The organism is Stenotrophomonas sp. 10N36 (assembly GCF_056395005.1).
On sequence record NZ_JBFTIS010000008.1, the window covers coordinates 1 to 190,930 of the forward strand.

At 67.5% G+C, this 190,930-nt stretch carries 172 protein-coding genes, 1 tRNA gene, 2 pseudogenes and 1 riboswitch; of the genes and pseudogenes, 92 read left to right on the forward strand and 83 right to left on the reverse strand.

Translation table 11 applies throughout. From position 1 onward, the window contains the following. Nucleotides 1–146: 146 nt before the first annotated feature. Both AC1DCJ_RS09680 and AC1DCJ_RS09685 read right to left on the reverse strand, forming a co-directional pair. On the reverse strand, nucleotides 147–596 hold the full coding sequence (locus AC1DCJ_RS09680; RefSeq protein WP_038691188.1) for a 3-dehydroquinate dehydratase: 450 nt from the start codon (nucleotides 594–596) through the stop codon (nucleotides 147–149). 3 nt (nucleotides 597–599) lie between these two features. Next, nucleotides 600–1,007 carry a hypothetical protein gene (locus AC1DCJ_RS09685; protein ID WP_141058217.1) on the reverse strand — a complete coding sequence of 136 codons (408 nt, stop codon included), beginning with the start codon at nucleotides 1,005–1,007 and terminating at the stop codon, nucleotides 600–602. A 185-nt stretch (nucleotides 1,008–1,192) separates the two neighbouring features. Between AC1DCJ_RS09685 and lepB the strand changes: the two genes are divergently transcribed. Both lepB and AC1DCJ_RS09695 read left to right on the forward strand, forming a co-directional pair. Next, entirely contained in the window at nucleotides 1,193–1,822 is a 630-nt protein-coding gene (gene lepB / locus AC1DCJ_RS09690; protein WP_478070898.1) for a signal peptidase I, read from the forward strand. Nucleotides 1,823–1,954: 132 nt separating this feature from the next. After that, entirely contained in the window at nucleotides 1,955–3,229 is a 1,275-nt protein-coding gene (locus AC1DCJ_RS09695) for an MFS transporter (RefSeq protein ID WP_478070818.1), read from the forward strand. A 21-nt stretch (nucleotides 3,230–3,250) separates the two neighbouring features. On the opposite strand, the gene AC1DCJ_RS09700 is transcribed toward AC1DCJ_RS09695, so the two are convergent. From AC1DCJ_RS09700 to AC1DCJ_RS09710, 3 genes are read right to left on the reverse strand one after another with little or no spacing between them, the layout of a single operon-like run. Next, nucleotides 3,251–3,709, reverse strand: coding sequence for a hypothetical protein (locus tag AC1DCJ_RS09700; RefSeq protein WP_478070819.1), 459 nt, complete (start codon nucleotides 3,707–3,709; stop codon nucleotides 3,251–3,253). A gap of 50 nt (nucleotides 3,710–3,759) precedes the next feature. Next, nucleotides 3,760–4,665 (reverse strand): LysR substrate-binding domain-containing protein, encoded by a 906-nt coding sequence (locus AC1DCJ_RS09705; protein ID WP_038691181.1) that lies wholly within the window; start codon nucleotides 4,663–4,665, stop codon nucleotides 3,760–3,762. A gap of 13 nt (nucleotides 4,666–4,678) precedes the next feature. After that, on the reverse strand, nucleotides 4,679–5,644 hold the full coding sequence (locus tag AC1DCJ_RS09710; protein WP_038691179.1) for a LysR family transcriptional regulator: 966 nt from the start codon (nucleotides 5,642–5,644) through the stop codon (nucleotides 4,679–4,681). Between the two features lie 106 nt (nucleotides 5,645–5,750). Between AC1DCJ_RS09710 and aceB the strand changes: the two genes are divergently transcribed. Next, complete coding sequence (aceB, locus tag AC1DCJ_RS09715; RefSeq protein ID WP_478070820.1) at nucleotides 5,751–7,400, forward strand: malate synthase A; 1,650 nt, start codon at nucleotides 5,751–5,753, stop codon at nucleotides 7,398–7,400. A 246-nt stretch (nucleotides 7,401–7,646) separates the two neighbouring features. Then, complete coding sequence (gene aceA / locus AC1DCJ_RS09720) at nucleotides 7,647–8,939, forward strand: isocitrate lyase (RefSeq protein WP_137191320.1); 1,293 nt, start codon at nucleotides 7,647–7,649, stop codon at nucleotides 8,937–8,939. A 125-nt stretch (nucleotides 8,940–9,064) separates the two neighbouring features. Here the strand turns inward: aceA and AC1DCJ_RS09725 are convergent, their stop codons facing one another. The 3 genes from AC1DCJ_RS09725 to AC1DCJ_RS09735 form a co-directional block, all read right to left on the reverse strand. Beyond that, nucleotides 9,065–9,625 carry a hypothetical protein gene (locus AC1DCJ_RS09725; RefSeq protein ID WP_478070821.1) on the reverse strand — a complete coding sequence of 187 codons (561 nt, stop codon included), beginning with the start codon at nucleotides 9,623–9,625 and terminating at the stop codon, nucleotides 9,065–9,067. A gap of 91 nt (nucleotides 9,626–9,716) precedes the next feature. After that, complete coding sequence (locus tag AC1DCJ_RS09730; protein WP_478070822.1) at nucleotides 9,717–10,412, reverse strand: hypothetical protein; 696 nt, start codon at nucleotides 10,410–10,412, stop codon at nucleotides 9,717–9,719. Between the two features lie 113 nt (nucleotides 10,413–10,525). After that, nucleotides 10,526–11,086 (reverse strand): contractile injection system protein, VgrG/Pvc8 family, encoded by a 561-nt coding sequence (locus AC1DCJ_RS09735; RefSeq protein ID WP_478070823.1) that lies wholly within the window; start codon nucleotides 11,084–11,086, stop codon nucleotides 10,526–10,528. Between the two features lie 386 nt (nucleotides 11,087–11,472). On the opposite strand from AC1DCJ_RS09735, the gene AC1DCJ_RS09740 reads away from it, so the two are divergent. Continuing rightward, nucleotides 11,473–12,516 (forward strand): GGDEF domain-containing protein, encoded by a 1,044-nt coding sequence (locus AC1DCJ_RS09740; protein ID WP_038691173.1) that lies wholly within the window; start codon nucleotides 11,473–11,475, stop codon nucleotides 12,514–12,516. Nucleotides 12,517–12,532: 16 nt separating this feature from the next. Beyond that, on the forward strand, nucleotides 12,533–15,064 hold the full coding sequence (locus tag AC1DCJ_RS09745; RefSeq protein WP_081797283.1) for a putative peptide modification system cyclase: 2,532 nt from the start codon (nucleotides 12,533–12,535) through the stop codon (nucleotides 15,062–15,064). On the opposite strand, the gene AC1DCJ_RS09750 is transcribed toward AC1DCJ_RS09745, so the two are convergent. Beyond that, nucleotides 15,018–15,326 carry an NHLP-related RiPP peptide gene (locus tag AC1DCJ_RS09750; protein WP_038691171.1) on the reverse strand — a complete coding sequence of 103 codons (309 nt, stop codon included), beginning with the start codon at nucleotides 15,324–15,326 and terminating at the stop codon, nucleotides 15,018–15,020. The two genes, AC1DCJ_RS09745 and AC1DCJ_RS09750, sit on opposite strands and share 47 nt — an antisense overlap. Before the next feature lie 145 nt (nucleotides 15,327–15,471). Between AC1DCJ_RS09750 and AC1DCJ_RS09755 the strand changes: the two genes are divergently transcribed. Further along, on the forward strand, nucleotides 15,472–16,641 hold the full coding sequence (locus AC1DCJ_RS09755; RefSeq protein ID WP_313246868.1) for a putative peptide maturation dehydrogenase: 1,170 nt from the start codon (nucleotides 15,472–15,474) through the stop codon (nucleotides 16,639–16,641). Between the two features lie 7 nt (nucleotides 16,642–16,648). Here AC1DCJ_RS09755 and AC1DCJ_RS09760 read toward each other — a convergent pair whose 3' ends face one another. The 3 genes from AC1DCJ_RS09760 to AC1DCJ_RS09770 all read right to left on the reverse strand — a co-directional run bounded on the left by AC1DCJ_RS09760 (nucleotide 16,649) and on the right by AC1DCJ_RS09770 (nucleotide 21,478). Beyond that, nucleotides 16,649–18,631 (reverse strand): acetyl/propionyl/methylcrotonyl-CoA carboxylase subunit alpha, encoded by a 1,983-nt coding sequence (locus AC1DCJ_RS09760; protein WP_478070824.1) that lies wholly within the window; start codon nucleotides 18,629–18,631, stop codon nucleotides 16,649–16,651. 63 nt (nucleotides 18,632–18,694) lie between these two features. Beyond that, nucleotides 18,695–20,305, reverse strand: coding sequence for a carboxyl transferase domain-containing protein (locus AC1DCJ_RS09765; RefSeq protein ID WP_478070825.1), 1,611 nt, complete (start codon nucleotides 20,303–20,305; stop codon nucleotides 18,695–18,697). 9 nt (nucleotides 20,306–20,314) lie between these two features. Next, complete coding sequence (locus tag AC1DCJ_RS09770; protein ID WP_038691165.1) at nucleotides 20,315–21,478, reverse strand: isovaleryl-CoA dehydrogenase; 1,164 nt, start codon at nucleotides 21,476–21,478, stop codon at nucleotides 20,315–20,317. A 139-nt stretch (nucleotides 21,479–21,617) separates the two neighbouring features. Here AC1DCJ_RS09770 and AC1DCJ_RS09775 point away from each other — a divergent pair, with 139 nt between their 5' ends. From AC1DCJ_RS09775 to AC1DCJ_RS09785, 3 genes are all read left to right on the forward strand, one after another. After that, nucleotides 21,618–22,223 carry a TetR/AcrR family transcriptional regulator gene (locus AC1DCJ_RS09775; RefSeq protein ID WP_137191313.1) on the forward strand — a complete coding sequence of 202 codons (606 nt, stop codon included), beginning with the start codon at nucleotides 21,618–21,620 and terminating at the stop codon, nucleotides 22,221–22,223. A 114-nt stretch (nucleotides 22,224–22,337) separates the two neighbouring features. Next, nucleotides 22,338–22,856, forward strand: a complete 519-nt coding sequence (locus tag AC1DCJ_RS09780) for a c-type cytochrome (protein WP_038691161.1) — start codon at nucleotides 22,338–22,340, stop codon at nucleotides 22,854–22,856. 299 nt (nucleotides 22,857–23,155) lie between these two features. Beyond that, complete coding sequence (locus tag AC1DCJ_RS09785; protein WP_478070826.1) at nucleotides 23,156–24,604, forward strand: ExeM/NucH family extracellular endonuclease; 1,449 nt, start codon at nucleotides 23,156–23,158, stop codon at nucleotides 24,602–24,604. A gap of 146 nt (nucleotides 24,605–24,750) precedes the next feature. On the opposite strand, the gene AC1DCJ_RS09790 is transcribed toward AC1DCJ_RS09785, so the two are convergent. Next, nucleotides 24,751–25,623, reverse strand: a complete 873-nt coding sequence (locus AC1DCJ_RS09790; RefSeq protein WP_314402987.1) for an EamA family transporter — start codon at nucleotides 25,621–25,623, stop codon at nucleotides 24,751–24,753. Nucleotides 25,624–25,678: 55 nt separating this feature from the next. Here AC1DCJ_RS09790 and AC1DCJ_RS09795 point away from each other — a divergent pair, with 55 nt between their 5' ends. Both AC1DCJ_RS09795 and zapE read left to right on the forward strand, forming a co-directional pair. Continuing rightward, nucleotides 25,679–26,353 (forward strand): alpha/beta hydrolase, encoded by a 675-nt coding sequence (locus AC1DCJ_RS09795; RefSeq protein WP_478070827.1) that lies wholly within the window; start codon nucleotides 25,679–25,681, stop codon nucleotides 26,351–26,353. After that, nucleotides 26,350–27,450, forward strand: a complete 1,101-nt coding sequence (gene zapE, locus AC1DCJ_RS09800; protein WP_038691156.1) for a cell division protein ZapE — start codon at nucleotides 26,350–26,352, stop codon at nucleotides 27,448–27,450. Before AC1DCJ_RS09795 ends, zapE begins: the two co-directional genes overlap by 4 nt. Before the next feature lie 25 nt (nucleotides 27,451–27,475). Here zapE and AC1DCJ_RS09805 read toward each other — a convergent pair whose 3' ends face one another. After that, a complete protein-coding gene (locus tag AC1DCJ_RS09805) occupies nucleotides 27,476–28,294 on the reverse strand; it encodes a DUF2884 family protein (RefSeq protein WP_478070828.1) in 819 nt (272 codons plus the stop codon). 584 nt (nucleotides 28,295–28,878) lie between these two features. On the opposite strand from AC1DCJ_RS09805, the gene AC1DCJ_RS09810 reads away from it, so the two are divergent. The 3 genes from AC1DCJ_RS09810 (at nucleotide 28,879) to AC1DCJ_RS09820 (ending at nucleotide 33,599) form a co-directional block, all read left to right on the forward strand. Further along, on the forward strand, nucleotides 28,879–31,290 hold the full coding sequence (locus AC1DCJ_RS09810) for a ribonucleoside-diphosphate reductase subunit alpha (protein WP_038691154.1): 2,412 nt from the start codon (nucleotides 28,879–28,881) through the stop codon (nucleotides 31,288–31,290). 539 nt (nucleotides 31,291–31,829) lie between these two features. Then, the gene (locus tag AC1DCJ_RS09815; RefSeq protein ID WP_478070829.1) at nucleotides 31,830–32,513 is read left to right on the forward strand and encodes a hypothetical protein; all 684 of its coding nucleotides are present in this window, start codon (nucleotides 31,830–31,832) and stop codon (nucleotides 32,511–32,513) included. Nucleotides 32,514–32,579: 66 nt separating this feature from the next. After that, a complete protein-coding gene (locus tag AC1DCJ_RS09820) occupies nucleotides 32,580–33,599 on the forward strand; it encodes a ribonucleotide-diphosphate reductase subunit beta (RefSeq protein WP_478070830.1) in 1,020 nt (339 codons plus the stop codon). A 345-nt stretch (nucleotides 33,600–33,944) separates the two neighbouring features. On the opposite strand, the gene AC1DCJ_RS09825 is transcribed toward AC1DCJ_RS09820, so the two are convergent. After that, nucleotides 33,945–34,748, reverse strand: a complete 804-nt coding sequence (locus AC1DCJ_RS09825; RefSeq protein WP_478070831.1) for a hypothetical protein — start codon at nucleotides 34,746–34,748, stop codon at nucleotides 33,945–33,947. A 165-nt stretch (nucleotides 34,749–34,913) separates the two neighbouring features. Here AC1DCJ_RS09825 and AC1DCJ_RS09830 point away from each other — a divergent pair, with 165 nt between their 5' ends. Genes AC1DCJ_RS09830 through AC1DCJ_RS09840 form a run of 3 tightly spaced genes read left to right on the forward strand, consistent with a single transcriptional unit; the run spans nucleotide 34,914 to nucleotide 37,399 of the window. Beyond that, nucleotides 34,914–35,327, forward strand: a complete 414-nt coding sequence (locus AC1DCJ_RS09830) for an acyl-CoA thioesterase (RefSeq protein ID WP_038691150.1) — start codon at nucleotides 34,914–34,916, stop codon at nucleotides 35,325–35,327. A gap of 41 nt (nucleotides 35,328–35,368) precedes the next feature. After that, nucleotides 35,369–36,190: an NAD-dependent protein deacetylase gene (locus tag AC1DCJ_RS09835; protein WP_314402981.1), complete on the forward strand. Its 822-nt coding sequence runs from the start codon at nucleotides 35,369–35,371 to the stop codon at nucleotides 36,188–36,190. A 60-nt stretch (nucleotides 36,191–36,250) separates the two neighbouring features. After that, the gene (locus AC1DCJ_RS09840) at nucleotides 36,251–37,399 is read left to right on the forward strand and encodes an NADH:flavin oxidoreductase/NADH oxidase (protein ID WP_051598930.1); all 1,149 of its coding nucleotides are present in this window, start codon (nucleotides 36,251–36,253) and stop codon (nucleotides 37,397–37,399) included. 43 nt (nucleotides 37,400–37,442) lie between these two features. Here the strand turns inward: AC1DCJ_RS09840 and AC1DCJ_RS09845 are convergent, their stop codons facing one another. After that, nucleotides 37,443–38,375 (reverse strand): LysR family transcriptional regulator, encoded by a 933-nt coding sequence (locus AC1DCJ_RS09845; protein WP_038692646.1) that lies wholly within the window; start codon nucleotides 38,373–38,375, stop codon nucleotides 37,443–37,445. Nucleotides 38,376–38,552: 177 nt separating this feature from the next. Between AC1DCJ_RS09845 and aceE the strand changes: the two genes are divergently transcribed. The 3 genes from aceE to purU all read left to right on the forward strand — a co-directional run bounded on the left by aceE (nucleotide 38,553) and on the right by purU (nucleotide 43,198). Beyond that, nucleotides 38,553–41,225 (forward strand): pyruvate dehydrogenase (acetyl-transferring), homodimeric type, encoded by a 2,673-nt coding sequence (gene aceE, locus AC1DCJ_RS09850; RefSeq protein WP_478070832.1) that lies wholly within the window; start codon nucleotides 38,553–38,555, stop codon nucleotides 41,223–41,225. A gap of 135 nt (nucleotides 41,226–41,360) precedes the next feature. After that, a complete protein-coding gene (locus tag AC1DCJ_RS09855) occupies nucleotides 41,361–42,272 on the forward strand; it encodes a hypothetical protein (protein WP_478070833.1) in 912 nt (303 codons plus the stop codon). A 74-nt stretch (nucleotides 42,273–42,346) separates the two neighbouring features. Then, nucleotides 42,347–43,198 carry a formyltetrahydrofolate deformylase gene (gene purU, locus AC1DCJ_RS09860; RefSeq protein ID WP_137191303.1) on the forward strand — a complete coding sequence of 284 codons (852 nt, stop codon included), beginning with the start codon at nucleotides 42,347–42,349 and terminating at the stop codon, nucleotides 43,196–43,198. An 84-nt stretch (nucleotides 43,199–43,282) separates the two neighbouring features. Here purU and pncA read toward each other — a convergent pair whose 3' ends face one another. The 9 genes and pseudogenes from pncA to pnuC form a co-directional block, all read right to left on the reverse strand. Further along, entirely contained in the window at nucleotides 43,283–43,912 is a 630-nt protein-coding gene (pncA, locus tag AC1DCJ_RS09865; protein ID WP_478070834.1) for a bifunctional nicotinamidase/pyrazinamidase, read from the reverse strand. Between the two features lie 57 nt (nucleotides 43,913–43,969). Further along, nucleotides 43,970–44,656 (reverse strand): epoxyqueuosine reductase QueH, encoded by a 687-nt coding sequence (locus AC1DCJ_RS09870; RefSeq protein ID WP_478070835.1) that lies wholly within the window; start codon nucleotides 44,654–44,656, stop codon nucleotides 43,970–43,972. A gap of 69 nt (nucleotides 44,657–44,725) precedes the next feature. Then, nucleotides 44,726–47,023 carry a 5-methyltetrahydropteroyltriglutamate--homocysteine S-methyltransferase gene (metE, locus tag AC1DCJ_RS09875; RefSeq protein ID WP_478070836.1) on the reverse strand — a complete coding sequence of 766 codons (2,298 nt, stop codon included), beginning with the start codon at nucleotides 47,021–47,023 and terminating at the stop codon, nucleotides 44,726–44,728. A 214-nt stretch (nucleotides 47,024–47,237) separates the two neighbouring features. Beyond that, nucleotides 47,238–47,469: riboswitch (cobalamin riboswitch) on the reverse strand. A gap of 162 nt (nucleotides 47,470–47,631) precedes the next feature. After that, complete coding sequence (locus AC1DCJ_RS09880) at nucleotides 47,632–47,928, reverse strand: HigA family addiction module antitoxin (protein WP_141058192.1); 297 nt, start codon at nucleotides 47,926–47,928, stop codon at nucleotides 47,632–47,634. Nucleotides 47,929–47,939: 11 nt separating this feature from the next. Continuing rightward, nucleotides 47,940–48,092 (reverse strand): annotated as a pseudogene (locus tag AC1DCJ_RS09885) (type II toxin-antitoxin system RelE/ParE family toxin); the annotation flags it as partial. 103 nt (nucleotides 48,093–48,195) lie between these two features. After that, the gene (locus AC1DCJ_RS09890) at nucleotides 48,196–49,638 is read right to left on the reverse strand and encodes a nicotinate phosphoribosyltransferase (RefSeq protein ID WP_478070837.1); all 1,443 of its coding nucleotides are present in this window, start codon (nucleotides 49,636–49,638) and stop codon (nucleotides 48,196–48,198) included. Nucleotides 49,639–49,700: 62 nt separating this feature from the next. Then, on the reverse strand, nucleotides 49,701–50,756 hold the full coding sequence (locus tag AC1DCJ_RS09895; RefSeq protein ID WP_102100650.1) for a bifunctional nicotinamide-nucleotide adenylyltransferase/Nudix hydroxylase: 1,056 nt from the start codon (nucleotides 50,754–50,756) through the stop codon (nucleotides 49,701–49,703). Nucleotides 50,757–50,828: 72 nt separating this feature from the next. Beyond that, nucleotides 50,829–51,896: an AAA family ATPase gene (locus AC1DCJ_RS09900; protein ID WP_478070838.1), complete on the reverse strand. Its 1,068-nt coding sequence runs from the start codon at nucleotides 51,894–51,896 to the stop codon at nucleotides 50,829–50,831. Next, nucleotides 51,889–52,485 carry a nicotinamide riboside transporter PnuC gene (gene pnuC / locus AC1DCJ_RS09905; RefSeq protein ID WP_314402972.1) on the reverse strand — a complete coding sequence of 199 codons (597 nt, stop codon included), beginning with the start codon at nucleotides 52,483–52,485 and terminating at the stop codon, nucleotides 51,889–51,891. The genes AC1DCJ_RS09900 and pnuC overlap by 8 nt, the downstream gene beginning before the upstream one ends. A 153-nt stretch (nucleotides 52,486–52,638) precedes the next feature. Between pnuC and AC1DCJ_RS09910 the strand changes: the two genes are divergently transcribed. From AC1DCJ_RS09910 to AC1DCJ_RS09970, 13 genes are all read left to right on the forward strand, one after another. Next, nucleotides 52,639–53,415, forward strand: coding sequence for a hypothetical protein (locus tag AC1DCJ_RS09910; RefSeq protein ID WP_478070839.1), 777 nt, complete (start codon nucleotides 52,639–52,641; stop codon nucleotides 53,413–53,415). Nucleotides 53,416–53,485: 70 nt separating this feature from the next. Continuing rightward, entirely contained in the window at nucleotides 53,486–54,055 is a 570-nt protein-coding gene (locus AC1DCJ_RS09915; RefSeq protein WP_478070840.1) for a sigma-70 family RNA polymerase sigma factor, read from the forward strand. Further along, complete coding sequence (locus AC1DCJ_RS09920) at nucleotides 54,052–54,837, forward strand: anti-sigma factor (RefSeq protein WP_320491684.1); 786 nt, start codon at nucleotides 54,052–54,054, stop codon at nucleotides 54,835–54,837. Before AC1DCJ_RS09915 ends, AC1DCJ_RS09920 begins: the two co-directional genes overlap by 4 nt. 379 nt (nucleotides 54,838–55,216) lie before the next feature. After that, nucleotides 55,217–56,176, forward strand: a complete 960-nt coding sequence (locus AC1DCJ_RS09925; protein WP_141058186.1) for an acyl-CoA desaturase — start codon at nucleotides 55,217–55,219, stop codon at nucleotides 56,174–56,176. A 1-nt stretch (nucleotide 56,177) separates the two neighbouring features. Further along, complete coding sequence (locus AC1DCJ_RS09930) at nucleotides 56,178–57,458, forward strand: NAD(P)/FAD-dependent oxidoreductase (RefSeq protein WP_314405015.1); 1,281 nt, start codon at nucleotides 56,178–56,180, stop codon at nucleotides 57,456–57,458. Further along, nucleotides 57,455–58,225, forward strand: a complete 771-nt coding sequence (locus AC1DCJ_RS09935; protein ID WP_478070841.1) for a DUF1365 domain-containing protein — start codon at nucleotides 57,455–57,457, stop codon at nucleotides 58,223–58,225. Before AC1DCJ_RS09930 ends, AC1DCJ_RS09935 begins: the two co-directional genes overlap by 4 nt. Beyond that, nucleotides 58,218–59,474, forward strand: a complete 1,257-nt coding sequence (locus AC1DCJ_RS09940) for a class I SAM-dependent methyltransferase (protein WP_478070842.1) — start codon at nucleotides 58,218–58,220, stop codon at nucleotides 59,472–59,474. Before AC1DCJ_RS09935 ends, AC1DCJ_RS09940 begins: the two co-directional genes overlap by 8 nt. A 1-nt stretch (nucleotide 59,475) precedes the next feature. Beyond that, nucleotides 59,476–60,030, forward strand: a complete 555-nt coding sequence (locus AC1DCJ_RS09945; protein WP_478070843.1) for a DUF2878 domain-containing protein — start codon at nucleotides 59,476–59,478, stop codon at nucleotides 60,028–60,030. Continuing rightward, the gene (locus tag AC1DCJ_RS09950; protein WP_478070844.1) at nucleotides 60,027–60,824 is read left to right on the forward strand and encodes a DUF1295 domain-containing protein; all 798 of its coding nucleotides are present in this window, start codon (nucleotides 60,027–60,029) and stop codon (nucleotides 60,822–60,824) included. Before AC1DCJ_RS09945 ends, AC1DCJ_RS09950 begins: the two co-directional genes overlap by 4 nt. After that, the gene (locus tag AC1DCJ_RS09955) at nucleotides 60,821–61,894 is read left to right on the forward strand and encodes a cyclopropane-fatty-acyl-phospholipid synthase family protein (protein ID WP_478070845.1); all 1,074 of its coding nucleotides are present in this window, start codon (nucleotides 60,821–60,823) and stop codon (nucleotides 61,892–61,894) included. Before AC1DCJ_RS09950 ends, AC1DCJ_RS09955 begins: the two co-directional genes overlap by 4 nt. A gap of 25 nt (nucleotides 61,895–61,919) precedes the next feature. Beyond that, nucleotides 61,920–62,456 (forward strand): lipocalin family protein, encoded by a 537-nt coding sequence (locus tag AC1DCJ_RS09960; RefSeq protein ID WP_478070846.1) that lies wholly within the window; start codon nucleotides 61,920–61,922, stop codon nucleotides 62,454–62,456. A gap of 148 nt (nucleotides 62,457–62,604) precedes the next feature. Then, the gene (locus AC1DCJ_RS09965; RefSeq protein WP_478070847.1) at nucleotides 62,605–64,500 is read left to right on the forward strand and encodes an RpoH suppressor; all 1,896 of its coding nucleotides are present in this window, start codon (nucleotides 62,605–62,607) and stop codon (nucleotides 64,498–64,500) included. A 231-nt stretch (nucleotides 64,501–64,731) separates the two neighbouring features. Beyond that, entirely contained in the window at nucleotides 64,732–65,169 is a 438-nt protein-coding gene (locus tag AC1DCJ_RS09970) for a hypothetical protein (protein ID WP_478070848.1), read from the forward strand. A gap of 426 nt (nucleotides 65,170–65,595) precedes the next feature. Here AC1DCJ_RS09970 and AC1DCJ_RS09975 read toward each other — a convergent pair whose 3' ends face one another. After that, nucleotides 65,596–66,966 carry a helix-turn-helix domain-containing protein gene (locus tag AC1DCJ_RS09975; protein WP_478070899.1) on the reverse strand — a complete coding sequence of 457 codons (1,371 nt, stop codon included), beginning with the start codon at nucleotides 66,964–66,966 and terminating at the stop codon, nucleotides 65,596–65,598. A gap of 111 nt (nucleotides 66,967–67,077) precedes the next feature. On the opposite strand from AC1DCJ_RS09975, the gene AC1DCJ_RS09980 reads away from it, so the two are divergent. The 5 genes from AC1DCJ_RS09980 to mmsB are packed head-to-tail and all read left to right on the forward strand — an operon-like array spanning nucleotide 67,078 to nucleotide 72,628. Continuing rightward, nucleotides 67,078–68,583 (forward strand): CoA-acylating methylmalonate-semialdehyde dehydrogenase, encoded by a 1,506-nt coding sequence (locus tag AC1DCJ_RS09980; RefSeq protein ID WP_448135051.1) that lies wholly within the window; start codon nucleotides 67,078–67,080, stop codon nucleotides 68,581–68,583. 37 nt (nucleotides 68,584–68,620) lie between these two features. After that, nucleotides 68,621–69,775 carry an acyl-CoA dehydrogenase family protein gene (locus tag AC1DCJ_RS09985; protein ID WP_448135052.1) on the forward strand — a complete coding sequence of 385 codons (1,155 nt, stop codon included), beginning with the start codon at nucleotides 68,621–68,623 and terminating at the stop codon, nucleotides 69,773–69,775. Beyond that, the gene (locus tag AC1DCJ_RS09990) at nucleotides 69,772–70,569 is read left to right on the forward strand and encodes an enoyl-CoA hydratase (RefSeq protein WP_141058175.1); all 798 of its coding nucleotides are present in this window, start codon (nucleotides 69,772–69,774) and stop codon (nucleotides 70,567–70,569) included. Before AC1DCJ_RS09985 ends, AC1DCJ_RS09990 begins: the two co-directional genes overlap by 4 nt. After that, entirely contained in the window at nucleotides 70,566–71,741 is a 1,176-nt protein-coding gene (locus tag AC1DCJ_RS09995) for an enoyl-CoA hydratase/isomerase family protein (RefSeq protein WP_478070849.1), read from the forward strand. The genes AC1DCJ_RS09990 and AC1DCJ_RS09995 overlap by 4 nt, the downstream gene beginning before the upstream one ends. Further along, entirely contained in the window at nucleotides 71,738–72,628 is an 891-nt protein-coding gene (mmsB, locus tag AC1DCJ_RS10000) for a 3-hydroxyisobutyrate dehydrogenase (protein ID WP_478070850.1), read from the forward strand. The genes AC1DCJ_RS09995 and mmsB overlap by 4 nt, the downstream gene beginning before the upstream one ends. Nucleotides 72,629–72,944: 316 nt before the next feature. On the opposite strand, the gene AC1DCJ_RS10005 is transcribed toward mmsB, so the two are convergent. Continuing rightward, nucleotides 72,945–73,370: an organic hydroperoxide resistance protein gene (locus AC1DCJ_RS10005; RefSeq protein ID WP_128096132.1), complete on the reverse strand. Its 426-nt coding sequence runs from the start codon at nucleotides 73,368–73,370 to the stop codon at nucleotides 72,945–72,947. A gap of 111 nt (nucleotides 73,371–73,481) precedes the next feature. Here AC1DCJ_RS10005 and AC1DCJ_RS10010 point away from each other — a divergent pair, with 111 nt between their 5' ends. Then, nucleotides 73,482–74,321 carry a cupin domain-containing protein gene (locus AC1DCJ_RS10010; RefSeq protein WP_478070851.1) on the forward strand — a complete coding sequence of 280 codons (840 nt, stop codon included), beginning with the start codon at nucleotides 73,482–73,484 and terminating at the stop codon, nucleotides 74,319–74,321. A gap of 5 nt (nucleotides 74,322–74,326) precedes the next feature. After that, complete coding sequence (locus tag AC1DCJ_RS10015; protein WP_478070852.1) at nucleotides 74,327–74,662, forward strand: MafI2 family immunity protein; 336 nt, start codon at nucleotides 74,327–74,329, stop codon at nucleotides 74,660–74,662. A gap of 18 nt (nucleotides 74,663–74,680) precedes the next feature. On the opposite strand, the gene AC1DCJ_RS10020 is transcribed toward AC1DCJ_RS10015, so the two are convergent. After that, on the reverse strand, nucleotides 74,681–75,637 hold the full coding sequence (locus AC1DCJ_RS10020; RefSeq protein WP_137191871.1) for a cation diffusion facilitator family transporter: 957 nt from the start codon (nucleotides 75,635–75,637) through the stop codon (nucleotides 74,681–74,683). Between the two features lie 173 nt (nucleotides 75,638–75,810). On the opposite strand from AC1DCJ_RS10020, the gene dusA reads away from it, so the two are divergent. From dusA to AC1DCJ_RS10045, 5 genes and pseudogenes are all read left to right on the forward strand, one after another. After that, nucleotides 75,811–76,827 (forward strand): tRNA dihydrouridine(20/20a) synthase DusA, encoded by a 1,017-nt coding sequence (gene dusA / locus AC1DCJ_RS10025; protein ID WP_478070853.1) that lies wholly within the window; start codon nucleotides 75,811–75,813, stop codon nucleotides 76,825–76,827. Between the two features lie 211 nt (nucleotides 76,828–77,038). After that, the gene (locus tag AC1DCJ_RS10030; protein WP_038691089.1) at nucleotides 77,039–77,410 is read left to right on the forward strand and encodes a hypothetical protein; all 372 of its coding nucleotides are present in this window, start codon (nucleotides 77,039–77,041) and stop codon (nucleotides 77,408–77,410) included. A gap of 71 nt (nucleotides 77,411–77,481) precedes the next feature. After that, nucleotides 77,482–77,760: pseudogene (locus tag AC1DCJ_RS10035) on the forward strand (response regulator); the annotation flags it as partial. A gap of 162 nt (nucleotides 77,761–77,922) precedes the next feature. Beyond that, nucleotides 77,923–78,165, forward strand: coding sequence for a winged helix-turn-helix domain-containing protein (locus AC1DCJ_RS10040; protein WP_392732909.1), 243 nt, complete (start codon nucleotides 77,923–77,925; stop codon nucleotides 78,163–78,165). Between the two features lie 23 nt (nucleotides 78,166–78,188). Then, complete coding sequence (locus tag AC1DCJ_RS10045; protein ID WP_038692635.1) at nucleotides 78,189–79,613, forward strand: ATP-binding protein; 1,425 nt, start codon at nucleotides 78,189–78,191, stop codon at nucleotides 79,611–79,613. 158 nt (nucleotides 79,614–79,771) lie between these two features. Here the strand turns inward: AC1DCJ_RS10045 and AC1DCJ_RS10050 are convergent, their stop codons facing one another. Then, nucleotides 79,772–80,593, reverse strand: coding sequence for a M90 family metallopeptidase (locus AC1DCJ_RS10050; RefSeq protein ID WP_478070854.1), 822 nt, complete (start codon nucleotides 80,591–80,593; stop codon nucleotides 79,772–79,774). After that, nucleotides 80,560–80,832, reverse strand: coding sequence for a hypothetical protein (locus tag AC1DCJ_RS10055; RefSeq protein WP_038692631.1), 273 nt, complete (start codon nucleotides 80,830–80,832; stop codon nucleotides 80,560–80,562). The genes AC1DCJ_RS10050 and AC1DCJ_RS10055 overlap by 34 nt, the downstream gene beginning before the upstream one ends. A 130-nt stretch (nucleotides 80,833–80,962) precedes the next feature. Between AC1DCJ_RS10055 and birA the strand changes: the two genes are divergently transcribed. From birA to AC1DCJ_RS10085, 6 genes are all read left to right on the forward strand, one after another. Then, complete coding sequence (gene birA / locus AC1DCJ_RS10060; protein WP_313426688.1) at nucleotides 80,963–81,928, forward strand: bifunctional biotin--[acetyl-CoA-carboxylase] ligase/biotin operon repressor BirA; 966 nt, start codon at nucleotides 80,963–80,965, stop codon at nucleotides 81,926–81,928. After that, nucleotides 81,925–82,662, forward strand: a complete 738-nt coding sequence (locus AC1DCJ_RS10065) for a type III pantothenate kinase (RefSeq protein ID WP_478070855.1) — start codon at nucleotides 81,925–81,927, stop codon at nucleotides 82,660–82,662. The genes birA and AC1DCJ_RS10065 overlap by 4 nt, the downstream gene beginning before the upstream one ends. Nucleotides 82,663–82,671: 9 nt before the next feature. Further along, nucleotides 82,672–83,502 (forward strand): SPOR domain-containing protein, encoded by an 831-nt coding sequence (locus AC1DCJ_RS10070; protein ID WP_478070856.1) that lies wholly within the window; start codon nucleotides 82,672–82,674, stop codon nucleotides 83,500–83,502. Between the two features lie 16 nt (nucleotides 83,503–83,518). Continuing rightward, nucleotides 83,519–83,594, forward strand: a tRNA-Thr gene (locus AC1DCJ_RS10075). A 393-nt stretch (nucleotides 83,595–83,987) separates the two neighbouring features. After that, nucleotides 83,988–84,275: a type II toxin-antitoxin system RelE/ParE family toxin gene (locus AC1DCJ_RS10080; RefSeq protein WP_314404682.1), complete on the forward strand. Its 288-nt coding sequence runs from the start codon at nucleotides 83,988–83,990 to the stop codon at nucleotides 84,273–84,275. A gap of 83 nt (nucleotides 84,276–84,358) precedes the next feature. Then, nucleotides 84,359–84,661: an addiction module antidote protein gene (locus tag AC1DCJ_RS10085; RefSeq protein WP_314404684.1), complete on the forward strand. Its 303-nt coding sequence runs from the start codon at nucleotides 84,359–84,361 to the stop codon at nucleotides 84,659–84,661. Between the two features lie 74 nt (nucleotides 84,662–84,735). Here the strand turns inward: AC1DCJ_RS10085 and AC1DCJ_RS10090 are convergent, their stop codons facing one another. The 4 genes from AC1DCJ_RS10090 to AC1DCJ_RS10105 form a co-directional block, all read right to left on the reverse strand. After that, complete coding sequence (locus tag AC1DCJ_RS10090) at nucleotides 84,736–85,275, reverse strand: GTP-binding protein (protein WP_314404686.1); 540 nt, start codon at nucleotides 85,273–85,275, stop codon at nucleotides 84,736–84,738. Then, nucleotides 85,272–86,228, reverse strand: coding sequence for a hypothetical protein (locus AC1DCJ_RS10095; RefSeq protein WP_478070857.1), 957 nt, complete (start codon nucleotides 86,226–86,228; stop codon nucleotides 85,272–85,274). The genes AC1DCJ_RS10090 and AC1DCJ_RS10095 overlap by 4 nt, the downstream gene beginning before the upstream one ends. Nucleotides 86,229–86,319: 91 nt before the next feature. Further along, a complete protein-coding gene (locus tag AC1DCJ_RS10100; RefSeq protein ID WP_313247158.1) occupies nucleotides 86,320–86,679 on the reverse strand; it encodes a roadblock/LC7 domain-containing protein in 360 nt (119 codons plus the stop codon). Between the two features lie 77 nt (nucleotides 86,680–86,756). Continuing rightward, entirely contained in the window at nucleotides 86,757–87,209 is a 453-nt protein-coding gene (locus AC1DCJ_RS10105) for a roadblock/LC7 domain-containing protein (protein WP_313426693.1), read from the reverse strand. Between the two features lie 310 nt (nucleotides 87,210–87,519). On the opposite strand from AC1DCJ_RS10105, the gene rocF reads away from it, so the two are divergent. From rocF to AC1DCJ_RS10120, 3 genes are all read left to right on the forward strand, one after another. Further along, nucleotides 87,520–88,440 carry an arginase gene (gene rocF, locus AC1DCJ_RS10110; RefSeq protein ID WP_313426695.1) on the forward strand — a complete coding sequence of 307 codons (921 nt, stop codon included), beginning with the start codon at nucleotides 87,520–87,522 and terminating at the stop codon, nucleotides 88,438–88,440. Between the two features lie 232 nt (nucleotides 88,441–88,672). Further along, nucleotides 88,673–88,810 carry an entericidin A/B family lipoprotein gene (locus AC1DCJ_RS10115; RefSeq protein ID WP_137191860.1) on the forward strand — a complete coding sequence of 46 codons (138 nt, stop codon included), beginning with the start codon at nucleotides 88,673–88,675 and terminating at the stop codon, nucleotides 88,808–88,810. Between the two features lie 217 nt (nucleotides 88,811–89,027). Beyond that, complete coding sequence (locus AC1DCJ_RS10120) at nucleotides 89,028–89,249, forward strand: CsbD family protein (RefSeq protein WP_137191859.1); 222 nt, start codon at nucleotides 89,028–89,030, stop codon at nucleotides 89,247–89,249. A 100-nt stretch (nucleotides 89,250–89,349) separates the two neighbouring features. Here the strand turns inward: AC1DCJ_RS10120 and AC1DCJ_RS10125 are convergent, their stop codons facing one another. Continuing rightward, a complete protein-coding gene (locus AC1DCJ_RS10125) occupies nucleotides 89,350–90,174 on the reverse strand; it encodes a hypothetical protein (RefSeq protein ID WP_478070858.1) in 825 nt (274 codons plus the stop codon). Between the two features lie 108 nt (nucleotides 90,175–90,282). Here AC1DCJ_RS10125 and AC1DCJ_RS10130 point away from each other — a divergent pair, with 108 nt between their 5' ends. The 4 genes from AC1DCJ_RS10130 to AC1DCJ_RS10145 all read left to right on the forward strand — a co-directional run bounded on the left by AC1DCJ_RS10130 (nucleotide 90,283) and on the right by AC1DCJ_RS10145 (nucleotide 94,862). Beyond that, nucleotides 90,283–91,578 (forward strand): tryptophan--tRNA ligase, encoded by a 1,296-nt coding sequence (locus AC1DCJ_RS10130; protein ID WP_313247162.1) that lies wholly within the window; start codon nucleotides 90,283–90,285, stop codon nucleotides 91,576–91,578. A 203-nt stretch (nucleotides 91,579–91,781) separates the two neighbouring features. Next, on the forward strand, nucleotides 91,782–92,120 hold the full coding sequence (locus AC1DCJ_RS10135; RefSeq protein ID WP_137191856.1) for a hypothetical protein: 339 nt from the start codon (nucleotides 91,782–91,784) through the stop codon (nucleotides 92,118–92,120). Nucleotides 92,121–92,151: 31 nt separating this feature from the next. Beyond that, nucleotides 92,152–93,087: an MBL fold metallo-hydrolase gene (locus AC1DCJ_RS10140; protein WP_478070859.1), complete on the forward strand. Its 936-nt coding sequence runs from the start codon at nucleotides 92,152–92,154 to the stop codon at nucleotides 93,085–93,087. A gap of 122 nt (nucleotides 93,088–93,209) precedes the next feature. Further along, a complete protein-coding gene (locus AC1DCJ_RS10145; protein WP_478070900.1) occupies nucleotides 93,210–94,862 on the forward strand; it encodes a M28 family metallopeptidase in 1,653 nt (550 codons plus the stop codon). 6 nt (nucleotides 94,863–94,868) lie between these two features. Here the strand turns inward: AC1DCJ_RS10145 and AC1DCJ_RS10150 are convergent, their stop codons facing one another. Further along, nucleotides 94,869–95,441: a hypothetical protein gene (locus tag AC1DCJ_RS10150; RefSeq protein WP_478070860.1), complete on the reverse strand. Its 573-nt coding sequence runs from the start codon at nucleotides 95,439–95,441 to the stop codon at nucleotides 94,869–94,871. Nucleotides 95,442–95,594: 153 nt separating this feature from the next. Continuing rightward, nucleotides 95,595–96,938, reverse strand: a complete 1,344-nt coding sequence (locus AC1DCJ_RS10155; protein ID WP_478070861.1) for an MFS transporter — start codon at nucleotides 96,936–96,938, stop codon at nucleotides 95,595–95,597. 183 nt (nucleotides 96,939–97,121) lie between these two features. Here AC1DCJ_RS10155 and yedA point away from each other — a divergent pair, with 183 nt between their 5' ends. Together yedA and rarD are read left to right on the forward strand one after the other, a co-directional pair. Beyond that, entirely contained in the window at nucleotides 97,122–98,021 is a 900-nt protein-coding gene (yedA, locus tag AC1DCJ_RS10160) for a drug/metabolite exporter YedA (RefSeq protein WP_478070862.1), read from the forward strand. Beyond that, a complete protein-coding gene (rarD, locus tag AC1DCJ_RS10165; RefSeq protein ID WP_141058158.1) occupies nucleotides 98,018–98,923 on the forward strand; it encodes an EamA family transporter RarD in 906 nt (301 codons plus the stop codon). The genes yedA and rarD overlap by 4 nt, the downstream gene beginning before the upstream one ends. 667 nt (nucleotides 98,924–99,590) lie before the next feature. Here rarD and AC1DCJ_RS10170 read toward each other — a convergent pair. The 5 genes from AC1DCJ_RS10170 to AC1DCJ_RS10190 all read right to left on the reverse strand — a co-directional run bounded on the left by AC1DCJ_RS10170 (nucleotide 99,591) and on the right by AC1DCJ_RS10190 (nucleotide 107,795). After that, nucleotides 99,591–102,413 carry a TonB-dependent receptor plug domain-containing protein gene (locus AC1DCJ_RS10170; RefSeq protein WP_478070863.1) on the reverse strand — a complete coding sequence of 941 codons (2,823 nt, stop codon included), beginning with the start codon at nucleotides 102,411–102,413 and terminating at the stop codon, nucleotides 99,591–99,593. A 742-nt stretch (nucleotides 102,414–103,155) separates the two neighbouring features. Beyond that, nucleotides 103,156–104,466: an ABC transporter permease gene (locus AC1DCJ_RS10175; protein ID WP_038691048.1), complete on the reverse strand. Its 1,311-nt coding sequence runs from the start codon at nucleotides 104,464–104,466 to the stop codon at nucleotides 103,156–103,158. A gap of 10 nt (nucleotides 104,467–104,476) precedes the next feature. Further along, complete coding sequence (locus AC1DCJ_RS10180) at nucleotides 104,477–105,637, reverse strand: ABC transporter permease (RefSeq protein WP_038691047.1); 1,161 nt, start codon at nucleotides 105,635–105,637, stop codon at nucleotides 104,477–104,479. Between the two features lie 14 nt (nucleotides 105,638–105,651). Then, on the reverse strand, nucleotides 105,652–106,341 hold the full coding sequence (locus AC1DCJ_RS10185) for an ABC transporter ATP-binding protein (RefSeq protein WP_137191849.1): 690 nt from the start codon (nucleotides 106,339–106,341) through the stop codon (nucleotides 105,652–105,654). Between the two features lie 218 nt (nucleotides 106,342–106,559). Next, on the reverse strand, nucleotides 106,560–107,795 hold the full coding sequence (locus AC1DCJ_RS10190; protein WP_141058155.1) for an efflux RND transporter periplasmic adaptor subunit: 1,236 nt from the start codon (nucleotides 107,793–107,795) through the stop codon (nucleotides 106,560–106,562). 203 nt (nucleotides 107,796–107,998) lie between these two features. Between AC1DCJ_RS10190 and AC1DCJ_RS10195 the strand changes: the two genes are divergently transcribed. From AC1DCJ_RS10195 to AC1DCJ_RS10215, 5 genes are read left to right on the forward strand one after another with little or no spacing between them, the layout of a single operon-like run. Next, nucleotides 107,999–108,898 carry an ABC transporter ATP-binding protein gene (locus AC1DCJ_RS10195; protein WP_478070864.1) on the forward strand — a complete coding sequence of 300 codons (900 nt, stop codon included), beginning with the start codon at nucleotides 107,999–108,001 and terminating at the stop codon, nucleotides 108,896–108,898. Further along, a complete protein-coding gene (locus AC1DCJ_RS10200) occupies nucleotides 108,895–109,662 on the forward strand; it encodes an ABC transporter permease (protein WP_478070865.1) in 768 nt (255 codons plus the stop codon). Before AC1DCJ_RS10195 ends, AC1DCJ_RS10200 begins: the two co-directional genes overlap by 4 nt. 18 nt (nucleotides 109,663–109,680) lie before the next feature. Next, nucleotides 109,681–110,919, forward strand: a complete 1,239-nt coding sequence (locus AC1DCJ_RS10205; RefSeq protein WP_478070866.1) for a sensor histidine kinase — start codon at nucleotides 109,681–109,683, stop codon at nucleotides 110,917–110,919. Next, on the forward strand, nucleotides 110,916–111,518 hold the full coding sequence (locus tag AC1DCJ_RS10210) for a response regulator transcription factor (RefSeq protein WP_038691041.1): 603 nt from the start codon (nucleotides 110,916–110,918) through the stop codon (nucleotides 111,516–111,518). Before AC1DCJ_RS10205 ends, AC1DCJ_RS10210 begins: the two co-directional genes overlap by 4 nt. A gap of 44 nt (nucleotides 111,519–111,562) precedes the next feature. Further along, the gene (locus AC1DCJ_RS10215; RefSeq protein WP_478070867.1) at nucleotides 111,563–112,528 is read left to right on the forward strand and encodes a hypothetical protein; all 966 of its coding nucleotides are present in this window, start codon (nucleotides 111,563–111,565) and stop codon (nucleotides 112,526–112,528) included. 378 nt (nucleotides 112,529–112,906) lie between these two features. On the opposite strand, the gene AC1DCJ_RS10220 is transcribed toward AC1DCJ_RS10215, so the two are convergent. The 10 genes from AC1DCJ_RS10220 to AC1DCJ_RS10265 all read right to left on the reverse strand — a co-directional run bounded on the left by AC1DCJ_RS10220 (nucleotide 112,907) and on the right by AC1DCJ_RS10265 (nucleotide 121,794). After that, on the reverse strand, nucleotides 112,907–113,476 hold the full coding sequence (locus AC1DCJ_RS10220; protein ID WP_051598922.1) for a cytochrome b: 570 nt from the start codon (nucleotides 113,474–113,476) through the stop codon (nucleotides 112,907–112,909). Continuing rightward, nucleotides 113,473–114,585 carry a catalase family peroxidase gene (locus tag AC1DCJ_RS10225; RefSeq protein WP_313246496.1) on the reverse strand — a complete coding sequence of 371 codons (1,113 nt, stop codon included), beginning with the start codon at nucleotides 114,583–114,585 and terminating at the stop codon, nucleotides 113,473–113,475. Before AC1DCJ_RS10225 ends, AC1DCJ_RS10220 begins: the two co-directional genes overlap by 4 nt. Nucleotides 114,586–114,907: 322 nt before the next feature. Then, nucleotides 114,908–116,275: a leucyl aminopeptidase family protein gene (locus AC1DCJ_RS10230; RefSeq protein WP_478070868.1), complete on the reverse strand. Its 1,368-nt coding sequence runs from the start codon at nucleotides 116,273–116,275 to the stop codon at nucleotides 114,908–114,910. 23 nt (nucleotides 116,276–116,298) lie between these two features. Continuing rightward, nucleotides 116,299–117,009: an HAD family hydrolase gene (locus tag AC1DCJ_RS10235; protein WP_478070869.1), complete on the reverse strand. Its 711-nt coding sequence runs from the start codon at nucleotides 117,007–117,009 to the stop codon at nucleotides 116,299–116,301. A 66-nt stretch (nucleotides 117,010–117,075) separates the two neighbouring features. Further along, entirely contained in the window at nucleotides 117,076–117,552 is a 477-nt protein-coding gene (locus tag AC1DCJ_RS10240) for a hypothetical protein (RefSeq protein ID WP_478070870.1), read from the reverse strand. 83 nt (nucleotides 117,553–117,635) lie between these two features. Further along, nucleotides 117,636–118,727, reverse strand: coding sequence for an AI-2E family transporter (locus AC1DCJ_RS10245; protein ID WP_320491717.1), 1,092 nt, complete (start codon nucleotides 118,725–118,727; stop codon nucleotides 117,636–117,638). Nucleotides 118,728–118,920: 193 nt separating this feature from the next. Beyond that, nucleotides 118,921–119,385 (reverse strand): protein sip-5, encoded by a 465-nt coding sequence (locus AC1DCJ_RS10250; RefSeq protein WP_137191839.1) that lies wholly within the window; start codon nucleotides 119,383–119,385, stop codon nucleotides 118,921–118,923. Then, on the reverse strand, nucleotides 119,382–119,882 hold the full coding sequence (locus AC1DCJ_RS10255; RefSeq protein WP_038691035.1) for a phage holin family protein: 501 nt from the start codon (nucleotides 119,880–119,882) through the stop codon (nucleotides 119,382–119,384). The genes AC1DCJ_RS10250 and AC1DCJ_RS10255 overlap by 4 nt, the downstream gene beginning before the upstream one ends. A gap of 6 nt (nucleotides 119,883–119,888) precedes the next feature. Beyond that, nucleotides 119,889–120,254, reverse strand: a complete 366-nt coding sequence (locus AC1DCJ_RS10260; protein ID WP_019185548.1) for a hypothetical protein — start codon at nucleotides 120,252–120,254, stop codon at nucleotides 119,889–119,891. Nucleotides 120,255–120,366: 112 nt separating this feature from the next. After that, nucleotides 120,367–121,794, reverse strand: coding sequence for a Do family serine endopeptidase (locus tag AC1DCJ_RS10265; protein WP_478070871.1), 1,428 nt, complete (start codon nucleotides 121,792–121,794; stop codon nucleotides 120,367–120,369). 714 nt (nucleotides 121,795–122,508) lie between these two features. Here AC1DCJ_RS10265 and AC1DCJ_RS10270 point away from each other — a divergent pair. From AC1DCJ_RS10270 to AC1DCJ_RS10315, 10 genes are all read left to right on the forward strand, one after another. Then, a complete protein-coding gene (locus AC1DCJ_RS10270; RefSeq protein WP_478070872.1) occupies nucleotides 122,509–123,474 on the forward strand; it encodes a histone in 966 nt (321 codons plus the stop codon). 162 nt (nucleotides 123,475–123,636) lie between these two features. Further along, nucleotides 123,637–125,892, forward strand: a complete 2,256-nt coding sequence (locus AC1DCJ_RS10275; protein WP_478070873.1) for a type VI secretion system Vgr family protein — start codon at nucleotides 123,637–123,639, stop codon at nucleotides 125,890–125,892. A 22-nt stretch (nucleotides 125,893–125,914) separates the two neighbouring features. Beyond that, nucleotides 125,915–127,537 (forward strand): hypothetical protein, encoded by a 1,623-nt coding sequence (locus AC1DCJ_RS10280; RefSeq protein ID WP_478070874.1) that lies wholly within the window; start codon nucleotides 125,915–125,917, stop codon nucleotides 127,535–127,537. Continuing rightward, nucleotides 127,534–127,659, forward strand: a complete 126-nt coding sequence (locus tag AC1DCJ_RS10285) for a hypothetical protein (RefSeq protein ID WP_258223862.1) — start codon at nucleotides 127,534–127,536, stop codon at nucleotides 127,657–127,659. Before AC1DCJ_RS10280 ends, AC1DCJ_RS10285 begins: the two co-directional genes overlap by 4 nt. A gap of 19 nt (nucleotides 127,660–127,678) precedes the next feature. After that, entirely contained in the window at nucleotides 127,679–132,349 is a 4,671-nt protein-coding gene (locus AC1DCJ_RS10290; RefSeq protein ID WP_478070875.1) for an RHS repeat-associated core domain-containing protein, read from the forward strand. Further along, nucleotides 132,339–133,037: a hypothetical protein gene (locus AC1DCJ_RS10295; RefSeq protein ID WP_478070876.1), complete on the forward strand. Its 699-nt coding sequence runs from the start codon at nucleotides 132,339–132,341 to the stop codon at nucleotides 133,035–133,037. Before AC1DCJ_RS10290 ends, AC1DCJ_RS10295 begins: the two co-directional genes overlap by 11 nt. Nucleotides 133,038–133,165: 128 nt before the next feature. Beyond that, nucleotides 133,166–133,861, forward strand: coding sequence for a hypothetical protein (locus AC1DCJ_RS10300; RefSeq protein WP_478070877.1), 696 nt, complete (start codon nucleotides 133,166–133,168; stop codon nucleotides 133,859–133,861). Between the two features lie 78 nt (nucleotides 133,862–133,939). Continuing rightward, nucleotides 133,940–134,638, forward strand: a complete 699-nt coding sequence (locus tag AC1DCJ_RS10305) for a hypothetical protein (RefSeq protein WP_448135091.1) — start codon at nucleotides 133,940–133,942, stop codon at nucleotides 134,636–134,638. Beyond that, nucleotides 134,635–134,802 (forward strand): hypothetical protein, encoded by a 168-nt coding sequence (locus AC1DCJ_RS10310; RefSeq protein WP_448135092.1) that lies wholly within the window; start codon nucleotides 134,635–134,637, stop codon nucleotides 134,800–134,802. The genes AC1DCJ_RS10305 and AC1DCJ_RS10310 overlap by 4 nt, the downstream gene beginning before the upstream one ends. Nucleotides 134,803–134,926: 124 nt before the next feature. After that, on the forward strand, nucleotides 134,927–135,610 hold the full coding sequence (locus AC1DCJ_RS10315; protein WP_478070878.1) for a hypothetical protein: 684 nt from the start codon (nucleotides 134,927–134,929) through the stop codon (nucleotides 135,608–135,610). Nucleotides 135,611–135,612: 2 nt separating this feature from the next. On the opposite strand, the gene AC1DCJ_RS10320 is transcribed toward AC1DCJ_RS10315, so the two are convergent. Beyond that, nucleotides 135,613–138,063: a S9 family peptidase gene (locus AC1DCJ_RS10320; protein ID WP_478070879.1), complete on the reverse strand. Its 2,451-nt coding sequence runs from the start codon at nucleotides 138,061–138,063 to the stop codon at nucleotides 135,613–135,615. A 131-nt stretch (nucleotides 138,064–138,194) separates the two neighbouring features. Beyond that, the gene (locus AC1DCJ_RS10325; protein ID WP_137191826.1) at nucleotides 138,195–138,557 is read right to left on the reverse strand and encodes a DUF1428 domain-containing protein; all 363 of its coding nucleotides are present in this window, start codon (nucleotides 138,555–138,557) and stop codon (nucleotides 138,195–138,197) included. Nucleotides 138,558–139,250: 693 nt separating this feature from the next. On the opposite strand from AC1DCJ_RS10325, the gene AC1DCJ_RS10330 reads away from it, so the two are divergent. Beyond that, nucleotides 139,251–139,823: an OmpO family porin gene (locus tag AC1DCJ_RS10330; RefSeq protein ID WP_038691013.1), complete on the forward strand. Its 573-nt coding sequence runs from the start codon at nucleotides 139,251–139,253 to the stop codon at nucleotides 139,821–139,823. Between the two features lie 93 nt (nucleotides 139,824–139,916). Here AC1DCJ_RS10330 and AC1DCJ_RS10335 read toward each other — a convergent pair whose 3' ends face one another. Genes AC1DCJ_RS10335 through AC1DCJ_RS10345 form a run of 3 tightly spaced genes read right to left on the reverse strand, consistent with a single transcriptional unit; the run spans nucleotide 139,917 to nucleotide 142,773 of the window. Beyond that, complete coding sequence (locus AC1DCJ_RS10335) at nucleotides 139,917–140,852, reverse strand: alpha/beta hydrolase (protein WP_478070880.1); 936 nt, start codon at nucleotides 140,850–140,852, stop codon at nucleotides 139,917–139,919. Further along, entirely contained in the window at nucleotides 140,849–141,718 is an 870-nt protein-coding gene (locus tag AC1DCJ_RS10340; protein ID WP_314402647.1) for an alpha/beta fold hydrolase, read from the reverse strand. The genes AC1DCJ_RS10335 and AC1DCJ_RS10340 overlap by 4 nt, the downstream gene beginning before the upstream one ends. Then, nucleotides 141,718–142,773 carry a sugar phosphate isomerase/epimerase family protein gene (locus tag AC1DCJ_RS10345; protein ID WP_478070881.1) on the reverse strand — a complete coding sequence of 352 codons (1,056 nt, stop codon included), beginning with the start codon at nucleotides 142,771–142,773 and terminating at the stop codon, nucleotides 141,718–141,720. The genes AC1DCJ_RS10340 and AC1DCJ_RS10345 overlap by 1 nt, the downstream gene beginning before the upstream one ends. Nucleotides 142,774–142,885: 112 nt before the next feature. Here AC1DCJ_RS10345 and AC1DCJ_RS10350 point away from each other — a divergent pair, with 112 nt between their 5' ends. Together AC1DCJ_RS10350 and AC1DCJ_RS10355 are read left to right on the forward strand one after the other, a co-directional pair. Next, complete coding sequence (locus AC1DCJ_RS10350) at nucleotides 142,886–143,482, forward strand: TetR/AcrR family transcriptional regulator (protein WP_313246524.1); 597 nt, start codon at nucleotides 142,886–142,888, stop codon at nucleotides 143,480–143,482. Beyond that, entirely contained in the window at nucleotides 143,475–143,900 is a 426-nt protein-coding gene (locus AC1DCJ_RS10355) for an NUDIX domain-containing protein (protein ID WP_478070882.1), read from the forward strand. Before AC1DCJ_RS10350 ends, AC1DCJ_RS10355 begins: the two co-directional genes overlap by 8 nt. 14 nt (nucleotides 143,901–143,914) lie before the next feature. Here the strand turns inward: AC1DCJ_RS10355 and AC1DCJ_RS10360 are convergent, their stop codons facing one another. Genes AC1DCJ_RS10360 through AC1DCJ_RS10385 form a run of 6 tightly spaced genes read right to left on the reverse strand, consistent with a single transcriptional unit; the run spans nucleotide 143,915 to nucleotide 152,775 of the window. Beyond that, a complete protein-coding gene (locus AC1DCJ_RS10360; RefSeq protein WP_478070883.1) occupies nucleotides 143,915–145,018 on the reverse strand; it encodes a sugar kinase in 1,104 nt (367 codons plus the stop codon). Then, on the reverse strand, nucleotides 145,015–146,196 hold the full coding sequence (locus tag AC1DCJ_RS10365) for a GDSL-type esterase/lipase family protein (RefSeq protein ID WP_448132844.1): 1,182 nt from the start codon (nucleotides 146,194–146,196) through the stop codon (nucleotides 145,015–145,017). Before AC1DCJ_RS10365 ends, AC1DCJ_RS10360 begins: the two co-directional genes overlap by 4 nt. A 35-nt stretch (nucleotides 146,197–146,231) precedes the next feature. Beyond that, nucleotides 146,232–146,987, reverse strand: a complete 756-nt coding sequence (locus AC1DCJ_RS10370) for an SDR family NAD(P)-dependent oxidoreductase (protein ID WP_137191817.1) — start codon at nucleotides 146,985–146,987, stop codon at nucleotides 146,232–146,234. A 42-nt stretch (nucleotides 146,988–147,029) separates the two neighbouring features. Next, nucleotides 147,030–148,322, reverse strand: a complete 1,293-nt coding sequence (locus AC1DCJ_RS10375) for an MFS transporter (protein WP_137191816.1) — start codon at nucleotides 148,320–148,322, stop codon at nucleotides 147,030–147,032. After that, nucleotides 148,319–150,553 carry an oligoalginate lyase gene (locus AC1DCJ_RS10380; protein WP_478070884.1) on the reverse strand — a complete coding sequence of 745 codons (2,235 nt, stop codon included), beginning with the start codon at nucleotides 150,551–150,553 and terminating at the stop codon, nucleotides 148,319–148,321. The genes AC1DCJ_RS10375 and AC1DCJ_RS10380 overlap by 4 nt, the downstream gene beginning before the upstream one ends. Continuing rightward, complete coding sequence (locus tag AC1DCJ_RS10385) at nucleotides 150,550–152,775, reverse strand: polysaccharide lyase 6 family protein (RefSeq protein WP_478070885.1); 2,226 nt, start codon at nucleotides 152,773–152,775, stop codon at nucleotides 150,550–150,552. The genes AC1DCJ_RS10380 and AC1DCJ_RS10385 overlap by 4 nt, the downstream gene beginning before the upstream one ends. Nucleotides 152,776–153,056: 281 nt before the next feature. Between AC1DCJ_RS10385 and AC1DCJ_RS10390 the strand changes: the two genes are divergently transcribed. Then, nucleotides 153,057–155,939 carry a TonB-dependent receptor gene (locus AC1DCJ_RS10390; RefSeq protein WP_478070886.1) on the forward strand — a complete coding sequence of 961 codons (2,883 nt, stop codon included), beginning with the start codon at nucleotides 153,057–153,059 and terminating at the stop codon, nucleotides 155,937–155,939. 90 nt (nucleotides 155,940–156,029) lie between these two features. After that, a complete protein-coding gene (locus AC1DCJ_RS10395) occupies nucleotides 156,030–156,773 on the forward strand; it encodes a FadR/GntR family transcriptional regulator (RefSeq protein WP_038692607.1) in 744 nt (247 codons plus the stop codon). Between the two features lie 21 nt (nucleotides 156,774–156,794). On the opposite strand, the gene AC1DCJ_RS10400 is transcribed toward AC1DCJ_RS10395, so the two are convergent. Next, the gene (locus tag AC1DCJ_RS10400; RefSeq protein WP_478070887.1) at nucleotides 156,795–157,184 is read right to left on the reverse strand and encodes a DUF6165 family protein; all 390 of its coding nucleotides are present in this window, start codon (nucleotides 157,182–157,184) and stop codon (nucleotides 156,795–156,797) included. 190 nt (nucleotides 157,185–157,374) lie between these two features. Between AC1DCJ_RS10400 and AC1DCJ_RS10405 the strand changes: the two genes are divergently transcribed. Then, a complete protein-coding gene (locus tag AC1DCJ_RS10405; RefSeq protein WP_478070901.1) occupies nucleotides 157,375–158,064 on the forward strand; it encodes a TorF family putative porin in 690 nt (229 codons plus the stop codon). 128 nt (nucleotides 158,065–158,192) lie between these two features. Here the strand turns inward: AC1DCJ_RS10405 and AC1DCJ_RS10410 are convergent, their stop codons facing one another. Continuing rightward, nucleotides 158,193–159,368 carry an MFS transporter gene (locus AC1DCJ_RS10410; RefSeq protein WP_137191813.1) on the reverse strand — a complete coding sequence of 392 codons (1,176 nt, stop codon included), beginning with the start codon at nucleotides 159,366–159,368 and terminating at the stop codon, nucleotides 158,193–158,195. A 112-nt stretch (nucleotides 159,369–159,480) separates the two neighbouring features. Between AC1DCJ_RS10410 and AC1DCJ_RS10415 the strand changes: the two genes are divergently transcribed. After that, nucleotides 159,481–160,407: a LysR substrate-binding domain-containing protein gene (locus AC1DCJ_RS10415; RefSeq protein WP_478070888.1), complete on the forward strand. Its 927-nt coding sequence runs from the start codon at nucleotides 159,481–159,483 to the stop codon at nucleotides 160,405–160,407. Here the strand turns inward: AC1DCJ_RS10415 and AC1DCJ_RS10420 are convergent. Next, a complete protein-coding gene (locus tag AC1DCJ_RS10420; RefSeq protein WP_038690991.1) occupies nucleotides 160,382–160,852 on the reverse strand; it encodes a YehS family protein in 471 nt (156 codons plus the stop codon). The two genes, AC1DCJ_RS10415 and AC1DCJ_RS10420, sit on opposite strands and share 26 nt — an antisense overlap. 102 nt (nucleotides 160,853–160,954) lie before the next feature. Here AC1DCJ_RS10420 and AC1DCJ_RS10425 point away from each other — a divergent pair, with 102 nt between their 5' ends. After that, on the forward strand, nucleotides 160,955–161,491 hold the full coding sequence (locus AC1DCJ_RS10425; protein ID WP_478070889.1) for a hypothetical protein: 537 nt from the start codon (nucleotides 160,955–160,957) through the stop codon (nucleotides 161,489–161,491). A gap of 195 nt (nucleotides 161,492–161,686) precedes the next feature. Then, entirely contained in the window at nucleotides 161,687–162,436 is a 750-nt protein-coding gene (locus AC1DCJ_RS10430) for an SDR family NAD(P)-dependent oxidoreductase (RefSeq protein ID WP_478070890.1), read from the forward strand. A 140-nt stretch (nucleotides 162,437–162,576) separates the two neighbouring features. On the opposite strand, the gene AC1DCJ_RS10435 is transcribed toward AC1DCJ_RS10430, so the two are convergent. The 7 genes from AC1DCJ_RS10435 to AC1DCJ_RS10465 form a co-directional block, all read right to left on the reverse strand. Beyond that, nucleotides 162,577–162,933 (reverse strand): VOC family protein, encoded by a 357-nt coding sequence (locus AC1DCJ_RS10435; protein WP_478070891.1) that lies wholly within the window; start codon nucleotides 162,931–162,933, stop codon nucleotides 162,577–162,579. A 70-nt stretch (nucleotides 162,934–163,003) separates the two neighbouring features. Beyond that, nucleotides 163,004–163,786 (reverse strand): DUF6597 domain-containing transcriptional factor, encoded by a 783-nt coding sequence (locus AC1DCJ_RS10440; RefSeq protein ID WP_478070892.1) that lies wholly within the window; start codon nucleotides 163,784–163,786, stop codon nucleotides 163,004–163,006. A gap of 213 nt (nucleotides 163,787–163,999) precedes the next feature. Beyond that, nucleotides 164,000–164,881: an SPOR domain-containing protein gene (locus AC1DCJ_RS10445; protein ID WP_478070893.1), complete on the reverse strand. Its 882-nt coding sequence runs from the start codon at nucleotides 164,879–164,881 to the stop codon at nucleotides 164,000–164,002. Nucleotides 164,882–164,899: 18 nt separating this feature from the next. Then, on the reverse strand, nucleotides 164,900–166,588 hold the full coding sequence (gene argS / locus AC1DCJ_RS10450; RefSeq protein WP_448135111.1) for an arginine--tRNA ligase: 1,689 nt from the start codon (nucleotides 166,586–166,588) through the stop codon (nucleotides 164,900–164,902). A gap of 151 nt (nucleotides 166,589–166,739) precedes the next feature. Then, entirely contained in the window at nucleotides 166,740–167,438 is a 699-nt protein-coding gene (gene radC / locus AC1DCJ_RS10455) for a RadC family protein (RefSeq protein ID WP_137191807.1), read from the reverse strand. A gap of 300 nt (nucleotides 167,439–167,738) precedes the next feature. Beyond that, on the reverse strand, nucleotides 167,739–168,191 hold the full coding sequence (locus tag AC1DCJ_RS10460; RefSeq protein WP_478070894.1) for a hypothetical protein: 453 nt from the start codon (nucleotides 168,189–168,191) through the stop codon (nucleotides 167,739–167,741). Nucleotides 168,192–168,194: 3 nt separating this feature from the next. Continuing rightward, on the reverse strand, nucleotides 168,195–168,779 hold the full coding sequence (locus tag AC1DCJ_RS10465) for a Panacea domain-containing protein (RefSeq protein WP_478070895.1): 585 nt from the start codon (nucleotides 168,777–168,779) through the stop codon (nucleotides 168,195–168,197). Between the two features lie 229 nt (nucleotides 168,780–169,008). Between AC1DCJ_RS10465 and coaBC the strand changes: the two genes are divergently transcribed. The 3 genes from coaBC to AC1DCJ_RS10480 are packed head-to-tail and all read left to right on the forward strand — an operon-like array spanning nucleotide 169,009 to nucleotide 173,093. Further along, on the forward strand, nucleotides 169,009–170,268 hold the full coding sequence (gene coaBC / locus AC1DCJ_RS10470; RefSeq protein ID WP_137191804.1) for a bifunctional phosphopantothenoylcysteine decarboxylase/phosphopantothenate--cysteine ligase CoaBC: 1,260 nt from the start codon (nucleotides 169,009–169,011) through the stop codon (nucleotides 170,266–170,268). Next, nucleotides 170,265–170,738: a dUTP diphosphatase gene (gene dut / locus AC1DCJ_RS10475; protein ID WP_038690973.1), complete on the forward strand. Its 474-nt coding sequence runs from the start codon at nucleotides 170,265–170,267 to the stop codon at nucleotides 170,736–170,738. Before coaBC ends, dut begins: the two co-directional genes overlap by 4 nt. A 15-nt stretch (nucleotides 170,739–170,753) precedes the next feature. Continuing rightward, nucleotides 170,754–173,093, forward strand: coding sequence for a phosphomannomutase/phosphoglucomutase (locus AC1DCJ_RS10480; RefSeq protein WP_478070896.1), 2,340 nt, complete (start codon nucleotides 170,754–170,756; stop codon nucleotides 173,091–173,093). A 742-nt stretch (nucleotides 173,094–173,835) separates the two neighbouring features. Here the strand turns inward: AC1DCJ_RS10480 and AC1DCJ_RS10485 are convergent. From AC1DCJ_RS10485 to pyrE, 8 genes are all read right to left on the reverse strand, one after another. Then, nucleotides 173,836–174,555, reverse strand: a complete 720-nt coding sequence (locus AC1DCJ_RS10485) for a response regulator transcription factor (protein WP_051598917.1) — start codon at nucleotides 174,553–174,555, stop codon at nucleotides 173,836–173,838. Next, entirely contained in the window at nucleotides 174,536–177,196 is a 2,661-nt protein-coding gene (locus AC1DCJ_RS10490; protein WP_141058117.1) for a sensor histidine kinase, read from the reverse strand. The genes AC1DCJ_RS10485 and AC1DCJ_RS10490 overlap by 20 nt, the downstream gene beginning before the upstream one ends. A gap of 37 nt (nucleotides 177,197–177,233) precedes the next feature. After that, complete coding sequence (gene kdpC / locus AC1DCJ_RS10495) at nucleotides 177,234–177,878, reverse strand: potassium-transporting ATPase subunit KdpC (protein ID WP_137191800.1); 645 nt, start codon at nucleotides 177,876–177,878, stop codon at nucleotides 177,234–177,236. Further along, nucleotides 177,875–179,926, reverse strand: coding sequence for a potassium-transporting ATPase subunit KdpB (kdpB, locus tag AC1DCJ_RS10500; RefSeq protein ID WP_137191799.1), 2,052 nt, complete (start codon nucleotides 179,924–179,926; stop codon nucleotides 177,875–177,877). Before kdpB ends, kdpC begins: the two co-directional genes overlap by 4 nt. 11 nt (nucleotides 179,927–179,937) lie before the next feature. Then, nucleotides 179,938–181,656, reverse strand: a complete 1,719-nt coding sequence (gene kdpA, locus AC1DCJ_RS10505; protein ID WP_038690966.1) for a potassium-transporting ATPase subunit KdpA — start codon at nucleotides 181,654–181,656, stop codon at nucleotides 179,938–179,940. A 12-nt stretch (nucleotides 181,657–181,668) separates the two neighbouring features. Then, entirely contained in the window at nucleotides 181,669–181,761 is a 93-nt protein-coding gene (locus tag AC1DCJ_RS10510; protein ID WP_038690964.1) for a potassium-transporting ATPase subunit F, read from the reverse strand. Nucleotides 181,762–182,182: 421 nt separating this feature from the next. Continuing rightward, nucleotides 182,183–182,845, reverse strand: coding sequence for a hypothetical protein (locus AC1DCJ_RS10515; protein ID WP_137191797.1), 663 nt, complete (start codon nucleotides 182,843–182,845; stop codon nucleotides 182,183–182,185). A gap of 21 nt (nucleotides 182,846–182,866) precedes the next feature. Continuing rightward, the gene (gene pyrE, locus AC1DCJ_RS10520) at nucleotides 182,867–183,526 is read right to left on the reverse strand and encodes an orotate phosphoribosyltransferase (RefSeq protein ID WP_038690961.1); all 660 of its coding nucleotides are present in this window, start codon (nucleotides 183,524–183,526) and stop codon (nucleotides 182,867–182,869) included. Between the two features lie 195 nt (nucleotides 183,527–183,721). On the opposite strand from pyrE, the gene AC1DCJ_RS10525 reads away from it, so the two are divergent. From AC1DCJ_RS10525 to AC1DCJ_RS10535, 3 genes are all read left to right on the forward strand, one after another. Further along, nucleotides 183,722–184,522, forward strand: a complete 801-nt coding sequence (locus AC1DCJ_RS10525) for an exodeoxyribonuclease III (protein ID WP_038690958.1) — start codon at nucleotides 183,722–183,724, stop codon at nucleotides 184,520–184,522. Further along, a complete protein-coding gene (locus AC1DCJ_RS10530; protein WP_478070897.1) occupies nucleotides 184,519–185,889 on the forward strand; it encodes an AmpG family muropeptide MFS transporter in 1,371 nt (456 codons plus the stop codon). The genes AC1DCJ_RS10525 and AC1DCJ_RS10530 overlap by 4 nt, the downstream gene beginning before the upstream one ends. Nucleotides 185,890–185,973: 84 nt before the next feature. Beyond that, the gene (locus tag AC1DCJ_RS10535; protein ID WP_038690954.1) at nucleotides 185,974–186,201 is read left to right on the forward strand and encodes a hypothetical protein; all 228 of its coding nucleotides are present in this window, start codon (nucleotides 185,974–185,976) and stop codon (nucleotides 186,199–186,201) included. A gap of 310 nt (nucleotides 186,202–186,511) precedes the next feature. Here the strand turns inward: AC1DCJ_RS10535 and AC1DCJ_RS10540 are convergent, their stop codons facing one another. Together AC1DCJ_RS10540 and AC1DCJ_RS10545 are read right to left on the reverse strand one after the other, a co-directional pair. Then, nucleotides 186,512–187,639, reverse strand: coding sequence for an anhydro-N-acetylmuramic acid kinase (locus tag AC1DCJ_RS10540; protein WP_137191795.1), 1,128 nt, complete (start codon nucleotides 187,637–187,639; stop codon nucleotides 186,512–186,514). 89 nt (nucleotides 187,640–187,728) lie between these two features. Further along, nucleotides 187,729–189,204: a M23 family metallopeptidase gene (locus AC1DCJ_RS10545; protein WP_141058112.1), complete on the reverse strand. Its 1,476-nt coding sequence runs from the start codon at nucleotides 189,202–189,204 to the stop codon at nucleotides 187,729–187,731. Nucleotides 189,205–189,372: 168 nt separating this feature from the next. Between AC1DCJ_RS10545 and tyrS the strand changes: the two genes are divergently transcribed. Continuing rightward, the gene (gene tyrS, locus AC1DCJ_RS10550; RefSeq protein WP_313246551.1) at nucleotides 189,373–190,584 is read left to right on the forward strand and encodes a tyrosine--tRNA ligase; all 1,212 of its coding nucleotides are present in this window, start codon (nucleotides 189,373–189,375) and stop codon (nucleotides 190,582–190,584) included. Nucleotides 190,585–190,930 lie beyond the last annotated feature (346 nt).

Here is a 190,930-nt window from a genome sequence, read left to right on the forward strand (position 1 = left end):
GCGGCGCTGGGCCCCGATGCCCTTGGAGGCGAAATAAAGGGGGAGGGGGCGGCCGCAGGCCGACGCCGGAGGACATTCGCCGGAAAGGGCATGGGGGCCCAGCGCCCGACCCACCGACCGACCCCCGCGCGTGGCAGCCGTGTCCCTCACGTACCCACGTGCACCCCGTCCACGATCTCGCTGCACCCCAGGTGGTCCAGCGCGATCTCCAGCGCATGCATGTAGCTCTGCGCGCAGTACCCGTGCGCCACCCCGATGCGCTGGCCGATGTCCGGCGGCAGGCACGCTTCGGGGCTGCGCGTGTCATCGTCGTGCACTTCCACATAGGCATTGCGCAGGTACGGCAGCAGCTGTTGCAGACGCAGGCTGCCCACGCACGCACCCGGGTCCAGCAGGGTCACCTCGCCACGGCTGTGGTCGGCCACGCGCAGTGCATCCAGCAGTTCCTGTTCGGACCCGCATGCGCGGATGGCCACCGTGGTGCCCGCATCGATCGCACGGTGCACCAGCGATTTCAGGACCGGTGCCGGCAACGGCTGCGCGGTGCGGATCAGCGCGCCGGCCGCCTCCGGACCACGGATGATGAAGATCGACATGGCTCAGGCCTCCGCCGTCAGGCGACGCGCGGCGATCGCCAGCGACAGCCGGCACGCATCGTCGCGGCCGCTGCTGCACACCACCCGCGCGGTCGGCGCGTGCTGCGGGTGCAGGTGCTCGTCCAGCGCGTCGTCGTCGTTGCTGGCCATCTCGATGTACGGCGCCGGCAACGCCTCCAGCGCCGTGCGCAGCGCCTGCCCATACCGCGCCCATTGCGGCGCATCCACCGCCGTGGTGGCGATCAGCACCAGCGCCGGGCGGCTGCGTTGTGCACGCTGCAGGCAGCGCACCAGCGCCGGCAGGGAATCGCAGTCGCGGCAGGCCACGCGGTGCCCGGCCACCCGGGCAGGCAGCGGCAGGGCGTCCGGTGCCGCGCCAGGCGGCGAGTGCCGGATCATCAGGATGGTCATGCAACACCTCGTTCAAGCGCCTTGCGGCGCGGTGGTGCCACGATGCGACCGGACCGCGTAAAACCGCCATGCCCGCCGTGCCTGCAGCGCATAAATTCCGCGTAGCTTCTGGGCCCGTGGCCGGGGAACTTGGCGGGCCCCGCCACGGTCATAGCCCCACACCCCGAGAGAGCCTGGCCATGGATATGCCCGCTACCGAACCCGCGTCCACCCCCTCCAACCGCATCGTGCACTGGCTGAAGAAGGAAGCACTGCCACTGGCGGTGATGCTCGGCCTGCTGTTGGCCGCGCGCGACTCGCTGGCCAACCACTACCAGGTGCCCAGCGGTTCGATGCAGCACACCCTGATGCCGGGCGACCGGGTGGTGGTGGACATGCGCGCCTATGGCCTGCGCCTGCCCTTCACCTCGGTGGAGCTGCTGCACACCGGCCAGCCGCAGCGCGGCGACGTGGCGGTGTTCGATTCCCCCGTGGACGGCATCCGCCTGATCAAGCGGATTGCCGCGGTGGGCGGCGACCGGGTCGAGCTGCATGACGGCCACCTCAGCATCAATGGCCAGCCGCTGGCCGACGCCAGCCAGGGCGAGGTCGAGGACTTCGGCCAGCACGTGGCCCAGCTCGATCTGGGCCAGGGCGGCGGGCCGGACATCACCGGCCTGACCGTGCCGGACGGCAAGGTGCTGATGCTGGGCGACCACCGCGGCAACAGCGCCGATGGCCGCTTCTTCGGGCTGGTCCAAGCCAGCGCGTTGTACGGCAAGGCCTCGCACGTCTACTACCGGCGCGGGGACGGCCTGACCTGGCAGGCGCTGTAACTGCGGTCGCGATCTGAATCGATATGTAGAACGTCTCGATGCAGACATTCCAGGTTATGGATCGACTTGTCGGCGCTGCCTATCCTGAGCGCTGACTTCTCGTCCGGGCCCGCGCAGGCGGGCTCTATCCGCATGAATGGCGACACCGCAGCGGCTCCCGACCGCAGCCCCTCAGCTCCCGCCACGGCGGGGGTGGCAGACCAGATCCAGCAGGGCACGCCCGCGTTCCGGCGCACGGCGGCTGCCCTGTTCCTGGCCGGGTTCTCCACCTTCGGCCTGCTCTACACGGTGCAGCCGCTGCTGCCCGAGTTCAGCCGGCACTTCGGCGTCTCGGCGGCCAACAGCGCGCTGACCCTGTCCCTGAGCACCGGCTTGCTGGCGGTGTCGATGCTGATCGCCGGACTGATCTCCGACCGCATCGGCCGCCGCGGCGTGATGGTGGCGGCGCTGTTGGTCTCCAGCGTGTTGTCGGTGGCCACGGCGATGGCCACCGACTGGTCCACCCTGCTGGTGCTGCGCACGCTGCTGGGCATCGCGCTGAGCGGCGTGCCGGCGGTGGGCATGACCTACCTTGCCGAAGAAATGGACAGCCGCGCGCTGGGTCTGGCGATGGGTCTGTACATCGGCGGCAACGCCATCGGCGGCATGAGCGGCCGGCTGATCGCGGGCATCGTGGCCGACCACTGGGGCTGGCGCTGGGGCATCGGCGTGGTCTCGTTGATCGCGCTGTTCAGCACCGTGCTGCTGTGGATCCAGCTGCCGCCATCGCGCCATTTCCAGCAGCGCCGCAGCGGCCTGCGCGAACTGCCCGCGCGCTGGGGCCGCCTGTTCGCCGACCCCGGCCTGCCGTGGCTGTTCGCCACCGCCTTCGTGCTGATGGGCGTGTTCGTCACCCTCTACAACTACCTCGGCTACCACCTGCTCGCACCGCCGTACCGGCTGAGCCAGACCGTGGTCGGCCTGATCTTCAGCGTGTACCTGGTCGGCACCTTCAGCTCGGCATGGATGGGGCAGCAGGCCACCCGGCATGGCCGCAGCCGCGTGCTGGCCATCTGCTACGGGCTGATCGCGCTGGGCATCGTGCTGCTGGCACTGCCGTGGCTGGGCTGCATGGCGGCCGGCATCGCGTTGGTCACCTTCGGTTTCTTCGGCGGGCACTCGGTGGCCAGCAGCTGGGTCGGCAGCCGGGCCGGCACGCTGCGCGCCGAAGCGTCGGCGCTGTACCTGTTCGCCTATTACCTGGGCTCCAGCGTGGCCGGCGTCATCGGCGGCGTGTTCTACACCCACTGGGACTGGCTGGGCGTGTGCGGTTTCGTCGGCGTGCTGACAGTGGCCGGCGGCGTGATCGCCTGGCGGCTGGGGCAACGTGTGCAACCGGCGGGCGCCGCGCTGGCGGTGAGCCGCTGACGGCCGCGTCGTACAGACCGCCTAGCCGGCATCCACGACGCGGCGCTCCTCCAGCAGCACAACGTCTTCGGCCAGGACGTGGAACGCCACATTCTCCGCCATGAATTGAATGCTGAAGTGGCGCAGCGACGGCGGCGTATGGGACGAGATCGACTGCCATGCCGCCAGGCTGCCGGCGACCCAATCGGACTGGGTGAATTCGGTCAGCTCCCCAAGCGTGTAGCGCCCTGATCCTGCGTCGAACGCGAACAGCGTGCTGCCCGGAAACGGCTCTTTGATCAGCGACCGAACGCGGCTGAAGCGTATCTCGCGTGTCAGCATCGTGATCGCCTCATCCCGCTCATCGTCCGGCGCTTCTCTTTCGTAACCTACCTCGAGAACGACATCCATGCCTTCGGAGCGGAAGGATACCGTCGATTCGCCATACCCGGGCAGCCACTCGTAGGGGTTGAAGATGGAACGTGGTGCGCCGATCAACATGGCTGTTCTTGTATGGGATGTGTCTCTTCCACTGCTGGCCTCGCCGGTGCTCAACCGTGGGCCTGGCCCTGCAGCAGCTGGGTGAAATGTGCGATCAGCGGCGAGGCGGTGCCGCGTCGGCAGGCCACGTGCACTTCCGAACTGGCGGCGCGGTCGCTGAGCGCCACGAAGCGCGCGCCGTCCACCTGGATATGGCTGCACGAGGCGGGCAGCACGGTCACTCCAAGACCGGAGGCGGCCAGGCTGATCAACGTCGAGGCCTCGCCGGCCTCCTGGATGATGCGGGGGGTGAAGCCCGCGCTGCGGCACAGCGCGATGAAGTGATCGTGGATCCCGGCGCCGACCTCGCGCAGGAATCCTACGAACGGTTCGTGCGCGAACAATCGCAGCGCCACCGACGCGTCAGCCGGCAGCGCCCGCACCAGCGGATGCTGGTCGTGCACCACCAGCGCCAGCGGATCGCTGAACAGCTTGCGCGACATCAACGGTGCCGGCAGCGCACGTTTGCGGATCAGCCCGACGTCGAGCTCGCCGGCCATCAACGCATCGATCTGCTGCAAGGTGTTCATCTCGCGCAGCTTCAACTGCACCTGCGGAAACTGCTGGCGGTAGGCGAAGATCGCGCGCGGAATCTGCGTGGACAGCGGCGTGGCGCGGGTCAGCCCGATGCGCAGCTCGCCGGTTTCGCCGCGCTGCGCGCGCTGGGTGAGGTCGACGGCCTTGTCCATGCGTTCGAGCACCGCCGTGGCCTGTTCCTGCAGCACGCGCCCGGCTTCGGTCAGCTCCACGCGGCGGTTCGCGCGCAGGAACAAGCGTGCGCCGAGTAGTGTTTCCAGCTGACGGATCTGCTGGCTGAGCGGCGGCTGCGACATGCCCAGGCGTTCGGCCGCGCGGCCGAAATGCAGGGTGTCGGCGACGGCCAGGAAATAGCGCAGGTGGCGCAGTTCGATCGACATGGCAGGGCAGGCGTCAGCGCTCGGAATGACCGCTTTCATCATAGCTGCGCGGACTGAACAGGTCCGGCTGGATCAGCTCGATGAAGGCACGCGCCTGCGGCGACAGGAAACGCCCGCGGCGCACGATCACCCCGTAGCTGCGCTCGGGGAACCAGGCACTCATCGAGCGCGTCACCAGCCGGTCGCGGTCGGCGTCGTTGAGGCACAGCGCCGGCACGATCGAGATGCCCATGCCCATCGCCACGTACTGCTTGATCACTTCCCAGCCGCCCACTTCCAGCGCCACGGTGTAGGGCAGGCGGTGGCGCTGGAACACCTGGTCGACCAGCCGGTAGGTGATCTGGCGCTTGGGGGGCAGCACCAGGGGGTGTTGGGAGATCGCCTCCAGACTGAGCTCGCCGCGCGCCAGCGCATGCCCGGGCGGGGCGATCAATACCTGCTCGAAGCGGTAGGCTGGGGCGTAGCTGAGGTCGGCCGGCACGTCGGTCATCGAACCCACCGCCAGGTCGGCCGCGTCGCTGCGCAGCAGGTCGGTGCCGTCGGCGCTGATCGCGTTGTGCAGGGTCAGGCGCACGTCCGGGTGGCGCTGGCGGAAGCGCTCCACGATGCGCGGCAGCAGGTACAGGATGGTCGAACTGTTGGCGGCGATGTTGAGCTCGCCGGCATCCAGGCCCTTCACCTTGTCGCGGAAGCTGGCTTCCAGCCCGTCCAGGTTCTCCACCAGCGGCAAGGCCATCTCGAACAGCAGCTGGCCCTCGCGGCTGGGCACCAGGCGGCGCCCGCTGCGCTCGAACAGATCCACGCCCAACTCCCGCTCCAGCGCCTGCAACTGCTGGCTGATGGCCGGTTGGCTGACAAACAGTGCCTCAGCCGCCCGTGAGACCGATCCCAGGCGCACCGTCTGGCAGAACGCCCGCAGCGGCTTGAGCCGGTCGGACTTGTAGGAAAAACGGGGGCTTGGCGCGGGCGGTGTGGGCATGGCGTCACGAGTATAAGCACAACTTATGTAAAGCATTGCTATAACTGTTTTGTCATATACGGTACGGCGGCGCACGGTGGGGCCTACCGCAATGCAGGAGCCCGCCATGTCCGCCGTCGCCGCTTTCGCCACTGCCCAACCCACCCCGGCCGATGCCCCGGCCACCCCCGGGATCGCGCTGACCACCCAGCTTGCCGGCCAGTCCGCGCTGCTGCCGGCGGGGGTACTGGCCTTGCTGGTGTCGCTGCACCGCGCCGTGGAGCCCGAGCGCCAGCGCCGGCTGGAGGCCCGGGTGGCCCGCCAGGCCTTCTTCGATGGCGGCGGGGTGCCGGACTTCCGCGCCGACACCGCGCACATCCGCAGCGAAGACTGGCGCGTGGCGCCGCTGCCGGACGCGCTGCAGGACCGCCGCGTGGAGATCACCGGGCCGACCGACCCGAAGATGGTCATCAACGCGTTGAACTCCGGCGCCAAGGTCTTCATGGCCGATTTCGAGGATTCCACCGCTCCGGCCTGGGCCAACCTGCTGGCCGGCCAGCAGGCGCTGATCGGCGCGGTGCGCGGCGACCTCACCCATACCGGTCCGTCGGTGGAGGGCAAGCCGGGCAAGCAGTACACGCTGCGCCCGTTCAACGAACAGGCGGTGCTGATCGTGCGGCCGCGTGGCTGGCACTTGGACGAAAAGCACGTGCGCATCGACGGCCAGGCCATCGCCGGCGGGCTGTTCGACGCGGCGGTGTTCGCCTTCCACAACGCCCGCACGCTGATGTGCAAGCAGCGCGGCCCGTACTTCTACCTGCCCAAGCTGCAGTCGATGGAAGAGGCGGCGCTGTGGGAAACCGCGCTGTCGCACATCGAAGGCATGCTCGGCCTGCCGCACGGCCAGATCAAGGTCACCGTGCTGATCGAGACGCTGCCGGCGGCGTTCGAGATGGATGAAATCCTGTACGCATTGCGCGACCGCATTGTCGGCCTCAACTGCGGCCGCTGGGACTATATTTTTTCCTACATCAAGACCTTCCGCCGGCACGCCGACAAGGTGCTGCCCGAGCGCGGCCAGGTGACCATGACCCAGCCGTTCCTGAAGGCCTATTCGGAACTGCTGATCCGCACCTGCCACCGCCGTGGCGCGCATGCCATGGGCGGCATGGCCGCGCAGATCCCGATCAACCACGATGCCGCTGCCAACGAACAGGCGATGGCGCGGGTGCGTGCCGACAAGCTGCGCGAAGTGACCGCCGGGCACGACGGCACCTGGGTGGCACACCCGGCGCTGATTCCGATTGCCCAGGCGATCTTCGACGCGCACATGCCCACGCCAAACCAGCACCACGTGCTGCGCAATGACGTGCAGGTGGACCGCGACGCGCTGGTCGCCGCCCCCACCGGCACCATCACCCGCGCCGGCTTCGAGGGCAACGTGGAAGTCTGCGTGCGCTACCTGGCCGCCTGGCTGGACGGCAACGGCTGCGTGCCCATCCACCACCTGATGGAAGACGCGGCCACCGCGGAAATCAGCCGCAGCCAGCTGTGGCAGTGGCTGCACACCCCGGGCCAGCACCTGGACGACGGCACCGCCATCGACCTGGCGCTGCTCGACGCCACCCTGGCGCAGCTGCCCACCCGGCTCGGCGACACCCGCGCGCTGCCCGGCAGCGCCCGCCTGCCCGAGTCCATCGCGCTGCTGGCCGAGCTCAGCCGCCGCGACACCCTGACCGACTTCCTGACCCTGCCGGCCTACGACCGCCTCGCCTGATTGCGCCGCATTGGGCCCCTGGCCAGCCGGGCAGAGCCCGGCTCTACACCGAAACACCCGTAGAGCGGGGCTCTGCCCCGCTTCCCGGCCCCGGCCAGCCCAGAACACCCCGTAGAGCGGGGCTCTGCCCCGCTTCCCTGCCCGGCCAGACCAAAACACCCGTAGAGCGGGGCTCTGCCCCGCTGCCCTTCCCACCCCAGCCCGGCGCCGCCCGGCGTCCCGCATTCCCTTCCTGGAGAAACCGACATGAGCACCCTGCAGACCGCCGAACAGATCCAGCACGCATGGAACACCGACCCGCGCTGGGCCGGGATCACCCGCAACTACACCGCCGCCGACGTGGTGCGCCTGCGCGGCACCGTGCACGTGGAGCATTCGCTGGCGCGGCTGGGTGCCGAAAAGCTGTGGACCTACCTGCAGGAAAAGGACTTCGTCAACGCACTCGGCGCGCTGACCGGCAACCAGGCCATGCAGCAGGTGAAGGCCGGCTTGAACGCCATCTACCTCTCCGGCTGGCAGGTGGCCGCCGACGCCAACCTGGCCGGCCAGATGTATCCGGACCAGTCGCTATACCCGGCCGACTCGGTGCCAGCGGTGGTCAAGCGCATCAACAACACGCTGCTGCGTGCCGACCAGCTGCACCACGCCGAAGGCAAGGACGACATCGACTTCCTGCAGCCGATCGTGGCCGATGCCGAAGCCGGCTTCGGCGGCGTGCTCAACGCCTTCGAACTGATGAAGGCGATGATTGAAGCTGGCGCGGCGGGCGTGCACTTCGAAGACCAGCTGGCCTCGGTGAAGAAGTGCGGGCACATGGGCGGCAAGGTGCTGGTGCCCACCCGCGAGGCCATCGAGAAGCTCAACGCCGCGCGCCTGGCCGCCGACGTGATGGGCGTGCCCACCCTGCTGGTGGCGCGTACCGATGCCGAAGCCGCCGACCTGCTGACCAGCGACGTCGATGGCAACGATCAGCCGTTCACCACCGGCGAGCGTACCGTGGAAGGCTTCTACAAGACCCGCAACGGCCTGGACCAGGCGATCAGCCGCGGCCTGGCCTACGCCCCCTACGCCGACCTGATCTGGTGTGAAACCGGCAAGCCGGACCTGGAGTTCGCCCGCCAGTTCGCCGAGGCCATCCATGCCAAGTTCCCGGGCAAGCTGCTGGCCTACAACTGCTCGCCCAGCTTCAACTGGAAGAAGAACCTGGACGACGCCACCATCGCGACCTTCCAGAAGGAAATTGCCAAGTACGGTTACAAGTTCCAGTTCATCACCCTGGCCGGCTTCCACGCCCTGAACTACTCCATGTTCAACCTGGCCCACGGCTACGCCCGCCGCCAGATGAGCGCCTTCGTGGAGCTGCAGGAGGCCGAATTCGCCGCCGCCGACCGCGGCTTCACGGCGGTCAAGCACCAGCGCGAGGTCGGCACCGGCTACTTCGACGCGGTCACCCAGGCGATCCAGCAGGGCCAGTCCTCGACCACCGCCTTGAGCGGCTCGACCGAGGAAGAGCAGTTCAACGCCGAACGCGCAGCCTGACGATCACCAAGGGCGGCCAGGGAAGGCCGGGGCGACGGGCGGTCGGGGGACCGCCCGTCGTGTTTGTGCGTATGGGGAGCTGTGCGGTTGCTTGGGAATACCGTCGAATGCCGGTCAAATGCTGGTCATGGGGAGCTTATGCACACAGAAGCGGGATCCAGCTTGGGATCTTCCTCATAGCGGTAGCTTTCAGGATTGAAGCTGAGTTTGATCCTTTGCGGCGGGTCTTCCTGGTGCCCGGACGCTGCACATCCACGCATGGCAGTCAGATCTGGCCACGGTTCCGTGATGACGACTGGCGCGATGACATCCTTGAATTGTCCCTCAAGCACGTTGATGGCCGTGCCATCCCCGCATTGCACGAATCCAAGGTAGTGGACTACGTCGACGTCACCGTAGTTCGAGCCGAAATGCTTCACAAGTTGGTCTGGGTGACCGTCGGCATTGAGATCTGGCATGCCAGCGCTGTAGGTCTGGCCAACTGTCAGGCTGTAGATGCAGTCACCATCCACTCCGGGTGGGCAAGCGCTGATCTTTTCATGCCCTTGCGGAGATGCCCTAATCACAACCAGGTCGTCAACCGCTGTATTCGCGCAACGCTCTTGCAACGTTTGCGTGTGTGCAGCAGCGAAGCATGTGCTGGATGACAGGAGAAAGGGGATAGATAGAAAAAGTGCTCGCGCCATGAATCAAACTCCGTGGTATCGATGCTGACTGTTGAGCGTGTCCAGCAATCCACCACGCTCATTACTACAATTGAGTGTCCGATCACCCACTTCAGCGCGAGCCTTGATCGACTGGACCAGACTCAAATAGTCCCCTGCACTCTGCTTCCACCGCGGAGCGTTCTCCATTGAGAACAACCTTCTTGTTTTCGTGGATGTCCCATACGCCAAGCTTCGCGTGAACACTGCAATCCGGGTTGCCATCGACTGCGATGTATCTTCCATCTCTTGAGATCAACGGAAATGGACCAACCTCCTCGTCATAGAAGAACGCATTCTCGCGCAGCGCTGAGATAGACAGCGTGTCTATGTATGCGCCCGGCAATGAAACCAGGTTCGTAGTAGATCCAAGGTGCGCAACCACTGCCAGATATGAAGCCGGTTGAACATCAACAAGCACCATCCCGACGTACACATTGCCCGGAATACTCACATCAGCTAGTGCACCAATCTCTGCTGGAACATCGATTGGATGAAGGACTTGGTTGCCACAATGGACCAAGGTGCTCTTAGGAACGTAAGCGCCCGCGGAGACCAGGATGGCGCTGCCGTCCGATGAAAATCTGGCTGGCGTTGCACCCGTTGCGATTGTGCAAGATGGATGCGTCGTCGCATCTACCAACAAAATACTCTTGCCATCATGGGAGATGGAAATGGCTTCATTGACGCGGCCAACGTCGGTGTTTGGCAAGGCCGCTGAACACGATGTGGCGAGAGTCGAGAGGAGGCCAATCAGTAAGGAATTCATAGTATTCACAGTAGAGTGAGCTTGGCTAATCGTGTCGCGTCAAGACGTCGCTCATGTGCGATGTCTCCGCCGTTGATCGCGCGAGTGACCGCCAGTGACGTCCTTCTCTCAAGCTAGCTGGCGCTGCTCGGCAAACGCGGTGATGCCATCGAGTGCTTCGGCGATGTCGGCGAAAAGCCCCAGTCGCTCTCGGGGTACTGGGTAGTGATGGCGCGGGCGGGCAGGGCGGACTGCACGTCGAGGCGGAACACCGCCTGCGGGTAGTCGCCGAAGATCTGCTCGCAGATGGTGCGGGTATCCAGTTCCTGGAAGATCACCGCGTTGCGGCGCAGTTCCAGCAGGGCTGTCCACGGCTCCAGGGTGAGCCGGTGTCGGGCCAGGCCGACGTCGCTGCCCAGCTGGGCAACCTCGGGCAACAGGCCATGCCACTGACGCAGGCCGCCGTCGGCTTGCCGAAGCTGCAGGGTCAGCGGCTGCTCCAGCCACGGGTCCATGTCCAGAAACGCATCGGTGGACAGGCAGTCGATCTCGAAGCGGCTGCTGCCGCAGACCGATTCCTGGCCCTCGAAGCGTTCGACCACCAGATCGGGGGCTGGCCCCTGCAACTGGATCAGGCGCGCCTGTTGGGAAGGGGCGGCAAGCGCGGCCACGGCCGCAGTGCCGGAGATATCCATATCGTCGACATCCGTAGTGCGGGGGTATTGAGCCTACGGGCAAGGCTCCAGCCCAGCCATCGGGGAATCCTTACCCGCCCATCAAAGGCTGGCAGAATCAAATACGGCAATAAAATCAAATATATACATCAAAATGAAGCGGCAAATATTCAGAAGGGTTTCAGCGATCGAGTACTCCGCCAGCGCCCACAGATGCCCTGCCGGCGCACACGGTTGTCACCCGGATGGTGGCCGCTGGCAGGCCGGGATCGCGTCATGAAGAAGGATGTGCCGGGCCGGCCGGGAAATTTCGGCGCCCGTGCTCTGAAATGGGATGAGGCGCACACTTTTTAGGGGTGCTATTCTCCTCGGCTCACCGGGGGAACGCTGGGAAGCGGGTGCACGGGATGACCGGCAAGGTTGCGGCGATTGTGTGCGAACAGGAACCAGGCATCGCCGAGACCGCGATGGCTGAGATCGTGCACGCCATCCTGAGCAACGCCGAGTTCGCGCTGTTTGCCGAATTCGGCAAACAGCAATGCCTGACCAAAGGTGACCTGCTGTTCCAGCGCGGTCAAGCCGGCGACACCATGTATGTGGTCGTGAGCGGCAGCATCGAGCTGGATTTCGGCGACGACCTGGTGGTGAAGTCGCTCGGCCCCAACGAATTCTTCGGCGAACTGGGCCTGTTGATCGGCGACCATCCGCGCAGCGCCGACGCGCGCGCGGTGACCGACAGCGTGGTCCTGGAACTGGGCAATGCCGATTTCCAGCGCCTGGTCGACCGTGACCCCGGCCTGGTGGCGTACTTCCTGCGCCGTACCATCATGCGCGTGGTCAGCAACGAACAGGTCCTGATCCGCCAGCTGCGGCGGCGCAACCACGACCTGGAAACCGCGCTGGACAACCTGTACGTCACCACCCACCAGCTTACCCACACCCGCGAACTGGTGCGCACGGACGAACTTACCGGCCTGCACAACCGGCGTGGCCTGGCCCTGTACCTGCAGGACTGCCGCAACCATGCCGACGGCGCGCCGCAGGGCCTGCTGCTGATCGACTGCGACCACTTCAAGCAGGTCAACGACGAGCACGGCCACCAGGCCGGCGACCGGGTCCTGCAAAGCGTGGCCAACATCCTGCGCTCGGTGGCCACCGAGGCCGACCTGGCCTGCCGGCTGGGGGGCGACGAGTTCTGCCTGCTGCTGCGCACGGCGACCGCCGACAACCTGCAGCACGCCGCCGAGTTCATCCTCAGCGCGGTGCACGGCCTGATGGACCGCGCCCACGGCGTGCCGCACGTCTGCCCGGTCAGCATCGGGGTGCGCCTGCTCGAGCCCCACACCGACTGGAGCGAGTGGTACGCTCGCGCCGACAACGCGCTGTACCAGGCCAAGCGCCTGGGCGGCAACCGGCTGCACTGGTCGCGTGCCGCGACCGCATCACCCTGATCGGGGGAAGATCGGCATGAACGGCGACATCGGAACGTCGACCCAGGCACCGCAGATGCGGGCACTGTTGTTCACTGATCTATGCGATTCGTTGATCCTGGTCGAACGCATCGGCGATGCGGCCGCGGCAGAGCTGTTTCAGGAGCACGACCGCTTGGTGCTGAACCTGCAGCAGCGCTGGAACGGCCAGCTGATCGATCGCTCCGACGGGCTGTTCCTGCTGTTCGAGCGGCCTGTTGACGCGTTGGGGTTTGCCTTGGACTACCAGCGCAGCCTCAGTGCACTGGGTACCCAGCGCCGCCTCGAAGTGCGCGCCCGGGCCGGCCTGAACGTGGGCGAGGTGATCCTGTGGAACAACAGCGCCGAAGCTGTGGCCCACGGTGCCAAGCCGGTGGAGGTCGAGGGACTGGCCAAGCCCATGGCGGCGCGGTTGATGCAGCTGGCACGGCCGGGCCAGATCCTGCTGTCCGCCGCGGCCGATTCGATGGTCCGGCGCAGCAGCTCCGAACTGGGTGAGCGCGCGCACGGTCTGAAGTGGCGCTCGCATGGCCGATGGCGATTCAAAGGCGTCGAGCCGGTCCAGGAAGTGTTCGAAGTCGGGGAAACCGACGTTGCCCAGTTCCGTCGGCCACGCGGCCACGGCAAGGCCCGTCCCTCCACGCCGTGGTGGCGCAAGCCGATGGCGCTTGGGGTGCAGATGGTGATCGCCTCGGTATTGCTGGTCGCCGGCTGGGCGCTGCTGCGACCGGTGCCCGCCATTGCCTTCGCCGAACGCGATTGGGTGGTGCTGGCCGATGTGCAGAACCTGTCAGGAAACATGCTGCTCGATGACGGGTTCGAACAGGCGTTTCGCATCAGCCTGGAACAGTCACGCTTCGTGAACGTGCTGAGCAACCTTAAAGTGGAGGAAGCGCTTGGCCGGATGCAACGCGAGCGACCGACGCTGGACCTGGATGCAGCCGTCGAAGTGGCCAGTCGAGAAGGCGCACGCGCCGTCGTGGTACCGCGGGTGGAAGAGGTAAGTGGTCGACTCCGTGTCACTGCGCAGCTGGTTGACCCGGTGAGCCGCAAGGTCGTGTGGTCCACGTCGGCTGAGGACCGAGGTTTGAACTCGCTGTTCGCCTCCACCGATTCAGTGACCGCTGCGTTGCGCAAGGAGCTGGGTGAAGCGCTGCAGCAGGTCTCGCAGACCTCGCTGCCGCTGCCCCAGGTGGCCACCACCGATCTGGACGCCCTCCATGCCTATGCGGTTGGTTTGCAGGCATACGGCGATGGCCACTATGCCGAGGCGACCCGCTACTTCGATCAGGCCACCCGCTTTGATCCCTCCTTTGCGTTCGCCTACCTTGGGTTGATGCGGATCGATGTGTTGAAAGGCGATCTGGACCAGGCCCGGGCAATGCTCGACAAGGCAACCGCCATTCGCACGCGCCTTCCGGGTCGCGACCGTCTCTATCTGGATGCCTGGGCAGTAGAGCTGCGCGGCGGGCGCGTGGAGGACGTTGCGGCAAAGTGGAAGTTGCTGGCGGACCTTTACCCTGACTACCACGGCGCCTTTGCCAACTACGCGTGGGCCATGCAGACATTGGGCCACTATGTCGAATCCGAAGCGGCGGCACGGCGGGCGGCGGTGTCCTCCAATGCCCTCCAGTCCATTGCCTGGCAGGACGTCGGGCGCGCGCAGCTGGCACAGAACCGCTTTGGCGATGCGCTGGAGAGTTATCGTGTGTCCGCCAAGCTCGGTCGCTGGACCAGCAACCGCCATGTGATCGCCGCCACGGCTGCATCCGGCGATATCCCCGCTGCGATGCGCATGATCGAAGGCGAGCCGGAGGATGAACTGAGCAGCGGGTTGGAGGGCGTCGCCGTTGCCATCGATGCTGGTGATGCCGGACGTGCCTGGAAGGTCAACAAGCACGCGCGGGCAAACTGCGGTGACGGCGGATTGGCGTGTGAGTTGTTTGACCTTCAGGGTCTGATGCTGGGCGTGGCGACCGATAAGCCGACCACTGCCAAAGTCTTCGAGAAGAAGGCCCGTGAGCTTTTGCGGCTGGCAACAGATACGAAGGGCAATGACCGGCAGGACTGGTTGTTCATGGCGGCCGCTACCGTGTACGGCGCGCAGCGTGCCGGTCACCCTGAGGTGGCTGTGCGTCTTCTGGAGCCGCTGCGCACGGCGTCGAAGGCACTCAACGATGCGCGATGCGCTGAACTGATTACGATCGTCGAAGCCAATGGCGAGCGGTTGGCCGGGCAACAGGAACAAGCCGTGAAACGGCTGCAGCCGCTATTGGATGGTACCGAGCTCTACCAGGCACGCGTGGTGCTTTGGCAGGCGTTGGCAGGCCAGGCCGGCACCCAGCAACAGGATGCGCGCAAATGGCTGCTGGCGCAGGCCGGCCGGGCGTATGCGGAGAGCGCGGGATCTTACGTGCTGCAGGTGTTCAACACCCAYGATCTCCGCATGGCGCGCTTGCAGGAAACGCCAGGCCAGCGTGTTGTTACGGGGCAGGCGGATGCCTCAGCTGCGCGTCGATCTCTCCGCTGACAAAGCAATGCGGCACACGGAAAATGGCCTTCGAGCTCAGCCGCTCGACCAGCCGCGCGCGCGACAGCTGGAACTCTTCCTTGCTGGCCAGCGGGCCCTGTGTCGCGCAGCTTCCGCACGCCGCCGCCACGTCCGGTGCGATGCGCTCGAGCGCCTTTGCCGGCGAGGCATGGAAAACACTGCGGAAGTCATCGTCGCTGGACAAAAGGTCCAGCAACTGCAGGGCCTGCTCGGGAGAAAGAAGGGGGAGATCCGGGGTCATGGAAAAGCACTCATAGGCGGCGGGTTGGGGACGGCGTCCAGGAGCGGCGCCTTTGCAGGTAGCGGCTGATGCAGCAACAGCTTGAGGCGCAAGAATAGCCGTTGTCGGCCGACATTCTTCCTGCAACTTCCTACTGGTAACCCGTATGCCTCCCGCCCGCTACCGCCGCTGCAGCCAATTGATGACCGAACCTCGAATGGTTGAGCAGTATTCCATGGCTGACCTGCTTGCCGGCGGGACCTCGGTGACCTCGACGATGCAGTGGGTCGCGCTGGCGCCGCACCTGCCGGTACCGGTCTCGCTGGATGAGGCGATGCTGCTTGCACTCGGCCGCCTCTCCCCCGAGCGATGGTCCGCACCGGACACGCCGGACGCAATGGTGGTGCTGGAGCGGCTGGTGGCGGCGGGCCTGACCTTTCGCGACGACAGCCCACCTACCGCTGCACTGCAGGACGAACACGCGCTTACTGCAAGTGCATGGTGGACGCCCGCCGCCGTGATGCACCGGCTGGCGCGCTGGGAAAACCAGGATAGCGTAGAGGCCTTGCGCGAGGCCGGTATGGAGACCGCTGCGGGCCTGTGCGCGCGGCTGGGCGCGCCGCCTGCGGCCATGTTCGACCCCGGTCCCGACGCGGTTGCGCTGCCGCCCCCGGTCCAGGTCCCTTTTGACGCCTGGCTCAAGCGCCGTGCGACCTGCCGCAACTTCGACCGCACCCGCGCGCTGGACCTGGCCGCGCTGTCTCAGCTGCTGTGGCGGACGCTGGCCAGCCACGGCGAGCAGCGCGAAGGCGAGCAGGCCGTCTTTCTCAAGAAAAACGTGCCGTCTGCTGGTGGACTACATCCCACTGACGCCTATCTGCTGGTCCAGGATGTGGATGGGCTGGAAGCGGGGCTCTATCACTACCATCCCGGCGCCCATGCGCTCAGCCCGACGTGCAGCCGGACAGCCTCCGGCGATGCACTGGCACGGCGTTTCGTGGCTGGCCAGGACTGGTTCGCCAACGCGCACGTGTTGCTGATTCTCGCGCCGCGCTTTGCCCGTACGTTCTGGAAGTACCGCCAACACCCCAAGGCCTACCGCGCCGTCATTCTGGATGTCGGCCACGTCTCCCAACTGCTGCTGAGCTGTGCCACCGAACAGGGGCTCGGTGCCTTTGTTACGGCCGCCATCAACGAGCAGGACATCGAGCAGGCGTTGGGGCTGGATCCGATGCAGCAGAGCCCGATGGCCATCTGCGGCATCGGGCTGCGCAGTGAACAGATGACCACCAGCGAGTTCGACCCAGGACGCCATGTATGGCAGCCGGTCGGGTGAGGCGGATTCACTCCGCCTCGAAATCCACCAGCACCGCCCCATCGCCCACCTGGTCCCCGGCCTTGACCCGGTAGCCCTGCACCACGCCGTCAGCCGGTGCCTGCAGGGTGTGTTCCATCTTCATCGCCTCCAGCACCAGCAGCGGCGCACCGCGCTTGACCTTCGTGCCCGGCGTCACCACCGTGGCAACGATGCGGCCGGGCATCGGTGCCAGCAGGCTGCCGGCATCGGCCACGGCCTGGTCGGCTTCGCTGACCGGGTCATGCAGGGTGAAGCGCTGCGCGCCCTCGGTGCCGAACAGGTACAGCTCGTTGCCGTCGCGGACCACGCGGGCACGGTGCAGGGCGTCGCCGGCCTGCACGCGCAGCATGTCGCCGTCGAGCGCGCTGTGGGCGAGCACCCGCGCGTCACCGATGGTCACTGACCAGGTGCCGTCGTGTTCCAGCGCGGTCACCGCCTGCGCGGTGCCACGGTATTCAAGGCTGAGCGCATGCGGGGCGCGCGCGCCCAGACGCCAGCCATCCTGCCGCTGCCACGGCGAATGCGGGTCGCGTGCGTCCACGCTGGCGGGCGCCTGGCTGCTGACCGCGGCAATGGCGGCCAGCGCCCACAGCGTCGGGGTGCCGCTATCGGCGCTGGGTGCCAGCGCGGCCTGCTCGCGCTCGATCAGCGCCGTATCCAGGTCCGCGTGGGCGAACGAATCGGTCATCACCAGCCGGCGCAGGAACGCCGCATTGGTGGTCACGCCGACCACTTCGCACTCGGCCAGTGCCTGCTGCATGCGGTGCAGCGCCGCGTCGCGGTCCACGTCCCACACGATCAGCTTGGCGATCATCGGGTCGTAGAACGGGGTGATCGCATCGCCTTGTTCGACACCGGCGTCCACGCGCACGTGCGCGGTGTTGGCCGGCAGGCGCAGGTGGCGCAGGGTGCCGGTGGACGGCAGGAAGCCCCGGTCGGCGTCTTCGGCATAGAGCCGCGCTTCCAGCGCATGGCCGCGGATCTGCAGCTGGTCCTGCTGCAGCGGCAGCGGTTCCCCGCTGGCCACGCGCAGCTGCCACTCCACCAGATCGGTGCCGGTGATGCACTCGGTGACCGGGTGCTCCACCTGCAGGCGGGTGTTCATTTCCATGAAGAAGAAATCGCCGTTGGGGGCGGCAATGAACTCCACCGTGCCGGCGCCCACGTAGTTCACCGCGCGCGCGGCATCCACCGCGGCCTTGCCCATCGCCGCGCGGCGCTCGGCGGTCATGCCGGGCGCGGGCGCTTCTTCCAGCACCTTCTGGTGGCGGCGCTGCACCGAGCAGTCGCGCTCGAACAGGTACACCACGTTGCCGTGGCTGTCGCCGAACACCTGGATTTCGATATGACGCGGGCGCTCGACGTACTTCTCCACCAGCACGTGCGCGTTGCCGAACGCGGCCTGCGCCTCGCGCTGGCAGCTGGCCAGCGATTCGATGAAGTCGGCGCTGTCGTCCACGCGGCGCATGCCCTTGCCACCGCCACCGGCGCTGGCCTTGATCAACACCGGGTAGGTGATCGCGTCGGCCTGGGCGCGCAGGAACGGCGGATCCTGGTCATCGCCGTGGTAACCCGGGGTCAGCGGCACGCCGGCCTGCTGCATCAGCGCCTTGGCCGCGCTCTTGTCGCCCATCGCGCGGATCGCATCGGCCGACGGACCGATGAAGACGATGCCCGCCTCGGCACAGGCCTGGGCGAAACCAGCGTTCTCGGACAGGAAGCCGTAGCCGGGGTGGATCGCCTGCGCGCCGGTGCGGCGGGCGGCGTCCAAGATGGCGTCGCCGCGCAGGTAGCTCTCGCGGGCCGGCGCCGGGCCGATCGCGATGGCCTCGTCGGCCAGGCGCACGTGGCGCGCGTTACGGTCGGCATCTGAATACACCGCCACGGTGGCGATGCCCAGGCGCTGGCAGGTAGCGATGACGCGGCAGGCGATTTCGCCGCGGTTGGCAATCAGGATCTTGGTGAACATGGGAGTCTCGTTGCGCGGGCCAATGGCGAAGAAGGGGCGGCACCCAGCGGTGCCGCACGTGCCTTACATGCGGAACACGCCGAAGTCGGTTTTCCGTGCCGGTGCGTTGAGGCTGGCCGACAACGCCAGGCCCAGCACGCGGCGGGTGTCGGCCGGATCGATCACGCCGTCGTCCCACAACCGCGCGCTGGCGTAGTAGGGATGGCCCTGCTGTTCGAACTGGTCGCGGATGGGCGCCTTGAAGCCGTCCTCTTCCTCGGCCGACCACTGCCCGCCCTTGGCCTCGATGCCGTCGCGCTTGACCGTGGCCAGCACGCTGGCAGCCTGTTCGCCGCCCATCACGCCGATGCGCGCGTTCGGCCACATCCACAGGAAGTTGGGCGAATAGGCGCGGCCGCACATGCCGTAGTTGCCGGCGCCGAACGAACCGCCGATGACCACGGTGAACTTGGGCACCTTGGCGCAGGCCACCGCCATCACCAGCTTGGCCCCGTCCTTGGCGATGCCGCCGTGTTCGTACTTGCGGCCCACCATGAACCCGGTGATGTTCTGCAGGAACACCAGCGGAATGCCGCGCTGGGTGCACAGTTCGATGAAGTGCGCGCCCTTCAGCGCGGACTCGGAGAACAGGATGCCGTTGTTGGCGATGATGCCCACCGGGTAGCCGTGCAGGTGCGCGAAGCCGGTCACCAGGGTGTTGCCGTAGCGCGGCTTGAATTCGTCGAAGCGCGAGTCGTCGACGAGGCGCATGATCACTTCGCGCACGTCGTACGGCTTGCGCGTGTCGGCGGGGATCACGCCATACACCTCGTTGGCGGGGTAGCGCGGTTCCACCGCGGCCTGCACGGCCAGGGCCGGCTCGGGCTTGCGCCAGTTGAGTTGGGCGATGATCGCGCGGACCCGGGCCAGCGCCTGCAGGTCGTTGTCGGCCATGTGGTCGGCCACGCCGGAGATGCGCGTGTGCACGTCGGCACCGCCCAGTTCTTCGGCCGTCACCACTTCGCCGGTGGCCGCCTTCACCAGCGGCGGACCGCCGAGGAAGATGGTGCCCTGCTCGCGCACGATCACGGTTTCATCGCTCATCGCCGGCACATACGCACCGCCGGCGGTGCAGCTGCCCATCACGCAGGCGATCTGCGGGATGCCCTGTGCGGACAGGTTGGCCTGGTTGTAGAAGATCCGGCCGAAATGGTCGCGGTCCGGGAACACCTCGTCCTGCAGCGGCAGGAATGCACCGCCGGAATCCACCAGGTAGATGCACGGCAGGCGGTTCTGTTCGGCCACTTCCTGCGCGCGCAGATGCTTCTTGACCGTCATCGGGTAGTAGGTGCCGCCCTTGACAGTGGCGTCGTTGGCCACGATCACGCATTCCACGCCCGACACCCGGCCGATGCCGGCCACCACGCCGGCGCTGGGGATGGGGTCGCCGTACATGCCGTGCGCGGCCAGCGGCGCGATCTCCAGGAACGCACTGCCCGCATCGAGCAGCGCATCGATGCGATCGCGCACCAGCAGCTTGCCGCGCGCGGTGTGCTTGGCACGGGCCGCCTCGCTGCCGCCCAGCGCGGTCTGCGCCAGGGTGGCGCGCAGGTCATCGACCACCGCCTGCAGGGCAGTGCGGTTGGCCTCGAAAACATCACTGCCCGGTTGCAGCTGGCTGCTCAATACGCTCATGGCCTTCCCTTACTTGGTGCGCTGGAACAGTTCGCGACCGATCAGCATGCGGCGGATTTCCGAGGTGCCCGCGCCGATTTCATACAGCTTGGCATCGCGCCACAGCCGCCCGGTCGGGTACTCGTTGATGTAGCCGTTGCCGCCCAGTACCTGGATCGCCTGGCCGGTCAGCCAGGTGGCCTTCTCGGCCGAATACAGGATCGCACCGGCGGCGTCCTGGCGGGTGGTGCGGCCCTGGTCGCAGGCGCGTGCCACCGCATACACATACGCACGGCAGGCGTTGAGGCCCACGTACATGTCGGCCAGCTTGGCCTGCATCAGCTGGAAGGTGCCGATGGCCTGGCCGAACTGCTTGCGCTCGTGCACGTAGGGCATCACCACGTCCATGGCCGCGGCCATCAGGCCCAGCGGGCCACCGGACAGCACCACGCGCTCGAAGTCCAGGCCGGACATCAGCACGTTGACGCCGCCGCCGACCGCGCCGAGCACGTTTTCTTCGGGCACTTCGCAGTCCTCGAACACCAGTTCGCAGGTGTTGGAGCCACGCATGCCCAGCTTGTCCAGCTTCTGCGCGGTGGAGAAGCCCTTCATGCCCTTCTCGACCAGGAACGCGGTGATGCCCTTGGCGCCGGCCTCCACGTCGGTCTTGGCGTAGACCACCAGCACGTCGGCGTCGGGGCCGTTGGTGATCCACATCTTGTTGCCGTTGAGCACGTAGTGGTCGCCGCGCTTGTCGGCGCGCAGCTTCATTGAAACCACGTCCGAGCCGGCGCCGGGTTCGCTCATGGCCAGCGCGCCGACCTTCTCGCCGCTGCACAGGCCGGGCAGGAAGCGCTGCTTCTGGTCTTCGTTGCCGTTCTTGCGCAGCTGGTTCACGCACAGGTTGGAGTGCGCGCCGTAGGACAGGCCGATGCCGCCGGAGGCGCGCGAAATCTCTTCCATCGCCACCACGTGGGCCAGGTAGCCCATGCCGCTGCCGCCGTATTCTTCTTCCACGGTCAGCCCGAGCAGGCCCTGCTCGCCGAGCTTGCGCCACAGCGCATGCGGGAACAGATTCTCTTCATCGGCCTGGGCGGCCAACGGCGCGATCTCGACCGAGGCAAAATGGGCCACGCTCTGGCGCAGCAGGTCGATCTCTTCACCGAGATCGAAATTCATGGTGGGAACGTGCATGGGGCGACTCCGCAACTGCTGGATGGGCGCGCCGGTTGGGGTGGACGGCACCAGCCGTCCCGCGGGCGATATGGCCCAGCGTAGCGGGGTTCGTGGAAGAAGTGAACACAAATTCAAAAATTGAACATAGAATCAACAAATGGCCTACAAACGCTCAGCACTGATGGAAGAACGCCTGGCAGGCGCCCGTGAACGGATCCTGCTGGCTACCCGTGCGCTGGTGGCGGCCGGCGGCTACCGCAATGCGCCGGTCACTGCCGTCGCGGCCGAGGCCGGGGTGTCCACCGGGCTGATCTACCGCCACTTCCCGTCCAAGGCCGAGCTGTTCGTGGAGGTGCTCACTGCCGCGGTCGAGCACGAGCTGCGCATCTTCGAGGCGATTGCCGCCGAGCCGCTGCCGGCGCCCGAGCGCCTGCGCCGGGCCATCACCGCCTTCGTGCGACGCGCGTTGGCTGGCCCCGGGCTGGCCTATGCGTTCATCGCCGAACCGGTCGACCCGGAGGTGGAGGCCGAGCGCATCCGCTGCCGCCGCCTGTTCGGCGACGTGTTCCGCCGCATCGTTGCCGAAGGCATTGAAGCGGGCACGTTCCCGCCGCAGGACACCCACGTGGCGGCGGCCTGCATCGTCGGTGCCTTCACCGAAGCGCTGGTCGGGCCGACCGCGCCCAGCCGCGACGCGCACGGCGACGAAGACCTGCTGGTGGAGTCGATCTGCGTTTTCTGCCTGCGGGCCGCCGGCGCCTGAGCCGGGGCCATGCTGCATTGCGATAGAAAGCGGCGGCTTGCAGAGCCCCGCTGACGCTGGTCATACTCGGGCGACAAGCCGTGGTCCAACGACTACCAGCCAGGGGTAAAGAGAGTGCGGAATTACGACCTCGAGTTCCTGAAACGCTTTTCCATGGTCATCGCATTATTGGTGGCCATCACGCTCGGCCTGATCGTCTTCGCCGCATACCTGCACACCAGCATTCCCGCTGAAGTCTCGCCCATGGCGGCCAAGCGCACCGAACAGCGCATCGCCCCGGCTGGCGCTGTCTACGCGGGCAGCACCGGCGCGGCAGCCCAGGCCGCCGCCAAGGCCGCGGCGTTGGCCAAGGCGGCCTCGCAGGTCGCCTACGGCGGCACCACCGACGGCAAGGTGATCTTCGACAACCTCTGCACCGCCTGCCACACCAACGGCGTGGGCAACGCCCCCACCCTGGACCACAGCCATTGGGATGCGCGCATCGCCCAGGGCAAGGACACCCTCTACAAGCACGCGCTGGAGGGTTACACCGGTCCGGACGGCGGCATCATGCCGCCCAAGGGTGGCAACCCGGCGCTCACCGAAGAGCAGATCCACGTCACCGTCGACTGGATGCTGGCCAACCTCCGGTAGAGCCGACCGTTGGTCGGCTGCCAGAACGCCCGGTAGAGCCGACCGTTGGTCGGCTGCCCGTAACGCCCCGTGGACCCCATCGTTGGTCGGCTACCCGGAGCAGCCGACCAACGGTCGGCTCTACCTACGTCTGCCGACCCTCGTCGTCCGGTAATCCGACGTCGTCCACCAATCCCGCGCACCCACCCACACCGCCCGCAGGCGGTAGCGGCGTTGCATTGCTACCATCGTCGCCGGTCGCTGGCGGGTCATCTTTCGCCCCCACACTTGTATCGCCCTTTTCCGGAGTCGCCCCACCGATGCGTCGTTCCCCGCTTGTGTTCGCCCTTGCGCTGGCCTTGTCCGGCGTAGTCCACGCCGCCCAGCCGCAGCCCGCTACCGCGCCGCAGGCGCGCCCGGCCGCAGCCACCGCCTCGGCCAGCATCACCCTGACCGCCCCTCCCACCGACTGGCGCACCCTGGACGGCCAGAAGGTGCGCATCGCCGCGCCGCTGACCCTGGCCGGTACCGACGGCCTGGCCCGCTTCGGCGAACTCAGCGTGGCCTTCGATGGCCGCCTCTGGCAGCCCAGCGAAGTGGCCGCGCCGCGCAGCGCCGGCCATGCCCAGATCACGGCCGACAACGCCCACCGCCGCCTGGTGCTCGATGACGGCAGCGACGCACGCGATCCCGGCCCGGTGGCCTACCTGCCGGCCAATGCGAACCTGCGTACCGGCATGCTGCTGCGCAACGTTGAAGGCATCGTGCGCGTTGATGCCAAGGGCACCCCGCGCCTGCAGGTGACCCGCCCGCTGGTGCTGCCCAAGCTCGACCGCCCGGCGGTGCCGGTCGTGCCCGGCAGCCTGCACGTGGCCGCCTTCAACCTGGAGAACTTCTTCAACGGCGATGGCCAGGGCGGCGGTTTCCCGACCCTGCGCGGCGCTCGCACCCTGGCCGAACACCAGGCGCAGAAGGCCAAGCTGGTGACCACCATCAACGCCCTGGGCGCCGATGTCGCCGCGCTGATGGAACTGGAAAACGACGGCTACGGCTCGCAGTCGGCGATCGCCCAACTGGTCGACGCGCTCAACGCCGACCGTGGCGCCGGCGCCGACTGGCGCTTCATCGACGCCGGCAAGGGCCCGGGCGAAAACCCGATCCGGGTCGGCATCATCTACCGCGCCTCGCGGATTACCCCGGTGGGCGCGCCGGCCACCCTCGAGCAGGGTCCGTTCGGCCCGCACAGCCGCGTGCCCCTGGCCCAGGCATTCCGCGCGGGCAAGGGCGCCCCGTTCGTGGTGGTGGCCAACCACTTCAAGTCCAAGGGCTGCTCCGAGGCCACCGGCGCCGATGCCGACCAGAAGGACGACCAGGCCTGCTGGAACGCTACCCGGGTCGCATCGGCCAAGCTGCTCGACCAGTGGCTGCGCACCGATCCCACCGGCACCGGCGGCAACGACGCCGTCCTGCTAGGCGACTTCAATGCGTACGCGATGGAAGACCCGATCCGCACCCTGCACGACGCCGGCTGGCGCGACGCATTTGCCGTGGCCAAGCTCGAGCGCCCCTACAGCTACGTCTACAACGGCATGAGCGGTCGCCTCGACCACGCCCTGCTCAGCCCGGGCATGGCCGCGCGCCTGCGCGGTGCCGCCGAATGGCACACCAACGCCGACGAAGCCGACGATGTGGGGTACCGCGACCGCAATGAAAAAGGCCCGTGGCGCAGTTCGGACCACGACCCGCTGCTGCTCGGCTTCGACCGCTGATCGATTCGGGTAACCAAGCGACCCGAGGGGTAGAGCCACGCCATGCGTGGCTGCTCCTGACCGCGTAACCCGCACCTCTCCGAAGGGCAGGATCAGGCCGGCCTGGTCCTGCCCGGGTGGAGAAGATGGCGCGGAATCGCAACCGCTCAGCCCGCCGCCGTGCCCCACGCAATCAGCCCGATCGCCACCACCGCCAGGGCCAGGCCCACGCGGTTCCACACGCTGGTGCGCTCGCCGAACGCGAGCACGCCCACCAGCGCGCCCACCACCACCACGCCGATGTTCATGCCGGCAAACACCACCGCCGGGCTGTCGGGCAGGTGCTGGTGCGCGCGCACGTAGAACAGGATGTTGCCGAAGTTCAGCAGCCCCAGCAGCGCACCGGCCCCCAGGTTGCGCCACTGCAGCGGCGAGGCACCGCTGGCATGTCGCCACAGCTGCAGCGCCAGCATCAGCACGAAGGCCAGGCCGAAGCTGGCCGTCAGCGCCGCCATCGACGGCGTGCCCGACAGCGCCACCTGCTTGAGCATGATGTCCACCAGCGCGTAGCCCACCCACACCGCCAGCAGCCACGGCCAGGCGCGCTCGCCGCTGGGTGCGGCCACGGTGGCGCGCGGGCGCACGCTGATGCCCACGATGGCCAGCAGGCCCAGCCCCAGGCCGGCCAGCTTCCAGCTGTTGGCGGTTTCGCCGAACACCAGGAACGCGGCCAGCAGCGACAGCAGCAGCGACAAGCGCTGGGCCACGTCGCTGCGCACGATGCCGGCGCGGGTCACCGCGCGCGCCATCACCAGGAAAATGGTGGGCAGCGTCACCGCCAACCCCAGCAGCGCCAGCCACGGCGCATGCGCGGTCTGCAGCGAGGCCAGCGACGGGCGCAGCAGCACCAGGCTGAGCACGCTGGCCAGCAGGTAGTTCCAGGTGACCACCTGAGCCATGTCCAGGCGCTGGCGCGGCGCCAGCTTCAGCAGCACCGACACCAGCACACTGCAGCACACACTGAAAACCAGATAGAGCATGACGAACCCGGCAAGCGCGGCCGTGCAGCCCGCGGAGGAGCGGTATTATGACGCCATGCACAATCCCCCTTTCCCCCCCACCAGCGCCGCCCTGGTGCTGGACGGCCCGGTCGGGCCGCTGGACGTTGCCGTCGACCTGCCCACCGGTGACGCGCCGGCCCAGCCGATCGTCGCGGTGATCTGCCACCCGCTGTCCACCGAGGGCGGCACCATGCACAACAAGGTGGTGACCATGGTCGCCACCACCCTGCGCGCGCTGGGCATCACCACGGTGCGCTTCAACTTCCGCAGCGTGGGCACCTCGGCGGGCAGCTTCGACCACGGTAACGGCGAGCAGGACGATCTCAAGGCCGTCGTCGCCTGGGTCCGCGCCCAGCGCCCCGGCGAGCAACTGTGGCTGGCCGGTTTCAGCTTCGGCGCCTTCGTCTCGCTCAAGACCGCCGCTGCGTTGCAGCCGGACGCGCAGATCTCGATCGCCCCGCCCGCCGGACGCTGGGACTTCGACGGCATCCAGCCGCCGGCGCAGTGGCTGGTCATCCAGGGCGAGGAAGACGAAGTTGTCGACCCGCAGGCGGTCTATGACTGGCTGGGCAGCCTGCAGGCGCCGCACGAACTGGTGCGCATGCCCGACACCAGCCACTTCTTCCACCGCAAGCTGATCGACCTGCGCGGGGCCATCACCCACGGCGTCAAGCACTGGCTGCCCGATGCAGGCACCGCAGGCGCATGAGTGACAGCGCACTGACCCCGTCGCAGCGCTACGCCGAAGGCGTGGCCCGGGGCGAATGGCAGAACGACCCGGCCCAGCATGCCGCGCTGGCCGAGCTGGACCGCATCCATGTGGCGCTGGTCGACAGCGCCCAGGACGGCTGGCTGGACCGCCTGTCAGCGTTCTGGAAAAAGCCCGAGCCGGTCAAGGGCCTGTATTTCTGGGGCGGGGTAGGGCGCGGCAAGACCTTCCTGGTGGACCTGTTCTATGACGGGCTGCCGATCGAGCAGAAGTACCGCACCCATTTCCACCGCTTCATGCGTGGCATCCACGAGCGCCTGCGCGAGCACCAGGGCCAGAGCGACCCGCTGGCGCGCATCGCCCAGGAATGGCGGGCCAAGCTGCGCGTGCTGGTGCTGGACGAGTTCTTCGTCACCGACATCGGCGATGCCATGCTCCTGGCGCGGCTGCTGGAGCGGCTGTTCGCCGAGGGCGTGACCCTGGTGACCACCTCCAATACCGCCGTGGAGAACCTGTACCTCAACGGCCTGCAGCGCGACAGCTTCCTGCCGGCCATCGGCCTGCTGCAGACCTACTGCGTGGAGCTGTACGCCGAAGGCACCGAGGATTACCGGATGCGCGCGCTGACCCGCTCGCCGGTGTACCAGGCCCCGCGCGACGCCGGCAGCGATGGCTGGCTGGGCACGCGCTGGGCCGAGTTGAGCGGTGGCCAGCCGGCCAAACCGGGCAACATCGAGATCGAGGGTCGCAAGATTCCGGTGCGGGCGCGCGGCAAGAGCATCGCCTGGTTCGATTTCAAGGCGCTGTGCGAGGGGCCGCGTGGCCCGTCGGACTACATCGAGATCGCGCACGAGTTCAACACCGTGCTGCTGGGCGACATCCCGCACTTCGACAAGCTCAACGAAGATGCCGCGCGCCGCTTCGTCAACCTGATCGATGAGCTCTACGACCGCCACGTCAACCTGGTCTGCACCGCCACCGATACCCCGGTGGCGCTGTACTCGGGCGTGCGCCTGCAGGGCGCATTCGAGCGCACCGCCTCGCGCCTGATCGAAATGCAGAGCGCCGAGTACCTGGGCACCCCGCACAAGGCGTGAGCGTGGCGCCGGGGCCTGCCCGCCGCTATGGGGTGGGCAGGGCGACGGCTTTGCTGCGCGGCTGTTCGCGCGGGGCGGGGGCGTCGTCGTCGCGGTCCACCACCAGCATTCCCAGCGGCTGGCCCTGGTAGCGCACCTCCAGCGCCTGCTGCAGCTGGTCCAGCGCCAGCACCTGGGTGCACAGCGACTGGGCATGGGCCTCCAGCGCCTGGGCGCGGGTTTCCATGGTCCGCTCCAGTTGCGCCTCGACCTTGCTGGCACGCGCCTCCATGCGCTGCGCACCGCCGGTGAACATCGACCACATCACGCCCCGGGCCAGGGAGTCGGCCATGGATTCGGCCGCCTGCTCCACGCGCTGCTCGAAGCCGTCGCCGAAATCGGCCTGCTCCCAGATCCCGCGGCCGAGGGTGCGGTCCACATACTGGTGGGCGTCGTCGCGCAGCCGGGCCACCTGGCGCGCCTTGCCCTTGCTGCCACTGAGGATCTCCACCGTGGCACCGAACGCATCGAAGGTGATGTCCACCACTTCGCCGGCCAGCCCGGCCACGGCGGGCACCAGCTGCCGGGTGCCCCATTCCAGCTGGCGCAGGCGCTGGGCGTCGGCGGCGCTCACCGGCACCGGTTGCCGGTCGATGTTGAGCTCGCCATCGTGGAAGAAGATCTCCGCCGGCACCTGGCCCGGCTGGCGCAGCCAGATCCCGCCGCTGTCCACCAGCACGTTGTAGGGCGTGCTCACCCCGCATTGGCGCGAGGACAGGGCCGGAACGGCGTCCTTGTCATCGGCGTGGGCGGGCGCGGCCACGGCCAGGCCCAGCAGTAGACATCCAGTCAGGGGCAGGCGCATGCGGCGGGCTCGGCAAAGGGGGACGCCTGCAGGCTCGCACCCCCTGCAATTGCTGGCGCGGGTCGGAAGTCACCCTGGCCGGCGGCGACGTGCCGGGTTTGTTAGGTTCGCGTGAGTGCCGCGGGTCTGTTTTCGGATTCTGTTTCTCACCCGGCGTGCCTCTTCCGGCCTTGACTGCGCACTCGGTTTCGACAGGTCCAGACCGTTCGTCGGACGCCCCTCAAGGCGGATCGTTGCGGCGCAAGGGATTGCCCATTTTCACCAGATTTGGCGTTGACGATCCCCGGTACCCCCACTATCTTGTGGCCGTCGGTCCCGCCGACCACAAGTCGACGGGTGAATCGCCTTCACGCCGATGGCCTGAAAACCTACTGACAACCGCACTACACGTACAGCGTTGAGGTATCGGTCGCACCACTCTGAGGGGAGAGGACCGGTGACGCAGGGGAACCGCCCGCAGGCCTGCCTGCGCAGTCGCGGCCCATGCGACACCCCAGGTCCACTCTGAGAGTCCGAGCGCCGGTCCAGCACCTGCCCAGCAGGCAACGTTGTGCCATCCCAAATCACGCCAAGAGGAAAACGCCGTGAGCACCGAAACCAGCGCAGCCACCGAGCAGGAAAGCGAGTTCCTTCTGACCTCGCCGCCCACGGCCAACGCCATGAGTGTCACCAAGCGCAACGGCACTACCGAACTGGTGGATCTGAACAAGATCGTGCGCGCGGTGCAGCGTTGCTGCGAGGGCCTGCACGCGGTGGACCCGATGCGCGTGGCCACCCGCACCATCTCCGGCCTGTACAACGGCGCCACCACGCAGGAGCTGGACGAGCTGTCCATCCGCACCGCCGCCCTGCTGATCGGTGAAGAGCCCGAGTACGGCCGCCTGGCCGCGCGCCTGCTGGCCAACTTCATCGCCAAGGAAGTGTCCGGCCAGGAAATCCACGCGTTCTCGCAGTCGGTGGGCCGTGGCCACGAAGTGGGCCTGATCAACGCGCGCCTGCTGGACTTCGTGCAGATCAACGCACGCAAGCTCAACGACGCCATCGATCCGTCGCTGGACCTGCATTTCGATTACTTCGGCCTGCGCACCCTGTACGACCGCTACCTGCTGCGCCATCCGCACACCCGCAAGGTGATCGAGACCCCGCAGCAGTTCTTCCTGCGCATCGCCAGCGCCCTGAGCGAAGACGTGCCGGAAACCCTGGCGCTGTACAAGCGCATGGGCAACCTGGACTACCTGCCGTCCAGCCCGACCCTGTTCAACTCCGGCACCACCCACGAGCAGCTGTCCTCGTGCTTCCTGCTGGACTCCCCGCAGGATTCGCTGGAGTCGATCTACGCCAAGTACGGCGACATCGCCCAGCTGTCCAAGTTCAGCGGCGGCATCGGCGTCAGCTACAGCCGCGTGCGTTCGCGTGGTTCGCTGATCAAGTCGACCAACGGCCATTCCAACGGCATCGTGCCGTGGCTGAAGACCATGGATTCGTCGGTGGCCGCGGTGAACCAGGGCGGCAAGCGCAAGGGCGCGGCCTGTGTGTACCTGGAAACCTGGCACGCCGATATCGAGGACTTCCTCGAACTGCGTGACAACACCGGTGACGAATCGCGCCGTGCGCACAACCTGAACCTGGCCAACTGGATCCCCGACCTGTTCATGCAGCGCGTGGAGACCGACCAGGAATGGTCGCTGTTCGATCCCAGCGTGGTGCCCGAATTCACCGACCTGTTCGGTGAAGCCTTCGAGCAGGCCTACCTGCAGGCCGAAGCCCAGGGCAAGGCCCAGCGCACCATTCCCGCGCGCAAGCTGTACTCGCGGATGATGCGCACCCTGGCCGAGACCGGCAACGGCTGGATGACCTTCAAGGACAAGTGCAACCGCGCCAGCAACCAGACCCTGCGTCCGGGCAACGTGATCCACCTGTCCAACCTGTGCACCGAAATCCTGGAAATCACCTCGGCCGAAGAGACCGCGGTGTGCAACCTGGGCTCGATCAACCTGGGCAACCATTTCGACGCCCACGGCGAGTTCGATTTCGACAAGCTGGCCAACACCGTGCGCCTGGCCGTGCGCCAGCTCGACCGCGTGATCGACCTGAACTTCTACCCGATCGAAACCGCCCGCCGCGGCAATCTGCGCTGGCGTCCGGTCGGCCTGGGCTGCATGGGCCTGCAGGACGTGTTCTTCCGCAAGCGCCTGGCCTTCGACAGTGCCGAAGCCCGCGCGCTGTCGAAGAAGATCGCCGAAGCGATCTACTTCCACGCCCTGGAAACCTCGTGCGAGCTGGCCCAGGAACGCGGCAAGCACCCGTCCTTCGCCGACACCCGTGCGGCCAGCGGCGAGCTGCAGTTCGACGCCTGGAACGTGGTGCCCGAAGACACCGCCCGTTGGGATGCCCTGCGTGACCGCATCAAGGAACATGGCCTGCGCAACTCGCTGCTGATCGCCATCGCCCCGACCGCGACCATCGCCTCGATCGCCGGTTGCTACGAGTGCGTCGAGCCGCAGGTGTCCAACCTGTTCAAGCGCGAAACCCTGTCCGGCGACTTCCTGCAGGTCAACCGCTACCTGGTGACCGAGCTGAAGAAGCTGGGCCACTGGACGCCGGAAATGCGCGACGCGATCAAGATGGCCGAAGGCTCCATCCAGGGCATCACCCAGATCCCGGAAACCCTGCGCCACATCTACCGCACCGCGTGGGAACTGCCGATGCGTTCGCTGATCGACATGGCCGCCGACCGCGGCGCGTTCATCGACCAGTCCGCCTCGCTCAACCTGTTCATGGAAAGCCCGAGCATCGGCGCGATGTCCTCCATGTACATGTACGCCTGGAAGCAGGGCATCAAGACCACCTACTACCTGCGTTCGCGTCCGGCCACCAAGATCGCCAAGACCACGATCAGCCAGGGCTCGCATGCCGCGCCGGAAAAGGTGTTCACCCCGGACGAAGCCGTGGCCTGCTCGCTGGAGAACCCGGAAAGCTGCGAGGCGTGCCAATAAAAAAGAAGGGCCCCGAGCTGTAACTCGGGGCCCTTCTAATGCTTCACAAAACATCCAACGCTTGGTCAGGGTGTTCTTGCTCTGCTACTTCGTCTAGGAAGTTCGTCAACTATACCTTTTCCGCAATTCGAAAAGGTTAGATGCAGATCAAGATTCGAGACCAAGTCCCCTGAATCGTTAAGAGGCTTGATCATGAGTAAAAATACTAAAACCAGCTCCGCTTCGGCTGCCTCGCTGGCGGCGCGTATTCTCAACAATGAAAGCTCGTCCGGACTTGAGCGATCTCTTGCTGGCTCCGTACTGGCTCAGCGTGGGACTGCCAGTCAGACTGGATCTCGAATGGAAGAGCGTGCTGGTCGCGCCTTGAACAACGATAGGTCATCGGCTACCACGCGCACTTTGGCAGCCAGCTTGGTATCACAGTCCAACAAGACTCGATAGCAAGATGGAGCTGGGCTACTTCAGGTAGCCCAGCTCTTCTAGGCAACTCAGTCATTGGCTGTGAAAACAGTGTCAGCACGATTTCAAGGAGTTAGCAGATGCAAGACCCTCGAATCAGTTTGAACAAGCTTGGCGAGTACATGACGGCTGCGACCCCTTCGCGCCGCAAACGCATCGTTTCAGATCAACAGACGCCGCAGCCATTTATTGTTGCGCGCTACAAGGATGCGCGAGAGGCGATTGTTGATTTCATCGTCTCTGGTATGGGTGATCGTGCTGGGTTGTTCTCATTGGCTAACCGGCTTCGCAGAAGCAGGGAAGGTTCTGAATTCGCTATCAGTGATCGAATTGCTTCCGCTGACGCCATCGTGAGCTTCATTCAGGCTGTCGATGATATTGCGTTGGGCGATTGCATTGCCGTGGCAATGCCGGGAACGAGTTCCGAAGGCATGTCAATATCGGGTGTGTACGTATCTGTACGACCCGACATCTACCTCCGGAACTGGGTAACTGGCGAGATTGTAGGGGCACTCAAACTCCATTTTCCGAAAACTTCGCCACTGAGTTCAGCCGGCGCGGAGTATGTCGCCACGGCAATGCGCGTGTACATGGAGCGGGAGAAGGGTTGCCTAAATTTCGATCATCGCAAGTGTTTCGTCGTCGATGTGCCGACCGCATCCGTGACGATTGCGCCGAAGGCGCACGTCAGGAAGATGAAGGACATCGAGGCGGCTTGCGAGGAAATCGCAATTCGGTGGGCCAGTGGATCAGCTGCTGCTTAGTTTTGAACTAACATTGAACCAGTCGCCGGGCCGCCTTGGCCCGGCAGAATTTGAAGAGATCTAGTAATGACATCCGCGACCCGCCAAATGCTGCTCGATCCAGGTTTTGAACTGACCCTGCGCCCGATGCGCTACCCGCAGTTCTATGACATGTATCGCAACGCGATCAAGAACACCTGGACTGTCGAGGAAATCAATTTCCAGATCGACATCAGCGACCTGCACAGCAAGATGTCGCCGGGCGAACGCCACCTGATCCACCGCCTGGTCGCGTTCTTCGCCACCGGCGATTCGATCGTGTCCAACAACCTGGTGCTGAACCTGTACCAGCACTTGAACGCGCCCGAAGCGCGCATGTACCTGTCGCGCCAGCTGTACGAAGAAGCGCTGCACGTGCAGTTCTACCTGACCCTGCTCGACAACTACCTGCCCGATCCGGATGAGCGCGTCAAAGCGTTCGCCGCGGTGGAGAACATCGACTCGATCAAGAAGAAGGCTGATTTCTGCTTCAAGTGGATCGACTCGATCCAGGACTTGCGCCGCATCGAAACCCGCGACGAGCGCCGCCAGTTCCTGCTCAACCAGATCTGCTTTGCCGCCTGCATCGAAGGCCTGTTCTTCTTTGCCGCGTTCGCCTACGTGTACTACTTCCGTTCGCGCGGCCTGCTCAACGGCCTGGCCTCGGGCACCAACTGGGTGTTCCGCGACGAAAGCGCGCACATGGAGTTCGCCTTCGAATGCGTGGACGTGATCCGCGAGGAAGAGCCGGACCTGTTCGACGATGCCATGAAGCAGCAGGTCTATGACATGCTGGCCGAAGCCATCGAATGCGAAGTACAGTTCGCCGAAGACGTGCTGTCCGGCGGCGTGGCAGGCATTTCCACCCGCGACATGCGCCAGTACCTGCAGCACTGCGCCGACAACCATTTCCACCGCCTGGGCATGGAGCGCAAGTACAACGTGCGCAACCCGCTGAGCTTCATGGAACTGCAGGACGTGCAGGAACTGACCAACTTCTTCGAACGCCGTTCCTCGGCCTACCAGGTGGGCGTGAAGGGCGAAGTCTCGTTCGACATGTCGTTCTGATTCCCGCGTCACACGCATCAACGAAAACCCCGGCCCAGTGCCGGGGTTTTTCGTTCCCGCGCGGCGGTAGAGCCACCCCATGGGTGGCTGCACCTGAAACCGGCACCGCGCGCAGCCACCCATGGGGTGGCTCTACCAGCAATTGCATCCGTCGCTAGAACAGGCGGTGTGCATACGTCATGCGTTGTCCGCATGCCTCGCCAAGGGCCTGCACAAACCGCTCAAGGTCATCACCACTTCCATCCTCAAACTGGATGAAGCACCTGCCAATACCCAGGCTGTATTCCCAGTGCAGATCCAGCAGTGCCACGCGCGACGGGCTGGCACAGCAGGGTCAGCACAGCGCTATAGGTGCCGATGTGCGTACATCATGCCTTGCCCGCATACCTTGCCAACGGCGTCGGCGAACGTCGCCAGATCCCGCCCGCTGCCACCTTCGAACTGGATGAAGCTCCAGCCAATTCCCAACCCGGACTCCCAGTCCAGATCCAGAATGCCGTAGCGTCGGCCAGTGTCAGGATGGGTCCACTGCGCACGGATGTCGTTGTAGGCGACACCAATTAAATCGGTGTAATCGCCGAAGGGAGGGAAGTCCTCGCGTGCTTCACATTCGCCCGGCACGAGTGGAGGGCAGGTTCCCTCCCCAGCAACAACGAACGGCGGTTCTTGCGGATCGATCTGGAAGAGCACGATCGTGAGATCGTCAATGGGTTGGCCGCGATCGCCGATATCGAACAGATCCACGATGCCCGGGCCTGCGCGGTAGCGAGGGCTGAACCAGCGGGACGCGTTGTGTTCCCAGAACAACCACGCATCACCCAGCGCGATGCCATGGTTCCGGATCGCCGCTACGCAGTCTTCCACGCTGCCGTCGCCGTGCACGTGCAGCGAATCGGGCAGGTTGCCCGCCTGGACATGGGAGGCGACCACGTCCGCTGCCGTTCGCCAGTCCGCATCCACCAGCAGGGCATTGGCACCCGGCAGGCGCTCAATGGCATGGCTGAGCGCGTATAACGCTTTGGCAGGGACATCCGCACCCACCGCCGGCAGGATGATCTTCTCCTGCAGCATCCATCGCTCCAGCGCAGGCATGTCAGGCGCAGGCAACTGCGGCGCGGCGGGAAATACGAAACAGTCATGCAGGGACATGCAGCGGCTCGCGCGTTGGGGCAATGGGCAGTGTCGGCGGCTGTCGTTGGCAGGGTCAACGCCGTAGTTCACGAAATGGGCACAGCCTGAACGTGTGGCCGATCGTCCACGACCTTGTTCGCGCCGCTGCCGTACCATCGCGCCACACCCCAACCGGCCACCCCCATGTCCACCACCCCAGACCCCATCCCGCCCACTGAAATCAGCATGGCCGAGATCGTCTTCCCCAACCACACCAACCACCTGGGCACCCTGTTCGGTGGCCAGGCGCTGGCCTGGATGGACAAGGCCGCTTTCCTCGCCGCGGCCCGTTACTCGCGCCGCACCGTGGTCACCGCGCGCTCGGACCAGGTCGATTTCAAGCTGCCGATCCGCATCGGCCAGATGGTGGAAACCATCGGTCGCATCGTCGAAGTGGGCCGCAGCTCGATGAAGGTGGAAGTGGAACTGATCGCCGAAGACCTGCACAGCGGCGAGCGCAAGCTCTGCACCCGCGGCCACTTCGTGATGATCGCGCTGGATGCCGACGGCCACCCCATCGCCGTGCCGCCGCTGCCCGACGCCATTCCCGGGCCGTAACCGCGATTGCGTTGCCCGCCGCGCGCCCCCACCTGTAGACCATGACCCGCCCGCTCGCCGACTTCATCGACCGCGCCCAGCGCCTGTTCGTGCTCACCGGGGCCGGGTGCAGCACCGATTCGGGCATCCCGGATTACCGCGATGCCGACGGCCAGTGGAAACGCACCCCGCCGGTTACCTATCAGGCGTTCATGGGCGAGCTGGCCACCCGCCAGCGCTATTGGGCGCGCAGCCTGCTGGGCTGGCCACGCTTCGGCCATGCCCGCCCGAACGGCACCCACGCCGCGCTGGCGGCGCTCGAAGCCCGCGGCCAGCTGGAAGTACTGCTCACCCAGAACGTGGACCGCCTGCACCAGCGGGCCGGCAGCCGTGCGGTCATCGACCTGCACGGCCGGCTGGACCAGGTGCGCTGCATGGGCTGCGAAGCCCGCACCCCGCGTGAGGCGTTCCAGCAGGTCCTGCTGGCCCACAACCCCGGCTGGGACCAGCTCGACGCGGCCCTGGCCCCGGACGGCGACGCCGACCTGGACGGGGTGGACTTCAGCCCGTTCCAGGTACCGGCATGCCCGCAATGTGGCGGCATCCTCAAGCCGGATGTGGTCTTCTTCGGCGAAAATGTCCCCCGCGAGCGGGTGGCTGCCGTCCACGCGCACCTCGCCCAGGCCGATGCCGTGCTGGTGGTGGGCTCCTCGCTGATGGTCTATTCGGGCTTCCGCTTCGTCCAGGCCGCGGCCAGCGCCGGCGTGCCGGTGGCTGCGCTCAACCTGGGCCGCACCCGCGCCGACGACCTGCTCAGCCTGAAGATCGAACAGCCGTGCGCGGCCGCGCTGGCCTTCCTGCTGCCGTCGGCCAGCACCGCCTGAGCGCCGCCGCGAAACACTGATCCACCGATACGGTTGCCTTGCGCGCGCAGCAGGAGTGCAATGACGCCCGGTTTTCCCGTTTCCGCCAGAGTCCCCCACTTGAGCCAGCTCTTTTCTTCCGTTTCCTTTGGCCCGCTGTCGCTGGCCAACCGCATCGTCATCGCCCCGATGTGCCAGTACTCCTCCACCGATGGCCTGGCCAACGACTGGCACCAGATCCACCTGGGCCAGCTGTCGCAGTCCGGCGCCGGCCTGCTGATCCTGGAAGCCACCGCCGTGCTGCCCGAAGGCCGCATCAGCTGGGCCGACCTGGGCCTGTGGAACGACGACACCGAAGCGGCACTCAAGAAGGTGATCGACGCGGTGAAGCGCTGGTCGCCCATGCCGATCGGCATCCAGCTGGGGCATGCCGGGCGCAAGGCGTCCTCGTCACGGCCGTGGGACGGCGGCGGCGCACTGCCGGCCACCGACCCGCGCGCCTGGACCACGCTCGCGCCGTCGGCGATTCCGTTCCACCCCACCGACCCGACCCCGCAGGCGCTGGACGCGGCCGGCATCGATGCGATCGTGGACGCCTTCGTGGCGGCCGCCCAGCGCGCCGAGCGCATCGGCCTGGATCTGATCGAACTGCATGCCGCGCATGGCTACCTGCTGCACCAGTTCCTGTCGCCGCTGAGCAACAAGCGCGATGACGAGTACGGCGGCTCGCTGCAGAACCGCATGCGCCTGCTGGTGCGCGTGTTCGATGCGGTGCGCGAAGCGGTCAGCGACCGTATCGCGGTGGGCGTGCGCATCTCGGCCAGCGACTGGGTGGCCGGCGGCTGGGACATTGAACAGACCACCACCCTGGCGCACGTGCTGGATGGCCGGGGCTGCCAGTTCCTGCATGTGTCCAGCGGCGGCAACGACCCGCGCCAGCAGATTCCGCTGTCGCCGGGCTACCAGGTGCCGTTCGCCGAGGCGATCAAGGCGCAGAAGCTGCGCATGCCGGTGATTGCCGTCGGCCTGATCACCGACCCGGCCCAGGCCGAATCGATCCTGCGCCACAGCCATGCCGATGCCATCGCGCTGGCCCGCGGCATCCTCTACGACCCGCGCTGGCCGTGGCACGCCGCCGCTGCGCTGGGCGATTCGCTGGAGCCGGCGCCGCAGTACCTGCGCTGCGAACCGCGCGAAGCACGCGGCGTGTTCATCGCACCGCCACGCTGACCCCCACCGCAGGCGGTGGCCAGGTGCCATCGCCTGCGCGCGGCTAGGCCACGTCCACCCGCCACTCGGCCGGCAGCCCTTCGACGATGTGCGTCATCAACGCGCGCACCTTCGGGGTCAGGTCGCGGCGGTCGCTGACACACAGGAACAGCCGCATCGGCTCGGGCAACGCCTGCGCATCGCCGGCTTCATTGCCTTCGAACAGGGCCTGCAGTTCCCCGCGTGCCAGGTAGGGCGCGGCCACGAACGCCGCCAGACGGGTGATGCCGCCGCCGGCCAGCGCCATCGCGGCCAGCGCATCGATATCGTCGCTGACCAGCGCCGGACTGACGTCGGCATCGAAGCGCAGCCCGTCGCGCACGAAGCCCCACCGCAGGTGCCGGCCGTCCTTGGGATGCCGGAACAACAGGCAGCGATGCTCGCGCAGGGCCTCGGGCGTGCGCGGCACGCCGGTGCGCGCCAGGTACGACGGCGCCGCACAGAACACGAATGGCACCTGCGCGATCGGCCGCGCCACCAGCCCTTCTTCCAGCTGCGGTTCGATGCGGATGCTCACGTCCACGTCTTCGCGCGCATGGTCCACCGCCCGGTCGGCCAGCAGCAGTTCGATCGCCAGCCGCGGGTAGCGCGCCTTCAGCGACGGCAGCAGCGGGGCCAGCTTGTGCCGCCCGAACGAGGTGCTGCAGGCGATCCGCAGCCGGCCCTCGGGCGTGGCGTCCAGGTCGGTCACCGCCGCCTGCGCGCGTTGCAGGTCGCGCTCGATGTAGCGCACCTGGGCCAGGTACAGCGCGCCGCGCTCGGTCAGCGCCAGCTGGCGGGTGGTGCGGTTGAACAGGCGCACGCCCAGGTGCGCCTCCAGCCGGGCGATGTTCTGCCCGACCGCCGCCGCGCTGATGCCCAGCGTGCGTGCCGCCGCGGCCAGGCTGCCGGCGTCGGCGGTACGGATGAAGCTGCGGATTGACTGGAGAATATTCATGGTGACCGCCATTCTCGCCTGTGATTGCAAAGTTTGTCTTTCGAAAGAGCCAACAGGGCCCGATCTACCGGTGGCCCGGGCCCGCTCCTAAGGTGGGTGTCCCCGCCAGCCCCGGGCTGCGCCCGCCACCCGGCGCGCACCTGCACCGGGCCTGGCCGCCTTTGCCGGAGATGGACCATGAACCCTGCGCTCGCCCCCCTCGACACCGACCCCCAGGAAACCCAGGAATGGCGTGAAGCACTGCAGGCGGTCACCCAGGTGGCCGGGCGGCCGCGCGCGCACTACCTGCTGGACCAGCTCAGCGACCAGGACGTGGCCCACCACGGCGACCTGCATGCGCGTGCCTGGACCGCCTACGTGAACAGCATTCCGGTGGAGCGCCAGCCGGCGTACCCGGGTGACCTGGCCATCGAGCGCCGGCTCAACGCGATGATCCGCTGGAACGCGATGGTGATGGTGCTGCGCGCCGGCAAGCACTCCAACGTGGGCGGCCACATCGCCACCTACCAGTCGGCGGCCGTGCTGTACGACGTGGGCTTCGACCACTTTTTCCGTGGCCGCACCGACACCTTCGACGGCGACATGATCTACATCCAGGGCCATTCGGCGCCGGGCATCTACGGCCGCGCGTTCGTCGAAGGCCGCATCGCGCCCGAGCGCATGGACAACTTCCGCCGCGAATCCGACCGCGACGGCCTGTCGTCCTACCCGCACCCGCGCCTGATGCCCGACTTCTGGCAGTTCCCCACCGTGTCGATGGGCCTGGGCCCGCTGACGGCCGCCTACCAGGCGCGCTACATGCGCTACCTGGAATACCGCGGCCTGAAGGAGCATCAGGGCCGCAAGGTGTGGGCATTCCTGGGCGATGGCGAAATGGACCAGCCCGAATCGCTGGCCGCCATCTCCGTGGCCGGGCGCGAGCGTCTGGACAACCTGGTGTTCGTGGTGAACTGCAACCTGCAGCGCCTGGACGGCCCGGTGCGCGGCAATGCCAAGGTCATCCAGGAACTGGAAGGCACCTTCCGTGCGGCCGGCTGGAACGTCATCAAGGTGATCTGGGGCGGCGGCTGGGATGCCCTGCTGGCCAAGGACCACAGCGGCCTGCTGCGCCAGCGCATGATGGAATGCGTGGACGGCGACTACCAGACCTTCAAGTCGCAGAGCGGCGCGTACGTGCGCGCGCATTTCTTCGGCACCTCGCCGGAACTGCTCGCCCTGGTCGCGGACATGAGCGATGACGAGATCTGGGCGCTGGCCCGGGGCGGCCACGATCCGCAGAAGGTGTACGCCGCCTACGCGCAGGCGGTGGCCGGTAATGGCCGCCCGAGCGTGATCCTGGCCAAGACGGTCAAGGGCTTCGGCATGGGCGAGGCCGGCGAAGGGCAGAACATCAACCACCAGCTCAAGAAGATGAGCCTGGACGCCGTGCGTGCGTTCCGTGATCGGTTTGATCTGCCGGTCAGTGACGATCAGCTGGACGACATGCCCTACCTGCGCCCCGCGCCGGGCAGCGCGGAGGCGCGTTACTTCGCCCAGCGTCGCCAGGCCCAGGGCGGCCAGTTGCCGTCGCGCGTCACCCACGTCGCGCCGCTGCCGGTGCCGCCGCTGTCGGCCTTTGCCACCCAGCTGCAGGGCAGTGGCGAGCGCGGCCAGTCCACCACGATGGGCTTCGTGCGCATCCTGGGCACGCTGCTCAAGGACCCGGCGCTGGGCAAGCTGGTCATTCCGATCGTGCCCGACGAGTCGCGCACGTTCGGCATGGAAGGCCTGTTCCGCCAGATCGGCATCCACTCCTACCTGGGCCAGCTCTACACCCCGCAGGATGCCGGCCAGCTGAGCTATTACAAGGAAGCCAAGGACGGCCAGATCCTGCAGGAAGGCATCAACGAATCCGGCGCGATCTGTTCGTGGATCGCCGCCGGCACCGCCTACAGCAACCACGGCCTGGCCACGATTCCGTTCTACATCTTCTACTCGATGTTCGGCCTGCAGCGCGTGGGCGACCTGGCCTGGGCGGCGGCCGATGCGCGCACCCGCGGCTTCCTGCTGGGCGCCACCTCCGGTCGCACCACCCTGATGGGCGAGGGCCTGCAGCACGACGACGGCCACAGCCACGTGCTGTCCTCGGTGATTCCCAGCTGCATCTCCTATGACCCCACCTACAACTTCGAACTGGCGGTGATCATCCAGGACGGCTTGCGCCGCATGTATGTGGACCAGGAAGACATCTACTACTACATCACCGTGCTCAACGAGAACTACCCGCACCCGGCCATGCCCGAGGGCGCCGAGGACGGCATCCTCAAGGGCATGTACCTGCTGCACCCGGCCGCCACCGACAGCGCCCCGGCGCTGCGCGTGCAGCTGATGGGCAGCGGCGCGATCCTGCGCGAAGTGGAAGCGGCCGCTGCGCTGCTGCAGCAGGATTTCGGCATCGCCAGCGACGTCTGGAGCGCCACCAGCCTGACCGAACTGCGCCGCGACGGCCTGGCTGCCGAGCGCTGGAACCTGCTGCACCCGGCCGACGAACCGCGCGTGCCCTACGTGCAGCAGCGCCTGGCCGCACACGCCGGGCCGCTGGTGGTGGCCACCGACTACATGAAGATCGTGGCCGACCAGATCCGCCCGTTCGTCGACGGCCGCCGCTTCACCGCACTCGGCACCGACGGCTTCGGCCGCTCGGACACGCGCGAGTCTCTGCGCACGTTCTTTGAAGTGGACCGCCACTTCATCGTGCTGGCCGCGTTGAAGGCGCTGGCTGATGACGGCAGGATCGCGCGCGGGCAGCTGCAGGTGGCGATCGAAAAGTACGGCATCCACGTGGACAAGGTGGATCCGGCGGCGGTGTAGGACGGCCTTGCCACGGCGGGCGTGCCGCGTGCCCCGTTCACTCGTGCGGTTGATGACGAGATGTGGGTCACGGCAGTCGCGCATCACGTGCGGCATGCTGGATACGCCGGTTTCGGCAGGGTCCAGGGAGGGGTGATGAAACACGTTCGGCAGGCATGCCGTCATGCCATCCATGCGTTCGCGGTGCTGCTGTTGGGCGTGTTCGCGCTCGCGCCCGCCGCTGCCGGCACCCAGGCTGTCCCCGGCAGTCTGTACGCCGAGCTGCAGGCGCTGGATGACGACCCCGCGCTGCCGGCCGCGGGGCGCCTGGCTGCGATGCGCCTTGCCTATGCGCGTGCGGCCCCCGATGTGATGCAGCCCGGCGACTGCGCGGCCTTGCCCGATGCACGGCTGCAGGACCTGTTCGACGCCACCGCGTTGATCGCCTTCTATGCCCGCGACCCCGCAACGCTGGCGCGGCTGCAGTGCCTGTATGACACCCTGCAGACGCGCGCGCTGGCCACCGAGGACCAGCACCGCGCCATGCGTGGCGCGCTGATTGCGCTGCAGCGCTTCGACGCGGCCAATGCGTTGGGCGCTCGTCTGTCGAAAACGCCCAGCGCGCTGCCGGAAATCCGCGGCACGTCGCTGCCCGGCAGGCCGGTGCTTCGTCTGGGCAGCCTTGCCCAGGTGGAACGCGCGGTGCTGGCCGAAGATGGCCTGCGCGTGGTGGCCGTTGTGCACCCTTACTGCGGGTTCTCGCGCCGCGCGCTGGAGGCCATCACCACCGCAGCCGAATACGCCTGGCTGCGCGACCACCTGCAACTGCTGGTGCCGATCGGGCAGGTGTGGCCCGGGCAGGAAATGCTCGACTGGAACGCGGCCCATCCGGACCTGCCCATGCAGCCGATGGTGGCCGATCCCGCCTGGCAGGACGTGGAGACCGATCAGACACCGCTGTTCCACCTGATGCGCGACGGTAAGGTCATCGACACCGTGGCGGGTTGGCCACCGGAAGGCGCCGACCTGCGTGCACTCCGTGCCGCGCTGGACGACGGCACGCACTGAGCCGTTCTGCAAGGCGCTTGGTTGCATCTGAGAGCATCGTCCCCGCACCGGCGGTGCTCGCTTAAACTGGCCGGATGCGCCCTGATTCCATTCTTACCCTCTCATGCCCGGACCGTACCGGGATTGTCTACCGTGTGTCTGGCCTGCTGTTCGAGCTGGGCTGCAACATCCTGGACGCCCAGCAGTTCGGTGACGAAGAGAGCGGCCGGTTCTTCCTGCGCGTGCACTTCGATCGCGCCGCCAGCCAGGCGCTGGCCGATGTCGAAGCGCGCATGGGCACGCTGGCGGCGGAGTTCCAGATGGACTGGCAATTGCACGACGCGCGCCGCCGTGCGCGGCTGCTGGTGCTGGTGAGCAAACAGGGGCATTGCCTGAACGACCTGCTGTTCCGCGCGCACAGCCGCCAGCTGCAGGTGGATATCGCGGCGGTGGCGTCCAACCATGACGACTTCGCCGCATTGGCCGGCTCGTACGGGGTGCCGTTCCACCACCTGCCGGTCAACGCCGACAACCGCGCCGTACAGGAACAGCAGATCATCGACCTGGTCGAGCGCGAGCAGATCGACCTGGTGGTGCTGGCGCGCTACATGCAGATCCTGTCGCCGCGCCTGTGCCAGGCGCTGGCGGGCCGGGCGATCAACATCCACCACAGCTTCCTGCCCAGCTTCAAGGGCGCCCAGCCGTACCACCAGGCGCACGCACGGGGGGTCAAGATCATCGGCGCCACCGCGCACTACGTCACCGAAGACCTGGACGAAGGTCCGATCATCGAACAGGACGTGGCCCGCGTGGACCACGCCATGACCCCGCGCGACCTGGTGCGGCTGGGCAGCGATACCGAATCGCAGGTGCTGGCGCGTGCGGTGCGCCGGCACGTGGAGCATCGGATCCTGCGCAACGGGCATCGCACGGTCGTGTTCCGCTGAACGGCCCGCGCCGGGGCGCGGCGTCCCGGTAGGTACCGACCGTTGGTCGGTACGCTTTTCAGGCCGGCGCCCGGAGGCCGCCCGTCAGACGACCGCGATCTTCGCCTTCGCCAACGCCTCGCGCACCATGCCGTCGTTGGCCTCGGTCACCGGCCGGGTCAGGTCCCACAGGAACTTCACCCGGAACCCGGATTTCACCGCGTCCTGTGCGCTCCACAGCACGCAGTAATCGCGCGCCAAACCGCACACGTGCACCTCGCGGATACCGCGCTCATGCAGCCAGCCGGCCAGCCCGGTTGGCGGGCGGCTGCCGTCCGGACCGTGGTTCTCGCGGAACGCGCTGTAGGAGTCCACCTGCTGGCGCGTGCCCTTGCGCAGGATCAGGTCGGCCACGGTCCAGTCCACGCCCGGGTGCAGTGCGGCGCCGGCGCTGCCCTGCACGCAGTGGTCCGGCCACAGGGTCTGCGGCTGCGCATGCAGCAGGATCGCCTCGAACGGCAGGTGCCCCGGATGCTGGCTGGCGAACGAGGCGTGGTTGGCCGGGTGCCAGTCCTGGGTGGCCACCACCGTGCGGTAGCGGCGCTGCACGAGCAGGTCGGCAATCGGGACCACCAGCGCGTCGCCCTGTTCGCAGGCCAGCGCGCCACCGGGCATGAAGTCCGGCTGCAGGTCGATCACCAGCAGGGCCACATCGGCGGGTAGGGCGGCGGTCATGGCAGATCCAACACAACGGAAGCGGGGCAACCAGCGTGGCGGCCCCGCGTACGAACGTCAATCGCCCGTGGGCGCGTCGTTGTCCTGCCCGTAATACAGCAGGCCGATCCTGATGCGTTCGCGGCCGGTTTCGCGTCGGTGCCGGTTGGCGTCGCGCAGCGAGTACACGCAGCCGCAGTACTCCTGCTGGTAGAACTGCTCGCGCTTGCTGATCTCCACCATGCGCGCGGCGCCGCCGCCCTTGCGCCAGTTGTAATCCCAGTACTGGATGCCCGGGTAATGCGCGGCGGCGCGGTGGCCGCAGTCGTTGATCTGGTTCATGTCCTTCCAGCGCGAGATGCCCAGCGAACTGCTGATCACCGGAAAGCCATGCTCGTGCGCATACAGCGCGGTGCGCACGAAGCGCATGTCAAAGCACATCGTGCAGCGGATGCCGCGCTCGGGCTCGGCCTCCATGCCGCGGGCGCGTGCGAACCAGTTGTCGGTGTCGTAGTCGGCGTCGACGAACGGCACGCCGTGCTTCTCGGCAAAGCGGATGTTCTCCTGCTTGCGCAGTTCGTATTCTCTGGCCGGGTGGATATTGGGGTTGTAGAAGAAGATCGTGTACGCGATGCCCGAGGCGGTGATGGCTTCCATCACTTCGCCCGAGCACGGCGCGCAGCACGAATGCAGCAGCAGCCGGGTATGGCCGTCGGGCAGGGACAGGGTGGGGCGGACAATCGGGCTAACGGTGGGCGTGGTCATGTACGTCTCGTCGACCGCACCGCCGGCAACAGCGGCGGTGCGGTCCTTGGCTCATCTCTACAGGGTGGGTCAGGCGGCGTTGGCGTCGGCGGTTTCCTCGCGCAGCTGGCGCGCGGCCGCCACCAGCGCTTCCAGCGCGGCGCGGGTTTCCTTCCAGCCGCGGGTCTTCAGGCCGCAGTCGGGGTTGACCCAGATCTGCTCGGGCCGGAGGACTTCGGCGGCCTTGCGCAGCAGCGCCAGCATCTCTTCCTTGTCGGGCACGCGCGGGGAGTGGATGTCATACACGCCCGGGCCGATCTCGTTGGGATACTGGAAGCGCACGAACGCATCCAGCAGCTCCATGCGCGAGCGCGAGGTCTCGATCGAGATCACGTCGGCATCCATCGCCGCCACCGAGTGGATGATGTCGTTGAACTCGGAGTAGCACATGTGCGTGTGGATCTGGGTCGCATCGCGCACGCCGCTGGCACTGATCCGGAACGCTTCCACCGCCCAGTCCAGGTACTCGCGCCACTGCGCGCGGCGCAGCGGCAGGCCTTCGCGGATGGCCGGCTCGTCGATCTGGATCACGCCGATGCCCGCCGCTTCCAGGTCCAGTACCTCGTCGCGCAGCGCCAATGCGATCTGCCGGCAGGTGTCCGCGCGCGACTGGTCATCGCGCACGAACGACCACTGCAGCACCGTCACCGGGCCGGTCAGCATGCCCTTCATCGGGCGGTCGGTCAGCGACTGCGCGTACTGCGACCAGCGCACCGTCATCGGCTGCGGACGGGTCACGTCGCCGAAGATCACCGGCGGCTTCACGCAGCGCGAGCCATAGCTCTGCACCCAGCCGTTCTTGGTGAACGCGAAGCCGTCCAGCTGCTCGCCGAAGTACTCCACCATGTCGTTGCGTTCGAACTCGCCGTGCACCAGCACGTCCAGCCCGATCTGCTCCTGCACGCGTACGCAGTGTTCGGTCTGGGTGGCCAGGAACGCATCGTAGTCGGCGTCGGACAGCTTGCCGGACTTGTTGCTGGCGCGGGCCTCGCGTACTTCCAGGGTCTGCGGGAAAGAGCCGATCGTGGTGGTGGGGAAGCGTGGCAGCTGCAACGCACCGGCCTGGGCCAGGTGCCGCTGCGGGTAGGGGCTGTGGCGCTGCGCATCGGCGGCGGTCAGGGCGGCCAGGCGCGCGGCCACCGCGGCCTTGTGCACGCGCGGCGAGCGCCGGCGCGATTCGATGCATGCACGCGAATGCGCCAGCGCGTCTTCGGCGCGGGCCGGTGCGTCGATGGCATCGGCCAGCACGCGCAACTCCTGCAGCTTCTGCCTGGAGAACGCCAGCCAGCTGTGCAGTTCGTCATCCAGCTTCTTTTCCAGGTCCAGGTCGACCGGGCTGTGCAGAAGCGAACACGACGGCGCCAGCCACAGCGCATCGCTGCCCACGTGGCCGTGCGCGTAACGGGCCAGTACCAGTGCGTTGTCCAGATGGGTGCGCCAGATGTTGCGTCCGTTGACCAGACCGGCCGACAGCACACGGCCCGGCGGCAGCGCCTTGATCACCGCATCCAGCTGCTCGGGGGCGCGCACCAGATCCACGTGCAGGCCATCCACCGGCAGCGAGGCGGCCAGCGGCAGGTTGTCGTCCAGCGCACCGAAGTAGGTGGCCACCAGCACCTTCGGCCGCGCCGCCTCGGCCAGCACCGCGTAGGCATGGGTGAACGCGGCGCGGGTGGCCTCGTCCAGGTCCTGCACCAGCGCCGGCTCGTCCAGCTGCACCCACTGGGCGCCGGCGTCCTTCAGCTGGCCCAGCAGTTGCACGTACACCGGCAGCAGGACGTCGAGCAGGTCCAGTGCGCGGCTGCCGTCGGTGGTCTTGGACAGCAGCAGGAACGTCACCGGGCCGATCAGCACCGGGCGGGTCTCGATGCCCAGCGCCTTGGCCTGGCGGTATTCGGCCAGCGGCTTGTCGCCACGCAGCGCGAAGCCCTGGCCGGCCTGCAGTTCGGGCACCAGGTAGTGGTAGTTGGTGTCGAACCACTTGGTCATTTCCAGCGCGTGCAGGTCATAGCCGTCGCGTTGCACGCCCCGGGCCATGGCGAAGTACCCGGCCAGCGGCTCGGCGTCGGCCAGGGCGCGGTAGCGCGCCGGAATGGCGTCGAACAGGAAGGCCGCGTCGAGCACCTGATCGTAGAAGCTGAAGTCGTTGCTCGGCGGCACATCGACGCCGGCCTCGCGCTGCAGCTGCCAATGGCGCTCGCGCAGGCCGCTGGCGGTGTCCTGCAGCGACTGGGCGCTGCTTTCGCCGGACCAGAACGCTTCCAGCGCACGCTTGAGTTCGCGCTTGGCGCCGATGCGGGGAAACCCCAGGTTGGTAACAGTGGTCATGGAACGTGTCCTCATTGCAGTAGCGGCATTGAGGAACGAAGGAACCGCGCGCCGTGCACGACATGGCTGCCGTGTCCGCCCCGCCAGCGACCTTCGCCCCCGCGGGCGAACCGGATGTCGTGGAGCGGACGCACGGGGGCAGCGCCACGCGGGCGGCATGGCGGCAGGCCCCGGCAACCTCCCCGCGGACGTTCCAGGTCGAATCAGGGGACGGTCGTGTCCCCCGGCCGGGGCCGGTATTCGGGCTGATGGACACGGGCGCGAACGCCCACCTAGTACCTGCCGCTTCCCAGGCCGGGGCCCAGTGCTGTTGGCAGGATTCGTTTCCATTCACCGCTGCGGGGCAGCTCCGGAATGGGCGCGCGAGGCGCCTTCACCGGATTCCCGTTTAAACCCATCCCTTCATCTGCATGAAGAGATGGATACCTTCGGCCCGCACAAGGTAGGCCGAAGCCGGGCGATGGTCAAGGGGCGTCGCGCCAACGAAGGAAGGTCATGGACGATGCAACGCACGTGACAGCAATGTCCGTCGCACCGGGCGCCGGGTGCCGGGTGCGGGAGGCCATCCACGCGTTTGCGGCAAGCAAGGGGAGGGGAATGGCGGCCGCTCAGGCGGCGTGGTGGTACGGCTCGATGCGCGCCAGGACGTCGGCCAGTTCGTCCCTGGCCTTGGCCGCGTCGTGGGCCATCTGCAGGTTGAGCCAGAAGGCCTCACTGGTACCGAAGAAGCGCGCCAGTCGCAACGCCGTGTCGGCGGTGATGCTGCGCCTGCCCGCGATGATCTCGCCGATACGCGTCTGCTTCACGTCGATGGACTTGGCCAAGCGGTAAGCCGTCATCCCGAAAGGGGTCAGGAACTCCTCCTGCAGGATTTCACCGGGGTGCGGGTAGGGAATCGAACGCATGTAGGCAGCCCTCAGTGATAGTCGCAAAGCTCTACGTCTGCAGGACCTGCATCGGTCCATGTGAAGCACAATCGGTACTGGTCGTTGACGCGGATGCTGTGCTGCCCCGCACGATTGGCGCGCAGTGGTTCCAGGCGGTTGGCCGGTGGAATGCGCAGGTCTTCGGCCCGCTGATGCACAGGGCAGTCGATCAGCGGGCCTCGCCTGTGATGCTCGCTGAATTTCACGCAGGCGAAAGCGGACGCGGTCACGCCCGCGGGACGGTGGTCATCGATTCGATGTATCGCTCAACCGCGCATCATCGGCCCGGCTGCGGATCGCGGCCAACGTATCGTCCTGCAGCAACCGGCCGTTCTCCCAGACCGTGACCATCGCATCCTCGTAGCCCAGCGGCAGCGCGGCGGCTGTCAGCGATTCCGCGTCGGCCGGCACCGACACCGTCCGGAACTGGCCGTACTCGCGATGGCGCAGCAGGCGCATGCGGCCGCGCTTGCTTTGCTTGCCACTGTCGGTCACCGGGTCCTTGTAGACGTCGATCCACTTCCCGTCCACGCGCGCGGCCGAGCACTTCAGCGCGAACTTCTGGGTGTCGCGGTCCAGCCGCTGCAGCAATGCACCGCCCATGCCGAAGGCGACGTTGTCGGCGGCGTAGCCGGCGGCGGTGATGCTGGCCAGGATCTGGCCGATGCTGGTCGGGTTGACGCCGTCACCCTGGATCACGCGCACGTGGTTGAGCACCTTGTAGCCCTTGCCGTTGACCACGTGGCCGAAGGCCTCATCGAGCAGCTGTAGGCACTGCAGCACCACCGCCACCGGGTCGCCGGAATCCGGGCGGATCACCACGGTGGCGCCCGAGTCGATCACCTGCTGGCGCAGGGTGGTGCCCCAGTGCCGGGTGATCGCGTGGAAGATGTCGTAGCTGTCCGAGACCACGGCTACCAGCGCGCCAGGCGTGGCGAAGCGGGCCAGCATGTTGCGGTAGGCCTCCACCTCGTTGTCGCGGCCCCAGCTGGTGATCGTGCTGTGCTCGGCCGCCGGGATGGAATAGCCGGCCATGGCCTCGTGGTAGAAGGCGCGGGCGAACAGCAGGGCCGAGACGGTGTCGGTGCCGAGGAAGTTGACCAGGTGCGCCGCACCGCCGATGGCGGCCGATTCCAGGCTCGACACGCCGCGGCTGCCGAAGTCGTGCAGCTTGAACGGCAACTGGCCTTCCGGGTCGTCGCTGGTGCGCTCCAGGTACTGGCGGATCGTCTGCTTGGCGTGCCAGCTGGTGGTGGCCACCGTGACCGGGTACCACACGCGCAGCAGCATCGTTTCAAGATACGACGGTACCCAGAACGCCTGCGGATCGGTCGATTCGATCGTCATCAGCGCGTTGTGCACCGGCACCACGCTGCCCTCAGGCACGGCGCGGATGCGGATCGGCATCAGGCCCCCGTGCGTATCGACGATGTAGCGCCAGCCGGCCTCGTTGAAGGGCTCGCCGTGGGCGGCGAAGAGATCGCGCGCCACGTCGATGTCGGCGTGGGTGATCGGCTTGGCCAGGTAGTCCTTCAGGATCGCCTGCAGACCGAAGAACAGCGTGCGGTCGTAGTGGCCACCGCGCGACTCCACGTAGAAGAAGGTGGCGTCGGTGCCCGGCGGATACTGCAGCCAGTGGCTGGCCTTGTAGCTGTCGGTGTTGAGGAGAAGATTGTCGAGGTAATGCATGACGGGAAGCTCCTTCGCGTCGGGTGACACCGGCGGTCTATCCGCCGGCGGGAAAGCCGGGATCAGCCCCGGCCCAGGAAGAACTCCAGAATGTGCAGGTGGTCTTCGTAAAGCTTGGGGCCCATGTCCAGCGCTTCGCTGACCGGGATCCAGCGCGCCTTGTCGGCATCGTCGCCGCCGCGCACGGCCGGCAGTTCGCCGGCGGGGAAATCGAAGTGGAAGGCGTGGGTGATGGTGCGGCCGCGCTGGCTGCGCTCGGGGTGGTCGAACACATGCTGGCCCTTGAGCGAGCCCTTGAGCACCGGCGCGGGAATCTTCAACCGGGTCTCTTCGCGCAGTTCGCGCAGGCAGCTGTCGAGCAGGCCCTGCTGCTGGCCGACGAAGCCACCCGGCAACGCCCACAGGCCCTTGCCGGGCTCGGCACGGCGACGCACCAGCAGCACGTGGCCCGAATGCACCACCACCGCATCGGTGGTGACGAACGTGGGCGCATACGGTGCGTCTTTCCAGGCGGCCTTGTACTGCTCGATGAACTGGTACTCGGCCACCAACTGGGCGTAGGCCGGACCACTCTTGCGGAACGCTTCGAGCATGGCGTACACCGGCGCCGGCACGTTCCCGCGCAGCATCAGCAGCGCACCGTGGAAATCCACGCTGCCGGCTTCAAACAAGTAGCGGCGCAGTTCGGTGGCCGACAACGTCTCGGTGTGCTGCACATCCACCAGCGGCCACTGCGGGAACTCGCGCAGGTAGTAGCTCGAATCATCCTTGTCCATGCCGACCAGGCCGATCTTCGCATCGCCCGCATGCCCGTCGGCACGCACCGCATCGGCCACCGTGCGCTGCACGCCGGCGATCCACTGTGCTTCGTTGTACAGGTGGTCCTTCAGCGGACGGATCAGCAGGCGTTCGCCCGCACCTTCAAGCGCGGCCTGGATCATCACGGCGCGTTCGGCCACGGTCCAGGGGTTGCGGAGGCTGCGGGGGGTATCGGCAGACCCGACCAGAAAGATCAGCTTCTTGGCCCGGCTCAGTGCGAGGCGGGCAACGGCGGCATGGCCGTTATGGAAGGGCTCGAAACGCCCAATGAAAACCAGATAGTCGTATTCCATGAGAATCCCCCATGTCGTTGCAGGTGCCGTGGGTCTATCCCTTGGCTGGTGCCAATGCTACTCCTCTGTCCTACGTCGTCAACATCCTGCTCCGCGTGGTTCATCCAGCGCTGTCATTACCTGCGCCACGCGCTGCTGCAGCGGACCGGCCAGCAGGGTGAACGGCATGCCGCGCGCGTCCAGTGCCTGCAGGTAGGCGCGGTGTTGCGCGTGCCGGAAGGCGTCGTCGCGACGGGTGCCGTCCTGCACGAACGGAAAATCCGGGGCGCACAGGAACAGGTGGGTGTAGCGCCGCTGCGCCAGCGCATGCAGTGCCGGTTCGGCGCGTTCGAACATGGACAGGCAATACAGCAGCGTGGTCAGCGGCGTGGTATCGCAGACCAGCCAGCGGTTGGCCTGTACGGCCAGCGTGTCCTCGCGCGCTACCTGCACCTGGGCGATGTGCAGCAGGTCGTCGTAGTCGAGCGCGCCACCGCGCGCCTCCCAATGCTCACGCCCGAACTCGGCGGCCCAGACGGTCTGCAGCTGCGCGGCCAGTGCGGCGGCGAGCGTGGTCTTGCCGCTGGACTCGCCGCCGAGCAGGGCGATGCGGCCGACGAAACTGGCGTACACGCGCGGGTCGAGGAAGCCGCGCAGGGCATGCGGATCGCGCCGCAGCGCCGTGCCTGATACCGGCACCCGGCTGCGGGCCGGGTCCAGGCACACATGCGCCACCGGCCAGTGCACGCCCGCCTGCGTACTGAAATGGCGTTGCAGGGCGGCCGCGAATCCGTCGCCGTACGCCTCGCTGGTGAACACCGCATCCACCCGACGCTGCCACAGCGTGCTGCACACCCAGGCCACGAACGCGCGCTGCGTGGCGTCGTCGTCGGTGTTGTTCGGCAGCGCGCGCATCGGCACGCCCTGTCGGGCGCAGTGTGCTGCCAACCGCGCCTCGTCGAGCACCAGCCGGGCTACCTGCGGGTAGAGCGCCTGCAGCCAGGCCTCGCGCCGGTCGGCATCACAACCGGGCAGTTCCGGCTGGCTCCAGCTGAGCAGCAGCACGCTGTCGCAGCGGCTCAGCGCATGGTCGATCAGGGCCTGGTGACCACGGTGCAGCGGGCTGAACTTGCCCACCACCAGCCCGGTGGCGAAACGCTCACCCATGCGCGGCATCGGCCGCTGCGATGGCGGCGGCCTGTTCGCGCATCAACCGCCGCCAGTGCCGCAGCGAAACCAGCGCGTTGATCCAGAACACGGCATACAGCACTGCGGTGAGGTGCAGCCCGCGGCTGGCGTACAGCGGAATGGCGATGCTGTTGACCAGCAGCCAGAACCACCACGAATCCAGCTTGCGACGCATCATCAACAGCTGCGCCACCACGCTCAGCACCAGCACGGCCGAATCCAGGAACGGCGCGTAGGCGTCGGTCCAGGTATGCAGCAGCAGGCCGTAGCCAACGCTGGCCAGCACCGCTGCCGGCAGCATCCAGCCCAGCGTGCGCAGCTGTACCCGGCTGATCGGCAGCGCATGCCCGTGGTCGCCGCGCAGCCACTGCCACCAGCCGATCACGCTGGTGAGCACGAACACGCCCTGCAGCACCACGTCGGCGTACAGGCGCGCCTCGTAGAACACCAGGCCGAACAGGCTGCAGCCGATGATGCCGGTCCACCAGGTATGCACGCTGTTGCGCCCGGCCAGCAGGATCGAGGCAGCCACGGTGAGGTTGGCGGCAATTTCCAGTGCACTGGTCATGCGGCTGCGTCGGTGGCAGGGGAACGCAGCGTGGGCGTCGGCATCGGGTTCTTCAGGGGCAGGTGACAAGCCGCCCAGTTTACCCGCCGCCCGCAGTGCATCCGCCGCGGCGCTGGCTGCGTATCTGCTGGTGACCCCCACATGGAGCCGGGCATGCGCCGATCCCTCATACCGTCCCTGGTGCTGCTGCTGTGCCCGGTATTGCCGGCGGCGGCCCAGCAGGTGCTGCGCCAGGAAGGGCGAGCCTACGCGCCGGCCGATGGCCGTCTGCTGTACCGCGAGACCCACTGGCTGCAGGGGCCGGCGGCGACCCGATCGCGGCTGGTGCTGTACCGCTGCGCCGACGGCCGCGCCTTCGCGCGCAAGTGGATGACCCCGCAGGGCAGCCCGCAGACCCCCGACTTCGCCTTCGAGGATGGGCGCAACGGCTACCAGGAAGGCCTGCAGGGCAGCACCACGGCCCGTACCGTGTATGTGCGTGAAGACGCGCGCGCTGACCGGGTCAGCCGTGCCATCGCCATCCCGCCCGATGCGGTGGTCGACGCCGGTTTCGACGCCGCGGTGCTGGGCCACTGGGACGCCCTGCAGGCCGGGCGCCCGGTGGCGTTCCAGTTCCTGCTGCCCAGCCGCCAGCGGCTGGTGCCGCTGAAACTGCAGCGCAGCGCGGCGGTCACTTGGCAGGGCCAGCCGGCCGACCAGCTGCAGATGCGGCTGGATGCCTGGTTCGGCTTCGCGGTCCCGGCGGTCACCCTGGTGTATGCGCGCAACAGCCCGCGCCTGCTGCAGTTCAGCGGCACCGGCAACGTGCGCGATGCGCAGGGGCGCTACCCGCAGGTGCGCGTCGAATTCCCTGCCGAGCCGGTCGCGGCGACTGCCGCCGAACTAAGCGCCGCACGGCAGCAGCCGCTGGTGGCCACATGCGCCGGATGAGTCCCCCCTTGCGCCCTGCGCGCGCAGCGACGACGATGCGGGCTGTCTTCCTGCCGACGTTGAGCCTGCGATGCCTGAGCTGGAGCTTGCCGATACGGGTGCCGCACGGCGCCTTGACGACCTGCTGGTCCGGGTTGCCAGCGGCGACCGCCAGGCCTTCGAGTCGGTGTATCAGCTGGCGTCCGGGCGCCTGTTCGCGATCTGCCTGCATGTCCTGCGCGACCGCAGCGACGCCGAAGAGGTGTTGCAGGATGTCTTCACCAGCGTCTGGCACAAGGCGGCACAGTTTGATCGCGCCAAGGCGGCGGCCATGACCTGGCTGTCGATGATGGCGCGCAACCGCGCGATCGACCGCCTGCGCGCGGCGCCACCGCGCCCGCTGGACGACCTGTCGGTGGCCGATGAAATTCCCGATTTCGCCCCGCAGCCTGCCCAGGTGGCCGAACAGGCCTCCGATCAGCAGCGCCTGGACGACTGCCTGGACACGCTGGAACCGCGCCGCCGTTCGCTGATCCGGCTGGCGTTCCTGGACGGGGCCAGCTATGAGGAACTGGCGCGCCGGATCGGCTCGCCCCTGGGCTCGGTGAAAAGCTGGATCCGCCGCGGCCTGGGCCAACTGCGGGTGTGCCTGGAACGATGAACATCCGCGACCTCCATGACCTGCATGACGACGGGCAACCGCCCAGCGCCGACATCCTGGCCGGCGAATACGTGCTGGGCGTGCTTGATGCCGCCCAGCGCAGCGAGGCCGAGCAGCGCATCGCCAACGACCCCGGCTTTGCCCGGCTGGTGAGCCAGTGGGAAAACCGCCTGGCGCCCATGCTGGACGCGCTGGGCAGTGAAGCGGTGCCAGCCCACGTGTGGCCGCGCATCCGTACCGCGCTGGGCTGGCCCGCGGTCGGTGCCAGCGCGCCGCGCGCCTGGCAGCGCACCGGGTTCTGGCAGGGCATGACCGCCCTGGCCGCTGTGGTGGCGCTGGTGGCGGTGTTCAGCCGCGGCCAGCTGGAACCGGTGGCCCCGGTTGCACCCCCGGTGGCGGTCACCCCGACCCCGCCGCCTACCCCGTCCGAACCGGAGCAGGCGACCAAGCCGGTCACCCCGCTGCTGCACGACGACGGCACGCCAGGCTGGTTGGCCTCGGTGGACAAGGCCCAGGGCAAGGTGCTGATGGTGCCGGTGCCGGCTGCCGCCGACGCGGCCGGACGCGCCCCGGAACTGTGGCTGATCCCGGCTGGCGGCGCGCCGCGTTCGCTGGGCCTGGTGTCCATCAACCGCGCCCATACGGTGACCGTGCCGGACGCGCTGCGTGAGGCGCTGGTGAACGGCTCTGTGCTGGCCATCACGCTGGAACCGTCCAGCGGTGCGCCGCAGGGCATCCCGACCGGGCCGATCATCGCCAAGGGCGACATCGCCACCCTGTAACGCGCATTTTTGTTTCTTCTCCCATTTGAGAGAAGGCGCAGATTGGATCGGCTGGCGTGCCCGATCGGGGCGGTCGCGCGCGTGAGGGCCCCGTAGCAGCCGGTAGGCCCCTGGCGTAAATGTCCCCCGGCCGCGGGGCGGCCCCCTCCTTTATTTTGCCCAGGAGCCTACCGGCTGCTACGGGGCTCGGCTCGCGGTACAGGTTGGGGAAGCCACGCTTTTTCCTGGCTGTCGGTGGGTCGGGCGCTGCCCCTGAAATGCGTCAAGGCACGTTTCTGCCTGCCCCGCAGATGGGCGAAGAACCTTTTTTTCCGGATCCGTGCATCCGGATGGGCCTGACTCCCGTATCTCCTGACAAGCACGCCAGGAGATACGCGATATGTCGGCCGGACCCGCCACTGCAGCACCCCGCACGGCCCGCCGTGGCCTGATGGCCACCGTGCGGCGCTGGTTCGATACCAGCGCCGGGACGGCGGTGGCCGACGAAGCGGCGCAGCGCGTGGACTGGCTGCGTGCGATCCCGTTCGCGGCCATGCACCTGGCCTGCCTGGCGGTGATCTGGGTGGGGGTCTCCTGGGTGGCCGTCGGCGTTGCGGTGGCGTTGTATGCCGTGCGGATGTTCGCCATCACCGCCTTCTACCACCGCTACTTCTCGCACCGCACCTTCCGCACCTCGCGCGCGGTGCAGTTCGTGTTCGCGGTGATCGGCGCGGCCAGCGTGCAGCGCGGCCCGCTGTGGTGGGCCGCCCACCACCGCACCCACCATCGCCATACCGACACCGCCGCCGATCCGCACTCGCCTGGCGTGCACGGCTTCTGGTGGAGCCACATGGGCTGGTTCCTCACCACCGATGGCTTCCGCACCCGCTGGGACCGCATCCCCGACCTGGCCAAGTACCCGGAACTGCGCTGGCTGGACCGCTTCGACACGCTGGTGCCGATCGCGCTGGCCGCCGCCCTGTTCGGCCTGGGCGCGCTGCTCGAACACGTCGCGCCGTCCTGGGGCACCAGCGGCGGGCAGATGCTGGTGTGGGGCTTCTTCATCTCCACCGTGGTGCTGTTCCACGCCACGGTCACCATCAACTCGCTGGCGCACCGTTTCGGCCGCCAGCGGTTCAACACCGGTGACGACAGCCGCAACAACCTGTGGCTTGCGCTGCTCACCTTCGGCGAGGGCTGGCACAACAACCACCACTTCTTCCCCGGCACCGCGCGCCAGGGCTTCTACTGGTGGGAGATCGATGTGACCTGGTACGGCCTGCGGCTGATGGCGGCGCTGGGCCTGGTGCGCGACCTCAAACCCGTGCCGGCCTGGGTGCTGGCCAAGGCGGAGCACTGACATGCGTATCGCCGTGATCGGATCGGGCATCGCCGGCCTGGCCAGTGCCTGGTGGCTGAGCCAGCAGCACGAAGTGACGCTGTTCGAGGCCAACGACTACCTGGGCGGCCACACCCACACCCATCAGGTGCAGGTGGACGGCGCCAGCCACGCGGTGGACACCGGCTTCATCGTGTTCAACCCGCAGCACTACCCACTGCTCACCGCGCTGTTCGACGAGCTCAACGTGGCCTCCCAGCCCACCACCATGAGCTTTTCGGTGCATAGCGAGCGCAGCGGGCTGGAGTACAACGCCACCTCGCTGGACGGGCTGTTCTGCCAGCGTCGCAACCTGGTCTCCCCGCGGTTCTGGGGCATGCTCGGCGACCTGCGCCGCTTCTACCGCGAGGCGCCGGCGTTGCTGCACGGCGACGATGCAGGGCCTTCACTGGGGGACTACCTGCGCGCCGGCCACTATGGGCGCACCTTCATCGACGAGCACCTGCTGCCCATGGCCTCGGCGCTGTGGTCCTCGCCCACCGCCAGCCTGGAGGCCTTCCCGGCGCGCTACCTGGCGCAGTTCATGGCCAACCACCAGATGCTGCAGGTGAGTGGTCGCGCACCGTGGCGGGTGGTGCAGGGCGGCTCGGCGCGCTACATCGACGCGATGCGGCGGCGGTGGCAGGTACGCGAACGACTGGATTGCCGCGTGTTCGGCGTGGAGCGCCACGAACATGGGGTGCGCGTGCACAGCGCAGCCGGCCTGGAAGGCTTCGACCAGATGGTGCTGGCCTGTCACAGCGACCAGGCCCTGGCGCTGCTGTCCGATGCCGACCGCACCGAACGCAGCGTGCTCGGTGCGATCCGCTACCAGCCCAACGAAGTGGTGCTGCATACCGACGCGCGCCTGCTGCCGCGCAACCGCAAGGCCTGGGCCGCGTGGAACGCGCACGTACCGGCCAACCCGCTGGCGCCCTGCACGGTCAGCTATCTGATGAACCAGCTGCAGGGCATCGATACGCCCACCCCGCTGGTGGTCACCTTGAACCGCACAGCCGCCATCGACCCGGCCAAGGTGCTGCGCACGCTGCACTACGCGCACCCGGTACATGACCACGCGATGGTGGCGGCGCAGCAGCGCTGGGCCGAGATCCAGGGCCAGCGCCGCACCTGGTTTGCCGGCGCGTACTGGGGCTGGGGCTTCCACGAAGACGGTATCCGCAGTGCACGGCGCGTGGTCGATGCGCTGCAGGCGCTGGACGCCGAGTCGTACTGGCCGCTGGCCGAGGCGCAACCGGCATGAGCGCCAGCGCCCTTTACCGTGGCCGCATGCGCCACCGCCGCCATGCCCCGCACCCGCATGCGTTCGGTTACCCGGTGGCGCAGCTGCTGCTGGACCTGGACGAGATCGACACGCTGTTCGCGCGGCGCTGGCTGTGGTCGGTGGGACGCCGCAACCTGGCCGAATTCCGCCGCAGCGACTACCTCGGCGACCCGGAGCAACCGCTGGCCGACGCGGTACGCGCGCGCATCACTGCGGCATTGGGCCGCGCACCCCACGGCCCGATCCGCCTGCTCACCCACCTGCGTTACGCCGGCCACGTGTTCAACCCGGTCAGCTTCTACTACTGCTACGCCGACGATGGCCGCACGCTGGACTGCATCGTGGCCGAGATCACCAACACCCCGTGGAAGGAGCGGCACGCCTACGTGCTGCCGGTGGCCGCCGCCGATGCCAGCGGCCGCGCGCTGGCCTGGGAATTCGACAAGCAGTTCCATGTATCGCCCTTCATGGCCATGGACTGCCACTACCGCTGGCGCTTCACCGCGCCCGGTGACGACCTGCATGTGCACATGCAGGTGTGGCGCGCCGGCGTACGCCAGTTCGACGCCGATCTGGTGCTGCACCGCCACCCGATCACCGCGCGCAGCCTGGCCGGCGTGCTGCTGCGCTTCCCGCTGATGACCGTCCAGGTGGTGGCCGCCATCCACTGGCAGGCACTGCGCCTGTGGCTCAAGCGCACCCCCATCCATGACCACCCTTCGCTTGCAGGAAACGCCCATGAATGACATGACCCGCCCGGTTGCGCTGCTGACGCCCACGGCGCTGGAGCGCTTCCTGCGCGATCGCCTGCTGGCCCAGCTGGCGCCCCTGAGCGGCGGCTGCCTGCAGCTGCGTGATGCCACCGGCGATGTGCTGCTGGGCGATCCGGCGGCCACCCTGCGCGTCAGCGTGTGGGTGGATGACCCCGCTTTCTACCGGGCCGTGGCGGCCCAGGGCAGCGTGGGCGCGGGCGAGTCCTACATCCGTGGCGACTGGCACTGCAGCGACCTGGTGGCGCTGGTGCAGCTGCTGGTGCGCAACCGCGACCTGCTCGACGGCATGGAGCGCGGCGTGGCGCGCGTCGGCGGCTGGCTGCTGAAGGGTTGGAACCGGCTGCGCCGCAATACCCGCGAAGGCAGCCGCCGCAACATCGCCGCGCATTACGACCTGGGCAATCCGTTCTTCTCGCTGTTCCTGTCGCCGGACCTGATGTACTCCTCGGCGCTGTATGCCAGCCCGGCGGACTCGCTGGAAAATGCCTCGCGGCGCAAGCTGGCACGCATCTGCGCGCAGCTGCAGCTGCAGCCGGGCGACCACGTGGTGGAGATCGGCACCGGCTGGGGTGGGTTCGCGTTGTACGCGGCCGGCGAGATCGGCTGCCACGTCACCACCACCACCATCTCGGTGGAGCAGTACACCCTGGCCAAGGCGCGCGTGGAAGCGGCCGGCCTGCAGGACAAGGTCACGCTTCTGCTGAAGGACTACCGCGATCTGGACGGCCAGTACGACAAGCTGGTCTCCATCGAGATGATCGAGGCCATCGGTGCGCAGTACCTGGACACCTATTTCGACACGCTCACCCGCCTGCTCAAGCCCAACGGCCTGGCGCTGCTGCAGGCCATCACCATCGAAGACCAGCGCTACGAACAGGCGCGGCGCAGCGTGGACTACATCAAGCGCTTCGTGTTTCCCGGCAGCTTCATTCCCTCGATCAACGCGATCATGGCGGCCAAGACCCGCAGCAGCGACCTGCAGCTGATTGGCCAGCATGATTTCGGCACGTCCTACGCGCTCACCCTGCGCGCCTGGCGGCAACGCTTCCTGGCGCAGCTGCCGGCGGTGCGCGCGCAGGGCTTCGACGAACGCTTCATCCGCCTGTGGGAGTTCTACCTGGCCTATTGCGAAGGCGGCTTCCTGGAACGCTCCATCGGCGTGTCGCACCTGCTGATGGCGCGCCCGGGGTACCGGCCCGCCGCGCACGGCGAAGGCGGCTGAGATGGTGCGCTTCTGGGCCAACGTGATCGGCAACCAGCTGGTGTGGCTGTGCGCGGTGGTCGGCGCCGGGCACGGCCTGCGCTGGCCCGCGCTGCTGGCCGCCGGTGTGTACGTGGGCAGCCAGCTGGCGCTGTCGCCGCAGCCCGGCGTGGAACTGCGCCTGCTGGGCGTGGCGCTGCTGTGCGGCCTGCTGGTGGACGGCCTGGCCGGTGGCTCGGGCTGGGTGCAGTACGCGGCCGGCAATGGCCCGGCGTGGGTGGCCCCGGTGTGGATCCTGGCCTTGTGGGCGGCGTTCGCGATGACCCTGCCGGTGTCGTTTGCGGTGCTGCAGAAGCACCTGCGCATCGCCGCCCTGGTCGGGCTGCTGCTGGCACCACTGGCCTATCTGTCGGCGGCGCGTGGCTGGTCGGCGGTGAGTTTCGCTGCGCCACGCTGGCAGGGCGTGCTGCTGCTTGGCCTTGGCTGGTCGCTGGCGCTGCCGGTGCTAGCCGCGTGCGCACGTCATTGGCAGCGCACGTCGCACGCCCTTTCTGATAGAGCGGGAGAACACGCATGAAGTTGCTGTGGTGGGTATGGCTATACGCCGCGTTGATCATGAGCTGGGGCTGGTGGTGGCAGCGCCGTCACCAGAACATCGGCGTGGTCGATGTGCTGTGGGCCAAGGGCGTGGGCGCGTCGGCCCTGCTGCTGGCCGTGCTGGGCAGCGGCGCACCGGCACCGCGCATCGCCCTGGCGGTGCTCGGCGGGCTGTGGGGATCGCGGCTGGCGCTGCATCTGTGGCACCGCGTGCGCAGCGAACCCGAGGACGGCCGCTACCAGCACCTGCGCGCCCACTGGAACGGGCACCAGGGCAAGATCTTCGGCTTCTTCCAGTTCCAGGCGGGGCTGATCGTGCTGTTCGCGTTGCCGTTCGTTGCGGTCGCGCACAACCCCCAGCCCGATGACCTGCGCTGGATCCTGGCCGCCATCGCGGTCTGGCTGCTCAGCGTGGGCGGCGAAGCGCTGGCCGACCGCCAGCTGGCACGTTTCCGCGCCGACCCCGGCAACAAGGGCAAAACCTGCCGCGACGGGCTGTGGCGTTACTCGCGGCACCCCAACTACTTCTTCGAATGGCTGCACTGGTTCACCTACGTGCTGCTGGCCGTGCATTCGCCGCTGTGGTGGCTGGCCTGGTCCGGCCCGGTGGTGATGTACGTGTTCCTGCGCTGGGTCAGCGGCATTCCCTTCACCGAGGCCCAGGCACTGCGCAGTCGTGGCGAGGACTACCGCGACTACCAGCACACCACGCCGATGCTGTTCCCGTGGTTTCCCTCCCGCTCATCGAATACCCGCAAGGAGCCGTCCCCGTGAATGTCGCCAGTGACTACCTGCCCGCGCCTGACCACGCGCCGGGCCTGACCGGCCTGGCCGAGCGCGGCCTGCTGCCCGACGCGTTGCTGCGCCTGGGCATCCGCCGCCAATGCGAGGCACGCCTGCGCGAGGAACTGGCCGGTGGCCAGCAGGCGCAGTCGCAGCGCTTTGCCGCGCGCATCGCCGAACTGTCGCAGAGCGCGGTGGCCCTGCACGTGGACGCGGCCAACCGCCAGCACTACGAAGTGCCGGCCGGCTTCTTCGAACTGTGCCTGGGCAAGCGGCTGAAATACAGCAGCTGCTACTACCCCACCGGCAGCGAAACGCTGGACCAGGCCGAAGAGGCCATGCTCGCCCTGTACGGCCAGCGCGCACAGCTGGCCGATGGCCAGGACATCCTGGAACTGGGCTGCGGCTGGGGCTCGCTGACGTTGTGGATGGCCGAGCATTACCCCAACGCCCGCATCACCGCGGTGTCCAATTCCAACAGCCAGCGCGAGCACATCCAGGCGCAGTGCCGCCTGCGCGGGCTGGACAACGTCACCGTGCTGACCCGCGATGCCAATACCCTGGTGCTCGATGCGGCCGCCTTCGACCGCTGCGTGTCGATCGAGATGTTCGAGCACATGCGCAACTACCGGCAGCTGCTGCAGCGCATCCATGGCTGGCTGCGTCCGCAGGGCAAGCTGTTCGTGCACATCTTCGTCCACCGCACGCTCATGTACCCCTTTGAGACCGAGGGCGACGACAACTGGATGGGCCGGCACTTCTTCACCGGCGGCCTGATGCCTGCGGCCGACACCCTGCTGTGCTTCCAGCAGCACCTGCAGCTGCAGCAGCGTTGGCTGCTGGACGGCACGCACTACGAGCGCACCGCCAACCATTGGCTGGCCAACCAGGACCAGAACCGCGACGCGGTGCTGGAGATCATGCGCCAGTGCTACGGCGCACCCTCGGCGGCGTTGTGGGCACAACGCTGGCGCATGTTCTGGATGGCCTGCGCCGAGCTGTTCGGCTACCAGAACGGCCAGCAATGGCAGGTGGCCCACTACCTGTTCGACCGCCCGTGACCCCGCCTGCCATGAGGATCCTGCCATGCCTTACCGCGCCCTCGCTCCCCTGTTGCTGGCCAGCCTGATGCTGGGCTGCAGCGGCAATACCCGTCCCATCCCGCCCGTGGCACACGTGGACGTGCCGCGCTTCATGGGCGACTGGTATGTGATCGCCCATATCCCCAGCCGCCCCGAGCGCGAGGCGTTCGATGCGGTGGAGTCCTACGCGCTGCGCCCGGATGGACGCATCCAGACCACCTTCCGCTACCGCAAGGGCAGCTTCGATGCGCCGGTGAAGACCATGCACCCGATCGGCAAGGTCAAGCCTGGCACCAACGGTGCCGAGTGGGGCATGCAGTTCATCTGGCCGATCCAGGCCGAGTACGTGATCGTGTACCTGGACGACGGCTACCAGCAGACCATCGTGGGGCGCAGCAAGCGCGACTACATGTGGTTGATGGCGCGCACCCCGACCATTCCGGAGGCCGATTACACCGCCGCCATGACCCGGCTGGCCGCGCTGGGCTACGACCTGTCGCAGGTGCGCCGCGTGCCGCAGTCGGGTACCAAACCCGAGTAAGGCGTTCCGTGCCGTGCTTCTCAGGCCGTGAGAAGGCCCCGGGCGATACTGTCGTTATCAGCCCGTTGGGTGCCGGCCCCTGGCCGGGATGCCTGCGGGGCCTGCGCGGATCGGCCGCGCATGGGCAGGCGGACGCGAGGAGTCGGGCGTGGCGGACAAGTACTGCGATCTGGTCATGAAGGGCGGGATCACCAGCGGCATCGTGTATCCCAACGCGGTGCTGTCGCTGGCGCGCGAATACCGCTTCAAGAACATCGGCGGCACCTCGGCCGGGGCGATTGCCGCGGCGGTGGCCGCGGCGGCGGCACTGGGGGATCGCCGCCGCCACGCCGGCGAGGCGGTGGACGCACAGGTGGGTTTCCCCGGCCTGTCGGCGGTGTCGGCGCAACTGTCCACGCGCGGCTTCATCTACAGCCTGTTCCAGCCCGCGCACGGCGCGCGCACTGCCTACCGCCTGCTGGTGATGCTCACCGGCAAATCCAGCGTGCCGCGCAAGATCGCCTGCCTGCTGGCCGCCGTATTCGCCATCGCGCCGCTGGAACTGCTGGCGGCGTTGATCGGCCTGCTCGGCATCGGCTGGCTGGCCGGCGGCGTGGCGGGGGTGTGGGCGACGCTGCTGCCGTCGTTGCTGTGCGCCTACGGCGCCGGCGTGCTGGCGTCGGCGCTGCGGGTGGCGCGGGTGGCGCGGCGCAACCTGCTCGGGCTGTGCAATGGCAGCACCCAGGCCGACGCCGCCACCCCGGCCCTGACCGACTGGCTGCATGACCGCCTGCAGGCGCTGTCGGGCAAACCGCCGGGCCAGCCGCTCACCTTCGGCGACCTGCACCAGGCCCCGCGGTACCCCGGCGAGCCGGCCGGCGCGCAGGCCATCAGCCTGCAGATGATCACCACCTGCGTGTCGCATACCGAGCCGCGCACGTTGCCGTTCAATGCGGCGCATTTCTGGTTCCTGCGCGACGAGTTCGCGCAGTTGTTCCCGGCCAGTGTGGTGGAGTGGCTGGTGGCCCAGGCCGGCGCGCCCGAACAGGTCGATGGTCGCGCGTATTACCGCCTGGTCGATGGCGATCAGCTGCCGGTACTGGTGGCCACGCGCATGAGCCTGAGTTTCCCGCTGTTGATCAGCGCGGTGCCGCTGCACGAGCCGGCGCGTCGCGAGCGGCGCTGTGATCCGCAGCCGGAGGCGTCCGCACCGCACGACAACAGCAACGTCGCCGACAGCATGGAAGGCCTGACCAGCGGCGGCCAGAACTGTGGCCCGGTGATCACCGCCTTCCGGGTGTGCTGGTTCTCCGATGGGGGCATCAGCAGCAATTTCCCCATCCACCTGTTCGACGCGGCGTTGCCGCGCTGGCCCACGTTCGGCATCAATCTGGTGTATCCGCGCCATGCCGATGCGGTGAGCGTGCTGGACGCCGGCAGGCATGGCGTGCAGGCGCAGCTTGAACAGGCGGTGTTCCTGCCCACCGAGAACCGTCAGGGCTGGCAGCGCAGCTACCACGCCATTGCGCGGCCGCTGGCGGCCGCGGAGATGTCCGGCTTCCTGTTCTCGATCGTGTCGACCATGCAGAACTGGCGCGACGTGCTGCAGGCCCGCGCACCGGGGTATCGCGACCGCATCGTGCACGTGTCGCTGCAGGGCGACGAAGGTGGCATGAACCTGGACATGCCGCAGGACGTGCTGAGCCGCATCGCCGCCAAGGGCAGCGTGGCGGGCGAACGCTTCTGCGGGTTCTCCTTCCAGAACCACTACTGGATCCGCTGGCGCAACCTGGCCTCCGCCTATCAGCGTTACACGCTGGAGATCGCCCGCACCGACGATCCCGCGCAGCGCGTGGCCGCCTGGCGTGATGCGTACCAGAGCGTGGCCACCGGCGAACCGCCGCCGCCGTCGTACCGGCTGGGCTCGGAGGACAAGCGGCGCGCATCCCAGCAGCTGTGGCGGCTGATGGTCGAGCAGGGCCAGGCCTGGGAAGACCTCGGCCCCGACCTCACCGACGGCGCACCGCGCCCGCTGCCGCAGATGAAGGTCACGCCGATTTACTGAGCCGGGAGGGACGCAGGCCGGGCAACGCACAAAACGTCGCCTTCCCCGTATTGCCGCCCGCTCAGCCACCGGTAGAGCCGACCGTTGGTCGGCTGCGCATGAAACGTGACATGTCCGGTAGAGCCGACCGTTGGTCGGCTGCCCATCAACCACAACCATCGCGATGGCCCCCAACGGTCGGCACCCCTCATTTATGCTCTTTAGCGCACCGCTCTCACAGGATGGAACCGCATGACCCCACGCACGGCCTTGCTGCAGACACTCGAACACCTCGACGCACTCGACCCCGACCACCTGCCGGTGGTCCCGCTGGATGCCTATTTCACGGGCAATGACCAGGAGGAATCGATCGCACCGAACCAATGGGAGTTCGGGCGCCCGCCCATCCGCGAGCTGCACGCACGCTTCCAGGCCATCGCCGCGCGCCCGGACGTACAGGGTGTGTATGTCGGCCTGCACCAGGACTGGGGCATGGCACTGGAAGACGACACCGAGTGGCCGGCAGCGGAGAACATCCACATCCTCACCTCCGCTGACGAACCCACCGTGCTGTCATGGCTGGACGGTCTGGAATCGGACGGCGCCAGTGTAGGCTGGCCGTACGGCCAGCATGCCGCGGCACCTGTGCCGGCCGAGGGTTTCCAGGTCTTTTCGGTGTTCTGGGATTAGCGATCGACGCCGATGGATTGCACGCAATCCCACCCTGACCAATTGCACACGCCCGGTAGAGCCGACCGTTGGTCGGCTGCCTTTCGCATCGAACATTCCCGGTGTCGGACGCAAGTCGACCAACGGTCGACTCTACCTGCGCTGGGGGCAAACATTGCCGGCGCTGGATGCAATTCGACCAACGGTCGACTCTACCCGCATCGGGGTCAAACATTGCCGGCATCAGAGGTAGAGCCGACCGTTGGTCGGCTGCCCTTCGCATCGGAGTCGAACATTCCCGGCGCCGGACGCAAGTCGACCAACGGTCGACTCTACCTCCGTGGGGTCAAACATTCCTGGTGTCGGACGCAAGTCGACCAACGGTCGACTCTACCTCCGTAGGTCGAACATTCCTGGCGCCGGATGCACGTCGACCAACGGTCGACGCTACCCGCGGCCTGGTAGCTGCGCGAATGCGCGTTGCATGCAATCTTCGCGCGGGCACACGCGGCAACCCGGGCCGATGGAGACCGAGTTGCCCGGGCTCTGGATGTCCAGGCCGCGCGAGTAAATCAGCCGTTCGGCATGCTGCAGGTCGCAGCCCAACGCCACTGCGAAGGTTTTACGCGGTTGCCCGTGCCCGATCGGGCCGCTGCTCACCTGCCGCGCCAACCAGAAATGGCGGCGCCCGTCGGGCATGCGTGCGGTCTGGGTCAGTACCCGGCCCGGCTGGTTGAACGCCTCGTACACGATCCACAGCGGGCACGACCCGCCCACCTGCGAGAAGTGGAAGTCGGTAGCCGAGTGCCGCTTGGACACATTGCCGGCGCGGTCCACGCGGATGAAGAAGAACGGCAGCCCCGGCGCACTGCGCCGCGCCAGCGTGCTCAGCCGGTGGCACACCGCTTCGAAGCCCACCCCGAAGCGGTGCGCCAGCGCATCGATGTCATAACTGCTGTGCTCGGCCGCACGCAGGAACTGCGCATACGGCATCACCAGCGCGCCGGCGAAGTAGTTGGACATGCCGATCCGCGCCTGCGCGATCTGCTCCGGTTCGCGGAAGCCGGCGCGCGCGACCACCGCATCGATCTGCGCCGCATAGCCCAGCAGCGCCAGCTCGGCGGCCATCTGGAACGCCTGCTGGCCCGGCTCCAGGTAGTCAGGCAGCCACAGCGTGCGGCTACCCCCGTCGTAGACCCGCTTCTCGCGACCGGCCTGCAGCGGCGCCACCTCCACCAGCACCCCGTGGCGGTCGGCCAGCAGCTGGCGCAGCCGCGGCGCCACGTGCCCGGCCACCAGCCCCCACTCCCCGAACAGCTGCTCGGCCAGGTCGTCCAGCTCGGGGATGTGGTTGTGCATGCGGTTGAAGAAGTCGCGCACCTGGTCGCCGGCGGGCAGCGCCTGCCCGGCATGCACGTCGCCCAGCTGGAACTCCAGCGCGGCGGCATGCTCGCGCAGCATCAGGTGGCGGCGGTGCAGGTCGAGCAGGGCACGGCTGATCTGCGGCAGGTTGCCCGCCATCGCGCGCAGTTCGGTGCTGCTGACATCGGCCAGGCCCAGGTCGCGCAGGGTCTCGCCCAACGCTTCCTGCAACGCGCCGGGCTCATCCACGTCGAACAGCCCGGAAACGTCGCCCAACACCTCGCGTAGCTTCTGCTGCACCGCCGGCGTCAGCGGGCGCTTGTTGCGCTCCATCTGGTTCAGGTAGCTGGCCGACAGCCCCAGCGCCCGGGCCAGCTCAACCTGGCTGTAGCCGCGCTGCTCCCGCAGCTTCAGCAGGCGCAGGCCGATCTGACGATGAGTGGGCTGGCTATTCACAGAATTCACAAGAATCGTAGCGGGCATTGGCCAGATTAAGCGTATACAGCCCGGAAATCGAGGATGGCCCTGTGAATAATGCCAACAACTTTCGAGCCCCCGGGATTGTCCATGACCGTTGCAGCGCCCCGTATCCGCATGTTGATCGATGGCCAGTTCATCGAATCGGCCAGCTCGCACTGGCAGAACGTGGTCAACCCGGCCACCCAGGACGTCCTGGCCCAGGTCCCGTTTGCCACCGTAGGCGAGGTCGACGCCGCCGTCGCCTCGGCCAAGGAAGCCTTCAAGACCTGGCGCAAGACCCCGATCGGCACCCGCGCGCGCATCTTCCTGAAGTACCAGCAGCTGATCCGCGAGCACATGAGCGAGCTGGCCCACATCCTCAGCGCCGAGCAGGGCAAGACCGTGCCGGATGCCGAAGGCGATGTGTTCCGTGGCCTGGAAGTGGTCGAGCACGCGGCCGCCATCGGCAACCTGCAGCTGGGCGAACTGGCCAACAACGTGGCCAACGGCGTGGACACCTACACCCTGCTGCAGCCGCTGGGCGTGTGCGCGGGCATCACCCCGTTCAACTTCCCGGCGATGATTCCGCTGTGGATGTTCCCGATGGCCATCGCCACCGGCAACACCTTCATCCTCAAGCCGTCCGAGCAGGACCCGATGGTCACCATGCGCCTGGTCGAACTGGCGCTGGAAGCCGGCATTCCCAAGGGCGTGCTCAACGTCGTGCACGGCGGCGAAGAGGTGGTTAATGCCATCTGCGATCACCCGGATATCAAGGCTGTTTCGTTCGTCGGTTCCACCCGCGTCGGCACCCACGTGTACAACCGCGCCTCGCTGGCCGGCAAGCGCGTGCAGTGCATGATGGGCGCCAAGAACCACGCCGTGGTGCTGCCGGATGCGAACAAGGAACAGAGCCTCAACGCGATGGTCGGTGCCGCCTTCGGTGCGGCCGGCCAGCGCTGCATGGCCGCCTCCACCCTGGTGCTGGTCGGCGAAGCACGCGAGTGGGTGCCGGACTTGGTGGCCAAGGCCAAGACGCTGAAGGTCAGCGGCGGCAGTGTCGCCGGTACCGATGTCGGTCCGGTGATCTCCTGCGCCGCGCGTGAGCGTGTCGAAGGCCTGATCGCCTCGGGCGTGGAGCAGGGCGCCAAGCTGGTGCTCGATGGCCGCAACCCGCAGGTCGATGGCTTCGAGAAGGGCAACTTCGTTGGTCCGACCATCTTCGCCGGCGTGACGCCGGGGATGCGCGTGTACGACGAGGAAATCTTCGGGCCGGTGCTGGTGATCCTGGAAGCGGACACCCTGGAAGATGCCATCGCACTGATCAACGCCAACCCCAACGGCAACGGCACCGCGCTGTTCACCCAGTCCGGCGCGGCCGCCCGCAAGTTCCAGGAAGACATCGACGTCGGCCAGGTCGGCATCAACGTGCCGATCCCGGTGCCGGTGCCGCTGTTCTCGTTCACCGGCTCGCGTGCCTCCAAGCTCGGCGACCTGGGCCCGTACGGCAAGCAGGTGGTGATGTTCTACACCCAGACCAAGACCATCACCTCGCGCTGGTTCGATGACGAGACGCTGGGTCATGGCGTCAACACCACCATCAGCCTGAAGTAAGCAACAGCAACAACGGAGTTCGACCATGAGCCACTCGATGACGACGGAACTCGACGAAGCGCAGCAGGCCTATAGAGAGGCAGCGCGTGACTTCGCCCAGGCCGAACTGGCGCCGCACGCCGCGCGATGGGATGCGGAGGGCATCTTTCCGCGCGAGGCGATCGCCAAGGCAGGGGAACTCGGGTTCTGTGGTTTGTACATGGATCCCGAGGTCGGTGGCAGCGGCTTGAGCCGTCTGGACGCCGCCGTCGTCATCGAGGAGCTCGCCAATGTGGATCCGTCCACGGCGGCCTATGTCAGCATCCACAACATGGCGTCGTGGATGGTGGCCAAGTGGGGCCAGGAGAGCCTGCGTGCCGCGTGGGGTGCAGACCTCTCGTCCGGCACCAAGCTGGCCTCGTATTGCCTGACCGAACCGGGTGCCGGTTCGGATGCCGCCTCGCTGAAGACCAGCGCGGTGCGTGACGGCGACGATTACGTACTCAATGGCTCCAAGGCCTTCATCTCCGGCGCCGGTGCCACCGAACTGCTGGTGGTGATGGCGCGTACGGGTGGCCCGGGCGCGGGCGGCATCAGCGCGATCGCGGTGCCGGCCGATTTGCCGGGCATCAGCTACGGCCGCAAGGAAGAGAAGATGGGCTGGAACAGCCAGCCGACCCGTGGCATCACGTTCGAGAACGTGCGCGTGCCGGTCAGCCATCTGCTCGGCGAGGAGGGCAGCGGTTTCAAGCTGGCCATGAAGGGCCTGGACGGCGGCCGCATCAACATCGCCGCCTGTTCGCTGGGCGCTGCCCAGGGTGCACTGGATGCCGCCCGCCGTTACATGGGCGAGCGCCGCCAGTTCGGCAAGGCGTTGTCGGAGTTCCAGGCGCTGCAGTTCAAGCTGGCCGATATGGCCACCCAGCTGGTTGCCGCCCGGCAGATGGTGCATACCGCGGCGCGCAAGCTCGATGCCGGTGCCAGCGATGCGAATGTGTGGTGCGCGATGGCCAAGCGCTTCGCTACCGACGCCGGCTTCAACATCTGCAACGACGCGCTGCAGATCCACGGCGGCTACGGCTATATCCGCGAATACCCCATTGAACGGTTGCTGCGCGACTCGCGCGTGCACCAGATCCTGGAGGGCACCAACGAGATCATGCGTGTGATCGTGGCCCGCCACCTGCTCAATACCGACGAGGAACTGCGATGATCGACTGGCGCACGCATGATCACACCGGCCTGAAGGTCGACGCCGATGGCCACGTTGCCGTGGTGACGCTGGACAACCCGCCGGCCCACACCTGGACCGTGCACAGCCTGTCGGCGCTGCGCGACCTGGTGGGCGCACTCAATGCCGACAATGGCATCTATGCGCTGGTGATCACCGGCGGCGGCGAGAAGTTCTTCTCGGCCGGTGCCGACCTCAAGCAATTCGCCTCCGGCGACAAGGCTGCGGCGCGCGAAGCGGCGCGCCGTTTCGGCGAAGCGTTCGAAGCGCTGTCCGGCTTCCGTGGCGTGTCCATTGCCGCCATCAACGGCTACGCGATGGGCGGTGGCCTGGAATGCGCGCTGGCCTGCGACCTGCGCATCATCGAAGAACACGCCCAGGTGGCGCTGCCAGAGGCCACCGTGGGCCTGCTGCCGTGCGCCGGTGGCACCCAGAACCTGCCGCGCCTGGTGGGCGAGGGCTGGGCCAAGCGGATGATCCTGCTGGGCGAACGCATTGATGCCGATACCGCCGTGCGCATCGGTCTGGCCGAAGAAAAGGTCGGCAAGGGCGAAGCCAAGGCCTTGGCGCTGGAATGGGCGCACAAGGCCGGCAAGCAGAGCCCGACCAGCATCGCGGCCTGCAAGACCCTGGTGCAGGCCACCCGCAGCGGCACCCACGCCTCGGCGCTGGTGGCCGAGCGCGAGGCCTTCGTGGACCTGTTCGACCGTGCCGACCAGGCCGAGGGCGTCAACGCCTTCCTGGAAAAGCGCGCCCCGCAGTGGAAGAACGCATGAGCACGCCGGCCGCCAGCGACGAGGCCCCGGTGCTGTTCGAAGAACGCGCGGCCGCCAACGGCACGCGCATCGGCATTGCCACGCTCAACGCACCGCGCACCCTCAATGGGTTCTCGCTGCCGATGGCGCATCTGCTGCGCGAACGGCTCGATGCCTGGGCCCGCGATGACGGCATTGCGCTGGTGGTGTTGCAGGGCGCGGGCGAGAAGGCGTTCTGCGCCGGCGGCGACCTGCACAGCCTGTACCGCAGCATGGTCGACTACCGCGACGCCGGAAAGACCGACATCCGTGACAACGCCTACGCCGCCGAATTCTTCGACGTCGAATACCGCGTCGACTACGCCATCCATACCTATCCCAAGCCGATCCTGTGCTGGGGCCACGGCATCGTGATGGGCGGCGGCATCGGGCTGATGTCCGGCGCCAGCCACCGCGTGGTCAGCGAGCGCTCCAAGCTGGCGTTCCCGGAGATCACCGTGGGCCTGTTTCCCGACGTGGGCGGCAGCTGGTTGCTGCCGCGCGTACCGGGCAAGGGCGGCTTGTTCCTGGCGTTGACCGGTGCGCCGCTCAACGCCGGCGATGCGATCTATGCCGGCCTGGCCGACATCCACATCGCCGAAGCGCAGCGGGGGGCCGTCTTCAACGCGCTCACGCAGGTGCACTGGAGCGACGACGCCAAGCGCAACCACGACCAGCTCGATGCACTGCTGCAGCAGCACGCCAGCGACGCGGCCACCGGCCCGCTGCTGCGCAACGCGGCGGCCATCGACGCCCTGTGCACCGGCGACGACGTGCCGGCCATCGTGGCGGCCATCACTGCGCTGCAGACCGATGACCCGTGGCTGCAGACCGCGCAGGCCACGCTGGCCGCCGGTGCACCCGGCTCGGCGCGGCTGGCGTTCGAGCTGCAGCGCCTGGCCGAGGGCGCAACGCTGGCCGAGGTCTATCGCATCGAATACATCGCCGCGCTGCATGCGACTGCCCATGGCGATTTCGCCGAAGGCATCCGCGCGCTGCTGATCGACAAGGACCGCACCCCGCAGTGGCAGCCGCGTACGTTGGCCGACGCCACCACGCCGTGGGCCCAGACCTTCTTCGTTTCGCCGTGGTCGGACGCCGCGCATCCGCTGGCCGACCTCGGCACCTCCGTCCCTGAAAGGAGCCACGCATGAGCCGTATTGCATTCATCGGGTTGGGCAACATGGGTGGCCCGATGGCCGCCAACCTGGCCAAGGCCGGCCACGCCGTGCGGGTGTTCGACCTGGTGCCTGCCGCCGTGCAGGCCGCCGTTGATGCCGGTGCCACCGCCGCACATTCCGCGCTGGACACCCTGACCGACGCCGAGATCGTGATCTCGATGCTGCCGGCCAGCCGCCACGTCGAAGGCGTGTACCTGGGCGATGACGGCCTGCTGGGCGACATCCCGGGCGGCGCGCTGGTCATCGACTGCAGCACGATCGCCCCGGCCACCGCGCGCAAGGTGGCCGAAGCGGCCGCGGCGCGTGGCCTGCAGATGCTCGACGCGCCGGTCTCCGGCGGTACGGCCGGTGCGCAGGCCGGCACGCTGACCTTCATCGTCGGCGGCGAGGAAGAGGCGCTCGAACGTGCGCGCCCGATGCTGCAGGCGATGGGCAAGAACATCTTCCACGTAGGCGCCAGCGGTGCAGGCCAGGTGGCCAAGCTGTGCAACAACATGGCGTTGGGCGTGATCATGGCCGTCACCGGCGAATCGATCGCCCTCGGTGTCGCGCACGGGCTGGACCCGAAGGTGCTGTCGCAGATGATGGCGGTCAGCACCGGCCGCAGCTGGGCCACCGAAGTGTGCAACCCGTGGCCCGGCGTGCTGGAAAACGCCCCGGCCTCGCGCGGCTACAGCGGCGGCTTCGGCAGCGACCTGATGCTCAAGGACATGGGCCTGGCGGTGGAAGCGGCGATGAGCGTCGGCGCCTCGATCCCGCTCGGCGAACTGGCCCGCAACCTGTACTCGATGAACCACCAGGCCGGCCGGGGCAAACTGGATTTCTCCAGCGTCGTGCAGCTGATCGCCAACGAAAAGTAACGGCGTAGTGCCGGGCTCTGCCYGGCAACCTCATGAAAAGGGACGCCACCGGGCACTGCCGGGCTCTGCCCGGCAACCTCATGAACCCGGACACGACCCGGCGCTGCCGGGCTGCCCGGCAACCGCATGAACCCAAACACGACCGGGTAGGCAACGACCGTTGGTCGTTGCCCGCCACACCAGACGCATCCCGTGGGCGCACCCACGGGATCCACCGCGGTGGGATGGGCGGTTGCCAGGCTATCGAGCCAGGCAGCCGCCCATTTTTTACCCGTGCGTCAGGTGCCGCCCGTAGGCCGGCACGGTACCCGTGGCATCAGGCAACGGTCAGCGTCACGTCGATGTTGCCGCGGGTCGCGTTGGAGTACGGGCACACGATGTGCGCCTTCTGCACCAGTTCTTCCACCTGCTCGCGCGGCAGGCCCGGCACGCTGATCTCCAGCGCCACTTCGATGCCGAAGCCGGTCGGGATCTGGCCGATGCCCACCTTGCCGGTGATCGCCGTCTCGGCCGGCAGCGCAACCTTGGCCTGGCCGGCCACGAACTTCAGCGCGCCCAGGAAGCAGGCCGAGTAGCCGGCGGCGAACAGCTGTTCCGGGTTGGTGCCCGGGCCGCCCGCGCCGCCCAGCTCGCGCGGGGTCGACAGCTGCACGTCCAGCACGTTGTCGGACGAGGTGGCGTGGCCTTCACGGCCGCCGGTAGCGGTGGCGGTGGCGGTGTACAGAACCTTTTCGATGGACATGGGAATCTCCTGTGGCGTGGAATGGGGTGGGCCAGATGGCAGGTGTACTTTGACCGGTCCGGGGGTACGTTGGGTTACATTTCGTCTGTCAAACTTGACCAGGAGTCCAGAATGGTCGATCGCCTCCAGTCCCTGCTGAGCCGTTTTGCGGTCAGCGCCGAAGTCTTCCACGCCGGTCCGCTGTGCGGCATCAACGACCTGTCCGCCGATGGCGAACGCGGCCAGCTGCACCTCATCCGCGAGGGCCAGGTGCGCGTGGAGCACGCCGACGGCAGCGTGCTGCAGATCGACCAGCCCAGCGTGCTGCTGTATCCGCGCCCGCTGGCGCATCGCTTTGTCACCGATCCCCAGCGCGGCGCTGACTTCGCCTGCGCCCACCTGCAGTTCGAAGGCGCCGGCAACAACCCGGTCGCCGCCGCGCTCCCGCCGGTCATCTGCCTGCCGTTGGACCAGCTTTACGGTGGCCAGCCCATCCTGTCGGTGTTGTTTGAAGAAGCCTTCGCCCAGCGCTGCGGCCGCCAGGCGCTGCTCGACCGTCTGTTTGAAGTGGTGTTGATCCAGATCCTGCGCGCGCTGATGGAAAGCGGCCAGTTGCGCGTGGGGCTGCTGGCCGGCATGGCCCATCCGCGCCTGCGCCACGCGCTGGTGGCCATGCACGAGGCACCGGCCGACGAATGGACGCTCGAATCGCTGGCCCAGCGTGCCGGCATGTCACGCAGCGCGTTCGCCGACAGCTTCCGCGACACCATCGGCAGCACGCCCGGCCACTACCTGCAGGGCTGGCGCACGCGGCTGGTGCAGCAGGCCTTGCGCAAGGGGCAGCCGCTCAAGCGCATCGCCATCGATGTGGGGTATGGCAGCGAAGCGGCGCTGTCGCGCGCCTTCAAGGCGCAGACCGGGCAGTCGCCGCGGGAGTGGAAGCAGGCCGCGGTGACTGCCCGCATTGCATGAGTAACATGACGGTGCAGCCATCCAATCGACAAGGCAGGGACGCGATGTACAGCCTACGCGCGCAGATCATCCTCAGCGTCAACCGTGCCCTGCTGGGCGAGGTGTTCCCCGCGCTTGTCGGCGTGGCTTGCCAGCCCGACGGTATTACGGCGTTCGAACTGGTGTTCTTCGTCGATACGCCGTCGGTCGAGGACTGGCGCGAGGATATCTCGTGCATCGAGACCGAAGTCATCGCCGACTTTCCTGCCGACATGGTGATCACCCACCGGATCGTGGCATCGGCACAGGCGGCGGTATCCGGCGACGGCTTCCTGATCTTCCTGCGTAAACGGCAACCCTGACGGCGGGCGCTGCTCGCCCTAGATCGCCCACTCCCGATCCGTGGTGAACATGATCGTCAGCCACCGATCGGTGGACTCCTCGCCCAGCGCCTCGCCGATCTCATCGCGCAGGCGGTCCCATTCCAGCAGCGCACGCGGCGGGTCGTCGGCGCGCACCACGAAGAACAACTCGATCTGCTCGCCACGCCCCACCTTGGCCACGTAGCTGCGGTATTCCAGGAAACCGTGCCGGGCCACGATGTCGCGCGCCACGGCATCCACGTGCGCCTGCAGGTCCACCGGGGTGATCAGCAGGATGTCCGACAGCGCCTGGCGCACTGTGCCCAGCGGCGCCACCATCACGAACAGGCACACCACCAGCAGGATGGCCGGATCGATGTAGGGCACCAGCCACGCCCAGCGCGTGCCGCCCAGCAGCCAGCCGCCGATGAAGGCGACCAGGTAGGCCGCCGACATGCTGGCCGACACCACCCAGTTCTTGCCGTCCAGCGCGATGAACTCCGAGCCGATGCTGCGGTTGACGCGCCGGATGAACACCGCCAGCCCGATCTCGGCAATGATCGACAGCACAGCGAACAGGATCGCCGGCCCCAGCGCGATCTCGCGCCCGCCCGACATCAACGCGTCCACCGCATTGACCGCCGCATACAGCGCCGCGCCGATCATCAGCGTGCCGCTGACCCCCAGCACGATCGGTTCCAGGTGCCAGAAACCCATGGTGAAGCGCTGGTTCAAGCGCGACTGCAGGGTATCCACGTTGGTCGACATACTGATCAGCCGCACCACCAGCAGCGACAGCCAGGTCATCACCACGTCGATCAACCCGTAGATGCCGTCGAAGATGATCAGCGAGGAGTTGGCCAGGAAGCCAAACACCACGGCGGCGGCCGCCATGGCCAGCGATGCGGCGATGGACAGGCGCAGCACGCCTTGCTCGGTGGTGGGGTCGAACGCGCGGGGGCGGGGCGGGGTCATCGGGCATCGGGCAGTGCAGGAGCGTGCATTCTCCCCCGAGGCGCCCGTCGCGCGGGTACCGGCGAGGCGGGATTCGGTTCCGGCCCACGGGCCTGCCCTCGGGCAGCGTTCATTCCAAGCAGGTAAACTATTGATTGCGCTGGCAATGCCAGCAGTATCCGACGCTCCGCCCGATGACCCTGCCCGCCACCGACGCCGCCGCGCGTTACGCCGCCTCCCTGCGCCTGTCCGTCGCCCCGATGATGGACTGGACGGACCGCCATTGCCGGTACTTCCACCGGATGCTGGCCCCAGGTGCGCGGCTGTACACCGAGATGGTGCACGCCAATGCGGTGATCCACGGCGACCGCGAGCGCCTGCTCGGGTATGACGGCAGCGAACATCCGCTGGCCCTGCAGCTGGGGGGCAGCGACCCGGCCCTGCTCGCGCTGGCCGCGCGCATCGCCCAGGACTGGGGCTATGACGAGGTCAACCTCAACTGCGGCTGCCCCTCCGACCGGGTCCAGGCCGGGCGCTTCGGTGCCTGCCTGATGCGCGAGCCGACCCTGGTGGCTGAGTGCGTGGCGGCCATGGTCGCGGCGGTGGACATCCCGGTCACGGTGAAGTGCCGGCTGGGCGTGGATGAAGACAACGACTATGAAACCTTCCGTAACTTCGTCGATCAGTCTGCCAACGCGGGCAGTGCGATGTTCATCGTGCACGCCCGCAATGCGTGGTTGAAGGGGCTGTCGCCCAAGGAAAACCGCGAAGTGCCGCCGCTGCGCTACGACTGGGCCCACCGGCTCAAGGCCGACCGCCCGGCGCTGCAGATCGTGCTCAACGGGGGCCTGGCCACCGTGGAGGCGGCGCAGGCGCAGCTGCCGGCGCTGGACGGGGTGATGCTGGGCCGCGCGGCCTACCACGACCCCTACGTGCTGCATCAGCTGGAGGCCGCCCAGACCGGCGCACCCGTGCAGCCGCGCGAAGCACTGCTGCGGGCCATGCGCCCGTACATCGAGGCGCAGCTGGGCCGCGGTCTGGCCCTGAAGCACATCACCCGCCACCTGCTCGGCCTGTTCCACGGCCAGCCCGGGGGCCGCGCGTTCCGCCAGGTGCTCAGCGAGGGCGCGCACCGCGCGGGCGCCGATTGGGCGCTGATCGAGCATGCGCTGGCGGTGACCCGCGCCCAAGCCGAACGCGTCGCCGCGTGAGGCGCGTCACCTTGTCGGCTTGACAAGGCACCCACTTTAGCCGCCAATTTTCACTTAGATGAACGGCGCCGAGGTGCGACCGGAAAAGTTCAGACCGGATTCACTGCGTAAAACCAAGAATTCGCTAAAGATTCGTAAAGCGCCGGCCCAGGCCGGCGGCTCCGATTCACAACTTTTGAACGTTTCGCTGTGCTCCGCTAGGATCAAACCGATGCTCTCCGTGACCCGCCAACGCCGTCTTGCCGTCCTCGCCCTGCTGGCGACGGGCGCCGCTGCCTCCATCGGCAGTGTGTCGGCGCAGGAACCGACCCCGGATCCCGCCCGCGGTGAGGCCATGGTGCGGGCTGCACGCGGCGCAGCGCCGGAACGTTCGCTGTCCGATGCGGTCCGCCGCGTCCAGCGCACCACCGGCGGCCACATCCTGGGGGCCGAACGGGTGCCCTACGACGGCCGCGACATCAACCGGGTCAAATACATGGACGATCGTGGTCGGGTCCGCTACATGGACGACCCCGCGCCGGCGCGTTCACAGCCCCGCGCACCGCGATCGGATATGTCTTCACTACGCGGCGATAACCCCTGAACAGGGATAGTTGTCGTAATCAACTGTATTTCACTGGCCCCCGGCCATACCCAGGACACTAGGGAGAGTTCATGCGTATCCTTCTGGTCGAAGACGAAGCCCCGCTGCGGGAAACCCTGGCCGCCCGGCTCAAGCGCGAAGGTTTTGCCGTCGACGCTGCGCAGGACGGTGAGGAAGGTCTGTACATGGGCCGCGAAGTGCCGTTCGACGTCGGCATCATCGATCTGGGCCTGCCCAAGATGTCGGGCATGGAACTGATCAAGGCGCTGCGCGATGAGGGCAAGAAATTCCCCGTGCTGATCCTTACCGCACGTTCGAGCTGGCAGGACAAGGTCGAAGGGCTCAAGCAGGGCGCCGACGATTACCTGGTCAAGCCGTTCCATGTCGAGGAACTGCTGGCCCGCGTCAACGCGCTGCTGCGCCGTGCCGCTGGCTGGAGCAAGCCCACGCTGGAATGCGGGCCGGTTGCGCTGGATCTTGCCGCGCAGACGGTCAGCGTCAGCGGCAGCAACGTGGACCTCACCAGCTACGAGTACAAGGTGCTGGAATACCTGATGATGCATGCCGGTGAACTGGTCTCCAAGGCCGACCTCACCGAACACATCTACCAGCAGGATTTCGACCGCGACTCCAACGTGCTGGAAGTGTTCATCGGCCGCCTGCGCAAGAAGCTCGATGCCGACGGCGAACTCAAGCCGATCGAAACCGTGCGTGGCCGGGGCTACCGCTTCGCCATTCCGCGCAACGAGGGCTGAGCCGCTAGTCGGGCGAAGGGATGATGTCAGGCCGTCTGTGGTTCTTTAAACGCTGGCGGCCGCGCTCATTGCAGGCGCGCCAGCTGCTGGCCGCCTCGGTCGGCCTGGTCGCGTTTCTGGCCATCGCTGGCTACGCGCTGGATGCGGCATTTGCCGATACCGCGCGTGCCAACCTGCGCGAGCGGCTGAAGAACTATGCCACCGCCTATGCGGCCGGCATCGACTTCACCCGCGACCGCTCGCTGTACATCCGCGAACAGCCGCCGGATCCACGTTTCGACGTGCCCGGCAGCGGTCTGTACCTGCAGGTAGTGATGCCCGGCGGCAAGGGCAACTCGATGTCCGCCGAAGGCCCGATGCTGCCCACCGTGGGCGGTGGCCTGCTGGCCCCGCGCCAGGAGGTGTTCGAGGGCCCGCTGCCGATGATCCAGATCGATGGCAGCCAGGGCTCGGTGTACCGCTACGGGCTGGGCCTGGTGTGGGATGCCGACGCCGACCCGGCTACTGAATTCCCGTACACCATCTACGTGATGGAAGACTCGCGCGCGCTTGGCGCGCAGCTGCGCGTGTTCCGCGGCCGCGTCTGGTTCTGGATGGGCGGCGCCGGTCTGATCCTGCTGATGCTGCAGACGGTGATTCTGCAGTGGAGCCTGCGCCCGATGCGGCGCGTGATCACCGAGTTGACCAAGGTGCAGCGCGGCGAGACCGAGCGCATGAGCGAGCGCCATCCGCGTGAGCTGGAACCGCTGACCGACAGTATCAACGCCTTCATTGAAAGTGAGCGCGAGAATCTCGAGCGCCAGCGCAACACCCTGGCCGATCTTGCGCACAGCCTGAAAACGCCCTTGGCCGTGCTGCGTACGCAGCTCGATAGCGGCGCGCAGGACCAGGACCTGCGCCAGGAGTTCGACGTGCAGCTGCGGCGCATGAACAACCTGGTGTCCTACCAGCTGGCGCGCGCGGCCTCGTCGGGGCACAAGTTGTTCTCGGCACCGCTGCCGATCGAGTCCAACGCCGAGGAAATCGTGCGCGGGCTGGAGAAGGTGTACGCCGGCAAGGGCGTGCTGTGCGAATTCGATATCGACGAAGGCGCGCGCTTCCACGGTGAGCCGGGCGACCTGCAGGAACTGCTCGGCAACCTGCTGGAAAACGCCTTCAAGTGGGCCAAGCGCCGCGTGCTGCTTACCGCCAAGCCGTTGCCGGCCCCGGGCGCACGCCGCGCCGGGCTGGTGCTGTCGGTGGACGACGATGGCCCGGGCATCGCCCCGGAAGACATCGCCAAGGTGCTGCAGCGGGGCGTCCGCGGCGACGAGCGCGTGCAGGGCCATGGCATCGGCCTGTCGATCGTGCAGGACCTGATCAAGGATTACCGCGGCGAACTGCAGGTCAAGCGCTCGCCGGAGCTGGGCGGCGCGCGGTTCGAAGTGAAGCTGCCGCCGGGACCGTGATCGCGGCGCGGTTGCGAGCGATTACCGCGGGGGCCGGCAATGCATCGACCAACGGTCGATGCCTACCGGACGTGGCCAACGCGCCAAGCACGGGGCCGGTACGAAAATCCCCCAACATCCCACGGTAGGTACCGACCGTTGGTCGGTACGAAAAACGATCAGCGCACCGCGGTAGGTACCGACCGTTGGTCGGTACCCGGCAATCCCGGCGAAGCCCCATAAAACCGACGCAGATGCGCGGCCACGCCCGGCATCTCCTGCGCCAACATCTCAGGCGCAGAGAAGTGGTACTCGGTCGCCACCGCGAAGAACTCTTCGGGCGCTTCCGCCGCATACGGGTCGATCAGCGTCTCCCGGCCACGGTCCACCCGGGCGCAGAACGTGTCATACGCCGCCTGGAAATCCTTCGCCCATTCCCGCTGCCACTCGCGCGGCAGCGGTGGGGTGCCGTCGATCGCCCCATCCAGCGCATCGATCTTGTGCGCCATCTCATGCACAGCCACGCAGTAGCCGGCATGCGGATCGGCGATGTCGGCCTGGATATCGGCCCAGGACAGAATCAGCGGACCGCTGTCCCACGATTCGCCAATCAGCTCGTCGTCCCACTGGTGCAGCACGCCGGCCGCGTCCACGTGGCTGCGCTGTACGCGGAACGCGTCCGGATACACGATCAGTTGCGACCAGCCGCGCAGGCCTACCTCGCCCAGTTCCAGCAGCGGCAGGCAGCACAGCGCGGCCAGCAGGACCGCATCGCTGTCATCCAGAACCAGGCCACCCACCGGGCTGATGGTTTTTTCATGCAGGAAGCGCGCAGCCAGGCCGGCCAGTCGGTCGCGGCGTGGTGCGTCCAGTCCCTGTAGCCACGGCCCACGCTGGCAGCTTTGCTGCCACAGAACCGGATCAATCGCGCGCGGCGTGCGCCGCAGCCAACCCCACATACGTTCGATCAGCGGAACATGCCCGGCAGGAAGCTGTGCCATTTCGGCGCGCGCAGGCGCGGCAGGACGTCGTCGTCGCCACCACCGCCACTGCTGGTGCCGCTGGCCGCGCTCGGCTTCACGGCCGGTGCGCGTGCGGCCGGGGCCGCCGCCGGTGCGGTGCGCTCGCTCTCGGCCGGCGAATACACACAGCCGCCCCGCCCCGTGCTGGTCAGCGCATCGGAAGCATGCGCGGCCAAGGGGGCCATCAGCAGGATCAGGCAATGGGCGAACGGGCGCATCGTCGACATCCGGAAGGGCGGGTCAGTCTTCGATTCTAGCCCGATTCAGGGCCGTGATTGGAACCCCGCCCGGCAGGCAAGCGGCGGGGCTTTCCCGCATACTTTTGCCGATCACCTGATGGAAGCTGCCGTGGACGACCGCCAACTGCTGGCCAAACTGGGCGCCGGGCGCCTGTCCGGCGACGCCCTGGCCCATGAGCTGGGCGTGACCCGGGCCGCGATTTGGAAGCGGATTCAAGGACTTAGAGCCGCCGGCGTCGAAGTGGACGGGCGCGCAGGCGAAGGCTACGGCCTGACCCGACCGATGGACCTGCTGGACGCCGATGCCATCCGCGCCCGCTTGCCGAAGGACGCCCAGGCACTGGTGCGCGACCTGCAGGTGGCGTGGACCGTGGACTCCACCAACGCCGAATTGCTGCGGTGCAGCGCGCCTGAACAGGGCGTTCGCGTCTTGCTGGCCGAACGCCAGACCGGTGGCCGGGGCCGACGCGGCCGCACCTGGGCCTCGCCCTTGGCTGCGCATGTGTACCTGTCGGTGCTGCGGCTGTTCTCCGGCGGGCTGGTGCGCCTGAGCGGCCTGAGCCTGGTGGCCGGCATCGCGGTGGCCGAAGCGCTGCACGACCTGGGCTATGTGCAGGCGCGGCTGAAGTGGCCCAATGACCTGATGGTCGACGGGCGCAAGCTGGTGGGGTTGCTCGCCGAGGGCGGCGGCGAATATGCCGGGCCCGCACGGGCGGTGATCGGGATTGGCATCAACGTGCACATGCCGGCCGCCTTCGCCGAACAGATCACCCAGCCCTGGATCGACCTGGACACGCTGGCCGGCGCGCCGGTGGACCGCAACGCGGTGGTCGCGGCGGTGCTGGCGCGGCTGTTGCCCGCGCTGGAGACCTTTGATGCCGAGGGCCTGGCGCCGTTCCTGCCGCGCTATGCCGAACTGGATCTGCTGCGTGGCCAGACCGTGCGCGTCGAGCAGGGCGGGCAATGGCGCGAAGGTACCGCGCTGGGGTTGGCCGACGATGGCGCGCTGCGCGTGCGTATCGACGGCGTGGAGCAGCACGTGCATGCCGGCGAAGTCAGCGTGAGGGCGCAATGAGCGACTGGTTGTTCGACCTCGGCAATTCGCGGTTCAAATTCGCGCCGCTGCAGGGCGTGCGCGCCGGCGACGTGCAGGCCTGGCCGCACGGTGCCGAGACCATGCCCGCCGAGCAGCTACAGGCATTGCCCAGTGGCGATGTCGCCTATGTGGCCAGCGTCGCCGCGCCGACCCTCACCCGCAGCATGCTGGCGATTCTGCAGGGCCGCTTCCGCGAGGTGCGGGTGGCCCGCACCCAGGCGCGCTGTGCGGGTGTGCAGGTGGCCTATGCCGACCCGGACAAGTTCGGCGTGGACCGCTTCCTGGCGCTGCTGGCCGCCGCCGAGCGCGGTGAAGCGGTGGTGGTGGCCGGGGTGGGCACCGCGTTGACCATCGACCTGCTGGATGCCGATGGCCTGCACCACGGCGGCCGCATCGCGGCATCGCCAACGACCATGCGCGAAGCGCTGCATGCGCGCGCGGTGCAGCTGCCGTCCACCGGCGGTGACTACAGCGAGTTCGCCAATGACACGGCCGACGCGCTTGCCTCCGGTTGCGACGGTGCCGCGGTGGCCCTGATTGAACGCAGCCGCGCGCAGGCGGCCCGGCTGCTGGGACACCTGCCGGCGCTGCTGGTGCATGGCGGCGGCGCGCCCGCGCTGATGCCGCTGCTGGAGGATGCGCATTACCAGCCCGCGCTGGTGCTCGACGGCCTGGCGCGCTGGGCCGTGCATCAGCCGGCAGGCACACGGTAGGATCGCCGCATGCTGACCCGTGCCTTGATCGTCGTGCTGGCCATCCTCAACCTGGGGGTGGCGTTGTGGTGGATGCTGCGGGGCGAACCGGCGCCCGCGCCGCCGCCACCGACCACCGGGGTGGCCCAGCTGCAGCTGCTGCCTGCCACTGCGAGTGCGCCCACAGGCGCCAGCATTGCCAGCACGCCCGCCGCGGCACTGGATGACGTGACGCCGGCACCCTTGCCGCCGCCGGCCGCTGCGCCGGCACAGGTACCGACCCAGACACCGACTGCTGAATCACCCGCCGCCGCCGCGGTGGCGCCTGCGCCCGTCGCCGCACCGCCTGCGCCCGCACCGGCCGTAGCCCAAGCTCCTGCGCCCGTGCCTGCCGCGCCTGCGCAGTGCGTGAGCCTGGGTCCGTTCACCGACCGCGCCGCGGCCCAGGCCGCGCAGGCCAAGGCCGGCGGCACGCTGCGTGGCGCGCGTCTGCGCGAGGTAGCCGATGCCGGGGCCACCCGCTACCGGGTGGTCCTGCCCGCGGCCGCCAGCCGCGAGGACGCCCAGGCCACGGTCAAGCGCATCGTCGCCGCCGGGCTGAGCGACTACTACATCATCGCCAACGGTGAAGAGACCAACGCCATTGCCTTGGGCCAGTACCGCAACCGCGAGGGCGCCGAACGCCGCATGGCCGCGCTGAGTGCGGCCGGCTTCAACGCCCGGCTGATCGCCAGCGGTGGCGATGGCAGCGCGCAATGGTGGCTGGACGCGACCCTGGCGCCCCCGGCCGATGCCAGCGTCGCCCGCCAGCGCAGCGGTGCGGCCCAGCAACGCTCGCTCGACTGCGCGCGGGTGCGTTAGAATCGCCGCGCGCCATGCCGCTTTAGCTCAGTTGGTAGAGCAACTGTCTTGTAAACAGTAGGTCATCCGTTCGATTCGGATAAGCGGCACCACATTGGAGCCAACGAAACGCCTTGAAAATAGGTGTTTCAACGAAAAAGGCCAGCGCTCTGCGCTGGTCTTTTTGCATCCACCGGGAAAATCAACGCGATTCTTCTGGATTCACGGCCGCGTGGACCATGACATGGAATGGCTGCGATCAACGCGTGGATGGGCCAATTCGCGATTCGCATCGCTCCGTGTGGCGCGGTGCCAGACCGTACCGTATCCGCGAATCCCCTACGTTAGCCGCGACAGCGGCCGAGCCATCGCCTGAACGACGGTCGCCCGGCCAGCGCCGGTGGTTGTGTGAGGCGCGCGTAGGTGCGCCGTCCGGGCTGGAAATGGTGTAGCCGGTAGGCTACGATTCATTGACCATCTGTAGCCTGAGGGCTACACTTCGACGTGTGGAAATCAAGCGCACCTCGCAGTTCGCATCCTGGATCGATGGCCTGAAGGACGTGGTCGGCCGCGCTCGTATCCTGGCTCGGATCCGCCGGCTGGGCGACGGCAACCCGGGTGACCACCGGAACCTGTCCGACGGCATCTCCGAACTTCGCGTCGATGTGGGTCCGGGTTATCGGGTGTATTACACCCAGCGTGGCAAGCAGTGGGTGATTCTGCTGGTTGGGGGCGACAAAGGCTCCCAGCAGCGGGACATCGAGAAGGCGAAGGAATTGGCCCGCAGCCTTTAAGGGGTGGCCAGTGGTCCAGCCACTCAACACCCCGATCTTGACGATCACAGCGCCTGGCGTCGGCTGGGACATGGAGAAAGAACATGAGTACCAAGAAGAAAGCCGCACTGGCCACCTTCGATGTCGCCGAGCATCTTCGTACCCCCGAGGAAATGGCCGCGTATCTGGACGCCTGCATCGCCGAAAGCGATGGCGATTCTGCATTCATCGCCAAGGCGCTCGGCGACATTGCCCGTGCGCAGGGAATGAGCAAGGTTGCCCGCGACGCCGGCGTGTCCCGTGAGAGCTTGTATCGCGCGCTGTCCGGCGAACGTAGCCCCGACTTCGCCACCATCCTCAAGGTGACGCGCGCGCTCGGCGTGCAACTGCACGCCAGCGCAGCGTGAGGTACGCATCGGCGTGTTGATCGCCGACCACGCCGCAGCAGCGTGCCGGCGATGGCCAGGCGCGTACGCGCGGCCTAGTTCGTCTCCGCAAACCGATACGACAACAACGACTTTACCAAGAACGTCACCTGGGTGGCCGAGCGCGCGTCCACGCGCATCACCGGCAGGCGGAAGCCGGCATCCAGCAGCGCCTGGCGCACGTCGGGCACCAGCAGCTCGGGGTGCTCATCGGTACGGGTGATGCCCACCGCCAGGCTCGCCTGCGGCGCGATCCGCGAGAACTCCTGCAGCAGTTCCACCGTGGAGGCGATCGGGTCCGGATGGCGCGCGCTGACCAGCACGATCACGCCCAGCGCGCCTTCGCAGACCATCGGCCACATGAAATCCAGGTAGCGCTGCCCGGGCACGCCGTAGACGTGCAGCAGTTCGCCGTCGTCCAGCTCGATCGAGCTGTAGTCCAGCGCGACGGTGGTTTCAACCTTGTCGCCGTACGCGTCTTCGCTGAGCGGCATTTCGGTGCTGACCGGTTCGACATCCGAGATCGCACGCACCGCGGTGGTCTTGCCGGCGCCCATGCCGCCGACGAACACCAGCTTGTTGGCCGGCTGGCTCATGACGCGGCCCCCTGGAACAGGGTGAGGCCGAAACGCCGCGCCACCCACGAGAAGAAGCGCGAATCGTTGTTTTCAGCGCGGGGCGGCGAAGGGGGCACGGGGGCGTCCTGGGTCAAGGCGAGGCCGCTGGCGAGCGCGGCGGAGAACAGCGACTGTACGGTGTCCTGCGGCATGCGGCAGGCGCTGGCCAGCGCGGTGGCACGCCACGGACGCGCGTGCAGGCGGGCAATCGCCAACAGCCAGTTGCCGGGTACGTCATCGGCACTCAGGTCGGGCCATTGGCGCAGCTGCAGCGACGCCTGCGCGGCGGGGGCGGGCATCAACTCCGGACGATGCCGTGCGATGCAGAAGAACAGCGCTTCGAACGAATGGCGTTGCGGCAGACGGTAGGCGTACTGGTGCTGGAACGTCTCCGCGTCGATCGCAGTCAGTGACCAGGTCGCGTCGTCCAGCTGCGCGGCCACCTCGGCCAGCGCCGTGGCGGCGGGCAGCGCGATGCTGCGCGTGGCCGGATCGACCAGCAGCGTCATGCCGCCACGCTGCAGCAGGTGCAGACCCGTCGGTTGCGCATCGTGCTGGGCCAGCTGCATCAGCAGCGGCGTGCCCTGCACGACATCGGCGGTTTCCGGCGCGCGCAGCAGCAGCGTGGACAGCTGTTCGTTGATGTCGCGCACGGTGGCGCCGTGCGGAAGCTCGCCGTGCGCGATGGCACTGAAGCGCCGTGCGATCAGCAGCGTCGGCACGCCCAGTGCACGGGCATCGGCCAGCGCGGCGGTACTTGCCGCATGGTCCAGGCTGAGGACCAGCAGGTCCACGCGTTGTCCGGACCATGCGGCCAGGGTCACGTCCATGCGCTCGGCGAGCAGCAGGGAACTGGYCAGCTTGAGCCGGGTCTGGTGCAGCAGGTCCAGGCCGAGCGCGGCGATCTGGAAGGAACGAATGGGGGTATTCATGGGGGTGTCCGTGCGGCCGATGGCGGCGTGCACGCGGCACGCGTCGGCGCGAACGTCCCGCGCGGCCTGCGCCGCACGGGACATGCATCAATCAGCTGAAATCCAGGGTCTTCTCGAAGGCCTTCAGCTCATGCCGCGACATCGCCAGGTTGGCCTTGGTGCGGTCCATGATCACGTACAGGAACAGCACCGGGTTGCTCTCCAGCGGGCGGATCAGGTGGTACTGCGTGCCCAGGCTGATCAGGATGTCTTCGATGCTGTCGGCCAGGCCCAGCTGTTCGGCCACGCGACGCTTGGTGCGGACCACGTCGGTGTTGCCGGCGGCAGCCAGCTCCAGGTTGATGCTGCCGCCACCAAGAGTGGCCAGGGCCATGCCGCTGTCACTGTCGACCAGGGCGGCGCCGACGAAACCAGCGACCGAATTGAGCTTTTCCAGATTGAGGTTGGACACGAAAATCCTTGTGAGTCAGGCAAAGGGAAGACAGGCCGACGGCCTGCCTGAAGGCACTGCAGGAAAGCGGAAGGCGATCAGGCCGCGCGCGGGCGCAGCACGGCGTCAAGACGGGTGGCGCATTCGCGCGCATGGAACAGCAGCACGGCCATGTTCAGGTCGTGGCTGCCCACCGCGGTCAGGGTCAGCGGTTTGTCGCCCTGGATGCGGATCAGCACCACGTTGCCCTGGCGGGTGCAGATGGTGGCGTAGTCGGCTTCGCTCAGCGCCAGTTCGCGCGACACGGTCTCGCCCAGGGTCAGGAACGAATTGGCCATGGCGGCCAGCCGGCGGCCATCCACGCCCAGCGCAGAGCTCTCGGCGACGGCACGGCCATCGGCGGTGGAGAGCATCAGCAGGGTGAGGCTGGATTCGCGTTCGCGCGCCTGTCGGAAGGTCGCTTCGATGCCGTCGATGTCATACAGCTGGCGGGCCGGTTGGCTCTCGCCGCTGGCATTGCGGACGATCTGATGGATGGTACTGCGCTGCACGTACTGCCCCCTGGCACACAACAAAAAACGACCAACCCGCGAGGGATTAGTCAATCAGTACTGCGACGAAGTGTGAAATGTAGCACGGAAATTTTGCCTTCACGGCAAACGCAAGATGAATCACAGGATCGCTTTCGGCGGTGTCAAAGCGCTGACGGACATGGACGTCAGCGCTGTGTCCGGATGCGACGCACAGGGGCATGCAGCGTCGCGGATGGTCGCTTCGGCAAGCCTGCTGCACCGCCGCGAGTGACCCTGCACCCGTCTGGCTAGACTGTGACTCTTTTTTCGCATTTGCAGGAGGCATCCCATGGCCACGTATTCCCCGGTTTCCCTGATCGGCGTTCCCACCGACATCGGCGCGGGCCATCGCGGCGCCGGTCTGGGCCCGGATGCACTGCGCATCGCCGGCCTGGGCGACGCGCTGGCCGCGCGTGGCGTGGATGTGCGCGACCTGGGCAACCTGGATGGCCCGCGCAACCCGTGGACCGCGCCGGTGGAGGGCTATCGCCACCTGGACGAGGTGGTGGCGTGGAACCGCGCGCTGATGGACGCCACCTACGCCGAACTGCAGGCCGGCCGCATGCCGATCATGCTGGGCGGCGACCATTGCCTGGGCATCGGTTCGATCACCGCCGTGGCGCGCTGGTGCCGCGAGCAGGGCAAGACCCTGCGCGTGCTGTGGCTGGATGCGCATTCGGATTTCAACACCAGCGAGGTCACTCCGTCGGGCAACGTGCACGGCATGCCGGTGGCCTGCCTGTGTGGGCTGGGCCCGGACGCGCTGACCCGGTTGGGCGGCGATGCCCCGGCGATCCGCCCGCAACAGGTGCACCAGATCGGCATCCGCTCGGTGGACCAGGAAGAAAAGCGGCTGATCAAGCAGCACCAGGTGGACGTGTATGACATGCGTTACATCGACGAAGCCGGCATGAAGCGCACCATGGAAGCGGCGCTGCACGGTATCGACGAGAACACCCACCTGCATGTCAGTTTCGACGTGGACTTCCTGGACCCCAGCATCGCCCCGGGCGTGGGCACCACGGTGCCGGGCGGGGTGAACTACCGCGAGGCGCAGTTGGTGATGGAGATGATCGCCGACACCGGCCGCATGGGGTCACTGGATATCGTGGAACTCAATCCGCTGCTGGACAACCGCAACAGCACCGCCGTGCTGGCCGTGGACCTGGTGGAAAGCCTGTTCGGAAAATCCACCTTGATGCGTGACTGAAGGCCCGCCGGTCGGGGCTTTCCTGCGGTTTGCTGAACGCTGCCGCGGTGCGTTCACATTCGCTGCACGCGTCTCCCGCCAGATTGCACTTCACGCGGCGGCGGTGCTGGAAACAGCCACGACGTCACCGCGATCGGGAAGAGGATCTGCCATTGCCGCCGTGCGGTGGCGGGTTCATCTGACAGGTGGGACCGGATTGCCGGTGTCGACGTAGATTAAACAGGAGAACCCCATGAAGCGTGTTATTGCACTGATGCTGTTGTCGATGTTCTCGGTGGCCATGCTGTCCGGCTGCAACACCGTTGCTGGTGCTGGCAAGGACGTGCAGAAGGCAGGCGAGACGGTCGAAGACGCTGCCAAGGGCAACTGATTCAACCGATCATGCGTCAACAGGAAAGGCCGGGATCTCCCGGCCTTTTTTGTATGCGCGCGATTCAATGCGCGCGCTCGCCGCGGCACGCCCGCGCGTGCATCGGCCATTCAACCACGTGAGCATGCGTTTCATCCGCGCTTGACCGCCACCGAACGTCATCCATCGCATTCTGTACGTGCGGCGAAGGTGCCGTTGCAATCAAGGAAGCGAACCCATGAACAAAGACATCATTTCCGGCAAGTGGACGCAGCTCAAGGGCAAGGCGCAGGCCAAGTGGGGCGACCTCACCGATGACGATTTCAAGGTAGCCGAAGGCAACGCCGAATACCTGGCCGGTCGCCTGCAGGAACGCTATGGCTGGGCCCGCGACCGCGCCGAAACCGAGGTCCGCGACTTCGAAACCGCCATGCGCAAGGATTACCCAGATTACAAGTGACGCCGGCACGCAAGCGCCAGCGCCAGCGCCAGCTTCACCGGGTGTATGAAACGAAACGGGCCGCATTGCGCGGCCCGTTTCGTTTGTGCGTGCGCTGCCCTCAGCGGCGGCCACCGTCGCCCGGCGGGTCGGGCACGTACTGCGACGGGAACGCGCGCGGACCGTCCTGACGCGGCGTCGGTACCGGCAGGATGCCGCGCGCGCGCAGGTTGCTGGCACTGTCATAGCGCAGCTCGGTCTGCTGCACCGGGTAGTCGGTGGAACGCTCGAAGGTGGTGTCGCGGACCTGCGAGGTTTCGCGCGCGCCATGCCCGGTGCCCAGCCGCTGGGCCGGTGCAGCCGGTGCAGGCGCAGCCGAACCGCGCGCGCTGCTGTCAGCCATGGCTTCGGCCTGCGCGCCGGCGTCCTGCGTGGACAAACGGCGGCGCCCCGGCACGGGCTTGAGCGCGGGCGTGGTCAGCACGGCGCCGGCTTCGCGGAACACCGCGATGCCGATCACCCCGATGTTGTCCGGCCGGCCGGTGCGCCCGGCGTAGCTCTTGCCGGGCGAGGTGAACACGAACTGCGCCACCTCGTCCTGCGACTTGCGCCAGCCGCTGATGTCGGCGGTCTGCCAGGGGTTGAGCACGTAGCCGGTCTGGCCGGGCGCGGCCACCTCGCCGCTGATGGCGTTCAGACCATCCACCGACACCACCACCAGCACCCGCTCGGCGCTGTGGTTGCGCAGCCGCACACTGTAGCGGTGGCCCTTTTCCCCGGCGATCCAGCGCTGGCTGCCGTCGCGGTACTGCGGCAGCGTGGTGCCCGCATCGCGGTCCAGCACGGTCAGGTAGACCGGGCCCGGATCCAGGCGCGGGGGCAGCGGGGCCGGGCGGAAGCCGCACAGGGCCAGCACGGCAAGCAGGGGCAGCAACAGGCGTTTCATGGCACGGCTCCACGTTGGGGTGATGGATTGAACGGCCTACCGCTGCCAACGGGGTTGGGCGCGGGCAGGTAAACTGGTCTGGTTCACCTGTCCGTAATGATCCCCCTTATGACCACCCGCGTTCTTACCGGCATCACCCCCTCCGGCACCCCCCACCTGGGCAACTATGTGGGCGCCATCCGCCCGGCCATCGCGGCCAGCCAGGCGTCGGAGATCGAGAGCTTCTTCTTCCTGGCCGACCTGCACAGCCTGATCAAGGCGCAGGAGCCCGAGCGCACCCAGCGTTCGACCCTGGAGATCGCGGCCAGCTGGCTGGCCTGCGGGCTGGATCCGGACAAGGTGTGGTTCTACCGGCAGAGCGACATTCCCGAAACCACCGAGCTGATGTGGTTCCTCACCGCGATCGCCAGCAAGGGCATCCTCAACCGCGCGCATGCCTACAAGGCAGCCGTGGACAAGAACCGCGAGGAGCAGCTGGACGAGGACGCTGGGATCAGCGCCGGGCTGTTCATGTACCCGGTGCTGATGGCCGCCGACATCCTGATCTTCAAGGCCAACCGCGTGCCGGTGGGCCGCGACCAGATCCAGCACATCGAGATGGCGCGCGACTTCGCCCAGCGCTTCAACCACGTGTACGGCAAGGCGTACTTCCCGCTGCCGGAGGTGGTGATCGACGAACAGGTGGCCACCCTGGCCGGCCTGGATGGGCGCAAGATGAGCAAGAGCTACCACAACACCATTCCGCTGTTCGCCCCGCGCGCGGAGCTGAAGAAGCTGGTGTTCTCCATCCTCACCGATTCGCGCGCACCGGGCGAGCCGAAGAGCACCGACGGCTCGGCGCTGTTCCAGATGTACCAGGCCTTCGCCAGCGCCGAACAGACCGCCGCGTTTGCCCAGGCCTTCGCCGACGGCATCAGCTGGGGCGATGCCAAGCAGCAGCTGTTCGAGCGCATCGACGCCGAGCTCACCCCGCTGCGCGAGCGCTACGAGGCGCTGATGGCCGAGCCGGAAAAGATCGAGGCGCTGCTGCGCCGCCGTGGCCAGCAGCTGCGCGAGCAGTACGCCGTGCCGCTGCTGAAGGAACTTCGTCATGCGGTGGGCCTGCGTGACCTGTCCAGCGCCGGCGACATCGCCGGTGACGATGCCACCGAAGCGCGTGCGGCACCGCCGCTGTTCAAGCAGTACCGTGAGCAGGACGGCCGCTTCTACTTCAAGCTGCTGGCCGGTGACGGCAGCCTGCTGATCCAGAGCGAAGGCTTCGATTCGCCGCGCGATGCCGGCCAGTTGATCGGCGTGCTCAAGCAGACCGAACACGGCGATGGCCTGCAGAGCGAGCTGTTCAAGCTGGACGCCGAAGTGGACGTGGTGCTGGCCGCATTGCAGGAACTGCGCGGGTTGGCATGATTGACGCCGGTACCGACCAACGGTCGGTACCTACCGGGACTGCGCGGGTTGGCTTGATCGACGCGGGGACCGACCGAGGGGGCGGTCGCATGGCGATGACGGTCATCGCCCGCACCGCCCCACCAACCCCAACCGGTAGGCATCGACCGTTGGTCGATGCGCCCCACGTGGCATGATGCGGGCATCCTGAAGGGGAGACTGCGATGGCCTGGTTGTCGTTGTTGTTGTTCCTGCCCTGGTTCGTGCTGCTGGGCGCGCTGTACTGGCTGTTCCCGCGGCAACCGCGTGATGCGGCGCGGCGCGCGTTCGATGCCATCGCGCTGCTGCTGGCCTTCGTGCTGAGCATCGCGGCGATGCTGTGGGGCCACCATATCGGCGTGGTGCAATCCGATGCCGGGCCGATCTGGCGCCAGGTGTTGGCGGTGCTGTATGCCTATGGCGCGTTCCTGGCGGTGCTGGTCGGCGCGATCCTGCTGCGCACAACGTGGCTGGCCCAGCGTGCGACCAAAGCCGCATCGAAGCGGGCCGGTGGATCGTCCTAAGATGGGGGCGTAACCCGCCCGGGATGATCCGATGTCGTTCGACCCCAGCATCCACACCATCGATACCGGCTTCATGCAACGCGGCAGTTTCGACGCGGCCTACCTGGTCGTGGAGAACGGTCGCGGTGCGTTCATCGACTGCGGCACCGGCCTGGCCGTGCCGGCGATGCTGGCCGCGCTTCAACGCGCCGGGCTGGCCGTGGACGCGGTGGACTGGCTGATCCTCACCCACGTGCACCTGGACCACGCCGGCGGTACCGGGCTGCTGATGCAGCAGCTGCCGCACGCCCGGCTGGTGGTGCATCCGCGCGGTGCGCCGCACATGGTCGATCCAACCCGGCTGATCGCCGGGGCGACCGAGGTGTATGGGCAGACGCAGATCGAGCACAGCTACGGCCCGATCCTGCCGGTCAGCCCCGACCGCGTGGTCATCGCCGACGACGGCCATCGCGTGGACCTGGCCGGGCGCAGCCTGCTCTGCATCGACACCCCCGGGCATGCGCGCCACCACCTGTGCGTGTGGGACGAGCGCAGCCGCGCATGGTTCACCGGCGACACCTTCGGGCTGTCCTACCGCGAACTGGACAGCGACCGCGGCGCGTTCATCGTGCCCACCTCCTCGCCGGTGCAGTTCGATCCGGAACCGCTGAAGCAGTCGATCGCGCGCCTGCTGGCGGTCGCGCCCCAAGCGATGTTCCTCACCCACTACGGCCGCGTCGAGGACGTGGCCAGACTGGGCGCCGATCTGGTCGAGCAGATCGATGCCATGGTCCACATCGGGCACCAGTGCGATGCGCGCCCCGACCGCCACCGCTGCCTGGTGGCGGCGCTGACCGCGCTGTACCTGGAGCGCGCGCAGGCGCACGGGTGCCGGCTTGACGACGCGGCGGTGACGCAGGTACTGGCGATGGACATCGAGCTCAATGCGCAGGGCCTGGCCTGCTGGCTGGACCGCGACCGGCGGTAGGCCATGGCCCTTGGTCGTGATGCTCCCGGCATCGCCGCCCCGGCATCCGCTGCACGGTCATGCAGGTGTCACGTTACACTCGCAGGCCCTTGCTTTCCGTGCTGGTGCCTGCCGTGAATCCGATGCGCATGTTGCTGCTGTCGTCCTGCCTGTTCGTGGGTGGCTTGGCCCACGCGGCCAATGACCTGCCCGGCGGCGGCATCGACCCGCAGGCACTGTCGCGGCACGTGCGTATCCTGGCCTCGGACGACTTCGAAGGCCGCGCCCCGGCCACGCCGGGCGAAGAGCGCACCGTTCAGTACCTGATCGAAGAATTCAAGAAGTACGGCCTGCAGCCCGGCGGCGTGGACGGCAGCTGGGTGCAGCCGGTGCCGATGGTGCGCGCCCAGGTTGACGGGCCGGTGCGTGCGCAGCTGCGCCAGAAGGGCAGCACCCGCACCCTGGCCAATGGCGAGGACGTGACCCTGCAGAGCCTGCGCCCGCAACAGGCGGTGGCGATCAAGGACGCGCCGCTGGTGTTCGTCGGCTACGGCATCGACGCCCCCGAGCGGCAGTGGAACGACTACAAGGACGTGGACCTGCACGGCAAGATCGCCGTGGTGCTGATCAACGATGCCGACTTCGAGGCCGACCAGCCGGGCGCGTTCGATGGCAAGGCGGTGACCTACTACGGCCGCTGGACCTACAAGTTTGAAGAGGCTGCCCGCCGCGGCGCGCAGGGCGTGCTGATCGTGCATGAAACCGCACCGGCCGCGTATGGCTGGGCCACGGTGAAGAGCTCGGGTACCTCGCCGCTGTTCGATATCGAGCGCACCCCCGAGCAGGCGCTGGCCCAGCACGTGCCGGTGCGCGGCTGGATGCAGCGCAGCCTGGCCGAGCAGCTGTTCCGCGACGCCGGCCTGGATTTCGAAGCCGAAAAGCGCAAGGCCATGACCCCGGCGTTCAAGCCGGTGGCACTGGGCGATGCGCGCCTGTCGGTGGACTTCAAGCTCAAGCGCGAGCAGGTCATCACCCGCAACGTGGTGGCCAAGCTGCCCGGCGGCGCGCATGCCGATGAAGCGGTGATCTTCTCCGCGCATTGGGACGCGTTCGGCATCGGCCAGCCCGATGCCAAGGGCGACCGCATCCGCCGCGGCGCGATCGACAACGCCACCGGCGTGGCGACCGTGCTGGAGCTGGGCCGGGTGTTCGCCGCCGGCCCGCAACCGCAGCGCACGCTGTACTTCGTGGCGCTCACCGCCGAAGAAAAGGGCCTGCTGGGCGCCAGTTACTACGCCGCGCACCCGCTGGCGCCGTTGGACAAGACCGCCGCGGTGCTCAACATCGAGATGTTCAGCCCCGATGGCCCGACCCGCGACATCGCGTCCTGGGGCAAGGGCCGGGTGTCGCTGGAAGGCGACCTGGAGCGCGTGGCCAAGGCCCGCGGCCGCAGCTATTCGCCGGACCCGAACCTGGAAGCCGGCTTCTTCTACCGTGCCGACCACTTCGCCTTCGCCCGCCTGGGCGTGCCGGCGATCACCATCGGTCCGGGGTTGGACATGACCGACGGCGGCGTGGAGAAGGGCCGTGAACTGCGCGATGCCTACTTCGCCGCGTGCTACCACCAGGCCTGCGACGCGTGGACCCCCACCTGGGATGCCAGCGGCCATGCCGCCGATACCCTGCTGGTGTACGACCTCGGCGCCGAGCTGGCCAACAGCCGCCGCTGGCCGCACTGGGAAGAAGGGTCGGAGTTCCGCAAGGTACGCGAGCAGAGCGAAGCCTCGCGCCGCTGAGGCGCCTCAGCGGCGGCGCGCGCCACGCCGAGGCCCGCGGCGCGGCAGCGGGTTCGGGGGCGGCAGGGGGCGCCCCAATCGCAGCAGGGCCCACCCGAAGCCGACCATCCCCAGCGCGAAGGCCGCCTCGATGCACTGTTGCACGGTGAAGGCCACCGGCGACAGTTCGTACCAGAGCCAGCGCGGCGGCCCGCGCACGTTGGACAAGGTCACTCCGCGATAGACCGCCACCGCGATCTTGAGCAACATCCCGGCACTCAGCGCGGCCGCCGCAACGAAGGCGTAACCGCCCGCGCGCCCGCGATACCGCCAGCGCCACTGCCGGAACAGGGTGACCACGCACAGCAGGGCCGCGCCCAGGAGCACCCCGGTCAACGCATGGTGTACCGGTCTCAGCCACGGCCGCAGGGGCCGGTCGCGCTGCTCCAGGCGTTCGCAGGCCAGCGTATGCGCCTGCTGCTGCAGCGCGGTAGGCGCGCGGGCCACGCTGCTCGGGTAGCGGTCGGGCACCGGCTGTCCGGCGCGGCATTCGCGGGCACCGCCCACGGCGGGGATCAACAGCCCAAGCCCGATCAACATCCACAGGATCCATCCCCGCACCGCCACGTCCCTCTGCTGCGTCATCCAGTGCCCTGCGCCGCATCATCGGCGCAGGGTCACGGAGAAGGGTACGCGATCGGCCGGCCGTGATTGAAGCGCGGGCCGCGCGTGCGGCCCGCCACGGTCCACCGCTTACGGCTGGGTGCGGGTGCCGTCCAGCCAGTTGGGGCCCTTGTTCTTCAGGAAGAACACGTACACCACCAGCGATACCGCGATGATCGCGGTGACATACCAGGCGAACTGGCCCACCCGGTCGGTGGTCTTGGCCGCCTGGTAGAGCAGCGGCGCGGTGCCGCCGAACAGCGAATTGGCCATGGCATAGCCGAAGCCCACGCCCAGTGCACGCACGTGGGTGGGGAACAGTTCGGCCTTCACCACCGCGTTGATCGAGGTGTAGCCGGTCAGGATCACAAAGCCGATGGCCAGGAGCACGAAGGCCATCAGCGGATCCTGCTGCTGGGGCAGTGCCGTGATCAGGTAGTGGCTGTACAGCACGCCGCCCACGCCGAAGAACACCAACAGGCTCTTGCGGCCGACGATGTCGGACAACCAGCCGCCAATGGGCTGCAGCACCATCAGGAAGGTCAGCACGCCCAGGTTGATCAGCGTCCCGGTCATCACGTCGGTGCCGGCGAACGCGCTCTGGATCATCTTCGGCCCGTTCACCGAGTAGGTGTAGAAGGCCACGGTGCCACCGGCGGTGATCAGGAAGCACAGCAGCAGCGGCCGCCACTGGTGCACGAACAGTTCGTACATCGAGCCGGACGCCTTGGCCCGCCCTTCCTTGGCCGCTTCGATGGACGACACCTCCAGCGATTCGTCCATGCTGCGGCGCAGCCAGAACACCACGATGGCGGCGATGCCACCGATGCCGAAGGCGATGCGCCAGCCCCATTCGGAGATCTGCGGCTTGTCCCAGAAGGTGAGCATGCCCAGCAGGGTCAGCTGCGCCAACACGTGGCCGCCCACCAGGGTGACGTAGTGGAACGAGGACAGGAAGCCGCGCCGGCCGGGAATGGCGGCCTCGGACATGTAGGTGGCGCTGGTGCCGTATTCACCGCCGGTGGCGAAGCCCTGCAGCAGGCGTGCGAACAGCAGGATCACCGCCGCCCAGATGCCGATCTGCGAGGCGGTGGGGGTGATGGCGATGAGGAACGAACAGCCGGCCATCACCGTGACCGAGACCGTCAGCGCCAGGCGCCGGCCGTAGCGGTCGGCGAAACGACCGAAGTACCAGGCCCCGATCGGGCGCATCAGGAAGGTGGCGGCGAAGATCGCCCAGACGTACATGGTGGAGTTCTTGTCGGCGGCCGAGAAGAACTGCGATTCGAAATACACGGCGAACACGGAGTAGACGTAGACGTCATACCACTCGACGAGGTTGCCGGCGGAGCCTTTGAGGGTGTTGGAGATCGAGCGCCGCAGCGCGGCCCGCTCGGGGTGTGCCACGGCGGCGGGGGAGGGAGTGGTGCTCATGCAGGGAGGGTGTCCTGGCTGGGAAACGGTGGTGCTTCACCCTTGTTACCCTACCGCACGTCAACGACAGGTGCCCGACACCGGCGCTTCGGCGGGTCAAAGCAGACACAGCTTGCCGTTTTCCTTCGTGAACCCGGGGGCGCAGTGGCCTAGAATCCGGGTTCCCCCGGATGGTGGTGTGCCATGTCTTTGCCCGAACCCTCAGCGGCTGCTCCCCGGAGCGGCCTTGTCGTACTGGCCCTGTTGCTGGTGTATGTGGTCTGGGGGTCCACCTACCTGGGTATCCGGCTGGCGCTGGAGGGCGGCGCCCTGCCGCTGACGATGGTATCCGGTGCCCGGTTCATCATCGCCGGCTCGCTAATGTACGCGGTGCTGCGCTGGCGCGGGATGGCCGCGCCCACCGGCCGCCAGTGGCGCAACCTGGCCATCATGGGCCTGACCATGCTGGTGCTGGGCAACGGCATGGTGGTGCTGGCCGAGCGCACGGTGTCGTCGGGCCTGGCCGCCACGGCGGTGGCGTCGGTACCGTTGTGGATGGCGCTGTTCGGGGCGATGCGCGGCACCCACGCCAGCCGTGGCGAGTGGCTGGGCATTGCGATCGGCTTCCTGGGTGTGGTGTGGCTCAACGCCGGCAGCAGCCTGACGACGTCGCCGCAGGGATTGATCCTGCTGCTGATCGCGCCGATCGGCTGGGCCTTCGGTTCGGTCTGGGCGCGCGGGCTGGACCTGCCCAACCCGTTCATGACCGCGGCCGGGCAGATGCTGTGCGGCGGGATGATGCTGGTGGCGCTGGGCCTGGTCACGGGCGAGCGGCCGACGGCGTGGCCGAGCATGGACGGGCTGCTGGCGGTGGCCTACCTGTGTGTGTTCGGCTCGATCGTGGCCTTCACGGCCTATGTGTGGCTGCTGCACAACGTGCGCCCGGCGCTGGCGGCCAGCTACGCCTACGTGAACCCGGTGATCGCGGTGATGCTGGGCGCGCTGATCGGCCACGAGCGTTTCGGTCTGCATGACATCGCGGCGATGGTGGTGATTCTGGTGGGCGTGCTGGTGCTGACGCTGGCCCGGACGCGCGCGAAATGAGCGCGTTGCCGCAGCACAGCCTGCAGGAGCAACGGCGCGGTCTGGCGATCACGGCCTTTACGTTCACGCTGTGGGGGTTGGTGCCGGTGTACTGGCACCTGCTGCAGGCGGTGCCGTCGCAGCAGATCATCGCGCACCGGATCATCTGGAGCACGGTGCTGGTGGTGGCCTGGCTGTTGCTGAGCGCGGGGACGGGCTGGTGGAAGCAGATTGCGGCGCAGAAGCGGGCGCTGCCGACGCTGGCGCTGAGCAGCGTGGCGATTGCGTTCAACTGGGGGCTGTACATCTGGGCGATCAATGCGGGCCATGTGATCGAGACGAGCCTGGGGTATTTCATCAATCCGCTGGTGAGTGTGGTGCTGGGGGTGGTGGTGCTGAAGGAGCGGCTGCGGGGGTTGCAGTGGCTGGCGGTGGGGTGTGCGGCGTTGGGGGTGGCGTGGCTCACCTACGATGCGGGCACGCCGCCGTGGATTGCGTTGGGGCTGGCCTGTTCGTTCGGGCTGTACGGGTTGTTGCGGAAGCTGATTTCGGTGGACCCGGTGGCGGGGTTGGGGGTGGAGAGTCTGTATCTGTTCCTGCCGGCGATCGGGTTTGCGTTATGGAGCGAGAACGGGCACGGCGGGGGCTTTTTCAGCGGGTGGGGCTGGAAGAACGATGCGCTGCTGATTCTGGGTGGCGCGGTGACGGCGCTGCCGTTGATCGGGTTTGCCTACGGGGTGAAGCGGATTCCGCTGTCGCTGGTGGGGATCCTGCAGTACATCGCGCCGAGCCTGGGGTTGTTGCTGGGGGTGTTCTTCTTCCGCGAGCCGTTCGATACGGCCAAGGCGATTGGCTTTGCGGCGATCTGGACCGGGCTGTTGTTGTTCATCGGCGACAGTGTGTGGCGGTCGCGGCGGGGTTAAGGGTTTTTTTAGAAGCTTTGAAGAGCCCAAAGCGCAGAGCGCAGAGCGCAAAGCGCAAAGCCTTGGTTGGCGCGCGTGACGGGCTGGGCGGGGCTGGGTGGGCTCGCGGGACACGCCGCAAGTACATCCTTGTAGGCTCGTGAGCGCCATCCATGGCGCCCAACGGTCCCGCAATCCCACCCAGCCCCACCCCCGACAGTGGATCGGTAGCCATGGGCAAGCAAAGCAAGCGGCACAAGCAGGCCAGGCACAGGCAATTGATACGAGGTAGGGTCGGTTCCCAAACGACTGCCGATATCGTTGGCCAGCGCGGCGAACGCATGTTGCCCGCCGAAGAAGGCCCTGGCCACTCACAACAATCTCAAGCAAGAGCGCACATGGAAACAACGGGCTGTTGCTTCGGATGTTTCTGTGAGAACCGCAATGTGTCTTGGGCTGGTGGGAGTGGGGTGGCGGGACCGTTGGGCGCCATGGATGGCGCCCACGAGCCTCCAGGGATGGATTTACGGCGTGTCCCGCCACCCCACTCCCACCAGCCCAGCCAGACAAAAGCGCGTGCCCGCACTGCTTTTGATCTATCGCTTCCAACTGAAGAAAACAAAAAAAGGCGGCGCCCGAGGGCGCCGCCTTACTTCCATTCAACGGCTTGGAGAGAGTAAGCCGTGGATCAGAAACGCTGCTGGTACTTCATGTACATGTAACGGCCGATGTCGAAGCCACCGTAGTAGGTGAAGCTGCTGTTCGGCTGGCTGTACATGATCGGACCCTGGTGGTCGAACACGTTGTTCATGCCCATCGAGATGGTGCCGTTCCACGGCAGGATGTAACGCATCTGGATGTCATGGAAGGTGTTCGAACCCACCTTGTTGATGCCCTGGTTGCCGGTGTACGGCGAGCTGAAGCCCGGGTTGCTGCACTCGGTGGCGAATGCGCAGTTCTCCTGCATGCCCGAGTAGTAACGCGCCGTCCAGCCCAGGCCCAGATTGCCGTACTGCCAATCCAGATTCAGGTTCGAGCGCACGCGGAAGTTGCCTTCCCAGCCCGTGTACTGCCGCACCGGCGTGGTGTCGACGTTGTCGTTCTTGCGTTCCAGGTAATCCACATACGTGGTGTTCCAGGTGATCGCGAACTTGCCGATCGCCATTTCCGGCAGGCGGTAACGCACCGAAATGTCATAGCCGGCCGTTTCCTGGTAGCCGGCGTTGAGCAGGGTGCGGTCCAGGCTGCTGACCTGACCCATGGTCTTGCCCGACTTGCTGCGGGTGAAGCGGCTGCAGGCCGCGTCCACGCCCTGCACGTAGCACTGGTTGAGCATGTCCGTGGCCGACTCACCGACGATCACGTCGTTGATGCGGATCTTCCACCAGTCCAGGCTCAGGTCCAGGCCCGACACGAACTCCGGGCTGTACACCAGGCCCACGGTCCAGGTCTTGGCGGTTTCCGGCTTCAGATCGGCGTTGGAGCCGGAGGTGAAGTCGGTGCCACCCTGCTGGCCCGGCACCGTGGCGGCATTGCCGTCGGCGGCGAGCTGGTGGAAGTTGGCCGGTACGCCCTTGGCCAGGCAGCGTGCCAGCACCTGCGGGTTGTTGGCCGCGGCGCCGAAGGTCATGTCGCACGGGTCGGTGTACGAATCACGCGTGGTGACCGTGCCGCCGTACAGATCTTCCACCGTCGGTGCGCGGAAGCCGGTGCCGTAGGTGGCGCGCACCAGCAGGCTGTCGATCGGCTTCCACTTCAGGCCGAACTTGGTGTTGGTGGTCGAACCGAAGTTGCTGTAGTCCGAGTAACGGGCGGCCATGTCCAGCGACAGCTCGCGCGCGAAGGCCATGTCGGCCAGCAGCGGCACCTGCAGTTCCAGGTAGGCTTCGTTGAGCGAGTAGTCGCCACGGGTCGGCTGGCCGGAGGTGCCGGCAATCTGGCCCTTCTGCACCATCATGTCCGGGTCGTAGCTGGATTCTTCGCTGCGGTGCTCGAAGCCCATGGCGCCCATGATGTCACCGGCCGACAGGCTGAACAGCGAGCCGGAGATGTTCGCGCTGGCCACCTTGGTGGTGCTCTGCATCTTGTCGGTGAAGCGGGTGAACAGGAAGTCCTGCACGTCCTGGTTGCCCAGTGCGCCCGGGCCGGTGTAGCCCATCGGCGCCAGCGGGTTCCACGGCGTGCAGCCGGCGATCACGTTGCCGACGCTGCCGCAATGGGCCACGCCATTGGCATCCAGGAACGATGGACCGACCGACTGGTTCACGTTCGGCTGGTACATGCTGCCCGTACCGATGCGCTCGCCTTCGTTGCGGTTGTACATGTAGCTCACGTTCCAGTCCCAGTACCGCGAACCGGTCTCGAAGCTGCCTTCCACGCCCACGCTGGCGCGCTTGGTGGTGAGGTTGTTCTCGGTGGCGCGCGGCAGTTCTTCGGTGCGGTGCGCGAACGCCACGTCACGGCCGAACGGGTTGAACGCGCTGTCCTTGGACAGCAGCGCACGCGAGCCGGTGCTCTGGTACGGGTAGCCGGCCAGCTGCTTGGTCGACTCACGCTCGGTGTACAGCGCGTCGGCCACCAGGCGCAGGTTGTCGTTGATGGCAAAGCCACCGTTGGCAAACACCGACTTGCGCTGCAGGCCGGTGAGCAGGCTCATGTTGCTCTTGGTGTTGGCATCGTTGGCCTTGTTGGCCGGCACGAAGTTGCCCAGCTGGGTCGGGTCGCCGCCCGGGCCCACGCTCAGGTTCTTGCCGTCCACGGTGGCATAGCCCCACGGGGTTACGCCACTCAGGCCGTCAGTCGGATGGCGCGGGCCGTTCGGGTAGGCGGTGAACTCACGCGCGCTGCCCAGCACCGCATCTTCGTCGGAGTACTCGCCGCCCACGGTGACCCAGCCACGCTCGAAGGTCTTGCCGAAGGTGGCGCTGTAGCCGGTCTTCTGGCCGTCGCCTTCGCTGTACTGGCCGACGTAGGCGTTCACTTCCGCGCCGTCGAAGTTCTTGCGGGTGATGATGTTGACCACGCCGGCGATGGCGTCCGAGCCGTACAGCGCCGAGGCGCCGTCGGTCAGCACTTCCACGCGGTCCACGATCGAGGACGGGATCGAGGCGAGGTCGGAATAACCGGCGGCGGACACGCCCATGCGGCGGCCGTCGATCAGCACCAGGCTGCGTTCCGGACCCAGGTTGCGCAGGCTGACGTACATGCCGCCGAAATCGCGGCCCGACTCCAGCGAGTTGGCGCGGCTCATCGCCGGCGCACCGGCGGCGGTGACGTCCTGCAGGATGTCGGCGACGTTGACGTAGCCCTTCTTCTCAATCTCGGCGCGGTTCAGCGCGACGACCGGCTGGGCGCTCTCGACGCTGGCCTGGCGGATGCGCGAGCCGGTGATTTCAATGCGGTCCAGATTGGTGGTGCCGTCAGTGGCGGTCTGGGCGAAGGCAGGGGCACTGCAGCTGGCAACAAGCGCGATGGCAATCGCGTTGCGCAGCGGGTGAGTCTTCAAATACATCCGTGCGATATCTCTTTTCAGGAAAAACAAGCGCCCTTGCGGGCGACGTGGGGAACAACATCACGACGCGGGGGGCGGGAGTCTAATGACTTTTCAAAATTTTTACTTTCACTTGAAAGCATAAAAACCGCTAAAAATGAACGATGGCTGACAAATTCGCGGGTTCGCGAACTATCTTTTTGTAATGCATGCCGTCGTGACTGCAGTGCATCGCAACGATGCAGGCAGAGGCACCGATAACGGCGATGCACCCTGCAACTTGAGTGCACATTGGTGTGCATCGGAGGGAAGTGTTCAGCGTGTATCGACTTGGCGTGGCAGGCGGGAAGTGCGCTCTGAACTTTTCCTGGTACGGCCGTCGGTGGGTCGGGCGCTGGACCCCCATGCCCTTTCCGGCGAATGTCCCCCGGCGTCGGCCTGCGGCCGCCCCCTCCTCCTTTATTTCGCCTCCAAGGACATGGGCGCCCAGCGCCCGACCCACCGACGGCCTCAGAGAATGTCGCCTAGTTCTGCCGCGAGCCGAGCCCCGTAGCAGCCGGTAGGCCCCTGGGCAAAATAAAGGAGGAGGCCGCCCTGCGGCCGGGGGACATTTGCGCCAGGGGCCTGCCGGCTGCTACGGGGCCCTCACGCTCGCGGCAGACTGCCTCTCGATTGCAAGAAAAGAACCGCACCCTTGCGGATGCGGTTCGTGGTTTGCTATTGCGTGCGCGCCAACGCGCGCGCGGGTGCATCGTGTGCGGTGTCAGGTTTCGCGCAGTGCCGTGGTGATCGGCAGGCGTGCTGCACGCAGGGCCGGGAACAGCCCACCCACCAGCCCGATGCCCAGCGCCCACTTCAGCCCCGTCCACAACAGCTGCGGGGATACCTGGAACTGGAACACCACCTGGCTGAAGTTGTTGCCCAGCGTCGACACGGTGTAGTTGTTGAACACCAGCCAGGCCACCAGCCCGCCGAGAAGCCCGCCAAGCAGCGCCAGCAGCATGGTTTCCAGCATCACCGCCGTCACCACCGGCAGGCCACGGAACCCGATCGCGCGCATGGTGGCGATCTCCCGCGCGCGCGTGGCCACGGCCGCGTACATCGTGTTGAGGGCGCCGAACACCGCACCGATGGCCATGATCGTGCCGATTACCGTGCCCAGGATGCTGATCAGCTTGCTCAACCCGCCGGACTGCTTGCTGTAGTACGCGCGGCTGGTTTCCACGTCCAGCTTCAGCCGCGGGTCGGCTTCCATCGCCGCCTTGAAGCGGGCGAATCCGGCCGTGCCGTCGGTACGCACGTTGACCGACTGGTAGGCACTGCGGTTGTAGGTGGTGGACAGGGTCTGGGTGTCGGCCCACAGCTCGGACTCGTGCACGTCGTTGGAGGCGAACACGCCCACCACGGTCCAGTCCTGTTTGCCCAGCTGCAGGGTCTTGCCTACCTCCAGGCCCTCGAACTGCGCCTTGGCGCCCTTGCCCACCACGATCTCGCGCAGGCCGGGCTTGAAGCGGCGGCCTTCGATGATGCGGATCGTCTTGCGCACCTCCCACGCCTTGTCGCCCACCCCGCGGAACTGCACGTTGGTGTCGCTGTGGTCGCTGCGCGAGAGCAGGCTGATCACTTGCGACAGCTCGGCCGACACCAGCGGCTTGCCATCGGTGCCACGGGCCACGCCGGGCAGGCTCTGGATCAGCGGCAGCTGGTCGCGCATGATCACCGAGTTGGTTTCGGCCTGCGAACCACCGCGCAGCACGATGGCCACGTCGTCGCTGCCACTGCGGTTGAGCGTGGCCTTGAAGCCGTCGCCCATCGCCAGCATCGCCACCAGCACGCCGACCACGCCGGCAATGCCGACCACGATCACCGACGAGGCGCCCCAGCGCTGCGGCAGGCTGGCAATGCCGATGCGTGCGGCCGCCAGCGACAGCCGCCCGCTGCGGGTCAGCAGCAGCCAGGCCGCCACGGCCACCGCGATGGCCAGCACCGCCGGCCACGGCAGCACGATCCAGACCACCAGGGCCACCGCCAGCAGCAGCACGGTCAACACGTTCCACATCCAGTGCGTCTTCATGGTGGGCTCCTCAGCGTCCGGCCAGTGCGTCGACGATCTTCAACCGCTGCGCGCGCAACGCCGGCAGCAGGCCCACTACCACCCCGATCACCGCCATCAGGCCCAGCGCCATGGCCCAGGTCTGCGCAGGCACGCCCGGCAGGCTGATCATGCCCTGGCTGTTGGCGCTGATCGCCGGCATCAGGATCGCGGCCAGGCCCATGCCGATCAGCCCGCCCAGCACGATCAACAGCACCGACTCCACCATCACCAGCACCAGCACGGTGCCGTCCTTGAATCCCAGTGTCTTGAGGATGGCCAGTTCCGGGATGCGCTCGCGTACCGCCTGGGCCATGGTGTTGCCGGTCAGCAGCACCAGGGTGAAGAACACCGCGGCCATGATGCCGGTGACGATCAGGCCGATGTCGGCGAACTGCTTGGCAAATGCCTGCGAGAACGCCGCTTCGGTCTGCGACTTGGTTTCGCGGTCGGAATTGAGCGACAGCGCATCGATCGCCTGGGCCACGCGCGAGGCATGCGCCGGATTGTCCAACTGCACGGTGTAGAAGCTGACCTGGTTCTTGATGTAATCGTTGGACTCGTCGAAGTAACTCCAGTGCAGCAGCAACTGGTTCTCCGCGCCGGCGTTGTTGCGGTCCTTGGCCCGGTAGATGCCCACCAGTTCCAGCGGCCAGTCATTGCTGCCCTTGCGCGGGAAGATGGTGGCCTGCATCGGGATGGTGTCGCCCAGCTTCCAGCCGAAGCGCTTGGCCAGGGTCTCACCCACGATGGCGCCGGTACGGGTGTTCTTGAACGCCTCGGCCTGCGCCGGCGGCAGCTCGAACTCCGGGTACAGGTCCATGTAGTTGTCCGACACCGAAAAACTGGGGAAGAAATTCTTCGGGTCCTGGTAGATGCCCCCGAACCACATCGCATAGTTCACCTTGCGCACGCCCGGGGTGGCCTCGATGTCGCGCAGCAGGCGCAACGGCAGGCTCTGGGTGATCGACAGCTTGGAGGAGACCACCAGCCGCTTGGCGCCTTCAATGGTCTCACCGCCGGAGTTGAACGCCACGCGCACCGAATCGAGCATGCCAAACAGCAGGAACGCGGCCACCACCGACAGCAGGGTCAGCAGCGTGCGTGTCTTGCTGCGGAACAGCTGGGCCCAGACCAGCGAGAAATACTTCATCGCGGCATCCTCCGTCAGTGGGCCGCTGGCGCGTTGGCCAGTTCGCCCTTGTCCAGGTGCACGGTGTGGGTGGCGTACTCGGCGGCCTTGGGGTCATGGGTGACCATGATGATGGTCTTGCCGTGCTCGCGGTTGAGCTGCTGCAGCAGGCCCAGGATCTCCTCGGCCGACTGCCGGTCCAGGTCGCCGGTGGGTTCGTCGCAGATCAGGAAGGTGGGGTCGGACACGATCGCCCGCGCGATCGCCACGCGCTGCTGCTGGCCGCCGGACAGCTCATTGGGGCGGTGGCTGCGGCGGTCGGCCAGGCCCACCAGGGTCAGCGCGATCTCGGCGTTGCGCTTGCGCTGGGCCGCGCCCAGGTGGGTAAGCAGCAGCGGCAGTTCCACGTTCTTCTGCGCGGTCAGCATCGGCATCAGGTTGTAGAACTGGAACACGAAGCCGACGTGGTGGCTGCGCCAGGTGGACAGCTGGCCGCCGCTCATGCGGTCGATGCGTTCGCCTTCGATCTCGATCTCACCGTCGCTGGGTGTGTCCAGCCCGCCGATCAGGTTGAGCAGGGTGGTCTTGCCCGAGCCGGACGGGCCCATCAACGCGACGAAATCGCCGCGCTGGATGTCCAGGTCGATGCCGTGCAGCACCTGCACCTTCTCGGGGCCACGCTGGTAGGTCTTGGTGATGTTGCGGAGCGAAACCAGGGTCGACATGGACGGTTCTCCGTGGATCAAGGCGGATCGAAGACGCACCGGCATGCAGCAGCGGTGCCTGCCTGCGGCGGAATGAGGGCCGTGCCCGGGTGGGATGCGCGGTGGCAGACAGCGGCCAGCCTGCGCGCCTGCACGGCACGGGTAGCGCACGTTCAAGGCCGCGCGAGGGGACGCGCGGGTCACACACTGGGCTGCGCCGCCTTGCGCGGCGGCGCCGCCTACTTGCTGGCTTCCACGACCTTGCCGCCGTCCTTCAGCGCCGCGGGCGGGTCCAGCACCACCACCTCGCCCGCGCTCAGCCCCTGGCTGACCTGGCGGTCGGTGTTGAGCGTGGCGCCAACCGTGACCGTGCGCTGTTCCACGCGCTGGTCGTCCTTCACCACGAAGGCGACGGTCTTCTGTTCGCGCTCCACGAGCGCGGCCGCCGGCACGCGCACGCCCTTGGGGGCGGCCGCCTGCGCCGGTTGTGCGGCCTCGAGGAAGCTCACCCGCACGCCCATCTCCGGCACGATGCGCGGGTCTTTCACCTTCAGCGCCACGCGCACCTTGACCGTGGCCTTGCCGCGGTCGGCGGTGGGAATGATGGCGATCACCTCGGCCGGAATCTTCCAGTCCGGGTAGGCGTTGAGCGTGGCTTCGACCGGCATCTTCGGTTGCACGCGGCCAATGAACGACTCGCCCACCTCCACTTCGATCTCCAGCGACTCCATGTCCACGATGGTGCCGATACCGGTGCGGGTGAAGCCACCGCCGGCCGACAACGGCGACACGATCTCGCCCGGCTGCGCGGCCTTGGCGGTGACCACGCCGGAGAACGGCGCGCGTACGGTGTTGTTGTCCACGCCCAGGTCGGCGATGGCCAGGGCATCGTTGGCCACCGTTGTGTTGCGTTCGGCGGTGCGCAGCTGCGCGCGCAGGCTGTCGCGCTGGGCGATGGCCAGGTCGTACTGCGAGCGCGACACCAACTGCTGGCCCACCAGCGTCTGCAGGCGGCCGGCTTCAGCGTTGGCCTGCGCCACCTGCGCCTGCAGCCCGGCCAGCTGGCTGCGCGCGGCCTCCAGCTGCGAGGCCGACAGGCTGCGCTGGGCGTTGGCGTCGATCGGGTCGAGCGTGGCCATCACCTGGCCTTCTTCCACCCGCATGCCTTCTTCGATCATCACCTCGCGCACCTTGCCGGTGATCTTGGCCGACACTGTGGCCATGCGCCGCGCCACCACGTAGCCGCTGGCATCGAGCACCGAACCGCTGGCGCCGCCCTGCTGGATGGCCACCACCGGCGCGGTGGTCACCTCGATCGGGCGTTGCCGGCCGAACAGGAACCAGCCGATCCCAACGAGCAGGAGCACGGCGACGATGGCCACCCCGATCCACAGCCCACGGCGGGGCGCGGACGGCGGCGGGGGCGCCTTGCGGTCGATGCGGAGTTCCTTGAGCAGTTCAGCGGATGCGTTCATCGTGAGTCTGGACGGGGAATCGGGCCGAGTGTGACCGCAACGGCGGCCGGGGACAAACCGGCACCGGGCCGGGAGGTGCACAGCATGCCCACCGGCCGGGCGCCACGGCAGTGACAGCTGTCACCTGCTTGCGCTGACGGCGGCCACTGGGACCGGGCCCGCCGCGGCGCGACGCTGTGCCGAACCCGCTACGGAGTGTCCCGATGTCCGTTTCCTGCCCGACTGCCTTGGCCACGCTGCGCGACGCGCAGGTGCATTACGGTGCTGTCGCCGCACTGCAGGGCGTGAGCTTCTCGCTGCAGCGCGGCGAAGTGCTGGCCCTGCTCGGCCGCAACGGCGCGGGCAAGAGCACCGCGATTTCGGTACTGCTGGGCCTGCGCACCCTTGATGCCGGCCAGGCCGAACTGCTGGGCGGCGACCCGCAACAGCGGGCCAGCCGGCGGGGCATCGGGGTGATGCTGCAGAGCACCGCATTGCCGCCGGTGCTGCAGGTGGATGAACTGATTGCGCTGGCCAGCGCCTGCTACGACGACCCGCGCCCGCTGGAAGAGTGCCTGGCCCTGGCCGGGCTGGCCGATCTGGCACGGCGCCGTTACGGCCAGCTGTCCGGCGGCCAGCAGCGCCGCGTGCAGTTCGCCATCGCGCTGTGTGGGCGGCCGCAGCTGCTGTTCCTCGACGAGCCCACCACCGGCCTGGACATCCAGGCCCGGCAGGCGCTGTGGCAGGCGATCCGGCAGCTGGCCAGCGAAGGCTGCGGCGTGCTGCTGACCACCCACTATCTGGAAGAGGCCGAAGCGTTGGCCCAGCGCGTGGTGGTGATCGAACAGGGACGGGTACTGGCCGACGGACCGTTGGCGCAGTTCCGCCAGCAACTGGCCCCGCGCCGGATCCGCTGCCGCAGCGCCCTGGATGCCGAGGTGCTGAAAACCTGGCCCGGGGTGCGCGAGGTGCAGCGCGATGGGCTGCGCCTGCAGGTGCTGGCCGAACCGGCCGAGCCGGTGGTGGCGCGGCTGCTGGCCGAAGACCCGCAGCTGCAGGAGCTGGAGGTACACGGCGGCGGCCTGGCCGACGCCTTCGTCGAACTGACCCGGGAGGCCGCATGAACACCCTGACCACCGTACCGACCGCGCAGCCGCGCGCGTCCACCTGGCGGATCTATCGCGCCGAAGCGCTGTGCGAACTGCGTCGCGCCTGGCGCACGCCGGCTTTCGCGCTCCCCTCGCTGCTGTTTCCGGTGCTGTTCTATGCGCTGTTCGGGATACTGCTCGGGCGCGGTCATGCGCCGCAGTACCTGCTGGCCACCTACTGCGTGTTCGGCGCGATGGCCCCGGCGCTGTTCGGCTTCGGCGTGCAGCTGGCGCTGGACCGCGAAGGCGGCCTGCTCACGCTGAAGCGCGCGCTGCCGTTGCCGCCGATGGCGCCGTTGCTGGCGCGGCTGCTGATGGCGGTGCTGTTCGCGCTGCTGGTGGCGCTGGTGCTGCTGGGGGTGGCCGCCCTGGCCGGGGTGGGACTGGCACCTGGCATGGTGCTGCGGCTGCTGGCCGTGGCCGCCTTCGCCGCGCTGCCGCTGGGCGCGATCGGGCTGTGGATCGGCAGCCATGTCAGTGCCAGTGCAGCGCCGGCGGTGGTCAACCTGGTGTACCTGCCGCTGGCGCTGCTGTCGGGCCTGTGGCTGCCGCTGTCGATCCTGCCGCCGGTGTTTTCCGTGCTGGCCCCGCTGTGGCCCACCTGGCACCTGGCCCAACTGGCGCTGCCGGCGGTGGGCCTGCCGGCCCAGGGCAGCACGTGGGTGCACATCGTGGTGTTGCTGGCGGTCACCGGCGTAGCGCTCGGCCTGGCGCGGCGGCGTCTGCGCCGGGTTGGCTAAGCGGCGGACGAAACTGGCATGATCGCGCCTGACCGCCCCGCCCTGGAACCGCCCGTGTCTTCGCGCTGGATCGCCTCGCTGCTGCGCCCCGCGCCGGATTCGTCGGTGGCCGACAACCTGCGCCGTGGCAAGCCGGCCTGGGCCGACGCCGTGCATCTGCTGTGGAGCGGCTGGGTGTTTTTCACTCCGATCTTCGGCACCGGTTACACGCTGCGCTGGCTGTGGCTGACGCTGCTCACCTACCCGGTGTTCCTGGCGCTGTACGCGCGGCTGTTGCTGGCGCCGCGCCACCATGGGCCGCGCTATGCGCTGGCGATGGTGGCGATGGGGCTTTCACTGCTGCCCTGGTACCCCGCAGGCATCAGCTACTTCATCTTCGGCTGCGTGATGCTGCGGGTGTGCCGGGAGACCGGCATCTGGCGCTATCTGGTCCAGCTGCTGGTGCTCAACGCGCTGTTTGTGGGCATTGCGCTGTGGGTGGGCTACCCCTGGCAGCTGGTGGTGTGGATACCGTCGATGGGGCTGATCATCGGCATCATCGTCAACGTGGAAAGCATCAACAAGGACCGCGACGCGGCGCTGCAGCTGTCGCAGGAGGAGGTGCGCCGGCTGGCCGCCACCGCCGAACGCGAGCGCATCGGCCGTGACCTGCACGACCTGCTGGGGCACACGCTGTCGCTGATCACGCTGAAGCTGGAACTGTCGCGCAAGCTGTTCGATCGTGATCCGGAGGGCTCGCGCCGCGAAGTGACCGAAGCCGAAGCGATCGCGCGCCAGGCCCTGGCCGAAGTGCGCAGCGCGGTCACCGGCATTCGTGCGAGTGACCTGGCGGCCGAGCTGGCGTCGGCGCGGCTGCTGCTGGAATGCCAGCACGTGCACCTGCATTACGCGCCGCCGCCGCCGATGCCGCCGGAGGTGGAGCGCGGGTTGTCGCTGGTGCTGCGCGAGGCGGCCACCAACATCGCCCGGCACGCGCAGGCGCACCAGGCCTGGATACGCTTTGAACAGGAAGGCCGCAGCTTGCTGATGGAGATCCGCGATGATGGCCGTGGCGGCGTGCAGGCCGACGGCAACGGGTTGGGTGGCATGCGCGAACGGGTGACGGCATTGCACGGCACGCTGGTCGTGCAGTCGGTGAAGGGCGAGGGCACCTGCGTCACGGCGCGCGTGCCGCTGCCAGCGGCAACCGCGGCGGTGGCTGCATTGCCGGCCGACCTGCCGGCGGCACCGTCGCTGCCTGCGGGTGGGCCGGCATGATCCGCATCGTACTGGCCGAAGATCAGGCGATGGTGCGCGGCGCGCTGTCGGCCCTGCTGGGCCTTGAGCCGGACATCGAGGTGCTCGGCAGCGCCGCCGATGGCGAGGCGGCGTGGCGCATGCTGCAGCAGCTGCAGCCGGACATCCTGGTCACCGACATCGAAATGCCCGGCCTGTCCGGGCTGGAGCTGGCCCAGCGCATCGCGCGCCAGCAGTTGCCGATCAAGGTGGTGATCGTGACCACCTTCGCGCGCTCGGGCTTCCTGCGCCGCGCGCTGGATGCCGGGGTGTGCGGCTACCTGCTCAAGGACGCGCCCGCCGAACGCCTGGCCGATGCCCTGCGCCAGGTGCAGCGCGGCGGACGTGCGATCGACCCGCAGCTGGCGCTGGATGCCTGGTCGCAGGCCGACCCGCTCAACGACCGCGAACGCCAGGTACTGCGCCTGTCTGGCGATGGGCGTTCGGCCAGCGAGATCGCCACCCAGCTGGGCTTGTCGCACGGCACCGTGCGCAACTATCTGTCCGAATGCATCGGCAAACTGGGCGTGGCCAACCGCATCGAAGCGTATCGGCTGGCGCGGCAGAAAGGCTGGCTGTAGGCAAGCGGGTATCCTGTGCGTTCCATGGACCGGATGCGCACCCGATGAAACACCACTTCGCCGATCTCATCGACCGTGCCAGCGGGGTGTGGACGATCACGCCGAACGCGCAGCGCTGGGCGTGCCATTACGAGGACGTGGCCGACGCGCCCGACGACGCCATCCGGCTCACGCTGACCCGCCACGACCGCAACTGGTCGCGCGTGCTGCAACTGGAAGCGCTGCGCGAACTGACCCTGCACGAACCCGACCAGGCCCAGCTGGCTGCCTTGGCGCAGCTGCCGCAGCTGACCGCATTGCGGATCAGCCATGCGCGGCCGAAGACGCTGGCGATGCTGGAGGGCATGCACGGGTTGCGCGAACTGGTGCTGGAGTACGTCTCGGCGTTTTCCGATCTGTCGCCCGTGGGCCGCCTGCCGGCGCTGCAGGCGCTGCACATGGAGAACCTGCGCCGGGTGCACGATTTTTCCGGCCTGGCCGGCGCCACTGCGCTGCGCGACCTGACCCTTCTGGGCACGCTGGACTGGAACCAGCCCGTGGACGATTTCGCTTTTCTTGCCGGCCTGCCGGCGCTGGAGCGGCTGAATGTGTCGTGGTTCCGTGCGCCGAAGGTGTCGCCGGTGATGGGCGCACTGCTGGCGCTGCCGCGCCTGGCCAAGCTGGAGATGGGCATGGCCAGCCTGCCGCTGGAAGAGTTCGCCTGGATCGAGGCGAACCTGCCGCACGTGGAAGGCGCAGTGCGGCCGGCCACCGTTCCAACCCACGGCCAGGACCACCAAATCGGCGCCCGCGATCCGCGCGCGAGCATGCCCCTGGCCGAGTTCTACGAGCACATCGACGTGTACGTGGGACACCAGGGAAAGCGCTTCAGAAGCACCGGCTTCGACGCCATGCTGCTGGGCAAGGGCGAGCGCTACGCCACCGGCACGCCCGAGGCAGTGCTGGCCAAATGCACCCAGCACCGCCAGCGCTACCGCGCCCTGGTCGAAGCTCACCGCGCCGCCCGGTAGGCACCCACCGCAGGTGGGGGCAAAGCGCGCAACGCCGATACCAACCGCCACCACGCCCACCCCGGTAGGCACCCACCGTTGGTGGGTGCAACGCGCGCGACGCCGATACCGCCCGGCGCCACGCCCAACCGGGTAGGCACCCACCGTTGGTGGGTGCAATGCGCGCGACGCCGATACCGCCCGGCGCCACGCCCAACCCGGTAGGCACCCACCGTTGGTGGGTGCAATGCGCGCGATACCGATACCGACCGCCGCCACGCCCAACCGGGTAGGCACCCACCGTTGGTGGGTGCAATGCAATCGCACCGGTAGTGCCGGCCGCTGGCCGGCTCCTCGCAACGCTGATCCGATGGCCATCTACCGACCAACGGTCGGTAGCTACCGGTGCTTGTCGGTGTCCAGACCGTCGGCGCGCCCCGGCCCCTTCGCCATCGCCTGGAACACCCCATCGCGGCGCACCCACAGGTGGAACAGCGCGGCCGACAGATGCACCACCACCGTGGCGAACAACGCATAGGCCAGCAGGCTGTGCGCATTGCGCAGCGCGGCGTACAGCGACGGATCATGCGGCACGATCGCCGGCAGGTTGAACCCGGACCACATCACGATCGGATACCCACCGGCCGACAACATCGACCAGCCCACCAGCGGCATCGCCAGCATCAGCCCGTACAGCACCCAGTGCGAGGCATGCGCGGCAGCGGCCTGCCAGGCGGGCAGATCGGCCGGCAACGGCGGCGGCCGGTGGCGCAGGCGGTTGTACAGGCGCACCAGCACCAGCAGCAGGATCGCGATGCCCAGCGGCCGGTGCAGGTCCACCAGCATCGGCCGCCACTGCAGCGCGGCCACCATGCCCACGCCCACGAACAGCATGGTCAGGATCATCGCGGCCATCAGCCAGTGCAGCACCCGCGCGGTAAGGTTGAAGTGGCCGGTATCGCGGTTCATTTCGCACCTTCCTTGCCGGTGGCGGCGGCACCCTTGCCGCTGGCGATTTCGCGCTCGCGGCGGTTGAACGACTGCGAATACACCGCCGAGCGCGCCGCCAGGATCGGATCATCGGTGCCGGCGATGCCGCTGGGCAGAATCAGCGGGTCGTAGTTGAGGTCGCGGCACGCGCCCTCGGCCTGGGGCTGCATCGACACCAGGCTCAGCGTGCCCACCTTGACCTGGCGGCGCTGCGCCGGCCACACCTGCGACGGGTCATCGATCGGGTCGCCGGCTTCGGCCAGCGTCACCCACATGTCCCAGCGCACCGGGCCCTGCGCCAGCCGTTGCGCGAACTCGTCGGCCAGATAATCCAGCCCGGCCTGCGCGCGCTGCGCGGCGGTCATCTCCACGAAGGGGGCCTGCGGGCGCATGCTCCAGCGCACAAAGTGCTGGCTGCCGTCGGCGGCGGTGAAGCGGAAGCTGTTCACCCCGTTGTAGTCGGTGTTGGCCCAACTGTTGGACCACGGCGCGGTCTTGGCCCATTCCCCGAAGGCGCGCGCGCTGGGGTATTTGGCCTGCACTGCGGCCATCTTCGCCGGGTCCGGCTTGCCGGTGGCCGGGTCGGGAATACCGGCGCGGGTCTGTTCCAGGAAGGCCTCGGCGGTGGGCACGGCGAAGAACGGGAAGCTGTTCATCGCAGTGCGCCATTCCTGGCCGTCATCGCTCACCAGCTGCAGCGCCATGCTGCGCACGCGCGCGTTGGCATCGGCACCGTGCGGATCGCCGCCGCCGATCGACAGGCGGCCCAGCACCGGCACCTGCGCCTGGCGGAACACGCGGGCCGAACTCAACGCGGCCCCGTCCGGCGTGCCCTGGAAGCTGCCACTCACGCACACGCCTTTGCTGTGCGCGCGGCGGAACCCGGGGTGGGGCGGGCCGGTGGCTTCGATGCTGTCGGTGAAGGCCTGCGCGGTGGCGCGGTCGCGACCGATCCAGCCGGCCAGCCAGGCAAACGCCAGGACCAGCAGGCCGGCAATCAGCGCGATCAGCGCGATCCACAGCAGCGGCGACGGGGGACGCGGGGCGCCCGGCTCCTGGCCGGCGCGGGTGTAACCAAAGAGCGACATGTCCGGAATCCTGCCTTCACGTGTGTGTGGGTGGGCGACAGGGGCATGGTGTCAGAAGGCAGCGCACGCCGATATTCACATTTTCGACAAGAGTTGACCGGCGGGGAGCCCGGCAGCGGGGCAGAGCCCCGCTCTACGATGCTTGGTCGGTCAACCGGGCAGCCACGTAGTGCCGGGTTCTACCCGGCAGATCGATCACCCCGGCAGCGGGGCAGAGCCCCGCTCTACGATTTTTGGTCGGTCAGCCGGGCAGCTACGTAGTGCCGGGTTCTACCCGGCAGATCGATCACCCTGGCAGCGGGGCAGAGCCCCGCTCTACGGGTCAGGCGTAGCGCGTCTTCAGCATTGCCCACGCCGAGCGCAGCGCCAGCGCTTCGCCACCGGCCGGGCGGCCCGGGCGTTCGCCGTCGTTCCAGGCGTACACGTCCAGGTGTGCCCAGACCTGGCCTTCGGCGATGAAACGCTCCAGGTACAGCGCGGCGGTGACCGAGCCGGCCATGCGCGAGCCGGCGTTGGCCAGGTCGGCGATGCCGCTGTGCAGGTAACGCAGGTACGGGCGCCACAGCGGCATGCGCCAGACCGGGTCGCGGGTCCGCTCGCCGGCCTGCAGCCACTGCTGGGCCAGGGTGTCATCGTTGCTGAACAACGCCGGCAGGTCCGGGCCCAGCGCGATGCGCGCCGCGCCGGTGAGGGTGGCGAAGTCGAGCACGATCTGCGGCTGCTGTTCGCTGGCGTAGGTGAGTGCATCGCACAGCACCAGCCGGCCTTCAGCGTCGGTATTGTCGATCTCGATGCTCAGCCCCTTGCGGGTGGCGATCACTTCGCCCGGCCGGAACGCATCGGGGCCGATCGCGTTTTCCACCGCGGCAATCAGCAGGGTCAGCTGCACCGGCAGCTGCTGGGCCATGATCAGCCCGGCCAGCGCCAGCGCATGCGCGGCGCCGCCCATGTCCTTCTTCATGTTGCGCATGCCGTCGGCCGGCTTGATGTCCAGGCCGCCGGTGTCGAAGCACACGCCCTTGCCCACCAGCGCCACATGCGGCTGGCCGGCAGTGCCCCAGCGCAGCGCGATCAGGCGTGGGGCACGGTGCGAGGCGCGGCCAACGGCGTGGATGGCCGGGAAATTCTGCGCCAGCAGCGCGTCGCCGGTGATCACCTCGATCTGCGCGCCATGTGCGTCGGCCAGCGTACGCGCGGCGTCTTCCAGCTGCTGCGGCCCCATGTCTTCGGTGGGGGTGTTGACCCAGTCGCGCACGCGCAGGCTGGCGGTCACCACGTCGCGCACTTCGGCCGACGGCGTGGCCAGCAACTGCGCGGGGGCGCGGTTGGGCTTGCGGTACCGCGCGAAGCGATAGCTGCCCAGGCCCCAGCCCAGGTGCAGCAGGGTTTCAACATCCGCCGGCAGCGCATCGGCCACCTTCCACACGGTGCCTTCGGGCAGCGCGAACGGCGCATGCGCGTACGCGTAGGCATCGCCGGGATCACCCACGCCCACGATCGCACCGGCCAGGCCATGCTCGCCGGGCAGCAGCACCACGCTGCCACCGCTGCCGTTGAAATGCTGGGCATCGATCCAGGCAACCAGCGCCTCGCTCTGCTGCGCGCGCCAGGCGGCGAACTGGGTACGCTCCATCACGTGCAGCGGAAGGGCCTTGGCGGCCTCGGTGGTGAAACCGTTGATCTGGGTCATGCGGGAAAAGGCTCCGTTCGTGGTCAGGCGTGCTGCGCCGATGCGTTCGCATCGAGCCAGTCGGCCAGCCCGGTCAGGGTGTCGAACTGCAGGTCAGGCTGCAGCGAAGGGTGGTTCCAGACGTGCGCGTCGCGGTTGATCCAGCAGCCGCGCAGGCCGGCCTGCATGGCGCCCACCACGTCCATCTCGGCGTGGTCGCCCACATGCAGCACATGGGTGGGGGCAACGCCAAGGCGGTCGCAGGCGGCATGGAAAATGCTGGCCGCCGGCTTGGCCGCGCCGTGTTCGCGCGAGCCCAGCTGGAAGCTGAAATGGTGGGCCAGGCCGATCCGCTGCAGGTCGGCATTGCCGTTGCTGAGCGCGGCCACCGGCACCTTCGCGGCGATGCGGGCCAGCGCGTCCAGTGCGTCCGGGTAGAACTCCACCTGGTTGCGCGCGGCGTAGAACGCCTCGTAGGCCGGTTCGAGCAGGGCCAGGTCGGCGCCGCTTTTCTCCAGCGCTTCGTGCAGGGTCAACCGGCGCAGCGCGCTCAGGTCGTGGTGCAGCTGCGGGTTGTCGTGGAAGGAGCGCTCGCGCAGCTCCCGCATGGCCGCCACGGGGTACATCGCGGCGGTGGCGGGGCTGTGCTGCAGCATCCACTCAAACAACACCTGGTCGATGCGCGCGCCGATGGGGGCGAACGGCCACAGGGTGTCGTCGAGGTCGAGGGTGATGGCTTGGACGGGGAAATTCACCCCGCCATTCTACGCCTGCGCGCGCGGGCTTTCATGGCGCGCGCAGGCATGCGCCGGGAAGGCCCCTCAGCGCAGGTCGTAGGAACAGCTGATGGATGCCTGGCCATCCTGCTGCCGCACGTTAAGGTCATGGCGACCCATCTCCAGGAGGTAGTCACCGGCGACGTTGTCCCGCATTTTCGCCAGCGCGGCGATCTGCTCGGTAGTGGCAGTGCTGAAGTACGCGGTGTAGCTGTCAACACCGTCCTCGCCGTGGGCGCCGTCGTACAGGTACAGCCGGTTCACCGGCTGGCCCAGCACCAGCAGCGGCGTGGTCAACGCATACTCACCGTCGGACAGGGCGCCGTAAGCCTGCAGCTCGGTGGGCTTGAGCACCTTGGCCAGGGCGGCGAACTGCGCAGGCGTCAGGTGGCGCTTGCAGGTGACTGCTTCCACCAGCTGGCGCCCGGCCACGTCGGCGCTGGGCGGGGGAGCGGCGACTGCCGGGGCCGCGAGGGTGACGAGGCCGGCGAGGGCGAGGCAACGGGTAACGAGGGAAGACATCAAGGCCGGGTCCATCCGAAAAAGGGCGGATATTCTGGCAGCATCGGGAGAGTGCGGCCAGCTGAATCCTCGGCGTCCCATGCTCACTCCAGCAACCGTGCCCAGCCGTGCATGCCGTCCAGCCGCGCCAGCACCAGCTTGACGCAGACCAGCAGCGGCACCGCCAGCAGCAGCCCGATCATGCCCCACAGCCAGCCGAACACCAGCAGCGACAGGATCAGGATCAACGGCGAGATTGCCATGCGCCGGCCCAGGACGATCGGGGTGACCACCTGGCCTTCAATGGTATGCAGGGCCAGGTAGCAGGCTGCCGGCAGCAGGGCCTTGAGCGGATCGCTGAACTCCACAAAGCCCATCAGCAGCATCAGCGCCACGCCGATCAGCGGCCCCACGTACGGTGCGAAGTTCAGCAGGGCCGCCACGGTGCCCCACAGCAGCGCTTCCTGCAGGCTGATCCCGAGCAGCAGCAACACCCCGGAGAACACCAGCCCGACCAGGGCGTTGATGACGGTGATGGTGAGGACGTAACGCGATACCTCGCGTTCGATCGAACGCAGGATGTCGGTGGTGAAGCGCTGTTGCTGGCGGCTGGGAAACAGCGCGATGGCATGCTTCTGCAGGTTCTGCCCATAGATCATGAAGAACAGCGTCAACAGCACCACCGCCAGCACCGACGCGGCCAGCCGTGGCGCGCGGGTCAGCACCTTGTAGGGGTCGTCCAGCTGGGTACGCACGATCTGCACGCGCCGGCTGCTCTCGCCCCCGGCGACGCGGGCGAAGTTCTCGGCGGCCTGGTTGGCCTGCTGCACCGGCTTGGTCAGGTCCTGCACCTGGCGAGCCACCTTGCGCAGCTGCTGCGGCGCTTCCTGCGCCCACTCCATGGCCGGCCCCACCAGCTGCACGCCCAGCGCGGCGGCTCCACTGAGGCCGACGCCCAGCACCAGCACCGCGCCCAGGAAGCGCGGAATCCAGAGCTTGCCCAGCAGGCGCAGGATCGGGTTGCAGACCAGCGCCAGGAACATCGCCAGCAGCACCGGCAGGATCACCTCCTGCGCGGCCCAGAGCGTGAACCCCACGGCCAGCGTGGCCAGCACGACCAGCGACATCGGCGCGCGCGGGCGTGGCGGTGGGGGCGCGGTGACGGTGTCATCGAGGGAAACGGCAGGAACGCTCATGCGGGCGCCGGGCAGGAAAGGTGCGCCATTATTGGGCAAGCCGGGTGCGGGCGGCGTGTTGGTGGCGGGGTCATATGCACCCGCGCCTGGGCTGGATGTACCCCGGCTCGCCGCCTGCGGGGCGCCCAATAAAAAACCCCGCCGCGGTGGGCGGCAGGGCTTCAGGTGCAGTGCACCGGCAGACCGGTGTGGCTCAGCGCTCGGAAAGATCCGTTGCCGCTTCCGCCGGCTGCGGCTGGCGCTGGTCATCGGCGTCAACACGCGGCGCCGCGGTGGCCGAAGCGCGGGGTGCGGGCGGCTGGCGCGGCACGCCGCCGTCCACCGCATCGTCCACCTTCTCGGCGGCCTGCTCGGCCGTATCGGCCGCTTCATTGGCCTGCATCGACGCAAACGCGGCCTGGGTACTGGCCAACAGGTTGGACACCGAGCCGATCATCTGCAGCCAGCGCGCGCCCTGGACCTTCGCCCCGAGCCCGGTGGGCTCCAGTTTGCCGGCCAGGAAACCGCCGGCCAGGCCCACGGTGATGATGCGCAACGGCGTCCAACCGGCCCGCCATGCGCCGCTGAGGGTGAACCAGCTGCTACGGGTTTTCTCCACCCGCACCGCCACCACCAGTTCGGCACGCTGCACGCGTTGCCGCAAGGCTTCAAAATTCATCGCTTGGCCCCCGTCGTATCGACGTCGGCATCGGGATCTTCCTCGCTGGGTTCGTCATACAGCCCCAGCCGCGACAACTGCCGCCGCGTGGCATGCATGCCGGTATGGCGGAAGAAGAACGATACCCGCCACATCGCATAGCCGGTCACGATCAGGCTGAGGATCGAGGTGATCAGCAGCGAGTGGAACCAGCTCATGCCCCAGCGCACCATCAGCGCGATCAGCGTGCCGGCCAGCAACAGCCAGGCCGATGCACCGAACACGATCGCCACGCCACTCCACGCCAGCGCTCGGCCGAAGGCACTGCGCGCCAACGCGAAATCGGCCGAGGCCAACCGGCGCAGGGACCGCAGGGTGTGCTTGGCCGCCTCTACCGTGTCACGACCGGCAGCACCCACCTGGCGGATGCTTTCATCCAGGTGGGGTGCCTTCTCAGCGCCGTCCGGTGGCGGGGTATCCGCGCCACCGGTGGCGGTCGACTGGGCTTGATCGCTCACGCCGGATTACTTGTCGCCGCCGCTGCGGGCCAGCTTGGCGATGATCCAGCCGGCAGCGAAGGCCACGCCGAAGGACGCCAGCGGACGCTCGCGGATGAGCTCGGCGGCGCTGTCCACCAGGTCCTTGCCCTTGTCCATCAGGGCATCCACCTGTTCCTTGGCGGCGGCACCACCGAACTCGGCGGCAGCCAGGCCCGACAGCGCGGTGTCGGACAGCTCGGCCTTGACGTTGGCCTTGCCGATACGCAGTTCGTCGCCAGCGGCACCGGTGGCGCCCTTGATCGCGCCGCCTGCGGCGGTGGCCGCCGACTTCAGGTGCGAACCGGCTTCGCCCAGGTGTTCCTTCAGGTTCTCGGTATTGGTGGGGCTCATCGTGACTCTCCGTTATGTGCGATGGGGAAGGTGACCGCAGCAGACCCGCGGTAACGAACACAAAGTAATAGCATCGGCGGGGTGTAAGGGGCGTTAGGGCTTGCTGACCCGTTCATCGCATCACCAGCACGCCCGGCGTGTTGCCGCGCACGATGCGCAGCACCAGCTGCGGCGGGCGTTGCTGGAAATTGGCCCGCCAGCTGGCCAGGTCGGCGAACTCGCCGGCCGTGGTTTCGGTGATCACATCGCCGGCGGCAAGGCCCGAGCTGGCCGCGCGGCTGCCGCGCTTGACCTCGCTGACCTGCACCCCGCTGATGCCAGCCTGGCGCAGCGACTCGGGCAGGTCGACGAAGGTGGCACCGGCCAGGCGCGGGTCCAGCGTGTCGCCGCTGACCGCGCGCGCCTGTTCCTTCAGCGTGGCCTTGAGCTGCTGCGCCTTGCCGTCGCGGCGGATGTCCAGGGTGAGCGTGCTGCCCACCGGCGCCAGCCCTTCAATGTTGTGCAGCGCCTGCGCGCTGTCCACGCGCTGGCCGTTGGCCGACACCACCACATCGCCCGGACGCAGCCCGGCGGCGGCCGCGCCGGAGCCGGCCAGCACCCGCGTCACCAGCGCGCCGCGCGCTTCGTTCAAGCCCAGGCCCTGGGCGATCTGCTGGGTCAGGTTCTGCGCTTCCACGCCCAGCGTGCCGCGCACCACCACACCATGCTTGACCAGCTGGTCGACCACGTCGCGTGCCAGGTTGGACGGAATGGCCAGGCCCAGGCCGATGTTGCCGGCCATGCTGCCCTGCGGATTGAAGCTGGCGGTATTGATGCCCACCAGCTGGCCCTGCAGGTTGACCAGCGCACCGCCGGAGTTGCCCGGGTTGATCGACGCGTCGGTCTGGATGAAGTTCTGGTAGCCCAGCCCGCGGATGCCGCTGCGGCCCACCGCCGACACGATGCCGGAGGTGACGGTCTGGCTGAAACCGAACGGGTTGCCGATGGCCACCACGAAGTCGCCCACGCGCAGCTGGTCGCTGTTGCCCAGCGGCAGGGCGGTGAGCCTGTCGGCGGGAATGCGGATCAACGCGATGTCGGTGTCGCGGTCCGAGCCGATGAACTCGGCCTTGACCGTGCGCCCGTCGGCCAGCGTCACCTGCACGTCGTCGGCATTGTCGATGACGTGGTGGTTGGTCAGCACCAGCCCGGCGTTGGCGTCGATGATGACGCCCGAACCCAGCGATTCGTTGATGCGTTCCTGCGGCACTTCCGGGAACAGCCGGCGGAAGAACGGGTCGTTGAAGTACGGGTTGCGCACCCGCACCACCTGCTTGGTGTTGACGCTGACCACCGCGGGCATGGCCCGTTCCAGCATCGGCGCCAGCGACGGCACCGGCTGCCCGGCCACCGAGGCCGGCAATGCCGCCGTGGCCGGAATGACCAGCGACGCCGGCGCTGCTTCGGCGCGGTTGTCCAGGTGCACGTTGATCGCCGAAGCGACAAAGCCACCGAAGGCGGCGGCAAGGGCAAGTGTGAGCAGGGTGGGGAGCGGTCGCATGGTCCGTCGGTTCCGTAACGAAGAGCGGCGTGGGAGGCAGAAGCCTCTATAAGGTAAAGCAAGCTGAATGAGTGTGGCGGCCTGCGCCTAAACCGCGAATGAAATCCGGCCCGCCGCGCGGCTGGCGACGCCCTCGCGCCATCCGCTTTGGTGTCGTTGAAGGCCGCCGTGCAGCGGTCGGCTGCGCGCCGGCGGCGGGCTCGGCCATGCGCGCGATGCCGCCGTCGACCAACCATCGGTGGCATGCACCCGGCTGTCCCCTGTCGCTGTCCATGCTGCCGCTGCAGGTCATCGGTGACGTCATGTCTGCGACCAGGATGGGTCCGCTGCATGACCCCGTTTTCAACCCCGACCCCCGCCCTCTGCCGCATGCCCCGGCGGGTTGATCGGGCCAACACCGCCGGCCTTTTCGAGCGCGAAGGCAGCGCAGTTGTGCAGTAAAAGCCAACCAACCGAACGCGTACGACAGCCAATTGCACGCCGCGTCACTACCGCTCGATGCGCGCAGGAAAGACCGGCACGGCAACGCACGTGCCGTGCACGGAAGCTGTTTTAAAGGGGTTTGCTGCCAACGCCTGGTTTGCCGGGCAGCGCTGGCGTCGTCCCGCCAAGCACAGGTGCGGCTCACAGGCTGCGACAAGACCGTTCCACGATGGACCGCGCCGGTATAGCATCGCCAGCGATTTAACTGACCAGGCCCCTTAGGAGGCAATCATGAGCAACGGTAATGGTGTGACCGCGACCCTGTCGCAGGGCGTCGACGAAGTGAAAGAAGTGGCCGGCAACGTGGGCGAGACCATCGCTACCGCCGCTGAAGATGCCGTGGCGTCGGTGAAGAAGACCGTCAAGCGCGCACGCAAGGCTGCCACCACCCAGGTTGCCAAGGTCAAGAAGGCCGTGCAGAAGGCCGAGAAGACCGTCGCCAAGAAGGCCGACAAGGCCGCCAAGTCGGTTGGCAAGACCCTGGCCACCGCCAAGAAGAAGCTGGAAACGGCCAAGAGCAACGCCAAGGCCGAAGCCGCCTCGCTGAAGAAGCAGGTTGCCAAGAAGAAGGTCGCCGCTGAAAAGGCCGTGACCAAGACCACCAAGGCTGCCAAGAAGGTTGCCGGCAAGAAGGTCGCCACCGCCAAGAAGGCCGTGACCAAGAAGACCGCCGCCGCCAAGAAGGTTGTGGGCAAGAAGGTCGCCGTGGCCAAGAAGGCCGTGGCCAAGAAGACCGCCACCGCCAAGAAGGTCGTCGGCAAGAAGACCGCCGTGGCCAAGAAGACCGTCGGCAAGAAGGTCGCCGTGGCCAAGAAGGCTGTGGCCAAGAAGTCCGCGACCGCCAAGAAGGTCGTCGGCAAGAAGACTGCTGTTGCCAGGAAGACCGTCGGCAAGAAGGTCGCCGTGGCCAAGAAGGCTGTGGCCAAGAAGTCCGCCACCGCCAAGAAGGTCGTGGGCAAGAAGACCGCCGTTGCCAAGAAGAGCGTCGGCAAGAAGGTCGCCGTAGCCAAGAAGACCGTCGGCAAGAAGACTGCCGTGGCCAAGAAGGCCGTCGCCAAGAAGACCGCCGTGGCCAAGAAGGCTGTCGGCAAGAAGACCGCCGTTGCCAAGAAGGCCGTTGCCCGCAAGGCCGCCCCGGCCAAGCGTGCTGCCAAGCCCGTGGCCCGCAAGGCCCCGGCCAAGCGCGCCCGCAAGTAAGGCGTGACCACGGCGCCTGCCTGCGGGCGGGCGCCGTGATGGGCCGCCTTCGCTTGCACAAAGCTGAAGGGGTTTACGCAATACCTGCGTCAGAATGTTGGCGCACGTCATGCAGAAATGGCAGAGTCGGGATCTCGAAGTCATGGGACGAAGGAACGCCCGATGTATGCCGAAGCCCTCACCGCCGGTCACGCGCTCACCCGCCTGCACCAGGACCACCGCCTCATCCGTGTCGACACCGTGCTGGACCCGCAGACCTTCCTGGTCAAGCGGTTCGACGGCAGCGAACGCGTGTCCCATCCCTTCGCCTACCAGGTCGAGCTGCTCTCGATCCAGCCCCGGCTGGAGCTCAAACAGTTGGTGGGCCAGCCGCTGCGGCTGATCCTGGGCGACGAGTTCGGCGGCCATGGCGTCCACGGCTACGTGCGCGAATTCGCCAGCATCGGCCGCGAGGCGCAGTTCAGTGCCTACCGCGCCGAGATCGCGCCGTGGTTCGCCTTCCTGGACTACACCAGCAACTGCCGCATCTTCCAGGACATGAACGTGCTGAAGATCGTGGAAACGGTGTTCGCCGACTACCCCGACCTGGCCCGCTTCGACTACGACCTGGACACCGGCAAGCTGCCAAAACTGCCCTACTGCGTGCAGTACAACGAGTCCGATTTCGCCTTCGTCTCGCGCCTGCTTGAAGACGCCGGCATCTACTACAGCTTCCGCCATGACGAAGACGGCCACACCCTGCTGCTCAGCGACGACTCCACCCTGAGCGTGGCCCTGGGCGAACCGGCGCCGGTGTACTTCCGCGCCGACCAGGGCGTGCAGCAGCAGACCGGCCTGCACCGCTGGGGTGCCCGCCGCCGCGTGGGCCCGGGCGCGCACGCGCTGAGCAGTTTCGACTTCAAGCAGCCCAGCACGCCCTTGCGCGTGGTGCGGGGCAACGAGGCGCCCCGCGGCGTGCTGCCCGAACTCACCCAGTACCGGTACGACGGTGCGGCCCGCTTCGCCGACAGCCGCATTGGCGAGGCGCTGGCGGCGGTGCGCAATGAAGAAACCGCGTGGCCCACCAAGCTGTTCGAATGCGCCGGCAACGCCGCCGGGCTGCAGGCGGGCGGCTGCTTCACCCTGGAACAACAGCCGGACTTCATCGGCCGCGGCGCCGAAGACCGCCAGTTCTTCGTGGTGCGTCTGCAGCGCGAAGGGCGCAACAACTTCGCCAGCGATTTCGCCAGCGCCGAAGCGCCCAGCCACGCCATCGAAGCCGAGGTGCTGCGCCGCAAGATTCCCTACCGTCCGCTGCGGCAGACCCCGTGGCCGCGCATGCCCGGACCGCAGACCGCCACCGTGGTGGGCCCGCCCGGCGAAGAACTGCATGCCGACGCCTACGGCCGGGTGAAGGTGCAGTTCCACTGGGACCGCAAGGAAGACCGCCGCGACAACGGCGCCGAGAACAGCTCCTGCTGGATCCGCAGCGCCAGCCCGTGGGCCGGCGCGGACATGGGCGGGGTATCGCCGCCGCGCGTGGGCCAGGAAGTGGTGGTGGACTTCCTTGACGGCGACCCGGACCGCCCGATCATCACCGGCCGGGTCTTCAATGAAGAGAACATGCCGCCGTTCGGCCTGGAAGTGAGCGGCCTGAAGTCCAAGACGGTCAAGGGCGCCGGCTGGAACGAAATGACCATGCACGACACCGCCGGTGGCGAGCTGCTCAACATGCGTGCCCAGCGCGACATGGTCACCACCGTGCTCAACGACCAGAACGCCAGCATCCAGAACAACAAGTCCACTGCGGTGGCGGTGAACCACAGCATGAGCGTGGGCGCCAACCAGGACATCAGCGTGGGTGCCAACCGGGGCATCACCGTTACCGGCACCGACACCCTGGGCGTCACCGGCACCCGCACCACCAACGTCACCGGCGCCGTCACCGAGGCCTACCAGTCCGGCCAGACCAAGACCATCGCCGCGGCCGGCTACACCGAAACCATCACCGGCGATTTCGGCACCACCCTCACCGGCAACTACACCAGCCAGCGCACCGGCACCTGGAAGGAAACCGTCACCTCCACCTCGCTGCGCCAGGTGATCGGCAAGGTCACCCAGGAATACTCGGCCGGCCGCGAGACCACCATCACCGGGCTGGACAAGCGCGGCGTGCAGGGCGCGGTGGAAGACACCAACATCGGCGCGCGCACCGTGGGCGTGGATGGCACTTTCGAGCACGAAGTCAGCGGCACCCACAGCCAGCTGTCCAACGGCGACATGACCCTCGGCTCGGCCAGCAAGGTCACCGCGGCGGTGGGCGGCGCCTTCATCGAGATCACCGACGGCGAGATCAAGATCTCCGCCGGCGGCTCGGAAGTGGTCATCAACAGCGGTGGCGTTTCGGTCAACGGCAGCGAGATCAAGCTCAACTGCTGACCGGTCCATCGGAGGGACACCCATGCACGACACCCCCATGCTGCGCGGCATCCAACGCCTCAGCGACGCCTGGCTTGCCGCCGCCGCCGACCCCAGCCGGCGGCTGCTGGTCTGGCGGCTGCCGGCCAACGCCAGCCGCCTGCTGGCCGCCTTCTTCGAGATGCAGCGGCACGACCAGGGCCGCGACACGCCGGACTACTTCCTGCGCGTGGACACGCCCTATGAGCTCGGCTTCCGCTACAGCCGGCAGATCAAGCAGACCCTGCTCGAGCGCTACCTGGGCAGCCAGGACGAACTGCGCGGGCAGGGCATCACGCTTGGCTGGCGCGGTCCGCATGCCGAGCACCCCGACAGCGCCGCCGGCGTGGTGCAGGTACTGGACAGCTTCGCCGAGCACCACGGCAACCACCTGCGGTTGCTGGCCGCCGTGCTGGAACCCGAGCGCATGGTGCCCGGCGACGGCTTTGAACGCTGGGTGGATGCGGCGCTGGCCGCCGCCCCCGGCGACCGCCTGCGCCTGGTGCTGGTGGACACCGAGGAAGACCCGCGCTGGCAGCCGCTGCTGGAGCGCCATGCCAGCGTGGCCGCGCGCATCGACGCGCCGGTGGACATGTTCGCCATCGCCCGCGACACCGCCTCGCAGTCCGGCGGCACCGGCCCGGAAGTGCTGTACCGCCAGCTGCTCGCCGACCTGATGCTGCTGCTTGAGCGCGGCAGCCCGCAGCAGGTGGTGGCCCGCGCCGAGCGCGCGCTGGGGCTGGCCCAGCGCCACGGCTGGCAGGAGCAGGCGTCGGTGGTGCAGATGATGGTGGCCGGTGCCTGGCTCAAGGCCGGCGACCACGGCCAGGCCATCACCGCCTACCGCCAGGCGCGCAGCGCCGCCGATGCCGCCCGCAGCGCCGGCAACGCTGCTGCGCCCGAGCTGGTCATGCAGAGCTGGTTCGGCGAAGCCGGCTGCTGGCTCACCGCCAAGAACCCCGAGCGCGCCGCGCAGACCTACCTGCAGGCGTCCACCTCGGCGGCCAGCATCCCGCACCCGATGTTCCAGCTGGAAGGCCAGCGCATGGCCGGCTACTGCCTGCTCCAGCATGGCAAGCGCGAGGAAGCGCGTACCCAGCTGCTGGAAGCGATCCGCATCGCCAAGCCCCTCAGCATGCAGGACCGCAAGGCCACCACCCTGCCGCAGGCGCTGTGGGACCTGCTGCAGCTGCAGGACCTGCGCCGCGCCGAGAAGATCCAGCTCACCGCCCCGGCCTATCTCGAACAGACCACCGCGCTGCACGCGCAGGCCGAAGAGGCCGCCGCCAAGCTCGGCCCCACGCCCACCCGCGTGCAGCTGGATGTCATCGACGCCCAGCTGCACGCGGGCCTGGAACAGGCCTTCCACCGCACCCAGCAGGAACGCGAACGGCTGGTGCAGGGCGGCGACGAGTTCTTCCGCAAGATCGTCGCGGTAGGGCGTGAGTTCCTCGACCCGCACTGGAACGGCCTGCCCACCATCGAACACCCGCTCGACCACGAGATTCCGGTCTGGAGCGAACCGCCGGCCATGCAGCCGCTGCCCGACCCCGGCCCGCTGCTGGCCGGTACCGACCTTGCCCACGTCGCACCGCCTGCGGCCACCCCTGGAGTTGTTGCCGCATGAATACCCGCATTCTGGTCATGACCGTCGCCGTGCTGCTGGGCATGGCCATCGTGGTGTGGCTCGGCGTGGAATACCGCGACGAAGTCAAAGCCTTCCTGCGCGCCCTGCTGCGCGCGCTGTAAGCAACACAGGAGTGTTGCCGTGAGCATTGCCGCCAAGCATTTCGATCCGCAGCTGGGCATCGACATCCACATGTACGCGATGCCGCCGTGCCCGCTGCCCACGCCGCACATCGGCCTGGTGCTGGACCCGTTCGACTACATCCCGTTCATCGGCTCCACCATCAAGGTCAACGGCGTGCACCGCGGCACCGCCGGCACCGGCGGGCTGGATATCCACATTCCACTGGGCGTGTGGGGTCCGCCGCTGGCCGCGCCGATGGGCCCGCAGTTCGACGGCGAAGAGATCTTCATGGGCAGCCGCACCGTGTCGGCCGATGGCGAGCCGTTCTCGCGGCTGGCCATGCCCGTGCTGGACTGCAACCTGGCCGGCATGATCAACCCGTTCCGGGTGAAGAAGCCCAAGAAGCCGCTGCGCGCCATGTCGCTGCCCACCGGCTTGAACGTGGCCATTCCCACCAGTGTCAAGGTCGGTGGCCCGCCCACGGTGTCGTGGACGGCGATGGCCTTCCGCGCCGCCTTCGCCGGCTTGGGTAAGCTGCGCAAGACCGACTTCTTCCGCAAGAAGATGGACGCCTTCGCCGCGTGGCGCCGGGGCAAGTGGGGGCATCTGCCCTCGGGCACGCTCAAGTGCAAGATCCTGCGGGCCGAACCGGTGGACATCCGCGACGGCAGCGTCTCGGTCAGCCACGAAGACTTCAGCATTCCCGGCCGCCTGCCGCTCAGCTGGCGCCGCGTGTACGCCTCGCGCCATGCCCAGCGCACCGGCGCCTGCGGTTACGGCTGGCAGACCCCGGCCGACATCGCGCTGGCGCTGTCGGCCGACGGCAGCGCCTGGCTGTCCGGCCCGGACGAGGTGGCCTTCTTCCCCGAGCTGCCGCGCCGCGACGGCATGGACGCGGCCACCCTGGACTTCGTGGATGGCGCGCGCCTGTGGCGCGACAACGGCCAGTGGATCGTGCGTTTCAAGGGCGGCCTGCAGTACCACTTCGACGCCACTCCGGCCGCCGGCGTGGCGGTGCTGCCGCACGAGCGCAGCCTGCCCATCGAGCGCATCGAAGACCGCTGCGGCAACCACTGGCGCTTCGAGCGCCGCGATGGCCACCTGGTACGCATCGTGGAAAGCGGCGTGGACGGCCTGCAGGGCCGCTTCATCGAGGTGGACGCGCGCCAGGGCCACATCGACCGCCTGCAGCTGCACGACCCGGCCAGCGGCCTGAACCACCTGCTGGTGAGCTACCGCTACGCCAACGGCGACCTGATCGCCGCGGTGGACCCGCTGGATGCCCCGCGCACCTTCGGCTACCAGCAGCACTACATGGTGCGCCATACCGATCGGGTCGGCCTGTCGTTCTATTACGCCTTTGATGCGCAGTGGCGCGTGGTGCATTCCTGGGGCGACGGCGGCCTGTACGACTACCACTTCGACTACGACGCACTGCTGCACGAAACCCGCATCACCGACTCGCTGGGCCACGTGAGCCTGGTCAAGTTCGACGAAAACCGTCTGCCGCTGTGCGAGATCGACCCGCTCGACGGGGTGACCATCTTCGAGTACGACGACTTCGGCCGCACCGTGGCGGTGACCGATCCGGAGGGGCTGCGGACCGGGTTCGAGTATGACGAGCGCGGGAACCTGGTGGTGCTGGTGCGTCCGGATGATACGAAGCTCGCGCTTTCGTACGACGAATGGGACCGGATGACCGAACTCCGCACTCCCGACGGCAGTGCCTGGCAGCAGCGCTATGACAGCACGGGCCTGCTGATCGAGCAGTGCGACCCGGCACAGGCCCTCACGCGGTTCAACTACAGTCCGCAAGGGCAGCTCGTTGAGCAGATCAATGCCCGACAGGCGGCAACCCAGGTCCGCTATGACCGTCATGGCCTGGTTGCGGCCATTACCGATGCGCTGGGCAATGTCAGCCATTTTGAACACGATGCGCGAGGACAGCTTCGCAAGCAGCGGAATGCACTGGGTGGTGCAAGCCAGTACCAGTACGATGCCAAAGGACGCCTATTGGAGATTCGCGGGGAACAAGGCGCGCCGATTCTGTGCGAGTACGATGCAGAGGATAACCTTGTCCGTTACACCGACGAAGCAGGCGCGCAAACGCGCTTCAGTTATGTTGGCTTGGGCCAGGTCGCACGGCGTCTTCAACCGGATGGCAACGCGGTCGAGTTCCGCTACGACACCGAGGAGCAGCTGGCGGAGGTGATAAACCAACGCGGGGAGAGCTACCGTGTCCGACGTGATGCGCTCGGCCGGGTTATCGAGGAAGTGGACTACTGGGGCCAGTCGAAGAAGTTTGAGTACGACAGCGCTGGTCGCCTCACCGGAAGCACGGATCCTCTGGGTCAACGACTTGCTTTCCGCACCGACAGGCTGGGTCGCATCACCCGTCGCACGCTCCCGGATGTCAGGCATCCGGGAAGACTGGTCCACGAAGACTTCAACTACGATCCACGCGGGCGCTTGGTTGAACTTCGCAATGCACATCGCACCATCAGGCGCGGCTACGATTCGGTGGGCTACCTTGTTGAAGAGATACAGGACGGTTTCCGTGTCGGCTTCGGCTACGACGCGGTAGGAAATCGCGTTCTGCGCGAAACCTCGGCAGGTAATGTCATCAAGGCCGAGTTCGATGCATGTGATCGTGTCATCGGCATGGCAATCAATGGCGCATCGCCCATCCGCATCGAACGCGACGCCTTGGGGCGGGCGACCCGCGAACAGCTCAGCACCGAGGTGGAGCGACGCTTTGCATACGATGGCCGCAACCTGCTGACCGCGCAGGCGGTACTGCGTGATGCTGCGCCGCTGTTCGAGACGCGGTACGAACACGATGCGACCGGCAATCTCACACGCCGCAGCGATAGCGCCAACGGAAACGATGAGTACCGTTACGACGCACTTGGACGACTACTTGGGCACACCGATCCGAAGGGCCGGATCGAACGCTTCTTTGCCGATCCTGCCGGTGATCGCCTGCGGACAGAGGTCAAGCAGGCGCAGGCACGGAAAGTGGTGGGTAGCGACGATGAACCGCAGGGCCACTGGACCCGTGAGGGTGGTTCGGACGGAGTGCACTATGTCTTTGACCGCGCTGGGGATCTGGTCGCCACACGAAAGCTCAATGTAGCCACACCTGACCAGATCGAACTGACCTGGGATGGCAATCACCGCCTGGCTGAGAGTCGCCGAAACGGACAGGTCACGCATTACGGATATGACCCGCTGGGACGTCGCGTCTTCAAACGCAACCCCGGGCATACGACATGGTTCTTCTGGGATGGCGATGCGCTGCTGGCAGAGGTTCAACAGCCGAATGATGCCCCTGAAGCAGCGCCAGTATGGATAGACAACGTCGCCAGCCTGATTGAGGTGCGGAATCGACAGCGCCGGATCGCCAAGCTCCATTCGCAGGCAAGGGAGTACGTCTACTACCCGGAGACCTTCGTACCGTTGGCACTTATTGATCCGACTGTTGCGATTCCTGCAGGCCACGCCAGTGCACCGACAACTGTACTAAGTGAGGTGCAGCCAGTTGAATCGTCCGCACCGTCTGGCCAAGTCGAGGCGGAGGCTCCGATGCGCGGGGTGCTCCCGCAGGCTGAACCTTCAGGCGCCCACAAGGAGGCAGTAGCGCCGTTGCGGACAGCCAGCGCAGGGATAGGCTCGCTCGGTGGAATGAGCTTGAATACTCGTGTCGAGAAGGTCGCAGTCAGAGCCGCCAGCGAGCCCATGCCAGGGCTTGGTAGTGGGGGAATGGGGATGCTGGGCGGCGGAAAGAAGCCTGCGGTTACCAATGCACCGACGGCCGCCCCAAAGGAAAACTCGCAATCGACAGCTGGACACGATGACCTTCCATCAGTCGTCGAACCAGCGTCCGGGAATCAGAGCGTACCCACTGCCTCGGAAGATGCTGCTGCGTCTGCCGACGCGAAAGCCATCCTTCTGTACGTCAACGACCCCAATGGCTGCCCGAATCGCCTGATGACCGAATCAGGCGAACTTGTCTGGGCAGCGCAGTTGTCGGCATGGGCCGAAGTGCGCTCGATCGATGTGGATGTGGTGCGTAACAACCTTCGTCTTCAGGGCCAGTACTTTGACGAGGAGACAGGGTTCAACTACAACCGCTACCGGTACTACGATCCAAAGCTGGGGCAGTTCATCGGCCAAGACCCGCTGACATTGCAGGCGGGCGAAAACCTGTATGACTTCGCGCCGTCTGCCATCAACTGGATGGATGCGCTGGGGCTGAGTTGTGATGAGGTGCTCGACTCGGCGGCGATGATTAACCTGCAGCGGCGGCTCGCTGGAATGGTCAATCAAGTTAGAGATGATCTGTTGAAGAACCCCAAACTGCTTGACGAACTGCTGAGCCCTCAAGAGGTGCGTGCAATCATCGACGAGCCTTGGCGGATGAGACTGTTCTTTGGGACCGCACTGCAACGAAGGGTGACCGAACTTGCAAAAGCCGATAATGTTCTCTCAGTCTTGAAGCCAACAAGGGGCAATGCACCTCAGGACTACTTCGGTCCTGGTGGTCTTGGATACGAAATTACAGGCGGCAGCAAAAGCTCTATCTTCAGTCATAGCCAGAGACCGGGCGTTGACGCTGTTGTCACATACGAATCGATACCCGCAGATTTCGGGTACAAGTGGGTTGACTGGAGTACTGGTGGTGGATGATATCGGGATCTTGTATTCGTTGGCTGGGCCCTCACAAACGCATCGGCGATCTTTGATTGGGCGGAAGTACTCCAATGAGAATTTTGAACGCCTGCTCTTCGGTCCGGGAGATCCATTTTCCGGCGGGGTGGAGATTAGAGATTGCGAATTTGTATCATGTTCGACTGAAAGCACATTTTCGATATCACAGGGCGTACATATGCAGTCAGTCCTGTTCGATGGTGTCCGTTCTCCGGACGCGATGATGGTGTCTTCCGCGTCAGTTCTTGAGAACATTGTAGTTCGCGGCGGGAAAAAGGCTGCACGTTTATGGTGCAAGCCGCCAAGCGAAGGTGATGTCAGTGAGGCTGTTCTACAGTGGGCCAAGGCTGGGATGGCTCACGTCGAATTGGCGATTGATCTGTCGGAACTCGCAGCGGAGGATAGCTTGATTCTCGGTATCCCATTGTCAAAACTGAGATGGAATCCAGAGATCCATGTGCCCGTGTTTGCATCTTGGAGAGATTCGCCAAGCTGGGACGATCTGGATCTCGCTAGAAATAGTTTTTGGAGGATATTCGTGACTAAAGTCATAAACTCTGGTTGCGAAGAAGGCCTGTTCACCGCCCCGTTTCCTCATCAGAAAAGCCATATTCAGTTTATGGAAGAATTGGCGAGGATTGAATCAGCAGGGCTGCTTGTCCGCTGATATGGATTTTTTGTATGGCCGACTAGGCACTGGCGTACATTGCATACGTTGATGGCGGATCGCGAGTATCTTGGTCATCACGGATTGCATTGGTCCAGGCCGCTGCTGTCTCGATTGGAGACCTCGTGGTGGATGATCTCAAGCGTCTGTATTCGTTGGCGGGCCCCTCGGCAGCGGGTCGTCGATCACTGGTTGGGCGGAAGTACTCCAATGAAAAATTTGAACAGTTGCTGTTTGGGCCGGGGGACCCGTTTTGTGGTGGTGTGGATGTAGCCAGCTGCGAGTTCATTTCATGCTCGACCGACAGCAGGTTCTCTATATCAAAAGGCGTGAAAATGAACTCTGTCTTGTTCGACGGAATTCGCGCGCCAGATGCGATGATGGTGTCGACCGCGACGGTTCTAGAGAAGATCGTAGTTCGCGGCGGTAAAAGAGCTGCGGGTTTGTGGTGCAAGCCGCCGAGTGAGGGCGATGCAAGTGATGCCATTCTGGAATGGTCAAGGGCTGGCATGGCTAACGTCGAGCTGGCGATCGATTTCTCAGGGCTTGCTGCGCCGGATAGCGAGGTTGTCGGAATTCCCCTTTCAAAGTTGAAGTGGGATCCCGAGATCCATATCCCAGTTTGCTTGTCCTGGAAGGATTCGGAGCACTGGAATGACTTGGAGCTTTCGCCTAGAAGCTACTGGCGTATGAATCTGCTCAGGTTGAGAGACTTCAACTGCACCGAGGGCGTCTTTACGGCGCCATTTCCGGGTGAGAGAAATTACGAGAGCAAAATGGAGGAGTTGGCCCGAATCGAGAGTGCTGGAATTCTCAAGAGGTGATCGGGCCTCGACTTCTAGGGCAGTACAGAAGTGGATGGCTGATTTCGACTGCGTATGCGTTCCTATTCTGGAGTGTGCATGAAGAGGTTTGACGGCGCGCAGTTTTCAAAGAAGTTTGACAATGGCGGCGCGAGCTATTCGGAGGCAGTCCACGTCAACTGCGCTTTTGACAACTGCGGACTTTCGCTGTCCAAGCGTCCAGGCAAGATGTCGGTCGTTAGTCGCGTGGATGTTTCTTGCTGCTCTGCGGCGAACTCCGAGATCGGGCCGTGCGTGTTCGAAGATGTCCTTGTTCGGGATCTGAGGACAAACCCGATCTTGCTTGTCTGGTCTTCATTCTTCCGCCGGGTCAAGCTGGCGGGCAAGATTGGGAAGCTGAACATCAACCTTGCCCCATGGGGGTTCTGCACAGATCCCGACGTGCTTTCCAGTTTTGCAACAGCGAGATCTGAATTTTACGCCGGGACCGATTGGGCGCTCGATATCAGCGAAGCTCGATTTCTTGCCTTCCGGTGCGCGGGCGTCCCGCTGGACTTGGTGCGTAGAGACCCGGAAACCCAGGTGATCCTGAGAAAAGGTGTATTCCCGGGAATGCAGGCGATTGACCAGCGCTTCAAGAACGCATTTCCGGAGACCTACGATAGTCTGAAAATCTTCTGCGACTCTGGCGACGAGGAGGCGCTTCGCGTAGTTCCTCTCGCTGCACCCAAGAGCCGTAAGGACGATTGGAAAGGGGGCATCGCAGAGTTGAGAACGCTTGGTTTCCTCCGGGAGTGAGTCAGAGGGAAGCAGTTGTAAGGTGGGGCTCCTACTTCGACACCCGCACCGGCTTGAACGAGGGCGAATACCCCATCCTCAGGTTCGACTACAACGATGGCAGCTACACGCATTTCGCGGACTCCTTCGCGCTGTTCCTTGAGACCCTCGTGCGTCGAACCTGAGCCCCCCATCCAGCGAAGCCCTGTGCACGGGCATCCCCCACGCAGCAAGGGGTAGTTCGGCTGCATCACCGCTTCACCCCACGCCAGCTATCGTTGCCAAACCCCCGCCGCCTCCCGGATTCCCATGCGCGGTCTAGACTTCAGCTCCTGGCAAGCCATGCTCTCCACCCTGCTCGGGCTGGCCGTCATCACCCTGATCGGCGTCGGCATCCGGCTGCTGGTGATGCAGACCATGCAGCAGCGTCGCGAGCGTGAGAACCGCCAGATCAACGAGCGGCTACGCACGTTGATCGCCGCCTACAAGACCCTCGGTGGTTCCTTCACCGGCGCATTGCACGTCGATCCGCGCCATCTGCGCGACCTGCGCCAGCCGGCCGCGGCCGATGCCCCGGACGATGCGATGCTGTTGCCGGTCGATGGGGGCACCGGCAGCGACCGTGCACGGCGCATTCGCGATGCCGTGGAGGCGGCACTGTCCGACATCATCCTGCTCGGCACCGACGACCAGGTGCGCCTGGCCGCCACTGCCGCCACCGAGTTGGCGCAGGGCAGGCCGGTGCAGACCGCCGCGCTGGTGGTGTCGCTGCGCAACTTCATCCGCGAAGCACTTGATCTGGCGCCCATTCCCGCCAGTGTGGCCATTCCGCGCCAGGGTCCTGCCCGCCCCGCGCCCGGTGCGAAGGGCAAGGGCGAGGCCGACAAGGCCGGGGGCAAAGCGGGCGGCGGTGGCGGAGGCATGGGCGGTATGGGCGGTGGCGGCATGGGCGCCGGCAGCGCCCATCACGACGACGACACCGCGCCGCGCTGACCTCACGCGCCGTCGTGCTGCCTGCCCAGTTCATAGGCGGGCGGCGTGGCACCCATCAAGTGGGTAACGAAGTAATCCCACATGCGGCGCATGTAGTACGTATCGTTGCGGAACAATTCGTGGTCCTGATTGGCCAGGTACAGCAGGTCGTAGTCCTTGTTGGCGGCGTTGAGCGCGCGCGCCAGCTGCAGCGTCAGCGCCGGCATGGCGTTCTCGTCCAGGTCGCCATACACCAGCATCAGTTTGCCCTGCAGCTGCGCGGCCAACGCGCTGTTGTCCAGCGGCTGGAACAACGCAGGCACCGCCGTCGCATCGGGTCGCACCGCGCTGCCGTCGGCATACACCGGTTGCCCCCCCACCAGTCGGTCCATGCCGTGGATGCCGCCGCCGTACATGCCCTGGAAGCTGTGGCTGCCCGCCGACGCCACGCCCACCCGGTAGAAGGACGGATGGCGCAACAGTGCCCGGGCGGCGCTGTAGCCCCCGAAGGAGTGCCCGTAGATGCCCACCCGCGCCAGGTCCATGCCCGGGTAGCGCGCTGCCAGTTGCCGGATCGCGGCAACGTGGTCGTCCAGTTGCACGTCGGCAGCGGTCAGGAAGCTACTGTCGTGGAACGCCTTGGAGCGGCCGGGCGTGCCACGCGCGTCGATGCTGACCACCACGAAGCCGAGCTGGGCCAGGCTGGCGCGCGCCACCGGATTCATCGTGGCGGTGGCGTCCAGGTAACCCACCGGCGCGTTGCTCACGTGGGGCCCGCCGTACATTGCATCAATCACCGGGTACCGGCCGCCGGCGGTGTAGCCGGGTGGCAGGTATACGGTGGCGTAGATCGGGGTGTGGCCGTCGGCGGCCAGCAGTTGCTCCCGGTGCGGTGGCTGCCAGCCGGCCGCGCGCACGGCGCTGTCGTCGGCGTGCTCCAGGGGCAGCACTACACGACCATCGCGTGTGTCGCGCAGCACGGTGATGGGCGGCTCGGCCACGGTCGAGTGGCTGTCCACCACCCAGCGGCCAGAGGGTGCCAGCAGCTGCGGGTCACGCCCGCCCATCAGCACGCCCGCCCCTGCATCGATGGCATGGTCGGCCGCTTCGGGGGTCAACAGCACCGGCTCGCCACCGTCCAGCGCCACCCGGTACAAGCGGCGCTGGTAGGGGTCGCCGGGCTCGCGCCCGCCCGCGCTGAAGTACAGCTGCTGCTCTTCCGGATCAATGCCGACGATATCGCGCACCAGCCATGCGCCGCGGGTCAGCTGCCGGATCACCGCGCCGCTGGCGGTGTCCACGAGATACAGATGGCCCCAGCCATCGCGTTGCGAAAACCACACCACCTGGTTGCGGCCCGGCAGCACGCGCACCGCCGCGCGGTTGTAGGGATAGCTGTTGAGTTGTACGCGGGTGCTGGACGTTTCCTCCAGCAGCGTGCGCACGGTGTGTCGGTGCAGGTCGATCTCGACCAGCCGGATCCGTGCCGGGCGATCATGCCGCACGATCGCGGTGTATACCTTGTCCGCCCTGCGCGACCAGCCCAGTACACCGGCCTCGGTCAGGCTGTGCCAGCCGTCGGGCACGGGGATGGTCTGCGTGCGCGCTGCCGCCACGTCGGTGACAAACCACGCATCGCGGACCTGCTCGGCATCGCCCAGCAAGCCCAACCGCACCTGGTGCAGCACCGGGCGAACGCCCTGCGCCGGCGCCGTGGCCAGATAGGGATAGGCCTGCACGTGGCGCTCGTCATAGCGCACCCCGAACAGGCGGCTGCCGTCGGGCGCCCACGACACCGCGAACGGCGGCGGTTGCAGCCGGCCCTCGCGATAGGGAATGCCGCGCAGCGCGAAATCGGGCAGCACGCCGTAGCCGTGGGACGCCTCGCCATCCTGGGTGAGTGCAATGGCCGGTGCCGTTCCGGCCGGGAGCAGCCACAGGTTGTGGTCGCGTACCACCACGGCCCGCTGTCCATCCGGTGCGGTCAGCGCCTGCGGGTTGGGAGCGGGCAGCGCGACTGCTGCACACCGGTAGGCCGGCAGCGTGCACTGCAGGCCCTGCGCGGCGCCGCTGCGCAGCACCACCTGCAGCGCGCCGACATCGGGCGCAGTGGTGACGCTGGCCACCTGCTGCAGCACCTGGTCGGCGTCGGTAGCACCAGCGGCCTGCAGCGCGACACGCAACCGCGCGCGATCGAACAGCGGCTCGCGCGAGGGTATGTGGGGGTCCACCAGCAGGTAATCGGTGCTGCCCTGCGCAGTCTGGTGGCGGTACCAGAACCGGCCATCGTCCAGCCAGTTCGGCAGCACCGTGGCATTGCGCACTTTTCCGCGCAGGTGTCCGTCCAGTACCCGTTCGGCGCGCGCGTAGTCCTCGGCGGTGGGCGCAGCCATCGCCGGCGCCAGGCTCACGCCAAGCAGCCCCAGCATCCCGGCCAGCACCTGCAGGTGGCGCGGTGCAGATCCTTCTGTCATCGATGCAGCTCCTGTTCGGCGCCCATCGCGGCACGAGCCGCCGGGCCTGGCCGGTGGGCCTTGAGCATGCCGCGCACCGGCCAACCGGGCAAGCGCATCCAGACGTGGACGCGCTGCCCCTGCCTGCGCGCCTACTTACCGCCCAGTTCCACCACCGGCACAAAGCCGCCGTAGATCATGCGCTTGCCGTCAAACGGCATCGGGTTGTTTTCCGGATTCATGCGCGGGTCTTCCATCATCTTCTGCATGCCGGCATCGCGGGTGGCCTTGTCGGGCCATTCGATCCAGGAAAACACCACCGTTTCATCGTCCTTGGCCTCCACGGCGCGGAAGAAGTCGGTCTGCTTGCCGTGGCTCACATCGTCGCCCCAGCATTCGACCACGCGCAGCGCGCCGTGCTCGATACAGATCGCATCGCCTTCGCGGGCGTGGGCAAGGAACTTCTCTTTGTTGGCGGTGGGTACTGCAAGCACGAAACCGTCGATATAGGACATGGCTGCCTCCAGGGGTGGGCGATGGCGCACCGGAACGGGCGCCTTCATGACATACGACGTGCGGGGAAGGGGCAGATCGACAATGCGCCCGCGAGCGCGCGGCCGGCGTGATGGTAGTGCGCCTCAATTCACGCCAATGCCAACGCGTTCAATGACTTACGGGATACGCGGCGGCGCGCTTCCGTACGGGGGGTCAGAAAAATCCTAACGAGGGAGCGGAACATCCTGATATTCCAGCTGACGCGTTCAGCACACTATGGGGACGCCGGGCAGGACCTTTCCCCAAGGCCCCTGCACCTTGTCGCACACCCTGCGCCGAGCGGTGCAACACGGAGATGGACGCGTTAGCCGGTTACTCCCCAAGAGCGGCTTCCCCAGCGCGTGACGCCCCGCAAGGGCATCGTCGTGACCAGAATCCTCCTCGCGCGTAGTGTCGCCGCCGCCGTGCGCTGCCAGGTGCCTCGCACCGCCCACGCGCACCGCTCCTCACCCCGCATGCACGCCTGACAGCTGTTTTTCCGCTGGAATCTGCGCGCGCGTATGTCACAGCCCAACTGAACCCCTGCCAAAAATTCACACAGGTGAAGGGGGCTCACTTCAGGGCGGGTTGTGTCGAATAACGGAGAATTTACATTTCCGATGCAACCGACGTCCGCGTCAGCTGCAAGTAGTTCAAGACAGAGGTGTACCCCCATGAAGACTTCGTTGATTGCCCTGGCGCTTGCCGCCGCCCTGCCGTTCGCCGCTTCCGCTGCTGAAGGCCTGTCCTACAACTACGCCGAAGGCGACTACGTCAAGACCGACGCAGACGGCGGCAAGGCCGATGGTTGGGGTGTGAAGGGTTCCTACGCGTTCCTGCCGAACTTCCACGCCTTTGGTGAGTTCAACCAGCAGAAGAGCGACCTGGACGACGCCAAGACCGACCAGTGGCGCGTCGGCGTGGGCTACAACCAGGAAATCGGCAACAGCACCGACTTCGTGGGCCGCGTTGCCTACAACAAGTACGACCCGCGCCATGGCCTGGACTTCAACGGTTACAGCGCCGAAGCCGGTATCCGCACCGCGTTCGGCCAGCACGCCGAAGTCTACGCAATGGCCGGCTACGAAGATTTCAGCAAGAAGCACGGCATCAATCCGGATGGCCAGTTCTACGGCCGCCTGGGTGGCCAGGTGAAGTTGAACCAGAACTGGGGCATCAATGGCGACATCAAGATGGATCGCCACGGTGACAAGGAATGGTCGGTCGGCCCGCGCTTCAGCTGGTAATTCCAGCGTGACCGCATCGCCACGCGCCTGATCGGCGTGGCAGGAAAGGCCCGGCATTGCCGGGCCTTTTTCGTGGGCGCAGCGTCGGCTGGGTCAGATCGCAGCGGCCAACAGCGCCGCGCTGCGCGCCAACAGCACCCGCGATGCCGGCGCGGTGCCAAGCAGGTGCAGGCACGCGTGCACCATGCCGGGCAGGCGCTCGCAGTGCACCGCCACCCCGGCCTGCGCCAAGCGCGCGGCGTACTGCTCGCCTTCGTCGCGCAGCGGGTCGTACGCGCACACCAGCACGGTGGCCGGCGGCAGGCCGCGCAGGTCATGCGCCCGCGCGGGCACCGCCCGCCCATCGGCGTTGGCCACGCCCTCGCCCAGGTAGGCCTCCCAGCACCGTTGCATCAACGCCGTGCTCAGGTAATAGCCCTCGCCGAACTGCCGGTGGCTGTCGGTGTCGATGGTCGTGTCCAACGCCGGGTACAGCAGCAGCTGGTGGTGGATGGGCGGCCCACCGCGCTCGCGCGCCAGCAGGGCCACCGCCGCGGCTAGGTTGCCGCCGGCACTGTCCCCGCCCACCATCAACCGCGTCGGGTCGATGTCCAGCTGGGCGGCCTGGGCATGGCTCCAGCACAGCCCGGCGTACACGTCCTCCAGCGGAATCGGGAAGCGGTGTTCCGGCGCCAGCCGGTAGTCCACCGCCAGCACCACGCAGCCGGTGGCATTGGCCAGCGCCCGGCACGGACGGTCATACACCGCCAGCGAGCACTGGAACCACCCGCCGCCATGGGCGAACAGCAGCCCCGGGCGCGCCTGGCCCTGACAATGCCCGGCCGGCCAGTACGCGCGCACGGTGAGCGCATGGCCATCGTCGGTGGTCACGCTGAAATCCCGTACGTCGGCCACCTGCTCCAACCGACCCTGCAGGGCGGGCAGGGCAGCTTCGCTGGCCGCGCGGATCTGCTGCAGCGTCAACCCTGCCACCACCTCCGGCGGTGGCAGGGTCTGCAGGAAGCGGGCGATATCCGGGTCCAGGCTCATGCCGCGCAGTCCGGCAGCAGGAACGGCAGCAGCTGGTCCAGGAAGGCCTGCGGGGCTTCTTCCATCACGAAGTGCCCGCAGTCGGCAATCATCGTGCCGCGCAGGTCGGCGGCGTGCGCGCGCATGGTGTCCATGGGCATGTTGGCGGTGGCATGTTCGGCCCCGATGGCCAGCACCGGCATCGCCAGCGGAGTAAGAGCGCGCTGCTGGTTCTGGCGGATGGTCTCGGGAATGGCGCGGTAATAGCCAAACCCACCGCTCAGCCCGCCCGGCGCCGCATACGCGCGGATGTACACCTCGCACGCCACCGCTTCGCGGCGATGCGCCCAGCGGTCGAACATGAAGGTCAGGTAGGCGCGCTCGCGCCCGGCAATCAGCGCTTCGGGCAGGTCGCGCACCTGGTTGAACATGAAATGCCACAGGAAGATGTTGTCTTCCGGGGCCACGAACACCGGCGGTGCCTCGGCCAACCCGGGAATCACCGCCTCGGTGATGGCCAGCCGCTGCACGGCATCGGGCTGGTCGCTGGCCAGCGCGTAGGCCACCCACATGCCCACGTCATGGCCCACCACCTGGTAGCGCGCATGGCCCAGCTGCTGCATCACCGCGTGCAGGGTGGCGGCGATGGCGCCGGTGTCGTAGCCGTGGGCCGGCGTGTCCGAATCACCAGTACCGGGCGGATCCACCGCAATGGCCTGGAAACCCTGTGCGGCCAACGCCTGCAGGATGTGTCGCCAGGCGTACCAGGTCTGCGGCCAGCCGGGAATCAGCAGCACCGGCCGGCCCTCGCCCAGGATCGCGCAATGCACGCTGCGGCCGTCAATGCGGACGTGGCGGTGGGTAATGCTGTCCAGTGAAGTGCTCATCAGTGGATCCCCAGCATGCCGTGGATCTGCGCACGGCTGACCGGCGCGCCGGCGAAGTCGTCGAAGATGCGGTCGGTCACGGTGATGATGTGCGCGTTGATGAAGGCCACGCCCTCGCGCGCACCGTCTTCCTGGTTCTTCAGGCAGCACTCCCACTCCAGCGTGGCCCAGCCGTCGTAGTCGTACTGGGCCAGCTTGGAGAAGATGCCCTTGAAGTCCACCTGCCCATCGCCCAGCGAACGGAAGCGCCCGGCGCGCTCGGTCCAGCCGCTGTAGCCGCCGTAGATGCCCTGGCGGCCGCTCGGATTGAACTCGGCATCCTTGATGTGGACCATGCCGATGAAGTCGCGGTAGATGTCCAGGAAGCTCAGGTAATCCAGCTGCTGCAGCACGAAGTGGCTGGGGTCGAACAGGATCCGGCAGCGTTTGTGGCCGCCCACCGCGGCGTGGAAGCGCTCGAAACTGGTGCCGTCGTGCAGGTCTTCGCTAGGGTGGATCTCGTAGCAGAGGTCGATGCCGTGTGCGTCGCACACGTCCAGGATCGGCAGCCAGCGGCGGGCCAGCTCCTCGAACGCGGCCTCGATCAGGCCGTCCGGCCGCTGCGGGAACGGGAACAGGTAGGGCCAGGCGAACGAACCGGAGAAGGTGCCCATGCGGTCCAGGCCCAGCCGCTGCGACGCCTTGGCCGCCAGCTTGATGCGCTCGATCGCCCAGGCGCTGCGTGCGTCCGGGTCGCCGTGCAGGGCGGCGGGGGCGAAGCTGTCGCACAGCGCGTCGTAGGCCGGGTGCACCGCCACCAGCTGGCCGAAGATGTGCGTGGTGAGCTCGCTGATCACCAGCCCGTGGCCGGCCAGCATGGCGATCATGTCATCGCAGTACTGCTGGCTGTGCGCGGCCTGTTCCACGTCGAACAGGCGGTCGTCCCACGCCGGAATCTGCAGGGCCTTGAAGCCCTGGCTGGCGGCCCAGGCGGCAATGGACGGCAGGTCGTTGAAGGGGGGCTGGTCTGCACTGAACTGGGCCAGGTGCAGGCTGGGGCCTTGGATGGTGCGCATCGGATGTCGCCTTATTGTTTGTCGAGCGACAAAGAATAGGCCGCAAGTTCGCCCCGGTCAACGCCGGGTATCGCTAGAATTGCCGCACCGCTTCTTTCCGTAGTGATGCCCCATGGCCGGCCGCCCCCGCGAATTCGACAAAGACCACGCCCTCAAGCAGGCCATGCTGCTGTTCTGGGCGCGTGGGTACGAAGGCACGTCGATGTCGGCGCTGGTGGAGGCACTGGGCATCGCCTCGGCGCGCATCTACGCCGCCTTCGGCAGCAAGGAGCAGTTGTTCCGCGAGGCGGTGGCGCTGTACGAAGCCGGCGACGGGGGCTTTGCCGACCGCGCGCTGCGCGAGCAGGCGGTGCGCCCGGCCATCGAACGCATGCTGCACGACGCCGTGCTCACCTACACCAAGCGTGGGCGCGCGCAGGGCTGCCTGGTGGTGTCGGCGGCCACCAGTACCGCACCGGAGAACGAGGCGGTGATGGACTGGCTGGCCGAACACCGCCGCCAGCGCACCCAGCAGATCATCGCGCGGCTGCAGCAGGCTGCCACCGCCGGCGAACTGGCCGATGGCACCGACGTGCAGGCGTTGGGCGACTACTTCGCCACCGTGCTGCACGGCATTTCCACCCAGGCCCGCGACGGCGCCAGCCGTGCCCGGCTGCTGGCCGCGGTGACGGTGGCGATGCAGGTGCTGGGGGAGCAGGCGCATGGCTGAGGCATCTGTCCGCCATCAGCCGCGCGTGGGCTGTGGTGCGGTCATCCAGCGCGCCGATGGCGCGGTGCTGCTGGTCCAGCGCGGGCGCCCGCCCGAGCAGGGTCACTGGGGCCTGCCGGGGGGCAAGGTGGACTGGATGGAAACCGTCGAAGCCGCCGTGGTCCGCGAGGTGCACGAAGAAACCGCGCTGCGCGTGGCCATTCAACGGCTGCTGTGCGTGGTGGACCATTTCGAACCGGCGCTGCAGCAGCACTGGATCGCGCCGGTCTACCTGGCGCGCACCCTGGACGACACCGTTGCCGAACTGCAGGAACCGGAGGTGCTGCTGGCGCTGGGTTGGTTCAGCCCCGACGCCTTGCCCGCGCCGCTGACCCTGTCCGCGCGCCTGGGCCTGGCACGGCTGTCAGCGGCGGGCTGAGCCCACCTGACGCATCAGCGCTTGGCCGCTGCTGCATCCCCGCGCGCCACCGCTTCCACCTCTTCCAGGCTGGTGCACGCGGTGTCGCCTGGCGTGGACATCGCCAGCGCCCCATGCGCCGCGCCCAGTTCCACGGCTACCTGCTCTCCCTTGCCGGCCAGCAGCGCATGCACCACGCCGGCCACGAACGCATCGCCGCCGCCCACCCGGTCCAGCAGGTCCACCTCGCGCCGGCGCGACACGAACAGCATGTCGCGCGTGCGCAGTGCGCCGGCCCAACCGTTGCGTGCCGCGTTGCTGGCATCGCGCAGGGTGAAGGCCACGGCCTGCAGGTTCGGGAAGCGCTGCAGCGCCCGCTGTGCGGCCGCATCGGCTGGGCCCACGTCCATCGGTGTTTCGCGCTTGCCGAGATCGGCCAGGTCCATGCCCAGGCAGGCCGCGAAGGAATACTCATCGCCCACCAGCAGGTCGCACTCGGCGGCGATGGCGCAGTTGGCGTGACGCGCCCCGTCCGGGTCAGGGTGGCTGTCCCACAGGCTGGCGCGGTAGTTCAGGTCGTAGGACACCGCCACCCCGTGGCGGCGCGCGGCCTGCGCAGCGGTGATGGCGGTCTGCGCGCTGTGCTCGGACAGCGCGGCGAAGATGCCGCCGGTATGCAGCCAGCGGGCGCCGTCGCGGCCGAACACCGCGTCCCAGTCGTATTCGTGCGGCTGCAATTGCGAGGCGGCCGAGTAGGCGCGGTCGGAAATGCCCAGCGGCGCGCGCACGCCGAAGCCGCGCTCGGTGAAGTTCAGGCCCATGCGCGTGTTGCGGCCGATGCCGTCGTAGTCGCGCCAGACGATCTGGCTGGTATCCACGCCACCGGCCTGGATCAGCTGCTGGGCAAGCGCGCCCAGCTCATTGCGCGGCAACGCGGTGAGCACGCCGCTGCGGTGGCCGAAGGTGCTGCACAGCCCGCGCGCCACGTTGTACTCGCCGCCGCCTTCCCACACGTTGAACTGGCGCGCGTTGCGCACGCGGCCTTCGCCCGGGTCGAAGCGCAGCATCACCTCGCCCAGTGCCAGCGCATCCCAGCGCTGGCCGCTGGAGGCCGCTACCTTGAACTGCTGGCCGCTCATCGTGCCCGGCACCCCAGCAGCCCCAGGTCGATGCCGGCGGCCATGCGCCGGTAGCCTTCATCGTTGGGATGCAGGTGGTCGCGGGTGATGTCCTCGGGCAGGTTTTCGGTGTTGGCCGGGTCGCGCAGGATCGCGTCGAAGTCGATCAGCGCGTCATAGCCGCTGCGGCCGCCGCGCATCCAGGTGTTGAGGGTGGTGCGGGTGGCCGCCGAGGTCGGCTCGTAGCGGTCCGAGCCGCCGAACGGGGTGATGGTGGCGGCGATCGCGCCGATGCCGTTGCCGTGCAGGCGCTCGGCGATCTGCCGGTAGCCCAGCACCATGTCCTCGGCATTGCGGCCGGCGGTGGGCGGGGTGCCGCCGTCGTGGCGGATGTCGTTGATGCCTTCGAACACGATGACCTTGCTGACGTTCGGCAGCGCGATCACGTCGCGGTCCAGCCGCGCCAGCGCGCTGTGGCTGCGGCCGTGGTCCATTACCTTGTTGCCGCTGATACCGGCATTCACCACCACCACCTGGTCCGGGCAGGCCTGCTGCAGGCGGGTGGCCAGCAACGCCGGCCAGTCGCCGTTGCTTCCGCGCGTGGCGGTGGCGCCTTCGGTGATCGAGTCGCCCAGGGCAACCACGACCACGGGCTTGCTGGCACGTTCGGCCAGCACCGCCGACACCACGTTCTGCCGGTAAGCCAGTTTGACCTTGTCACCCACCTCGGCCAGGCGGCCGTCGGCGATGCGCAGCGCGGTGCGGCGCACCGCCGGCTTGGTGGGCTGCGGGAAGTACACGGTGAGCGACACATCGGCCAGTGCCGGCACCGTCATCGCCACCGGGTCGCTGAGCAGGGCGGCGCCCACCGGCACCACCACTTCGCTGCGACCATTGAAGGTGACCAGCTTGGCCGGGGTGGCCGTGCCGGTGCGTTGGGCCGAGGCGCCGCCGATGGTCAGCGGCGCATCGCCCAGTTCATTGCTGATGCGAAAGCGCAGCGCGGTGGCCGAACTGGCCAACCGCATGTCCTGGCGCACCGTCTGGTGCGCGAACTGCACCGGCGCCTCCGGGGTGCCGTCCTGGCGGTCCGGTGCGGGTGAGGCGGTCCATGCCGGCACCCACACCTGGGCATGGGCGGGCAGCGCAGCGGCGCTGGTGGCAAGTGCAATCGAAAGTGCAGTGGTCCAGCGCAGCATGGTGGCCCTCCCAGGCGGTCAGCGAAGCAAACGGATCAAGAGAAGTAGGTGCCGCCGTTGACGTCCACGTTGGCACCGGTGATGAAACCGGCGGCATCGGAGGCCAGGTACACGGCCGTGTCGGCGGCTTCCTGCGGGCGGCCCTGGCGGCGCAGCGGGGTGTTGCCGGCCACGGCGGTGCGCACTTCCGGCTTGGTGAATTCATCGTGGAAGCGGGTGGCGATCATGCCGCAGCACAGGGCGTTGACGCGGATGCCACGCGGGCCCAGTTCCTTGGCCATGGCGCGGGTGAAGGTCATCACTGCGGCCTTCGCGGTGGCATAGATCGCCGCGCCCGGGCCACCGCCATCGCGGCCAGCCTGCGAGGCGAAGTTGACGATCGCGCCGCCCTCGGCCATGTGCGGCACCACCGCGTGGGTGGTCAGGTAGACCGAGCTCATGTTGAGGTCCATCACCTTGTGGAAGAACGCTTCGTCGATCTCGGCCAGCGGGCGGCGCTGCACCATGCCGCCGGCCACGTTCACCAGCACGTCGATGCGCTCACCGAATGCGGCCTGGGTGGCGGCCACCATGCCGGCCACCGCCTTGGCATCGGTCACGTCGGCGCGGTGCACGATGGCGGTACCACCGGCGGCCTCGATCTGCTTCAGCGTGTCCTGCGCGCTGGCTTCGTCGTTGGCGTAGTTGATGCACACCTTGGCACCGGCGGCCGCCAGCTTGATCGAGATCTCGCGACCGATGTCACGGCCGCCACCGGTGACGATGGCCACCTTGTTGTTGAATTGGGTCATGGAAAACTCCAGTAGTGCGTTGGGGGAAAGGAACGAAGAGGTTCAGCGCGGCTGGGCCGGGCCGTCGAGTTTTTCGACGCGGCCGGTCACCAGCCACAGCGCCAGCAGCGAGGCCGGCACCAGTGCGGCCACCAGGATGAAAATGGGCGCGTAGGACTCGTGGGTCATCGCCGGCACCAGCCAGGTGGTGATCAGCGTGCCGGCCACCGCGGCCATGCCGCCCAGGCCGGCGACCGAGCCGACCGACTTGCCGCTGAAGATGTCGCCGGGCAGGGTCTGGATGTTGCCGATGGCGATCTGGAAGCCGAACAGCACGAAGGCGATGGTCACCACCGCCCACACCGGGTCGGTGGCCAGCACCGCGCCCAGCAGCGCCGGAGCCATGATCGCGCCGCCCAGGGTGATCACCACCTTGCGGGCCTTGTCCACGCTCCAGCCGGCGCCGATCAGGCGGCCGGACAACCAGCCGCCGCCCAGGCTGCCGATCATCGCGCCCACGTAGGGCACCCAGGCGAAGATGCCGATCTGCTTGATGTCAAAGCCGAAGGTGTCGGCCAGGTAGAGCGGCAGCCAGGACACGAACAGCCACCAGATCGGGTCCAGGAAGAACCGCGAGATCAGGATGCCCCAGGTCTGCCGATGGCCCAGCAGCTGGCGCATGCTCGGTACATACTCGGCCTTGGGCGTGGCCGGCTGTTCGGCGGGCGCATCCAGGATCAACGCGCGTTCGGCCGCGCTCACCCACGGGTGCTTGTCGGGGCCGGCGCGGTAGATGATCAGCCACGGCAGCAGCCAGATGAAGCCAATCGCACCGATCAGGATGAACGTGCCGCGCCAGCCCAGCCACAGGAACAGCACCGCGATCAGCGGCGCCGACACGATCGCGCCGATCGACGCGCCGGCGTTGAACACGCCCTGCGCCAAGGCCCGCTCGCGCGCGGGGAACCACTCGGCGTTGGCCTTCACCGCGCCCGGCCAGGCACCGGCCTCGCTGATGCCGAGCATCGCGCGGACCAGGCTGAAGGACAGGATGGAGTGGGTGACCGAGTGCAGCGCAATCGAGATCGACCACACCGCGATGGACAGCGCAAAGCCCAGCCGCGTGCCGATGATGTCGAACAGGCGCCCGAACACGAACTGGCCGGCGGCGTAGAACAGCATGAACACCGTCACCAGCAGTGCGTAGTCTTCCTTGGTGGCGCCTACATCCTTGGAAATCTGCGGCCACATCACCGCCAGGGCGTTGCGGTCGATGTAGTTGATCACCGTGGCAATGGCGATGAGCGCCACGATCAGCCAACGGACGTAGGTACGGGCCTGCGTGGTCACTTTCATTTGCTGTCCTTGCCGGTGCTGCTGTCAAAGCGCTTCCAGCCGCCGTCCCAGCGCCAGCTCTGCCCACCGCCACTCACTTCATGGCTGCCGGGCTTGTCCGGTTCATCGGCAATGCCCACCGCCACCCGCTTGCCACCGGCCAGGTCCAGCACCAGCACATCGGCATCCTTGCCGCGGTAATGCGCAATGGCATCGATGCGGCTGTTGGCACCGCGCACGGTCTCGGCCGTGCCGTCGTACTGGCCGTGCGGTTCCAGCACGCCGTAGAAGGTGGTGGCGGTCTGGCCATCCACACGCTGCAGCAGCATCGGTTCGCGGCGCAGGTTGAACGACGGGTCATTGGCCCCGCTCTCTCCGATCAGCGCCCGCGACGGCGCGGTGCTGGCGAAGCGGTAGGTATAGAAGCGCCCGTCCAGCAGCCAGGTCAGGCTGCGCGCCTCGCTGCTGGGCTCGCTGGAGGCATCCACCCACACGTGCTGGTAGCCGTTGGCCTTGCCCAGCACCGGGCGGCTGGTTACCGCCGACTGGCTCTTGAAGCCCACATCCATGATGTGGCCGTTGAAGTGCAGCGGCAGGTCGTAGCGCGCCGCCTTGCTGCCGGTCACGCGCAGCAGGTCCAGCACCACCGGCTCGCCCAGCGAGGGGTGGGCCAGCAGCAGCTGGGTGCGGGTGAAGCTCACCCCGTCGTAGGCGCTGTCCATGCGTGCCGAGGCAATCTGGGTGTCGTCGCGGGTGGCAAACAGCAACGGCGTCGGGGCCAGCGGCTGGCCCTTCTTCCAATCACCGCCGAAGTGGCTCTGCTCGTTCACCACCAGCGTGTTGTGCGCGATGGTCTGGCGTGCCCAGCTGTTGTTCTCGGGCAGGTAGATGCCGCCGGCCTTGGCCTCGATGTTGAGGAAGCGCGCCGCGCCGTAGTCGGTGACCACGCGCTGGCCGTTGTCGTAGAACAGCCAGTTGAGCTTGTCGAAGTGGCCGTGGCCCATGCCCTGCTTGGTGTTCTTCATCACCAGTGCCTGGCCGTTCTCACCGCCCATGCGCAGGATCGCCAGCGCCCCTTCGGTGCCATCCGGTCCATCGCGCAGCAGGGTGGGTACGAACGCGAACGGCGTGGCCTTGTCCTGTGCCAGCGCCTGGGCCACCTGCAGACCCTCGGGCGACAGCAGCACGCGCTTCTGCGCCTTGGCCACCGACAACAGGCGCGCATCGCTGGTGCGCGCGTAGGCGATGTCGATGCCGGCCACCAGCTCTTCGGTGTCCAGGCCTTTGTCCAGGATCGCGTCGTTGATCGGGAAGAAGTAGCCGCCGTAGCTGCTCTGCACCAGGGCATCCACCGCCTTGAGCAGCACGCCGTCGCGGCGCTTGAAGATGCCCTGCTGCGGGTCGTTGCGCTCGATCGCATTGGCGAACAGGATGAACGGTGCCAGCGCATAGCGCTGGTAGTAGGGGCCTTCCTCGTAATAGCCATCGGGCGAGAACAGCTGGTCCACCTGCTTCAGGAAGCCGGCGCTGCCATCGCGCTTGCTGCCCTTCAGCGCCTTGTCCACATAGGTGGGGTCGCGCAGCACGTAACCGGTCATGCCCACCGCCGCCACCGCCCAGGTGGCGTGGTTGTGGATCTTGTCGAAGTTCTCCGGCGTGCCGCTCAGGAAGTCGGCCATCGGCCGGAACACGTTGTCGTCGATGGTCTTTCGGTCCGCGGCACTCAGGCTGTCGCGGATCGCGTCGTAGCCCTGCACCGCGCTCACCAGCCACACCGAGTCGTTGAGCGTCTGCCAGAACAGCCGGCCGGGAATCTGGCCGCGCCCCTGCGGGTGGGCGCCCAGCCCGGGGTACAGCTTGGCGTAGCCCAGCAGCAGGTCGCGTGCGTAATCGGCATAGACCTTGTCGCCGGTCAGCCGGTACAGCGCACCGGCAGCCTGGATGGCCTGGTAATTGCGCTTGTGCTGCTCGTGGGTGTAACCGCCGCCCTTGTCCTTGGGCACCGGCACATCGATGCCGGCCTTGATCATGCCGCGCACCAGGCGTTCGGCGCGCTGCTGTTCCTTGGTGAACACCGGGTAGCGGGCGCCGTCGCTGCGCATCTGCTGCCACTGCGCGGCGGTCACCAGCACCGGCGCGCTGCCTGCGCTGGCCGGTTGTTGGGTGGCGGCCGGTGCGGCGGCAACGGCGGGCAGTGCTGCGGCGCTGAAGGACGCGGCCAGCAGCAGCATCAAGGGCGTGGAACGCGTCATGGCAGGGTCTCGGCTGGAGTATCAGACTGCATTGCCGCCGTGGCGGTAAGCACGTTGTTGCGCACGCGCAGGTGGGGCTCGCCCACGCGGTGGCTGAAGCGCACGCGGCCGCTGTGCGCGAATTGGTTGTCCACCAGCGTGGCCTGCTGCACGCCCTGCAGGCGCAGGCTGGTGTCATCGGCCACGCCCACCTGCTGCAGCTGGTTGCCCTGCAGCAGCAGCGACGGCCCGAAGGTGCTCTCGTCGGTGCCGCCGCGGTACAGGCTCAGCAGCGGCCCGCCGATGCGGGTGAAGTGCGAATCCACAATCTCCACCTGCTCGGCGTTGTAGGTGCCCAGGTCGTCGGTCTCGGCGGCGGCGGCAATCACGCTGCCGCTGATGTCGTCCACCGTGGTGTTGCGCAGCGCGATGCGCGCGGCCAGGCTGCCCTTGCCGGCGTTGATCACGTCGAAGGCCTTGTTGGCGGTCAGCCCGTGGATGCGGCTGTCTTCAATGTGCAGGGTGTAGTTGAACGCCTGGCTGCCCGGGGCGATGCGCACCACCGCGTTGCCGGCGGCATCGGGCGCCAGGGCGCCATCGATGTCCAGCCGCGACAGCTTCAACGCACCGCCCGCGCGGATCTCGAACAGGCTGGGGCGGGTGAACTGCAGGCGGGCCTGGCCACGCGCCGGCCCGATCACGCTCAGCGGGTGGTCCACGCCCAGCACCTGGTCCACCCGGTACTGGCCGCGCTGCAGCTGCAGGCGGTCGCCCGGGGCGCTGGCTGCAATGGCGCGGGTGAGGGTGTCCTCGCCCGGGGCCACCTTGCGCACGCTGCCACTGTCCAGCGCCACCGTGCTCAGTTCCTTCGGGTACCACGCAACGCCCACCTGGTCGCGGGCGATCGGTGCCAGGTCGCGCGGGGCGCCTGCGGCCACTGTTTCCACCGGGTACTGCAGGCCGTTGGCCGCGCGCTGCAGGGTGACCTGGCGCGCGCTTACGCCGGCCGGGAAGCCGGGCGACACGGTGGGACTCTGCACGTTGCCGCTGAAGGCAATGCCGCCCAGGTTGCCCTGGCTGCGCAGCAGTGCGTTCTTGCCATCACCGATGAACAGGTTGCCGGCCATGCGGCTGTTCACCGGCATGGCGTTGCGCTCATCGTCCAGCCCCGCGCCCAGGAACAGCTGGCGCACGTTGATGAAGCTGTTGCGCTCGATCACCGCGTCGTCGACCTGCTCGTAGCGGTTCAGAGGCGCGTCGCGCGTGCCGGCCATCACCGCCAGCGCGGCGGCGAAGTTGTCGCCGGCGATGTTCTCGAAATAGTTGTCGCGCACGATCTGGTGGCGGTTGATCACCCGCACGCCGCCGGTATGGGCCTTGTTGTTGCCCAGGAACACATTGCGCTCCACCACGTTGCCGTGGCCATGGCGCAACACCATCGACCCGCGCGATTCAAAGAACACGTTGCCCCGGTACAGGTTGCCGCCGGACTTGTTGGACACGATCTCCACTTCGCCGTCGCAGTGTTCGAACCAGTTGTTCTCCACCACCGTATTCGAATTGGACTGCGAGTCGGTGCTGGTACCCACGCGGATGGTCTCGCCGCCGTTGCTGCCCAGGTTGGGGCGCGGGCCGAACCAGTTGTGGTCGATGCGGTGGCGGTTGTCCAACCCGCTGGTGGCGTTTCGCACCACCACCAGGGTGGTGCCGGCGTTGGTCTTGCCCACCAGCTGGTTGTGGTCGAAGCGGTTGTGCTGGCCGTACATGCCCACCCAGTTGTCCGACTGCTGGCGGTCCGGCTTGTTGTAACCGTCGATCACCACCCCGGTCACCCGGCTGTGGGTGGCCCATTCCTTGGACGAGGCGCGGAAGGACACCACTTCGCTGCCCGGCGCCCAGCCATCGCGGAACACCAGGTTGGACACTTCCAGGTAGCTGCCGGCCAGCCGCAGCTGCGACTGGCCGCTGAGGATCACCTTGCCGGGGGTCTGCGCCGTCAGCTTAATTGGTTGACCAATTGTGCCGGTGCCGCGCAGAAGCAGGTCGGTATCGCGCCACACGCCGTCGGCCAGGATCACCGTGTCGCCGGGTTGCAGGGTCTTGGCCACCTGCGCATAGGCGGCAGCGTCGTGGACCAGGTGATCGGCGGCGAAGGCGGGCAGGGCGCCCAACAACAGGCCCGTGGCCAGTGCCGCCGCAAGCGGGCGCAGCGCCCATGGCGCATGCGAATGGTGCAAAGTCACAGGCTTACCCTCCCAGATCAACCGTGGCGTTCAACGCGAGTCCGGATCGTAACAGGTCGGGCGCGGCGCGCGTCAACCACAATCGCATACCACTTTAGGTGCATGTGGTTGGCCGGTTGCGCATATTTCTGCTGCATCCGCACATTAAATTCGTCCAAAGTGGTCTAGGCGGATCACAGGGGTAGACTTTAGTACCAATTCATTGACATTGGTCCAGCAACCGTGAATTGTCCGGATCGAATCCGTGTAATCGGACGATCCATCCTGGGAGGGAGATCACGATGTTGCATGACCGCCGTACGGCCTCGCCACGAGGCCTCCGCCGCACCGCGCTGCATGGCGCGCTGTTGTATGCCCTGTCTGTCACCGCGGCCGTGCCGCTGGTGTACGCACAGGAGGCCGAATCACCGCCCGCGCAGGCCACCACCCTGGACCAGGTCCAGGTCACCGGTGTGCGCGGCACCATCCAGACCTCGATCGACAAGAAGCGCGAAGAGACCGTGGTGTCCGACGTGCTCGCTGCCGAGGACATCGGCGACCTGCCGGCCCTGTCCATCGGCGAGGCCATCGAAACCATCACCGGTGCCTCCACCCATCGCGAGAAGGGCGGGGCGTCGGAAATCTCGATCCGTGGCCTGGGCCCGTTCCTGGGCTCGTCCACCTTCAACGGCCGCGAAGCCACCAACGGCAGCGGCGACCGCTCGGTGAACTTCAACCAGTTCCCGTCCGAGCTGATCAACAGCGTGGCGATCTACAAGACCCAGCGCGCCGACTTCGTCGAAGGCGGCGTGGCCGGCACCGTGAACATGGAAACGGTCAAGCCGCTCGAATACGGCAAGCGCACCATCCAGGTGGATGGCCGCGGCACCTGGCAGGACTACGACGACCGCCTCAAGGACAAGGACGGCGTCGGCTGGCGCGGTACCGCCAGCTATATCGACCAGTTCGACATGGGCGGGGCCGGCAAGCTCGGCGTCTCGGTGGGCGTGCAGGCCCTGCAGGGCAGCAACCCGGAAGAAATGTTCTCCAGCAGCTCCACGTGGGTGGCCTGCGACGGCCGCGAAACCGTGGGCGCCACCCGCAACTGCACCCAGGTCAACGGCAACCAGGTCGCCAACGGCGTGCCCTATTACCTGGTGCCCAGCAGCCGCATCTACCGCCAGTTCATCGAACACGACAAGCGCGACTCGCAGTTCGCCGCGCTGCAGTGGCGTCCCAACGACACGGTGGAAGTGAACTTCGACTACCAGCATTCCAAGCGCGACTACACCGAAGACCGCTCGGACCTGTCGCTGTCGTCGATGATGCGCAACCTCAACAACCGCGTGGTCACCGACGACGGCGCGCTGCTGCACCACACCGGCAGCACCACCATCGACTCCACCGGCAACTTCCTGGAGCGCAAGGAGGAATACACCGGCGGCGGCTTCAACGTCATCTTCCGGCCCACCCCGGCCTGGACGCTGTCCACCGACCTGTCCTATTCCAACACCCAGCGCGACCAGATCGAGCGTTCCACCCGCCTGCGCGCCGGCCGCACCGACGTCAACGGCAACCCGGTGGGCGGCATCAAGAACACCCGCTACGTCGATTACACCTACGACTACAGCGGCGATGTGCCCAGCATCTATCTGGATCCGGCGTTCGACGTGAACAACCCGGACAACTACACCGATTCGGCGCTGATCCGCCGCCGCCAGCAGAGCCGCGAGCACACCATCCGCGCGCAGCGCTTCGATGCGGCGTTCACCCCGGAAAGCGGCTTCTTCACCGCCATCAAGGGCGGCGTGCGGCATTCCGAAGCCACCTACACCGACTTCACCGACACCCGCGACATCACCACCACCAATGTGGCCGCCATCCGCGCGGCCAACCGCGCCTGCCGCCAGGAATTCCCGCAGAAGGACTTCCTGGCCAACGCCAGCGGCAACACCATCGACCAGTGGGCCAGCTTCGACAGCCGCTGCCTGTTCAACGCCTTCACCGGCGTGGACGACACCGGCCTGAGCGCCGACCTGCGCGACCCGGCCAACAACGATGTCACCGAGAAAACCAACGCCCTCTACCTGATGGGCGACTACAGCAGCGAGTGGTTCGGCCTGCCGGTCACCGGCAACATCGGCGTGCGCGGCGTGCGTACCGACGTGCGTTCGGTGGGCCTGCGCAGCAGCCTGGATGTCATCAACAACCCCGATGGCAGCGTGACCCTGCGCCCCACCGGCGACTTCACCCGGCAGATCCTCAAGTCCAGCAACACCGAATGGCTGCCCAGCTTCAACGCCGCCTTCGAACTGCACCCGGACCTGCTGCTGCGCGTGGGTGCCTACCGCGCCATGTCACGCCCCGACCTGGCCGCCGAAGGCTTTGGCCGCAGCTTCACCCTGGACGAGGCCGATACCGATTTCCGCACGGTGGCCGAGGCGCTGGGCAACATCACCGCCACCGGCAACCCGCGCGCCAAGCCGCTGATGTCCTGGAACGCCGACGTCTCGCTGGAGTGGTATGCCAACGCCGATTCCATGCTGTCCACGGCCATCTACTACAAGCAGTTCAACGGCGGCTCGGTACCGGTGGTGGTGGGCGAAACCTTCGACATCGACGGCCAGAGCGTCACCGTTCCGGTGGAGCAGCTGGCCACCAGCGACCAGAAAAGCGACCTGATCGGCTTCGAGCTCACCGGCTCGCACAGCTTCAGCTACCTGCCGGGCATCTTCTCCGGCCTGGGCGTGAAGGCCAGCTACAACTACGCCCATTCCAACTTCAAGACCGAAGACCTGCGCCTGGGCGAGTCCACCGACCCCATCACCGGCGTCTTCACGCCGGGGATCGTCGAGCCGGCCAACATCTTCGGCCTGTCCAAGCACGTGGCCTCGGCCCAGGTGTATTGGGGCCTGGGCAAGCTGGACCTGCAGGCCATCTACAAATACCGCTCGGATTATTACCAGCAGTTCGTCGGGGACCCGTCGCAGAACCGCTACGTGCGCGACAATGGCTCGCTCGACTTCCGCGCCACCTACAAAGTGAACAAGCACTTGTCGCTGTCGTTGTCGGCCAGCAACCTCACCGACGAGCCGCGGGTGTCGGATATGCCCATCCTGGGCAGCTTCCGCGAGTACACCACCTACGGGCGGCGCTATTATCTCGGGGTGCGCTACCGCTTCTGAGGTCAGTGGCGCGGTTTTCCCAACCGCGCCGCTCTCTGAGGGCGCGGGTCGCATGATGGTCCCCAGCCACCGTACAGCCAGGTCTTGATGATGTCCGAACCCCGTCTCTACCAGTCCATTGCCGCCGAAATCGTCGCGCTGATCGAGAAGGGCGAATTCCCGCCGGGCTCGCGGCTGCCCGGCGAACGCGACCTGGCCGAACGCCTCGGCGTCAGCCGGGTGACCGTGCGCGAGGCGGAAATCGCGCTGGAAGCGCAGGGGCTGATCACCATCAAGACCGGCTCGGGCGTGTATGTGAAGGCGCGCCCGTCGCAGGCCCCCGGCGCGCTGCCGGACGTGTCTGCCTTCGACCTCACCGCCGCCCGCGCGGTGATCGAGGCCGAAGCGGCGGCCATGGCCGCCAGCCGCATCACCGACGCCGAACTCCAGGACCTGGCGGGCCTCATCGCGGCCATGGTCGACCCGGCCTCGGGCGAGGCCGCCGCCAGCGAAGCCGACCGCCAGTTCCACCTGTCCATTGCCCGCATTGCCGGCAACCCGGTGGTGGAGCACTGCGTGCAGCTGATTTGGCGCATGCGCAACGAACTGCCGCGGGTGAAGCAGGTGTATGCCAACGTCTGCCACAACGACGACGACACCCGCGACGAAGAACACACCGCCATTCTCGACGCCCTGCGCCAGCGCGACCCGGCCGCCGCACGGCTGGCCATGCGCAACCACTTCCAGCGCCTGTTCGAATCCATGCTGGAAGCCACCGAAAACGAAGCGCTGGCCGAAATCCGCCGGCGTACCCAGCAGGACCGCGAACGCTTCATGGCCGCCACCGGGCACTGAGCCCGGCGCGGGCGGGGTGGGTTACTCGCCCTGGTACTGCTTTTCTTCCACCAGCTGCGAACCGGCCACGCGGTTGATCTCGTTCTTCACCTTCACCCGCTCGCCGTTGGTGCCGTACACCCCACGCGCCAGCTGGATGAACGCATCGTCGAACACCTGCGCCGCTTCCTTGTCGCGCAGCTGGTCCTGGATGTCCCACATGCGCACGTTGATCGCCTTGAGCTGATCCTTCAGGGCACCCAGCCCCGGCTGGCTGGCCAGCTGCTGCTGCCACAACGGCCACAGGCCATCGAGTTCCTTGCGGACGTTGGCGTTCTTGCCGGCATCGCTGATGCGCTCGGCCTTGATTTCCAGAATGGTGATCTTGTCGATCAGCTCGCCAATCGATACCGGGGTCAGGATCGCGTCCACGCCATTACTCGCAACAGGTCAGAGCGGCCATGATAGCGCGGCCCCTGTGCGGCATCGTGGACGCAGGATTTACGCTGATTTTGCGCCGGCACCGCCGCCACGGCATGGCGGCTTTACGGCCCCAACAGGAACACTGCCCACCTCGACGGCGCCGCCGTCCGATGGAGTGCTTCCCGTGGTGGTTGAACAGATGAAAGGGCGCATCGTGCGCCGCTGCAGCGTGCTGCTGCTGGGCCTGGCGATGAGTGGTGCGGCGGCGGCCGCGGTGGAGGGCAACCCGACCCTCACCACCGATTACGTCTGGCGCGGCAGCTCACAGAGCGACGGCGACCCGGCCGCGCAGGCCGGCGTCAAACTCGTCAGCGAGCGCGGCTGGTATGCCTCGGTATGGGGCTCGGGCGTGTCGTTCCAGCCCGACAACGGCGCACGCAGCGAGTTCGACGTGGTGGCCGGGTGGAGCGGGGCGTTGGGCCAGGACTGGGCGTTGGACGTCAACCTCACCCGCTACCTCTATCCGTCCAGCAACGTGGACCTGAACTGGACCGAGCTCAACAGCACCCTCACCTGGCAGCAGCGCTACTGGCTGCAGGTAGGCGTGTCCGACGACGCGCTGGCCGGGGGCCACACCGGCACCTACGCCCAACTGGGCGCCCGCCTGCCGTTGGGCGAGCAGTGGCGGTTGGAAGCGGCGGTGGGCCACTACTGGCTGGCCAGCGCGCAGGCCGACGACTACCTGCACGGCCAGCTCAGCGCCGTCTGGAAGGTCCACGGCCCGTGGGAACTGCGCCTCACCGCGCACGACACCGACACCGCCGCCAAACGCCTGTTCCCCGGCAACGCGGGCTCGCGGGTCGAGTTCGCGGTACAAACCGCGTTCTAACGGAGCGCCCACCAACCCCGCGCGGTAGAGCCGACCGTTGGTCGGCTACCCCAGGCGGCGCGCAATGCAGCCGACCAACGGTCGGCTCTACCGGGCGGCACGCAAATGCAGCCGACCAACGGTCGGCTCTACCGGCGCATCACCGCCATCGCCCACACCGCCATCGCCACCGCGGCCACGCCCGCGCCGGTCACGCACACCCCGGTCCACCCGAACGCGCCATACACCTGCGCCGACACCAGCGACCCCAACGACCCGCCAATGAAATACCCGGTCATGTACCCCGCATTGAGCCGGTTGCGCGCCTCCGGTCGCAGCGCGAACACCACGTTCTGGTTGCTCACGTGCAGCAGCTGCGCCGCCAGGTCCAGCACCAGCACGCCGACCACCAGCGCCACCAGCGACTGCGTCGAAAAGCCCAGCGGCAGCCACGATGCCGCCAGCAGCACCAGCGCCAGCGTCGTCGCCAACGCCGCCTTGCCCCGGTCGGCCATCCGCCCGGCCACCCCGGCGGCCAGCGTGCCCGCCGCGCCCACCAGCCCGAACAGCCCGATCGTCGCATCGCTGTAGTGGTACGGCGCGCCCGCCAGCAGGAAGGCCAGCGGCGTCCAGAACATCGCGAACATCGCAAAGCTCAACGCCCCCAGCAGCGTGCGCAGCCGGAACACCGGCTCCTGCGCGAACAACGTGCCGATCGAACGCAGCAACGCCCCGTAACTCAAGCCCGCATGCTGGTAGAAACGCGGCAACGTGCGATACAGCACCCACGTGGTCAGCACCAGCGTGCCCGCCGCCATCCAGTACACCCAGCGCCAGTCACCCAGCGACGACAACGCCCCGGCCACCGTGCGCGCCAGCAGAATGCCCAACAGCAGCCCGCTCATCACCGTGCCCACCACCCGGCCACGCTCTTCCGGCCGCGCCAGCGTGGCCGCAAACGGCACCAGCACCTGCGCCACCACCGAAAACAGCCCGGTAATCGCCGTACCCACCAGCAGCCAGGCGAACTCATGGCTCAACGCGCTCACCACCAGCCCGGACGCCGACAGCAACGACATCACCACGATCAACCGCCGCCGCTCGAACATGTCGCCCAGCGGCACCAGCAGCACCACCCCCACGCCATAGCTCAACTGCGCGGCCGTCACCAGCGTGCCCGCCCGGCCGAACGACACCCCGAACTCGCCGGCAATGGTGTGCAGCAGCGGCTGCGCGTAGTAGTTGCTGGCCACCGCCACGCCGGTGGCAAAGGCCATCAACAGCACCTGCCAGCGGCTCAACGGGGTGTGTACATCGGCGGTCATAACGCGTCCAGACTTCAGGGGGACGCCAGTGTCCGCCCACCCGCGCCATGATGGAAATGAATAGTTATCATCCAATGCATCTCAAAAATAGATGCATACCGGAGACCACCGCGTGAACCTCAAACAGCTCGAGTTCTGCGTGGCCCTGGCCGAAGAGCGCAACTTCACCCGCGCCGCCCAGCGCTGCCACGTCGTGCAGTCTGCGCTCAGCCACCAGATCGCCCACCTGGAAGAAGAACTGCAGGCCACCCTGTTCGAACGCCTGCCGCGCCAGGTACGGGTCACCCCGGCCGGCGAAGCGCTGCTCAGCCACGCCCGCCAGGTGCTCGATTCACTGCGGCACATGCGCGAAGACGTGGCCGCCGTGGCCGGCCAGGTGCGCGGCACCCTCACCATCGGCCAGATCACCTCGCTGACTGCCGTGGACCTGGTGGCCTGCCTGGCTGCCTTCCACACCCGCTACCCGCAGGTGGAATTCCGACTGCGCATGGACAAAAGCGAAGTGCTGATGGAAGACGTGCGCGAGCGCCGCGTCGATGTCGCGCTGGTGGGCCTGTCGCCCGGCACCGCCATCGACGGGGCCTGCCACCGGCTGCTGGCCGAAGAATCCATGGTGGCCGTGTTGCCGCCCAGCCACCCGCTGGCCAGCCGCAAACGCCTGTCGCTGGCCACCCTGGCCGAGCTGCCGCTGGTGGATTTCCAGTACGGCAGCGGCGCCCGCCGGCAGACCGACGAAGCCTTCGCCGCCGCCGGGCTACCGCATCGGGTGCCGTTCGAAATCAACCACATGTCGCTCATCGAGCGCTTCGTCCAGCAGGGGCTGGCGGTGGGCATCGTGCCGGTGGCCATCGCGGCCGGCTTCACCGGCGTGGCCTGCGTGGCCATCCAGGATGCGCCCGTGCGGCGCGTGCATGCGGTGTGGTCGCGGTTGCCCACGCCGGCGGCGCGGGCCTTCATGCAGGAACTGCTGCAGCACGTGGCCCCGCAGGCGGAGCCACGCGCCAGCGTGGGGCTCAGGCGCCGCGCACGCGCAGGGTGAGACCCTTCAGGAAGTTGCGCAGCAGCTGGTCGCCGCAGGCGCGGTAGTTCTTGTGGTCCGGCTGGCGGAACAGCGCCGACAGTTCCGGCTTGGACACCGGGAAACCGGCCTGCTGGAAAATATCGTGCATGTCCACGTCCTTCAGCTGGAAGGCCACGCGCAGCTTCTTCAGCACCAGGTTGTTGGTGATGCGCTTTTCCACCGGGCGCAGCGGCTGACTCTCGTCGCGGCCACGGAAGTGCACGATCAACCCGTCCAGGAAGTGCGCCAGGGTGCGATCGTCGCAGGCCACGAAGCCCTCTTCGTCTTCCTTGCGCAGCCAACCGGCCACATCGGCCTTGTCGATCACGAAGGCCGGATCGGCCAGGGCACAGGTGTCGGCGATCATGCCGTCGCTGAGGTCGAGCATGTAGCGGATGCTGCGCAGTACATCGTTGTTGATCATGTGACGTCCAATACCGCCGGCGCGGCTGCGCGGCTGGCCGCCATTTTACCCCCTGCCGGCCTCAGCATCCGGCGCGACCGGCTGCGCTGTCATCTGGCTGCCATGAAAGTGCAGCACAGTGCCGCCATCGAGCATCAACAGGCAGTGGAGCAGGCAATGCGCAGGTGGCAGGTTCTGGCGGGTGTGGGCATGGTCTGGCTGGCCGCAACGGCCGCCGCCCAGGCCCCGTATGTGGCAATCGAACAGCGCGTGGACCCGCAGGAACTGGCGCGGGTAGGGCTCAGCCCGGCCCAGCTGCAGACCCTGAACCGCCTGCTGCGCGAGGCCGATGCCCGCAGACCGGCTCCGCCGGTGGCCGCCGCCCCGGTGGCCCCCGGCGCGCCTACCCCGGCGCCCATGTTCCCGGGCCTGGACGACGGCCCCATCAACGCCACGGTCACCGGCCAGGTGGACGGCTGGGCCCCGGGCACCGTGTTCACCCTCGACAACGGCCAGCAGTGGCAGGTGCTCAAGGGCGAAATGAAGCTCAAAACCAGCCGCAGCAACCCGGCCATCGTCGTCGTACCGGGCATCGCCGGCCGCTGGTTCCTGCAGGTAGACGAAGACCTGCCCAAGGCCCGCGTCTTCCGCATCCGCTGATCGCGGATCGCGCGCCGGCCGCGTAAACGACGCCCACCCACGTAGAGCCGGGCTCTGCCCGGCTGCTCCAGATTTCGGTCAGCCGGGCAGAGCCCGGCTCTACGCGATCCCGCCCCGCGCGCTACGTCGCCATCCCCCCGGCACACACCCCCCGCATCGGTGCGAAAATACCCGTGATTCCCACGGAGTACCCCGATGACCCGTACCGCTCTGATTACTGGCGCCACCTCCGGCTTTGGCGCTGCCGCCGTCCATCGTTTCGCCCAGGCCGGCTGGCGCGTCATCGCCACCGGCCGCCGTGCTGAACGGCTGCAGCCGCTGGTCGACGCCTACGGTCCCGAGCGCGTACATGCGGCCGTCTTCGACGTGCGCGACAGCGCCGCCATGGAGGCCGCGCTGGCCTCCCTGCCGGCCGACTTCGCCGCCATCGACCTGTTGGTCAACAACGCCGGCCTCGCCCAGGGCACCGCCCCGGCGCAGAGCGCCTCGCTGGACGACTGGCGCACCATGATCGACACCAACGTCACCGCGCTGGTCACCCTCACCCACCGCCTGCTGCCGCAGCTGGTGGAGCGCAAGGGCGCCATCATCAACATCAGCTCGGTGGCCGGCGTGTACCCGTACCCGGGCGGCAACGCCTACGGCGGCACCAAAGCCTTCGTCAGCCAGTTCTCGCTCGGGCTGCGCGCGGACCTGCACGGCACCGGCGTGCGCGTCACCACCATCGAGCCGGGCATGGCCGAAACCGAGTTCACCCTGGTGCGCACCCACGGCAACCAGGCCGCCTCGGACACCCTCTACACCGGTGCCAACCCGATGACTGCCGACGACATCGCCGAGCAGATCTTCTGGGTGGCCAACCTCCCGGCGCACCTCAACATCAACCGCCTGGAACTGATGCCGGTAAGCCAGTCGTTCGCCGGTTTCCAGGTCGCGCGCGACTGATCCAAGGGCATCGCGGGCCGGTCGTGCCGGCCGCTGGCCGGCACTTCGCCACGCGAACAAACCGGTAGAGCCGACCGTTGGTCGGCTGCTCTTCGCGCATACCCACCGCTGACGGCAGCCGACCAACGGTCGGCTCTACCTCAGGCGGCTGTCCACACCGCCAACTCATACCCATCCGGATCGCGGAAATGACACCGCCGCCCACCCGGAAACTCGAACGTCGCCCGGCAGACCTCCGCCCCGGCGGCTTCCACCCGCCGCTGCGTGGCCGCCAGGTCATCGGCATACACAATCACCAACGGCCCACCGGGCCGCACCGGCTCACCCGTGGTGAACCCGCCGCGCAACCGGCCATCGTCGAACTCGGTGTACCCCGGGCCGTAATCGGTGAACGACCACCCAAACACGCTGCCGTAGAACGCCTTGCTGCGCGTAATGTCGGCCACGTTGAATTCAATGTTGTCGATCCGGCGATCGTTGCCGTGTGCGGTGCTCATGGGGGCATCTCGTTGAAAGGAGCCCCAGCATCGCCATCCCGGCCGCGCCGGTCTTGAACAAAACGGCCAGTCAGCTACGCCACTGTGCGCACAACTGCGCCGCCCCGATCCCCGCCAACGCCCGTACCTCGCGGCTCAGGTGTGACTGGTCGGCATAGCCCACATCCGCCGCCAACCCCGCCAGCCCATCCCCCGGGCGCGCACGTGCCAGCGCCAGGAAGCGCTGCAGCCGCAGAATCCGCTCCAGCATCTTCGGCCCATAGCCGAACTGCTCGTGGCACACCCGGCGCAGGCTGCGCGTGCTCACCTGCAGCGCTGAACTGATCGCGGCCAGATCGTGGCCACCGGCCCGCACCTGCCCGAACACCCGCGCCGCCACCGCGTGGCGCCCCCCGGTAGACCGGGGCAGCTCAGCCAGCGCCTGCGCAAACAACCGCTGCCGCGCATCGCCATCGCCCACATCATTCAAGCGCGCCGCCATCTGCCGCGCCTGCGGCCCCAGCACCGCATCCAGCTCCACTGCCGTGCCCACCATCTCGCCCAGCGGCATCCCCAACCACGCCCGCGCCGCGCCCGGCTGGAACCGCGCGCCCAACACCTGCGCACCGGGCATCAACTGCGGGTGCGCAGCCACCACATCCGGCCCCACCACATACAGCCGCCCATCGCGCCACAGGATGTCCACGCAGCCATCGGGCAGCACCGCCACCTCACCGCTGTGCCCCAGCGGCAGATCGCTGCGCCACAGCTGCCCGAAGCAGCCTCGCAGCGCAGCCGGCGGCGTCCATTCGCGATAGCGACCGCTGGCACCGGCAACGCCGGGAAGCTCAGCAGGATCGGGGCAGGAAGACATGCGCGGACGATAGCGCACTGCCAGGTGGTCGCCAGCGAGGGGGGCTGCCTGAAACAAGAACGCCGACCCAAGGGTCGGCGTCCAAGTTGCATCTGGAGCAACAGCCCCCTTGGAGTGCAAGGGGGCGCGCCGGCAGGCGCGGGGATGTGGAGGTACCAGCAGGGGCCCGAGGTTTCGCGTAGCGCAACCTTGGGGTAGTCGCGCGGCGCGCGGCTACTGCGCCTTGATCGCCATAGCCTGAAGCCCCGTCCCATCCAGCTTCTGCTTGGCCTCCGCCAGCTCCCCGGCGCTGCCATACGGCCCCATGCGCACGCGGTATACCGTCTTGCCGTTGATCTGCGCCGATTCCACCCGCGCCGCCAGACCAATCATCGCCAGCTTGGCCTTGGTCGCCTCAGCATCGCCAGACGCGCCAAACGCACCGGCCTGCAGGATGTAACGCACGTTGCTGGCCGCAGGCGCAGGCGCAGCGGCCGCTGCAGCAGGCGTCGCTGCCGCAGTAGCCGCCGGCTTCGGTGCAACCGGGGTAGCGGCCGCCGTCTGCGCCGGCGTTGCCGCCGCAGCCGTGGTCGCCGCCGGGCGCTCCGCCACCGGGGCGGGCAGCGGGGCGGTGCTCACCGGTGCCGCCGACGTGGTTGCCGCGGTGCTGGTCRGTGCCGGTGCCGGCGGCAACGGACGGCCTTCCAACGCCGCCTGCGCGCGCTGCGCCTCGGCCTTGGCACGGCGCTGGTCTTCCGCACGCGCGCTGGCCGCCAGCTCCGCATCGGACATCTCCACTTCCTTGCCGGGCAGCAAGGTATAGAAGTCGTACTGCGTAGCCGCCGGCTTGGCCGGTTCGGCAGGCTTGGCCGCCGCACCCGGCTTGGGCAGTTCAGCGCCCACGTCGGTATCGGCGTCGCTCACCGGGGCCGGCTGGGCGTTCGGGTTCGGCTGCGGGCCTACCCGCAGGAAGCCGTCACCGTCACTCTTGAACAGGTTGGGTGCTGCCAAAAACACTACGGCCGCAATCGCCACACCGGCCACCAGCCACACCCATCCCGGCGTGCCCTGGTTGCTGTTGCGTCGTGCCTGGCTCTTGCCGCGTCGTGCTGCCATTTACTGCTTCTCCACTGCTTACATTTTTTCCGGGGCGGAAACGCCCAGGACGCTCAGACCATTGGCCAGCACCTGGCGCGCCGCGCAGGCCAGCGTGAGCTTGGCGTTGCGTTCGGCGTCGTCAGCCACCAGTACCTGCGTGCCGTGATACCACGTGTGGAAGGCGTGCGCCAATTCACGCAGGTACTGCGCGATCAGGTGCGGTTCCAGCGCGATACCGGCCGCTTCCACCACTTCCGGGAAGCGCGACATTTCAATCATCAGCCACAGCGAGGCATCGTCGTTCAGCGACGCCACACCCGCCAGGCCTTCGCCCGGCGTGTAGCTCAGGCCCTTCTCCTGGGCCTGGCGCAGCAGGCTGCACACCCGGGCGTGCGCATATTGCACGTAGAACACCGGGTTGTCGTTGCTCTGCGCGCGGGCCAGGTCGATATCGAAGGTCAGCTGCGAATCGGGCTTGCGCGCAATCAGGAACCAACGGACTGCGTCACGGCCGGTTTCTTCGATCAGGTCGCGCAGGGTCAGGTAGCCACCGGCGCGCTTGCCCAGCTTCACTTCCTCGCCGCCGCGCATCACCGTCACCATCTGGTGCAGCACGTATTCCGGCCAGCCCTTGGGAATGCCCACGTCCAGCGCCTGCAGGCCGGCGCGCACGCGCGCCAGCGAGCCGTGGTGGTCTGCGCCCAGCTCGGTGATGGCGCGTTCATAGCCGCGCTGCCACTTGCTCAGGTGGTAGGCCACGTCCGGCAGGAAGTAGGTGTAGGTGCCGTCGGACTTGCGCATCACGCGGTCCTTGTCGTCACCGAAGTCGGTCGAGCGCAGCCACAGCGCGCCGCCGTCCTCATAGGTGTGGCCGGCCGCCTTCAGCTGGGCGACGGTCTCTTCCACCTTGCCGTCCTTGTATAGCGAGCTTTCCAGGAAGTAGATGTCGAAATCCACCCCGAACGCGGCCAGGTCCTGGTTCTGCTCGTTGCGCAGGTAGGCCACCGCGAAGCGGCGGATGCCATCCAGGTTGTCCGGGTCGCGCTCGCCCACCACCGAGTGGCCTTCCAGTTCCACCGTGGCACCAGCCAGGTAGGCGTTGGCCACGTCCTGGATGTAATCGCCGCGGTAGCCCGCTTCCGGCCAGCCGGCGTCATCGGGCTTGAGGCCCTTGGCGCGCGCCTGGGTGGACAGGGCCAGGTTTTCGATCTGCACGCCGGCGTCGTTGTAGTAGAACTCGCGCTTGGCGTTCCAGCCGTTCACATCCAGCAGGCGCGCCAGGCAGTCGCCGATGGCGGCGGCGCGGCCATGGCCCACGTGCAGCGGGCCGGTCGGGTTGGCCGACACATACTCCACGCCCACGGTCCGGCCGTTGCCGCTCAGGTTGCGGCCGTAATCGGCGCCTTCCTTGAGCACGCTGGCCGCTTCGCGCTGGTAGGCGCTGGGGGCGAGGTGGAAATTGATGAAGCCCGGGCCGGCGATCTCAACGCGCAGCACATCGGCGCTCTTGGGCAGCGCATCCAGCAGTGCCTGGGCCAGGGCGCGCGGGTTGCTGCGCGCCGGCTTGGCCAGCAGCATCGCGGCATTGGTGGCGAAATCGCCGTGCTCACGGGTCTTCGGGCGTTCGACCACGAATTCCGGGGTCAGGGTATCGGCCGGCAGAGTGCCGTTGGCGCGCAAGGCTTCGATGCCTTGGCTGATCAGGGCGCGGAGGAGATTTTTCACAAGGCCTGCTTTGGGACTGGAGCGGCGGAATCGGCAATTTTAGCCTAGATGGCGGGCCGATCCATTGAACGGGATTGGGGCAGGGGGACTTGAGGGGCCTTGGGGCCGCTTTCGGGGCTCCGGACCGGGGTATTTGGGCTGACTGGGACGTTCAGCCCCGAAAGGAGAGGGTGGGTTCGAGCCAGCCTCGTTCAGCCATGGAGACGGGGGTGCCTTCGCCTACTACTACGTGGTCCAGGAGGCGGATGCCGACAAGGTCCAGCGCTTTCTGGAGGTGCTGGGTGATCTCGCGATCCGCGCGGGAGGGCTCTGCGCTGCCGGAGGGGTGGTTGTGGCTGACGATGACCGCTGCGGCGTTATGCAATAACGCCCGGCGAACCACCTCCCGCGGGTACACGGCGGCCGCGTCAATGGTGCCGGTGAACAGCTCCTCATAGCCCAGTGTCCGGTTGCGGGTGTCCAAAAACAGCGCTGCAAACACTTCCTGAGGGCGGGAGCGCAGCTGCTGCTTGAAATACCGTGCCGCCGCACAGGGGTCGCGCATGCTCTCGCCACGATCCAATTGCGCGCGTAGATATCGGTTGGCAAGTTCCAGTGCCGCAACCAGCTTGCATGCCCGTGCCGGGCCCAGGCCAGGCAAATCCATGAGCCTTGCAGCGTCCATGTCCAACAGCTTCCGCAAGGGACCATGAACTTTCAACAGTTCGCGCGCGCAGTCCAGTACGTGGCGACCTTTTGGGCCGGTTCCCATGAACAGCACAAGCAGATCGACGTCCGACAACGCCCTTGGGCCCTGTGCGAGGAGTCGTTCGCGAGGGCGCTCATTCTTTGGCCACTCTTTGATTTCCATGCGGGAAAGTGTCGGCTGGCACACCCGCTGCCGCTACTGGGGCAACTCTCATGTTGGGGTAGGACCACAAAGTGAGCTGCTGTCGGGAAATCCGCAAAAATCGGGAGGCCATTGCCCGGCCTGGGGGATGGGTTGGGCATGTGACTGCCAGGAAAAGAAATCTTTACCAACCATGGCGCTTTCTAAAGCGTTCTTTCTTAACGTCGTGCCGATCCAGGAAATCACTTGATCACAGGCGTTGAAGGCTCAAGTACAACGATCCGGCGGACCCCGTTCGAACGCTGTGCGCGGGGGGGCGGGTTAATCGTTTGAAGCCAGTTGATCGCGTATAGACGTTTCCTGCTCCATGGTGGTGTCATCGGCCGCAGCAACGCACAAAGACGCCTCGCGGCATTGTGCGAGGTTCAAGGAGAAGATGTGCTGCAGCCGTCCGGAAGCAAGATGCGCGCAGGCCTCCGCGATGTCACCATCGTCCAGGCCGCGCAGGTCCAGCCACGTCTGCTTTTTCAGACCGACTTCGGGACAAATCACGCCGAGATGAAAGCCTGGGTATGGATCACCGTGATAACAGGGTGGGATCTCTGGCCGGCCATGTCGGCGACTCGTCAGAAGACGCCAGACCAAGTCGCCGCTTCGCCTGCCATGTGCCAACACCAGCACATACTTTGGATGCAACTGCCCGCTCGCGGAGTCGGCGTAGAAAGCATTGGCAAGAAGAATGCACCCGGGCGAGAGCCTGGGATCGTGGGTCATGCCTCAGTGCGTCCGCGCAGCGGCAAGGCCTTCATACAAGGCAGCCGATGCCAACACCGCATCGCGATCCGGCGCATCGGCAGAAATCGCAAGACGGTAATCAATCACCTGATCATTGCCTTCACCTTCCCGCCACGTTTTGCACCAAGCACCATTCTCAGCATGCGTCACATCGATCATGCCCTCAGAAAGCGTGTCGCGATACTCCGACGCAATACTCTCCATGAGCCGCATTTCCCGCTTGCTGAAATGCCGGGCGTCGAACGGCTGCAGTGGAACAACCCTATCGCGCCAGTAGTTGATGATCTGCTCCGGAACAATCTTGATCGCGCTGCGCAGCGCGTCATCGGGTTGATCCCACTGCTGCACCAGCTCGGCCGGAACCGGTCCCATCCGCCATGCGCGGTACTCCATACCGGTAACGCTGCGACCGGTCTGCCGGAAATGTTCAAAGTCCAGCAGGAAAAGCAGTTTGAACAGTTTGATTTTGCCAAGCGCCTGAGTGTGATGCGCGAAGTAAAGAATAGTCTGTACGAACTTTTCTTCCGTATGACTTTTCAGCACGAACCTTCTCCCAAAACGCTTCATCCAGACGATTCTACGCGCGGGCACCTGAATTCGCTATATCACATTATGAACTGCGATGCACGCATTGAAAGGCGTGGCGAATCACTACGGGGGACGCAGGCAATCGGTCCATCACCTCTTGGAGCGCCTCCCCTCATGACCAAAAACACCCCCCTCATGCCCCTGAGGCATGAGCCGCCCGCACCCCATCAGGTAAGCTAATCGCCTCAGTTCGACAGGAAATTCGCAGGTGGCTGACTCCCCCCAGGCTTCTCCGGCGTCCGCGCGCCCGCTGCAAGGCCAGAAGCTGTTGTTGTGCGTAGGGGGCGGCATCGCCGCCTACAAGTCGCTGGAACTGGTGCGTCGCCTTCGCGATGCCGGGGCCCAGGTGCAGGTCGCCATGACCGCCGGGGCCCAGCAGTTCGTCACCCCGCTGAGCTTCCAGGCCCTGTCCGGCCAGCCCACCCGCACCACCCTGTGGGACAGCGCCGCCGAGCAGGCCATGGGCCACATTGAGCTGGCGCGCTGGGCCGACCGCATCGTGGTGGCCCCGGCCACCGCCGATCTGCTGGCCCGGCTGGCCCACGGCAACGCCGATGACCTGGTCACCACGCTGTGCCTGGCCACCACCGCGCCGCTCACCGTGTGCCCGGCCATGAACCACCGCATGTGGCAGCACCCGGCCACGCAGGCCAACATCACCCTGCTGCGCCAGCGCGGCGCGCAGGTGATCGGGCCGGAAGACGGCCCGCTGGCCGAAGGCGAATCCGGCCCGGGCCGGCTTACCGAACCCAATGCGATTGTTGCGGCATTGGCCGCGCTGCAGGCGCCGGCCGGTGCCGACGCCGCGCCCGCGCAGCAGCTCAAGGGCCTGCGCGTGGTCATCAGCGCCGGCCCCACCTATGAAGACCTGGACCCGGTGCGCTACGTGGGCAACCGCAGCAGCGGCAAGATGGGCTACGCGCTGGCMGCGGCCGCCGTGCGCCAGGGCGCGCAGGTGGTGCTGGTGAGTGGTCCGGTGCAGCTGCCCACCCCGGCCGGGGTGCAGCGGGTGGATGTGCGCTCGGCCGCGCAGATGCGCGAGGCGGTGCTGGGCGCGCTGCCAGCCGACATCTATATAGGGGCGGCGGCGGTGTCCGATTACACCCCGCGCCAGGTGGCCCCGCAGAAATTAAAGAAGACCGCCGGCACCCAGACCCTCACGCTGGAGCTGGTGCGCACGCCGGACATCCTCGCCGAGGTGGCCGCGCAGACCAACGCGCTGAAGCTGGTGGTCGGCTTTGCGGCCGAAACCCACGATGTGGAGAAGTACGCGCGCGGCAAGCTGGTGGACAAGCGCCTGGACCTGGTGATTGCCAACCAGGTGGGCATTGCCACCGGCGGTTTTGAAAGCGATGAAAACGCGGCCACGGCCTACTGGCAGGGCGGCGAACAGGTGTTCCCCGGTACCTCCAAGGCACTGCTGGCCGAACAACTGTTGTCCCTGATTGCCCAGAGGTTGCACGCATGAGCGTTGATTCCACCCTTCAGCCGTTGCAGGTAAAGCTGCTCGATCCGCGCTTCGGCGATACCTGGCCGCTGCCGGCCTACGCCACCGAGCACAGCGCCGGGCTGGACCTGCGCGCGGCGCTGGAAACCGAACTCACCCTGCAGCCGGGCGATACGGCGCTGATTCCCAGCGGTATCGCCATCCATATCGCCGACCCGAACCTGGCCGCCGTGGTGCTGCCGCGCTCGGGCCTGGGCCATCGCCACGGCATCGTGCTGGGCAACGGCACCGGGCTGATCGACGCCGATTACCAGGGCCCGCTGCTGATCAGCGCCTGGAACCGCGGCCGCGAGCCCTTCACGCTGCAGCCGGGCGACCGCATCGCGCAGCTGGTTGTGCTGCCCATCGCACGCGTAAGCCTGCAGGTAGTGGATACTTTCACCGACAGCGCCAGGGGAACGGGTGGATTCGGCCATACCGGGGTGCGCTGACCAGGGGGAAGTTCCATGAGCAAGGCGAAGGCGGAAGGGCAACCGAAGCTGGCAAGCAAGCGCACCGGGCCACTGGTAGTGGTCGCGCTGGTGCTGCTGGCCGCATGGTTTGGCTGGAGCGCGGTGCGGCAGTGGCAGCAGGCCTCGGTGGGCACGGAGCTGGAACAGTCGCGTGACCAGATCGTGGGCGGGGTGCAGACGGCCCTGAGCGGCCAGCTGGATCAACTGCGCAAGCTGGTAAAGAGCGAGCGTGTGGCAACGGCGCTGCGCAACGGCGATGGCCAAGCCACGGCCGTGGCCATCCGCGAGGGCTGGCCGGGCACCGAAGAGGTGCAGGTTGTCCCCGCCAGCCTGGACGCGGCCTACGCCGACCCGAAGGCCTTCGGTTACTCGCGTCTGGCGCTGCTGGAAGCGGCCAACGCCCAGAACGAGGTGGTGGCGCGCGTGGTGCGCGATGCCGGCGGCCAGCGCCTTGGCCTGGCGGTGCCGGTGGTACTCGGCGCGCAGGGGCCGGCGCTGGTGTACGTGCGCCAGCCGCTGCTGCGGCTGACCGCCACCTTTGATCAGGTGCGCGTGCCGGGCGCGGGCTACGTGGCCCTGCGCCAGGGCGGCCACAACGTCATTGAACAGGGCAACGCGGGCCTGGCCGAAGGTGCCGAGGCGCTGGCGCGCCCGATCGGCAAGAGCGGGCTGCGTCTGGCCGCGGCCGTGCCGGATATTGAACCGGGCCCGCTGGGCCTGGGTGCCATTCCCAGCGCGGTGGTGGCGGTGCTGCTGCTGGCCATCGCCGGCATGCTGCAGTTCGGCAAGGGCAAGGTGCCGATGCCGCGCCGTCGCGCGTCGAAAGACGCCACCGAAGAAGACGGCCCCACGCTGCGCGAAAGCCTGGAACAGGTGCCGCTGGCGGTGGTGCCGGCCGTGGCCGAAGGCGGTCCGCCGCCGGTGCCGGGCGTGGCGGGGCAGGACGTGCCGGCCGGTATCTTCCGCGCCTACGACATCCGCGGTGTGGTCGGGCGCGAGCTCACCCCGCAGGTGGCCGCGCTGATCGGTCAGGCCATCGGTTCGGTGCTGCAGGTGCAGGGCCTGCGCGAGATCGTGGTGGGCCGCGATGGCCGCCTGTCCGGCCCGGAACTCAGTGCCGGGCTCATCGAGGGTCTGCGCCGCGCCGGCTGCGATGTCATCGATATCGGGCTGGCGCCTACCCCGGTGGTGTACTTCGCCAGCTACCACCTGCGTGCGGGCAGCTGCGTGGCGGTGACCGGCAGCCACAACCCGCCGGACTACAACGGTTTCAAGATCGTGGTGGGCGGCGAAACGCTGTCGGGCGATGCCATCACCGAACTGTTCCAGCGCATCCGCGACGGCCAGCTGCACGTGGCCGCCGAGCCGGGCAGCCTGAAGCAGCGCGAGGTCAACGCCGATTACATCCAGCGCATCGCCGACGACGTGCAGCTGGACCGCCCGCTCAAGGTGGTGGCCGATGCCGGCAACGGCGTGGCCGGCGAACTGGCCCAGCCGCTGCTGGAAGCCATCGGTGCGGAGGTCATTCCGCTGTACTGCGATGTGGATGGCACCTTCCCCAACCACCACCCGGACCCGRGCGACCCGCACAACCTGGAAGACCTGATCCAGACCGTGAAGCGCTTCGACGCGGACATCGGCCTGGCCTTCGACGGCGACGGCGACCGTTTGGGCGTGGTCACCCGCGAAGGCAAGATCATCTATGCCGACCGCCTGCTGATGCTGTTCGCGGCCGACGTGCTGATGCGCAACCCGGGCGCGCTGGTGATCTACGACGTGAAGTGCAGCGGCAAGCTGTCCGACTACGTGCTGCGCAACGGCGGCAGCCCGCTGATGTGGAAGACCGGGCATTCGCTGATGAAGGCGAAGATGCGCGAAACCGATGCCGAGCTGGCCGGCGAGATGAGCGGGCACTTCTTCTTCAAGGAGCGCTGGTTCGGGTTCGACGATGGCCTGTATGCGGCGGCGCGCTTGCTGGAAATCCTGGCCCAGCGCGAGGAGACGCCGTCGGAGGTGCTGGACGAACTGCCCGACAGCGTGTCCACGCCGGAGCTGAAAGTGCCGGTGGAATCGGGCACTCCGCACGCGCTGGTGTCGCTGTTCGTGTCGGCCGCGCAGGTGGAAGAGTCGCCGTTCGCCGGCGCCCGCCTGGCTACCATCGACGGCCTGCGCGCCGATTTCCCCGATGGCTGGGGGCTGCTGCGCGCATCCAACACCACGCCGGTGCTGGTGCTGCGCTTCGAGGCCGATGATGAAGCGGCGCTGGAACGCATCAAGACGCTGTTCCGCGACCAGCTGCAGCCGTTGTTGCCGGGTGTGGATCTCGGGTTCTGATGGGCGTGGGTACCGACCAACGGTCGGTACCTGCCGTCGCACCATCGGGTGGGCCACGACGGTTGGTCGCGGCGCGCCCGATCGAATGCCGGATCCCGCACGGCATCCCGGTTCGCACACGGACAACGAGATACCGCCGGTAGGGTCGCATCCCAATCGACTGCCGTGAAACGGGCAACGTTCGATGTCGGCATGACCGTAAATCGAAACGCGTTTCTCCGCCGGTGTTCATGCCCCAACCGAACGCGGGGAACGTATCGGCGGTCGATCGGGATGCGACCCTACCGGGGATCCTGATCCGCACGGCATCCAGATTCGCACATCGACAATGCGACATCCGAGGTAGGGTCGCATCCCAATCGACTGCCGTGGAAACGGGCAACGTTCGATGGTGGCATGACCGTAAATCGAAACGCATTTCTCCGCCGGGGTTCATGCCACAACCGAACGCGGGAAACGCGTCGGCGGTCGATCAGGATGCGACCCTACCGGGGAGCCTGATCCGCACGGCATTCCGGTTCGCACATCGACAATGCGGCATCCCTGGTAGGGTCGCATCCCAATCGACTGCCGTGAAACGGGCAACGTTCGATGTCGGCATGACCGTAAATCGAAACGCGTTTCTCCGCCGGTGTTCATGCCACAACCGAACGCGGGGAACGTATCGGCGGTCGATTGGGATGCGACCCTACCAGGTGTTCCGGCACCACGGTGACGGGCATGCAAACCACACCCCACCGCCTCACCCCTTGAACCGCAACCCCACGCCGGGTTCGGTGAAGACGTACCGCGAATCCAGCGCGGAATCGCCCAGCTTGTGCCGCAACTTCCCCACCAGGATCCGCAGGTAATGCGTGTCTTCCTGATGCGTAGGCCCCCAGATCTCCTGCAGGATCTGCGGCTGGGTCACCACGCGCCCGGCGTTGCGCAACAACAACGACAACAACGCGTATTCCTTGCGCGTCAACGCCACCGGCGCGCCATCCAGGTGCACTTCGCGGCGCACCAGGTCGATATGCAGATGCCCGTCATCGAACTGCGGCAACACGCCATCGGCCGACACCGTGCGCGAGCGCAGCAACGCCCGCACCCGCGCCATCAGTTCCTGGGTGCCAAACGGCTTGGTCACGTAGTCGTTGGCGCCGTTGTCCAGCGCCCGCACCTTCTCGGTTTCACCGGCGCGCACGGTCAGCATGATCACCGGCACCTGGCTCCACTGGCGCAGTTCGGCCAGCACCTCGTGGCCTTCCATGTCCGGCAGGCCGATATCCAGGATCACCAGATCCGCGCCTTCGCTGACCAGCGCTTCCAGCCCGGCCTGGCCGGTGGCGGCCTGCACCACGCGGTAGCCCTGCGCGCGCAGGCTGATGTCGAGGAAGCGGCGGATCTGCGCTTCGTCGTCAATCACCAGCACGCGCGCCGGGGGTGCACCTTGGGGCAGGTCAGGGGTCGTCGTGGTCATCGGCAGGGTGGGGTTGCAGCAGGGGCAGCGTAATGCGGATCAGGGTACCGCGTCCGTCGCGCCCTGGCAGTGCCTGCACGCTGCCGCCATGGGCGCCGATCATGCCCTGGCAGATGGTCAGCCCCAGCCCGGTGCCATGCCGGCCGCGGTCGCCACGCTCCACGCTGTAGAACATGTCGAAGATGCGCGCGCGCTCGTCGTCGGGAATGCCGGGGCCGGCGTCCAGCACGTCGATGCGCAGTTCGCCCTCCACCAGCCGCGCCTGCACTTCCACCGCCGCGCCGGGCGGGGAGAACTTGGCCGCGTTTTCCATCACGTTGAACACGGCCTGTTCCACCAGCGCCGGGTGCACCCAGATCGGCGCCAGCGTGGCCGGGATGTCCAGCTTCAACTGCACCTCCGGCTGGTAGCGCTGCAGGCGGCGCGCGGCCGAGCCCACCAGCTCGTCCACGCCGATCCAGTCGCGGTTGATCTGCAACCCTTCGTGGCCCAGCCGGGTCATGTCCAGCAGGTTCTGGATGTAGCGGTCCAGCCGCTCGCCTTCCACCAGGATGGTGTCCAGCAGGGCGCGGCGGTCCTGCGCGTCCATCGCGTCGGCATAGCTGCCCAGGCTGTCGGCCGAGCCGATCATCGCCGCCAGCGGCGAGCGCAGGTCGTGCGACACCGACGACAGCAGCGCCGAGCGCAGGCGCTCGGTCTCGTTGCTCACGTGTGCTTTTTCCAGGTCCGCTACCAGCTGGGTGCGCAGCGCGGCCTGGGCGATGTCATCCACCATCGCCTCGGCCAGCTGCCGCTGCTCGGGGGTAAGGCGCGGCGCGTTGCGGGCGAAGCGCATGCCGGCCACGCCGATGGCGCGGTCGTCGCCGTCCAGCAGCGGCAGGAACCACCACTCCGCGCCGGCCAGGGTGTCGGTGAAGCGGCCGCTGGGCTGGCCGTGGCGGCGTGCCCAGTCGGCGGCGGCCAGGTCGGTGTCGCCCGGCGCGGCACTGCCGCTGGTGCTGGTGTCCTGGCCGATGCGCAGCCACGCCGGTGCGTCCATCGCCTGTTCCAGCGCCTCGCGCCCGGCCTGGGCCACCTCTTCATTGCTGGCCGCGCGGGTCAGCTGCCGGCCCAGTGCCTGGCGCGCGTTGGCATGCCGGTTGGCCGCGCGCAACGCCAGCACCTGCATGCGCAACCGCGACGCCAGCCGCCCGGCCACCAGCGCGGCCGCCAGGAACAGGAACACGGTGATCACGCCCTGCCGTGCGCTGATGGCAAAGGTGAAGCGCGGGGCGATGAAGAAGAAGTTGTAGGCCAGGAAGCACAACGCAGCAGCAATCACCGCCGCACTGGTGCGGCTGCGCGCGGCCACCATCACCACCGCCACGATGAACACCATCGACAGGTCGTACAGCCCTACCCAGCGCTCGGCCACCAATGCCACCAGACAGGCAATTGCCGTGGCGCCCAATGCCAGCAGGGTGTCTTGGCCGGTACTGCGGCTGGGCACGCTCAACCCGGTGCGCCGTGCGCGTGCACGTGCCTGCGGGGTACCGATGATGGTGATCTCGTAGTGCGCGCCACGCTGGATCAACTGCTGGGTGAGCGTGCGGTTGAGCATGCGCGCGACCGGGCGCTCGCGGGTGCGGCCCAATATCAGGGTCGACACGCTGTTGTGCGCGGCATGGTCCAGCAGCGCATCGGCAATGCTGGACCCATGCAGCAGCTCGGCCTCACCGCCCAGGCGGCGGGCGAGGGCGAACGCCGCGTCGATCTCGCGCCGGGTGGCCTCGTCGTTGCGGCGGCCCTGCACGGTCACCACCGTCCACGGCGCATCGCGACGCTCGGCAATGCGCCGGCCCACGCGCACCAGGTACTCGCTCTGGCCCCCGCCATCGATGGCCACCAGCACGCGGCGGCGCAGCGGCAGGTTGCCTTCGCCACGCGCGGCGCGGGTCTCGCGCAGGCTGCTGTCCACGCGGTCGGCCGCTTCCTGCATGGCCAGTTCGCGCAGCGCGGTGAGGTTGGCCGGCGAGAAGAATGCCTGCAATGCCTGCGCGGCCTGCTCGGGCACGTACACCTTGCCCTGCTGCAGGCGCTCGATCAGCTCGCGCGGCGGAATGTCCACCAGCACGATGTCGTGCAGGCGGTCCAGCACCGCATCGGGCACGGTCTCGGTCACGCGCACACCGGTGATGCGCATCACCACATCGTTGAGGCTTTCCAGGTGCTGGATGTTGACCGTGGTCCACACATCGATGCCGGCCTCCAGCAGTTCCATCACGTCCTGCCAGCGCCGCTCGTGGCGGCTGCCGGGCACGTTGCGGTGGGCCAGTTCGTCCACCAGCACCAGCGCCGGGTGGCGCGCCAGCACCGCGTCCAGGTCCATCTCGCCCAGCACGTGCTGTTGGTAGTCGCGTTGCACCAGCGGCACCTGCGGCAGGCCCTCCAGCAGCGCCGAGGTTTCGGCGCGGCCGTGGGTTTCCACCAGCCCCACCACCACGTCCACGCCACGGCGCAGTTGCTCGTGCGCGCGGCTGAGCATGCTGAAGGTCTTGCCCACGCCGGGGGCGGCACCGAGGAACACGGTGAGTTTGCCGCCGGCTTCGCGTTGCAGGCGTTCAACCAGGGCATCGGCCTGGCGGGTGCGGGGGTCGCTCATGGGTGGCGATTGTGCGCCCGGCGGCGCGATCCTGGCATCACGGCGTGGCCTTCCGGTCATCCAACGCCAGGTTCAACGTCATCACGTTCACCCGGGGCTGCCCGAACACGCCCCACTGTGGACCCAGCGTATGCGCCTTCACCAGCGCCGCCACCTGCTCAACCGGCAGCCCACGGCTGCGCGCCACGCGCGCCATCTGCACCTGCGCGGCGGCCGGCGACAGCTCCGGGTCCATGCCGGCGCCGGACTGGGTCACCAGGTCGCCGGGCACCTGCGCCGGCGTTATCCCTTCGCGCGCGGCCACCGCGGCGATGCTGGCCTGCACGCGTTCCTGCAGCGCCGGATTGGTCCGGGCCAGGTTGCTGCCCGCTGCGGCCATCGGGTCGTAGTTGGCCGCCGACGGGCGCGCCTGGAAATAGCCGTCGCCGGTGAACGGCTGGGCGATCAGCTGCGAGCCGCGCACCTGGCCATCGCGGATGAGCAGGCTGCCGTCGGCCTGCGCCGGGAACAGCAGCCGGCTGGCGCCGGTGGCGGCCAACGCGTACGCCAGGCCGAGCAGCAGCAGGCTGACCAGGCCCAGCATCAGCGCCGGGCGCCACGCGCCGTGCTGCTGCAGGGTGGCCGCATCCACGGCGCGCGCACGCGCGGTGCGGGGCAGGGAGGTTGCAAGTGAGCGGTTCATGCGCCGAATACCGAGACAAGGAAGAGGTCGATCAACTTGATGGCCGCGAACGGCAGCAGCACGCCGCCCAGGCCGTACACCAGCATGTTCCGGCGCAGCAGCGCGGTGGCCGTGGCCGGGCGGAAGCGGACGCCGCGCAGTGCCAGCGGAATCAACGCCGGAATCACCAGCGCGTTGAAGATCAGCGCCGCCAGCACCGCATTGCGCGGGCTGGACAAGTGCATCACGTTCAAGGCCGCCATCGCCGGCAGGGTGGAGGCAAACAGCGCCGGCAGAATCGCGAAGTACTTGGACACATCGTTGGCCAGCGAGAAGGTGGTCAGCGCACCGCGCGTGATCAGCTGCTGCTTGCCCACTTCCACCACCGCCAGCAGCTTGGCCGGGTCCGAATCGAGGTCGACCATGTTGCCGGCCTCCTTGGCGGCCTGCGTGCCGGAGTTCATGGCCAGGCCGATGTCGGCCTGGGCCAGCGCGGGGGCGTCGTTGGTGCCGTCGCCCACCATCGCCACCAGCCGCCCACCGGCCTGTTCGGCACGGATGCGGGCCAGTTTGTCTTCCGGGCGCGCCTCGGCGATGTAGTCGTCCACGCCGGCTTCGGCGGCAATGGCCGCAGCGGTGAGCGGGTTGTCGCCGGTGATCATCACCGTGCGGATGCCCATGGCCCGCAGCTGCGCGAACTTCTCGCGCATGCCGTGCTTGACCACGTCCGACAGCTCGATCACGCCCAGCACATGCCGCCCTTCGCAGACCACCAGCGGGGTGGCGCCGTTGCGCGCCACCTGCTCCACGCGGCCCGGCAGTTCGGCCGGCACCGTGCCACCCAGCTCCCGCACATAGGCGGTGATCGCATCGGAGGCCCCCTTGCGGATGCGCCGGCCGCCGTCCAGGTCCACGCCGGACATGCGGGTCTGCGCGGTGAATGCCAGGTAGTCCGCGCGGTCCGGTTCGGCAGTGGTGCAGCCCTGCTCGCGCGCCAGGCGCACGACGGACTTGCCTTCCGGGGTGGGGTCGGCCAGCGACGACAACAGCGCCGCTTCGCGCAGCTGCGTGGCGTCGATCCCGGCCAGCGCATGGAAGTGGGTGGCCTGGCGGTCGCCGTAGGTGATGGTGCCGGTCTTGTCCAGCAGCAGCACGTCCACGTCGCCGGCCACTTCCACTGCCTTGCCGGATTTGGCCAGCACGTTGGCGGCCAGCGCCCGGTTCATGCCGGCAATGCCGATGGCCGGCAGCAGCCCGCCAATGGTGGTGGGAATCAGGCACACCAGCAGCGCGATCAGCAGCAGCGGATCAACCTGCACGCCGACGAACGCACCGATCGCCGGCAGCGTAGCCACCACGATCAGGAAGGTCAGCGTCATCGCCGCCAGCAGCAGGGTCAGCGCGACCTCGTTGGGCGTCTTCTGGCGGTTGGCGCCTTCCACCAGCGCGATCATGCGGTCCAGGAAGCTGTGGCCCGGCTCGGCGGTGATGCGCACGATGATCTGGTCCGACAGCACCTTGGTGCCGCCGATCACACCGCTGCGGTCGGTCCCGGCCTCGCGCAGCACCGGCGCCGATTCACCGGTCACCGCCGCTTCGTTGATGGTGGCCAGGCCCTGCACGATCTCGCCGTCGGCCGGAATCAGTTCGCCGGCACTGACAATCACATGGTCGCCCGGGCGCAGTTCGGCGGCCGGTACCTGGGTTTCGCTGGCCCCCGCATGCGCGGCAGCCAGTCGGCGCGCGCTGAGGTCCTGGCGCGCCCGCCGCAACGAGGCCGCCTGGCCCCGCCCGCGGGCTTCGGCCACGGCCTCGGCGAAGTTGCCGAACAGCACGGTCAGCAGCAGGATCGCGGTGACCGCCAGGCCGAAGCCCAGCGGTGCGTTGCCGCTCAGGGTGACCACCAGGCTGACCACGGTGCCGGCCATCACCACGGCCATCACCGGGCTGTGCAGCAGGTGACGGGGCGACAGTTTGATCACCGCATCGCGCAGGGCGCGGCGCCAGCCGGCCGCGTCGAGCAGGCGCTGGCGGCGGTGGGAAGAAACGTTCAAGGGATAGGTACTCATGGGGTCACATCTCAATGCAGGGTCAGCGACAGGTGGTCGGCCACCGGGCCCAACACCAGCGCCGGCATGAACTGCAATACGGTCAGGACAACGATCAGCGCGATCAGGGTCAGCGCGAAGGTCGGGGTTTCAATCTGCAGCGTGCCGGCCGATTCCGGGGCGCGCCGCTTGGCGGCCAGCTGGGCGGCCACGATCAGCGGAATCACCAGCACCGGGTAGCGGCCCAGCAGCAGCACCAGCGTGCAGCTCAGGTTCCACCACGGGGTGGCATCGCCCAGGCCTTCGAAGCCCGAGCCGTTGTTGGCGAACGCCGACACATACTCATAGAACACCTGGCTGACGCCGTGGAAGCCGGGGTTGGAGGTGCCGGTGATGGACGGAATGGCCAGCGTGATCGCGGTGAAGCCCAGGATGGTGATCGGCTGCAGCAGCACCAGCAGGGCCAGCAGGCGCACCTGCGGGGTTTCCAGCTTGCGGCCGAGCAGTTCCGGGGTACGCCCGGTCATCAGCCCGGCCAGGAACACACCCAGCAGCAGGTACACGATGAACTGCTGCAGGCCGCAGCCAATGCCGCCCCAGATCGCGTTGACCAGCATGTTCACCATCGGCACCGCACCGGCCAGCGGGCTCAGCGAGTCATGCATGCCGTTGACCGAGCCGTTGGACACCTGGGTGGTGATGGCCGCCCACATGCCGGTGCCGTCCGCGCCGAAGCGCACTTCCTTGCCTTCCATCAGCAGCGGGCTGGCCGCGGTGGCCGAGTGACCTTCCAGCCACACCGTGGCCGCCACCGACACGCTGGACATCGCCAGCATGCAACCGAACACCAGCCCGGCCAGGCGCTTGCGCCCGGTGAACGCGCCCAGCATGAAGATCACCGCGATGGGAATCAGCAGAATGCCGATCAGCTCCAGCGCGTTCGACAGCGGGGTGGGGTTTTCCAGCGGCATCGAGCTGTTGGGGCCATACCAGCCACCGCCGTTGGTACCCAGCTGCTTGGCCGCCACCATTGCCGCCACCGGACCCAGCGGCAGTTTCTGCGTGTCCATGCCGGCGGCGGCATCGATCGGCGTGGCCTGCGGACCGGCCGCCAGCGTGGACGGTACGCCCTGGCTGGTCAGCAGCACCGCCCACAGCAGGCACAGCGGCAGCATGAAGCGCACGCACGAACGCACCACGTCGGCGTAGTAGTTGCCCACGTCCACGCGGCGGTCGGCGCTGAGCTGCGCGGCCTGCTGTGCGTCCACGTCTTCCGGACGCGCACCGAACAGGGCGCGCAAGGTGGCCACCACCAGCGCCAGACCCATCATCGGCGTCACCACCTGCAGGCCGGTGATGGCGGTCATCTGCGCGAAGTACGACAGCTGCGCTTGGCCCGAATAGTGCTGCTGATTGGTGTTGGTCAGGAACGACACCATGGTGTGCAGCGCGGTGTCCCAGCGCATGTTGGGGATCTGGTCGGGATTGAACGGCAACCAGGCCTGGGTCATGAAGACGGCCTGCACCAGCACCGCGATCACCACGTTGCTCAACAGGAAGGCGCCCACATAGCCGCGCCACGACATGCCGCGCGCCGGGTTCACGCCCAGCAGCCAGTACAGCGGTTTTTCAACCAGCCCGAACAGCGCATCGCCGCGCATCGGCGCACCGCGCATCACCCGGGCCAGGTACAGCCCAAGCGGAAAGGCCAGCACGATGCTGGCCAGCAGAATCAACAGGATCTCGGTCATGGTCGGCTCCGGTCAGAACGCTTCGGGCCGAAGCACGACATACAGCAGGTAGGCGGCGGCAACCAGCACCAGCACGCCGCACAGCAGGGAAAGCCAGGCAGACATGGCAATGGCCTCAGGCGCAGGAAAGAAGGGCGCCGGTGCAGGGCGCACCGGCGGCAGGGGAAACAGGCAGAAACAGGCTCATGGGACGTCCAGGTGGAACCACTCCACGTCAGGCGCCCATCGTGTTCCCCACCGGCGTAAACGCTCCACGCCGCAACCGGCCCCGCCGCGTAAAAAGTGCATAAAACCTGCGCAGGCATGCCCATCGCGCCACCCGCACACCGCCCCGTAGAGCCGGGCTCTGCCCGGCTGCCCGCAACGCGTCAACTGCCCCGGATCAACGGCAGCGGGGCAGAGCCCCGCTCTACCTTCGGATCTACGGCAGCGGGGCAGAGCCCCGCTCTACGTGGTCGCCGTCCGCCCGCACGCACAAAAAAAGGCGGCCCCAAGGCCGCCTTTCCTTCCCGTTGCACCCGCGCGCTTACCCGCGCGGATCGGTCGCCACGCCCTTCAGCAACCGGTACCGCTGCAGCGTCTCCTCGATCTCCACATCCAGCGCACGGCGCTGCTGCTCGAACGAGTTCTGCATGCGCAGCTGCGCCACCAGTTCGGTGTGCCGCTGGCGAATGCTCGCCGCCTGCTTCTCCACCACCGGCTGCCCGGCCAGTTCGCGATCGCCGGCAGTGCCCAGCAGGCTCACCAGCGCGTCGCGCAGGCTGGCCACGTTGTAGCGCGCGGTCTGCACGTTGTTGTCGATGATGCCCGTGCGCTCCACGAACACCCGGCGCAGGTCATTCTCGTTTTCATACGTGGACAGCATCGCCTGCTCGGTACGCTGCCGGGTCTGCTCGGCGGCCAGGTCGAGCTGGCGCTGGGCGGCGGCCACCGCTGCCTCAGCGCGCTCTTCCTCGGTCAGGGTGCGCTCCACCTCGCCACGGCGCAGGCCGCTGGCGGCGCTGAACTCCTCGCGGGCGTTGTTGATCGCGTCCTGCGGCAGCGTATCGCTGCAGATGCGCTCGGACCCCTTGTTCCAGCAATACAGCTTCTTCGCCTTCGCCTCGCCCTTGCCGCTCTGGGCGTGCACGGGCAACGTGGCAACGGCCAGCAACAGGCCGATGGCGGTGATCGAAACAATCCTGGACATGGTGGTCAGAGCCCCCTGCTCTCAACGCGTAGGACGGGTGCCGTAGCGGGACCGGTAGTCCTCCAGCGGCTGCCGGTACCCCACAAGTTCCGGATTTCCGGAGGCAAAATCAAGCAGGTCGGCCAGCGTGGCCACCGCCACCACCGGAATACCCGCTTCCTCGGCGACCGACTGGGCGGCCGACCGGCGGTCGGTTTCCGAGGCGATTTCCTGGCGGTCCAGCGCCACCACGATCCCGGCCGGGGTGCCACCGGCGTCCTTGATGATGCCCAGGGCCTCGCGGATGGCGGTGCCGGCGGTGATCACGTCGTCCACGATCAGTACGCGCTTGCCATTCATGTCCGCGCCAATCAGGTTGCCCCCTTCACCGTGGGCCTTGGCTTCCTTGCGGTTGAACGACAGCGGGAGGTCGCGGCCGCGCTGGGCGAACTCGCAGGCGGTCGCGGTGGCCAGCGGGATGCCCTTGTAGGCCGGGCCGAACACCACGTCGAACTTCAGCCCGGTGGCTTCCACCGCATCGGCGTAGCAGGCGGCCAGCTGGACCATGCGCACGCCCGAATCGAAGCGGCCGGCATTGAAGAAATAGGGGCTCAGGCGGCCCGACTTGAGGGTGAACTGGCCGAAACGCAGGGCATCGGCGGTCAGGGCCAGTTGCAGGAAACGGTGGCGATGGTCGCTCATCAGGACTCTATTCAATTCATTTGGACCGCAAATCCTAATGCATGGGCGCCTTTTTCGCCCTCCGGGGCCCCGCGGCGCGGGGTCGCAGCCCGGGCAGGGGCCCCCGGCCGGCACACAGTGCCGCCGCATTCCGGCACGCCGCGGCTAGGTCTTCCCGGTATGCTTTCCCGGTTACCGCTTCAGACCTGGACCCGCATGCGCATCATCAGCTTCAACGCCAACGGCATCCGTTCGGCCGCCACCAAGGGCTTCCTCGACTGGTTCCGCGCCCAGGACGCCGACGTGCTCTGCATCCAGGAGACCAAGGCCCAGGAAGACCAGCTGACCGACCCGATGTTCCGCCCGGACGGCCACCACTGCTTCTACCGCGACGCCATCACCAAGAAGGGCTACAGCGGCGTGGCCATCTACAGCAAGCGTGAGCCCGACCAGGTCATCACCTCGCTGGGCTGGGCCCCGTTCGACGACGAAGGCCGCTACATCGAGGCCCGCTACGGCAACCTCAGCGTGGTCTCCTTCTATATCCCGTCGGGCAGCTCGGGCGACCTGCGCCAGGGCTTCAAGTACGAAGTGATGGAATGGCTGCGCCCGATCCTGGCCGAGTGGCTGGCCAGTGGCCGCGACTACGTCCTGTGCGGCGACTGGAACATCGTGCGCTCGGCGCTGGACATCAAGAACTGGAAGTCCAACCAGAAGAACTCCGGCTGCCTGCCGCCCGAGCGCGACTGGCTCAACGGCCAGTGCGTGGACACCGACCAGGCGCTGGACATCGCCGCCGGCCAGGGCTGGACCGACGCCTACCGCTTGCTGCACCCGCAGGGCGAGGACTACACCTGGTGGAGCAACCGCGGCGCGGCCCGGGCCAACAACGTCGGCTGGCGCATCGACTACCAGTTCGTCAGCCCCGGCCTGCGCGACCGCCTGCGCGCCTGCTCGATCTACCGCGATGAGCGCTTCTCCGACCATGCCCCGTTTACGGTGGACTACGCCCCATGAGTGAAGCGGTCGCCAAGCCGCGCCGGCCCTGGCAACGGGTGCTGGCCAACCTGCGCCAGCGCAGGGTGCTGGCCATGCTGCTGCTGGGCTTCAGTTCCGGCCTGCCGATCTACCTGGTCGGCAACACGCTCGGCTTCTGGATGCGCAAGGAAGGCATCGAGCTCACCACCATCGGCTTCCTGTCGTGGGTGGGCCTGGCCTATTCGATGAAGTTCCTGTGGGCGCCGCTGGTGGACAAGGTCAACGCGCCGCTGCTGGGGCGTTTCGGCCGCCGCCGTGGCTGGATGCTGCTGTCCCAGCTGGTGGTGGCAGTGGCGCTGGTGGGGATGGCGCTGGTCCAGCCCAAGGGCGGCCATTTCGTCTTTCTTGGCATCGCCTGGGAACACCTGGTGGTGTTCGGGGTCATGGCCACCGTGGTGGCGTTTGCCTCTGCAACCCAGGACATCGTCATCGATGCCTGGCGCATCGAGATCGCCGAGAACAGTGAACAGCTCGGGCTGCTGACCTCCTCGGCTGCGCTGGGCTATCGCACCGCGCTGCTGGTCACCGATGCGCTGATCCTGCTGATCGCCGCCCGGGTGGGCTGGCAGATCTCCTATGAAATCATGGCCGGGCTGATGGCGCTGGGCGTGGTGGCCGTGGTGATGGCCAAAGAGCCGGCGCGCGCGCAGCTGGCGGTGCAGGCCCAGGCAGCCGCGCTGTGGACGCCGCGCGGCCTGTTCGACGCACTGGTGGGCCCGTTCGTGGCCTTCCTGCGCGAACACCGCAGTGGCGCGATCCTGATCCTGCTGGCCATCAGCATCTACCGCATGGCCGATTTCATCATGGGCCCGATGGCCAACCCGTTCTACGTGGACCTCGGGCTGGCCGAGGAGACCGTGGGCGCGGTGCGCGGCTCGGTCGGGCTGGTGGCTACCTTCATCGGCATTGCCGCTGCCGGCCTGGTGTCGGTGCGCTGGGGCGTGCTCGCCACCTTGCTGGTCGGTGCGGTGCTGGGCCCGGCCTCCAACCTCGCCTTTGCGTGGCTGGCCTATGTCGGTCCGGACCCGACCAGCTTCGCCATCGCCATGGCCATCGACAATATCTCCGGCGGCTTCGCCGGCACGGCGTTGATCGCCTACATGTCCAGCCTGACCAGCATCGGGTACACCGCCACCCAGTACGCCTTGCTGAGTTCGTTCTACGCAATGCCGGGCAAGGCGCTGAAGGGACTTTCCGGCTGGGCGGTACAGTCGCTGGCCCAGGGCCGCACCCTGCTGGAGGGGTATGCGCTGTTCTTCACCGGCACCGCACTGATCGGCATCCCGGTGGTCATCCTGTGTGCGCTGCTGATCCGGCAGCAGCGCAAACGCGCCGCCTCCGTCTGACCCGCCGGTTGCCCGACGCCCCCCGCTGCGCCATGATCGACCCCGTTGTGCCGTGGGGGCGGTGCTTGCCAACGGGGGAGAACAATGGTCGATCTGCTGCTGCGGGATCTGGACCCGCTGTTGAACGAACGCATCCGGCGCGTGGCCGTCGCACGCGGCTGGACCCGCGAATACACCTGTGTGGTGCTGCTGGAGCAGGGCCTGTTCACCAGTGAACTGGAGGTCCGCAGCGGCTTCCAGAGCCCGGAAGTAGACGCCCTGGCCGACGCCATCGCCGCCTTGCAGGCCTTGCCGGACGCCCAGGGCGTGTAGAGCCGGGCTCTGCCCGGCTGCGCCCGCGCCAAGATCCACGATTGCCGGGCAGAGCCCGGCACTACGATCCGTTTCCCGCGATTGCCGGGCAGAACCCGGCACTACGATCCGCCCCCGCGATTGCCGGGCAGAGCCCGGCACTACGATCCGCCCCCCCACGATTGCCGGGCAGAGCCCGGCGCTACGCGCTGTGCCGCCTTACGCTTGGGCGGCTGTCGGCATCCACCGGTAGGGTCGCGCCCCAGCCGACTGCCGACCCCGGATCAACGCTCGATACCGGCATGACCCCGAAACCAGACCGGCGCTCCGGTCACGCCAGATGGATCGCCCCCAGAATCCGCGGCCCACGCGCGCCACTCACGCTCGGCAGGTTCCCCGGCAACCCGTCCAGCGTGCGCTGCGCCAACCACGCAAACCCCATCGCCTCCAGGTAATCCGGGTCCAGCCCGTGCACCGCACTCGACTCGATCACCACCCCCGGCAGCCGCGCCGCCAGCCGCCGCAGCAGCTGCGCGTTGCGCACCCCGCCGCCGCACACCAGCACCCGCCGGGCGCCCGGCAGGTGCGCCAGCAGCGCATCGGCCACGGTCGCGGCGGTCAGCTCCAGCAGCGTGGCCTGCACATCGGCCGCCGCGTGCTGGCCCTCGGCCATCGCCGCCTCCGCCCACGCCAGGTGGAACTGCTCGCGCCCGGTGCTCTTCGGCGGCGGCAGCGCGAACCACGGCTCCTCCAACCATTGCGCCAGCAACGCCTCATCCACCTGCCCACTGGCCGCAAATGCCCCATCGGCATCGAACGGCACCCCCCGATGGCGCTGGCACCACGCATCCATTAGCGCATTGGCCGGGCCGGTATCAAAGCCACGCGGCACGCCATCGCGCGGAATCAGGGTCAGGTTGGCAATGCCGCCCAGGTTGAGGATCGCCCGGTCTTCGTCGGCGGTACCCAACATGGCCAGGTGGAAGGCCGGCATCAGCGGCGCGCCATGTCCCCCGGCGGCCACGTCGCGGCGGCGGAAATCGCCCACGGTGGTGATGCCGGTGGCTTCGGCAATCCGGTTGGCGTCGCCCAACTGCATCGTGAAAGCGGGATCGGCCAGCGGCCGGTGGCGCACGGTCTGCCCGTGCGAGCCGATCGCGCGCACCTGCGCCCGGTCCACGCCGCTGAGGTCCAGCAGGGCATTGGCCGCGGCGGCAAAAGTAATCCCGATCTGCGCATCGATCCGCCCCAGCGTATCCAGCGACTCGACAGCGCCGCCTTCGCCCAGCGCAATCAGCTCGGCCCGCAGCGCCGGGTCCCAGGCATGGGTGTGGCCGAAAACGAACCGGCAGCCGCCCGCCTCGGGAAACTGCACCAGCGCGGCGTCGATGCCATCGGCGCTGGTGCCGGACATCAGGCCCAGGTAGAGCGGGGTATGCGGGTCAACGACAGCGGTCATGGCGGCACAGTCAAAACGGGGTGCGCCCAGCTTCCGCGCAACCCGTTGCCGCCGTCAATGCGCGCGTGTCCGCGCGCTGTACCGGGCGATCAGCCGCGGGTGCGCTTGGCCGGCTTGGCCACGCTGGCGGTCTGCGTCTGGGCCTGGGCGTCGGCCGGGGCGGCCTGCGGCGCCGGGCTGGCATCGGCGTAGATCAGCTTTTCCATGCCCTGGATGCGGGCCAGCGCCGGTGCGGTCTGCGCGCGGAACGCCACCAGCTCGGCACCCTTCAGCGGCTCCGGCGGCGGCATCGTCACCGACAGCGGGTTGCGGTGCTCGCCGTTGACGCGGAATTCGTAGTGCAGGTGCGGGCCGGTCGCCATGCCGGTCGAGCCCACATAGCCGATCACCGTGCCCTGGGCCACGCGCTGCCCGGTCTTGATCGCCCCGAAGCGCGACATGTGCCCGTACAGCGTGGTGTGGCCGCGACCGTGGTCCAGGATCACCACGTTGCCGTAGCCACGCTGGGTGCCGGCGAACTGCACGCGGGCATCGCCGGCGGCCATGATCGGGGTACCGGTGCGGGCGGCGTAGTCCACGCCCTTGTGCATGCGCATCTTGCCCAGCACCGGGTGCTTGCGCGCGCCGAAGCTGGAGCTCAACCGCGCGAACGGGATCGGCATGCGGATGAAGCTCTTCTTCAGCGGCCGGCCGCTCACGTCGAAGTACTCCGACTTGCCGTTGCGATCGAAGCGGAAGCCGCTGTAGGTCTTGCCGCCCGAGGTGAAGGTGGCGGCCAGGATCTTGCTGGTGTCCACCTTCTCGCCTTCGCGCCAGGTCTCATCCAGCACCACGCTGAAGCGGTCGCCCGGCTGCAGGTCCTTGGAGAAGTCGATGTCGTACTTGAAGATCTCGTCGGTCATCGTGGCAATCGCCGACGGCGACAGCCCGGCCTTGCGCGCGGCTGCATACAGCGAACTGGTGATTTCCCCGCTGGCCACGATGCGGCGGGTGGACGACTCGCGCTTGATCACCTTCTCGGCAATCTTGCCGTCGGCCAGCGACAGCTCGACCCGGTTGTCGGCATCGCGGTCGAAGCGGATGGTGCGCAGGTCGCCGGACAGCGGCAGGTCGAAGGCGATCTCCGCGCCGGGGCGCAGCTTGGTCAGCGCCTCACGCGCACCGGGGTGGTCCAGCACCTGGTGCATCACCGTGGCCGGGATGCCGGCCTCGTCGAACAAATTGCTCAGGGTCTGGCCGCGCTGCACCCGCAGCACCTGCCAGCTGTCGCCCGGCACCTGCTTCTGGCGTTCCAGCGACAGCGGCGGCAACGGCAGGGCCAGGGTGGAGTGGCCCACCGAGTAGGGCGATTCAATGGTGTGCGAGAAGCCCGGCACGATCGTGGCCACCAGGGCGCCGATGGTGGCGAACAGGCTGGCGTGCATCCAGTGCCGGCGCGTCCAGCGCTGGTTGAAGGCGGCAGGAAGATGCTGTTTGAGCTTCCGATGCAGGGCGGTGTCGTGGAGGACGTGGAGACGTTCCTTGAAGCGCGTCTTGCGCGCGCGGCCTTGATCGGAATTGAGCATCGTCGGTCTGTTCCTGGCTGGCCCGGGAGCGCGGGCCCAAACGTCGGTAACATAGACAGGTATAAATACCGCGTCAAACCCTTGTGCCTATTGGCTTTTGTGAAGCGCTTGCGGTTAACTACTACTTAACGTCATTCATATAAATAAGGCATTGCCGGGAGCTGTCACGTGTCATCGATTGAAGAAGCCATCGCCCTGATCGGTCGCGGTGCCGACGAAGTTCTCAAGCCCGAGGAGCTTCGCCAGCGCCTGGAAAGCGGCCGCCCGCTGCGGATCAAGGCCGGTTTCGACCCCACCGCGCCGGATTTGCACCTGGGCCACACCGTGCTGCTGAACAAGCTGCGCCAGTTCCAGGACCTCGGCCACCAGGTCATCTTCCTGATCGGCGACTTCACCGGCATGATCGGCGACCCGTCGGGCAAGAACGTCACCCGCAAGCCGCTCAGCAAGGACGACGTGCTGGCCAACGCCCGTACCTATGAGGACCAGGTCTTCAAGGTGCTCGACCGCGACAAGACCGAAGTGCGCTTCAATTCGGAGTGGTTCGGCAAGATGGGCGCGGCCGACATGATCCGCCTGGCCGGCCAGCACACCGTGGCGCGCATGCTTGAGCGCGACGACTTCGCCAAGCGCTATGCCGCCCAGCAGTCCATCGCCCTGCACGAGTTCCTGTACCCGCTGGTGCAGGGCTACGACTCGGTAGCGCTGGAGGCCGACGTTGAACTGGGCGGTACCGACCAGAAGTTCAACCTGCTGATGGGCCGCGGCCTGCAGGAGCACTACGGGCAGAAGCCGCAGATCGTGCTGACCATGCCGCTGCTGGAAGGCCTGGACGGCGTGGCCAAGATGTCCAAGTCGCTCAACAACTATATCGGGATCAGCGAACCGGCCATCGACATCGTCACCAAGACCATGAAGATCGGCGACGACCTGATGTGGCGCTGGATCGAGCTGCTCTCCTTTGATATCAGCCAGGCCGAAGCGCTCAGCCTGCGCCAGCAGGTGGAGGCCGGTGGCCTGAACCCGCGTGAGGTCAAGCTGCGCCTGGCCCGCGAACTGACCACCCGGTTCCATGATGCCGCCGCGGCCGAACAGGCCATCGCCGGTTGGAACATGGCGGTGACCGGGCAGGGCGATGTGACCCTGCTGCCGCTGCAGGAAGTGGTGATCCCGGCCGAAGGCCTGCGGATTGGCGCGCTGCTTACCGCTGCCGGGCTCACCCCGAGCAACTCCGAAGCCTCCCGCAAGCTCAAAGAGCGTGCGGTGAAGGTCGATGGCGAGGTCGTGGAGGACGCCCAGCAGGTGTTCGTACCCGGTTTCGAGGGCCTGGTGCAGGTGGGCAAGCGCAACTTTGCCCGCGTCCTGCTGGTGTCGGCCTAAGCGGCACAAGGGGTTCGGGCGGTTCCGGACCCCTATAGGATGAATGGGAGGGCGGCGGTGTGAAAAAAGTCGTCTTACCCCCTTCACAAACGACCCGGATAGGGACATACTTTCCCTCCCCCGACGCAGGGGTCGCCGCAAGGCGGCAACCGCGGAAGGAACCGGACGCCAACCACTTCGAAAGAAGGTGTTGACGGAAACGAAAAGCCTGACATAATAGGCGGCTCGCAACGACGAAAGCCTCTCGGGGCAAACGACGAAGCGGCATCGGCAACAACGTTTCGCTTCGGTGAAACGGCCTTGAAAAAAGGTGTTGACGAAGCAGATAAGCCGGTCTACAATGGGC

Bases quoted from the DNA above. Each gene is read 5' to 3' on its own strand.
- AC1DCJ_RS10205 (WP_478070866.1), top strand. From the start codon at position 109,681: ATGATCGCGCCTGACCGCCCCGCCCTGGAACCGCCCGTGTCTTCGCGC.
- AC1DCJ_RS10230 (WP_478070868.1), bottom strand. From the start codon at position 116,275: ATGACCCAGATCAACGGTTTCACCACCGAGGCCGCCAAGGCCCTTCCG.
- yedA (WP_478070862.1), top strand. From the start codon at position 97,122: ATGTCTTTGCCCGAACCCTCAGCGGCTGCTCCCCGGAGCGGCCTTGTC.
- AC1DCJ_RS09890 (WP_478070837.1), bottom strand. From the start codon at position 49,638: ATGCATTACCTCGACAATCTTCTCCTCAACACCGACAGCTACAAGGCC.
- AC1DCJ_RS10405 (WP_478070901.1), top strand. From the start codon at position 157,375: ATGAAAGGGCGCATCGTGCGCCGCTGCAGCGTGCTGCTGCTGGGCCTG.
- AC1DCJ_RS09680 (WP_038691188.1), bottom strand. From the start codon at position 596: ATGTCGATCTTCATCATCCGTGGTCCGGAGGCGGCCGGCGCGCTGATC.
- AC1DCJ_RS10045 (WP_038692635.1), top strand. From the start codon at position 78,189: ATGTCAGGCCGTCTGTGGTTCTTTAAACGCTGGCGGCCGCGCTCATTG.
- AC1DCJ_RS10190 (WP_141058155.1), bottom strand. From the start codon at position 107,795: ATGAACGCATCCGCTGAACTGCTCAAGGAACTCCGCATCGACCGCAAG.
- AC1DCJ_RS09765 (WP_478070825.1), bottom strand. From the start codon at position 20,305: ATGAGCGTATTGAGCAGCCAGCTGCAACCGGGCAGTGATGTTTTCGAG.
- AC1DCJ_RS10085 (WP_314404684.1), top strand. From the start codon at position 84,359: ATGAGTACCAAGAAGAAAGCCGCACTGGCCACCTTCGATGTCGCCGAG.
- aceE (WP_478070832.1), top strand. From the start codon at position 38,553: ATGAACCCTGCGCTCGCCCCCCTCGACACCGACCCCCAGGAAACCCAG.
- AC1DCJ_RS09910 (WP_478070839.1), top strand. From the start codon at position 52,639: ATGCGCCGATCCCTCATACCGTCCCTGGTGCTGCTGCTGTGCCCGGTA.
- AC1DCJ_RS09990 (WP_141058175.1), top strand. From the start codon at position 69,772: ATGATCGACTGGCGCACGCATGATCACACCGGCCTGAAGGTCGACGCC.
- AC1DCJ_RS09695 (WP_478070818.1), top strand. From the start codon at position 1,955: ATGAATGGCGACACCGCAGCGGCTCCCGACCGCAGCCCCTCAGCTCCC.
- AC1DCJ_RS10215 (WP_478070867.1), top strand. From the start codon at position 111,563: ATGAAACACCACTTCGCCGATCTCATCGACCGTGCCAGCGGGGTGTGG.
- AC1DCJ_RS10200 (WP_478070865.1), top strand. From the start codon at position 108,895: ATGAACACCCTGACCACCGTACCGACCGCGCAGCCGCGCGCGTCCACC.
- AC1DCJ_RS09935 (WP_478070841.1), top strand. From the start codon at position 57,455: ATGAGCGCCAGCGCCCTTTACCGTGGCCGCATGCGCCACCGCCGCCAT.
- rarD (WP_141058158.1), top strand. From the start codon at position 98,018: ATGAGCGCGTTGCCGCAGCACAGCCTGCAGGAGCAACGGCGCGGTCTG.
- AC1DCJ_RS10510 (WP_038690964.1), bottom strand. From the start codon at position 181,761: ATGTCTGCCTGGCTTTCCCTGCTGTGCGGCGTGCTGGTGCTGGTTGCC.
- AC1DCJ_RS10350 (WP_313246524.1), top strand. From the start codon at position 142,886: ATGGCCGGCCGCCCCCGCGAATTCGACAAAGACCACGCCCTCAAGCAG.
- AC1DCJ_RS10245 (WP_320491717.1), bottom strand. From the start codon at position 118,727: ATGAGCGTTCCTGCCGTTTCCCTCGATGACACCGTCACCGCGCCCCCA.
- AC1DCJ_RS09915 (WP_478070840.1), top strand. From the start codon at position 53,486: ATGCCTGAGCTGGAGCTTGCCGATACGGGTGCCGCACGGCGCCTTGAC.
- AC1DCJ_RS10265 (WP_478070871.1), bottom strand. From the start codon at position 121,794: ATGCGACCGCTCCCCACCCTGCTCACACTTGCCCTTGCCGCCGCCTTC.
- AC1DCJ_RS10345 (WP_478070881.1), bottom strand. From the start codon at position 142,773: ATGCGCACCATCCAAGGCCCCAGCCTGCACCTGGCCCAGTTCAGTGCA.
- AC1DCJ_RS10005 (WP_128096132.1), bottom strand. From the start codon at position 73,370: ATGTCCATCGAAAAGGTTCTGTACACCGCCACCGCCACCGCTACCGGC.
- AC1DCJ_RS10150 (WP_478070860.1), bottom strand. From the start codon at position 95,441: ATGTTGATCGGGCTTGGGCTGTTGATCCCCGCCGTGGGCGGTGCCCGC.
- AC1DCJ_RS10335 (WP_478070880.1), bottom strand. From the start codon at position 140,852: ATGAGCCTGGACCCGGATATCGCCCGCTTCCTGCAGACCCTGCCACCG.
- lepB (WP_478070898.1), top strand. From the start codon at position 1,193: ATGCCCGCTACCGAACCCGCGTCCACCCCCTCCAACCGCATCGTGCAC.
- AC1DCJ_RS10140 (WP_478070859.1), top strand. From the start codon at position 92,152: ATGTCGTTCGACCCCAGCATCCACACCATCGATACCGGCTTCATGCAA.
- AC1DCJ_RS09930 (WP_314405015.1), top strand. From the start codon at position 56,178: ATGCGTATCGCCGTGATCGGATCGGGCATCGCCGGCCTGGCCAGTGCC.
- AC1DCJ_RS10525 (WP_038690958.1), top strand. From the start codon at position 183,722: ATGCGCATCATCAGCTTCAACGCCAACGGCATCCGTTCGGCCGCCACC.
- AC1DCJ_RS10055 (WP_038692631.1), bottom strand. From the start codon at position 80,832: ATGCGCCCGTTCGCCCATTGCCTGATCCTGCTGATGGCCCCCTTGGCC.
- AC1DCJ_RS10430 (WP_478070890.1), top strand. From the start codon at position 161,687: ATGACCCGTACCGCTCTGATTACTGGCGCCACCTCCGGCTTTGGCGCT.
- AC1DCJ_RS09770 (WP_038691165.1), bottom strand. From the start codon at position 21,478: ATGCACGTTCCCACCATGAATTTCGATCTCGGTGAAGAGATCGACCTG.
- AC1DCJ_RS09755 (WP_313246868.1), top strand. From the start codon at position 15,472: ATGCCTCCCGCCCGCTACCGCCGCTGCAGCCAATTGATGACCGAACCT.
- AC1DCJ_RS10155 (WP_478070861.1), bottom strand. From the start codon at position 96,938: ATGAGCACCACTCCCTCCCCCGCCGCCGTGGCACACCCCGAGCGGGCC.
- zapE (WP_038691156.1), top strand. From the start codon at position 26,350: ATGAGTGACAGCGCACTGACCCCGTCGCAGCGCTACGCCGAAGGCGTG.
- AC1DCJ_RS09855 (WP_478070833.1), top strand. From the start codon at position 41,361: ATGAAACACGTTCGGCAGGCATGCCGTCATGCCATCCATGCGTTCGCG.
- purU (WP_137191303.1), top strand. From the start codon at position 42,347: ATGCGCCCTGATTCCATTCTTACCCTCTCATGCCCGGACCGTACCGGG.
- AC1DCJ_RS10540 (WP_137191795.1), bottom strand. From the start codon at position 187,639: ATGACCGCTGTCGTTGACCCGCATACCCCGCTCTACCTGGGCCTGATG.
- AC1DCJ_RS10115 (WP_137191860.1), top strand. From the start codon at position 88,673: ATGAAGCGTGTTATTGCACTGATGCTGTTGTCGATGTTCTCGGTGGCC.
- AC1DCJ_RS10210 (WP_038691041.1), top strand. From the start codon at position 110,916: ATGATCCGCATCGTACTGGCCGAAGATCAGGCGATGGTGCGCGGCGCG.
- AC1DCJ_RS09685 (WP_141058217.1), bottom strand. From the start codon at position 1,007: ATGACCATCCTGATGATCCGGCACTCGCCGCCTGGCGCGGCACCGGAC.
- AC1DCJ_RS09795 (WP_478070827.1), top strand. From the start codon at position 25,679: ATGCACAATCCCCCTTTCCCCCCCACCAGCGCCGCCCTGGTGCTGGAC.
- AC1DCJ_RS09775 (WP_137191313.1), top strand. From the start codon at position 21,618: ATGGCCTACAAACGCTCAGCACTGATGGAAGAACGCCTGGCAGGCGCC.
- AC1DCJ_RS10250 (WP_137191839.1), bottom strand. From the start codon at position 119,385: ATGAATTTTGAAGCCTTGCGGCAACGCGTGCAGCGTGCCGAACTGGTG.
- AC1DCJ_RS10420 (WP_038690991.1), bottom strand. From the start codon at position 160,852: ATGATCAACAACGATGTACTGCGCAGCATCCGCTACATGCTCGACCTC.
- AC1DCJ_RS09825 (WP_478070831.1), bottom strand. From the start codon at position 34,748: ATGTCCCTGCATGACTGTTTCGTATTTCCCGCCGCGCCGCAGTTGCCT.
- pnuC (WP_314402972.1), bottom strand. From the start codon at position 52,485: ATGACCAGTGCACTGGAAATTGCCGCCAACCTCACCGTGGCTGCCTCG.
- AC1DCJ_RS09700 (WP_478070819.1), bottom strand. From the start codon at position 3,709: ATGTTGATCGGCGCACCACGTTCCATCTTCAACCCCTACGAGTGGCTG.
- pncA (WP_478070834.1), bottom strand. From the start codon at position 43,912: ATGACCGCCGCCCTACCCGCCGATGTGGCCCTGCTGGTGATCGACCTG.
- AC1DCJ_RS10275 (WP_478070873.1), top strand. From the start codon at position 123,637: ATGTATGCCGAAGCCCTCACCGCCGGTCACGCGCTCACCCGCCTGCAC.
- AC1DCJ_RS10305 (WP_448135091.1), top strand. From the start codon at position 133,940: ATGAAGAGGTTTGACGGCGCGCAGTTTTCAAAGAAGTTTGACAATGGC.
- AC1DCJ_RS10010 (WP_478070851.1), top strand. From the start codon at position 73,482: ATGGTCGATCGCCTCCAGTCCCTGCTGAGCCGTTTTGCGGTCAGCGCC.
- AC1DCJ_RS10435 (WP_478070891.1), bottom strand. From the start codon at position 162,933: ATGAGCACCGCACACGGCAACGATCGCCGGATCGACAACATTGAATTC.
- AC1DCJ_RS09725 (WP_478070821.1), bottom strand. From the start codon at position 9,625: ATGGCGCGAGCACTTTTTCTATCTATCCCCTTTCTCCTGTCATCCAGC.
- AC1DCJ_RS10020 (WP_137191871.1), bottom strand. From the start codon at position 75,637: ATGACCCCGCCCCGCCCCCGCGCGTTCGACCCCACCACCGAGCAAGGC.
- AC1DCJ_RS10120 (WP_137191859.1), top strand. From the start codon at position 89,028: ATGAACAAAGACATCATTTCCGGCAAGTGGACGCAGCTCAAGGGCAAG.
- AC1DCJ_RS10125 (WP_478070858.1), bottom strand. From the start codon at position 90,174: ATGAAACGCCTGTTGCTGCCCCTGCTTGCCGTGCTGGCCCTGTGCGGC.
- AC1DCJ_RS10375 (WP_137191816.1), bottom strand. From the start codon at position 148,322: ATGAAAGTGACCACGCAGGCCCGTACCTACGTCCGTTGGCTGATCGTG.
- AC1DCJ_RS10280 (WP_478070874.1), top strand. From the start codon at position 125,915: ATGCACGACACCCCCATGCTGCGCGGCATCCAACGCCTCAGCGACGCC.
- AC1DCJ_RS09750 (WP_038691171.1), bottom strand. From the start codon at position 15,326: ATGACCCCGGATCTCCCCCTTCTTTCTCCCGAGCAGGCCCTGCAGTTG.
- dut (WP_038690973.1), top strand. From the start codon at position 170,265: ATGAGCGTTGATTCCACCCTTCAGCCGTTGCAGGTAAAGCTGCTCGAT.
- AC1DCJ_RS09920 (WP_320491684.1), top strand. From the start codon at position 54,052: ATGAACATCCGCGACCTCCATGACCTGCATGACGACGGGCAACCGCCC.
- AC1DCJ_RS10485 (WP_051598917.1), bottom strand. From the start codon at position 174,555: ATGACCACGACGACCCCTGACCTGCCCCAAGGTGCACCCCCGGCGCGC.
- AC1DCJ_RS09740 (WP_038691173.1), top strand. From the start codon at position 11,473: ATGACCGGCAAGGTTGCGGCGATTGTGTGCGAACAGGAACCAGGCATC.
- AC1DCJ_RS10380 (WP_478070884.1), bottom strand. From the start codon at position 150,553: ATGACGCGTTCCACGCCCTTGATGCTGCTGCTGGCCGCGTCCTTCAGC.
- AC1DCJ_RS10490 (WP_141058117.1), bottom strand. From the start codon at position 177,196: ATGAGCGACCCCCGCACCCGCCAGGCCGATGCCCTGGTTGAACGCCTG.
- AC1DCJ_RS10465 (WP_478070895.1), bottom strand. From the start codon at position 168,779: ATGAAGCGTTTTGGGAGAAGGTTCGTGCTGAAAAGTCATACGGAAGAA.
- rocF (WP_313426695.1), top strand. From the start codon at position 87,520: ATGGCCACGTATTCCCCGGTTTCCCTGATCGGCGTTCCCACCGACATC.
- AC1DCJ_RS09830 (WP_038691150.1), top strand. From the start codon at position 34,914: ATGTCCACCACCCCAGACCCCATCCCGCCCACTGAAATCAGCATGGCC.
- AC1DCJ_RS10410 (WP_137191813.1), bottom strand. From the start codon at position 159,368: ATGACCGCCGATGTACACACCCCGTTGAGCCGCTGGCAGGTGCTGTTG.
- AC1DCJ_RS09735 (WP_478070823.1), bottom strand. From the start codon at position 11,086: ATGGATATCTCCGGCACTGCGGCCGTGGCCGCGCTTGCCGCCCCTTCC.
- metE (WP_478070836.1), bottom strand. From the start codon at position 47,023: ATGACCACTGTTACCAACCTGGGGTTTCCCCGCATCGGCGCCAAGCGC.
- kdpA (WP_038690966.1), bottom strand. From the start codon at position 181,656: ATGACCGAGATCCTGTTGATTCTGCTGGCCAGCATCGTGCTGGCCTTT.
- AC1DCJ_RS10460 (WP_478070894.1), bottom strand. From the start codon at position 168,191: ATGACCCACGATCCCAGGCTCTCGCCCGGGTGCATTCTTCTTGCCAAT.
- AC1DCJ_RS10065 (WP_478070855.1), top strand. From the start codon at position 81,925: ATGAGCGACTGGTTGTTCGACCTCGGCAATTCGCGGTTCAAATTCGCG.
- AC1DCJ_RS09805 (WP_478070828.1), bottom strand. From the start codon at position 28,294: ATGCGCCTGCCCCTGACTGGATGTCTACTGCTGGGCCTGGCCGTGGCC.
- AC1DCJ_RS10425 (WP_478070889.1), top strand. From the start codon at position 160,955: ATGAAAGTGCAGCACAGTGCCGCCATCGAGCATCAACAGGCAGTGGAG.
- kdpC (WP_137191800.1), bottom strand. From the start codon at position 177,878: ATGAACCGCTCACTTGCAACCTCCCTGCCCCGCACCGCGCGTGCGCGC.
- AC1DCJ_RS10285 (WP_258223862.1), top strand. From the start codon at position 127,534: ATGAATACCCGCATTCTGGTCATGACCGTCGCCGTGCTGCTGGGCATG.
- AC1DCJ_RS09900 (WP_478070838.1), bottom strand. From the start codon at position 51,896: ATGGGTGAGCGTTTCGCCACCGGGCTGGTGGTGGGCAAGTTCAGCCCG.
- AC1DCJ_RS10530 (WP_478070897.1), top strand. From the start codon at position 184,519: ATGAGTGAAGCGGTCGCCAAGCCGCGCCGGCCCTGGCAACGGGTGCTG.
- AC1DCJ_RS10220 (WP_051598922.1), bottom strand. From the start codon at position 113,476: ATGAACCGCGATACCGGCCACTTCAACCTTACCGCGCGGGTGCTGCAC.
- AC1DCJ_RS09870 (WP_478070835.1), bottom strand. From the start codon at position 44,656: ATGACCACGCCCACCGTTAGCCCGATTGTCCGCCCCACCCTGTCCCTG.
- AC1DCJ_RS09945 (WP_478070843.1), top strand. From the start codon at position 59,476: ATGGTGCGCTTCTGGGCCAACGTGATCGGCAACCAGCTGGTGTGGCTG.
- AC1DCJ_RS09815 (WP_478070829.1), top strand. From the start codon at position 31,830: ATGCAAGACCCTCGAATCAGTTTGAACAAGCTTGGCGAGTACATGACG.
- AC1DCJ_RS10170 (WP_478070863.1), bottom strand. From the start codon at position 102,413: ATGTATTTGAAGACTCACCCGCTGCGCAACGCGATTGCCATCGCGCTT.
- AC1DCJ_RS09730 (WP_478070822.1), bottom strand. From the start codon at position 10,412: ATGAATTCCTTACTGATTGGCCTCCTCTCGACTCTCGCCACATCGTGT.
- AC1DCJ_RS10030 (WP_038691089.1), top strand. From the start codon at position 77,039: ATGCTCTCCGTGACCCGCCAACGCCGTCTTGCCGTCCTCGCCCTGCTG.
- AC1DCJ_RS10320 (WP_478070879.1), bottom strand. From the start codon at position 138,063: ATGACAGAAGGATCTGCACCGCGCCACCTGCAGGTGCTGGCCGGGATG.
- AC1DCJ_RS10175 (WP_038691048.1), bottom strand. From the start codon at position 104,466: ATGAAGACGCACTGGATGTGGAACGTGTTGACCGTGCTGCTGCTGGCG.
- AC1DCJ_RS09705 (WP_038691181.1), bottom strand. From the start codon at position 4,665: ATGTCGATCGAACTGCGCCACCTGCGCTATTTCCTGGCCGTCGCCGAC.
- pyrE (WP_038690961.1), bottom strand. From the start codon at position 183,526: ATGAGCGACCATCGCCACCGTTTCCTGCAACTGGCCCTGACCGCCGAT.
- AC1DCJ_RS10070 (WP_478070856.1), top strand. From the start codon at position 82,672: ATGCTGACCCGTGCCTTGATCGTCGTGCTGGCCATCCTCAACCTGGGG.
- AC1DCJ_RS09970 (WP_478070848.1), top strand. From the start codon at position 64,732: ATGACCCCACGCACGGCCTTGCTGCAGACACTCGAACACCTCGACGCA.
- AC1DCJ_RS09820 (WP_478070830.1), top strand. From the start codon at position 32,580: ATGACATCCGCGACCCGCCAAATGCTGCTCGATCCAGGTTTTGAACTG.
- AC1DCJ_RS10195 (WP_478070864.1), top strand. From the start codon at position 107,999: ATGTCCGTTTCCTGCCCGACTGCCTTGGCCACGCTGCGCGACGCGCAG.
- AC1DCJ_RS10340 (WP_314402647.1), bottom strand. From the start codon at position 141,718: ATGAGCACTTCACTGGACAGCATTACCCACCGCCACGTCCGCATTGAC.
- AC1DCJ_RS10515 (WP_137191797.1), bottom strand. From the start codon at position 182,845: ATGTCCAGGATTGTTTCGATCACCGCCATCGGCCTGTTGCTGGCCGTT.
- AC1DCJ_RS09840 (WP_051598930.1), top strand. From the start codon at position 36,251: ATGACGCCCGGTTTTCCCGTTTCCGCCAGAGTCCCCCACTTGAGCCAG.
- AC1DCJ_RS09995 (WP_478070849.1), top strand. From the start codon at position 70,566: ATGAGCACGCCGGCCGCCAGCGACGAGGCCCCGGTGCTGTTCGAAGAA.
- AC1DCJ_RS10545 (WP_141058112.1), bottom strand. From the start codon at position 189,204: ATGCTCAATTCCGATCAAGGCCGCGCGCGCAAGACGCGCTTCAAGGAA.
- kdpB (WP_137191799.1), bottom strand. From the start codon at position 179,926: ATGAGTACCTATCCCTTGAACGTTTCTTCCCACCGCCGCCAGCGCCTG.
- radC (WP_137191807.1), bottom strand. From the start codon at position 167,438: ATGGAAATCAAAGAGTGGCCAAAGAATGAGCGCCCTCGCGAACGACTC.
- AC1DCJ_RS10355 (WP_478070882.1), top strand. From the start codon at position 143,475: ATGGCTGAGGCATCTGTCCGCCATCAGCCGCGCGTGGGCTGTGGTGCG.
- aceB (WP_478070820.1), top strand. From the start codon at position 5,751: ATGTCCGCCGTCGCCGCTTTCGCCACTGCCCAACCCACCCCGGCCGAT.
- AC1DCJ_RS09835 (WP_314402981.1), top strand. From the start codon at position 35,369: ATGACCCGCCCGCTCGCCGACTTCATCGACCGCGCCCAGCGCCTGTTC.
- AC1DCJ_RS09960 (WP_478070846.1), top strand. From the start codon at position 61,920: ATGCCTTACCGCGCCCTCGCTCCCCTGTTGCTGGCCAGCCTGATGCTG.
- AC1DCJ_RS09925 (WP_141058186.1), top strand. From the start codon at position 55,217: ATGTCGGCCGGACCCGCCACTGCAGCACCCCGCACGGCCCGCCGTGGC.
- AC1DCJ_RS10330 (WP_038691013.1), top strand. From the start codon at position 139,251: ATGAAGACTTCGTTGATTGCCCTGGCGCTTGCCGCCGCCCTGCCGTTC.
- AC1DCJ_RS09880 (WP_141058192.1), bottom strand. From the start codon at position 47,928: ATGCGTTCGATTCCCTACCCGCACCCCGGTGAAATCCTGCAGGAGGAG.
- AC1DCJ_RS10015 (WP_478070852.1), top strand. From the start codon at position 74,327: ATGACGGTGCAGCCATCCAATCGACAAGGCAGGGACGCGATGTACAGC.
- AC1DCJ_RS10365 (WP_448132844.1), bottom strand. From the start codon at position 146,196: ATGCTGCGCTGGACCACTGCACTTTCGATTGCACTTGCCACCAGCGCC.
- AC1DCJ_RS10325 (WP_137191826.1), bottom strand. From the start codon at position 138,557: ATGTCCTATATCGACGGTTTCGTGCTTGCAGTACCCACCGCCAACAAA.
- AC1DCJ_RS10370 (WP_137191817.1), bottom strand. From the start codon at position 146,987: ATGACCCAATTCAACAACAAGGTGGCCATCGTCACCGGTGGCGGCCGT.
- AC1DCJ_RS10390 (WP_478070886.1), top strand. From the start codon at position 153,057: ATGTTGCATGACCGCCGTACGGCCTCGCCACGAGGCCTCCGCCGCACC.
- AC1DCJ_RS10225 (WP_313246496.1), bottom strand. From the start codon at position 114,585: ATGTCGCTCTTTGGTTACACCCGCGCCGGCCAGGAGCCGGGCGCCCCG.
- AC1DCJ_RS09760 (WP_478070824.1), bottom strand. From the start codon at position 18,631: ATGTTCACCAAGATCCTGATTGCCAACCGCGGCGAAATCGCCTGCCGC.
- AC1DCJ_RS09785 (WP_478070826.1), top strand. From the start codon at position 23,156: ATGCGTCGTTCCCCGCTTGTGTTCGCCCTTGCGCTGGCCTTGTCCGGC.
- AC1DCJ_RS10145 (WP_478070900.1), top strand. From the start codon at position 93,210: ATGCGCATGTTGCTGCTGTCGTCCTGCCTGTTCGTGGGTGGCTTGGCC.
- AC1DCJ_RS09985 (WP_448135052.1), top strand. From the start codon at position 68,621: ATGACGACGGAACTCGACGAAGCGCAGCAGGCCTATAGAGAGGCAGCG.
- AC1DCJ_RS10260 (WP_019185548.1), bottom strand. From the start codon at position 120,254: ATGAGCCCCACCAATACCGAGAACCTGAAGGAACACCTGGGCGAAGCC.
- dusA (WP_478070853.1), top strand. From the start codon at position 75,811: ATGACCCTGCCCGCCACCGACGCCGCCGCGCGTTACGCCGCCTCCCTG.
- AC1DCJ_RS09790 (WP_314402987.1), bottom strand. From the start codon at position 25,623: ATGCTCTATCTGGTTTTCAGTGTGTGCTGCAGTGTGCTGGTGTCGGTG.
- AC1DCJ_RS10535 (WP_038690954.1), top strand. From the start codon at position 185,974: ATGGTCGATCTGCTGCTGCGGGATCTGGACCCGCTGTTGAACGAACGC.
- mmsB (WP_478070850.1), top strand. From the start codon at position 71,738: ATGAGCCGTATTGCATTCATCGGGTTGGGCAACATGGGTGGCCCGATG.
- AC1DCJ_RS10180 (WP_038691047.1), bottom strand. From the start codon at position 105,637: ATGAAGTATTTCTCGCTGGTCTGGGCCCAGCTGTTCCGCAGCAAGACA.
- AC1DCJ_RS09940 (WP_478070842.1), top strand. From the start codon at position 58,218: ATGAATGACATGACCCGCCCGGTTGCGCTGCTGACGCCCACGGCGCTG.
- aceA (WP_137191320.1), top strand. From the start codon at position 7,647: ATGAGCACCCTGCAGACCGCCGAACAGATCCAGCACGCATGGAACACC.
- AC1DCJ_RS10185 (WP_137191849.1), bottom strand. From the start codon at position 106,341: ATGTCGACCCTGGTTTCGCTCCGCAACATCACCAAGACCTACCAGCGT.
- AC1DCJ_RS10360 (WP_478070883.1), bottom strand. From the start codon at position 145,018: ATGAGCGGCCAGCAGTTCAAGGTAGCGGCCTCCAGCGGCCAGCGCTGG.
- AC1DCJ_RS10440 (WP_478070892.1), bottom strand. From the start codon at position 163,786: ATGTCTTCCTGCCCCGATCCTGCTGAGCTTCCCGGCGTTGCCGGTGCC.
- AC1DCJ_RS10050 (WP_478070854.1), bottom strand. From the start codon at position 80,593: ATGGCACAGCTTCCTGCCGGGCATGTTCCGCTGATCGAACGTATGTGG.
- AC1DCJ_RS10270 (WP_478070872.1), top strand. From the start codon at position 122,509: ATGAGCAACGGTAATGGTGTGACCGCGACCCTGTCGCAGGGCGTCGAC.
- AC1DCJ_RS10315 (WP_478070878.1), top strand. From the start codon at position 134,927: ATGCGCGGTCTAGACTTCAGCTCCTGGCAAGCCATGCTCTCCACCCTG.
- AC1DCJ_RS09950 (WP_478070844.1), top strand. From the start codon at position 60,027: ATGAAGTTGCTGTGGTGGGTATGGCTATACGCCGCGTTGATCATGAGC.
- AC1DCJ_RS10240 (WP_478070870.1), bottom strand. From the start codon at position 117,552: ATGTCTTCCCTCGTTACCCGTTGCCTCGCCCTCGCCGGCCTCGTCACC.
- AC1DCJ_RS10130 (WP_313247162.1), top strand. From the start codon at position 90,283: ATGACCACCCGCGTTCTTACCGGCATCACCCCCTCCGGCACCCCCCAC.
- AC1DCJ_RS09980 (WP_448135051.1), top strand. From the start codon at position 67,078: ATGACCGTTGCAGCGCCCCGTATCCGCATGTTGATCGATGGCCAGTTC.
- AC1DCJ_RS10090 (WP_314404686.1), bottom strand. From the start codon at position 85,275: ATGAGCCAGCCGGCCAACAAGCTGGTGTTCGTCGGCGGCATGGGCGCC.
- AC1DCJ_RS10395 (WP_038692607.1), top strand. From the start codon at position 156,030: ATGTCCGAACCCCGTCTCTACCAGTCCATTGCCGCCGAAATCGTCGCG.
- AC1DCJ_RS10135 (WP_137191856.1), top strand. From the start codon at position 91,782: ATGGCCTGGTTGTCGTTGTTGTTGTTCCTGCCCTGGTTCGTGCTGCTG.
- AC1DCJ_RS09845 (WP_038692646.1), bottom strand. From the start codon at position 38,375: ATGAATATTCTCCAGTCAATCCGCAGCTTCATCCGTACCGCCGACGCC.
- AC1DCJ_RS09710 (WP_038691179.1), bottom strand. From the start codon at position 5,644: ATGCCCACACCGCCCGCGCCAAGCCCCCGTTTTTCCTACAAGTCCGAC.